This window comes from Microbacterium oleivorans, from assembly GCF_001644225.1.
Taxonomy (GTDB): domain Bacteria; phylum Actinomycetota; class Actinomycetes; order Actinomycetales; family Microbacteriaceae; genus Microbacterium; species Microbacterium gawkjiense.
The window spans coordinates 113,626-344,311 of record NZ_LSTV01000005.1 but is presented as its reverse complement, the minus strand read 5'-3'; the positions used below and the strand labels follow the sequence as shown (position 1 = coordinate 344,311).

At 71.0% G+C, this 230,686-nt stretch carries 199 protein-coding genes, 4 tRNA genes and 1 pseudogene (2 of these 204 running past the window's edge); 87 read left to right on the top strand and 117 right to left on the bottom strand.

Annotated features, from left to right (window positions below):
• The 6 genes from treZ to AYL44_RS13160 form a co-directional block, all read right to left on the bottom strand.
• Positions 1-37, bottom strand: the 5' end (the start) of a protein-coding gene (gene treZ, locus AYL44_RS13185; RefSeq protein WP_064003738.1) for a malto-oligosyltrehalose trehalohydrolase. The gene continues 1,682 nt to the left of window position 1, outside the view; only the first 37 of its 1,719 coding nucleotides appear in the window; its start codon is at positions 35-37; its stop codon lies off the left edge, out of view.
• The gene (gene treY, locus AYL44_RS13180; RefSeq protein WP_064003737.1) at positions 34-2,382 is read right to left on the bottom strand and encodes a malto-oligosyltrehalose synthase; all 2,349 of its coding nucleotides are present in this window, start codon (positions 2,380-2,382) and stop codon (positions 34-36) included. The genes treZ and treY overlap by 4 nt, the downstream gene beginning before the upstream one ends.
• A complete protein-coding gene (gene glgX, locus AYL44_RS13175) occupies positions 2,382-4,592 on the bottom strand; it encodes a glycogen debranching protein GlgX (RefSeq protein WP_064003736.1) in 2,211 nt (736 codons plus the stop codon). The genes treY and glgX overlap by 1 nt, the downstream gene beginning before the upstream one ends.
• Before the next feature lie 69 nt (positions 4,593-4,661).
• Positions 4,662-5,138 carry a hypothetical protein gene (locus tag AYL44_RS13170; protein WP_064003735.1) on the bottom strand — a complete coding sequence of 159 codons (477 nt, stop codon included), beginning with the start codon at positions 5,136-5,138 and terminating at the stop codon, positions 4,662-4,664.
• A gap of 119 nt (positions 5,139-5,257) precedes the next feature.
• The gene (locus AYL44_RS13165; RefSeq protein ID WP_064003734.1) at positions 5,258-5,941 is read right to left on the bottom strand and encodes a GTP pyrophosphokinase; all 684 of its coding nucleotides are present in this window, start codon (positions 5,939-5,941) and stop codon (positions 5,258-5,260) included.
• A gap of 9 nt (positions 5,942-5,950) precedes the next feature.
• Positions 5,951-6,973, bottom strand: coding sequence for a LacI family DNA-binding transcriptional regulator (locus tag AYL44_RS13160; protein ID WP_064003733.1), 1,023 nt, complete (start codon positions 6,971-6,973; stop codon positions 5,951-5,953).
• 151 nt (positions 6,974-7,124) lie between these two features.
• Here AYL44_RS13160 and AYL44_RS13155 point away from each other — a divergent pair, with 151 nt between their 5' ends.
• The 4 genes from AYL44_RS13155 to AYL44_RS13140 are packed head-to-tail and all read left to right on the top strand — an operon-like array spanning position 7,125 to position 12,607.
• The gene (locus tag AYL44_RS13155; protein WP_064003732.1) at positions 7,125-8,414 is read left to right on the top strand and encodes an ABC transporter substrate-binding protein; all 1,290 of its coding nucleotides are present in this window, start codon (positions 7,125-7,127) and stop codon (positions 8,412-8,414) included.
• A gap of 17 nt (positions 8,415-8,431) precedes the next feature.
• Positions 8,432-9,430: a carbohydrate ABC transporter permease gene (locus AYL44_RS13150; RefSeq protein ID WP_197471658.1), complete on the top strand. Its 999-nt coding sequence runs from the start codon at positions 8,432-8,434 to the stop codon at positions 9,428-9,430.
• A gap of 8 nt (positions 9,431-9,438) precedes the next feature.
• Positions 9,439-10,314 carry a carbohydrate ABC transporter permease gene (locus AYL44_RS13145; protein WP_064003730.1) on the top strand — a complete coding sequence of 292 codons (876 nt, stop codon included), beginning with the start codon at positions 9,439-9,441 and terminating at the stop codon, positions 10,312-10,314.
• 1 nt (position 10,315) lies between these two features.
• The gene (locus AYL44_RS13140; RefSeq protein WP_064003729.1) at positions 10,316-12,607 is read left to right on the top strand and encodes a glycoside hydrolase family 3 N-terminal domain-containing protein; all 2,292 of its coding nucleotides are present in this window, start codon (positions 10,316-10,318) and stop codon (positions 12,605-12,607) included.
• 55 nt (positions 12,608-12,662) lie between these two features.
• Here AYL44_RS13140 and AYL44_RS13135 read toward each other — a convergent pair whose 3' ends face one another.
• The 10 genes from AYL44_RS13135 to AYL44_RS13090 form a co-directional block, all read right to left on the bottom strand.
• Positions 12,663-15,407, bottom strand: coding sequence for an alpha/beta hydrolase (locus tag AYL44_RS13135; protein ID WP_064003728.1), 2,745 nt, complete (start codon positions 15,405-15,407; stop codon positions 12,663-12,665).
• Between the two features lie 254 nt (positions 15,408-15,661).
• Positions 15,662-16,615, bottom strand: a complete 954-nt coding sequence (locus AYL44_RS13130) for a 3-hydroxyacyl-CoA dehydrogenase family protein (RefSeq protein ID WP_064003727.1) — start codon at positions 16,613-16,615, stop codon at positions 15,662-15,664.
• Positions 16,612-17,082 carry a ribose-5-phosphate isomerase gene (locus tag AYL44_RS13125; protein ID WP_064003726.1) on the bottom strand — a complete coding sequence of 157 codons (471 nt, stop codon included), beginning with the start codon at positions 17,080-17,082 and terminating at the stop codon, positions 16,612-16,614. The genes AYL44_RS13130 and AYL44_RS13125 overlap by 4 nt, the downstream gene beginning before the upstream one ends.
• A complete protein-coding gene (locus tag AYL44_RS13120; protein ID WP_064003725.1) occupies positions 17,079-18,800 on the bottom strand; it encodes a dihydroxyacetone kinase family protein in 1,722 nt (573 codons plus the stop codon). Before AYL44_RS13120 ends, AYL44_RS13125 begins: the two co-directional genes overlap by 4 nt.
• Positions 18,797-19,792 carry a sugar phosphate isomerase/epimerase family protein gene (locus AYL44_RS13115; protein WP_064003724.1) on the bottom strand — a complete coding sequence of 332 codons (996 nt, stop codon included), beginning with the start codon at positions 19,790-19,792 and terminating at the stop codon, positions 18,797-18,799. Before AYL44_RS13115 ends, AYL44_RS13120 begins: the two co-directional genes overlap by 4 nt.
• Positions 19,789-22,089 carry a beta-glucosidase family protein gene (locus tag AYL44_RS13110; RefSeq protein ID WP_064003723.1) on the bottom strand — a complete coding sequence of 767 codons (2,301 nt, stop codon included), beginning with the start codon at positions 22,087-22,089 and terminating at the stop codon, positions 19,789-19,791. The genes AYL44_RS13115 and AYL44_RS13110 overlap by 4 nt, the downstream gene beginning before the upstream one ends.
• Positions 22,086-23,594 carry an alpha-N-arabinofuranosidase gene (locus AYL44_RS13105; protein WP_064003722.1) on the bottom strand — a complete coding sequence of 503 codons (1,509 nt, stop codon included), beginning with the start codon at positions 23,592-23,594 and terminating at the stop codon, positions 22,086-22,088. Before AYL44_RS13105 ends, AYL44_RS13110 begins: the two co-directional genes overlap by 4 nt.
• A gap of 46 nt (positions 23,595-23,640) precedes the next feature.
• Entirely contained in the window at positions 23,641-24,549 is a 909-nt protein-coding gene (locus AYL44_RS13100; protein WP_064003721.1) for a carbohydrate ABC transporter permease, read from the bottom strand.
• On the bottom strand, positions 24,546-25,490 hold the full coding sequence (locus AYL44_RS13095) for a carbohydrate ABC transporter permease (protein WP_064003720.1): 945 nt from the start codon (positions 25,488-25,490) through the stop codon (positions 24,546-24,548). The genes AYL44_RS13100 and AYL44_RS13095 overlap by 4 nt, the downstream gene beginning before the upstream one ends.
• A gap of 73 nt (positions 25,491-25,563) precedes the next feature.
• Positions 25,564-26,925 carry an ABC transporter substrate-binding protein gene (locus tag AYL44_RS13090; RefSeq protein ID WP_064003719.1) on the bottom strand — a complete coding sequence of 454 codons (1,362 nt, stop codon included), beginning with the start codon at positions 26,923-26,925 and terminating at the stop codon, positions 25,564-25,566.
• A gap of 196 nt (positions 26,926-27,121) precedes the next feature.
• Here AYL44_RS13090 and AYL44_RS13085 point away from each other — a divergent pair, with 196 nt between their 5' ends.
• Positions 27,122-28,141, top strand: a complete 1,020-nt coding sequence (locus AYL44_RS13085) for a LacI family DNA-binding transcriptional regulator (protein WP_231872811.1) — start codon at positions 27,122-27,124, stop codon at positions 28,139-28,141.
• A 60-nt stretch (positions 28,142-28,201) separates the two neighbouring features.
• Here the strand turns inward: AYL44_RS13085 and AYL44_RS13080 are convergent, their stop codons facing one another.
• From AYL44_RS13080 to AYL44_RS13055, 6 genes are all read right to left on the bottom strand, one after another.
• Positions 28,202-28,912, bottom strand: coding sequence for a hypothetical protein (locus AYL44_RS13080; RefSeq protein WP_064003717.1), 711 nt, complete (start codon positions 28,910-28,912; stop codon positions 28,202-28,204).
• A 134-nt stretch (positions 28,913-29,046) separates the two neighbouring features.
• Positions 29,047-29,703, bottom strand: coding sequence for a response regulator transcription factor (locus AYL44_RS13075; RefSeq protein ID WP_157532683.1), 657 nt, complete (start codon positions 29,701-29,703; stop codon positions 29,047-29,049).
• Entirely contained in the window at positions 29,693-31,765 is a 2,073-nt protein-coding gene (locus tag AYL44_RS13070) for a sensor histidine kinase (protein ID WP_064003716.1), read from the bottom strand. Before AYL44_RS13070 ends, AYL44_RS13075 begins: the two co-directional genes overlap by 11 nt.
• Positions 31,766-31,827: 62 nt before the next feature.
• Complete coding sequence (locus AYL44_RS13065; RefSeq protein WP_064003715.1) at positions 31,828-34,326, bottom strand: glycoside hydrolase family 3 protein; 2,499 nt, start codon at positions 34,324-34,326, stop codon at positions 31,828-31,830.
• The gene (gene yicI / locus AYL44_RS13060; RefSeq protein ID WP_064003714.1) at positions 34,323-36,599 is read right to left on the bottom strand and encodes an alpha-xylosidase; all 2,277 of its coding nucleotides are present in this window, start codon (positions 36,597-36,599) and stop codon (positions 34,323-34,325) included. The genes AYL44_RS13065 and yicI overlap by 4 nt, the downstream gene beginning before the upstream one ends.
• A complete protein-coding gene (locus tag AYL44_RS13055; RefSeq protein ID WP_064003713.1) occupies positions 36,596-38,605 on the bottom strand; it encodes a beta-galactosidase in 2,010 nt (669 codons plus the stop codon). The genes yicI and AYL44_RS13055 overlap by 4 nt, the downstream gene beginning before the upstream one ends.
• A 179-nt stretch (positions 38,606-38,784) precedes the next feature.
• On the opposite strand from AYL44_RS13055, the gene AYL44_RS13050 reads away from it, so the two are divergent.
• Together AYL44_RS13050 and AYL44_RS13045 are read left to right on the top strand one after the other, a co-directional pair.
• The gene (locus AYL44_RS13050; RefSeq protein ID WP_064003712.1) at positions 38,785-39,762 is read left to right on the top strand and encodes a LacI family DNA-binding transcriptional regulator; all 978 of its coding nucleotides are present in this window, start codon (positions 38,785-38,787) and stop codon (positions 39,760-39,762) included.
• A 3-nt stretch (positions 39,763-39,765) separates the two neighbouring features.
• Entirely contained in the window at positions 39,766-40,380 is a 615-nt protein-coding gene (locus AYL44_RS13045) for a YesL family protein (protein ID WP_064003711.1), read from the top strand.
• Between the two features lie 62 nt (positions 40,381-40,442).
• On the opposite strand, the gene AYL44_RS13040 is transcribed toward AYL44_RS13045, so the two are convergent.
• The 8 genes from AYL44_RS13040 to xylA all read right to left on the bottom strand — a co-directional run bounded on the left by AYL44_RS13040 (position 40,443) and on the right by xylA (position 49,201).
• Entirely contained in the window at positions 40,443-40,721 is a 279-nt protein-coding gene (locus AYL44_RS13040; protein ID WP_064003710.1) for a hypothetical protein, read from the bottom strand.
• A 171-nt stretch (positions 40,722-40,892) separates the two neighbouring features.
• Positions 40,893-42,644, bottom strand: a complete 1,752-nt coding sequence (locus AYL44_RS13035; protein ID WP_064003709.1) for an extracellular solute-binding protein — start codon at positions 42,642-42,644, stop codon at positions 40,893-40,895.
• Between the two features lie 37 nt (positions 42,645-42,681).
• A complete protein-coding gene (locus AYL44_RS13030; protein WP_064003708.1) occupies positions 42,682-43,614 on the bottom strand; it encodes a carbohydrate ABC transporter permease in 933 nt (310 codons plus the stop codon).
• A 17-nt stretch (positions 43,615-43,631) separates the two neighbouring features.
• Positions 43,632-44,615, bottom strand: a complete 984-nt coding sequence (locus AYL44_RS13025) for an ABC transporter permease (RefSeq protein WP_064003707.1) — start codon at positions 44,613-44,615, stop codon at positions 43,632-43,634.
• Between the two features lie 225 nt (positions 44,616-44,840).
• Positions 44,841-45,935, bottom strand: a complete 1,095-nt coding sequence (locus AYL44_RS13020) for a Gfo/Idh/MocA family protein (RefSeq protein ID WP_064003706.1) — start codon at positions 45,933-45,935, stop codon at positions 44,841-44,843.
• Positions 45,914-46,615: a ThuA domain-containing protein gene (locus AYL44_RS13015; RefSeq protein WP_064003705.1), complete on the bottom strand. Its 702-nt coding sequence runs from the start codon at positions 46,613-46,615 to the stop codon at positions 45,914-45,916. Before AYL44_RS13015 ends, AYL44_RS13020 begins: the two co-directional genes overlap by 22 nt.
• Entirely contained in the window at positions 46,612-48,012 is a 1,401-nt protein-coding gene (xylB, locus tag AYL44_RS13010; protein WP_197471657.1) for a xylulokinase, read from the bottom strand. Before xylB ends, AYL44_RS13015 begins: the two co-directional genes overlap by 4 nt.
• A 1-nt stretch (position 48,013) precedes the next feature.
• Positions 48,014-49,201 carry a xylose isomerase gene (xylA, locus tag AYL44_RS13005; protein WP_064003704.1) on the bottom strand — a complete coding sequence of 396 codons (1,188 nt, stop codon included), beginning with the start codon at positions 49,199-49,201 and terminating at the stop codon, positions 48,014-48,016.
• A 135-nt stretch (positions 49,202-49,336) separates the two neighbouring features.
• Here xylA and AYL44_RS13000 point away from each other — a divergent pair, with 135 nt between their 5' ends.
• The 3 genes from AYL44_RS13000 to AYL44_RS12990 all read left to right on the top strand — a co-directional run bounded on the left by AYL44_RS13000 (position 49,337) and on the right by AYL44_RS12990 (position 56,107).
• Positions 49,337-50,344, top strand: coding sequence for a LacI family DNA-binding transcriptional regulator (locus AYL44_RS13000; protein ID WP_064003703.1), 1,008 nt, complete (start codon positions 49,337-49,339; stop codon positions 50,342-50,344).
• A 135-nt stretch (positions 50,345-50,479) separates the two neighbouring features.
• The gene (locus AYL44_RS12995) at positions 50,480-54,826 is read left to right on the top strand and encodes an endo-1,4-beta-xylanase (protein WP_064003702.1); all 4,347 of its coding nucleotides are present in this window, start codon (positions 50,480-50,482) and stop codon (positions 54,824-54,826) included.
• A 111-nt stretch (positions 54,827-54,937) separates the two neighbouring features.
• Positions 54,938-56,107, top strand: a complete 1,170-nt coding sequence (locus tag AYL44_RS12990) for an ROK family transcriptional regulator (protein WP_064003701.1) — start codon at positions 54,938-54,940, stop codon at positions 56,105-56,107.
• Between the two features lie 9 nt (positions 56,108-56,116).
• Here AYL44_RS12990 and AYL44_RS12985 read toward each other — a convergent pair whose 3' ends face one another.
• The 6 genes from AYL44_RS12985 to AYL44_RS12960 all read right to left on the bottom strand — a co-directional run bounded on the left by AYL44_RS12985 (position 56,117) and on the right by AYL44_RS12960 (position 62,311).
• Complete coding sequence (locus AYL44_RS12985) at positions 56,117-56,812, bottom strand: SDR family oxidoreductase (RefSeq protein ID WP_064003700.1); 696 nt, start codon at positions 56,810-56,812, stop codon at positions 56,117-56,119.
• Positions 56,813-56,939: 127 nt separating this feature from the next.
• Positions 56,940-57,515 carry a TetR/AcrR family transcriptional regulator gene (locus AYL44_RS12980; RefSeq protein ID WP_064003699.1) on the bottom strand — a complete coding sequence of 192 codons (576 nt, stop codon included), beginning with the start codon at positions 57,513-57,515 and terminating at the stop codon, positions 56,940-56,942.
• Complete coding sequence (locus tag AYL44_RS12975; protein WP_064003698.1) at positions 57,512-58,303, bottom strand: HpcH/HpaI aldolase/citrate lyase family protein; 792 nt, start codon at positions 58,301-58,303, stop codon at positions 57,512-57,514. Before AYL44_RS12975 ends, AYL44_RS12980 begins: the two co-directional genes overlap by 4 nt.
• Positions 58,300-58,791 carry a MaoC family dehydratase gene (locus AYL44_RS12970; RefSeq protein WP_064003697.1) on the bottom strand — a complete coding sequence of 164 codons (492 nt, stop codon included), beginning with the start codon at positions 58,789-58,791 and terminating at the stop codon, positions 58,300-58,302. The genes AYL44_RS12975 and AYL44_RS12970 overlap by 4 nt, the downstream gene beginning before the upstream one ends.
• Positions 58,788-60,752, bottom strand: a complete 1,965-nt coding sequence (locus AYL44_RS12965) for an acetyl/propionyl/methylcrotonyl-CoA carboxylase subunit alpha (RefSeq protein WP_064003696.1) — start codon at positions 60,750-60,752, stop codon at positions 58,788-58,790. The genes AYL44_RS12970 and AYL44_RS12965 overlap by 4 nt, the downstream gene beginning before the upstream one ends.
• Complete coding sequence (locus AYL44_RS12960) at positions 60,752-62,311, bottom strand: carboxyl transferase domain-containing protein (protein ID WP_064003966.1); 1,560 nt, start codon at positions 62,309-62,311, stop codon at positions 60,752-60,754. The genes AYL44_RS12965 and AYL44_RS12960 overlap by 1 nt, the downstream gene beginning before the upstream one ends.
• Positions 62,312-62,455: 144 nt before the next feature.
• Here AYL44_RS12960 and AYL44_RS12955 point away from each other — a divergent pair, with 144 nt between their 5' ends.
• Entirely contained in the window at positions 62,456-63,031 is a 576-nt protein-coding gene (locus AYL44_RS12955) for a nitroreductase family protein (protein ID WP_064003695.1), read from the top strand.
• 9 nt (positions 63,032-63,040) lie between these two features.
• On the opposite strand, the gene AYL44_RS12950 is transcribed toward AYL44_RS12955, so the two are convergent.
• The 4 genes from AYL44_RS12950 to AYL44_RS12935 form a co-directional block, all read right to left on the bottom strand.
• The gene (locus tag AYL44_RS12950; RefSeq protein WP_064003694.1) at positions 63,041-64,147 is read right to left on the bottom strand and encodes a fatty acid desaturase family protein; all 1,107 of its coding nucleotides are present in this window, start codon (positions 64,145-64,147) and stop codon (positions 63,041-63,043) included.
• Positions 64,148-64,305: 158 nt separating this feature from the next.
• Complete coding sequence (locus AYL44_RS12945) at positions 64,306-65,286, bottom strand: cation transporter (protein ID WP_064003693.1); 981 nt, start codon at positions 65,284-65,286, stop codon at positions 64,306-64,308.
• Positions 65,283-65,762 (bottom strand): transporter substrate-binding domain-containing protein, encoded by a 480-nt coding sequence (locus AYL44_RS12940; protein ID WP_064003692.1) that lies wholly within the window; start codon positions 65,760-65,762, stop codon positions 65,283-65,285. The genes AYL44_RS12945 and AYL44_RS12940 overlap by 4 nt, the downstream gene beginning before the upstream one ends.
• 90 nt (positions 65,763-65,852) lie before the next feature.
• Positions 65,853-66,392, bottom strand: coding sequence for a YaeQ family protein (locus AYL44_RS12935; RefSeq protein ID WP_064003691.1), 540 nt, complete (start codon positions 66,390-66,392; stop codon positions 65,853-65,855).
• A gap of 91 nt (positions 66,393-66,483) precedes the next feature.
• Between AYL44_RS12935 and AYL44_RS12930 the strand changes: the two genes are divergently transcribed.
• Both AYL44_RS12930 and AYL44_RS12925 read left to right on the top strand, forming a co-directional pair.
• Positions 66,484-66,855, top strand: a complete 372-nt coding sequence (locus tag AYL44_RS12930) for a hypothetical protein (RefSeq protein ID WP_064003690.1) — start codon at positions 66,484-66,486, stop codon at positions 66,853-66,855.
• Positions 66,855-67,664 (top strand): hypothetical protein, encoded by an 810-nt coding sequence (locus AYL44_RS12925; protein ID WP_064003689.1) that lies wholly within the window; start codon positions 66,855-66,857, stop codon positions 67,662-67,664. Before AYL44_RS12930 ends, AYL44_RS12925 begins: the two co-directional genes overlap by 1 nt.
• Before the next feature lie 22 nt (positions 67,665-67,686).
• On the opposite strand, the gene AYL44_RS12920 is transcribed toward AYL44_RS12925, so the two are convergent.
• Positions 67,687-67,989 carry a DUF1540 domain-containing protein gene (locus tag AYL44_RS12920; protein WP_064003688.1) on the bottom strand — a complete coding sequence of 101 codons (303 nt, stop codon included), beginning with the start codon at positions 67,987-67,989 and terminating at the stop codon, positions 67,687-67,689.
• 341 nt (positions 67,990-68,330) lie between these two features.
• Here AYL44_RS12920 and AYL44_RS12915 point away from each other — a divergent pair, with 341 nt between their 5' ends.
• Entirely contained in the window at positions 68,331-70,790 is a 2,460-nt protein-coding gene (locus AYL44_RS12915; protein ID WP_064003687.1) for a helix-turn-helix transcriptional regulator, read from the top strand.
• Between the two features lie 232 nt (positions 70,791-71,022).
• Here the strand turns inward: AYL44_RS12915 and AYL44_RS12910 are convergent, their stop codons facing one another.
• The gene (locus AYL44_RS12910; protein ID WP_064003686.1) at positions 71,023-72,771 is read right to left on the bottom strand and encodes a DUF4012 domain-containing protein; all 1,749 of its coding nucleotides are present in this window, start codon (positions 72,769-72,771) and stop codon (positions 71,023-71,025) included.
• Positions 72,768-73,424: an LPXTG cell wall anchor domain-containing protein gene (locus tag AYL44_RS12905; protein WP_064003685.1), complete on the bottom strand. Its 657-nt coding sequence runs from the start codon at positions 73,422-73,424 to the stop codon at positions 72,768-72,770. The genes AYL44_RS12910 and AYL44_RS12905 overlap by 4 nt, the downstream gene beginning before the upstream one ends.
• Before the next feature lie 709 nt (positions 73,425-74,133).
• On the opposite strand from AYL44_RS12905, the gene AYL44_RS12900 reads away from it, so the two are divergent.
• A complete protein-coding gene (locus tag AYL44_RS12900; RefSeq protein WP_231872822.1) occupies positions 74,134-74,751 on the top strand; it encodes a WecB/TagA/CpsF family glycosyltransferase in 618 nt (205 codons plus the stop codon).
• 229 nt (positions 74,752-74,980) lie between these two features.
• Here AYL44_RS12900 and AYL44_RS12895 read toward each other — a convergent pair whose 3' ends face one another.
• The 4 genes from AYL44_RS12895 to AYL44_RS12880 all read right to left on the bottom strand — a co-directional run bounded on the left by AYL44_RS12895 (position 74,981) and on the right by AYL44_RS12880 (position 80,076).
• Complete coding sequence (locus AYL44_RS12895) at positions 74,981-76,162, bottom strand: DegT/DnrJ/EryC1/StrS family aminotransferase (protein WP_064003683.1); 1,182 nt, start codon at positions 76,160-76,162, stop codon at positions 74,981-74,983.
• A gap of 30 nt (positions 76,163-76,192) precedes the next feature.
• The gene (locus AYL44_RS12890) at positions 76,193-77,260 is read right to left on the bottom strand and encodes a Gfo/Idh/MocA family protein (RefSeq protein WP_082886210.1); all 1,068 of its coding nucleotides are present in this window, start codon (positions 77,258-77,260) and stop codon (positions 76,193-76,195) included.
• Between the two features lie 534 nt (positions 77,261-77,794).
• Positions 77,795-79,042, bottom strand: coding sequence for a glycosyltransferase (locus tag AYL44_RS12885; RefSeq protein WP_064003964.1), 1,248 nt, complete (start codon positions 79,040-79,042; stop codon positions 77,795-77,797).
• On the bottom strand, positions 79,042-80,076 hold the full coding sequence (locus AYL44_RS12880) for a hypothetical protein (protein ID WP_064003682.1): 1,035 nt from the start codon (positions 80,074-80,076) through the stop codon (positions 79,042-79,044). Before AYL44_RS12880 ends, AYL44_RS12885 begins: the two co-directional genes overlap by 1 nt.
• Before the next feature lie 126 nt (positions 80,077-80,202).
• Between AYL44_RS12880 and AYL44_RS12875 the strand changes: the two genes are divergently transcribed.
• The 4 genes from AYL44_RS12875 to AYL44_RS12860 are packed head-to-tail and all read left to right on the top strand — an operon-like array spanning position 80,203 to position 84,207.
• Positions 80,203-81,324, top strand: a complete 1,122-nt coding sequence (locus AYL44_RS12875; protein ID WP_064003681.1) for a glycosyltransferase — start codon at positions 80,203-80,205, stop codon at positions 81,322-81,324.
• The gene (locus tag AYL44_RS12870; protein ID WP_064003680.1) at positions 81,321-82,427 is read left to right on the top strand and encodes a glycosyltransferase; all 1,107 of its coding nucleotides are present in this window, start codon (positions 81,321-81,323) and stop codon (positions 82,425-82,427) included. Before AYL44_RS12875 ends, AYL44_RS12870 begins: the two co-directional genes overlap by 4 nt.
• Positions 82,424-83,413: a hypothetical protein gene (locus AYL44_RS12865; RefSeq protein ID WP_064003679.1), complete on the top strand. Its 990-nt coding sequence runs from the start codon at positions 82,424-82,426 to the stop codon at positions 83,411-83,413. The genes AYL44_RS12870 and AYL44_RS12865 overlap by 4 nt, the downstream gene beginning before the upstream one ends.
• Positions 83,410-84,207, top strand: coding sequence for a glycosyltransferase family 2 protein (locus tag AYL44_RS12860; RefSeq protein WP_064003678.1), 798 nt, complete (start codon positions 83,410-83,412; stop codon positions 84,205-84,207). The genes AYL44_RS12865 and AYL44_RS12860 overlap by 4 nt, the downstream gene beginning before the upstream one ends.
• A gap of 19 nt (positions 84,208-84,226) precedes the next feature.
• Here the strand turns inward: AYL44_RS12860 and AYL44_RS12855 are convergent, their stop codons facing one another.
• The 5 genes from AYL44_RS12855 to AYL44_RS14725 all read right to left on the bottom strand — a co-directional run bounded on the left by AYL44_RS12855 (position 84,227) and on the right by AYL44_RS14725 (position 89,226).
• A complete protein-coding gene (locus tag AYL44_RS12855) occupies positions 84,227-86,461 on the bottom strand; it encodes a beta-galactosidase (RefSeq protein WP_157532682.1) in 2,235 nt (744 codons plus the stop codon).
• Between the two features lie 55 nt (positions 86,462-86,516).
• Entirely contained in the window at positions 86,517-86,804 is a 288-nt protein-coding gene (locus tag AYL44_RS12850; RefSeq protein ID WP_331709489.1) for a hypothetical protein, read from the bottom strand.
• 9 nt (positions 86,805-86,813) lie between these two features.
• Positions 86,814-88,013 (bottom strand): glycosyltransferase family 4 protein, encoded by a 1,200-nt coding sequence (locus AYL44_RS12845; protein WP_064003677.1) that lies wholly within the window; start codon positions 88,011-88,013, stop codon positions 86,814-86,816.
• On the bottom strand, positions 88,010-88,792 hold the full coding sequence (locus AYL44_RS12840; protein ID WP_064003962.1) for an ATP-grasp fold amidoligase family protein: 783 nt from the start codon (positions 88,790-88,792) through the stop codon (positions 88,010-88,012). The genes AYL44_RS12845 and AYL44_RS12840 overlap by 4 nt, the downstream gene beginning before the upstream one ends.
• 98 nt (positions 88,793-88,890) lie before the next feature.
• Positions 88,891-89,226, bottom strand: a complete 336-nt coding sequence (locus AYL44_RS14725) for a hypothetical protein (protein WP_064003676.1) — start codon at positions 89,224-89,226, stop codon at positions 88,891-88,893.
• Positions 89,227-89,383: 157 nt separating this feature from the next.
• Here AYL44_RS14725 and AYL44_RS12830 point away from each other — a divergent pair, with 157 nt between their 5' ends.
• A complete protein-coding gene (locus AYL44_RS12830) occupies positions 89,384-89,587 on the top strand; it encodes a hypothetical protein (protein ID WP_064003961.1) in 204 nt (67 codons plus the stop codon).
• Positions 89,588-89,652: 65 nt separating this feature from the next.
• Here AYL44_RS12830 and AYL44_RS12825 read toward each other — a convergent pair.
• The 3 genes and pseudogenes from AYL44_RS12825 to AYL44_RS12815 form a co-directional block, all read right to left on the bottom strand.
• Positions 89,653-89,799 (bottom strand): annotated as a pseudogene (locus AYL44_RS12825) (amino acid permease); the annotation flags it as partial.
• Positions 89,796-90,860: a YihY/virulence factor BrkB family protein gene (locus AYL44_RS12820; RefSeq protein WP_064003674.1), complete on the bottom strand. Its 1,065-nt coding sequence runs from the start codon at positions 90,858-90,860 to the stop codon at positions 89,796-89,798. The gene AYL44_RS12820 and the pseudogene AYL44_RS12825, both read right to left, overlap by 4 nt.
• A gap of 87 nt (positions 90,861-90,947) precedes the next feature.
• Positions 90,948-92,330 (bottom strand): cytochrome P450, encoded by a 1,383-nt coding sequence (locus AYL44_RS12815; protein WP_082886209.1) that lies wholly within the window; start codon positions 92,328-92,330, stop codon positions 90,948-90,950.
• 227 nt (positions 92,331-92,557) lie between these two features.
• Here AYL44_RS12815 and AYL44_RS12810 point away from each other — a divergent pair, with 227 nt between their 5' ends.
• The 8 genes from AYL44_RS12810 to AYL44_RS12775 all read left to right on the top strand — a co-directional run bounded on the left by AYL44_RS12810 (position 92,558) and on the right by AYL44_RS12775 (position 101,416).
• A complete protein-coding gene (locus AYL44_RS12810) occupies positions 92,558-93,508 on the top strand; it encodes a phosphodiester glycosidase family protein (protein ID WP_064003672.1) in 951 nt (316 codons plus the stop codon).
• 3 nt (positions 93,509-93,511) lie between these two features.
• A complete protein-coding gene (locus AYL44_RS12805) occupies positions 93,512-94,651 on the top strand; it encodes a GtrA family protein (protein ID WP_064003671.1) in 1,140 nt (379 codons plus the stop codon).
• Positions 94,648-95,268 (top strand): DUF4956 domain-containing protein, encoded by a 621-nt coding sequence (locus AYL44_RS12800; RefSeq protein WP_064003670.1) that lies wholly within the window; start codon positions 94,648-94,650, stop codon positions 95,266-95,268. Before AYL44_RS12805 ends, AYL44_RS12800 begins: the two co-directional genes overlap by 4 nt.
• A complete protein-coding gene (locus tag AYL44_RS12795; RefSeq protein WP_064003669.1) occupies positions 95,265-96,068 on the top strand; it encodes a polyphosphate polymerase domain-containing protein in 804 nt (267 codons plus the stop codon). Before AYL44_RS12800 ends, AYL44_RS12795 begins: the two co-directional genes overlap by 4 nt.
• Entirely contained in the window at positions 96,053-97,828 is a 1,776-nt protein-coding gene (locus AYL44_RS12790; protein ID WP_064003668.1) for a carbohydrate-binding domain-containing protein, read from the top strand. Before AYL44_RS12795 ends, AYL44_RS12790 begins: the two co-directional genes overlap by 16 nt.
• Positions 97,829-97,906: 78 nt before the next feature.
• A complete protein-coding gene (locus AYL44_RS12785) occupies positions 97,907-98,635 on the top strand; it encodes a response regulator transcription factor (RefSeq protein WP_064003667.1) in 729 nt (242 codons plus the stop codon).
• The gene (locus tag AYL44_RS12780; protein WP_064003666.1) at positions 98,632-100,098 is read left to right on the top strand and encodes a sensor histidine kinase; all 1,467 of its coding nucleotides are present in this window, start codon (positions 98,632-98,634) and stop codon (positions 100,096-100,098) included. Before AYL44_RS12785 ends, AYL44_RS12780 begins: the two co-directional genes overlap by 4 nt.
• A 76-nt stretch (positions 100,099-100,174) precedes the next feature.
• A complete protein-coding gene (locus AYL44_RS12775) occupies positions 100,175-101,416 on the top strand; it encodes a maltokinase N-terminal cap-like domain-containing protein (RefSeq protein WP_064003665.1) in 1,242 nt (413 codons plus the stop codon).
• Positions 101,417-101,441: 25 nt separating this feature from the next.
• On the opposite strand, the gene AYL44_RS12770 is transcribed toward AYL44_RS12775, so the two are convergent.
• The 4 genes from AYL44_RS12770 to AYL44_RS12755 all read right to left on the bottom strand — a co-directional run bounded on the left by AYL44_RS12770 (position 101,442) and on the right by AYL44_RS12755 (position 107,612).
• Entirely contained in the window at positions 101,442-101,741 is a 300-nt protein-coding gene (locus tag AYL44_RS12770) for a DUF3072 domain-containing protein (RefSeq protein WP_082886208.1), read from the bottom strand.
• A 62-nt stretch (positions 101,742-101,803) separates the two neighbouring features.
• Complete coding sequence (treS, locus tag AYL44_RS12765) at positions 101,804-104,089, bottom strand: maltose alpha-D-glucosyltransferase (protein ID WP_064003664.1); 2,286 nt, start codon at positions 104,087-104,089, stop codon at positions 101,804-101,806.
• A 221-nt stretch (positions 104,090-104,310) separates the two neighbouring features.
• Positions 104,311-106,185 carry an FAD-dependent monooxygenase gene (locus AYL44_RS12760; protein ID WP_064003959.1) on the bottom strand — a complete coding sequence of 625 codons (1,875 nt, stop codon included), beginning with the start codon at positions 106,183-106,185 and terminating at the stop codon, positions 104,311-104,313.
• Between the two features lie 44 nt (positions 106,186-106,229).
• Complete coding sequence (locus AYL44_RS12755) at positions 106,230-107,612, bottom strand: MFS transporter (protein ID WP_064003958.1); 1,383 nt, start codon at positions 107,610-107,612, stop codon at positions 106,230-106,232.
• A gap of 113 nt (positions 107,613-107,725) precedes the next feature.
• Between AYL44_RS12755 and AYL44_RS12750 the strand changes: the two genes are divergently transcribed.
• Genes AYL44_RS12750 through AYL44_RS12725 form a run of 6 tightly spaced genes read left to right on the top strand, consistent with a single transcriptional unit; the run spans position 107,726 to position 114,194 of the window.
• On the top strand, positions 107,726-109,216 hold the full coding sequence (locus AYL44_RS12750) for a fumarylacetoacetate hydrolase family protein (protein WP_064003663.1): 1,491 nt from the start codon (positions 107,726-107,728) through the stop codon (positions 109,214-109,216).
• Positions 109,198-109,896: a GntR family transcriptional regulator gene (locus AYL44_RS12745; RefSeq protein WP_064003662.1), complete on the top strand. Its 699-nt coding sequence runs from the start codon at positions 109,198-109,200 to the stop codon at positions 109,894-109,896. The genes AYL44_RS12750 and AYL44_RS12745 overlap by 19 nt, the downstream gene beginning before the upstream one ends.
• 22 nt (positions 109,897-109,918) lie before the next feature.
• On the top strand, positions 109,919-111,430 hold the full coding sequence (gene hpaE / locus AYL44_RS12740; RefSeq protein ID WP_064003661.1) for a 5-carboxymethyl-2-hydroxymuconate semialdehyde dehydrogenase: 1,512 nt from the start codon (positions 109,919-109,921) through the stop codon (positions 111,428-111,430).
• 24 nt (positions 111,431-111,454) lie between these two features.
• Positions 111,455-112,606, top strand: coding sequence for a 3,4-dihydroxyphenylacetate 2,3-dioxygenase (hpaD, locus tag AYL44_RS12735; RefSeq protein ID WP_064003660.1), 1,152 nt, complete (start codon positions 111,455-111,457; stop codon positions 112,604-112,606).
• Positions 112,607-112,623: 17 nt separating this feature from the next.
• Positions 112,624-113,409 carry a 2-keto-4-pentenoate hydratase gene (locus AYL44_RS12730; protein ID WP_064003659.1) on the top strand — a complete coding sequence of 262 codons (786 nt, stop codon included), beginning with the start codon at positions 112,624-112,626 and terminating at the stop codon, positions 113,407-113,409.
• On the top strand, positions 113,394-114,194 hold the full coding sequence (locus AYL44_RS12725; RefSeq protein WP_064003658.1) for an HpcH/HpaI aldolase family protein: 801 nt from the start codon (positions 113,394-113,396) through the stop codon (positions 114,192-114,194). Before AYL44_RS12730 ends, AYL44_RS12725 begins: the two co-directional genes overlap by 16 nt.
• 46 nt (positions 114,195-114,240) lie before the next feature.
• Here the strand turns inward: AYL44_RS12725 and AYL44_RS12720 are convergent.
• Positions 114,241-114,331 (bottom strand) — tRNA-Ser (locus AYL44_RS12720).
• 145 nt (positions 114,332-114,476) lie between these two features.
• On the opposite strand from AYL44_RS12720, the gene AYL44_RS12715 reads away from it, so the two are divergent.
• The 3 genes from AYL44_RS12715 to AYL44_RS12705 are packed head-to-tail and all read left to right on the top strand — an operon-like array spanning position 114,477 to position 117,681.
• Complete coding sequence (locus AYL44_RS12715; protein ID WP_064003657.1) at positions 114,477-115,247, top strand: DUF429 domain-containing protein; 771 nt, start codon at positions 114,477-114,479, stop codon at positions 115,245-115,247.
• Between the two features lie 50 nt (positions 115,248-115,297).
• Positions 115,298-116,674: an MFS transporter gene (locus tag AYL44_RS12710; protein WP_064003957.1), complete on the top strand. Its 1,377-nt coding sequence runs from the start codon at positions 115,298-115,300 to the stop codon at positions 116,672-116,674.
• A 53-nt stretch (positions 116,675-116,727) separates the two neighbouring features.
• Complete coding sequence (locus AYL44_RS12705) at positions 116,728-117,681, top strand: L-lactate dehydrogenase (RefSeq protein ID WP_064003656.1); 954 nt, start codon at positions 116,728-116,730, stop codon at positions 117,679-117,681.
• A 5-nt stretch (positions 117,682-117,686) separates the two neighbouring features.
• On the opposite strand, the gene AYL44_RS12700 is transcribed toward AYL44_RS12705, so the two are convergent.
• Both AYL44_RS12700 and AYL44_RS12695 read right to left on the bottom strand, forming a co-directional pair.
• On the bottom strand, positions 117,687-118,334 hold the full coding sequence (locus tag AYL44_RS12700; protein ID WP_064003655.1) for a trimeric intracellular cation channel family protein: 648 nt from the start codon (positions 118,332-118,334) through the stop codon (positions 117,687-117,689).
• A gap of 31 nt (positions 118,335-118,365) precedes the next feature.
• Positions 118,366-119,061 carry an alpha/beta fold hydrolase gene (locus AYL44_RS12695; RefSeq protein WP_064003654.1) on the bottom strand — a complete coding sequence of 232 codons (696 nt, stop codon included), beginning with the start codon at positions 119,059-119,061 and terminating at the stop codon, positions 118,366-118,368.
• A gap of 148 nt (positions 119,062-119,209) precedes the next feature.
• Between AYL44_RS12695 and radA the strand changes: the two genes are divergently transcribed.
• Positions 119,210-120,568: a DNA repair protein RadA gene (gene radA, locus AYL44_RS12690; protein ID WP_064003653.1), complete on the top strand. Its 1,359-nt coding sequence runs from the start codon at positions 119,210-119,212 to the stop codon at positions 120,566-120,568.
• A 26-nt stretch (positions 120,569-120,594) separates the two neighbouring features.
• Here the strand turns inward: radA and AYL44_RS12685 are convergent, their stop codons facing one another.
• From AYL44_RS12685 to AYL44_RS12675, 3 genes are all read right to left on the bottom strand, one after another.
• Entirely contained in the window at positions 120,595-120,996 is a 402-nt protein-coding gene (locus AYL44_RS12685; protein WP_064003652.1) for a hypothetical protein, read from the bottom strand.
• A 294-nt stretch (positions 120,997-121,290) separates the two neighbouring features.
• Positions 121,291-122,010, bottom strand: coding sequence for a hypothetical protein (locus AYL44_RS12680; protein ID WP_231872810.1), 720 nt, complete (start codon positions 122,008-122,010; stop codon positions 121,291-121,293).
• 45 nt (positions 122,011-122,055) lie between these two features.
• Entirely contained in the window at positions 122,056-122,568 is a 513-nt protein-coding gene (locus AYL44_RS12675; RefSeq protein ID WP_064003651.1) for an amino-acid N-acetyltransferase, read from the bottom strand.
• A gap of 88 nt (positions 122,569-122,656) precedes the next feature.
• On the opposite strand from AYL44_RS12675, the gene AYL44_RS12670 reads away from it, so the two are divergent.
• The 3 genes from AYL44_RS12670 (at position 122,657) to AYL44_RS12660 (ending at position 126,467) form a co-directional block, all read left to right on the top strand.
• Positions 122,657-125,167, top strand: a complete 2,511-nt coding sequence (locus tag AYL44_RS12670; protein WP_064003650.1) for a circularly permuted type 2 ATP-grasp protein — start codon at positions 122,657-122,659, stop codon at positions 125,165-125,167.
• Entirely contained in the window at positions 125,164-126,045 is an 882-nt protein-coding gene (locus AYL44_RS12665; RefSeq protein ID WP_064003649.1) for a transglutaminase family protein, read from the top strand. Before AYL44_RS12670 ends, AYL44_RS12665 begins: the two co-directional genes overlap by 4 nt.
• Before the next feature lie 128 nt (positions 126,046-126,173).
• Positions 126,174-126,467, top strand: coding sequence for a hypothetical protein (locus AYL44_RS12660; RefSeq protein WP_157532680.1), 294 nt, complete (start codon positions 126,174-126,176; stop codon positions 126,465-126,467).
• A gap of 83 nt (positions 126,468-126,550) precedes the next feature.
• On the opposite strand, the gene AYL44_RS12655 is transcribed toward AYL44_RS12660, so the two are convergent.
• From AYL44_RS12655 to AYL44_RS12635, 5 genes are read right to left on the bottom strand one after another with little or no spacing between them, the layout of a single operon-like run.
• Positions 126,551-127,264: a FadR/GntR family transcriptional regulator gene (locus tag AYL44_RS12655; RefSeq protein ID WP_064003647.1), complete on the bottom strand. Its 714-nt coding sequence runs from the start codon at positions 127,262-127,264 to the stop codon at positions 126,551-126,553.
• Positions 127,261-128,034 (bottom strand): 3-oxoacyl-ACP reductase, encoded by a 774-nt coding sequence (locus AYL44_RS12650; protein ID WP_064003646.1) that lies wholly within the window; start codon positions 128,032-128,034, stop codon positions 127,261-127,263. Before AYL44_RS12650 ends, AYL44_RS12655 begins: the two co-directional genes overlap by 4 nt.
• 18 nt (positions 128,035-128,052) lie before the next feature.
• Positions 128,053-129,408, bottom strand: coding sequence for an aldehyde dehydrogenase family protein (locus tag AYL44_RS12645; protein WP_064003645.1), 1,356 nt, complete (start codon positions 129,406-129,408; stop codon positions 128,053-128,055).
• Positions 129,405-130,175, bottom strand: a complete 771-nt coding sequence (locus AYL44_RS12640; RefSeq protein WP_064003644.1) for a gamma-glutamyl-gamma-aminobutyrate hydrolase family protein — start codon at positions 130,173-130,175, stop codon at positions 129,405-129,407. Before AYL44_RS12640 ends, AYL44_RS12645 begins: the two co-directional genes overlap by 4 nt.
• A complete protein-coding gene (locus AYL44_RS12635; RefSeq protein ID WP_064003643.1) occupies positions 130,156-131,511 on the bottom strand; it encodes a glutamine synthetase family protein in 1,356 nt (451 codons plus the stop codon). Before AYL44_RS12635 ends, AYL44_RS12640 begins: the two co-directional genes overlap by 20 nt.
• Positions 131,512-131,670: 159 nt before the next feature.
• Here AYL44_RS12635 and AYL44_RS12630 point away from each other — a divergent pair, with 159 nt between their 5' ends.
• A complete protein-coding gene (locus tag AYL44_RS12630) occupies positions 131,671-133,215 on the top strand; it encodes an amino acid permease (RefSeq protein WP_064003642.1) in 1,545 nt (514 codons plus the stop codon).
• Between the two features lie 154 nt (positions 133,216-133,369).
• Here the strand turns inward: AYL44_RS12630 and AYL44_RS12625 are convergent, their stop codons facing one another.
• Positions 133,370-133,888 (bottom strand): AAA family ATPase, encoded by a 519-nt coding sequence (locus AYL44_RS12625; RefSeq protein ID WP_064003641.1) that lies wholly within the window; start codon positions 133,886-133,888, stop codon positions 133,370-133,372.
• Positions 133,889-134,068: 180 nt separating this feature from the next.
• On the opposite strand from AYL44_RS12625, the gene AYL44_RS12620 reads away from it, so the two are divergent.
• Genes AYL44_RS12620 through AYL44_RS12605 form a run of 4 tightly spaced genes read left to right on the top strand, consistent with a single transcriptional unit; the run spans position 134,069 to position 137,263 of the window.
• Complete coding sequence (locus AYL44_RS12620; protein WP_064003955.1) at positions 134,069-135,658, top strand: radical SAM protein; 1,590 nt, start codon at positions 134,069-134,071, stop codon at positions 135,656-135,658.
• The gene (locus AYL44_RS12615; RefSeq protein ID WP_064003640.1) at positions 135,655-135,972 is read left to right on the top strand and encodes a hypothetical protein; all 318 of its coding nucleotides are present in this window, start codon (positions 135,655-135,657) and stop codon (positions 135,970-135,972) included. The genes AYL44_RS12620 and AYL44_RS12615 overlap by 4 nt, the downstream gene beginning before the upstream one ends.
• A gap of 3 nt (positions 135,973-135,975) precedes the next feature.
• Positions 135,976-136,794 carry a prolipoprotein diacylglyceryl transferase gene (locus tag AYL44_RS12610; RefSeq protein ID WP_064003639.1) on the top strand — a complete coding sequence of 273 codons (819 nt, stop codon included), beginning with the start codon at positions 135,976-135,978 and terminating at the stop codon, positions 136,792-136,794.
• Positions 136,778-137,263 (top strand): hypothetical protein, encoded by a 486-nt coding sequence (locus AYL44_RS12605; protein ID WP_064003638.1) that lies wholly within the window; start codon positions 136,778-136,780, stop codon positions 137,261-137,263. The genes AYL44_RS12610 and AYL44_RS12605 overlap by 17 nt, the downstream gene beginning before the upstream one ends.
• A 102-nt stretch (positions 137,264-137,365) precedes the next feature.
• Here the strand turns inward: AYL44_RS12605 and AYL44_RS12600 are convergent, their stop codons facing one another.
• On the bottom strand, positions 137,366-137,857 hold the full coding sequence (locus tag AYL44_RS12600; protein WP_231872809.1) for a GNAT family N-acetyltransferase: 492 nt from the start codon (positions 137,855-137,857) through the stop codon (positions 137,366-137,368).
• A 128-nt stretch (positions 137,858-137,985) separates the two neighbouring features.
• On the opposite strand from AYL44_RS12600, the gene AYL44_RS12595 reads away from it, so the two are divergent.
• Positions 137,986-138,414 (top strand): GNAT family N-acetyltransferase, encoded by a 429-nt coding sequence (locus AYL44_RS12595; protein ID WP_064003637.1) that lies wholly within the window; start codon positions 137,986-137,988, stop codon positions 138,412-138,414.
• 53 nt (positions 138,415-138,467) lie between these two features.
• On the opposite strand, the gene AYL44_RS12590 is transcribed toward AYL44_RS12595, so the two are convergent.
• A complete protein-coding gene (locus AYL44_RS12590; protein WP_064003636.1) occupies positions 138,468-140,993 on the bottom strand; it encodes an ATP-dependent Clp protease ATP-binding subunit in 2,526 nt (841 codons plus the stop codon).
• A 172-nt stretch (positions 140,994-141,165) separates the two neighbouring features.
• Here AYL44_RS12590 and AYL44_RS12585 point away from each other — a divergent pair, with 172 nt between their 5' ends.
• Genes AYL44_RS12585 through AYL44_RS12570 form a run of 4 tightly spaced genes read left to right on the top strand, consistent with a single transcriptional unit; the run spans position 141,166 to position 143,471 of the window.
• Entirely contained in the window at positions 141,166-141,909 is a 744-nt protein-coding gene (locus AYL44_RS12585) for a hypothetical protein (protein ID WP_231872808.1), read from the top strand.
• Position 141,910: 1 nt separating this feature from the next.
• Positions 141,911-142,663 (top strand): hypothetical protein, encoded by a 753-nt coding sequence (locus AYL44_RS12580; RefSeq protein WP_231872807.1) that lies wholly within the window; start codon positions 141,911-141,913, stop codon positions 142,661-142,663.
• A complete protein-coding gene (locus AYL44_RS12575; protein ID WP_231872806.1) occupies positions 142,663-143,244 on the top strand; it encodes a hypothetical protein in 582 nt (193 codons plus the stop codon). Before AYL44_RS12580 ends, AYL44_RS12575 begins: the two co-directional genes overlap by 1 nt.
• Positions 143,241-143,471: a helix-turn-helix domain-containing protein gene (locus tag AYL44_RS12570; protein WP_064003633.1), complete on the top strand. Its 231-nt coding sequence runs from the start codon at positions 143,241-143,243 to the stop codon at positions 143,469-143,471. The genes AYL44_RS12575 and AYL44_RS12570 overlap by 4 nt, the downstream gene beginning before the upstream one ends.
• 6 nt (positions 143,472-143,477) lie before the next feature.
• Here AYL44_RS12570 and AYL44_RS12565 read toward each other — a convergent pair whose 3' ends face one another.
• From AYL44_RS12565 to AYL44_RS12555, 3 genes are read right to left on the bottom strand one after another with little or no spacing between them, the layout of a single operon-like run.
• The gene (locus AYL44_RS12565; protein WP_064003632.1) at positions 143,478-144,170 is read right to left on the bottom strand and encodes a hypothetical protein; all 693 of its coding nucleotides are present in this window, start codon (positions 144,168-144,170) and stop codon (positions 143,478-143,480) included.
• Positions 144,171-144,227: 57 nt separating this feature from the next.
• A complete protein-coding gene (gene cls, locus AYL44_RS12560; RefSeq protein WP_064003631.1) occupies positions 144,228-145,697 on the bottom strand; it encodes a cardiolipin synthase in 1,470 nt (489 codons plus the stop codon).
• A 42-nt stretch (positions 145,698-145,739) separates the two neighbouring features.
• The gene (locus tag AYL44_RS12555; RefSeq protein ID WP_064003630.1) at positions 145,740-145,925 is read right to left on the bottom strand and encodes a hypothetical protein; all 186 of its coding nucleotides are present in this window, start codon (positions 145,923-145,925) and stop codon (positions 145,740-145,742) included.
• A gap of 129 nt (positions 145,926-146,054) precedes the next feature.
• Between AYL44_RS12555 and AYL44_RS12550 the strand changes: the two genes are divergently transcribed.
• Positions 146,055-147,143, top strand: coding sequence for a DUF4192 family protein (locus AYL44_RS12550; RefSeq protein WP_064003629.1), 1,089 nt, complete (start codon positions 146,055-146,057; stop codon positions 147,141-147,143).
• A gap of 7 nt (positions 147,144-147,150) precedes the next feature.
• On the opposite strand, the gene AYL44_RS12545 is transcribed toward AYL44_RS12550, so the two are convergent.
• The 7 genes from AYL44_RS12545 to AYL44_RS12515 all read right to left on the bottom strand — a co-directional run bounded on the left by AYL44_RS12545 (position 147,151) and on the right by AYL44_RS12515 (position 155,859).
• Entirely contained in the window at positions 147,151-149,151 is a 2,001-nt protein-coding gene (locus AYL44_RS12545; protein ID WP_064003628.1) for a hypothetical protein, read from the bottom strand.
• 100 nt (positions 149,152-149,251) lie between these two features.
• Entirely contained in the window at positions 149,252-150,319 is a 1,068-nt protein-coding gene (locus AYL44_RS12540; RefSeq protein WP_064003627.1) for a glycosidase, read from the bottom strand.
• Between the two features lie 2 nt (positions 150,320-150,321).
• Complete coding sequence (locus tag AYL44_RS12535) at positions 150,322-151,161, bottom strand: carbohydrate ABC transporter permease (RefSeq protein WP_064003626.1); 840 nt, start codon at positions 151,159-151,161, stop codon at positions 150,322-150,324.
• Complete coding sequence (locus tag AYL44_RS12530; protein WP_064003625.1) at positions 151,158-152,141, bottom strand: carbohydrate ABC transporter permease; 984 nt, start codon at positions 152,139-152,141, stop codon at positions 151,158-151,160. The genes AYL44_RS12535 and AYL44_RS12530 overlap by 4 nt, the downstream gene beginning before the upstream one ends.
• 1 nt (position 152,142) lies before the next feature.
• On the bottom strand, positions 152,143-153,432 hold the full coding sequence (locus AYL44_RS12525) for an extracellular solute-binding protein (protein WP_064003624.1): 1,290 nt from the start codon (positions 153,430-153,432) through the stop codon (positions 152,143-152,145).
• Between the two features lie 59 nt (positions 153,433-153,491).
• Positions 153,492-154,517, bottom strand: a complete 1,026-nt coding sequence (locus AYL44_RS12520; RefSeq protein ID WP_064003623.1) for a LacI family DNA-binding transcriptional regulator — start codon at positions 154,515-154,517, stop codon at positions 153,492-153,494.
• A 97-nt stretch (positions 154,518-154,614) separates the two neighbouring features.
• Positions 154,615-155,859 carry a sensor histidine kinase gene (locus AYL44_RS12515; protein ID WP_231872805.1) on the bottom strand — a complete coding sequence of 415 codons (1,245 nt, stop codon included), beginning with the start codon at positions 155,857-155,859 and terminating at the stop codon, positions 154,615-154,617.
• 155 nt (positions 155,860-156,014) lie between these two features.
• Between AYL44_RS12515 and AYL44_RS12510 the strand changes: the two genes are divergently transcribed.
• The gene (locus tag AYL44_RS12510; RefSeq protein WP_064003621.1) at positions 156,015-156,674 is read left to right on the top strand and encodes a response regulator; all 660 of its coding nucleotides are present in this window, start codon (positions 156,015-156,017) and stop codon (positions 156,672-156,674) included.
• A 15-nt stretch (positions 156,675-156,689) separates the two neighbouring features.
• On the opposite strand, the gene AYL44_RS12505 is transcribed toward AYL44_RS12510, so the two are convergent.
• Positions 156,690-156,890, bottom strand: coding sequence for a hypothetical protein (locus tag AYL44_RS12505; RefSeq protein WP_018185746.1), 201 nt, complete (start codon positions 156,888-156,890; stop codon positions 156,690-156,692).
• A 312-nt stretch (positions 156,891-157,202) separates the two neighbouring features.
• On the opposite strand from AYL44_RS12505, the gene AYL44_RS12500 reads away from it, so the two are divergent.
• The 5 genes from AYL44_RS12500 (at position 157,203) to AYL44_RS12480 (ending at position 161,336) form a co-directional block, all read left to right on the top strand.
• Positions 157,203-157,397: an aureocin A53 family class IId bacteriocin gene (locus AYL44_RS12500; protein WP_018185747.1), complete on the top strand. Its 195-nt coding sequence runs from the start codon at positions 157,203-157,205 to the stop codon at positions 157,395-157,397.
• Between the two features lie 83 nt (positions 157,398-157,480).
• On the top strand, positions 157,481-158,413 hold the full coding sequence (locus AYL44_RS12495; RefSeq protein ID WP_064003620.1) for an ATP-binding cassette domain-containing protein: 933 nt from the start codon (positions 157,481-157,483) through the stop codon (positions 158,411-158,413).
• The gene (locus AYL44_RS12490) at positions 158,391-159,155 is read left to right on the top strand and encodes an ABC transporter permease (protein WP_231872804.1); all 765 of its coding nucleotides are present in this window, start codon (positions 158,391-158,393) and stop codon (positions 159,153-159,155) included. The genes AYL44_RS12495 and AYL44_RS12490 overlap by 23 nt, the downstream gene beginning before the upstream one ends.
• Before the next feature lie 178 nt (positions 159,156-159,333).
• Positions 159,334-159,852, top strand: coding sequence for a PH domain-containing protein (locus AYL44_RS14720; RefSeq protein ID WP_231872803.1), 519 nt, complete (start codon positions 159,334-159,336; stop codon positions 159,850-159,852).
• Positions 159,849-161,336 carry a PH domain-containing protein gene (locus tag AYL44_RS12480; RefSeq protein WP_064003618.1) on the top strand — a complete coding sequence of 496 codons (1,488 nt, stop codon included), beginning with the start codon at positions 159,849-159,851 and terminating at the stop codon, positions 161,334-161,336. Before AYL44_RS14720 ends, AYL44_RS12480 begins: the two co-directional genes overlap by 4 nt.
• On the opposite strand, the gene lysS is transcribed toward AYL44_RS12480, so the two are convergent.
• From lysS to tilS, 13 genes are all read right to left on the bottom strand, one after another.
• Positions 161,329-162,852, bottom strand: a complete 1,524-nt coding sequence (lysS, locus tag AYL44_RS12475) for a lysine--tRNA ligase (protein ID WP_064003617.1) — start codon at positions 162,850-162,852, stop codon at positions 161,329-161,331. The two genes, AYL44_RS12480 and lysS, sit on opposite strands and share 8 nt — an antisense overlap.
• Before the next feature lie 120 nt (positions 162,853-162,972).
• Positions 162,973-163,716 (bottom strand): formylglycine-generating enzyme family protein, encoded by a 744-nt coding sequence (locus AYL44_RS12470; protein ID WP_064003616.1) that lies wholly within the window; start codon positions 163,714-163,716, stop codon positions 162,973-162,975.
• The gene (locus tag AYL44_RS12465; protein ID WP_064003615.1) at positions 163,713-164,420 is read right to left on the bottom strand and encodes a DUF2520 domain-containing protein; all 708 of its coding nucleotides are present in this window, start codon (positions 164,418-164,420) and stop codon (positions 163,713-163,715) included. The genes AYL44_RS12470 and AYL44_RS12465 overlap by 4 nt, the downstream gene beginning before the upstream one ends.
• Entirely contained in the window at positions 164,417-166,096 is a 1,680-nt protein-coding gene (locus AYL44_RS12460; RefSeq protein WP_082886206.1) for a PH domain-containing protein, read from the bottom strand. Before AYL44_RS12460 ends, AYL44_RS12465 begins: the two co-directional genes overlap by 4 nt.
• Positions 166,093-166,668: a PH domain-containing protein gene (locus AYL44_RS12455; protein ID WP_064003614.1), complete on the bottom strand. Its 576-nt coding sequence runs from the start codon at positions 166,666-166,668 to the stop codon at positions 166,093-166,095. Before AYL44_RS12455 ends, AYL44_RS12460 begins: the two co-directional genes overlap by 4 nt.
• Complete coding sequence (locus tag AYL44_RS12450; protein WP_064003613.1) at positions 166,613-167,104, bottom strand: DUF3180 domain-containing protein; 492 nt, start codon at positions 167,102-167,104, stop codon at positions 166,613-166,615. Before AYL44_RS12450 ends, AYL44_RS12455 begins: the two co-directional genes overlap by 56 nt.
• On the bottom strand, positions 167,101-167,637 hold the full coding sequence (folK, locus tag AYL44_RS12445; protein WP_064003612.1) for a 2-amino-4-hydroxy-6-hydroxymethyldihydropteridine diphosphokinase: 537 nt from the start codon (positions 167,635-167,637) through the stop codon (positions 167,101-167,103). The genes AYL44_RS12450 and folK overlap by 4 nt, the downstream gene beginning before the upstream one ends.
• A complete protein-coding gene (folB, locus tag AYL44_RS12440) occupies positions 167,634-167,999 on the bottom strand; it encodes a dihydroneopterin aldolase (protein WP_064003611.1) in 366 nt (121 codons plus the stop codon). The genes folK and folB overlap by 4 nt, the downstream gene beginning before the upstream one ends.
• Complete coding sequence (gene folP / locus AYL44_RS12435; RefSeq protein ID WP_064003610.1) at positions 167,996-168,805, bottom strand: dihydropteroate synthase; 810 nt, start codon at positions 168,803-168,805, stop codon at positions 167,996-167,998. Before folP ends, folB begins: the two co-directional genes overlap by 4 nt.
• The gene (gene folE / locus AYL44_RS12430) at positions 168,802-169,392 is read right to left on the bottom strand and encodes a GTP cyclohydrolase I (RefSeq protein WP_064003609.1); all 591 of its coding nucleotides are present in this window, start codon (positions 169,390-169,392) and stop codon (positions 168,802-168,804) included. The genes folP and folE overlap by 4 nt, the downstream gene beginning before the upstream one ends.
• Positions 169,393-169,402: 10 nt before the next feature.
• Positions 169,403-171,406, bottom strand: a complete 2,004-nt coding sequence (gene ftsH, locus AYL44_RS12425; protein WP_064003608.1) for an ATP-dependent zinc metalloprotease FtsH — start codon at positions 171,404-171,406, stop codon at positions 169,403-169,405.
• 69 nt (positions 171,407-171,475) lie between these two features.
• Positions 171,476-172,027, bottom strand: a complete 552-nt coding sequence (hpt, locus tag AYL44_RS12420) for a hypoxanthine phosphoribosyltransferase (RefSeq protein WP_064003607.1) — start codon at positions 172,025-172,027, stop codon at positions 171,476-171,478.
• Between the two features lie 9 nt (positions 172,028-172,036).
• Positions 172,037-173,065: a tRNA lysidine(34) synthetase TilS gene (tilS, locus tag AYL44_RS12415; RefSeq protein WP_064003606.1), complete on the bottom strand. Its 1,029-nt coding sequence runs from the start codon at positions 173,063-173,065 to the stop codon at positions 172,037-172,039.
• A 266-nt stretch (positions 173,066-173,331) separates the two neighbouring features.
• On the opposite strand from tilS, the gene AYL44_RS12410 reads away from it, so the two are divergent.
• Entirely contained in the window at positions 173,332-173,865 is a 534-nt protein-coding gene (locus AYL44_RS12410; RefSeq protein ID WP_064003605.1) for an inorganic diphosphatase, read from the top strand.
• A gap of 65 nt (positions 173,866-173,930) precedes the next feature.
• Here AYL44_RS12410 and AYL44_RS12405 read toward each other — a convergent pair whose 3' ends face one another.
• Entirely contained in the window at positions 173,931-175,388 is a 1,458-nt protein-coding gene (locus AYL44_RS12405) for a M23 family metallopeptidase (protein WP_064003604.1), read from the bottom strand.
• A 210-nt stretch (positions 175,389-175,598) separates the two neighbouring features.
• Between AYL44_RS12405 and AYL44_RS12400 the strand changes: the two genes are divergently transcribed.
• The 4 genes from AYL44_RS12400 (at position 175,599) to AYL44_RS14620 (ending at position 176,177) form a co-directional block, all read left to right on the top strand.
• A tRNA-Glu gene (locus AYL44_RS12400) sits at positions 175,599-175,671 on the top strand.
• Positions 175,672-175,692: 21 nt separating this feature from the next.
• Positions 175,693-175,766, top strand: a tRNA-Asp gene (locus tag AYL44_RS12395).
• 69 nt (positions 175,767-175,835) lie between these two features.
• A tRNA-Phe gene (locus tag AYL44_RS12390) sits at positions 175,836-175,908 on the top strand.
• 110 nt (positions 175,909-176,018) lie between these two features.
• Positions 176,019-176,177: a hypothetical protein gene (locus AYL44_RS14620; RefSeq protein ID WP_157532676.1), complete on the top strand. Its 159-nt coding sequence runs from the start codon at positions 176,019-176,021 to the stop codon at positions 176,175-176,177.
• Here AYL44_RS14620 and AYL44_RS12385 read toward each other — a convergent pair whose 3' ends face one another.
• Positions 176,178-176,933 (bottom strand): MBL fold metallo-hydrolase, encoded by a 756-nt coding sequence (locus AYL44_RS12385; RefSeq protein ID WP_064003603.1) that lies wholly within the window; start codon positions 176,931-176,933, stop codon positions 176,178-176,180.
• A gap of 42 nt (positions 176,934-176,975) precedes the next feature.
• Between AYL44_RS12385 and AYL44_RS12380 the strand changes: the two genes are divergently transcribed.
• Complete coding sequence (locus AYL44_RS12380) at positions 176,976-177,572, top strand: class I SAM-dependent methyltransferase (protein ID WP_064003602.1); 597 nt, start codon at positions 176,976-176,978, stop codon at positions 177,570-177,572.
• Between the two features lie 3 nt (positions 177,573-177,575).
• Here AYL44_RS12380 and AYL44_RS14860 read toward each other — a convergent pair whose 3' ends face one another.
• A complete protein-coding gene (locus tag AYL44_RS14860) occupies positions 177,576-177,710 on the bottom strand; it encodes a hypothetical protein (RefSeq protein WP_269454693.1) in 135 nt (44 codons plus the stop codon).
• A 55-nt stretch (positions 177,711-177,765) separates the two neighbouring features.
• Here AYL44_RS14860 and AYL44_RS12375 point away from each other — a divergent pair, with 55 nt between their 5' ends.
• The 6 genes from AYL44_RS12375 (at position 177,766) to AYL44_RS12350 (ending at position 183,554) form a co-directional block, all read left to right on the top strand.
• Entirely contained in the window at positions 177,766-178,518 is a 753-nt protein-coding gene (locus AYL44_RS12375) for a DeoR/GlpR family DNA-binding transcription regulator (RefSeq protein ID WP_064003601.1), read from the top strand.
• Between the two features lie 61 nt (positions 178,519-178,579).
• Positions 178,580-180,622 carry a bifunctional rhamnulose-1-phosphate aldolase/short-chain dehydrogenase gene (locus tag AYL44_RS12370; RefSeq protein ID WP_064003600.1) on the top strand — a complete coding sequence of 681 codons (2,043 nt, stop codon included), beginning with the start codon at positions 178,580-178,582 and terminating at the stop codon, positions 180,620-180,622.
• 42 nt (positions 180,623-180,664) lie between these two features.
• Positions 180,665-181,909 (top strand): alpha-hydroxy acid oxidase, encoded by a 1,245-nt coding sequence (locus tag AYL44_RS12365; RefSeq protein WP_064003599.1) that lies wholly within the window; start codon positions 180,665-180,667, stop codon positions 181,907-181,909.
• 22 nt (positions 181,910-181,931) lie between these two features.
• Positions 181,932-182,339, top strand: coding sequence for an NAD(+)--rifampin ADP-ribosyltransferase (gene arr, locus AYL44_RS12360; RefSeq protein WP_064003598.1), 408 nt, complete (start codon positions 181,932-181,934; stop codon positions 182,337-182,339).
• Positions 182,339-182,668 (top strand): hypothetical protein, encoded by a 330-nt coding sequence (locus AYL44_RS12355; RefSeq protein ID WP_064003597.1) that lies wholly within the window; start codon positions 182,339-182,341, stop codon positions 182,666-182,668. The genes arr and AYL44_RS12355 overlap by 1 nt, the downstream gene beginning before the upstream one ends.
• A 37-nt stretch (positions 182,669-182,705) precedes the next feature.
• Positions 182,706-183,554, top strand: coding sequence for an NAD-dependent epimerase/dehydratase family protein (locus tag AYL44_RS12350; protein ID WP_064003596.1), 849 nt, complete (start codon positions 182,706-182,708; stop codon positions 183,552-183,554).
• A 4-nt stretch (positions 183,555-183,558) separates the two neighbouring features.
• Here AYL44_RS12350 and AYL44_RS12345 read toward each other — a convergent pair whose 3' ends face one another.
• Positions 183,559-184,407, bottom strand: coding sequence for a hypothetical protein (locus tag AYL44_RS12345; protein ID WP_231872802.1), 849 nt, complete (start codon positions 184,405-184,407; stop codon positions 183,559-183,561).
• Positions 184,408-184,669: 262 nt separating this feature from the next.
• Here AYL44_RS12345 and AYL44_RS12340 point away from each other — a divergent pair, with 262 nt between their 5' ends.
• The 10 genes from AYL44_RS12340 to AYL44_RS12295 all read left to right on the top strand — a co-directional run bounded on the left by AYL44_RS12340 (position 184,670) and on the right by AYL44_RS12295 (position 197,443).
• Complete coding sequence (locus AYL44_RS12340) at positions 184,670-185,803, top strand: glycosyltransferase (protein ID WP_064003595.1); 1,134 nt, start codon at positions 184,670-184,672, stop codon at positions 185,801-185,803.
• Positions 185,803-186,063: a glutaredoxin family protein gene (locus AYL44_RS12335; protein ID WP_064003594.1), complete on the top strand. Its 261-nt coding sequence runs from the start codon at positions 185,803-185,805 to the stop codon at positions 186,061-186,063. The genes AYL44_RS12340 and AYL44_RS12335 overlap by 1 nt, the downstream gene beginning before the upstream one ends.
• 19 nt (positions 186,064-186,082) lie before the next feature.
• Entirely contained in the window at positions 186,083-187,777 is a 1,695-nt protein-coding gene (locus AYL44_RS12330) for an aldehyde dehydrogenase family protein (protein WP_064003593.1), read from the top strand.
• A gap of 271 nt (positions 187,778-188,048) precedes the next feature.
• Positions 188,049-189,575, top strand: a complete 1,527-nt coding sequence (locus AYL44_RS12325; protein WP_064003592.1) for a sugar transferase — start codon at positions 188,049-188,051, stop codon at positions 189,573-189,575.
• Entirely contained in the window at positions 189,575-190,816 is a 1,242-nt protein-coding gene (locus AYL44_RS12320; RefSeq protein ID WP_064003591.1) for a DUF1972 domain-containing protein, read from the top strand. Before AYL44_RS12325 ends, AYL44_RS12320 begins: the two co-directional genes overlap by 1 nt.
• Positions 190,813-192,246, top strand: coding sequence for a lipopolysaccharide biosynthesis protein (locus AYL44_RS12315; protein WP_082886205.1), 1,434 nt, complete (start codon positions 190,813-190,815; stop codon positions 192,244-192,246). The genes AYL44_RS12320 and AYL44_RS12315 overlap by 4 nt, the downstream gene beginning before the upstream one ends.
• A 37-nt stretch (positions 192,247-192,283) precedes the next feature.
• The gene (locus AYL44_RS12310) at positions 192,284-193,396 is read left to right on the top strand and encodes a polysaccharide pyruvyl transferase family protein (protein ID WP_157532674.1); all 1,113 of its coding nucleotides are present in this window, start codon (positions 192,284-192,286) and stop codon (positions 193,394-193,396) included.
• Entirely contained in the window at positions 193,393-194,619 is a 1,227-nt protein-coding gene (locus AYL44_RS12305) for a glycosyltransferase family 4 protein (RefSeq protein ID WP_064003589.1), read from the top strand. The genes AYL44_RS12310 and AYL44_RS12305 overlap by 4 nt, the downstream gene beginning before the upstream one ends.
• A gap of 128 nt (positions 194,620-194,747) precedes the next feature.
• The gene (locus tag AYL44_RS12300) at positions 194,748-196,154 is read left to right on the top strand and encodes a polysaccharide biosynthesis tyrosine autokinase (protein WP_064003588.1); all 1,407 of its coding nucleotides are present in this window, start codon (positions 194,748-194,750) and stop codon (positions 196,152-196,154) included.
• Entirely contained in the window at positions 196,151-197,443 is a 1,293-nt protein-coding gene (locus AYL44_RS12295) for a hypothetical protein (protein ID WP_157532672.1), read from the top strand. Before AYL44_RS12300 ends, AYL44_RS12295 begins: the two co-directional genes overlap by 4 nt.
• Here AYL44_RS12295 and AYL44_RS12290 read toward each other — a convergent pair.
• Positions 197,370-198,437 carry an acyltransferase family protein gene (locus tag AYL44_RS12290; RefSeq protein WP_064003586.1) on the bottom strand — a complete coding sequence of 356 codons (1,068 nt, stop codon included), beginning with the start codon at positions 198,435-198,437 and terminating at the stop codon, positions 197,370-197,372. The two genes, AYL44_RS12295 and AYL44_RS12290, sit on opposite strands and share 74 nt — an antisense overlap.
• A 1,016-nt stretch (positions 198,438-199,453) precedes the next feature.
• On the opposite strand from AYL44_RS12290, the gene AYL44_RS14815 reads away from it, so the two are divergent.
• Both AYL44_RS14815 and AYL44_RS14810 read left to right on the top strand, forming a co-directional pair.
• Positions 199,454-201,028 carry a right-handed parallel beta-helix repeat-containing protein gene (locus AYL44_RS14815; RefSeq protein ID WP_231872801.1) on the top strand — a complete coding sequence of 525 codons (1,575 nt, stop codon included), beginning with the start codon at positions 199,454-199,456 and terminating at the stop codon, positions 201,026-201,028.
• A 427-nt stretch (positions 201,029-201,455) separates the two neighbouring features.
• Entirely contained in the window at positions 201,456-202,109 is a 654-nt protein-coding gene (locus AYL44_RS14810) for a glycosyltransferase family 4 protein (protein WP_331709491.1), read from the top strand.
• On the opposite strand, the gene AYL44_RS12275 is transcribed toward AYL44_RS14810, so the two are convergent.
• The 5 genes from AYL44_RS12275 to AYL44_RS12255 form a co-directional block, all read right to left on the bottom strand.
• Positions 202,093-203,205: a glycosyltransferase family 4 protein gene (locus AYL44_RS12275; protein ID WP_197471655.1), complete on the bottom strand. Its 1,113-nt coding sequence runs from the start codon at positions 203,203-203,205 to the stop codon at positions 202,093-202,095. The two genes, AYL44_RS14810 and AYL44_RS12275, sit on opposite strands and share 17 nt — an antisense overlap.
• Before the next feature lie 22 nt (positions 203,206-203,227).
• The gene (locus tag AYL44_RS12270; protein WP_231872799.1) at positions 203,228-208,684 is read right to left on the bottom strand and encodes a PKD domain-containing protein; all 5,457 of its coding nucleotides are present in this window, start codon (positions 208,682-208,684) and stop codon (positions 203,228-203,230) included.
• A gap of 298 nt (positions 208,685-208,982) precedes the next feature.
• Positions 208,983-209,744, bottom strand: coding sequence for a DUF4352 domain-containing protein (locus AYL44_RS12265; RefSeq protein ID WP_064003584.1), 762 nt, complete (start codon positions 209,742-209,744; stop codon positions 208,983-208,985).
• A 48-nt stretch (positions 209,745-209,792) separates the two neighbouring features.
• Positions 209,793-210,746, bottom strand: a complete 954-nt coding sequence (locus AYL44_RS12260) for a glycosyltransferase family 2 protein (RefSeq protein ID WP_064003583.1) — start codon at positions 210,744-210,746, stop codon at positions 209,793-209,795.
• Positions 210,736-211,473 (bottom strand): CDP-alcohol phosphatidyltransferase family protein, encoded by a 738-nt coding sequence (locus AYL44_RS12255; RefSeq protein WP_064003582.1) that lies wholly within the window; start codon positions 211,471-211,473, stop codon positions 210,736-210,738. The genes AYL44_RS12260 and AYL44_RS12255 overlap by 11 nt, the downstream gene beginning before the upstream one ends.
• Positions 211,474-211,837: 364 nt before the next feature.
• Between AYL44_RS12255 and AYL44_RS12250 the strand changes: the two genes are divergently transcribed.
• The 4 genes from AYL44_RS12250 to AYL44_RS12235 all read left to right on the top strand — a co-directional run bounded on the left by AYL44_RS12250 (position 211,838) and on the right by AYL44_RS12235 (position 214,741).
• On the top strand, positions 211,838-212,863 hold the full coding sequence (locus AYL44_RS12250) for a hypothetical protein (protein WP_064003581.1): 1,026 nt from the start codon (positions 211,838-211,840) through the stop codon (positions 212,861-212,863).
• The gene (locus AYL44_RS12245; RefSeq protein ID WP_197471654.1) at positions 212,860-213,795 is read left to right on the top strand and encodes a glycosyltransferase family 2 protein; all 936 of its coding nucleotides are present in this window, start codon (positions 212,860-212,862) and stop codon (positions 213,793-213,795) included. Before AYL44_RS12250 ends, AYL44_RS12245 begins: the two co-directional genes overlap by 4 nt.
• 92 nt (positions 213,796-213,887) lie before the next feature.
• The gene (locus tag AYL44_RS12240; protein WP_064003579.1) at positions 213,888-214,340 is read left to right on the top strand and encodes an adenylyltransferase/cytidyltransferase family protein; all 453 of its coding nucleotides are present in this window, start codon (positions 213,888-213,890) and stop codon (positions 214,338-214,340) included.
• Positions 214,341-214,342: 2 nt separating this feature from the next.
• On the top strand, positions 214,343-214,741 hold the full coding sequence (locus tag AYL44_RS12235) for a hypothetical protein (RefSeq protein WP_064003578.1): 399 nt from the start codon (positions 214,343-214,345) through the stop codon (positions 214,739-214,741).
• 72 nt (positions 214,742-214,813) lie between these two features.
• Here the strand turns inward: AYL44_RS12235 and AYL44_RS12230 are convergent, their stop codons facing one another.
• Positions 214,814-216,355 carry a DEAD/DEAH box helicase gene (locus AYL44_RS12230; protein ID WP_064003577.1) on the bottom strand — a complete coding sequence of 514 codons (1,542 nt, stop codon included), beginning with the start codon at positions 216,353-216,355 and terminating at the stop codon, positions 214,814-214,816.
• Positions 216,356-216,547: 192 nt separating this feature from the next.
• On the bottom strand, positions 216,548-217,417 hold the full coding sequence (locus AYL44_RS12225) for a neutral zinc metallopeptidase (RefSeq protein ID WP_064003576.1): 870 nt from the start codon (positions 217,415-217,417) through the stop codon (positions 216,548-216,550).
• A gap of 120 nt (positions 217,418-217,537) precedes the next feature.
• On the opposite strand from AYL44_RS12225, the gene AYL44_RS12220 reads away from it, so the two are divergent.
• Positions 217,538-217,972 (top strand): recombinase family protein, encoded by a 435-nt coding sequence (locus AYL44_RS12220; RefSeq protein ID WP_064003946.1) that lies wholly within the window; start codon positions 217,538-217,540, stop codon positions 217,970-217,972.
• A gap of 9 nt (positions 217,973-217,981) precedes the next feature.
• Here AYL44_RS12220 and AYL44_RS12215 read toward each other — a convergent pair whose 3' ends face one another.
• The 8 genes in view from AYL44_RS12215 to AYL44_RS12180 are tightly spaced (at most 27 nt apart) and all read right to left on the bottom strand, a layout consistent with a single transcriptional unit that may run on beyond the window.
• A complete protein-coding gene (locus AYL44_RS12215) occupies positions 217,982-219,646 on the bottom strand; it encodes a serine/threonine-protein kinase (RefSeq protein ID WP_064003575.1) in 1,665 nt (554 codons plus the stop codon).
• Positions 219,643-221,079: an FHA domain-containing protein gene (locus tag AYL44_RS12210; RefSeq protein ID WP_064003574.1), complete on the bottom strand. Its 1,437-nt coding sequence runs from the start codon at positions 221,077-221,079 to the stop codon at positions 219,643-219,645. The genes AYL44_RS12215 and AYL44_RS12210 overlap by 4 nt, the downstream gene beginning before the upstream one ends.
• Positions 221,079-221,894, bottom strand: a complete 816-nt coding sequence (locus AYL44_RS12205) for a PP2C family protein-serine/threonine phosphatase (protein WP_064003573.1) — start codon at positions 221,892-221,894, stop codon at positions 221,079-221,081. The genes AYL44_RS12210 and AYL44_RS12205 overlap by 1 nt, the downstream gene beginning before the upstream one ends.
• The gene (locus AYL44_RS12200; protein ID WP_064003572.1) at positions 221,891-222,928 is read right to left on the bottom strand and encodes an RDD family protein; all 1,038 of its coding nucleotides are present in this window, start codon (positions 222,926-222,928) and stop codon (positions 221,891-221,893) included. The genes AYL44_RS12205 and AYL44_RS12200 overlap by 4 nt, the downstream gene beginning before the upstream one ends.
• Positions 222,925-225,237, bottom strand: a complete 2,313-nt coding sequence (locus AYL44_RS12195) for a transglutaminase TgpA family protein (protein ID WP_064003571.1) — start codon at positions 225,235-225,237, stop codon at positions 222,925-222,927. Before AYL44_RS12195 ends, AYL44_RS12200 begins: the two co-directional genes overlap by 4 nt.
• Entirely contained in the window at positions 225,234-226,574 is a 1,341-nt protein-coding gene (locus tag AYL44_RS12190) for a DUF58 domain-containing protein (protein WP_064003570.1), read from the bottom strand. The genes AYL44_RS12195 and AYL44_RS12190 overlap by 4 nt, the downstream gene beginning before the upstream one ends.
• Positions 226,574-227,545 carry an AAA family ATPase gene (locus AYL44_RS12185; protein ID WP_064003569.1) on the bottom strand — a complete coding sequence of 324 codons (972 nt, stop codon included), beginning with the start codon at positions 227,543-227,545 and terminating at the stop codon, positions 226,574-226,576. The genes AYL44_RS12190 and AYL44_RS12185 overlap by 1 nt, the downstream gene beginning before the upstream one ends.
• Before the next feature lie 27 nt (positions 227,546-227,572).
• On the bottom strand, positions 227,573-230,686 hold the 3' portion of the coding sequence (locus AYL44_RS12180) for an Ig-like domain-containing protein (RefSeq protein ID WP_064003568.1). Its footprint extends 2,991 nt past the window's final position; only the last 3,114 of its 6,105 coding nucleotides appear in the window; its start codon lies beyond the right edge, outside the window; the stop codon is at positions 227,573-227,575.

The window sequence follows — 230,686 nt, the reverse complement described above, 5'->3', positions numbered from 1 at the left end:
GCACCCGCTCGACCCGCGGAGCCCAGACCTCGATCACGATGCGTTCCCCTCGATGACATCCGTCGGCGCCAGCAGCGCGACGGGATAGGTGTCCAGCAGATCGGCCAGGCGCACGCGCCCACCCTCGACACGTCGGCCGGTCAGCACGTCGACCATCGCGCCCGTGCGGGTCAGCAGCTCGGTGTCGCCCCAGCCGCCGCGCGCGGCGAGACCGGCGGGCAGGCGCGTCGCCACCGCGACGACTCCGCCGCGGTCGAACGCGACCGTGTGGTCGGCGGCCTCGCCCACCGCCGCCATCGGCGTGTACCGCGTGAACAGCTCCGGGTGGTCGCGCTTCAGCCGCAGCGCGCGCGACACCACGAGCAGCTTCGCCGCGCCCGAGCCGTCGACCGGCGGCATCCATCCCTCGTCGAGACGCGCGAGAAGCCGGCGACGCTCTGCGAAGTCGACCTCGCGGCGATTGTCGGGATCGACGAGCGAGTGGTCCCACAGCTCGGTGCCCTGGTAGACATCGGGCACGCCAGGTCCCGCCAGCTGCAGCAGCTTCAGCGACAGCGAATTCGACCGGCCGAGCGGCGCGATCTCGTCGACGAACCCTTCGACGATGGCCCGCGCATCGCCGAAGGCGGCGTCGACGAGGTGGTGCATCTTCTCTTCGAACGCCTCGTCGGGCTCCGACCAGGTCGTGCTGTTCCCGGCTTCGCGCGACGCCTTCTCGGCGTACGCGTGCAGCCGCTCGCGCGACGCGGGCCACGCCCCCACGATCGCCTGCCACAGCAGGTTGTCGAACGGTCCGTCACCCGTGGACGAGACCTCGCGCAGCGCGCCGAGCACGTCGGCCCACCGCTCCGGCATCTCGGCGAGCACCGACAACCGTGCACGCACGTCCTCGCTGCGCTTCGTATCGTGCGTCGACAGCGACGTCATCGCCGCGGGCCACGCCGCCTGACGATGAGCGGATGCCGCGTGGAACCCCTCGGCATCCACCGCCCACTCCGTCGGGTCCCCGCCCACCTCGGTGAGCGTGCCCAGTCGGGTGAACCGGTAGAAGGTCGTGTCCTCGACGCCCTTCGCCATGACGGGACCGGTCGTCTGCATGAACCGTCGCGTGAACTCCGCCTCGGGCTCCGCGACCAGCCGGGCCGCGATCGCCTCGAACGCGGCGGCGAGCTCGGGGCGCCGCCCCGACGCCAGCGCGACCGCCGCGTCGAGCTCCTCGGCCCCCGCCGGCAGGTACGCGCGGTACACCGGGAACGCCGCGAGCAGCTCGGCGAGCGCGTCGAGCCACTGCTCGTCCGACGCTCCGCCGCGCTCGGCGGCAGGCACGAGGGCCGCGAGCCGCAGCACCTCGGCGTGCAGCCCGTCGGTCGCCCAGGCGAGCTTCGCCTCGTGCATCATGTCGGCGTAGTCGGCGTCCTGGCCGCCCCGCAGCCGGGCGTCGAGCTCGGTCAGCGCCTGCTCGCCGGCCGGATCGATCAGTACACGGTCGAGCACCGCCATCGCGTCGTACCCGGTCGTGCCGTCGGTCGCCCACCACGCGGGCAGCTCCTCACCGTGCTCGAGGATCTTCTCGACGAGCACGTACGCGCCACCGGTGGCATCCGCCAGCAGGTCGAGGTATCCGCCCGGGTCGGCCAGGCCGTCGGGGTGGTCGACCCGCAAGCCGTCGGCGAGGCCCTCTCGGATCCACCGCACGATCTCGACGTGCGAAGCGTCGAAGACAGCCGGGTCCTCGACGCGCACACCCGCGAGCGTCGTCACGGCGAAGAAGCGCCGGTAGTTGAGCTCCGCGTCGCCGCGCCGCCAGAACAGCAGCTCATAGTGCTGCCGGGCGAGCACGTCGCGCACGTCGCCCTCATCGGTGCCGTCGGCCAGCGGGAACTCGTGGTCGAAGTACCGCACGACTCCCGCTGCGGCGTCGACCTCGATCTCGCCGTCGTCGATCGCCTGCTCGAGCTCACGACCCAGCACCGGCAGCCGCAACCGCCCGCCGAGCGCCCAGTTGATGTCGAACGCCGCCGCGTGCGGCGAGTCCTGACCGCGCCGCAGCACGTCCCACCACCACGGGTTCTCCCGCGGGGCGGACACGCCCTGATGGTTCGGCACGATGTCGATGAGGATGCCGAGGTCCGCCGCGCGAGCGGCGTCGGCGAACCGCTGCAGACCCTCCGGGCCGCCCCGGTCGGGGTCGACGACGGTCGGATCGGTCACGTCGTAGCCGTGGTCCGAGCCGCTCGTCGCCTGCAGGATCGGCGACAGGTAGGCCCAGTCGACGCCGAGGTCGCGCAGGTAGTCGGTGAGCTCGGCCGCGGCATCCAGGTCGAAACCCTTGCGGATCTGCAGCCGGTACGTCGACCGGGGAGTGCTCCGTCGCCCGGTCATCAGTGGGGCAGCTCGATCTGCGGCGCCTCAGCGGGGATCACGTCGATCGCGCCCGTCAGGGCGGCGAGCGACGCCGCGACCGACGGGTCCGGCTCGACCGTTTCGTCCTCGTGGTCGCGCAGGACGACGAGCGCACGACCACCGACCGAGACGGTGCCGCCCGGGTCGACGAGGGGGGCGTCGGCCGCACCGCCGGCGGTGTCGACGATCACCTCCCAGCGGGGGCTCGCCGACGCGGTCGGCACCGTGAAGTCGATGTCCTCGTCGCTCGCGTTGAAGAACACGAAGAAGTGACGGTCGTGAATCTCCTCGCCGCGACGGTCGCGTTCGCGGATGCCGTCGCCGTTGAGGAACACGCCGACCGCGCGCCCGAACCCGGAGTCCCAGTCCTCGGGCTGCATCTCGGACCCGTCGGGGCGGATCCACGCGATGTCGGGGAGCGGCGCCCCCTCTTCGCGGCGCACCGGTCGGCCGTCGAAGAACCGCCGACGCCGGAACGTCGGGTGGTCGCGCCGCAACCGGGCGAGCACCGAGGTGAACTCGATGAGCGGCTGGTCGACGGAGCTCCAGTCGATCCAGGTGATCTCGTTGTCCTGCGCGTACCCGTTGTTGTTGCCGCCCTGCGTGCGGCCGAGCTCGTCGCCGTGCGCGATCATCGGCACGCCCTGGCTCAGCAGCAGCGTCGCGAGGAAGTTCCGCTGCTGCCGCGCCCGCACCCGCAGGATGTCGGGGTCGTCGGTCGGCCCCTCGACGCCGTGGTTGTAGGAGCGGTTGTGCGATTCGCCGTCGTTGCCGTCCTCGCCGTTGGCGTCGTTGTGCTTCTCGTTGTACGAGACGAGGTCGCGCAGCGTGAACCCGTCGTGCGCCGTGACGAAGTTGATGGATGCCACCGGCCACCGCCCGTCCTGCTCGTACAGGTCGGCCGACCCCGTCAGGCGCAGCGCGAATTCGCCGAGCGTCGAGGGCTCGCCGCGCCAGAAGTCGCGGACGGTGTCGCGGTACTTGCCGTTCCACTCCGTCCACTGCGGGGGGAAGTTGCCGACCTGGTACCCGCCGGGGCCGATGTCCCACGGCTCGGCGATCAGCTTGACCTGGCTGACCACCGGGTCCTGCTGCACGAGCTCGAAGAAGGTCGACAGACGGTCGACGTCGTAGAACTCGCGGGCGAGGGTCGAGGCGAGGTCGAAACGGAAGCCGTCGACGTGCATCTCGAGCACCCAGTAGCGCAGCGAGTCCATGATCAGCTGCAGCGCGTGCGGGTTGCCGACGTTGAGGCTGTTGCCCGTGCCGGTGTAGTCGGTGTAGTACCGCTTGTCGTCGTCTTCGAGCCGGTAGTACGCCATGTTGTCGATGCCGCGCATCGAGAGCGTCGGGCCCATGTGGTTGCCCTCGGCGGTGTGGTTGTAGACCACGTCGAGGATGACCTCGATGCCCGCGGCGTGCAGCGCCCGCACCATCGCCTTGAACTCCTGCACCTGCTGGCCGACGCCGCCGCCCGCCGAGTACGTGTTCTGCGGGGCGAAGAAGGCGATCGTGTTGTAGCCCCAGTAGTTCGAGAGGCCCTTCTCCTGCAGCGTGGAGTCGTTGACGAACTGGTGCACCGGCATGAGCTCGAGCGCCGTGACGCCGATCTTCTTGAGGTGCTCGATGACGACGGGGTGCGCGATCGCGCTGTACGTGCCGCGGATGTCTTCGGGGATGTCGGGGTGCGTCATCGTGAGGCCCTTGACGTGCGCCTCGTAGATGACGGTCTCGGCATAGGGGGTCTTCGGCTGCCGGTCGCCCTGCCAGTCGAAGAAGGGGTTGACGACGACGCCCTTCATGTTGGCCGCGGCCGAGTCCTCGTCATTGGTCGAGTCGGGGTCGCCGAACGTGTAGCTGAAGACCGACTGCCCCCACTCGACCTGGCCGTCGACGGCCTTGGCGTAGGGGTCGAGGAGCAGCTTGTTCGGGTTGAAGCGGCATCCGTTCGCGGGGTCGTACGGGCCGTACACGCGGTAGCCGTACCGCTGCCCCGGCTGCACCGACGGCAGATACGCGTGCCACACGAACGCGTCGACGTCGATCAGCTCGACGCGCGTCTCCTCGCCGTTCTCGTCGAACAGGCAGAGCTCGACCTTCTCGGCGCCCTCGCTGAACAGGGCGAAGTTCGTCCCATTGCCGTCGAAGGTCGCTCCCAGGGGGTAAGCGGAACCGGGCCAAACCTGCATGCGAACTCCCGTGATAGGTGGAAGGCCACACTACCCAGGGGGCGTGACCGGTCACGGGCCCTTGACAGGTCAGCGCAGCGACAGCATGTCGTCGAGGTATGCCGCGAGCGGCCGCGGCGGTCCCGTCGTGCTCCACGCGACGTGCGGCACGCCGCCCACGAGGGACAGGATGCCGGAGCTCTCGCCGCGGTCGACGGCTGCGGCATCCATCTCCGTCCATCCGAGGTGCAGCACCTCGCCCTCGGCGAACCCGCCGCGGAAGGCCGCCGCGGCGCGCTCGGAGCGCGCCCGCTGGGCTTCGGCGGTGTACCCGCGGACGGCGTCGTGCCGCGCGCGCAGGACCTCTCCCGTGGCGAACACCCGGTCGTCGCCGATCAGCAGGACCCCGACGTGCCACGCCTCGGTGACCGGGAGGATGCGGGGCGCACGACCGATGCCGAGGATGCGGCGGTTCGCCGCCCAGTCCCCCAGTCGCTCACGCGGGGAGCCGGCGAGCCGCGCGCGCGCCGCGTCGAGCAGACCGGTGGTCGTCGAGGCATCCGTCACCGTCCCATTCTGCGCATCGTGCGCCGGCGCGGCACTTCCCCTGTCACAACACGCCGCGCGAGGCTGCACTTCGCGACAGGGGAAGCACCCGGGGCAGCCCCCGCGCGGGGCAGGCGGCGTCAGACGAGGCGGGTCGGCGCCGACGCGGCGCCGCCGCGGATCTGCTGGTGCAGCCGCGCCATACGCGCGTCGAGCTCGGCGGCGGCGTCGGCGGCGTCCTTGAGCTGGCCCAGCAGGTGCGCGGGCACCTGCCGCTCGTACTTGTAGTAGATCTTGTGCTCGAGACTCGCCCAGAAGTCCATCGCGATCGTGCGGAACTGCACCTCGACGGGCACGTCCACGCGCCCGGTCGAGAGGTACACGGGCACCTCGAGGATCGTGTGCAGGCTCTTGTACCCGTTGCCCTTGGGGGTCGCGATGTAGTCCTCGACCTCGCGCACCGTGATGTCGTCCTGGGCCGTGAGCAGGTCGAACAGCCGGTAGACGTCGCTCACGAAACTGCAGGTGATGCGGATGCCGGCGATGTCGGTGATGTGCGCGCGCACCGAGTCGAAGTCGGGCTCGATGCCACGGCGCTGGATCTTCTCGACGATGCTGTCGGGCGACTTCACCCGGCTCGAGACGTGCTCGATCGGGTTGTAGTCGTGCATCTCGTGGAACTCCTCGCGGAGGATCGAGATCTTCGTCTCGATCTCCTGCAGCCCGAACCGGTACTCCATGAGGAACCGCTGGAACTCGTCGCGCATCGCCCGGAGGGAGGATGCCGACACCGTGATCTGCTGCTCGTCGAGCGGAGTGGACATGCTGCGACGCTATCGGGAACCACTCTGAGCGTGCTGTGAGGGGGGCGCCGTCGTCGCCCGCGGCACGAGCGCCGTCGGCAGGCGCAGGTGCGTCGCGGCCGGCGTCGCCCCGCCCATCAGCTCGAGCAGCATCGTCACGGCCTCGGCGCCGAGGCGCTGCATCGGCTGACGGACCGTCGTGAGCGCCGGGTCGGACTGCGACGCGTCGGGGACGTCGTCGAACCCGACGACCGACAGATCGCCCGGCACCGACAGCCCGTGCTCGTGGGCGACGCGGATGACCGTCAGGGCCGAGACGTCGTTGGCCGCGAACACCGCGGTCGGCCGATCCACGCGGCGCAGCAGACGTGTGGCGGCCTCGCGGGAGATGTCCTCGACGTACTCCCCCACGCCGACGAGACTCGGATCGAACGGGATACGGGCGTCCTCGAGCGCGCGGCGGTACCCGCCTTCGCGCAGCATCGACGAGCGGAGATCGGGGCGGCCGGCCACGAAACCGATCCGCCGATGCCCGAGCGACAGGAGGTAGGCCACCGCGTGCCGGGCGCCCGCGTAGCTGTCGGACTCGACGGTGGGCAGGTCCGCTGGACCGGTGTGCGGGTCGATCGCCACGACCGGCACCTCGGCGGTCACGTTGACGACGGTCGGCGTCACCATGATCACGCCGTCGACGAGCGTCCCGCTCAACCGGCTGAGCGATCGCCGTTCCCACCCCTGGCTCGACACCTGCCGCGATCCGCTGTAGGCGAGCAGGTCCAGGCGCGAGTCGCGCAGCGCCGCCCCGACGCCCTTGAGCACCTCCGCCGAGAACGGCTCGAAGTCCGCCACGAGCACCCCGACGACCCCCGTCCGACGCGCGCGCATGCTGCTCGCGACCAGGCTCGACTCGTAGCCGAGCTCCTCGACCGCGCCGAGGACGCGCTGCACGGTCGCCGGCGCGACCCCGTAGCGACCGTTGACCGCTTTGGAGACCGTGGCGACCGACACACCGGCCGCCGCGGCGACGTCGTGGATGGTGGTGCGCCTGCGCATGCCTCGAAGCGTAGCCCCATGGAAAACATTTTCGAAAACGTTTGACGTCGGCGACAACAATTCCGACACTGGAGCGAACCCGGCACGCACCGCCGGGACCACCCGCACCTCGATGACCGAGCGTGCACTCAATGAGGAGATTGGTGATCACATGAGGACCAGACGGTTCGCAGTGGGACTCGCGGCCTTCGCGGCGGCGACCCTCGCGCTCAGCGCATGTTCGGCAGGCACCGGCGGCGGCAGCGGGAGCGGCGACGTCGAGATGACGCTGTGGCAGAACTCGACCACCGGCCCCGGTCAGCAGTTCTGGAAGGACGCGATCGCGGCCTTCGAGGCCGAGAACGAGGGCGTCACGATCACGATGCAGTCCGTTCAGAACGAGGACATGGACGGCAAGCTGCAGACGGCACTTAACGCGGGCGACCCGCCCGACATCTTCCTGCAGCGCGGCGGCGGCAAGATGACCGCGATGGTGAACGCGGGCCAGCTGATGGACCTCACGGACCTGATCTCGGACGACGTCCGCAGCGAGGTGTCGGAGGGTTCGTTCGCCGCGGAGACCTATCAGGACAAGGTATGGGCCATGCCCCTCTCCGTCCTCCCCGGCGGCTTCTTCTACAGCCAGGACGCCTTCGACGCGGCCGGCATCGCCGAGAACCCGAGCACGATCGACGACCTGAAGGCCGCGGTCGAGGACCTGAAGGGCACCGGGATCGCCCCGATCGCCCTCGGCGCGAAGGATGCCTGGCCCGCCGCTCACTGGTACTACTTCTTCGCCCTTCGCGAGTGCAGCCCCCAGGTGATCGAGGAGACCGGCGACTCCAAGGACTTCAGCGACGAGTGCTGGACGCGCGCCGCTCAGGACCTCACGGACTTCGCCGCCATCCAGCCGTTCAACGAGGGCTTCCTGACGACCGCCGCCCAGCAGGGCGCCGGCAGCTCGGCGGGCCTCATCGCCAACCGCAAGGCCGCGATGGAACTCATGGGCGCGTGGGACCCGGGCGTGATCGCGTCCCTCACCCCCGACGAGAAGCCGCTCCCCGACCTCGCCTGGTTCCCCTTCCCCGAGATCTCGGGCGGTGACGGCGAGCCGGGCTCCATGATGGGCGGTGTCGACGGCTACTCGTGCGCCGCGCAGGCGCCCAAGGAGTGCGCCGACTTCCTCAACTTCATCGCCGGCTCCGAGCAGCAGACGAAGTACTACGAGGCCTTCCAGTCGCCGCCGGTCAACTCGGTCGCGCAGGAGGCGGTGGAGGAGCCGTACCTGCAGCAGATCCTCGAGGCGTACAACAACGCACCGTTCGTCTCGCAGTGGCTCGACACGGTCCTCGGCCAGAACGTCGGCAACGCGCTGAATGTGGCGGTCGTCGACATGCTCGCCGGCAACAGCGACCCCGAGAAGTTCATTGCCGCCGTCAACGCCGCAGGCGCGCAGGGCTGAGCATGACCGTTCGCGAGATGTCCGCTTCGGACACCCCTGCTCTCGCGGCGCACGCCGGGGGCGGCGACTCGTCGCCCCCGGCACGGCCGCGGTCCCGCCGCCGGCGGGGCCTCGGCTGGTCGGGGCGCCTCGAGGTGCTCCTGCTCGCCGGGCCCGCCGTCGTCTTCTTCGTCGGGTTCGTGATCCTGCCGGTGCTGATGGCCGCGTACTACGGCTTCTTCCGCTGGTCCGGGTTCGGGCCGGCCACCGAGTTCGTCGGGCTGAAGAACTACATCACGATCTTCAGCGACCCGAACTTCCAGAGCGCCCTGCTGCACAACGCCTTCATCGTCGTCATGTCGATCGTCTTGCAGGGACCGATCGCGATCCTGCTGGCACTGCTGCTCAACCGCAAGATGCGAGGGCAGTCCGTCATCCGCGTCCTCATCTTCGTGCCGTACGTCATCGCCGAGGTGGTCGTCGGCACCGGGTTCAGCCTGCTGCTGTCGACCAACGGCGCCGCCAACGGGATGCTCGAGAAGCTCGGCCTCGGCGGACTCGCGCAGGACTGGCTCGCCGACCCGGCGATCGCCATCTGGACCCTCATGGCGATCCTCACGTGGAAGTACGTCGGCTTCGCCGTCATCCTCTTCCTCGCAGGACTGCAGGGCATCCCCGAGGAGCTCTACGAGGCCGCCGCCATCGACGGCGCGTCGTATTGGCAGATCCAGCGCCGCATCGCGCTGCCCCTGCTGGCTCCGACCCTGCGCATCTGGGCGTTCCTGTCGATCATCGGCGCGCTGCAGCTGTTCGACCTCGTGTACATCATCTGGGGTCAGTACGTCTCGTCGGTCGCCGGCACCAACACGATGGCGATCTACATGGTCGTCACCGGTCGCAACGCCGGGAACTTCGGCTACGGCAACGCCGTCGCCGTCGTGATCTTCGTCATCTCGCTCATCGTCGCGCTGTTCTACCAGCGCTTCGTGCTCCGCCGCGACACGGCCGGGGCGATCACAGAGAGGGGCGTGCAGTGAGCGCCACCATGACCCTCGTCACGGCTCCGCCCGTCGACACCCGCCCGCGCCGTGCACCCAAGAAGGCGCTGCCGTGGGGCTCGCCGGTCGTCTACTTCGTCGCCCTCGTCGTCATCGCCCTCATGCTCGGGCCGGTGATCTACATCATTCTGGGCGGGTTCCGGTCGAACTCGGCGATCACGGTCGACCCGGCCGGCTTCCCCGACCCGTGGAACGTCGAGAACTACGTCGGGGTGATCACGAGCGGTCAGTTCTGGGGGCAGGTCGGGAACTCGACCATGGTGGCGCTCGCCACCACCGTCGGCGCCGTCGCCCTCGGCCTCGCCGCGAGCTACGTCATCGCTCGCTACAACTTCCGCGGCCGCGGCGCGCTCTACGCGCTTTTCGCGTCGGGACTCATGTTCCCCATCACCGTCGCGATCACGCCGCTCTACATCGTGATCCGCTCGCTCGGGCTCATGAACTCGCTGCCGGGCATCATCCTCCCGCAGATCGCGTTCGCGCTCCCGACGACGATCATCATCCTGGTGCCGTTCCTGCGCGCGATCCCCGACGAGATCCAGGAGGCGGCGTCGATCGACGGCTGCAGCCGACTCGGGTTCTTCTGGCGGATGGTCCTGCCGCTCGCGGTGCCCGGTGTCATCACCGTCGGCATCCTCGCCTTCATCGGCAGTTGGAACGCGTACCTGCTGCCGCTGTTCATCCTCAACAACGAGGCGTCGTTCACGCTCCCGCTGGGCGTGCAGGCGTTCTCGTCGCAGTACTCCGTCGACACGGCGCGCGTGCTGGCGTTCACCTCGCTGTCGATGCTCCCCGCACTGCTGTTCTTCAGCCTGTTCGAGCGGCGCATCGTCGGCGGCCTCACCGGAGCCGTGAAGGGCTGACATGACGGACACGACGGTGCGCGCTTCGGCGCGCGTACGCGACCTGCTCGCGCGGATGACGCTCGAGGAGAAGACGGCGCAGCTCGTCGGCTACTGGGTCGACCAGGGCGGCGAAGTCGTCGCTCCGCTGGCCGACGAGATGGTCACGACGACGAAGTACGCGGATGCCACGACCCACGGCCTCGGCCACCTCACCCGGGTCTACGGCACACGCCCGGTCGATCCGGTCGAGCGGGCCGCGTGGCTGTGGCGGGAGCAGCGTCGCCTGCAGACCGAGACGCGCCTCGGCATCCCCGCGATCGTCCACGAGGAATGCCTCACGGGCCTCGCGGCGTGGCAGGCGGCGACGTACCCGACCCCGCTCGCGTGGGGCGCCTCGTTCGACCCCGACCTCGTGGCCGAGATGGCCGCCGCGATCGGCGAGTCGATGCGGGAACTCGGCATCCATCAGGGGCTCGCTCCCGTCCTCGACGTCATCCGCGATCCCCGCTGGGGGCGCGTCGACGAGTGCATCGGCGAGGACCCGTATCTCGTCGGGACGATCGGGACGGCCTACGTCCGCGGTCTGCAGTCGACGGGGGTGGATGCCACGCTGAAGCACTTCGTCGGATACTCCGGCTCGCAGTCCGGTCGCAACCATGCGCCGGTCCACGCGGGACCCCGCGAGCTCGCCGACGTCTTCCTGCCGCCGTTCGAGATGGCCCTCCGCGACGGCGGCGCGCGATCGGTCATGAACAGCTACGCCGAGATCGACGGCGCTCCGGTCGGCGCGAGCCCGTACTACCTGAGCGAGGTCCTCCGCGGACGCCTCGGGTTCGAGGGGCCGGTCGTCGCGGACTACTTCTCGGTCGCGTTCCTCCACTCCACGCACGGTGTCGCCGCCGACCTGGGCGAAGCGGCGGAGCTCGCGCTGCGCGCCGGGATCGACGTCGAGTTGCCGACGCTCGACGCCTTCGCCGGTCCCCTGCGCGACCGCATCCGCTCGGGGGCGCTCGACGAGGGCGTCCTCGACGACGCCGTGTTGCGGGTGCTCGCGCAGAAGGAGCGCCTGGGACTGCTCGACGCGGACTTCGCCGAGCCTCCCGCGAGCGTCGACCTCGACGGGCCGCGCCACCGCGAGCTCGCGCGGCGCCTCGCCACCGAGTCCGCCGTCCTGCTCTCGAACGACGGCACGCTGCCCGCGGCAGCGCCGGGGCGCATCGCGGTCCTCGGTCCGAACGCCGACTCGTCCGAGGCGCTCATGGGCTGCTACTCGTTCGTGAACCACGTGCTCGCCCACCACCCCGGCACACCCGCGGGCATCGAGATCCCGACCGTCCTCGACGCGCTGCGCGCCGAGTACCCGGCGGCGCGGATCGAGTCGGTGCGCGGGTGCGACGTCGAGGGCGAGGACGCGGCGGGGATCGCGGATGCCGTGGCCGCGGCATCCCGCGCCGACCTGGCGATCGTCGTGGTCGGCGACCGCGCCGGACTCTTCGGCCGCGGCACCGTGGGCGAGGGCAATGACGTCGACGACCTCGAGCTGCCGGGTGTGCAGCGCCGCCTGGTGGAGGAGGTCGTGGCGTCGGGCACGCCCGTCGTGGTGCTCATCCTCTCGGGGCGGCCCTACGCGATCGGGTGGGCGCTCGACGGCCCCGCCGCGCCGGCCGCGATCGTGCAGTCCTTCTTCCCGGGCGAAGAGGGCGCGGACGCCCTCGCGGGGATCGTCTCGGGTCGGGTCACCCCGTCGGGCCGCCTGCCCGTCTCGCTCCCCCGCTCGGCCGGTGCGCAGCCGTTCACCTACCTGCACCCGCGGCTCGGCGGGGCGAGCGACATCACGAGCGCGGACCCGACGCCGGTGCGACCGTTCGGCTTCGGCCTGACGTACACGACGTTCGCGTACGAGGATCTGCGTGTCGCCTCGCACGCCGGAACCGGCGAGGGCGTCACCGCGACCGTGACGGTGCGCAACACCGGAGCAGTCGCCGCGACAGACGTCGTGCAGCTGTACGGTCACGACGTCGTCGGGACGACGACGCGGCCCGTGGCGCAGCTGCTCGCGTACCAGCGTGTGCCGTTGGCCCCGGGCGAGGCGACGACCGTCGAGTTCCGCGTGCCGCCCGCCCGCCTCGCCTACGCCGGCCGCGACGCGGTGCGCGCGGTCGAGCCGGGACGCGTCGACCTGTGGGTCGGGCCCTCCAGCGCCGACCGCGAAGCGACGGGGACGGTCGAGTTCACCGGTGAGGCCTACGTCATCGGACCGGACGACGCGCGGCTGGCGACGGCATCCGTCCTCGAGGGTGCCGCACTCTGATCCGCACGCACGACGACGCCCTCCCCGAGAATCGAGGAGGGCGTCGTCGTGTGCGTCAGTTGAGGAAGAACGTGTACGTCGCGGTGTTGCCCGCCACGTCGTGCACGATCATCTCGTTCTCACCGGCGACGGCCCCGAACTGTCCGGGCCGGATGCCGTTGACGTCGGACCAGCGGTTGTTCGTCAGGTCCTTGGTCACGCCGTTGATGACCACCTTGTCGACTCCCACCGCGTCGTACAGCTTGTAGCTGACGACGTCCCAGGTGTCACCGGCACCTGCGACGGAGTCAGCCTTGGCGGTGGCCGTCGGCGCGTCGACGTCGACCGCGAACGCGAACGTCCCTGTCTTCGAGATGTTCCCGGCGGTGTCGCGGGCGTTGTACTTGACGGTGTAGTCACCCGAGGGGAGCTCGACCGTGGCCGTGTGGGTGCCGCGCTCGGCGCCGCCCAGAGCGGTCTGCGTACTCTTCACGAGCGTCGAGCCGCGGTACACGTTCGCCACGATCCGGTCGAGTCCGCCGACGTCGGCGGCGTCGACCTGCAGCTCCACCTGACGGAACGGTCCGGCGCTCGTCGGCGACGCCAGGGTCGCCTCGGGGCGCACGGTGTCGGCCGGCAGCGACTGGAACAGCCGCGGGGCGAAGTTGATCAAGTTCTGCTGCCACACATCCCAACCGTGCGGACCGACCGTGACCCCGTTGAACTCGTAGTCGATTCCGAGTTCGTCGAGCACCGGCAGCGAGTTCACGACGGCACCGTAGGTGAAGTCCGTGATGTCACCGGTGTAGAGGCGGTACAGCTCCGTGCCCTCGTTGATCGCGTCGACGTCGACGCCGGCTGTGCCGCCGAAGCCGGCGGCGAAGGTGCCGATCCACGCGAACTCGCCCGGGTGCGCCTTCAGCATCCCGACGGTGCGCGCACCGCCGGCCGAGAGCCCGGCGAGCGCACGCTTGTCGGGATTGGCGCTGACGTTGTACGCGTCCTCGACGGCGGGCACGACATTCTCGCGGATCTCCCGGTTGTAGTCGCTCACGTTGCCGTTCGGCATGACCACGACCATGTCCTTGAGGTCGCCGTCCCGCGACAGGTTGTCGAGGATCTGACGCGCGCGCCCCATCTCGACCCAGTCGGTCCAGCTCTGCCCGCCACCGTGGTTGAGGGCGAACATCGGATACGGCTCGGCGCGGTCGGCGTCATAGCCGGCCGGCGTCCAGACGTAAGCGCTCCGCTCCTGGTTCGCCACCGCGCTCGGGTAGGTGAGCACGTCGAGGTCGCCGCCCTCGCCCGCGGGCACATCGGCCAGCAGACGCGACCCCTCGCCGGGGACGAGGAAGGTGCTCCACGCCGGCTCCGAGGTGACCTTGGTCGGGTTGGAGGCATCCTTCACCGACTGCCGGTCGACGATGAACCGATAGTGGTAGAACTTCTCCTCCAGCGGCCCGACGGTCGCCCGCCAGCGGTCGCCGACCTTGTTCATTTCGACGCGCAGCCAGCTGCCGCCGGGAGCCCAGTTGGCCCACACCGACACGTAGTCGGCATCGGCGAACTCCGTCGTCGTCTCGAAGGTCACGAAACCCTCGTCGTCCTGGAAGGGCGTCGGAGTCGTGCCCGCTGCGGGCGGCTCGAAGCGCTCGGTGAGTGCAGTGTGACCCTCACTCATCCCGGCGTCTCCGCCGGCGCCACCGAACAGCCGCGGCGCGAAGTCGCGGAGGTTCTCCTGCCAGGCGTTCCAGTTGTGCCCCGCGTCAGGGTTGACGCCGTCGAACTGGTAGTCGAGGCCCCGCTCGTCGAAGGCCTTCAGCGAGTCGTAAACGTCGTTGTAGGCGATGTCCGTCTTGTTCCCGACGTAGACGCGGAACAGGTCCGTCCGGTTGTTCATCTTCTTCACCGGGATGTCGTCGAGCTCGCCGAATCGTCCGGCTCCGAACGTACCGATCGCGGAGAACTCGCCCGGGTGCTCGCTGAACACCTCGAACGCCTGACCGCCTCCCATCGAGAGGCCCGCCAGCGCGCGCTTCTTGGCACTCGGTGACACGTTGTAGGCGTCCTCGACGGCCGGCACGATGTTCTCGAGCAGCTCCTCGGAGAAGTCGGAGACGTTGCCGTCGCCCATGACGACGAGCATGTCGGCGAGATCACCCTCCAGCCAGAGGTTGTCGAGGATTTGCTCGGCGCGACCCACTTCGACCCAGTCCCGGTCGCCCTGTGCGCCGCCGTGCTGCAGGTACAGGACCGGAAGCTTCTTGCCCTTCGCCTTGTACGTCGGGGGCACCCAGACCAGGGCCTCGCGCTCCTCGTCGGCAACGGCGCTCTCATAGGTCAGCGTCTCGATCGTGCCGGCTTCCTCGGCAGGCTCCGCCAGCCACTCGGCTGACTCGCCGGGGATGAAAAAGGTGCTCCACTCGGGCTCGGACGTGACCGCGGTCGGATTGGAGCCGTCCTTGAACACCTTCGAGTCGTCGCCGGTCACCTGGTAGTAGTACAGACCCGGTTCGAACGGACCGTAGGTGGCGGTCCAGTTGGCACCGCTGCGCTGCAGCCCGATCTGCGCCCAGTTGTGGCTGGGGCCGAAGTTGCCCTCGACCACCACCTGCGACACGGCGCCGATCTCCTGCTGCACGGCAGCGTCGGGGACGGCGATGCGCAGATAGCCGTCGTCCTGGACCGTGATCCAGGCGTCGGCGGCGACCGCCGGCGACGCGGCGACGACGCCGGTCAGCGCCAGTGCACCGCCGGCGACCATCGCCGTGATGCGTCCTCCGAGCCGGCGCGACCGCCGACTCCGGGATGTGATCTCCATCGATACTCCATCTCATCGTGGTGGCCGCGCGCGTCCGACACCTGGGGAGTGGCAGCGCGGAGGACGGCCCTGGGGATGCGGATCCACGGCGTCAGGTCAAAATTTACAACGTCGTAAATCTCGTTCGCGGCAACTCTTGCAGCCGATCGCCCGGGGGTCAAGAGGAAATGTACAACGTTGATAATCACGCCGTTGCCAGCGGGCGCGTCGGCCGCCCGAGCGGCCTTTCGCGGCTCGGGCGGTCGCAGCGACGGTCACCGGGGGTCGTCGAAGGGAGAGGGCCCCAGCTCCTCGAGCAGCCTCGCCATGAGGACGTAGGCCCTGTTCCGGTAGGCGATCAGCTCATCGGTGCGCGCGGCGTCGATCGCGCGGAAACCGCCACCGCTCTTGGTGCCGAGCCGCCCTGCGGCGATGCGCTCACTCAGCATCGCGGGGGTCGGGAACCGGTCGGGCAAGCCCTCCTGCAGCGAGGCGTAGCAGAACGCGTATACGTCGAGTCCTGCCATGTCCGCGATCGCGAAGGGGCCGAAGAACGGCATGCGGAACCCGAACGTCGATCTCACGATCGTGTCGATGTCGGCCACGGACGCGACACCCTCCTCGACGAGCTGCGTCGCCTCGTGGAAGAGCGCGTACTGCAGTCTGTTGAGGACGAAACCGGTGACGTCCCGCACCCGGGCCGGGAGCTTCCCGACGCTGCGGACGAACTCCTCGGCGGTTGCGATGGCTTCCTCGGAGGTGCCGTCGTGCGGGATGATCTCGACACCCGGGATGAAGGGCGCCGGGTTGGAGAAGTGCACCCCGAGGAAGCGATGCGGGTTCTCGACCGGAGGTGCCAGCTGCCCGAGAGCGATCGTCGAGGTGTTGCTGCCGATCACCGCGTCGGGATTCGCGCGCGAGATCCGCGCGAGCGTCCCCCGCTTCAGTTCCAGCCGCTCGGGGACGGCCTCCTCGACCAGGTCCGCGCCGACCACGGCGCTCTCGACATCGTCCGCCGCGGCGATGCCGTGCCGGACGGCGGCCGCGGCGCCCTCGGGGAAGAGCCCCTGCGCCTCGAAGGCGTCCGCTTCGGCGTTGATGCGATCGAGGTTGGCGCGCGCGATCTCGGGGGTCGCATCGGTGATGACGACCTCATGACCGGCGATGGCGGCGACCTGCGCGATCCCGCCGCCCATGTAGCCGCTTCCGACGACCGCGATACGGCTCACCGGTTCGCTCCCGCCTCGTACTCGGAGATCGCGGCGACCTTCGCCGCCGACGGCGACGACGTGTCGAACCGATATCCCAACCACTCGGTCACGAGGCGCTTGGCGAGTTCCAGTCCGATCACGCGCTGACCCAGTGCGAGCACCTGGGCGTCGTTGCTCAGCACCGCGCGTTCGACGGAGTACGAGTCGTGAGCCGTCACGGCGCGCACTCCCGGCACCTTGTTCGCCGAGATGGCGACCCCGAGTCCCGTCCCGCAGATCAGCAGCGCCCGATCGGCGGCGCCGGCTGCGACGCGCTCAGCCGCGGCGACCGCGACGAGGGGGTAGTCGGTGTGCTCGTCGCCCCCGACGCCGACATCGACCACATCGGCGACCCGGTCGTCCGCCTCCAGGAGCGCTCGTAGAGCGGTCTTGTACTCGTACCCGGCGTCATCGCTGCCGATGACGATCCGCCATCCCTCTGTCATGCGTTCTGCTCCAGGTGTCGGGCCACGGCGGTGGCGATGAGGGCGAACGAGGTCGCGCCCGGGTCAGGGTGGCCGAGACTGCGCTCGGCGAGAGGTCGTGCGCGCCCCTTCGCGGGGCGAAGACCGGCGGTGGCCTCCGCCGCCGCGGTCGCCGCGCGAGCGGCGTCCGTGAGGAGCGGCCGGATGCCGACATCCGCCGTCGCACCGGCGCGCAGCGCGTCGGCGTAGGGACGCATCGCGTCGAGCATCGTCTTGTCGCCGATCACCGCTCCCCCACGCTCGGCGACCGCGTCGACCGCAGCGCCCACCGCGGATGCCAGCTCCGCGGGGGTGACTGAAGACCGCTCATCAGCAGAGGGGAGTTCGGAGGCGAGCCGGCGCAGCGCCGTCGCCCACAGGGCACCCGAGGTGCCGCCGGCACGCTCACTCCAGGCGTCGGCTGCGGCGGTGAGCGCACCGCGCAGGCCGACCTCCGGGTCGAAGGCCGCGACGGCCGCATCGACACCGGCGCGCATCCCGACACCGTGGTCGCCGTCTCCGGCGACGGCGTCGAGCGCTCCGAGGTCGGCGGCCGCGGCAGTGATGACGTCCTGCGCCGCCCGCAGCAAACCCTGCGCGTACTCGGCCCGCCGGCGGTCATCGGGGGTGGCGACCGGACGCGGCGGCGCGGCGGGCGGCGACTCGATCGGGGCGGCGACGGCGCGGCTCGACGGCGCCGGGACTGCTGCACCTTTCCGGTAGGCCGGGGTGTCGGCGGCGGCAGCCCACAGCAGCTCGAGCTCGTCGTCGAGCCAGACGAGGGTCACCGATGCTCCCGCCATGTCGAGGCTCGTGACGAGGTCGCCCACCTCGGGCTGGACCACCGTCACGCCCGCAGCGCGGAGTTCGACGGACACGTCGCGGAAGAGGACGAACAGCTCTTCGTGCGAGACCGATCCCAGGCCGTTGACGATGACCACGGCGCGGTCGCCGCGCGTTTCGGGGACGTCGTGCAGCAGGTCGCCCACCAGCATCCGAGCGAGCTCCCGTGACGAGGTGCGCGGGACGTCGCGGATGCCCGGCTCGCCGTGGATGCCGAGACCGATCGACATCATGCCCTCGGGGACGGTGAACAACGGCGCGTCCGCACCCGGGAACGTGCAACCGCCGAAGGCGACGCCGAGGGTGCGGGTGCGCTCGTTCGCGTGCCGCGCCAGACGCTCGACCTCGTCGATGTCGTCGCCGCGCTCGGCCGCCGCCCCGGCGATCTTGAAGACGACGAAGTCACCGGCGATACCGCGTCGCCGGGCTCGTTCGGCGATCGGCGCGCTCGCGATGTCGTCGGTGATGAGCACGGTCCGCGCGTCCACGCCCTCGGCGCGCAGGCGGTCCTGCGCGTCGCCGAAGTGCAGGACATCCCCGGCGTAGTTGCCGAACAGGAAGAGCACCCCACCTCCGGCGTCTGCGGCACGGGCGACCCGATACGCCTGTCCCGCGGAGGGCGAGGTGAAGATGTTGCCGCAGACGGCGCCGGCCGCCATGCCGGGCCCGACGACACCGGCGAACGCCGGATAGTGACCGGAGCCACCCCCGACGACGACCGCCACGGACCCGGGCGCGAGCGATGTCGCCCGCACCACCCCGCCGTCCACGCGGCGCACCGCGTCCGCGTGCGCGGCGGCGAAGCCCTCGAGTGCGTCGTCGACGAAGGTGTCGGGATCGTTCGCGATGCGCGTCATCGTTCGGCTCCTGTCTGCGGTCCGGTTCCGCCGAGCTGACGCACGCGGCTCGACCCGAGCTGCGCGGATGGGCGGCGCGGCAGCACGTGGCGTCGGAGGTAGTCACGGTTGTCGGCGCACACGCTGAGCCCGTCGCCCCCGTAGTTCTCGACGCAGATGACGCCCTGGAATCCGTTCGCCAGGGCGATCCGCATCGCCCGCCGGTAGTCGATGACCCCCGCGACCATGGGCGCCGGTGTCGCGGTGTAGAAGTCGCGGGAGACGTCCTCGTCGCGGGTGTAGTTCTTCACGTGCCAGAAGTTCGCGTACGGCAGGGTCTGCTCGCACAGCTCCAGCCAGGACTCCACGGGCCGGTGCAGCCGGATGAGGTTGCCGATGTCGGGGTTGAGCCCCACGCCACGGAAGCCGATCTCCTCGACGAGCCGCACCGCGGATGCCGCCGTTCCGAGGAAGGTGTCCTCGTACATCTCGAGTGACATGAGGATGCCGAGCTCCTCCGCATGGCGGCCGAGCTCGCGCAGTCGCGTGACCGCGAGGTCCCAGTCGGCGGGGTCGTCCTTCGGCCCGTCCACCGTCCAGAACCAGAGCTGCGCGGACTGCTCGGCGGTGAGAGGACGGTGCAACCCGAACGACACGGTGCCGATGCCGACGGATGCCGCGGCCTCGAGCACGCGGTGGCTGTAGGCGAGGTTCTCATCGCCGTCGCGCGGGTCGATGACGCTGCGTCGGATGGCGGAGAGCGAGAGTGGCCTCACACCCGTCTCCCGGGCCACCGCGAGGAAGTCCGCGCGACCCGCGGCATCTAAGTCCGCCAGCCGGAGCCACGAATCGGTGACATCGAGGGCGTCGAAGCCGGCGTCCGCGATCTCGGCGAGCGTGACCGCCCATTCGTCCGGTCCCGCCTCGGTCACCGACCGACCGTCGGTGAGCGTGCCGGAGAAAGGCAGCGCCGCGGCGGCGATCGGCCAGTCGTCGGCCGTCCACGCGCTCATGCGTCGACCCCCTCGACACGGGTCGGAGTGTCGAGGACCGCGTGCTCGACGCGTCTCGTGGGGCCCGCGAGACGGAGGAGCACCTCGGCCGAGCGGTCACCGACCGAGCGACCGCTCGAAAGGAGGATGTCGCCGGGCTCGACGACGCGCCGTCCCTCGAGACCGACGAACGAGAACCGGTCGGCGTGCACGTCGAAGTGCACCCGCGCAGCGGCACCGGGGTCGAGCTCGACCCGCGCATAGCCGAGCAGCTGGACGACAGGCCGCGTGACCTGGGCCACCGGGTCGGAGGCGTACAACTGCACGACCGTCGCGCCCCTCCGGCCGCCGGTGTTGCGGACCGTCACCGCGACCGAGGTGCGGCCGTCGGTGGGCAGGTCGCTCGCCGCGGGCTCGGGCGTGCCGACCTCGAACGACGTGTACGACAGCCCGTGACCGAAGGGGAAGGCCGCGGCGATCGACAGGCTGCTGATGCGATCGCCGTCCTGACCGAGGGGCGGGGCGAGGTAGGTGTGCGGGAGGGCATCCGCGTGACGCGGGATCTGGACGGGCAGGTGACCCGACGGTGCGGTGTCCCCCGCCAGGATGCCGGCGATCGCCGCCGGTCCCTCGACGCCGGGGAAGAAGGCCTGGACGATCGCCGCGGCCCGCCCGACATAGCGTCCCAGCGCGTACGGACGCCCCGAGACGACGAGGAGGATGACGGGCGTTCCCGTCGCGAGCACCGCGTCCGCAAGGCGACCCTGATGCCCGGGAAGGTCGAGCCCCGGCGCATCGGAACCCTCGCCCGACGTGCCCTTGCCGAACATGCCGGCCCGATCGCCGACGACCGCGATCGCGACATCGGCCGCGGCGGCCGCGTCGACGGCACGCTCGATCTCACCATCCGCCGGCGGCTCGACGAGAGGGACCCCCGGAACGACCGAGACCTCCGCGTCGTCGAAGCGGCGGCGCACGGCATCCGCGATCGACTCGGCGTCGATGCCGAGGCCCAGCTCCGGGTGTCGCGGCAGGACGTGGATCGGGTACGAGTAGGCGCCCATGAGGACGCGCGGGTCGTCGGCGCCCGGCCCGACGACGGCGATCCGCGCAGGCGGGACGTCGAGGGGAAGCAGGTCGCGCGGGTTGTCGAGGAGGACGACGGACCGCTCGGCGAGGCGACGGGCGATGCCGCGGTTGCGCTCGCTGTCGAGATCGACGTCGGCCGGTTCGGGAGGTTCCCAGCCGTCGTCGAGCAGACCGAGCGCGAGCTTCTGGCGGAGGACGCGACGCACGGCCTCATCCACCTCGGCCGCGGTGCGCTCCGGGTCGGGGTCGTCGACGGCGAGCGCGGCGAACGCTGCAGTGTCGGGAAGTTCCACGTCCATCCCGGCGTGCAGGGCGAGCCGACCGGCATCCGCCACCGTCGCGGCGACGCGGTGCTTCGCCTTCAGGAAGGCGACCGCCCAGTAGTCCGAGACGACGGTGCCCTCGAACCCCCATTCGCCGCGCAGGATGTCGGTGAGCAGGCGCCGGTCGGCGGCGGCCGGCACCCGGTCGGTCTCGGTGTACGAGTTCATGACGCTGCCGGCACCGCCGATCCGCACCGCCATCTCGAAGGGCGGCAGGACGAGATCGCGGAGATCCCGCTCGCCCATCGCCACCGGTGCGTGGTTGCGCCCGCCGCGTGACGATGCGTGGCCGGCGAAGTGCTTGAGGGTGGCGATCACTCCGGCCGACTGCAGCCCCTGCACGAAGGCGGTGCCCAGGGTGGCGACGACGAAGGGGTCCTCGCCGAGGGTCTCCTCGACGCGCCCCCAGCGGTAGTCGGTGGTCACGTCGAGGACGGGGGCGAGTCCTTGATGCACCCCGAGCGCGCGCATGTCGGCTCCGATCGCGGCCGCCGTCTCGCGGACGAGGTCGCGGTCGAACGTCGCCGCCCACGCGAGCGGCGTCGGATACACCGTGGCGCCGAGCGTCGTGAGACCGGTCAGGCATTCCTCGTGGAGGATCGCCGGGATGCCGAGGCGCGTCGAGTCCCGCAGGAACAGCTGATCCTCGCGCGCGACGGCCATGCCGTCGCGCGGCTGGACCGGCGTGGTCCCGAATCGACGGGTGAGGTGCCCCATGCCGTGACGGGCTGCGGCGGTGAACTCGGGGCGCCCCGCGCCCATGACGTCCTGCATCGGCGCGATGATCTCGCCGCCCGTCCGCCGATCGTTCCAGTGACTGCCGAGCTGGGCGAGCTTCTCCTCCCACGTCATCCGGGACAGGAGCTGCTCGATCCGCTCCGTCGTCGTCTCGATGTCGACGCTCATCGGATCTCGACCACGACCCACGAGACGGCCGGTAGGGTCAGCGTGGCGACGTCACCGTCGCGGTCGACCGCGACCTCGCGCAGCGACACCCGTTCGGGATCCTCGAGCGTGTTGCGGGCGTGGATGTCCGCGTCGGAGAGCAGGCGCGCGGAGAGCGATGCCGACGCATCCAGTCGGGACACGTCGATCTCGAGGACGACCTCCTCGTCGAGGCTCCGGTTGACGGCGAACACCGCGGTCGCCCCGCTGTCGGCGTCGTACGTCGCGACGGCGTCGACGAGCGGTACCCGCCCGAATCGCGCGGTCTCGTAGTCGGGCGCGTCGACCGCGACGTCGAGGGTCACGCCGCGGGCGTGGCGGGATGTCTCGGCGAAGGGGAAGAAGGTGGTCTGCCGCCAGGCGGGGCCGCCGGGCTCGGTCATGATCGGCGCGATCACGTTGACCAGCTGCGCGAGGCTCGCGGACGTGACGCGGTCGGCGTGACGCAGCAGCGAGATGAGCAGGTTGCCGACGACGACCGCATCCATCACGGAGTAGCCGTCCTCGAGCAGCCGCGGCGCGACCGGCCAGTCATCGACGTCGGTGATCTTGTCGACCTCGTGGAAGCGGCTCTGGTACCAGACGTTCCACTCGTCGAAGGAGATCGCGATCTCCTTGTCGCTCCGGCGAGCCGCCTTCACGGCATCCGCCGTGGCGACGACGCTCTCGATGAAGCGATCCATGTCGGTCGCGGAGGCGAGGAAGCTGCCCAGGTCGCCGCCCTTGGGTTCGTAGTACGCGTGGCAGGAGATGAAGTCGACGTCCTCGTACGCCCGCTCGAGCACCACCCGCTCCCACCGGCCGAACGTCGGCATCTGCGAACTCGAACTGCCGCAGACGACCAGCTCCAGCGCGGGGTCCACCTGCTTCATCGCGCTGGCCGTCTTGGCCGCGATCTCGGCGTACTCCTCAGGTGTGCTCGCACCGAGCTGCCAGGGACCGTCCATCTCGTTGCCGAGGCACCACATCCGGATGCCGTGGGGCTCGGTCGTCCCGTTCGCGACCCGACGGTCGGCAAGGGTCGTCCCGGCGCGACCGTTCGCGTACTCGAGCACGTCGAGGGCGTCGAGCACGCCGCGCGTGCCGAGGTTGACGGCGTACATGAGCTCGCTGCCGGCCTTGCGGGCCCACGAGGCGAACTCGTCCAGCCCGATCTCGTTGGTCTCGGTGGAGTGCCACGCGAGGTCGCGGCGACGCGGGCGGTCCTCGCGCGGGCCGACGCCGTCCTCCCACCGGTACCCCGACACGAAGTTCCCGCCGGGGTAGCGCACCGTGCTGACACCGAGCTCGCGGACGAGGTCGAGCACGTCGACGCGGAACCCGTCGTCGTCGGCGGCGGGGTGCGAGGGCTCGTAGATGCCGTCGTACACGCAGCGTCCCAGGTGCTCGACGAACGAGCCGAACAGGCGGCGGTCGATGGCGCCCACGGTCGCCCGCGGATCGAGGGTCAGACGTGCCGAGGGCATGCGGAGGCTCCGGGGGTCGAGGGCGGCAGGGCGTGGGCGCGGCGGGTCATTTGAGGCTGCCGATCGACAACCCGCCCTGCCAGTACCGCTGCAGGGTGAGGAAGGCGATGATCAGCGGGATGACGGAGACGAGCGAGCCGAGGATGATGATGCTCCACAGCGACGTGCCGCCCCCGTTGTTCGCCGACGCGAGGCCCTGCCAGAGGCCGATGCCGACGGTGACCGGGAACAGGCGGTTGTCGGAGAGCATGGCGAGCGGCAGGAAGTAGTTGTTCCACGACGCGACGATCGACAGCAGGAGCACCGTCACGATCGCCGGCCGCAGCATCGGGAGCGCGAGCTGCACGAAGATGCGGAAGTCACCCGCCCCATCGACGCGTCCGGCGTCGATGAGCTCGTCGGGCACGGCATCGCGGGCGTAGACGTGCATGAGGTAGACGCCGAAGGGGTTGAGCAGCGTCGGCAGGATGACCGCCCAGATGGTGTTCGTGAGACCCAGCTCGGAGAACAGGATGAAGGTCGGGATGACGAGCGCCGTCGCCGGCACCATCACCGATCCGAGCAGGATCGAGAAGCTCAGCCGGCGCCCGATGAAGCGGTACTTCGCGAAGCCGTACCCCGCCGCGACGGCCAGGACCGTCGCCCCGACCCCGCCGACGAGGGCGTACAGCGCCGAGTTGCCGAGCCACCGCAGGTAGATGCCGTCCTGGAAGGTGAAGAGCTGGGTGAGATTCCCGACGTAGTCGACGTCGTCGGCGAACCAGAGGGAGCTCCCGCCGCCGAACAGCCCGCCCGCGTTCTTCGAGCTGTTGACGATGACCCACCAGAACGGGATCAGGAAGTAGATGACGAGGAAGCCGAGCAGCACCTGCAGGGGCAGATACCGGCGCGGCGACGTGCGGCGTCGCGTGTCGACCGGGACGGGACGACGGGGCGTGTCGACGGTGGCGGTCATGACAGGAAGCTCCCCCGCTTGCGCGTGATGAACATGAAGAGATAGACGCAGATGAACACGACGGCGCCGAGCGCGAACGAGATCGCGGAGCCGTAGTTGTAGTTCGCCAGCGCGAACGCCTGCTGGTAGGCGTACATGTTGGGTGTGAAGTCGGCGGGGATCGCGCCGGCGGCGAGGTAGCGCAGGATCTGCGGCTCATTGAAGAACTGCAGCGTCCCGATCAGGGCGAACACCAGGATCAGGACGAGCGCCGGGGCGATGAGCGGAATTTTGATCCGGAAGATGATCTGCCACTGGCTCGCGCCGTCGATGCGCGCCGCCTCGTACAGCGTCGGGTCGATGCCCTGCAGAGCGGCGTAGAGGATGATCATGTAGTAGCCGGCCCACTGCCAGATGACGATGTTCAGCAGCCCGACGAAGATGAGGTTGCGACTCAGGAAGTCGGGGCCGACGAGCCCGAACATCCCGAAGATCTCCGCGAGAGGGCCGAAGCTCTTGCTGTAGAGGAACCCCCACATCAGCGCGCCGATCACGGCGGGGATGGCGTAGGGCAGGAACACCATCAGCCGGGAGAACCGCGAGAAGACGCCGGTGAGGACGTCGAGCATGAGCGCGACGGCGAGCGAGACCGCCATCTGCAGCGGGATGAGCACCACGGAGAAGCGCACGACGAACCAGACTCCGTTGAGGAAGCTGTCGTCCGTGAACGCCTTCACGTAGTTGTCGAAGAGGACGAACCGCTCCCCGCCGATGAGCTGGTTCTGGAACAGGCTCAGGTACAGCGCGAAGAGCAGCGGTGCGACGAGCAGGGCGAGGAAGACGATCGCAAAGGGGGCGACGAATCCCCAGCCGACGAGGCTCTGGCGCCCGCGGCGGCGACGCCGGCGGACGGTGGGGGCGGATGCGGGGGTGACGGCGCTCTGCGCCAGGTCGACGGTCATGGCGACTCCGGGTTCTCGGGTGGGGGCGCGAGGCGTGGGCCGGTCCGCGGGACGGACCGGCCCACGCGCGGGATCACTGGACCGTGAATCCCTGTTCTTCGGCGTATCCGACGACGTCCTCTTGGAGCGCGTCGGCCGCCTCCGACCCGGTCACGGAGCCCTCGTTGATCGCCGCGAGCTGCGACGTGAAGGCGTCGTAGTAGTACTGACCGAACGGGGTGTAGGTCATACCGCCGTACGCGTTGGCCGCCGGGACGTAGACCTCCTCGTTGGCCCGCTGCCCGCCGAAGAACGGCACCTCATAGTCGACGAACTCGTCGGAGTTCAGCGCCGTGAGGTTCAGCGGGAAGATGACCTGGTTCTGCCAGCCGTCGGTCAGCGAGGCGTCGTCGGCGTAGACGCCGAAGGCGGCTTTCGCGGCGAGCTCGGGATCGGCGGCCTGCGAGGTCACGGAGAAGGCCGAGCCTCCCCAGTTGACCGACACCGGGTTCGCGGCATCCCACTGCGGGAGCGGCGCGGTGCGCCAGACGCCCGCATCCTCACCCTCGCCGACTCCGGCGCCCGTCAGGTAGCCGGGAGCCCAGGCAGCCGAGATGTAGGTCGCGTAGTCGCCGCCGATCACGCCGGCGATGTACTCGGGGGTGAACTGGTCCTGCGTGCCGACGAGACCCTTCTCGACGAGCCCGGCCCAGTAGTCGAGCACCTCCTTGGAGGCGTCGTCGTTGAGCGAGATGCCGATCTGCTCGGGGGTCGCCGAGTCGTACTCGAACGGCTGCGCGCCGTTCTGGTACTGCAGGGCCATCATGACGGCGGGCACGTTCGCCCCGAGGTCGCCGAAGAGGGGACCGCCGGCATCCTTCATCTTCTGCGCTGCGGCCTCGTACTCCTCCCAGGTCGTGGGCGGAGCGATGTCGTACTCCTCGAAGAGGTCGGCGCGGTAGATCATTCCCATCGGTCCGCCGTCGACCGGCACGCCGTAGACGCCGTCACCGACCGACACGTCCTTCCAGGCGCCGTCGCTGTAGTCGCCCCGGACCTCGTCGAGGCCGTAGTCGGAGATGTCCACGAGGGCTTCCTGGATCTGGAAGGTCGGGATGCGGTCCGCCTCGATCATGATGACGTCGGGCGCTCCCGTGCCCGCCGTGATGGCGGTCTGGAACTTGTCGTACTCGTCGCCGCCCTGACCGACGTTGGTCCAGCAGACCTGGACCTCGTCGTTCTCCTCGTTGAAGTTGTCGATGACGGTCTCCATGTTGGGGTACCAGGCCCACATGGTGACGACGGGCAGATCGTCTTTGGGGATGTCGTTGGTGCAGTTGGTGGCGTTGTTGCCGCCGCCTCCTCCCCCGTTGCCGCCACCGCCACCGCTGCAGGCAGCGAAGGCGAGGGTGAGGCCGAGGGCGGCGGAGGTAGCGAGGACAGTCTTCGTCTTCACTGTGATTCCTTTCGGATGCTGGGACTTCTTCGTCGGCGCGATCACGATGCGGAGCGGGATTCGCAACGCAGGACTACAACGTTGTAGATCAACGTTGTAGATGAACCTAGAGTCGGGATGCGGAGGTGTCAAGATCCTCCGTGGGACGCCCTAGAGTGAGGGGGTCCTCGAGGGAGGGAGCAGCATGGGTGCGACGATGCACGATGTCGCCCGGGTCGCCGGAGTCAGCATCAAGACCGTCTCGAACGTGGTCAACGACTATCCGTACGTCCGCGATGACACCCGTCGACGGGTGCAGGAGGCGATCGCGAAGCTCTCGTACCGCCCGAACGTGTCCGCGCGCGGGCTGCGCTCGGGGCGCACCGGTGTCATCGCGCTGGCGGTCCCGGCCCTGCGGGAGAACTACTTCGCAGAGATGGCGGATCACATCATCCGCCTCGCCGACACGCGCGGCGTGGGAGTGGTCGTCGAGCAGACCGGCGGCCACCGCGACGCCGAGATCCTCGCGATCAGCGGCGGACGCCGCCGCCTCACGGACGGTCTGCTGCTGAGCCCGGTGAACCTCGGGCAGCTCGACGTCGACATGCTGGACGTCGACTACCCGCTCGTCCTGCTCGGCGATCGCATCTTCAACGGCCCGACCGACCACGTGGCGATCCACAACACCGCCGCCGCCCGGGCCGGCGTCGAGCACCTGCTGTCGCTCGGTCGCCGCCGGATCGCGATCCTCGGCGGCAGTGACGACGACCCGGCGCAGCCGAGTTCGGCGAGCCTCCGCCTCGCCGGGTATCGCGAAGCACTCGCCGCCGCGGGTGTGCCGGAGGACCCCGCGCTCATCCGACCTCTCCTGCACTGGACGCGGGACGCAGGATCGGAGGCGGTCCACGCGCTCGTCGCGGAGGGCGTCGCCTTCGACGGGCTCTTCGCCCTCAACGACACGCTCGCACTCGGAGCGCTCCGCGGTCTCGCCCGCGAGGGCGTGACGGTGCCCGACGACGTCGCGGTCCTCGGTTTCGACAACATCGACGAGGCGCGGTTCTCGGTGCCCTCCCTCTCCAGCGTCGACGCCGGGAAGGAGCAGATCGCCGAGACCGCGCTCGACCTGCTGCTCGAGCGCATCTCGGAGAAGGGCCCGCGCAAGGATCCGCGCACCGTCCAGCCGGCCTTCTCCGTGGTCGCGCGCGAGTCCACCGGCTTCGGCGGCGGGGACGTCTGACCCGCACGCACGACGACGGCCCCGAGGAGATTCCTCGGGGCCGTCGTGTGGGGGGAGGTGTCAGCGGGCGAGCACGAGGCGTGCACCCGCGACCATCAGCGGTGCGAAGCAGACGAGGCCGACGACCGCGCCGAGGGCGCCACCGACGATGGGGGGCAGGATCCAGGGCAGGAACGCGAGGGGCGCGATCCACCACGAGACGGCCCGCGCTCGCGCCAAGGCGAGAGAGAGGATGCCGGTCCCCAGCAGCCCGCCGATCATGCCCGAGTACTGCCACACGCCGACCGACCAGTCCTTGGCCGCCGCATCCATCGTGACGGCGAGGTCGATGGGGAGGTTGCTGCCGGCGCTGACGAGGAACCAGTCCGACAGCAGCAGACCCGACATCTGGATCGCGCCGAAGACGACGATCGCGACGGCCAGGGGCAGGAAGACACGGCCGCGACGCGAGCGCAGCAGGCCGAGGGCCGACACGGCGCCGATGGCGAGGGCGACCCAGCCGTAGTGCAGCAGGTTCGCCGAGACGAGGCTGAGGGCGGGGTCGGCCGCGAGCGACTGGATGTAGCCGGCGGTACCCTCGGCGGTCTGCGACGGCGAGGTGAGCATGCCGCCGGCGAACAGGGCGCCGGAGGCGGCGAGTGCGACACCGCCGAGGCGCTGCAGCAGGGTGGGGTTCACCCGGCCGAGGCCGGCCGTGCGGGGTGCGTCGGTCGGGGTGTCGAGCGTCGCGGGGGTGCCACCGGCGACGGTGGCGGGAGCGAAGAGATCCATGATGGTGGTGCCTTTCGGGGCTGAGGTCCTGTCGGCCGGAGGTGTTCCGATCCGATGACCTCAGACTCCCGGGCGCCCGACCCGGGCCCCCAGGGGCGGGCATCCCGACCGTGTCCCGAAGACGTGTCCCGGGATCAGGGGCGGCCGAGTCCCGCGTCCCGCGCGCGCACGATCGCCTCGGCGCGGTCGGCGACCTGCAGCTTGGCGAAGATGTTCGACACGTTGTTGCGCACGGTCTTGGGCGAGAGGAAGAGCGTCTGCGCGATCTGCGGGTTCGACCGCCCGGCCGCCAGCAGATCGAGGATCTCGCGCTCGCGGGTCGTCAGCTGAGGGAACACCTCGGCGACGGCGGCCACCGGCGGCGCGGAGAAGAACTGCGCCACCCGCCGGGCGATCGCGGCGCCGAAGACGAGCTCACCGCCCGCGACCGCGCGGATCGCGGCGAGGATCTGATGCTGACTCGCTCCCTTGACGAGGTACCCGCGGGCGCCTGCGCGCATCGCGGCGAACACCGTCTCGTCATCCTCCGACATCGTCAGCACGACGACACCCAGGTGCGGATGCCGCGCCACGACCTCCCGCGTCGCGGCGATGCCGTCCATCCGTGGCATCTGCACGTCCATGACGACGACGTCGGCCTCCACGGCATCGGCGACCTCGATCGCCTCGGCCCCGTCGCCGGCGGTGGCGACGACCTCGACCCCGTCGAGCGAACCGAGCAGCATCGAGAGGCCCTCGCGGTAGACGGGGTGGTCGTCGACGAGGACGACGCGGATCGGGTCAGACGACATCGAGGACCTCCGGGCGGGTGGGGTGCGGGGCGCCGCCGAGCGGCAGGTCGGCTTCGATCAGGGTGCCGCCGCCGGGTGCGGCGAGGATACGGGTGGCGCCGCCCAGCTCGGCCGCGCGCTCGCGCATCGAGCGCAGCCCGACGCCGCGGACCGCGTCGGGCGCGACGCCGGTGCCGTCGTCCTCGACGGCAAGGCGCAGCATCCCGTCGCCGTGCGCGAGGCGCAGGACGACCCGGCGGGCGCCGGAGTGGCGGCGCGCGTTGGTGAGGGCTTCGCCGGCGATGCGGAAGGCGGCGACCTCGACGGCGGGAGAGAGGGATGCCGGGACGTCGCCGACGACGTCGATGCGCGGCCCGTCGCCACCGCTCAGGCGCTCGGCGAGCTGCTCGAGCGCGCGTCGCAGCCCGAGGTCGTCGAGCGCGGGCGGGCGCAGATCGTGGACGATCCGGCGGATCTCGTCGATGACGTCGGCCTGCTCGGCGATGGCGGCGTCGACGAGCGCGCGGGAGCGTTCCGGATCGCGTTCGCTGAGGTTGCGGGCGGTCTCGAGGCGCAGCTTCACGCCGCCCAGGAGCGGGCCGAGTCCGTCGTGGAGGTCGCGGCGCAGACGCGACCGCTCCTCCTCGCGGGCCAGGACGAGGCGTTCGCGACTGCTCTGCAGGTCGCGGGCGAGGCGCGCCGCGTGGAGCGATGAGGCGGCGAGACGCACGAGGTCGCCGAGCAACCGCTGGTCGCGGCGCGAGACGACCGGGCGGCGTCCGGGGGCCATGAGGATGCGGCCGATCACCCGGCCGCCCGAGTCGATCGGCACCTCGACCGCGCCGGCGACGGGCGTGCCGTGCGCGGAGCACATCGTGTGCTCCCCCTCGGCATCCAATTCGACGCGGACGAAGGGCGAGCCGAACGCCGCGGCGACGGCCGATGCGAGTTCGTGGAGCTGGTCGGCAGGATCCGCGGAGCGCTCGAGTCGGTCGCCCAGCGACGACACGACGGCGTACGGATCGCCGCGGCGCCCGCTCACGACACGGCTCGCGAGGCCGAACAGCCTGTCGCGCAGCGGGGCGTAGACGAGCGTCACGGCGACGACGGCGAGCAGCATGGCGGCACGGTCGTCGATCGCCGCGCCGAGGGTCACGATCAGCAGCACGTCGATCGCGACGATCCCGGCGATGAGCAGGGCGTAGACGAGGGTCCACGACAGGAGCCGGTCGATCTCGTACAGCCGGTACCGGGTGACGGCGACGACGACGGAGGCTGCGACCAACCCGATCGTCACGCCCAGGAGGACGTCGACGACGACCGTCGGGACGAGCGGGAAGACCACGACGAGCACGACGAGGAAGACGAGCGACGACCACAGCAGCCAGCGCAGCTGCGCCTTGCGCTCGGGGTCGGCCCCGAACCGCCTGCTGATGCAGACGACGAGGCCGAGCAGGACGGCGAGCGCGAGGCACGGAGCGGACGCGGCCAGCAGCAGCGACCAGACCTCGGGCGGCAGCGGCAGCGTGGGGGTCGGGGCGTCGAACGCGTCCAGCAGCTCGACGCGTGCGGGGTTGTCGTCGCGCAGCGCGTCGGACGGGGCGAACACGAAGGTGACCGGCATCACCAGCGAGAGCGCCAGAGCGACCAGGGAGACCGCGCGCCACGGCCCTCGCCGCATCCGCCCGTCGGGGAACAGCAGCAGAAGGAGCACGATCGGGACGAGCAGGACGGCGCCCAGCCTGCCGAAGAACCACAGCCCCGCCGGCGCCCACCACGCATCCCGGTCGAAGAAGGCGGCGTAGTTGACCGAGGCCGACGCGAGCCCGTCGAGGATCCACAGCACGCCGAACCCCGTCAGGACGAGGGCGATCGGATGCCACGGCAGCCGCCACGACAGCAGCGCGCCGGGCACGAGCATCGCGACACCGGGGAGGACCCCCGCCCAGCCGGGCGACAGCGGCGGAGCGGGATGCTGCGGCAGCACCGCCGCGTCGAAGGCGATCGCTCCCGCCGCCGCGACGGCGGACACGACGAGCGCGGCGACGGTGGCCGCCCGGCTCGCGGTCAGCGCACGGGTCATCCGCTCATCGTGCCAGCGGCGCTGTCCCGCTGTCACGGGACACCTGTCCCGATCCGACCGGGTCAGTCGGTGACGACGAGGACCGCGTCGACCGGGAGCCGGTCGGCCGACGGGCCGGCGGCGATGCGGTACTCCCCCGACTGCACCCGCAGCGCGCCCTCGTACAGCCAGCCCTCGGGCGCCCCGTCGATCCGGACCGTGTCGTCCCAGACCGCGAGGCGCTCGACGGCGAAGGGGACCTGCACCGTGCGGGTCGTGCCGGGCTGCACCCGCACGCGGGCGTACCCGAGCAGCAGGCGGCGGGGAGCGGCGATGGGCAGCTCGGGCGCGACCGCGTAGACCTGCACGAGCTCCTCGACGGCCCGCGGCGACGTGTTCGCGACCGTCACGGTCGCGACGACGACGCTCTCGTCGACGCGCGGGTCGAGAGCGGGATGCCGGTGGCCGGGCGCCGGGGCGGCGACCTCGGCGGCATCCACCGTCACCGCCGTGTAGGCGACGTCGCCGTATCCGAGCCCGTGACCGAAGGCGAAGGCGTACGGGTCGGGCTGGTGCCGGTAGGTCGCCTGCTGGCGCTGCGTGTCGTAGTCGAACAGATCGCCGGCCTGCGCGGAGTGCGCGGGCCACGACTGGGCGAGGCGGCCGGTCGGTTCGCGGTCGCCGCTCAGCACGTCGAGCAGACCGTGCCCGAGCTCCTGGCCGGCGTGGCTCGACCACACGACCGTCTCGGCGTCGGCGGCGCCCGCGAGCACGTAGGGGAAGCTCGAGACGATCGTGAGGATGCTGCGCGGGTTCGCGTCGCGCGCGGTGCGCCAGAGATCCGTGGCGGCGGTCGGCAGCGACAGGTGCGGCCGGTCGACGGTCTCGCGCCCCGACAGGTGCGGATCGTTGCCGACGGCGACGATCACGACGTCCGCCGCTGCGGCGGCGCGGGCCACCTCGTCGCGGCCCGAGACGACCGTCTCGACCTCGAAGCGCGCGGCCTCGTCGAGGGTGACCGCCTCGGCGGCGAGCTGCCCGATGTCGCGCACGACCCGGACCCAGCGGCCCGAGCCGAGGTGCAGGAGCGACCACGTGCCGTCCTCGTGGACGTGACGGCGGAAGCTCTCCTGCACGACCCAGCCGCCGACCCGCGTCGCATCGGCGCGCATCGGCCAGCCGGCGCCGGTGAGCAGCCGGCCGCTCGCGTGCGACCGCAGCGTGAGCACGCCGTCGCCCCAGTCGGTCACGTCGAACAGCGTCGTGTCGGTGCGGGTCGCGGTGACGGCGTCGACGAACGCGCCGTCGGCCGTCGCGGCGACGTAGCCCGAGGGGGCGCGCAGGGCGACGGTGTCGGCTCCCGTGACCGCCTCGACGTGCGCGTCGGGGTACCGGTCGCGCACCCCCTGGGCGATCCCGACCTCGTAGGGCGGCGTGCCCGAGTACCAGTCGGTGAGCACGAGATCGGCCAGCGGTCCGACGACCGCGACCGATGAGGGCGGCGTGAGCGGAAGGATGCCGGCGTCGTTGCGCAGCAGCACGACCTGGCGCGCCGCGGCGACCCGGGCGAGCTCGCGGGCCTCCGCGGTGTCGATCTCGTCCGGGGCGATCCCGGCGTACGGATCGTCGTCGCCGTCGAACTCACCGGTCCGCACCCGCATCTCGAGCAGACGCAGAACCGCGGCATCCACATCCGCCTCGGTCAGCAGCCCCGCCGCGAGCGCCCCGCGGACGGCCTCGAGGGTGGGGCCGGCGTCGGGGCCGTCGTCGGTGAACGAGTCCATCCCGCTCGTCACGAGCGCCGCGGCGCCGTGCACCTTGTCGGGCTGCGCGCGCTGGATGGTCACGAGGAAGGTGGGGGCACCGGCATCCGACACGACCGCGATCGACTCGTCGCTCCAGCGGCGCGCCTCGGCGACGAGCTCAGGCTGCGTGTGCGCCGGCACCCCGTTCACCCGGTTGTACGCGAGCATCATGCTGCCCGCGACCTTCTGCTCGATCGCCGGGCGGAACGCCGGCAGCTCCTCCTCGTGGAGAGTGCGCAGCGACATCTCCGACGACGTCGCCGACCGGTCGGTCTCGTTGCTGTAGGCGAGGAAGTGCTTGAGCGAGGGCACCGTCTTCCACACGCGCGGGTGGTCGCCGCGCAGCCCGCGGCTGTACGCCGCACCCAGCTGACTGGTGAGGTGCGGATCCTCGGAGTACCCCTCCTCGTTGCGCCCCCACGCCGGGTGGCGGAGCGTGTTGACGACGGGGGCCCAGACGTTCAGGTCGACGTCGGCGCCCGACGCGCGCTTGGCGCGGACCTCGGTCGCGACGAGGTCGCCGATCCGCTCGATCAGGTCGGGGTCCCAGGTTGCGGCGAGGCCCACCGGCTGCGGGAACACCGTCGCGACCCCCACCCAGGCCAGCCCGTGCAGGGCCTCGCAGCCGGTGTGGAAGGGACGGATGCCGAGACGGTCGACCGCCGGCATCGCCTGATGCAGCATCGCGAGGCGCTCCTCCGGGGTCAGCCGGTCGAGCAGGTCGCGCGCCCGCTCGGCGAGGGGCAGGTCGACGCGGCGGAAGGCCTCGGCGCTCACCCGGCCGCGTCCACGCTGACGCTGCCGGCACCGGTCGCCGACGCCGTGCGGTCGCCGACCTGCAGGCTCCACGGCGCACGGGCATCGCTCGACTCGGCCGTGATGCGACCGCCCTCGCGGCGCACGCGGAACACGGTCGCGGGCGCGCCGTCGAAGCCGGGGACGATCGTCTCGGCGTCGTACCCGTCGGGCAGCTCGAAGCAGCGCAGGGTGACCCCGTCGGCCCAGTCGTAGTCGGGTCGGTCCTCGCGGGCGCCCCACGGCAGCACCGTGCCGGGCCGCACCCGCAGCGGGACGGAGTCGTACCCGTGGCGCTCGGCGTGCCAGCGCCGCCCCTCCGCGACATCGCCGGTCAGGAGCGAGGTCCACCGCCCGTTGGGCAGGTAGTACTCGACGTCGCCGTCCTCGCCGAACACCGGCGCCACCATCAGGGCGTCACCGAGCAGGTACTGCACGTCGGCGTCGTGCGTCGTGCGGTCCTCGGGGAACTCGAGCACGAGCGGACGCATCATCGGGATGCCGTCGGTGTGCGCCTCCTCCGCGACCCGCGCGAGGTACGGCATCAGGCGCAGTTTCAGGCGCGTGAACAGGCGCGTGACCTCGACCGCCTCCTCGTCGAACGCCCATGGCACGCGGACCGTCCCCGATCCGTGCAGTCGCGAGTGCGACGAGAGCAGACCGAACGCCAGCCAGCGCTTGAAGACACCGGCATCCGGCGTGCCCTCGAACCCGCCGATGTCGTGACTCCAGTAGCCGAACCCGCTCATCGCGAGCGAGAGGCCGCCGCGCAGCGTCTCGGCCATCGACAGGAGGGTCGAGTCGTTGTCGCCGCCCCAGTGCACGGGGAACTGCTGCCCGCCGGCGGTCGCCGAGCGCGCGTAGAGCACCGCTTCGCCGACGCCGCGCTCCTCTTCGAGCACCCGGAACACCAGCGCGTTGTAGAGCTGCGGGTAATAGTTGTGCATGCGCTGCGGGTCGGAGCCGTCGTGCCACACGACGCCCTCGGTGGGGATCCGCTCGCCGAAGTCGGTCTTGAAGCTGTCCGCGCCCTGCCGGACGAGTCGGCGCAGGTGTTCGCCGAACCACTCGGATGCCTCGGGGTTGGTGAAGTCGACGATCGCCATGCCGGCCTGCCACATGTCCCACTGCCAGACGCCGCCGTCCGTGGTCTTGAGCAGGTAGCCCTTCTCGGCCGCCTCGGCGAACAGCGCGGAGCGCTGCGCGATGTACGGGTTGATCCACAGCGACACCTTCAGACCCCGCTCCCGCAGCCGCGCGAGCTGGCCGTCGGGGTCGGGGAACATGCGCGGATCCCACGTGAAGTCGGTCCACTGGAACTCCCGCATCCAGAAGCAGTCGAAGTGGAAGACCGACAGCGGCAGCTCGCGCTCCCGCATCCCGTCGACGAACTCGGTGACGCTCGCCTCGTCGTACGCCGCCGTGAACGACGTGGTCAGCCACAGGCCGAAAGACCAGGCGGGTACACGCGCGGGCCGACCGGTGAGCGCCGTGTACCGGCGGAGCACGTCCTTCGGCTCGGGGCCGGCGATCACGTAGTAGTCGAGCGTCTCGCCGGGGACGGAGAACTGCACGCGCGAGTTGATCTCGGACCCGACCTCGAACGAGACGGCGTCGGGGCTGTCGACGAAGACGCCGTAGCCGCGGCTCGTCAGGTAGAACGGCACCGACTTGTACGCCTGCTCGCTCGAGGTGCCGCCGTCGGCGTTCCACGTGTCGATGGACTGCCCGTTCTTCGTGAACGCGCCGAACCGCTCGCCGAAGCCGTAAACGCGCTCGCCGGGCTCGATCGACAGCTGCTGGTGCACGAAGGCGCCGTCGGGACCGCTCATGTGTCCGATCGACCGGGGCAGCGATGTCGTGAGCACGCGGTCGCCCTGCTCGAACGCCATCCGCCACGCCCCCTCGCGCGAGACGCGGACGCGGAGGACACCGGCATCCAGCACCGCCTCGGCGTCGTCGACGGAGACCGTCGGCAGGTACCCCTCCTGCGCCGTCAGCGCGAAGTCGGGTCCGCGGTGCGCGGCGCCCGCGTGCCGCTGCACCCGCACCCGGATCACCCCGGGCGCCGGCGCCGTGAACGTCGTCGTGATCAGCGGCCGGTTGAGCGTGTCGCCGCGGTGTCGGATCTGCGCGGTGGGCGCGTAGACCGTGAGACTGCCCGCCTCGGCGTCGGCACGGACATCGTCCACCGTGCTCGCGTACAGCCCGGTCACTCCGGGCCGCATGAGCCAGTAGCCGTCGGTGAACTTCATGTCCTTCGCCTTTCCGTCACGACCCGCGCGTCCCCCCTCGGGACCGTCACGTGCTCGTCCATCTCGTCATCCGTCAACAGGTCGATCCACGCGCCCGGGAGCGGGATCGTCGCATCCTCGAGGGAGCGGTTCAGCAGGAACAGCGCGTCGCCGCGGCGCACCGCCTCGACTCCGGGCACGGGCTCGGCGAGCGCACCGGCGACCCCGGCCGCCTCGAGGACGTCGCCGACGATCCCGTCGAGCAGCGCGTCGTCGACGACCGCGCCGACGTACCACGCGCCGCCGTGGCGCGTCACGACCGGCCGCCCGGCGAGGTCTCCCTGGGCGAAGGCCACGACCGTCTCGGCCCCGTCCGAGCGGAGCTTCTCGGCGAGGACCGAGGCGACGGATGCCGGGTGCCGCCCGTCGTCCGGGGCGAGGGCGACCCCCGCGTCGGGGAGCGCGACCCACTCCTCGCCGCTCGCGCCGATCAGGTCGCGCAGGAGCGCCGGCGAGCGTCCCGTCAGGATGTGGCCGCGCTCGTCGGCGACACCGCTGAACGGTCCGATGGCGACCTGCGCACCGGCGGCAGCGGCCTCCGCGAGGCGCGCGGCGTCACCGGGGCGGAGGACGTAGCCGTGCGGCAGGACGACGACGTCGTAGCCGGTGAGGTCCGCGTCGAAGCGCACCACGTCGACGGACACGTCGCGCCGCCACAGCGCGCGGTACCAGCGACGCACCTGGTCGAGGCCGTCGAACCGGGTCGTCGGGCGGGCGGGTTCGTCGGAGGCCCACCACGAGGACCAGTCGAACAGGAGGGCCGTGCGCGCCGGGACGCGCCCGCCGACGACGGGCCGCAACCGCTGCAGGTCGCTCCCCTGGCGGCGGACGCCCGCGAACACCTCGGTGTCGGCGCCCGCGTGGGGCAGCATCGCCGAGTGGAACCGCTCGGCGCCGGCGGTCGACTGGCGCCACTGGAAGAAGCAGACGCCGTCGGCACCGCGCGCGACGGCCTGCAGAGAGTCCAGGCGCGCCCGCGCGGGCGTCTTCGGGAGGTTGTGGGGCCGCCACTGCACGGCGCTGATCGCCTGCTCCATGAGCAGCCACGGCCGGCCGCCGCCGAGACCACGCATGAGGTCCTGCGCGAAGGCGATGTCGGCGGGACTGTCGGGATCTGCGGGGTCGGGGTACTGGTCGTCGCTCACGACGTCGACGTCGTCGGCCCACGACCAGTAATCGACGTGCGCAAACGGCCCCATGAAGTTGGTGGTGATGGGTTGCGTCGCGCCGGCCTCGCGGATCGTGTCACGCAGCTCGCGGTAGCAGTCGCGCAGCTCGTCGGAGGTGAACCGGCGGAAGTCCAGCGACTGCGTCGGGTTGATGAGGTACGGCGCGCGCCGGGGCGGCAGGATCTCGGACACGTCGGCGTAGCGCTGCGCCCAGAAGGCGGTGCCCCACGCCTCGTTGATCCCCTCGATCGACCCGTACCGGCGCAGCAGCCACGCGCGGAACGCCCGGGCGGCCTCGTCGCCGTGGTCGATCTGGCCGTACTCGTTTCCGACGTGCCACATCCGGACGGCGGGATGCTGCGCGTACCGCGCCGCGAGGTCGGCCGTGATCGCCCGCGCAGCGTCGCGGTACACCCGCGAGGAGGGCGCGAACTGGTTGCGGGACCCGGCCACGAGTCGCACGCCGTCGCGGTCGACCGGAAGGGTCTCGGGATGCCGCACGCCCAGCCACGGCGGCGGCGAGGCCGTGGGGGTCGCTAGGTCCACGGCGATGCCGCCGGCGTGCAGCAGGTCGAGCACCTCGTCGAGCCAGCCGAACTGCCGGGCGCCGGGGGTCGGCTCGATCTCGGCCCAGCTGAACACGCCCACCGTGACGAGGTTCACTCCCGCCTGCTGCATGAGCTCGACGTCCTCGCGCCAGACCTCGCGCGGCCACTGCTCGGGGTTGTAGTCGCCACCGAAGAGGATGCCGCGCTCGGCCGTCAGTTCGGCGAAGGCCGCGGCGGCAGCAGGGGTCATGACCGAGGGCCTTTCAGCGATATGGACGACGGTGTCGAAGCGCTTCAACGATTCCAACCTATACTAGCGATCAGGACCGTGTCCATCGGTCCGGGGCGGGCGGCGTTCCCGGCTCATGACGAGCAGATACGCTCGATCCACCCGGGTGTCGGAGCAGACCCCGCGGAGAAGGAGTGTCCATGACCACGATCGCGGACGTGGCGCAGGCCGCGGGGGTCTCGATCTCGACGGTGTCCTACGTGATGAGCGGCAAACGGACCATCTCGCAGGAGACGCGCGAGCGCGTCGAGCGGGCGATGGCCGATCTCTCCTACAGCCCGCAGGCCAGCGCCCGATCGCTCGCCTCGCGTTCCACGAGCGTCCTCGGTCTGCAGGCGCCGATCCGCGCAGGCGTCGACGTGCACGTCGTCATGCAGATCGTCGCCGGCGCCCTCAAAGAGGCGCGCGCGCATCACCACGACATCCTCCTGCTGACCAGCGACGACGCCGCGGGGGTGGAACGCGCTGCGCGGGCGGGCATGGTCGACGGCGTCCTCATCCTCGACGTCGAGACGAGCGACCCGCGCGTCGGTGCGCTGGCCGAGCTCAGCATCCCGGCCGTGCTCATCGGACTGCCGGATGCCGCCGACGACCTCGTCTGCGTCGACTTCGACTTCGAGGCCGCCGGCCGACTGGCCGCCCAGCGGCTCGCCGAGCGCGGCCATCAGTCCGTCGCCCTCCTCGGCGCCCCGCCGCAGGTGCAGGCCCGGCACACGTCGTACTCCGACCGCCTCATGCGCGGGTTCCTCGCTGCGAGCGAGGCGGCCGGCCTCACCGCGCGCGCCCTGCCGTGCCCGTCGGGGCCGGGTGCGACCGAGGTCGTCGACGCCGTGCTCGCGGAGTCCCCCGATACGACGGCGCTGTTCGTCCACAACGAGGCCGCGCTCCCCTTCATCGCCGCCCGCCTCATGGGAGCGGCGGACACGGGCCCCGTTGAGATCCTCGCGCTGAGCCCCGCCGAACTCGCGCTGCACGTGCCGGGCGTCTCGGACGTCATCGACCTGCCGGCCGAGACCCTCGGCGCGCGGGGCGCCCGGGCGTTGCTCGACGCCATCGGCGGCACTCGCGGACCGGGGGCCGAACTGATCGCCCCGCGTTTCGCCGATCCGACAGGCTGACGGATGCGGATCGATCCGGAGAACCGCGCGGTCCAGGGCCTGACGAGCTTCCTCGAGTTCGTCGCCCTCAACATCCTGTTCCTCGTGTGCTGCGTCCCGATCGTGACGATCGGCGCCGCCACGAGCGCGCTGTTCGAGGTGACCCGACGCTACTCGGACGAGGAGAGCGGCCGCCCCGTGCGCGACTTCCTCCCCGCCTTCGGCCGGAACTTCCTCGCCGCGACCGGGCTCACCCTCATCCTGCTGTCGGTCGCCGTCGCGCTGGCCTTCAGCGGCGTGTTCTGGCTGTCCTCGCCCGAGCCGCTGTTCACGGGTCTCGCGGTGCTGGGCTTCGCGGCTGCGGCCTACGCGATCGCTGCGTTCCTGCACGCGATGGCACTCGTCGCCTCGTACCGGGCGCCGTTCCGCCAGACGCTCAAGAACGCACTCCTGCTGCCCGCGGCAGAGCCCCTGCGCACCCTCGTGCTGCTCGTCATCCCGGTCACCGTGCTGTGCCTCGTGATCGTCTTCCCGCCGACGATCTTCCTCGTCGCGACGATCGGCTTCTCCGTCGGCGCCTACGGCTGCGCGTTCCTGTTCCGCAGCATCCATCGGCGCCGCTCCGGCACCGCCGCCTGACGGACCGCCGCACACGGGAGCGATGTCAGACAGGCCGCCGGTGGCTTGAATCCCGAGGGTCGCTACGAGCCCTCGTGGTCCCCCTTGGAGCCAGGTTCGGGCATGCTGGCGTGCGGTTCGTCGCTCGTGCCGCGAGGCCGAGGATCACCTGACCCCGCATCAGCGGCGAGGACCTCATCGATCTTCCTGTTCTCGACGGCTCGACGTATCCAGACGACAGCGACAGCTGCGCCCACGATCGCGATTCCCGCAGGGATCCACCAGCCGAGCGCGGAGAAGATGGTCACCGCGACCACCAGCGGCATGAGAACGGTGACCTGAATCACTAGGCCCTTGTTCATCGGTCCTCCTCGAGCACTGGTGCGAGATACAGAGTCTTGCACCACGCTCGACGGCGCGGAGCTCACAAGACGTGTCTCATCGACCGATCCGTGTCCACAGGAGGCGCCCTCCGCATAGCGAAGGGCCCCGCCGGATCATCCGACGGGACCCTTCGTCACTGCGGGGCTGGGTCAGCCGCCGAACTCCGCAGCGACGGCCTTGCGCGCGGCATCCTGCTCTTCAGCCCGGCTCATGTCGACCTCGAGGACCTTGTCGTAGCCGAGGCCCTTCGCGGTCTCCTGCAGCGAGGCGAACAGCGAGTCGAACTGCGCGTCGTTCTCGGCGAACACCATCTGCCACGAGGTCTGCACGATTGCCGCCTTGGCCTGATTGCGGAGCGTCTCGATCTCCGACGAATCAGCCTCCGGGGTGTAGCTCGCGCCGGGTCCGACCAGCAGCTGGTCGTTCTCGCGCAGGTAGTCCATCGTCGTCGTGGCACCCATCTTGGCCGACCAGTCGTCGGTCACCGGGTTGCTCGTCTCGGCCTGATACGTCGGCCACAGCTTGTAGCTGTACGGGAATCCGGTGTTCGGGTCGGTGTCGATCGGCAGGACCGCGCTGATGTTCAGCTGTGACGCGCCGTCGATGTAGCTGCCGCCGCCCCACTCGGCCGGGACCTCGGCGTCACCTTCGAAGAACACCTTGTGGCCGAGTTCGTTCAGCTCCGGCTCACCATCCGCGTTGACCTCCCACGTGAGCCCCTCGGGACCGGCCGCACCCTGCGTCTGGCTGTTGTTGGCGAGCGCACCCTCGGGCGAGAACAGCCAGTCGATGAACGCGGCGATGCGCTCGGGGTCCTCGGCCTTCGAGCCGATCGCGAACACCTGCTTGCCGCCGTACGCCTCAGCCCCGTACGAGAAGATGTTCATGTCGTCCATCGGCGCCATCATGAAGCCGCGACCCTCTTCGACATTGGCGTCCGTGTTGTAGGCCGCCTGACCGAGCCAGGGCCAGAACGAATACAGGACCTGCCCGTTCTGGTACTTCGTCCACAGGGTGTCGTAGTTCTGCGTCGTCGAGTCGGGGTCGAGGATGCCGAGCTGGTTCGCCTCATAGAAGAAGCGCAACGCACGGACGTACTGGCCGTCGTCGTCGAGGATGCCCTGGTACTCCGAGCCGTCGCCCTTCGCGAGGGCGAAGCCGACCTCGTCGAAGCCGTAGTACGTGGTGGGCTGCTTGGCGTTGTTCAGCATGTTGCCGTCCCAGTCCTTGAACAGCGAGACCGCGTAGGTCTTCTGTCCGTTCGGGGCGGTGGGCTCGGCATCCTGCATCTTCTTGAGCACCGGCAGGAGGTCCTCGAGCGTGCCGATCTCGGGGTAGCCGACCTCTTTGTAGAGGTCCCAGCGCAGGTAGGGGCCGAAGGTCGGGTCGAGCCCCTCGGAGGGCTCGGTCGGCTTGAGCGAGGACACCTGCGAGGGGAAGGCGTACGTGGCACCCAGGTCCTCGTTGATTCGGTCGACGGCGGCGTCGAAGCGGCCGACGTTCTTCATCGCCGGATAGAAGCTCTCGGAGTCCAGCAGCAGACCGCCCTCGGCGAGCTCCTCGAGGCGCTGGCCCTTGTCGGTGATGATCAGGTCGCCGAGGTCACCCGCCGTCACACGCGTGTTGAAGAGCGTGTCACCGCCGCCCGCGACGTTCGGGGCGATGATGTTGAGCTTCATGTTGAACTTGTCCTCGACGAGCTTGCCGAACCAGCCCTCCTGCATGCCCATGTAGTTGGCGAGCCCGTCGAACACGTCGATCGTGATCGGCTTGTCCCATTTGTCGGGGAACTCGGAGATGGCCTCGCGCTCCTGATTCGCGGCGGGGCCGGTGCAGGCGCTCAGCAGCCCGACCGTCGCCAGAGCGGCGACAGCGCCGATGGCCTTGCGTGATAGCTTCATTGCTTTCCTCTCGGTGGTGTGACCGGGATCGGTCGATTCAGCCCTTGACCGCGCCGAGCATGATGCCCTTGACGAAGAAGCGCTGGAACAGCGGGTAGACGAAGATGATCGGCAGGATGACGATCACCGAGATCGTCATCCGGATCGACGTCGGGGTCTGGCTCGTGGCCGCGTCGACGATAGAGGTGAGGTTGCCGCCGTTCTGCATGGCCAGGGCCAGGCTGTTCGCCTGGTTGATGAACATGTAGAGCAGGTACTGCAGGGTGTAGAGACTCTGGTCGGTGATGTAGATGAGGGTGTCCTGGAAGCTGTTCCACTGCGCCACCGCCGAGAAGATCGCCACGGTCGCGAGGATCGGCGTCATGTTGGGCAGGTAGATCCGGAAGAAGATCTGCAGGATGTTCGCCCCGTCCATCTCGGCCGCCTCCTGCAGCTCGCTCGGCATCGCCTCGACGTAGGTCTTCACGAGGATGATGAAGAACGGCTGCACGACGAACGGCAGGACGTAGACCCAGAAGTTGTTCGTCAGTCCGAGGTTGCGGACGATGATGAACACCGGGATGAGGCCAGCGCTGAAGTACATCGTGATGATGACGAAGCGGTACCAGAACTTGCGGCCCCACATGCGGGTCTGCGTGAACATGAAGCCGAGGAACGCGGAGGCGAGCACCGCCGCGACGGTGCCGATGACGGTTCGACCGACCGAGACGATCGCGGCCTGCGTGAGCCCGCCGAGCTGGAAGACCTGCTCGTAGTTGGAGAAGTGGATGCCGCTGGGCAGCCACCGGATCTGTCCGAGAGCGGCGAGGTCGTTCGAGCTGATCGAGTTGATGATCAGGTAGTAGAACGGGTAGGCGCAGACGAAGGCGAGCGCGAGGAAGACGCCGTAGTTGACGATCGCGAAGACGAAGCGGCCCGATATGTCGGTGCCCCGTCGGATCTCGCGGCGGGTGGGAGTCGTGGTGACCATGACGGTGCGCTCCTGACTCAGACGATGGATTCGCCGCGCACGCGCTTGGCGATCCCGTTGACGGTGAACAGGAGGATGACGGAGATGAGGCTCTTCAACATGCCGATCGCCGTCGCCATCGACAGGTTGTTGCCCGTCATGCCGATGTTGTAGACGTACAGGTCGAGCACCTGGATGTAGTCCTTGTTGAAGGCGTTCTGGAACACGAAGTACTGCTCCATCCCGTTGTTGAGCAGGTTCGCAATCGACAGCAGCAGGAGCACGAGGTAGGTCGGCATGAGCTGCGGGACGGTGATGTACCACATCTTCTGGAAGCGCCCCGCGCCGTCGATCTCGGCCGACTCGTACAGCGACTGGTCGATGCCGGCGATCGCGGCGAGGTAGATGATCGCGCCCCAGCCGAGCCCCTTCCAGATCGACCAGAGCGTCATCGTGATCCACACGTTCTGGTCGGTGTCGAGGAACTTCACCGGCGTCGTGATCAGGCCCGCATCCGACAGGATGCCGTTCACGAGGCCCGAGCTCGAGAAGAGCGAGAAGGCGATCATGTAGACGAGCACCCACGAGATGAAGTTGGGGAGCGTCGTCAGCGTCTGCACCGAGTTGCGGAACCACGGCGCCTTGATCTCGTTGAGGAAGATCGCGAAGGCCAGCGGCAGGATCGACGTCGCGATCCCGAGGAAGCTGATCGCCAGCGTGTTGATGACGACCTGCCCGACCTGGGCGACCTGGGTCGGGGATCCCACGAGCAGCTGGAACCACTGCAGGCCGACGAAGTCGCTGCCCGCGAGCCCGAGGGCCGGTCGGTAGTCGTACAGCGAGTAGATCCACCCGTAGAGGGGGAAGTAGGAGAACAGGAAGACGAGGACGAGGAACGGGACGATGCACAGGAACATCCGGAACGATCGCCGGTTCTTCGAGACCCGCTCCTCGGGCCGGTGCGGTGCCTTCTCCTCGATCGTCGCGGCCGCAGCCTCGGTGACGATCGCCTGTTGCGTCATCGGTGGTGCCGAATCGCACGCTCGGACATGTGCCGGGTCATCTCACTCCTTCGTGATCGAAGCGCTTCCCTCTTTCGCCGTCGAACACCCGTCGAACCGCTTCGATACGAAGATAACGCTCGATCGGGGCAGCGTCAAACATCACATTTCGGTCACACGAAAACGCCGCCCCGTCCGGTCGGCGGGGCGGCGTTCAGTTCGCGCGGAAAGTGCAGGTCGGTGCGGCTATCGCGACCACTGTGCGGCGGGTGTCAACGGCACGAGCGGCGGCCTCTCGACGGCCGTGTCGAGCGTCACGCGACGCCCCTCGGCCGACGACCGCAGCAGGCTCTCCATCGCGTCGAGCACGTGCAGGGCCAGCGCTCCGCTCGCGCGGCCGGGCCCGCCCGCCGCGACGGCGTCGATGAGCCCGATGCCGCGGCCGGAGCCCTCGTAGCCGGCCGAGGCGGGGACCGCACGCCACCCCTCGCCGCCCAGCTCGTTCAGCCGGACCTCGCCGTCGAACATGTTCGGGTCGGGCACGACGAGCGACCCCCGGTCGCCGTGCACCTCGATCGGCGGGGACGTCGTCGCGACCGCGTCGAAGCTCGTCACGATCGTCGACACCGCGCCGCCGGCATGCTCGAGGAGCCCGCTGACGTGCGTGTCGACCGCGACCTCGATCCGCTCACCGGCCCGAGGACCCGTCGCGATGGTGCGTTCCGCGCGTGCGCGCCGCGCAGCACCCGTGACGGCCACGATCGGTCCGAGCAGGTGCACGAGGCTCGTGAGGTAGTACGGCCCCATGTCGAAGAGCGGTCCTCCCCCGGGCGCGTAGTAGAACCCCGGCGCGGGGTGCCACAGCTCGTGACCCGGCGACACCCACGTCGCGCTGGCCGCCATGGGCCGGCCGATGGCCCCGTCGTCGACGAGCCGACGCGCCGTCTGGATGCCGGTGCCGAGCACCGTGTCGGGGGCCGAGGTGACCCGCACACCGGCGGCGGACGCGGCATCCAGGATCGCCCGTCCATCGGCGACATGCAGGGCCAACGGCTTCTCGCCGTGCACGGACTTGCCGGCCGCGATCGCCGCGTGGGCGATGTCGGCGTGTGCGGCGGGCACCGTCAGGTTCAGCACCGTCTCGACCTCGGGGTCGGCCATGAGCTCATCGACGCTCAGCGCCCGGGCGCCGGGGACGGCAGCCGCCACCTGGGCCGCGCGCTCGCTGTCGAGATCCGCCACCGCGGCGACCCGCACCGACGGGCTCGCGGCGAACAGGTCGAGGTACTGACGGGAGATGACGCCGAGACCGACGATCCCTACGGAGTGCGGGCCGCCCACAGCAGTCCCCTTTCGACGATGGTGCGTACGTGCGGATCGGCCAGCACCTCGGGGGTGTGGCCTGGGGTGGCGACGAAGACGCGACCGGCGCCCCAGAGGCGGGTCCAGACCGCCGGGCTCACGATCGGGCGATGCCACGGGTGGTAGTCCTGCGTCGGATGCGTCGTCGTGGCGAGGACGTCGATGAGGTCGTCGTGCAGCACCCAGTACTGCTCGGTGTGCAGGACGAAGTCCTCGATCCCGGCCGTGATCTCGTGACGCCGCCCGAGGTCGGTGATCTCGATGGTGTGGTCGAGATAGTTGTCGCGCTCGTCGCCCGGCCGTTCGTCGGGATGCCGGCCCGGGTGGGTCGCGAACTGTCCGCCGACGAGCTGCAGGTAGTCCGAGCTGCCGCGGTACGAGTCCGCGATCCCGCCGTGCCAGCCGGCGAGACCGGTGCCCGCCTCGACCGCGGCGCGCAGGCCCGTGAGTGCGGCATCCGAGATCGACGACATTGTCACCGCCTGAACGACGAGATCCGTCTCGGCCATCGCGGCGGCATCGGCGTAGACCTCGTTGGACTCCTCGACGCGTACATCGAAGCCGTTCTCGGCGAGGAACGGGCGGAACATGTCCGTCGCCGCGACGGGATGGTGCCCGTCCCAGCCGCCGCGGACGATGAGCGCGTGCCGGCCCGTCACCGCACCTCCGCCGCTCGTCGCGCGGCGACGCGGTCGTAGCGCTCTCGCACTTCGGGACGGGGGTCGGATGCCGCATCCCGATCCATCTCGACCGGCCACTGCGGCCACGACCCGGCGAGCACGGCGGCCGCCTGGCGCGCCGCGCCCTGGGCGACGTACTCCCCCGGCGACGGTACGGCCACGGGCACGTCGAACACCTGAGCCGCGACGGCGGCGACGGCGGGGTTGCGCGCCGCACCGCCCACGAGCAGCACCCGCTCGGTGGCGACACCGAGGCTCCGGATCGCCTCGAGCCCCGTCGCGAGACCCGCGAGCATGCCCTCGACGGCGGCGCGGGCGAGGTTCTCCCGCGTCGTGTTGTCGAGCGACAGACCGTCGAGCGACGCGCGCGCCGTGGGCAGGTTGGGCGTGCGCTCCCCCTCGAACCAGGGCACGAGCACGACACCGCCCGCTCCGGGCTCGGCGGCGGCCGCCAGCTCGGTGAGACCGTCGTGGTCGACGCCGAGCAGACGCGCGATCGCGTCTAGCACGCGCGCCGCGTTCAGGGTCGCGACCAGCGGCAGGAACCGTCCCGTCGCATCGGCGAACCCGGCCGCCGTCCCGGTCGGGTCGATCGTCCGGGTGTCGCTCACGGCGAAGACCGTGCCCGACGTACCGATCGACACGACGACGTCGCCCGCCGTCGCGCCGACGCCGAGGGCGGCGCCGGCGTTGTCGCCCGCACCCGGCCCGACGCGGCGGCCGGCGGCATCCGTCACCCACTCGAGCGGACCGAGCACGCGGGGCAGCACCGCGTCGTGACCGAGCGCCGCCGCGAGCAGGTCGCGGTCGTAGCCGTCCGACGCGGGGTCCCAGTAGCCGGTGCCCGAGGCGTCCGAGCGGTCGGTGACGAGCTCGTCGAGCTGCGGATTCTCGGGACCGAACCCGCGCAGGCGCCACGTCAGCCAGTCGTGCGGCAGGGCGACCGCCGCCACCCGCGCCGCGTTGTCGGGCTCGGCGTCGCGCAGCCAGCGGAGCTTCGTGATCGTGAACGACGCGACCGGCACCAGACCCGTGCGCTGCGCGAGCGTCTCGGCGCCGAACTCGGCCGTGAGATCGGATGCCGCCTGCCCCGAGCGCGTGTCGTTCCACAGCAGCGCGTCGCGCACCACCGTGCCCGCCGCGTCGAGCGCGACCATGCCGTGCTGCTGGCCCCCGATCGACCACGCCTCGACGTCGTCGATGCCTCCGGCATCCGCGATCGCGCTCTGCAGCGCGGTCCACCACGCCTCGGGATCGACCGACGTGCCCTCGGGGTGCGACGCGCGACCGGAGCGGACGACCGCCCCGGTCGCGGCGTCGACGATGACGACCTTGCAGGACTGCGTCGACGAGTCGACGCCCATGACGAGCGTCACGTCAGCGCGCGCCCAGCAGGTGCTCGGTCGCCAGCTGCTGCAGGCGGACGAAGCCGCCGCCCTTGCCGCCGAGGTAGACGCTCGGGTCGAAGTCCTCGTAGGCGGAGCGGTCCGCGAGGAAGTCCTCGTACGTCTCGCCCGGGTTCAGGGTCGGCGTCGCGAGCTCGTCGACCTTGGCGGCCGCGAGGGCCTCCTGCACCTCGGGGTCGGCGCGGAACGCCTGCGCCCGCTCCTTGAGAAGCTGGTAGGTGCGCATGTTGGCCGCAGCCGACTCCCAGACGCCGGTCTCGTCCTCGGTGCGGCTCGGCTTGTAGTCGAAGTGGCGCGGGCCCTCGTAGGCGGGTACGCCGCCGGGGCCGCCGTTCTCGAGCAGGTCGACGAGCGCGAACGCGTTGTGCAGGTCGCCGTGGCCGAACACCAGGTCCTGGTCGTACTTGATGCCGCGCTGACCGTTGAGGTCGATGTGGAAGAGCTTGCCGTGGTACAGCGCCTGAGCGATGCCGGCGGCGAAGTTCAGGCCCGCCATCTGCTCGTGACCGACCTCGGGGTTGAGGCCGACGAGCTCGGGCCGCTCGAGCGAGTCGATGAAGGCGATCGCGTGACCGAGCGTCGGCAGCAGGATGTCGCCGCGCGGCTCGTTCGGCTTCGGCTCGATCGCGAAGCGGATGTCGTAGCCCTTGTCGGTGACATAGTCGCCGAGCAGGTTGACGGCCTCGCGGTACCGCTCGAGCGCCTGGCGGATGTCCTTCGCGGAATCGTACTCGGCGCCCTCGCGGCCGCCCCACATGACGAAGGTCTTGGCGCCGAGCTCGGCCCCGAGGTCGAGCTGGCGGAACACCTTGCGGAGGGCGAAGCGGCGGACGTCGCGGTCGTTGGCGGTGAAGCCGCCGTCCTTGAACACGGGCGCGCTGAAGAGGTTGGTCGTGACCATCGGGACGATCATCCCGGTCGCGTCGAGGGCGCCCTTGAGGCGGTCGATCTCGCGCTGCCGCTCGGCGTCGCTCGACCCGAAGGCGAACAGGTCGTCGTCGTGGAAGGTGAGGCCGTAGGCGCCGAGCTCAGCAAGCTTCTCGACGGCGTGGACGGTGTCGAGCGGGGGTCGCGTCGGTCCGCCGAAGGGGTCGGTGCCGTTGTAGCCGACGGTCCAAAGGCCGAAGCTGAACTTGTCTGCGGGGGTGGGGGTGGGCATGACGCTCCTTCGCGAGCCGGTAAATGTTGCTGCCGACAACGTATCCCATCGGAGGCGGCGCGCCAACCCCCGATGCCCGGCGCGCGGAAGGTGACATGATCGGGTCCGCCATCTCCCGCCGCCGTGAGGAAGCCGATGCCCGATCACCCCCGCGTCACGCTCGCGATGATCGCCGCCGAGGCGGGCGTCTCGAAGGCCACCGTGTCCAAGGTGCTCAACGGTCGACCCGACGTCTCGGCGGGCATGCGCACGCGCCTCGAGGCCATGCTGCGTCACCACGGCTACCGGCGCCGCCCCGCGACCTCGCCGAGCCGCACGATCGAGATGGTCTTCTCCGAGCTCGACGCGGGCTGGTCGCTCGAGGTCATCCGCGGGGTCGAGCGCGCCGCGCAGGAGGCGGGGTTCGCCGTGATCCTCACTGTGAGCGGCGACCGTCACTCACCCGCCGACGACTGGCTCGACGGGGTTCTCCAGCGCCGTCCGGCGGGCGTCGTGCTCGTGTTCGCCGACCTCTCCGCAGCGCATCGCGAGAAGCTGCGTGCGCAAGGGATGCCGTTCGCCATCGTCGCCCCGTCCGGCGATCCCGCACCGGGGGTACCGTCGGTGGGCTCGGCGAACCGCGACGGCGCCTTCGCGGCCACGCGCCACCTCATCGAATTGGGACACCGCCGGATCGCCGCGATCACCGGCCCGCGCGACATGATGTGCTCGGTCGCCCGTCTCGAGGGCTACCGCGACGCGATGGCCGCCGCCCGTCTGCCGGTGGACCCCGACTGGGTGCGCTTCGGGACCTTCCTCCCTGCGGGCGGTGAGGGACACGCGCGTGAGCTCCTCGCGCGGCCGGACCGACCCACCGCCGTCTTCGCCGGCAGCGACCTGCAGGCGCTGGGGGTGATCGCCGCCGCCACGGCGACCGGGCTCACCGTGCCGACGGACCTGTCGGTGGTCGGCTACGACGACATCGCCCTGTCGCGGTGGATGAGCCCGCAGCTCACCACCGTGCACCAGCCGCTCGCCCTCATGGGGGCCGAGGCGGCGCGCATCGTGCTGCACCTCGCGGGAGGCGGAGTCGCCGACTCCCGCCGCATCAACCTGCCCACGCGTCTGATCGTGCGGGACAGTTCGGCACCTGCGGCCGCCTGACGCATGCGCCGGCGAACGGCAGCCCGAAACTTCCGCCCGCAGGTTTCGTAACGGTTCCATCTCGGCACCTCCCCTCCTCAGCGGACCTGCATATGTTTGCGGCGCCGACAAATAACTCCGCGCAAAGGAGCGCTTGTGAACCCCCGCCCCCGACGCCTGACCGTCTCCGCCGTCCTCGCGGCGGCGGCCCTCATCGCCACTCCCCTCGCCCCGGCCGCCGCGGCCGCCGATCCGCCCCCACCCCTCGTCTCCGCCTCGTTCGACGACGGCACCCTGGGCGACGGCCTCCTCCAGAGCGGCGGGGGCGACGGCACGCTGACCTTCGCCGACGGCGCCCTCGTCGTCAACGATCGGACAGCCGACTACGTCGGCATCCAGACCGCCCCCGGAGTCCTCGAGCCGGAGACGCAGTACACCGTCAGCGCGAAGGTCCGGCTCGCGCCGGGCACACCGTCGACCTCCGCCCGCTGGGTCGGCTTCCCCGGCTACACCTGGGTCGGCACCAGCCCCGTGACGGCGGATGCCTGGACGACCATCGCCGGCACCTGGACCAGCCCCGCGGCAGCCGCCGACGAGACGAAGATCTACCTCGGCACGGGCGACATCGCGGGAAGGAGCAGCTATACCTATCTGGTGGACGACGTGCTCATCACCGGCCCCGCCGCGACTGAGCCCGAGCCCGATCCCGACGTCATCCCGGGTGGCGCGGTGAAGCCCACCGCCACTCCCGTCGCGACCGCTCTCGGCACCGGAGACGTCGCCGCGCTCACCTTCGACGACGGCCCCAACGGCGCGACGACCGCAGCCCTGCTCGACTACCTCGGCGAGAAGGACATCTCGGCCGTCTTCTGCGTCATCGGTCAGAACATCCAGGCCGAGGGGGGCGCCGCACTGCTGAAGCGCATGGTCGCCGAGGGGCACACGCTCTGCAACCACACGACCGGATACGCCGACATGGGCTCCTGGTCCGCGGACCGCATCCGCGCCGATCTCATCGAGAACCTGCGCGTCATCCGCGACGCGCTGGGCGATCCCACCGCCGCCGTGCCGTTCTTCCGCGCTCCGAACGGCAGCTGGGGTGCGACCCCCGGTGTCGCCGTGTCGCTCGGCATGCAGCCCCTCGCCGTCGTGAACACGATCTCGGACTGGGAGGAGACCGACGCGGATGTGCTCACCGCGAACCTGCGGACCGCGATGAAGCCGGGGCAGGTCGTCCTCGTCCACGACGGCGGCGGCGACCGCGAACCGTCGCTGCAGGCCGTCCGGACCGTCGTCGACGAGCGTCTCGCCGCCGGCTGGCAGTTCACGCTCCCCACCGGCACCCCGGGCGCGGACGCCCCGACCGACCCCACGGACCCGACGGAGCCGACGGAGCCCGGCACGCCGGCGCCCGGCACCGTCCTGGTGGACGACGACTTCGACGACGGCACCGTCGGCGCCTGGACCGCACGCGCGGGCTCGGGCGACTCGGACCCGACGGTGTCGTCGGTGGCGGGCGGTGCCGCGGGCACGGCCTACGCGGCACAGGTCTCCGACCGCACGCACGAGGGCGACGGCATCCAGCTGGACGTCGTCGACACCCTCCTCCCCGGCCAGGCCTACCGCTTCTCCGCTCAGGTGCGCTTCGCGCCGGGTACTGATCGCGGACAGGGCCTCACGGTCTCGATGCGCACCGTCAACGGCGGATCGGTGTCGTTCACGAACCTGCTGCAGGCCGACAGCGCCTCCGCCGGCGACTGGACCACGGTGAGCGGCGACATCACGATCCCCGGCTACGACAGCGCAGCCGAGCTGTACGTCGAAGCGCGCTACAACTCCGGCAACACGTCCACCTTCCTCGTCGACCAGATCACGGTCGCGGTCCCCGAGGAGAACGACATCGACCTCAGCCTCGTCCCGCTCAAGGACACCGTCGACTTCCCCGTGGGCGTCGCGATCGACGAGCGTGAGACGACCGGGTCGGCGGCCGACCTCCTGGAGCACCACTTCGACCAGATCAGCCCCGAGAACCACATGAAGGTGGAGGCCTGGTACGACGAGGATCGCCGCTTCACGCGGCACTCGCAGGCGACCGCTCTCCTCGACTACGCGCAGCAGAAGGACCTCCGCCTGTACGGACATGTCCTGCTGTGGCACTCGCAGACCCCGGCCTGGTTCTTCCAGGACGCCGGCGGGCGCGAGCTGACGGCATCCGCCGCCGACAAGCAGCTGCTGCGGGACCGTCTCGCGACGCACATCGACGATGTGGCGGCGTCCATCGCGGACGACTACGGGCTGTTCGGCTCGCCGACCAACCCGCTCGTGGCGTGGGACGTGGTCAACGAGGTCATCTCGGACCAGGCAACCCCGGACGGACTGCGCACGAGCCGCTGGCACGACGTGCTCGGCGAGGAGTACATCGGTCTGGCCTTCCGGCTCGCCGACGAGGCGTTCAACGACCGGTACGCCGCACCCGGCACGGATCGCCCGGTGAAGCTGTTCATCAACGACTACAACACCGAGCAGGACCGCAAGGGCGCGCAGTACGCCGCGCTCGTGAACCGGCTGGTGGATGCCGGCGTGCCGATCGACGGCGTGGGCCACCAGTTCCACGTCTCCGTGAACACGCCCGTCTCCGCCCTCGCGGGCGCGCTGGACCGCTTCGCGGGCCTGGGCCTGGCGCAGGAGGTCACCGAACTCGACGTCACCGTCAACCCGGCGACCGAGCCGAACCTCATCCGGCAGGGCTACTACTACCGCGATGCGTTCCGACTGTTCCGCAGCTACCACGCGGCGGCCCCGGCCGCCGAGAAGCTGTTCGCCGTCACCGTCTGGGGCCTGACGGACACCCGGTCGTGGCGCGCGGAGCAGGCGCCGCTGCTGTTCACGGGCGACCTCGCGGCGAAGCCGGCGTACTACGGCGCCATCGACGACGCGGACGGCATCCCCGCCCTCGTCACGACGGCGGATGTGTTCCGCGGCGACGTCCCGCTCGACGACGACTTCACCGAGTCGATCGCGTGGCGGAACCTGCCCGAGAAGACGCTCATCGGCGCAGCCGGCGGCGGCTTCCAGACCCGCTGGGACGACGACCACCTGACGGTGCTCGTGCGGAGCGAGGTCGAGCCGGACCGGATCGACTTCACCTACGGCGACGACGAGGTCCGCTACGGCGGGAACGGCGCGCTCGAGGGGCGGACGGCCGAGGTCGACGGGGAGTTCCTCTCGGTCGTCCACCTGCCGCACACCGCACCGACGGTGGGCGCCACGGCCGCCTTCGATCTGCGGATCGTGGCCGGCGGCGACGTCGTCGGCTCGTGGAACGAGGCGGGCGCGACCGGCCGGCTCACCTACCTGGAGCCGCTGTCCTTCCTGGAGATCCCGCAGGGCGACGAGGTCGAGATCGACGGCGAGGTGGACGCCGCATGGGCGGACGCCGCGACCGCTCGCACCGCGACGCGCGTCGAGGGCAGCGCCGACGGCGCCCAGGCGGACGTGCGCACGATGTGGCGGGGCAACACGCTGTACGCCCTGTTCGAGGTGACGGACGCGGAGATCGACGGATCCAACAGCGACCCGTGGAACCGGGACGGCGTCGAGCTCTTCCTCGATCTCGGCAACGCGAAGAACGGTCCGTACGGGCCGAATGACACGCAGATCCGCATCACCGCCGATAACGACGTCTCGTTCGGCACGGGCGACGCCGCGCTGCAGCAGGCCCGCCTGCTCGAAAGCGCGACGACGCGATCGGCCGACGGCTACGTCGTGGAGGCGGCTGTCGCCCTCGTCGGGCAGTCCGGCGGTCAGAGCGATGTGCCGCTCGGTGGCGAGGACACGTTCCACGGCATAGACTTCCAGGTCAACGACGGACGCGGCGGCTCCCGCTTCGCCGTGCACACGTGGGCGGAGCCGACCGGGACGGGTTACCAGACCACGGCCCGCTGGGGCGTCGCGCACCTCGTGACGGATGCCGGCGAGCCCGGCGAACCCGGTGAGCCCGGCGAACCCGGCGGACCCGGCGAGCCCGGCGAACCGAGCGAGCCCGGTCAGCCTGGCGAACCGAGCGAGCCCGGTCAGCCGGAGGAGCCCGGTCAGCCGGAGGAGCCCGGCGCCGACGAGGCGTGGGCGCAGATCGACGTCGGCTCGGGCCGGGTCTCCCGCGGGAGCGAGCTCGAGGTCCGCGTCAGCGGCCTGGAGCCCGGGCAGCGGATCGGCGCGACGCTGTTCAGTGAACCGATCGTCGTGCGCGGCATCCCTGCCGCGGACGCCGACGGCGAGATCGCCTTCACGGTGGCCATTCCGGCCGACTTCGAGCTCGGCGCGCACACGCTCGTCGTGACGTCGGCGGGACTGGCGGACATCCGCGTCCCGATCACGGTGGTGGCGGGACAGGCGCTCGGCGCGACGGGCGGTGAGATGCCCTGGGGCATCGCCCTCATCGGCGCGTTCCTCACCACGGTGGGCGGCCTGCTGGCGGTGACGCGCAAGCGGCGCCTCGCCTGATCGTCGATCGTTGCGGAGGGGGTCCCGGATGCCGGGGCTCCCTCCGCGACATTTTGCCGCGGTGGGCAACAAACCCCGGTGCGACCGGTTCCGCTTGGCTATGGTGATCAGGTGAGCGAGCAGGGTCGAACGATCGAGTCCGTGCGGCGTGCGAACCTGGGCGGCATCCTCGCCATCGTGCACCGCGAGGGACCCCAGTCCCGTGCCGCGCTGACCGAGGCGACCGGGCTCAACCGTTCCACGATCGCTGACCTCGTCAACACCCTCGCGGGCTACGGCCTCGTCGAGGAGCGCGCACCCGATCCGTCGCACCGCGTCGGCCGCCCCTCCCCCATGGTCGCCGTGCATCCTCGGGTCGTCGCGATCGCCGTCAATCCCGAGGTGGACGCGGTCGAGATCGCCGCGGTGGGTCTCGACCACGGCATCCGCGTCGTCGAGCGGCATCCGCAGGACGACCTCATCAGCCCCGAGGACGTCGCCCGCCTCGTCGCGCGACAGATCGACGACTGGCGCGCCGGCGACCTCGCCGACGCCTGCATCCTCGGCGTCGGGTTCGCCGTGCCCGGTCTCGTCCGCAGCGACGACGGCCTCGTCCGCGACGCCCCGCACCTGCGCTGGACGGACGCCCCGCTGCGCGACCTCGTCACGGCGGCGACCGGCCTTCCCGTCGTCGTCGGCAACGACGCGACCCTCGGCACGGTGGCCGAGCACCTGTTCGGCGCGGCGCGCGGCATCGACCACGTCGTGTACCTCAACGGCGGCGCGAGCGGCATCGGCGGCGGGATCATCGTGAACGGGATGCCGGTGGCGGGCGCCGGCGGCTACGCCGGTGAGTTCGGGCAGAACCGTCCCGGCATCGCGACCCTCGCCGACCGTCGCGCGCGCGACGGTGTCTTCGAGGACGAGGTCAGCCGGGCCCGCCTGCTCTCGGTGCTGGGACTGACGCGTGCCGACGATCGCGAGCTGGCCGCGGCACTGGCGGACGCGGCATCCCAGCCGTCCGTCGCGGGCGAGGTCGACCGGCAGCGCCGCATCCTCGCGACCGCCCTCGCCAACGCCGTCAACGTCCTGAACCCGTCGGCGATCGTGCTGGGCGGGTTCCTCTCCGTTCTCGCCGACCTCGACACCGAGAGCCTCGCCGCGGAGGTCCGCGCGCAGGCGATGCCGCCGTGCGGCGAGGACCTGCGCATCCTCCCCGCCGAACTCGCCGAGCAGCGCCTGCTCATCGGAGCGGGCGAAGCCGCGTTCGCCGAGATACTCAGCAATCCCGCCGCAGTCTGACCGGCGCGGTCAGCGCGGGCCGGGGCGGACGGACAGGTCCATGATGACGGCGTCGCGTGGCAGGTCGAGGGCGGTGAGGATCGCGGTGACGACGGATGCCGGCTGGATCCAGGCATCCGCGTCGTAGTCCTTCCCCTCCTGCGCGTGGACCTGGGCCTGCATCGGCGTCGCGGTGCGACCCGGGTAGACCGTCGTGACGCGGACGCCGTGAGCGGCTTCTTCGCCGCGCAGCGCGTCGGCGAGCGCCTTGAGCCCGTGCTTGGACGCGGCGTACGCGGCCCACTGCGGGTGGGCGGTGAGCCCGGCGCCGGAGTTCACGAACAGCACCTGTCCCCGCGCGGCGCGCACGCGCGGCAGCAGCAGGCGCGTGAGTTCGGCGGGCGAGACGAGGTTGACCGCGAGCTGGTCCTGCCACGAGGCGACCGTGAGGTCCTCGACGTGCCCGAGGTCGACGATCCCCGCCGCGTGCACGACCGCGTCGATCCCGTCGGGGAGATCGGATGCCGCGACCGCCGCGGCGAGCGATGCGGGCTGCGCGAGGTCGGCGACGATCATCGCGGCCCCGGGGTGCGCGGCCGCGAGATCCTCCGCCCGGTCGGCGTCGCGCGCGACGAGGACGAGCCGGTCGCCCCGTGCGGTCAGGCGCTCGGCGAGGAGCTGCCCGATGCCCGATCCGGCACCGGTGAGGACGATGGTGTGCGGCATCCCCTCATCCTGTCATCGGATGTTCCCGAGGAGATGCGGCCTCCCGAGGACCGATCGGGCCGAAAACCTCCTCGATAACCGTCATCTCCTCGCGAACCGACACGGCGAACCGACGCGAGGCGCCGCCTCAGTCGCCCAGCAGCGCGCGCCGGGCCATGCCGGCCAGGATGCCGCCCGCCCGGTCTGCGCTCGGCGCGGCCGAGTGCGGGGTCGAGTTCAGCAGGCCGAAGGCGGCGAGCAGCCGCGTCTCGCGCTCGGCGTCGGCGAGGTCGGGGCGGAGCGCGGCGAACGGCCGGTCCCACTCCCACACGTACTCGCGCTGCAGCCGCCGCACCTGCTGGTTGACGTCCGCCGGCAGGTTGGCGAGTTCCCGGTCCTGCACGCGGATGACGTCGGCGTCGCTCGTGGCGAACTCGAGGTGGAACGCGATGAGCGCCTCGAACACCTGCCGCGGGTCCCCGCCCGAGGCCGTCAGCGCGCGCCCACCCTCGAGCAGCCGCTCGCTCGCGTCGAGCAGCAGGTCGCAGAGCAGCGCCTCCTTGCTCGCGAAGTGCCGATACAGCGCCGGACCGGTCATGCCGACGGCGTCGCCGAGGTCGGCGGTCGAGACGGCGGCGAAGCCGCGCTCGGCGAACAGCCGCGCGGCCGACGCCATCAGCTCGGCCCGCCTGTTCGCCTTCTGCGTCGCCCGCCAGGTCGTCATCGCGACAGGGTCCGCCGCGCCTGTCTCAGCACGGGCTCGTCGATCATCCGTCCGCGGAACCGGAACACCCCGGGCTGCCGCGTCGCCTCGTCGATCACCGCCTCGGCCCACTCGACCTCGTCGGGGGTCGCCGCGTAGGCACGGCGGATGACCTCGACCTGGGAGGGATGGATGCAGGCGGTCGCCGCGAACCCCGAGGCCGCGGCATCCCGCGCCTCGTCCTCGAGCCCGGCGGTGTCGGTGATGTCGAGGTGCACGGCGTCGATCGCGTCGGCCCCCGCCGCCGCGGCGGCGATGAGCACCCGCGAGCGCGCGTACCGTGCGACGTCGCGGTAGCGCCCATCGTCGAATCGGCTCGAGCGTCCCCCGATGCCGGCGACGAGGTCCTCGGCGCCCCACATGAGTGCGTCGACGAGCGGATGCCGCGCCAGCGCGTCCGCGTTCTCGACCCCGCGCGGCGTCTCGCACAGCGCGATCACCCGGTACCCCTCGAGCGCGTCGACCTCGGGTGTTTCCTCGGCCTTCGCGAGCATCAGCCGACGGAACGGCGTGCCCTGCAGAGCCGCGAGATCATGCGCGAGTTCGGGAGTGGATGCCGGGTTCACCCGCACGATCACGCGTGAGGCGTCGACGTCCGCCGCCGCGAGCGCCGTCCGCGCGCCCGCTTTGCCCTCGGGCGCGACGGCGTCCTCGAGGTCGAGGATCACGGTGTCGGCGGCGGCGAGCGCCTTCGCGTACCGCTCGGGACGGTCGGCGGGACAGAACAGGAGCGCGGGACCGAGGCTCATGCCGCGGCCTCCGGCGACATCCGCATGAGCGTCGACCGACGTGCGGTCGCGACGATCTGGTCGTGCTGGTTGCGCATCGTGTGCACGAACTCGACGATCCCCTGCCCGGGGCGCGACGTCGACGCGCGCTTCGACGCGACGACGGTCTCAGCGTAGAGCGTGTCGCCGTGCCGCACGGGGGCGGGGAAGGCGACCTCCGAGAAGCCGAGGTTCGCGACGATCGTCCCCTGCGTGAGCTGCGCGACCGACAGGCCGACGAGCGTCGACAGGGTGAACATGCTGTTGACCAGCCGCTCGCCGAACTCGGTCTGCTCGGCCCACGCGGCATCCAGGTGCAACGACTGCGTGTTCATCGTCAGCGTCGTGAACAGCACGTTGTCGGCCTCGGTCACGGTGCGGCCGGGGCTGTGCACGTAGACGGCGCCCTCCTCGAGCTCGTCGAAGTACAGCCCGCGCTGCACGATGCGCCGGGGCACGTCCTCACTCATGCGTCCTCCTCCTGCGTCGGGATCACGACGGCGAGCGTCTGCCCGCGGCCCACGCTGTCGCCCGTCGCGACCCGCAGCGCCACCGTACCGGCGACCTCGGCCCGCACGACATGCTCCATCTTCATCGCCTCGACGACGACCACGGCATCGCCCGCCGACACCACCGCGCCGTCGGCGACCGACGTCATCACGACGACGCCCGGCATGGGCGAGACGAGCTCGGGCACGGCCGACGCATCCGCGTCGCGGCGGTGGTCGAGGCTCACCCGGCGCACCTCGCGCGCGCGCCCGCCGCCCGAGAGCCACACGGCGTCGCCGTGGACGGCCGCGACGACCGCGGCGCTGCGATCGCCGACCCGCACCGCGAACCGGTCGCCGAGGTCCCGGACGGACGCCGCGACCTCCGTCCCGTCGACGATCACCCGGTCGCCGACGAGCTCGACCGTGCACTCCTCGCCGCCGGCCGCCAGCCGGTACCGCCGCGGCGCGGGCGGACCCAGACGCCACCCGTCCGCCCGGTGCCACGGATCGTCCCCACGGGGGACGGCGGCGTCGAGCAGCAGCGCCGCCTCGACGAACACGTCGTCCGGGTCGCCCGTCGCGACGAGCCCGTCGAGCTCGCGGGCGATGAGCCCCGTGTCGAGCTCGCCCGCCGCCACCGCAGGCAGCTCGAGCAGCGCCCGCAGGAACGACAGGTTCGTCTCGAATCCGAGCACCGCGGTGTCGCCGAGGGCCGCGACGAGCCGGCGGCGGGCGTCGTCGCGGGTCCGCCCCGTGGCGATGACTTTCGCGAGCATGGGGTCGTAGTCGACCGACACGTCGAGCCCGTCGGCGAGGGCGCTGTCGACCCGGATGCCGGGGCCCACCGGGTGGACGACCCGCACGACGCGCCCGCCGGTCGGCAGGAAGCTCGCCGCGGGATCCTCCGCGTACACCCGCGCCTCGATGCTGTGCCCCGTGAGCACGACGTCGTCCTGCCCGAACCCGAGCGGCTCCCCCGCGGCGATCCGCAGCTGCGCCGCGACGAGGTCGATGCCGGTGACCTCCTCGGTGACGGGGTGCTCGACCTGCAGGCGGGTGTTCATCTCCATGAAGAAGAACTCGTCGGGGCGGTCCGCCGCCACGATGAACTCGACCGTCCCCGCACCTCGGTAGTCGACGCTCCGCGCCGTCTCGCACGCGGCCTGCCCGATACGCGCGCGGGTCGCCTCGTCGAGCAGCGGCGACGGCGCCTCTTCGATGACCTTCTGGTGCCGGCGCTGCAGCGAGCACTCCCGCTCGCCCAGGTGCACGACGTTGCCGTGCGCGTCGGCGAGCACCTGCACCTCGATGTGCCGCGGGGTGTCGACGTAGCGCTCGAGGAACAGGGTGTCGTCGCCGAAGCTCGCGCCCGCTTCACGGCGGGCGGCGGCGAGCGCGGCCGGGAGGGCCGCGGCATCCGTCACGACGTGCATCCCCTTGCCGCCGCCGCCCGCGGACGGCTTGATGAGCAGCGGATAGCCGACCTCGGGCGCCGCGGCGATGAGTTCGTCGTCGGCCATACCGGCTCGCGCGACGCCGGGCACCGTGGGTACGCCGCGCGCTTCGACGGCGTGCTTCGCGGCGATCTTGTCGCCCATCGTGCGGATCGCGTCGGCGCTCGGCCCGATGAACACGATCCCGGCCCGCTCGCACGCCGCCGCGAAGGCGGTGTTCTCGGACAGGAACCCGTAACCGGGGTGGATCGCCTCGGCCCCCGTCGCTCCGGCCGCGGCGATCACCGCGTCGATGTCGAGGTAGCTCTGCGCGGCGGGCGCGGGCCCGAGCCGCACGGCCTCGTCGGCGAGCGCGACGTGGCGGGCCCCGGCATCCGCATCGCTGTAGACGGCGACCGATCGGATGCCGAGCTCCCGCAGTGTGCGGATGACGCGGCAGGCGATCTCGCCGCGGTTCGCGACCAGGACGGTGGAGAACATGCGCATCACATCCGGAAGACGCCGTAGCCCGGCGCGTCGAAGGGGGCCCGCAGGCAGACGTCGAGGGCGAGACCGAGGGCGTCGCGGGTCTCGGCGGGGGCGAGGATGCCGTCGTCCCAGAGGCGCGCCGTCGAGTAGTACGGGCTGCCCTGCACCTCGTACTGCGCACGGATCGGCGCCTGGAACGCCGCCTCGTCGTCCGCCGACCACTCCTCACCGCGCGCTTCGATCTGCTCGCGGCGGACGGTGGAGAGGACGGAGGCCGCCTGCGGACCGCCCATGACCGACACCCGCGCCCCGGGCCACAGCCACAGGAATCGCGGTGAATACGCCCGCCCGCACATCGAGTAGGTGCCGGCGCCGAACGAGCCGCCGACGACGACGGTGAGCTTCGGCACCGAGGCGCACGCGACGGCGTTCACCATCTTCGCGCCGTGCTTGGCGATGCCGCCCGACTCGTACTCGCGCCCGACCATGAAGCCCGTGATGTTCTGCAGGAAGACGAGCGGGATGCCGCGCTGGTCGCACAGCTCGATGAAATGCGCGCCCTTCAGCGCCGACTCCCCGAACAGGACACCGTTGTTCGCGAGCACGCCCACCCGGTGACCGTGCAGGCGCGCGAACCCGGTCACGAGCGTCTCGCCGTACTCGCGTTTGAACTCGTGCCACGAGCCGCCGTCGACGATCCGGTCGACGATCTCGCGGGCGTCGTAGGGCGTCGTGAGTTCGACGGGGACGACGTCCGCGAGCGTGGCCGGATCGGCCGCGGGTGGGGTGACCGGCTCGGGCTGCTCGCGCAGGGGTGCCGGGGCGGGGAAGGTCGCGAAGATGTCGCGGACGATCTGCAGGGCGTGCTCGTCGTTCTCGGCCAGGTGGTCGGTGACGCCCGAGACCTTCGTGTGCAGGTCGCCGCCGCCGAGGTCCTCGGCCGAGACCACCTCGCCGGTCGCCGCCTTCACGAGCGGCGGTCCGCCGAGGAAGATCGTCCCCTGGTTGCGCACGATGACGGTTTCGTCGCTCATCGCGGGCACGTACGCGCCGCCGGCGGTGGACGAGCCGAGCACGGCGGCGATCTGGGGGATGCCGTCGCGTGACATCCGGGCCTGGTTGTAGAAGATGCGCCCGAAGTGGTCGCGGTCGGGGAAGACCTCGTCCTGCATCGGCAGGAACGCGCCGCCAGAGTCGACGAGGTAGATGCACGGCAGCCGGTTCTCGGCCGCGATCTCCTGCGCGCGCAGGTGCTTCTTGACGGTGATCGGGTAGTAGGTGCCGCCCTTCACGGTCGCGTCGTTCGCGACGACCATGACGTGGCGACCGTGGACGAGCCCCACCCCCGCGACCACGCCACCGGCGGGACACTCGTCGTCGTACAGGTCGAGTCCCGCGAGCCCCCCGACCTCGAGGAACGGGCTGCCCGGATCGAGCAGCGTGTCGACGCGGTCGCGGGCGAGGAGTTTGCCGCGCGCCGTGTGGCGCTCGCGGGCCCGTTCGGGGCCACCGCGCGCGGCGTCGGCGCGACGGCGCTCGAGCTCGGCGATCAGGTCGGGATACGTGGGGGCTGTCATCGTCGACGGCACCTCCGAGGAGAATGCTTCAGTTAACGTTCGCTAACCGAAGGAACGATAACACCGCGATCGCCGCTCCGGAAGGGTCAGGCCTCGAGGATCGCCCGCAGCGACACCCGCACCGGGAGCGGCGAGGATGGAGGGATGACGACATTCGACGACCCCGTGCTGCAGGCGATGGCGATGCGGCGGTCGCTCGCGAAGGTCGGGGCGGGCGCGCCCACCGACGACGACTTGCGCGACCTGCTCGCCGCCGTCACCCCCGTCGCCGACCACAAGGCGCTGCGACCCTGGCGTCTCATCACCCTCCGCGGCGACGACCGCGCACGCCTGGGGGACGCGCTCGACGCCGCCGCCGGAGTGGAACGCGAACCGGGTGACCGCAACGGCAAGCCCTTCCGCGCCGACCTCCTCATCGCGGTCGTCGCGAGCCCGAAGCCGCACCCCGCCGTCCCCGTCTGGGAGCAGCAGGCGACCGCCGCAGGCGCCGCGCACCTGCTCGAGCTCGCACTGTGGCGCGCGGGGTGGGGCGTCATGTGGCGGACGGGGCTGCTCGTGAACTCCCCCGAGGTCCGCGCGCTGCACGGTCTCGCGAACGACGAACTGCTCATGGGGTGGCTCTACGTCGGCAGCATCGACCCCGACCTGCGCGCCCGGATCGACGAAGCGCCGAGGAAGCCGCTCGATCCCGAGCCGTTCCTCGGCGCTCTGCCGCGCTGACGTGCGGCGTCAGCCGCGACGCATCGTCGCGGTGACGGGGCAGTCGAACGGGTCGCGCGCCGCGAGACCCACCCGATTGAGGTAGTCGATGACGATCGCGTACGACCGGCCGAGGCTCGTCTCGGTGTAGGGCACACCCAGCGTCGCGCAGTGCTCGCGAACGATCTCGCGCGCCTTCGACAGAGCGGGGCGGGGCATGTTCGGGAAGAGGTGGTGCTCGACCTGGTAGTTCAGACCGCCCATGAGCCACGTCGCCCACCAGCCACCGCGGATGTTGCGCGACGTGCGCACCTGCTTGCTGAAGAAGTCGAGCTTGGCGTCGGGGGCGATCACCGGCATCCCCTTGTGGTTCGGGGCGAAGGACGCCCCCATGTAGACGCCGAACACGGCGAGCTGGACGCCGATGAAGGCGAACGCCATGCCGAGCGGCAGCAGCAGGAACACCGGGACGATCACGACGGCCAGGCGGAGGGCGATCATGCCGATCTCGAGCCAGCGCCCCTTGACGTCCTTCTCGGTGAACAGGTACTTCAGTCCGAGGTAGTGGAGGTTCAGCCCCTCGAGCGTGAGCAGCGGGAAGAAGAGCCACCCCTGACGCTTCGTGATCGCGCGGCGCAGGCCGCGGGCCGATGCGGCATCCGTCTCGATGAACGAGATCGTGTCGATCTCGATGTCGGGGTCCTTGCCGACACGGTTCGGGTTGGCGTGGTGACGCGTGTGCTTGCCGGTCCACCAGGCGTAGCTGATGCCGACGACGCCCGCGGCGAGGATGCGGGCGAGACGGTCGTTGCCGGGGCCGGAGCTCAGGATCTGACGGTGCGCGGCCTCGTGGGCGAGGAACGCGACCTGCGTGAAGATGATGCCGAGCGCCCCCGCGATGAGCAGCTGGAACCAGCTGTCGCCGAGAAGGATGAAACCGGTGACGGCTCCGCCGAAGGCGAGAGCCAGCGCGGCGCCGACCATGAGGTAGAAGATCGGCGTGCGGCGCAGCAGCCCCGTCTCGCGGACGATGCGCGAGACGTCGGTGAACGCCTTCGCCATCGGAGGGAACTGCGCTGTTCCGGAATAGGTCTGACGGACGGGACCGAGACGTGACTCGGCGACGGATGAAGCGATGGGGGCACCTGCTCGGAATCGGGTGTCCGCTGCGGCGGAGAGGAAGCAACTGACGGATGCCGATCACTTGAGGGCCACGCTACGGGGAAGGGCATCGCGGTTGCGGCATGCATCGGCGATACCCACGCGACTGCCAGGGGGCGCCCAGGTCCAGCCGCTCAGCTCTCGCCCGAGCGGGCCGACGCCGTCTCGGGGAATTCACGCACCGGGACGATCACGACGTCGTGCATCTTCCAGTCCAGGGCACGGCACTCGGCCTGCGCCTGCTCGATCTCGGCGAGGCGCGGCATCCGTCCCCGTCGCGGCCGGACGAACGCCTCGACGTGGAAGAACTGACCCTGATCGCGGGTGCGGGTGCGTACCTCGTCGACCCAGCGCAGCGACGACAGGTGGTCATGGATCCGGTCGATGTCGGGATGCGGCTTCGCGTCGTCGAAGGTGGTCGCCCGTGTGTCCATGAGGTCGGTGATCGCGCCCTTCGTGTTCTTCACGCCGTCCCAGAGGATGCTGCCCGAGATGAAGATCGCCGCCGCCGCATCCGCCCACCAGATCCCGAGACCGATGCCACCGACCCCGACGATCGAGCCGACCGCCGTCATCCAGTCCGCCTTGTTCATGTCGGCGTCGGCATAGAGCACCTTGTTGTGCAGCTGCCGCGCGAGCCGCATCTTGACCCGTCCGAACCAGATGGGCAGCGGGATCGTCGCCGCCATGACGGCCATCATGAACCAGCCGAGCCACACGGACTGGCCGAACACCTCGACCGAGCCGATGGGCGGGCGCTCGCCGCGGACGAGGGTCAGCGCGGAGTCGACCAGGAGGAACGATCCCATGGCGAACAAGGCCACTCCGGCCACGAGGTGGGCGACCCCGACCGAGCGGAAGTAGCCGTAGGGGTAGCGCGGGTTCGCGGCGCGCGCCATCACCCGCACGGCGACGAGGAAGGCGAGGGGCGGGGCGAGCGAGAGCATGTCCTCGACCCACGCGGCGCGCATCGCCTGCGAACTGCCGGTCACGACGCCGACGACGGGGATCGCGACGGCGAGGAAGGCGATCGTCGCCCACTCCATGCGCACGGCGCTGCGCAGTGCGCGTCGACCGTCGTCGTCCAGGCCGTCCCGGAGCGCGTCGCGCCTCATCCGCGGGCCTCCTCGCGCAGGAACACCTCGAGCTCCATGAGGAACCCGTTCTCGCCCGCTCGCGTCAGCATGACGTGCTTCTCGACCTCGCCCGAGGGACTCGTCGTCTCGCGATACGTATCCGTGACCGCCGCGTCATCCTTCCACGGCGTCGCGTCGGTTAGTCCGCCGACGACGACATCGAGGCTCCCGGCATGAAGCGCGTCAACGAGGACCTCTTCGGTGCCCGCGCGCCACTCGACGGTAGCGCCGTGCTGCGCCGCGAACCGCTCGAGGAGCGCGACCTCGCTTCCGGACGCCCGGCCGTCGACGGTCGAGGTCCACGGCGGGTTCTCGGTCACCCCCGCCCGCAGCACGCCGCTCTCGGCCACACGATCCCGTGTGCCGTCGGTGTCCGCGGGTCGGACCCCGCAGCCCGCGAGCCCCAGGGCGACGATGAGGGATGCGGCGACGGCCGCCTGCGCTCGACGTGACATCCGAACCTCCTCGGCGTCACCCTAAAGAGGCGCCCGAACCGCCCTCACCGGGGTTGACAGCCGCGCGGTCGGCAGCCCCGCGGCGGGAGGTCAGCCGACCGGCTGCTCGGCGATCGCCGACGACGACGAGCGCCCGTTGAGGTCGAGGTAGAGCTGACGCTCGGTCACGGACACGGTCACGGCATTGCGTCGCTCGAGAGCCGACGCCGCATCCTCGACGAAGTCCTTCTCGAAGCTGTAGAGCGGGATGTCGGCGCCGCGGTGGATGGTCTTGCCCGCCCACGCCTGGGCCAGGCGATTCGGCTCGCGGTGCGTGTACACGGCCACGCGGCCGGCCGCCTTGCTGCCAGTGTGGAGTCGCGCGGCATCCGGGGCCCCCACCTCGATCCACGCCGTCAGGCGTCCCGTCGCGTCGCGGACGAGGACGGCCGGTTCATCGGTCGCGGCGATGCCCTCGCTGAACGCAATCCCCTCCTCGTACTCCAGGGAGTACGCGAGCACGCGCAGCAGGACGTTCGCCGCCGTCTCGGACGGGTGCCGCGCGAGGCGGAGCGAGAGTTCCTCGTAGACGCCGCGGTCGACGTCGGCGAGCTGCACGGTGAAGGTGTGCATCGTGGATCCGATGGCCATCCGTCGAGCCTAGGCCGGGATGCCCCGGGGCGCGGCCACGGGACATAATGGTCGCATCCCGACCGGCGATCCAGAGCGAGGAGCCACGCGCATGCCGTTCCACAGCCAGGAGATGCTCGAGCAGTGGCTCGAGGAGTTCGCCGCGCTGGGTTACTCGATCAGCGAGCGCGTGAAGGTCATTCCCCAGGACGGCGCCGACGGCCGCGACACGGGCCTCATCGCCCTCAATCTGCTCGACTCGATGACCCTGACCTATCTCCAGCCCGAGCCGCTGGGGTCCATCCACTGGGGCATCACGTTCGAGGCGCGCGAGACCGACCTGAAGATGGATGCCGGGCGCACCCTCGAGCTGTCCGCCGAGCTCGCGATGGTGTCCATCCTCTGCACGTTCCTGCAGACGAAGTCGCTCGCAGAGGTCGAGGTCGAAGCCGGCTCGGTCGATCCCGAAGCGCTCGGTCTCTGATGGACGAGAGCCTGCAGTCCGAGCTCCGCGCGCTGCAGGCACGGGCCTACGGCCCGGGCGACGGCCTGGCCGGCGACGACGCCGCGCGCCGGCGGCTGGAAGAGCTCGAAGGCCGTGCGCGGCGAGAGCGGTATCACCCGCCCGTCGTCGACCAAGTGCCGGCATCCGTTCGTGCGGCGACGCCGCACCCCGAGGTTCCCCCGCTGCCGCCGGTCTCCCCCGCGGACGCCGCCCGCGCCTTCGCGGCGCCTCCGCGCAAGCCCGAGGCTGACGTGCTTGAGCGTCGACGTCGACGCCTGAGGGGCCTCGCCTGGGTCGGGTCGCTCGCGATGGCGGCGACCCTGGCGGTCGGAGTGACGGCGGCCGTGACGAGCCGTCCGGTGTGGACGGCGGCATCCGTCCCGCCCGGGACCGACATCCGGCACGTCGCGACCCTGACGGAGGATCAAGACCGGGGTTGGCCGGACGGATACCTCGGCGGAACCGCCGACGGCGTCGTGTTCGAGTCGATCGGCGAGATCACCCCCGTCGTCGGATCCATGCCGACCGGTACGGGTGTGACCCGGTGCATGCAGTTGCTCCCACCCCAGGCGTGGGAGCCCTCGGGCGAAGAGGGCAGCGTGTGGGGCGGATACGGCGGATGCAGCGTCGAGCCGTTCTCCGTCACCGCCACCTTCGTCGTCGGGCCCGAGGCGCCGTCGGCGCTGCGGGAGAGGTTCGCCGAGGGGACGCGCCTGCAGTTCGTGGCCGGCGACGGTGTCATCGAGGTGTTCTCGGCGGACGCGCCGACGACCGAGGCGACGAACTGACCGCCTCGGCCGTCCGACGTCGTCAGGCCGCCTGGTAGGTGAGGCAGTCGGCGGACTCGGCTCCGGGTCCGACGCGGACAGCGGATGCCGTGCACTCGAGCGACGAGTTGAAGACGCACTCCGAGCGCTGACAGGCGCCGACGTGGCTGACGACCTTGTCGAGTCCGCCCTTCGTGCCGAGGGGGATGAAGGTTGCGCACTCGGCATCACCGGGGGCGCCGCCGATCGTCACCGCGGCGGCGTGGCAGTGCGAGTGGTCGTTGTAGGAGCAGCCGAGGGCGTTGCACTCGGACACGCGGGGCAGGTCATCGAGGGTCATGCTCATGGAAGCCTCCAGGGTCGTGGTGGTTCGAGGGTATTCCGCGGCCCCCGGAGGTTGGACAGCCTTAGTCGCAAGAAATCTGCCCGATCAGTCGCCTTTTCGAAGTTAGGTGAGCCTCGCCTCTCGGGGTCGTGACTCACGACCCGCCGAGGCCTGCCACAGGCTGTCGACTTCCACATCCGGCACCGCCGAGGAGCGCGGAAATGATAGATTCACTGCAGTCTGCAGCGCGCGGAAATCCCGGATCGGACGCGAAACCCGACACGGGCGACGGGGAACATCGGCGCGAGGCGGTCGGCGCGAGAAAGCGGGGTGCTCGTCCCGACGGAGGGAGAAGGATACGCATGGCTCTCGCTGCGTTGTCCGCCGACCTTCCGCCCGCCCTCCCGCTGTGGCCTCAGCTCGCGCTCAGCCACGTCGAGAGGGCCCTCTCGGAACCGGACCGACCGCTGCGCCTCGTCGTCATCGGTCCTGCGGGGTCCGACAAGTCGCCGCTGCTCGCGCAGATCGCCGATCGCCTCCCCACCCTCCCCCACACGCGGATCATCGACGACGGCCATCTCCTCGCCGACGACGAGCTGCACGCGCTGACCGCCTCGCTCGACGACCCGCGTACCGGGCTCATCCTCGCCTGTCGGCCGTCGCCGTGGCCGTCGACCCTGACGGCGCTGATCCGACGGATCGAACAGTCGCACCCCGCCCTCGCCCTCGGTCAGGTGGACACCGAGGACGTCCTCCGCGCGCTGTCCGCGGCCGGACGCTCGATCGACACCGGCTGCGTCGGCGCGATCGTGCAGATGGCGGCATCCGTCACCTGGCTCGTGAAGGAGGCCCTCGCCGCGCACGGCGACGGCTTCTGCCACGACCACTCCCACGAACGGGTCGCCCGCGCCGTCGGCGAAGTCATCGCCCTGCGGCTGGACACCCTCGACCCCGAGACAGCGCGCATCGTGCGTCTGGCCAGCCTCGCAGGCGACGGCCTGCCCCCCACCATCGACGGGGCGGCCATGGAGTCGCTCGCCCGCGGCCACGCCGAGGGACTGTTGCTGCGTGGCGGGCGCCCCGTGCCGATCGTCCGGACGACCGTCGCCCGGATGACCCCTGTCGCCGAGCTCATCGACCTGCTCGACACCGCCCCGCTCTCGCCCCTCGACCTCGAGATCGCCACCTCTCTCGGCGGTCATCTGGACCCGCGATTGGCTCTCGCCCTTCGCGGCCAGGCCGACGAGGCGGCCGGCTACGATCCGCTGCGCGCCACGGAGCTCTACGACGCCGCGCTCGCGGCCGGCGACGACGCGCCGCTCATCGCGATCCGCAAGGCTCGGATGGCCTGGCATCGCGGGGATGTCGACGAGGCCGCATCCCTCGTCGACGCCATCGTCCGGGGGGCCACCGGGGACGAGGGCGACGAGGCCCTGCGCATCCTCGGCTCGGCGTGGAGCGCCCGCGGTCTGCTCCGCGCCGGCGCCGCGACCTACCGCGCCCGACCGACCACGGACTTCGTCCTGCGTGCACAGGGGGCGCTCTCGGCCTTCGGCACCGGCGACGCGAGGCCGATGCACGACACGCTCGGCATCGTCGACAGCGGAGTGAGCGGCATCCCGACCACCCTCCACGTCGCCTACGTGAAGCTGCTGCGGGGGCTCGCGGCATCCCTCGCCGCCGCGACGGGCACCGCCTTCGACGAGCTCATCCGGGCCAGCGCGACGTACGGCGATTCGAACGAGCACGGGCCTGTGCCCGAGCTGCCCGCCGTCATCGCGGCGATCGGCGCGATCAACATCGGCGAGCTCGATACGGCCGGCAACCTCCTCGCCGATGCGCTGATGGAGGAGCACGGCGGCCCCTGGGCCCGCTCGCGACTGCTTCTGTGGGCCGCGTGGGTCGCGGTGCACCGGCAGCATCCGGAGGAATCCGCGGCGCGACTCGCCGACGTCGACGCCTCGGCTCTGCCGTTGGGCAGCCGCGAAGTGCTGGTCCGCGACTCGGTCATGCTCGCGCACGTACGGCGCTACGGGTCGCTCGACGAGCTGCGCGCGCTGTGGGAGCGGGTGCGGGACGACGTCCGCCATGTCGAACCCGACCTCTACCTGCTGCACCCGCTGCGCGAGTTCATCGAGACCGCCCCGCTGTTCGACGACTCGGAGCGTGTCCTGCCCACGATCGAGGCGCTGTCGGGCATCCTGCACGGTCTCGGCGACCCGTCGACGTGGTCGACGCCGTTCCACTGGTCGACCTACCATCGGGCGCTGCTCGCACGGGATGCGCACGGACAGGCGCACGCGGCGCGCGCGCTGTCGGCCGCGGCACGCGGCTCCCGCCTCGCCGCAACCCTGTCGGCGGCGGTCGGCGAGTGGTCGCGCAGCCGCGTCGACGACGGCGACATCGATCGCATCGAGCAGATCGCCTCGCGCCTGGCCGAGGTGGGGCTCGCCTGGGAGGGCGCACGGTTGGCGATCTCGCTCTCCGAGCGTTCCCGCGATCGCCGCGCCGGCACGCGCCTCGCCACCTTCGCCCGCGCCCTGCACCCGAACGCCGGACCGGGGGTCTCGGGCAACGACGTGGCCCTCGGCGACAGCGGGCTGTTGAGCGCCCGGGAGCGCGAGGTCGCCGGCCTGGTGCTCAGCGGCATGACGTACGCCGAGATCGGCGAGGCGATCTTCATCTCACCTCGGACGGCCGAGCACCACATCGCGCGCATCCGCCGCCGGCTGGGCGCGACCTCGCGCACCGACCTCATCGCCAAGCTGCAGGCGATCGTCGGCACCGACGACGGCGCAACCGACGCGGGCGGCAGCCGCTGACGAGGACCGCTCGAGAAGAGCGGACCCCCTCCGGCCAGTTCAGTGGGGACTGCGGCGGGAGAGGGTCCGCGAAACCATCCAGGTCGCCGGAGACGCGCAAGTTTGGGGACAGTACGCGTCGACACCGCTTGGGGAACGGTTCGGCAACCCATGGGGGATGGCTCTCACATGCTAAAGGAAAGCGCACCGCCGGAACAGGCATGACGCCAGATCTTGAGGTGAACGACGAGGATCAGGCGGCCGGACAACCGATCCGACCCGAGCGCACGTCGACGGGAGCGAGGAGCGGCGTGTGCAGAAGCCGTGGCTCCGCACCGTCCGTCTGCACGTCGGGACCGGCCACGAATCGGAAGGTCAGCACGTCGGATCCTCCCGGCGACAGCTCGACCCGATGGGTGACCGAGAGACGACCGTCGTCCTGCGCGTCGACGGATGTGACCGGCGCGCCGTCGAGCGTCACGCCGCCGGCGAACCAGCCGCGCGGCGTCACGACCGTCACCGTGGGGGCGATGTTGCCCGCCTTGACACCGTAGGCCCCGCCGCCGGTGACGCTGAGGGGTAGCGACGACGCATCCGCCGCCGCCAGCGTATTCCCCAGGTCGACGGCCACCTCGACCTCTCGCAGGCCGTCGGCGCGACAGACACCCGAGCGGGTCTGCAGCCCGACGGTCAGGTAGGGCGTGAGCTTGCCGCCGGTGGCGTCGTTGAAGTACACGGCGAACGCATCCGGACCGGCCGCCTCGAGGCGGGCGAGCGGACCGGCGAACGCCGTACCGGCGAGAACCGCCTGCTCCTCCGCCTCGCGGCTCCAGATCGAGATGCGCCCCTCGTCGACGACGCCGGCGAGCGCGGTGACCAGCGTGAGCGGGCGGGCACGCTCGGTCACCGCCGTGAAGACGGCCCCTGCGGCATCCGCGAAGTACCGGCTCTGGGCGTCCTGATCGAGGGTGCGGTACGGCTCGACGAGCAGCAGATCGATCGCGTTCGACTGATCCAGCGCACCCGAACGCGTCTCGACGGGGCCGACCGCCTTCAGGATCGCCGCCAGGACGACGGGGTCCATCGACACCACGACGTCCGGGGCCGACCCGCCGGACTTCTGCCACCACGCGGCGGCGAGGTTCGCCGTGACACGGAAGTCCGCGGTCATGGACGTGTTCTGGACGTATCGGCCGATGCCGTCCCCGAGCGCGCGGACCTCGGCGGCGGGCACGGTGCCGAGCGGCTTCTCGGACGGCGAGAAATCCGACGAGTCGCGTTGGGCTTCGAGCGAGAGCACGCCGTCCCTCGCCCGGAGCTCGAGGAACGTTCCGGTGATGCCGCCGCCGGTGCGCAGCTCGGCGGTGTTCTGGAGGACGATGAGGATGCCACGGTCGCCGTCGGCCCCGAGTATCGCCGGGACCAGCTCGGCAGCCTGTGCGGCTCCGTCCATCGCCGTCCGGAGATCGTCGACGGCATCGGTCACGCGCTCGACGCCGTCCGCGAGCCGGGGGATCAGGGCGGTACGGTCGATGCCCGCCAGATCGCGCGCGATGTCGTCCTGCGTGGCGGCCGCCCGACTCAGCGCCGGGGCTGCCTCGCGCAGCGCGTGGACCGCGGCGGGGGCGTCGGCATCCGTCAGGCGCCGCGCCGTCTCGAACACCGTCGGAGCGACCTCCTCACCCACTCGGACGACCGCCGTGGCTGCACGACGCGCCGCCGAGAGATTCGCACCCACCCCCGGGATGGCCTCCGCGGCGGACCAGACCGGATCGTCTGGGATCGCCGGCGCGATCCCGGCGACGAGTCGGGATGCCGCGCGTTCAGCTCCGTCGATGTCGCCCTCGGCGACCGCCGTCGTGGCGACGGCGGCATCCTCCGTCGCGACCGTCAGTGCCTGCTGCAGGTCCCAGGCGGATCGCCCGACGTGGACGACGGCGACCACGGTGCCGAGGAGGAGGAGAGCGCCGGCGACCCAGAGGAGTCGACGGCGCCTCGTCACGACTCGACCCGGCGGCGGCGGCGAGCGATCAGGAGGAGCCCTCCGGCGACGGCGGCGGCACCACCGACGGCGGCCGCGATGGGCCACTGCCCGCCCGTGAATGCCAGGGTTCCGGGAGTGCCGCTCGAGGCGACCCCCGTCGGCGTGGTGCACGTGTCGGAGTAGCCCGGGTAGGCCAGCGGCACGGCGATGCTCTCGTCGTCGACGCGCAGCTGAGCGGTCACGGCCCCCGTGGTCCACGCGGCGGCGTCGTCGCGTGGGGTCCACTGATCGCCGGAGCGCACCCAGCCGGGGAGGGCCTCCACGGTGCCGTCGCCGTCGACCTCGACGCCCGGCCAGAGCACGGTGCCGTGCCCTTCACCGGCGTCGTCCACCGTGAGCGGCACCGAGAGCTGGTGACCGTCGCCGGAGATGACGAGCTCGGCGGACGGCGCCGACGCGGTGCGTGCAGCCGCCGATGCGTCCGCGCGGACGATCGAGTAGTCGATCGCCGGTGCCTGGCGGACGCACAGCGACTGCACGACCGACCCGTCCAGTCCCGACTCGTCGGGAGTGTTCGGGACGTACGACCCGTCGGCCGCGAATGCCGGTGCCGAGCCGGCACCGACGATGACGGCGCCCACGATCGCGGCACGCCAAAGATTCCCCCACATGTCTGCCTCCCCAAAGGCGACGAGTCGGCAGCCTCGGATGGGCGCACGCTCGTGTTCAGGCGCCACGTTACCGCCCCTGCCCTCGGCAGACCTCCCGTGTTCTGCCCCGGAACCCCCTAATCATCCTCCCTACCTGTCCCCCATTTGGGGGACGTGAGATTAGGTTTGTCCCCCTATTGGTGGACACCGCCGGCGCCTGTAGCGTCTCCGATATCGCCGCCGCAGAAGCTTTGGGGAGCCGACACGGCACATGGCGGCAGCAGAATGCGTGGGGGCGAGCCTGGGGGCCGTACCCATATCTGCCTGGGCTCTTCGTACGTCTTCGTTCGCGCATCGGATTCGTACGAAGAGCCCTTAATCCCGCACACCGTATGGGGCGGTGGGCGGGATCGTTCGGGGGAAAGGAAGGACGGTGCGCCAAGGGGTGGCGCGTCGAGCGATGTCGCTGGGGGGCGGCGTCGCACACGGGGAACCGCGGATCGGATCCGCACGTCGGGGGGCGCGAGCCACACTTGCGCCGATGTTTTTCGGGGGATGGAACGTTCATGGGGACAGAACGGAACAGAGGTGCGCGTCTGCGTGACGCGCTCGTCGATCCGACGAAAGCATCGGTGCGCGAGGCATCCCAGGGCCCGAACGAACGCCGCCGGAGCCGTGGCCGCACCACGGTCTCCGGCGGCGTCACCCCGACCGCGAGGGCGGTCCGGTGATGCACACGCGCCTCGCTGCGCCCGCGCCGCTCTCGGCAGCTGTCGCTGACCGCCTCATCCCGTCGCCGACATCGCCCGTCGCCTCGGACCCCGCTGAGGGTCTGCGCGAGCGCGCGATGCCCGGCGGTCTGACGCCCGGCGCCCTCCTGGAGCACGCCGACGCGGAGCACTGGCGCGTGGCCGTCGTCGGGGGCTCACCCGCCCAGCGCGAGGAGCTCCACCGGCGCATGGTCGCCGACCGGCCCGGCGTGGCCCTCATCGGCCACTGGACACCGGTACACCCCGCGATCCGCTCGCGGCAGACCTCCCTCGACATCGCCGAACAGATCCGGCACGCCGAGGCCGACCTCCTGGTCGTCTGCCTGCAGACGCACCAGACCGACTGGATCGACACCTACGGCGATCTGACGGGCGCTCGCGCCCTGCTCGCTGTGGACGCACTCGGCGATCTTCTGACCGATCGAGTCCCGCGCATCCTCGCCGACGGCGCGCGCGGACGACTCGACAAGATGTGGCGGCTCGCGCTCGAGCCGAAGCGATGGGCGAAGCGGTACCTCGTCGAGGGACCCCCGGCCTCCCAGGCCGTCCGCCGATCCTCGGCTCCTCACGATGCGTGAACCGTCACCCGCACGCGGGCACGGCCGGACCTCCCCCCCCGTCCGTCCGTGCCCGCCTGGTGGATCAGCCGGCGCGGCCCGAGCGCCGGCTCTTCCGCGACCGCTCTGCCGCCTGAGCGCGGCACGGACCGTCAGCCCGCGACGCACGGCGGCGCCCCGCGCTGAGCGGATGCCGCAGCTCAGCGTCCGCAGCTCACGGCGCCCTCGCTGAGGGACGGAAGCGCCTCGCTCAGCGACCCGAGCGAGTCACCGTCTGCGCGTTCGCGAGCGCCGGAGCGCCCGGGTCGCGCAGGATCGCCACGATCTGATCCTGTTGCGCGGCCGTGAGCGTGCGCGAGACGGGCAGGGCGAGCGTGCGATCGGCGAACCGCTCCGACCCGGGAAGCCCGTCAGGAGGTGTCAGCGCACGGTACGGCGCGTGGCGGTGGATCGCCGAGCCGCCCCGCCGCACGGCGATGCCGGCGGCGGCGAGCGTGGCGAGCAGTCCGTCGCGGTCGACCGGATACGCATCCTCGACCTCGACCCAGAACGATCCGACGTTGCCCGTTCCCCACGCGGGGTCCACCGCGAGACGCAGCCCCCGCACGCCCCGGAGCCCGTCGCGGTACCGGTCGGCGATCTGCCGACGGCGGCGTACGATCTCGGGCAGGCGACCGAGCTGGACGATCCCCACGGCGGCCTGCAGGTCGGTCAGGCGCGAGTCCCCACCCACCTCCCGGTACTCCTCCGCGGGCGGCACCGAGCCGGGACGCGGATCGGCGGACGGGGTGATCATGCCGTGCTCGCGCAGCCGCCGCGCCCGCGCCGCCCAGGCCGCGTGCGTCGTGGTGAGCATGCCGCCGTCACCCGTCGTCAGGATGGCGCGGCCGTCGAACGACCAGGTGGCGATCTCGGCCGCGGCACCGACGGGGCGACCGCGACAGGTCGAGCCCACACCGCCGGCGGTGTCCTCGATGACGACGATCCCGAGGGGGTCCGTGACGTCGCGGATGCTCTGCAGGTCGACGGGAGAGCCCCCGTGGTCCGTGACGATGACCGCGGTCGTCGTCGGGGTGAGGGCACGCTCGACCGTGGCACCGGTCGCGGTCCCGGTGAGCGGATCGACGTCGGCGAACACCGGCGTCGCCCCCACCGAGCGCACGGCGTTCGCGATGGCGATGAATGCCAACGACGGGACGACGACGTCCTCGCCGGGCCGCACCCCTGCGACGAGCAGGGCGAGATGCAGGGCGTCGGTGCCGTTGGCGGTCGCAACGGCGTAGTTCGCGTCGACGAGAGCGGCGAAGTCCTGCTCGAAGCGCGCCACCCTCGGGCCCTGCCCGACCCAGCCGCTCGCGATGACCTCGGCGACCGCGTTCAGCTCGGCCTGGCCTAGCCAGGGGGCGTCGACGCCGATCTCCGACTCAGCCATGGTGGGCTCGCCCGTGGCGGCGCGACCGGCTCATGCCGCCACGTCGGCAGAGGAGCGGGCGTGCGGGATCGGATGCGGCGCACCGAAGGCCGCCAGACTGCCCGCGGCGGCGTCGAGGATCGACAGCACCCGGAGCCCGGACGCGCCACTCGTGCGTGAGGCGCGCTTCTCGCGGATCGCGGCGGCGAACTCGCTCACGACGAGCGTGAGCGCCTCCCGCTCCTCGAGCGCCGGCGCGAGGGTCGCGCCCGCCCGGTACGGGATGCTGACCTCCCGTCGCTCCTTCGCGGTCGCGCGCGAGATCGATGCGACGTCCGCGCCGCGGTCGTACATGGTGAGCCGCTGCTGCGTGTTCAGGTCGTCCCACACGAGGGTGTGGCGGGTGCCCCCGATCACCATGCGGCGCGTACGGGTCGGGCTCAGCCAGTTGACGTGCACGTGCGCCATCGCCCCGCCCGCGAGCGGCATCGCGAGGTGGCCGATGCACGACTTGCCGGTGTTCAACGGGTCGGATCCGTGCGCTGACACCGAGGTCGCCCGCAGGCCACCCGGCAGCACGAAGTCCATGATCGACAGGTCGTGCGGAGCGAGGTCGCGGAAGACATCGACGTCGGGCTGCACGAGACCGAAGTTGCTGCGCACGCTGTCGATGAACAGGATGTCGCCGAGCTCGCCGCTCGCGATCAGCTCACGCATCTTCATCACCGCGGGCGTGTAGCAGGACGTGTGGTCGGCCATCAGCACGAGGCCGCGTTCGGATGCCCGCCCGACCATCTCCTCGCCGCGTTGCTGCGTGTCGGCGAGCGGCTTCTCGACCAGCACGTGCTTGCCGGCCTCGAGCGCTGCCATCGCGATCTGGTGATGGGTCGATGCGGGCGTCGCGATGGCGATGGCGTCGATCTGCGGGTCGGCCAGCACGGAGTCGAGCTCGGGGACGACCCGGGCACCCCCCACGGCGTCCGCGGCGCGGCGCGCGCGGTCGATGTCGAGGTCGCAGATGGCGGCGAGACTCCACTCACGGCTGGCACGCAGCGTGCGCGCCAGGGTCGGCCCCCAATATCCCGCGCCGATCACGGCGACATTCAGTCGTCTCTTCACTTCGTCCCCCGGATTCCCCCCACGGATCACGCTCCCCACGAGCGCCCCCCGACGGCTGTCGCCGTCCACCGGTGGGGGTGATCGCCGCCGCACCGGTGTCGTCTCGCGGCGACCCTTCGAGGGCCGTCCGCGACGTCATGTGCCCGCACTGCGGTCGCCGAGCGAGCGCAGAGCTGCGGAAGTGATTCGGAGCGCTCCGTCAATCGGATGGCGACGCGCGGCGCTCGCAGGACCGGGGCGGCGTACGGCGTCCGGACGGCCGTGGCGAGGCGCGGTCGCGCGGTGGTCGCACGCGCGTCGATGCGCGTCGGACCCGTCCGGTGTACGCCGAGTGTCCCCGCAGTCCCCATGCTCTCCCCCACAACGCCCACACCCCGAGCAAGAGGTGCGGACGGTAGACCGGCGCCGTCGACGATCCCACTCGTCGCCGTTGCGCTCGCCTCCCCAGGCGGGCACGACCGGTGTCCCCGCGGCTATGAAACCAGACAGGGGCGGCGGGCACAAGGCGACCCGCTCTGTGAATCCCGTGGGTGTTCAGCCCCACCCGCCGAGGTAGGCGGCGACATCGGGCTCGCCGTCCAGCTCGCGCACCGCGTCCGCGGTCTCCGTCGTGCGGGGGAACAGGTCGTCCCGCTGCCAGCGTGCCTCGCGCGCCGCGGCCCGGAGGGAACGGATGCGGAGGAGCACCGCGCCGTCCTCATCGGTGAGGCTGGCGACGCCGAGGCCCTCCTGGGCGACCCGCTCCACGACCGCGTGAAGGCCCGCGGCCGCGCGGACCGGTCGCACGATCTCGAGGTGCAGCCGCACGCGATCGAGAACGCCGCGCCCCGCCGCCAGGTCCGCGGCGTCGACGGCGGCGGATCCGGGCACCGCCGCCACGACGGAGTCGACGCTCACGAACGCGGCAGCTTCCGAGGCGCCCTCCGGCGCGGTCACGGCGATGTCGATCCGCGTGGTCGGGAGCCCGCGGGGTCGCGAGCCCGGCACCGGGATCAGCTCCGACAGCAGCATCGCCTCGGCGTTCCGGTCCGTCTGGCCCGTACCCTCGCGCGCACCCGCATCCGGACCGTCGTGCCACGCCACCGCGGACGGCACGTGCGCGAGCACCGCTCCCCTCAGCCACGCGCGGTACGTCCACTCCCAGTCCTCCCCGCCGTAGGCCCGGAACGACTCGTCGAAGCCGCCGGCGGCCGCGAACATCGTCCGCGAGCACGCGAGCACGGCGCCGATCGCATGGCGGTAGCTGCGGTCGTCGGCGTCGAGCAGGTCGTGCGACCGCCGGTAGGCGTCGGCGAGCCATGCGGGCTCGGGGAGCTCCCGCCCCGCGACGACCCCGCGCACGTCGGCGACGGCGGGAGCGTCGGCGAGGTCGGCGTGGCGCCGCCGCCCGACCGCGACGACGTCCGGGGCGAGCCCCGGCATCCGCGTCAGCGCACGGATGAAGCCCGGCTCGGGGACCGTGTCGGCGTCGAGGAAGACGAGCACCTCCCCCGTCGCGTGCGCCGCGCCGAGGTTCCGCACCGCGGCGAGGCGGAATCCCTCGTCGGCCTGCCGGACGAGTCGGACGCCCGCCGGCACCCGCGGCGGCACGGCCGAGCCGTCGTCCGCGACGATCACTTCGAGGCGGTCGCGGGGGTGGTCCTGGCCTGCGAGGGCTGCGAGGCACCGCGCCAGCTGCGCGGGCTGCTCGTAGTGCGCGACGACGACCGAGACGGTGGGGGTCGCCTCCCGTCCGTCCAGCAGGTCCCAGCGGTTGCCCGGCAGGCCGATGCCCTCCGGCATCAGGCCACCCACCAGGCGAGGTACGACGCGGCGACGTCGTCGAGCGTCGGCGCGAGCGAGGCACCGGGAGCCAGCCACGTCGACGTCGGATCGAGCCAGGCGTCCACGAGGCGGGCGGCGAGCTCGTCGGGGGCGTAGCGGGCGAGCGTGCCGGGGCGGAGCGCATCCATCTCGGCGGCGTAGCGGGAGTCGACGACCAGCGGGCGGCGGCCCGCCTCGACCCAGTCCAGCATCGACCGCGAGGCCGACACGTGCTCGTGCGCCGCGAGGGGGATGCCGGGGGCGAGCAGCTCGGCGGCGAAGGCGTCGTCGCCCAGGAATCCGGTGACCTCGAACGCGACGCCTAGCTCGGCGGCATCCGCCCGCAACCGGACGACGTCCTCCTCGTGGCCGCGCGACGGCGCGCCGATCGCGCGCACCGCGACGTCGCCGACGACCTCGCCCCGGCGGCGGAGCTCGTCGGCGGCCCGGGCCGCCGCGACCACGGCGGGACGGTGACCCTTTCCGGGGTAGACGAAGCCTGCGATGAGGACGCGCAGGTCGCGCGTCGCCTCGCCGGGGCGCGACGGCGGGATGCCGGTGCGCGCCCCGAGCGCGATCGCCTCGGCACGGGCGACGCCGGGCAGGAACTCGTCCATGAGCAGTTGCTCGTGACGACTGTTGACGGCGACCCGGCTGGCCGCGGCGACCATCCGCGCGTAGGCGGCGCGGCGGCGCTCGAACATCGTGCCGTCGGAGGGCTGGGGCACGTCGTGGAGCGTGAGGGTCAGACGCACCCGCTCGGCCCAGCGTTCGACGACGTCCGCGGCGTCCTCGGGCGTGCTGCCGAAGAGGCGGTCGGTGGCGTGGAGGTGCACGCGCGCACCCGCGTCGAGCCCGGCGAGCGCCCGGTCGCCGGCGGCGACGTCCGCGACGCGCACCGTCCGCGCGGCGGGACGAAGGATTCCGACGGCGCGGGCGACATCGTCGCCGTACCGCGTGACACCGTGCCCCTCCGGACCGAGGACGAGCAGGAGCGGAGGCGCGGAGATCACCCGGCATGGTTATCCGCCCGGGGGAGCGAGGTCAAGCCCCCTCCATCCGACGCATGACGCGCCTACGGTCGGGGCGTTCCCGCGCACCCACTTCTCGGTCGGCGCGACGCCGTCAAAGGGAGAACAGTGGACACGAGCACGCCTATCGTCGCCCCCGCGGGTGCGGAGAGGACCGGAGCGATCACGATCGTCGCGGTCCCCGCCGGCCACCCGTACGTCCGGCAGACGACGGCGGATCCGCGTGTGAGCGTGCTCCCCGATCCCGTCGCCCCCGGAGCGGACCCCGCGGTGTGGTGGCCGCCCGCCGCCCTCGACCCGACCTGGATCCGTGCGCACGCCGATGCCGCATCGCTCCTCCACATCCACTTCGGCACCGAGTCGTTCCCGCCCGGACACCTGACCGCGTGCCTCGAGGCCGCCCACGCCGTCGGCTGGCCCGTCGTCTACACGCTGCACGACCTCGAGCACCCGCAGCTGACCGACGACTCCGGCTACCTCGCCCAGCTCGACGAGCTCGTGACGGGCGCCGACGCGGTGACGACCCTCACGGTCGGCGCCGCCCGCGCGGTGCGCGAGCGCTGGGGCCGGCACGCGACCGTCATCCCGCATCCGTCGGTCCTGCCGCGATCCGCCGCGATCGAACCGGCGCTCGGTGCGGGCCGCGTCGTCGGCGTGCATCTGAAGGACCTCCGGCCGAGCGTCGACGGACCGGGCACGGTCCGGGCGCTGGAGGCCGCGCTCACCGCCCTGCGCGACGCGGGCCACGACGCCCGCGGCGAGGTGCGCCTGCACCATCGGGTGCGGGACGCGCATGCCGCAGCCGAGGTGCGCGCGCTGTGCGCGGCATCCGCTGTCCTCGACCTCGTCGAGCACGAGCGTCTCGTCGACGCCGAGCTGTTCGCGGCCCTGGCGAGGCTCGACGCGTGCGTCCTGCCCTACCGGCACGGCACGCACTCGGGATGGCTCGAACTGTGCTGGGACCTGGGCGTCCCGGTCGCCGCCCCGCGACTCGGGTTCTTCGCGGAGCAGCATGCCGACGACACCGTCGCCTCGTTCGCGCCCGGCGACGCCGCGGAGCTCGCGCGCGCCCTCGCCGACCTGTGGGTCGCCCCGTCGGCGCGTCCGGCGAGCGCCGCGCGCGACGCCCTCGTCGACGAGCGCCGCGCGCTGCGCGCCGTGACGGATGCCGCGATCGCCGAGCGTCATGCGGAGCTCTACCGGCACCTGCTCGAGAGCCGCACCGCGTGAGCGCCCGTCCGCTCCGCATCGTCGTGATCGCCCCGCTGCGCTTCCCGATCCGTCGCCCGCACGCGGGCGGCCTGGAGTCCGCCGTCTGGGCCGAGGTCGATGCGCTCCGCCGCCGCGGGCACGAGGTGACCTTCATCGCCCCCGAGGGGTCGGACTTCCTGCCCGACGAGGCGGCGTTCCGGCTGCCCCCGGTGGTGTGGCCGGGCGACGCCGTACCGACCGACAAGACGTGGCCCGAGAGCTACCACCGCGAGAGCGCCCCGGCGCTCGACCGCGCGCTCAGCGTGATCGCCCACCACCCCGAGCGGTACGACGTGGTCTCGAACCACTGCCTCGACCCCCTCCCGCTGCGCCGCGCGGGCGCCCTCGGCGTGCCGATGGTGACGACCCTGCACACGCCGGTCGACGCCGCCGGCGTGGCCGCCCACGTCGCCGCGGGAGGGGCGGGGTCGCGGTTCCTCGCGGTGAGCTCGCACACGAAGGGGCAGTGGGATGCCGCCGGCGTGCCCTCGCAGCTGTTGCCGAACGGTGTCGACCCGGCCGCGTGGCCGCTCGGTCCCGGGGGCGACGGCCTCGTGTGGTTCGGCCGGATCGTCCCCGAGAAGGCTCCCCACGTCGCCGTCGAGGTCGCGCGCCGACTCGGTCGCCGCCTCGTGATCGCCGGCCGGATCGGCGACGAGTCGTACGCGCGCGAGGTGCTCCTGCCGGGCGTCCACGGCGCGGTCGAGTACGCCGGCGAGCTCTCGCCCGGGCCGCTCGCAAATCTCGTCGGGCGGAGCGGTCTCGCCTTGGCGACCCCCGCCTGGGCCGAGCCGTTCGGGCTGGTCGGACCCGAGGCGCTCATGTGCGGCACGCCGGTGGTGGGATTCGCGGTCGGCGGCGTTCCCGAGATCGCGGCCGCGACGATGGGGATGCAGCTCGTGACGCCCGGCGACGTCCTCGCGATGACCGAGCGGGCCGCGGCCGTGCTGCCGAGCGGGAAGGATGCCGCGTTCCGCGCGGTCGTGCGCGAGACGGCGGAGCGCCGGTTCTCGCTCGACGCCCGCATCGACGCCCTCGAGGCGACGTTCGCCCGGATGCTCGCGACGGAGACCGCCGCGTGACCGGGCGGACGCCCCGGCTCGGCTGGTACGTGCACCACCACGGCCGCGGGCACCTGACCCGGCTGCTCGCGATCGCACCGCACCTGGATGCCGAGGTCGACGCCGTCAGCAGCCTCGCGGCGCCCGCGGGCCTGCCCTCCGGCTGGACCTGGACCGTGCTCGACCGCGACGACGACGGCGGCGCGCCGATCGACCCGACGGTGGACGGGATGCTGCACTGGGCCCCGATCGGGCACGTCGGGCACCGCACCCGGCTCTCGGCGATCGCCGCCGCCGCGGCGGAGCGCCACTGGGACGGGATGGTCGTCGACACCTCGGTCGAGGTGACCCTGCTCGCGCGCCTGCTGGGGCTGCGGACCGTCGTCGTCACGCAGCCGGGTCATCGCATCGATCGGCCGCACCTGCTGGGGTTCGCCGCCGCCGACACCGTGATCGCACCGTGGGCCCGCGGCATCCTCTCGCCCCCGCACCTCGAGGCGCTCGGCGACAAGGTCGTGCACACGGGCGGGATCAGCCGTTTCACCGCGCGCGTCGCGGACGGGCCGCGAACGGACGAGGTGGTGCTGCTCGCGAGCGGGGGGACCGTCGGACCGGCCGCGATTCGGGATGCCGAGAAGGCCACCGGCCGGCCGTGGCGGGCGCTCGGGGGCGGCGCGTGGGCCGACGACCCGTGGCCGGTGCTGGCGACCGCGGGCGTCGTCGTGTCGTGGGCCGGCCAGAACGCGGTCGCCGACCTGGCGGCGGCCCGGGCGTCGGCGGTCGTGATCCCGCAGGATCGGCCGTTCGACGAGCAGCGCGAGACGGGGCGCGCGCTCCGGCGCGCGAACCTCGCGCAGGTCGAGGACTCGTGGCCGACCGCGGCGCAGTGGCCCGACCTGATCGAGCGGGCGGCGACCGCGCGGCCGGAGTGGGAGCGCTGGGAGGTCGCGGGGGCGCCGCAGCGCGCCGCCGCCGCGATCACCGACACGATGCGCGGTCGGCGATGAGTGTCGCCGTCGTGAGCCTGTGCTCGAGCCCCCGGCTCGCGCACCTGCGGCTCCAGTTGCGGGCCCTCGCCGGGGCGCCCGACGTGCGTCGTGTCGTGGTGTGGATCGGGGACGAGGAGCCGCCCGTCCTGGACGCCGAGACCGTGCTCCGGGTACCGCCCGGCGCGGACGGACTGCGCCTCGCCGCGGCCCGGAACGCGGGCGCGGCCGCCGCCGACGGCGCCGACCTGCTCGTCTTCCTCGACGCGGACTGCGTGCCCGGCCCGGATCTCGTGCGTCGCTATCGGGAGGCCGCCGTCCGTCACCCGGACGCCGTGCTGTGCGGGCCGGTGACGTACCTCGCCGAGGGGGTGTCGGCATCCGACCCCGCGCAGCTCGTCGCGCTCACCTCGCCCCACCCGGCGCGGCCGATGCCGCCGAACGAGGCGGAACGGACCGCGACGGCCGGCGAGTACCCGCTGTTCTGGTCGCTGTCGTTCGCGCTCTCCCCCGCGACGTGGCGACGGATCGGGGGCTTCGACGAGGCGTACGAGGGGTACGGCGGCGAGGACACCGACTTCGCGTTCCGGATGCGCGAGCGCGAGGTGCCCCTCGTGTGGACGGGCGGCGCCCACGCGTACCACCAGTACCACCCGACGACCTCGCCGCCCTGGCAGCACCTCGACGACATCCTCCGCAACGGGGCGCTGTTCGCCGCGCGCTGGAGCGAGTGGCCCATGACCGGCTGGCTCGACGCGTTCGAGCGGGGCGGCGCGGTGACGCGGGATGCCGCGGGCTGGCGCCGCGTGCCCTAGAAGCTCTCGATCGCCGCCGTCACCGGCGGAATCGACGTCGCTGATCGGCCGGCTGCGCCGTCACCGACCGGACACCCTGCGGGCCGCCCGCGGCGAGACGATCGCGCGCGGCGGGGTGCAGCCAGACCGGCGCGTCGGGGTGCATCCCGAGGACGTGGAACGTCAGGCGGGCCGTGCCGGCGGGGATGCGGAGGATCCACGGCGTCCCGTCCCAGAACCGGTCGCTCAGGATCACCCCGTCGGCCCGGACCACCGCCACGTCGCCGATCCAGTCGACGGTCACCTCGAGCGGGTGCGCCCGGAGGTCCGCCGGGATGTCGACGGTCCACGTGTCGCCGTCGCGCATGACGCGTGCGGTGCCCGGGGCCGCCGCACGGCCGTTCCGCTCGCCGTAGCCGGCGGCGGGGCCCGCGCCCGTCGCCCCCGGTGTGACCGGCAGCGCACGCGCCGGGACGACGTCGGGACCCTCGGGCGGCAGGGTGCGCAGCTGCAGGGCGACCGGATCGAGCCACTGCACGGTGCCGCCGCTGCGCGCCCAGGCCGACACCCCGGTGTCGTCGACGTCGATCTCGTCGTCGCTCACGTACACCTCGTCGCCCACCACCCACACGTCGGCCGCGTGCGCGGCGCTCAGCACGACGACGGCGTCGTCGCCGACGGCCCAGGCCCACACGTCGCCCGCCGCCTGGCGGACCTCGCCCGCGATCTGCACCCGCGGGGCGATGCCCTCCGACGCCAGGAGGACGAGGACGGTGCCGCCCCCGGGTCGGGTGAGCCGCGCGAGCGGACTCGCGGTGGCCCAGTCCACGGTGAGTCCGCCCGCGGCGACACCGAAGGGGAAGCGTGCGATGGTTCCTCGCGGGACGGCGATCGGCTCGTCCGGGAAGACGAGGGTGCGATCCGGCAGCGAGAGGTGGAAGCGCGCAGTGGGCAGGTCGTCCAGGACCTCGTGCGGCTGCTGCCAGGTGACGAAGACGACGCCGAATCGGCCGTCCGAGCGCACGGCCCACCGCGGCGTCGACACGTCGTGGACACCCGACGGGACGACGTCGGGAAGGGTGGAGGGCATGTCCGCGAGCTGCTCACCGAAGAAGCGGAGGAACGCGTGCTGCGTGCGCAGGAGCGCGTGGGTGCGGGTGGGGACGCCGGCGGCGCCGATGGGCGCGTGGAAGTCGTAGTCGAACTCCGGCAGGTCGTTGGGGTACCCCGTGGCCTGCGACTCCTGCAGGTCGTGCGCGGGGTTAAGGCCCCCGGCGTACATGTAGTACCCCTGCCAGGCCGAGCCGTTGCCGATCTTGACGTTCGCCACCGCGGCGATGTCCTCGGCGTCGAGGACCGGCCGGCGGTGGTATGCCGTCGCCATGCCCCCGCCCAGCTCGCACGTCACGGCCGGGAACCCGTCCGGGAGCGAACCCGGCGAGGCTGCGGCCTCGTCGCCCTGCGCTTCGCGCACGTCGGCACCGATGCCCGGGTCGTCCCACACGTGGCGGAAGAAGAAGTGCTCGCGGAAGGTGTCGTCCCAGGGCGCGTCGGCATCCACCCAGAAACCGTCGGCGTACCCGCCGAACATCGGCAGTACCTCGTCCGCGGGCAGCTGCGCCCCGCCCCAACCGGTCGCCATGTACAGCGGCGCGACGAGGCCGGCCTCGATCGCCATCGTCTTCAGCGTCGCGATGTGGTCGGGCTGGTCGTAGATCTCGTTCTCGATCTGGATGCCGATCACCCGGCTCGTGCCGCCGAGACGGCCTTCGAGCTGAGCGCCCAGGGCCTCGAACCACGGGCGGACGAGCGCGAGGTAGGCGGGGTCGTCCGTCCGGTGGGCGACGTCCGCGTCCTGCACCCAATCCGGGAAGCCGCCGTTCCTGACCTCGCCGTGGCACCACGGGCCGATCCGCAGGACCACGTCGAGGTCGGCGCGCACGCAGGCGTCGACGAGGGCGGCAACATCGCGCCCGTCGTCGAACGCGGGCGGCGCGTCCGGCCGGGGCTGGTGATGGTTCCAGAAGACGTACGCCGCGACGGCGGTGAGTCCGCCGGCGCGCATGAGTCGCAGACGTCGATCCCACTGGGAGCGGGGCACGCGCGTGAAGTGGAACTCGCCGGACACCGGGATGTGCGGCCGGCCGTGCCGCAGCAGGTGCCGATCCGTGAGGACGACCGGGCCCTGCGGGTCCGGGGTCATCGGATGCACGCGCCGCGGCGCGTCCCACCCCCGGATCTCGGCGGTGAGCATCGTCGCGTCGGTCGTCTTCACGGGCACCCTCTCGTGCGGCGGCAGGCCGGGCGTTCCAGCCTAGGGCGGGTCCGCGTCACGCCCCGCGCCTCACCGCCGTGGCACGTCGGTCTCCGCCACCACCCCGGACGACGAACGTGTACTCGTCGATCAGTCCCCACCCGGCGAGCGTCGTCGCGAGGGTGACCCCGGCGGTGTAGAGCCCCTTCCCCGGCGCCGCCTTGAGCCGTTCGACGTTCGCGCGCAGGTCGCCGGTGAGGAGCTCGGTGTTCCCGTCGACGGCGTCGAGGGTCGCGGACACGACGTACTTCTTCGCCCCGTCGATGGTCCGCGGGAACGGCTGCGTAACGGAGGGGGGGCGCACAGCGCGACCCTACGCCGGGATGGCCACGCGCGACAGCACCCTGTCGACGGCGGCCCGGAGGTCGGCCGCCACCGGCGCGGGGGCGAAGCGGTCGACTCCTGCAGCGGCGTGCGCCGCGCGGCGGCGGGCGGCGCCCGGGTCGTCGAGCACGGCGGCGAGCGCGGCCGCGAGGGCGTCCGGGGCGGCCGGCGGCACCATGAGGCAATCCGGGCCATCGGTGCAGAAGTCGTCGAATCCGCTGCCGGAGGTGACGACCAGCGGCGCCCCGGCGGCCATCACCTCGACGGCCACGTTTCCGAAGCCCTCCCACCGCGACGGACACATCACCACGTCGGCGGCCGCGACCGCGCCGTACAGCTCGTCGCCCGACACGTGGCCGAGGAACGTCACCCGATCGCGCGCCGCGGACGGCACCCGGTCGAGGAGGGCCGCCCGCGACGGTTCGAAGCGGTCGTCTCCCCCGGCACCGGCCAGCACGAGGCGGGCGGTGGGATGCAGCTGCGCGACCCGCGCGAAGGCGTCGACGCCGTCGACCACGCCCTTCCGCCGCTCGGCGCGGCCGAGGAAGAGGGCGATCGGGCCGTCCGGACCCGGCCAGCCCGCCGGCGGCCTGCGCGTCGCCGCCGCGTGCCGCACCGCCGCGACGTCGATGCAGTTGCGGACGACCTCGACCCGCGGCATCCGTCCCCAGATGCGCTCCGCCCGGTCGGCCATCGCGTGCGAGATCGCGACGATCCCGGCCGAGCGGCGCACCTGCCGCGCCTCGAGGCGGCTCTGCAGCACGACAGCCGGGCGACTCGATGCCGGGAGGTCGGTGAGCCGCAGGCCCGAGATCTCGTGCGCGAGGTCCACGCCTGTTGCGAGGTTCGTCACGAGCGGGGCGTCGCGCGGCAGCAGCGCACCGAGCCCCATCCACTCCGGCACGAGGACGCGGTCGTAGGTGTCGGCCAGGTACGCCCGCCGCAGTGCACGGGGGCGATGCAGGAGCGCCGCGAGACGCGGCATCCCTCCGGTCCGGTGGACGACCAGCCGACGGATGCCGGGAGTCGCGTTCACGTCGACGGGACCCTCCGTGAACACCACGAGGTCGATCTCGGCGCCCTGCGCGGCGAGGGCGGGCAATAGGGCGGCGTAATGCCTGCCGATGCCGCCGGTGTAGGACGTCACGCCGGCGTACTCGGTCGTGGCGACGAGCCAGCGCTCGGTCATCGGTATCGCCTCGGCACCGTCCAATGTCGACCGAACTCCGTGTTGAAGGACTCCGGGTGGAACGGGCTGTCACCGCCGGCGGGGAAGCTCGTCAGTTCGCCGAACACGATGCGGCCGTCGACGTCGTACAGGTCGACGCGCACGAAGTCGGTGTCCGCGCCGAGCGCCTCGGCGACTCGGATCATCTCGTCGAGGCCCGCCGGCCGCGGCGGTGTGGGATCGGCCCACGGCGGACCGCCGCTCAGCGGCAGGTGGGTCCAGTCGCGGTCGAAGAAGTCCTGCGTGCGACCGGCGAAGCGCCCGGCATCCACTTGCACGTACTGCACCCGGCCGTGGAACACGAAGAGCTTGTAGTCGTCGGGGATGCGGTCCGTCGCGCCGCCGAGCATCTCCTCGACGATGATCCGCCGCGGCACCCGGCCGTACACCCACTCCCGGTTCGGGCCTTGCCCGTAGAGCTGCGACAGCCAGTCCGTCGCGAGGCGCACGAGATGCTCCCGCGGGGCGTGCTCGGGCCGGACGTGGCGGTAGACCCAACTGCCGTCCTCGGGCAGTCGCGCCTCCACCGGCGCGGACGGCGAGACGATGATCGCCGCCCCGCTGCCGTGCGTCGGTTTCAGGACGAGCGCGTCGGGCAGGTCCGCCGTCAGCAGCTCGGTCGGCGCATCGAACACGGCGGCATCGGGCAGGTACCGCATGCCGACACGGTCGGCGACGTATTCGCGCACCGCCGCCTTGTCCGCGAAGGTGACGACGAGGGGCCGGTGGTCGCGAAGCATCTTGTAGCGGACCTTGTCGCGGAAAGTGACCGGATGCCGCGTCCGCCACAATCGCCAGGCGCGGACGAGTCGGCTGCGCTCCCGCAGGCGTGCGCGTCTCAGAACGACTCCTCGTACCAGGGGTCGTCCTCTTCGTACGGGTACTCGCCCACCGTCTCGGGCGGGTGCACGAGACGGTCGTTGCGACTGAGGAGGTCCATGACGGAAGCCTCGTCCTCGATCGGCACTGCGGGACCGGTGTGCGGGGTGGTGTAGAGCTGGCTCGCCGGCCCGATGAGCATCGACGAGACGGCAGGACCCTCGACGGTCGAGATGGGGACGGTGATGAGATCGGAAGCTTTCTGCTCGGCGAGGGTCTTCGCGTATCGCATCACCGCGTCCGCGATCGCGCCCGTCGTGACGACGTAACCGTCGGAGTAGTGCAGCTCGAGCATTGCTCGATGGTGCCCGCCGTCGGTCGAGGTTCGAGGGGGGTCGCGCCCCCGGCATCCGTCTCTTACACTGCGGCGTCGCGAGGTGATTCGTCCATCACAGTCGCCGGCCGCTCGCAACCCCCTGCCGCGGCCGTCCTTCGCGGCGGAGCGTGTGGGCATGAGCGAATCCGACGACATCCGACAGCCACTCGACCACCTGCCGAAGAAGGAGGACCGCGACCGCGCGGTCGAGATCGAGGAGCCGTCCTACCCTGGAACGGACTCCCCCCACGGCGGTTCCGCCGCGTCGCCCGCGACGGCCGCCGAACCGGACGAGCCGAATCGGCACGGCGTGGCGAAGCTCCCGCCCACCGGCCGTTGACGCCGGCCTCAGCGGTCCGAGGCCTCCTCCGCCCGTGCTGCCCGTGACCGGAACCACCGGGTGACGGCGAACAGCACCGCGCCGACCTCCGCCGCGAGCACGCCCATGAGGGCGTAGATGCCCGCGCCGAGCACGTCCCCGAGGATGAAGGCGAAAAGCAACGGACCGGTGATGCCCCGCTTCAGGCGGGTGGGGGTCTCGGCGTCCGTCATCGGTCCTCGTCCTCACCGTGGGCGAGGCGGATGCGGCGGCCCTCGTCGATGTCCTTCTGCTCCTTCGCGGCCTGCTTGTCGGACTTCCGCGTGTCGCGGGCGGGCAGCTGGATGTCCTCCTCGGCGGCGATGCCGCCCTGCAGCTGGCGGCCCCGTTCGAGCTCGGCGTCGAACTCCGCGCCGAACAGCAGCACGTTGTTGGCGATCCACAGCCAGAGCAGGAACACGATGACGCCGGCGAGTGAGCCGTAGGTCCGGTCGTAGTTCGAGAAGTTCACGACGTAGAAGGCGAACCCGGCGGTGGCGATGATCATCACGACGATCGCGATGAGCGCGCCGATGCTGATCCAGCGGAACTTCGGCTGCTTCGCGTTGGGGGTCGCGTAGTAGAGGACCGCGACGAGGAACACGACCACGAAGAGCATGACGGGCCACTTCGCGATGTTCCACGCGAGCAGCACGCCGTCGCCGAGGCCCAACGTCTCCCCGATCGCTCGGGCGACGTCGCCCGAGAGGACGAGGCCGAGCGCGACGAGGGCGAGCGAGACCACCGCGACGAGCGTCACGAGCAGCTGCATCGGACGCAGCTTCCAGAACGGGCGCCCCTCCTCGATCTCGTAGATCCGGTTCATCGCCCGGGAGAAGGCCCCGACGTACCCCGAAGCCGACCACAGCGCCACGACGATGCCGAGCGCGAGGGCGAGTCCCGCACCGGGCGACGACGCGATCTGCTGGATCGGGCCCTCCAGCGCGCTCGCCGTGTCGGAGGGCGCGACGTCGCGCACGATGCCGAGCACCGCGTCGGCGGCCGCCTGCCCCTGTCCCACGACGCCGAGCAGCGAGAAGATCGCGATCAGGGCCGGGAAGAGCGCGAGCACCCCGTAGTAGGTGAGGCCCGCCGCGGCATCCGTGCACTGGTCCGCGCTGAACTCGCGGATCGTCTTGCCCAGGACGTACTTCCACGACCGCTTCTTCACGTCGCCGACGGAGTCGGGCTTGCGCGACGCCTCGGGATCGGGCGCGTCGGTGCGTGTCGTCTGCGTGGTGTTCTGCTCGGCCATGGTGGTCCTCCCGGTCGGAGGTCACCCTGCGGTCGACACGGTCCGGTTCAGAGGGGGTTGCACGCGGCCCCGGTTCGTGGCATCGCGTCAGCGGTGGAACGGGCAGCGCGCGCCGGTCGTCGACCCCGCGGGCCGGACGCGTCCACCCGAGCGGGGCTTCGTGGGCATCCGTCGCTCGTTCACTTCAAGTCCGGCGGGCAGAATCGCCAGGCGGGGGTCGCTCAGGGCGCTGATGGATGCCGCGAGCCCCGCGATCGCGAGCTTCTCGCCCGGGCAGCGGTGCCCTGTCGCGACATCCGCGCCCCCGTGCGGCACGAACGCGGTGATCTCCTCGTAGTCGTCGACGCCGACGAAGCGCTCGGGATCGAAGATGTCGGCGCGCTCCCACGACCCCTCGTCGGTGTCGGTGCCGAGGATGTCGAGCACGATGCGCCCGCCGGCGCGGACCGTACGACCGTCGACCTCGATGTCCTGCGTCGCGAAGGCCGGCAGCATCGGGACGAACGGCGACGTGCGGCGGATCTCCTGTGCGAACGCGGTCGCGAGCGGGCCGTCGACGAGCGATCCCCGCTCGGCGACCTCGGCGGCGATGCGCTCGCGCCAGTCCGGGTGCTCCTGCAGCCGCTTCGCGGCGAAGGCGGTGAACCGGGCGACGGCGATCATCGGGCGGAAGCTGTTCTGCAGTTCCACACCCGCGAGGCGAGCGGGCAGCAGCTCACCGGCGCGGTCGCGGTGCCCTGCCCAGGCGGCCAGCGCGGTTGCCGGGTGCGCGTCGAGGCTGCCGGCGCGCACGGCGCGGATGAGACGCTCGGCGTGCCGGTCGGACCACCGCCGATTCAGAGCGGCCAGCAGGTACTCCGGGGAGTACGGCACACCGAATCCGTCGACGATCTGCGCCTGCCGGCGCGCCCACCGCGTCTTCGCCTCGCCGGTGCCGGGGAGCCCCGCCCACCGCATGATTGCGCGGCCCAGGGCTCCGACGGCGGCGTCGTACGCCGACCGCGTTCCGCCGGCGATCCACTCGTCCGCCTCGTGCCGCCACTCGCGCTCGAGGTGCGGGCGCAGCCGGGCGACCTGCTCGTCCTCGTACAGCGCGGAGACGAACGTCGCCTTGCGGTGCCGGTGCTCGTCGCCGTCGAGGCTGTGCACCGAGTCGTGCCCGAAGAGGGTCTCCTGGATGAACGGCGGCATGGCGCCGTGCCGTGCAACCCGGGCGTCGTCGTAGAAGGCTGCGACCCCCTCAGCTCCGCGCACCAGCAGGGCGTCGGAGAACAGCAGCCGCATCGGCGCCGAGCGCGCGCCGCGCGGCACGCGCCGCCAGATGCCCTCGCCGAAGCGGTAGCCGCGGGCCAGGAGAGAAGCGGAGTCGTCGCGCCACGCGGGCCGCGACACGACCCCGAGCGTGGGATCCGCTGCCCGCCCAGCGCGGGTCTGCGGAGCGGCGGTCGTGGACTCAGGAGTGGTCGGCATGCTCCGACGCTCGCAGCGCGGAGCCGTGCCGGCCAGGGGCGTGCGCCCGCGGGACCCGTGTGATACCCCGCGTCACTCGCAGCCGCTGCGAGGGCCGTCGTCGTACCAGACGTCGACATCCTCGGGAAAGACGACCGTCTGACCGTGCTCTACCGGGAGAGCATCGTTAATCCCGTTCTCAGGATCGGTCAACATCCGCCGAACCTCGCGTCCGTACTCCTGGAGGCATGCCTCACACCACGAAACCGCGCCATCTTCGGGCCGCCCTCATCGCCGGCGGCCTCACCGTCGCTCTCGCCGTCGGAGGGGCGACGGCGTGGGCCGCAGACCGCTTCCTCATCGAGCACGTCGAGATCTCCGACGTCTCGGCATACGAGGCCGAGAACTCGGCCGTCGAGCCGACGACGTCGGCAACGAATGCGGCGGGTGTCGTCGAGGGCGACACCTATTCGGACGGCGAGACCACCGTCACCGTGTCGCAGGTCGTCACCGGGTCGGGCGACGACACCCTCACCTACTACGTCGCCGATGTGGTCCTCTCAGAGGCCACCCGGTTGCGCTCCGCGTTCGCGAAGGATCAGTTCGGCGAGAACATCACCGAGACCACGAGCGGGATCGCCGAGGACAACGACGCCGTGTTCGCGATCAACGGCGACTACTACGGCTTCCGCGACACCGGCATCGTCATCCGCAACGGGGTCGTCTACCGCGATTCCCCCTCCCGCGCCGGGCTGGCCTTCTACGCCGACGGAACGGTGCAGGTCTACGACGAGACGGCCACGAGCGCCGACCAGCTGCTCGCCGACGGGGTCTGGAACACCCTCAGCTTCGGTCCCGCACTCGTCGAGGACGGCGCTGTCGTGGCCGGGATCGAGGACGTCGAGGTCGACACCAACGTCGGCAACCATTCGATCCAGGGTGAGCAGCCGCGCACCGCCGTCGGCGTGATCGACGACAACCATCTCGTCTTCGTCGTCGTCGACGGCCGCAGCGAGGGCTACAGCCGCGGAGCGACCCTCACCGAGCTCGCCCAGATCATGATCGACCTCGGCGCCGAGACCGCGTACAACCTCGACGGCGGCGGGTCGTCGACGATGTTCTTCGACGGCGAGGTCGTGAACCAGCCCTCGAACGGCGGCGAGCGCGGCACGAGCGACATCCTCTACATCGCGGAGTGAGCCGTGATCATCCTCATCCCGGCCTACGAACCCGACGTCGCCCTGACCGACCTGGTCGGCGCGCTCACGATCTCCGCTCCCGGCATCCCGATCGTCGTCGTCGACGACGGCAGCGGACCCCGCCATGCCGCCGTCTTTGACGACGTCGCGGCACTCGGGGCGACGGTCCTCGGACACGTGCGGAACCAGGGGAAGGGCGCAGCGCTGCGCACGGGGTTCCGGCACGCGATGAGCGCCTTCCCCGGACATTCCGTGGTCACGGCCGATGCCGACGGCCAGCACACGGTCGCCGACATCCTGAACGTCGGCGCGACCACCGTCGCCGCGGTCGACTCCGGCGCGCCGGTGATGGTGCTCGGATGCCGCGACACCGGCCGACGCGGCAATCCGATGCGCAGCAGGCTCGGCAACGCGGCGGCCCGGGCGACGTTCCGTCTCGCGGCGGGATGGACCCTCTCCGACACCCAGACCGGGCTGCGCGGCATCCCGCCCGTCATGCTGCCCTGGCTGCTCGCACAGCGCGGCGAACGCTTCGAGTACGAGCAGAACGTGCTCCTGCGCTGTCACCGCGACGGGTGGGAGACGTGCGAGGTCCCGATCGAGACCGTCTACGTGGCGGGGAACGCGTCGAGCCACTTCCGCCCCCTGGTCGACACCCTGCGCGTAGGGGTGCCGCTGCTGCTGTTCGCGGCCTCGTCGGTGTTCGCGTTCGCCGTCGACACCCTGCTGCTCCTCGTCCTGACCGCGGTGACGGGAGCCTTCATCCCGTCCATCGTCGCCGCCCGGGTCGTCAGCGCGACCGTGAACTTCGTCGTCAATCGGCACGTCGTCTTCCGTCGCGACGGTACCGGTGCGCTGCGCCGCCAGGCGATACGGTACGCGCTCCTCGCCGGCGCACTGCTGGCCTCGAACGTCGCCTGGATGACGATGCTCACCGCGGCCGGGATGCCGCTGCTCGCCGCCAAGCTCGTCACCGAGGCGGCGCTGTTCGCGCTCGGCTACCTCATCCAGCGGAGCGTCGTGTTCGGCCGCAACCCGCGCGCTTCCCGCCTCGAATCGGCGGTCAATGCGCCTCTTAGGAACGGTGAAGGTGCCGCCACTCGAATGGAGATCGTCACCACATCCCCACGGAGGAACCCATGACCATCGCCTCGATCTCGCTCATCGCGATCGACCTCGCCGCCGCCCTCATCCTCAGCCTGGGGCTCTACTACCGACGCCACCGCCGCCGCGACCTGGTCGTCGCCTTCCTCGGGGTCAACGTCGGGGTGATGGCCGTCGCGACCGTCCTCGGCACCGCCGAGGTCGCGCTCGGACTCGGCCTCGGGCTGTTCGGTGTGCTCTCGATCATCCGGCTCCGGTCGTCGGAGATCTCGCAGCGCGAGGTGGCCTACTACTTCGCCGCACTGGCCACAGGCCTCATGGCCGGCCTCCCGACCGCCGACATCCTGCCCGTCACCGGACTCATCGCGCTGATCCTCGTCGTGATGTGGGCGGCCGACCACCCGCGTCTGCTCTCCCGCAGCCGTCATCAGGTGGTGCGCCTCGACCGAGCCGAGGCCGACGAGACCGCGCTCCGCGCCCTCGTCGGGCAGCGGCTCGGCGGAGAGGTCACCTCGCTGACCGTGCAGGAGCTCGACCTCGTGAACGACACGACCACCGTCGACGTGCGCTACCGCATCGCGGACAGCGATCGCCCCGCGCCCGACTCGACGGGGTCGCAGGTGGACGGCCGCCTCGCAGCCGGAGCGGTCCGATGAGCCCCGACGCCCTCGCCCGCTTCGACGGGGTGAGCCTCGAGGACATGGTGGCCGAGGCGGCACTCCTGGCCCGCGTCGACCGCAAGTACGTCGTGCCCCAGTCCGCACTGGGCGGCCTGCTCTCGCGGGTCGACGAGCGCACCCGCGTCCTCGACATCGGCGGCGCCCGCCGATTCGCCTACGAGTCCGTCTACTTCGACACCCCCGACCTGCTGAGCTTCCACATGGCCGCGCAGCCGCGCCGCCGGCGGTTCAAGCTCCGCACCCGCACCTACGTCGACACCCACGCCGCGTACCTCGAGATCAAGACCCGCGGTGCTCGTGGGACGACGGTCAAGGAACGGTCGGAGTACGACGTCGCCCAGCGCGCCGTCCTCACCCCCGAAGCCCAAGAAGAGGTCGCCGCCGCCTTCGCCACGATCGGCGTCGACAGCGGTCGCGTCGACGAGCTGGATGCGACGCTCGTCACCCGGTACGCACGTGCCACACTCCTCGCCCCTGACCAGTCGTCGCGGGCGACCATCGACACCGACCTGCGCTGGGACCGCCCCGACGGCTCCGGCTTCTCCCTCCCCGATCTGGCGATCGTCGAGACGAAGTCGCCGTCGTCGGCATCCGCCCTCGACCGACTGCTGTGGCGTGCCGGGCACCGTCCCGTCTCGGTCAGCAAATACGCGACCGGACTCGCCGCGATGAGCCCCGAACTCCCCCGCAACCGCTGGGGACGCCTCCTGCGCGGCCCCTTCTCCCCCGCATCCACCACCATCCGAACCGAGGAGCTGCCATGCGCCGCCGCCTGATCCTTCCTGCCGTCCCCCTCGCCCTCGCGGGGCTCGTCCTCGCGGGGTGTGCCGTCACCGGCGTCGCCGCGACCGGCACGAGCGGGACCACATCCACGACGGACGACTCCGCCACCGTCGCGGTCGCCGAGATCGACTCCGACCTCGACCCGACGGCCGTCCTCGCCGCCAACGAGGACGCGACGGTCGTGGGCGACGACGAGTGGTCGGCGGCCGACGCGATCGACGTCACTCTCGAGGGATCGACCGCGACGGCGTCCGGCGACGGCGTGAGCGTCGACGGCGGCACGGTCACCATCTCGGCCGCCGGCGTCTACCGGCTCAGCGGCGACCTCGCCGGATCTGTCGTCGTCGCCGCACCCGACGACGCGCAGGTCGTCCTCGTCCTCGACGGCGTCGACATCACGAACGCCGACGGCGCCGCCATCTCGGTCACGACGGCCGACGACGTCGCCATCTCGCTCGCCGACGGCAGCGAGAACTCGGTCTCGGACGCCGCGAGCTACGACGACAGCGCCGCAGCGAACGCGGCGATCTACGCCGACGCCGACCTGACCATCGGTGGACCCGGTTCGCTCGTCATCTCGGGGAACGGCAACGACGGCATCGCCAGCACGGACGACCTCGCGATCATCGGCGGGACGATCACCGTGGATGCCGCCGACGACGCCCTCCGCGGCAAGGACGCCCTCGTCATCTCGGGCGGAACGCTCGAGGTCACTGCCGGCGGCGATGCGCTCAAGAGCGACGACGACGAAGACGGCACACGCGGGTACGTCTGGATCTCCGGCGGCGACATCAGCGCCACCAATGGCGACGACGGCATCGCCGCGACCACCGATGCCGTGATCACGGGCGGGACGGTGTCGATCAGCGCCGAGGGCGCGGCGGACGCCGGCTCGAAGGGCGTCAGCGCGGGGGTCGTCGTCGCGATCGGCGATGGCTCGGTCGACGTGTCCGCGACGGACGACGGTCTGCATTCGGACGGCTCGATCGGGGTCCTCGGCGGAACGGTCACGATCAGCGCGGGAGACGACGGTGCGCACGCCGAGGCGGCGCTGGAGATCGGTGGCGGCACGGTGACCGTCGGACAGTCGAACGAGGGACTCGAGGCGACCGACATCACCATCAGCGGTGGGGACGTCGCGGTCACGGCCTCCGACGACGGACTCAACGGCAGCGGGGACTCCGCATCGGACAGCGACGGCCAGGGCGGCATGGGCGGGGGCATGACCGACACCGGTGAGACCATCACGATCTCGGGCGGCACCCTGACGGTCGATGCCGGCGGTGACGGCATCGACTCGAACGGCTCCGTGACCGTGACCGGCGGCGACATCGTCGTCTGGGGTCCAACCTCGTCCGGCAACGGTGCGCTCGACAGCAACGGGGGCTTCGATGTCTCCGGCGGCACGCTCCTCGCCGTGGGCAGCTCGGGCATGGCCGAGTCGCCCGATAGCGGCAGCGCGCAGGCGTGGATCGCGGCGACGGTCAGCGGCTCTGCCGGCGACGAGATCCAGATCACGGATGCCGACGGCACGGTCGTCTTCTCCACTACGGCGGAGAAGGAGTTCCAGACCGTGGTGTTCTCCTCGTCCGACATCGACGCCGACGGGACCTACACGGTGTCGGCGGGCGCGACGTCGGTCACGGTGACGGCGGGAGAAGCCGTCACCGGCGGGATGGGGGGCGGAATGGGCGGCGGCCCCCGCGGCGGCACCGCACCCGACGGTGCCGCCGGCGCCGGCGAACGCTCCTGATCCCGCGCGACCGTGCGGCGTGCCTTTCCGGGCCGTCGCACGGTCGCATTCCCCTCTCGAACACGGAAAGCTGATGCCATGAACGCCACCCGCCCGACCCCGATGACCCGCATCGACGGCTCCCCGATCCGCGTGCTGGTCGTCGACGACGAGGCGAACCTCAGCGATCTGCTCCGCATGGCGCTGCAGAACGAGGGGTGGGACGCCCGCACCGCCGCGAACGGCCAGGAGGCCCTCACCCTGGTGCGCGAATTCGGCCCCGACATCCTCGTGCTCGACATCATGATGCCGGGCATCGATGGCATGGAGGTGCTGCGCCGCCTGCGCTCCGCCGGCAACGACGTTCCCGTCCTCTTCCTGACGGCGAAGGATGCGGTCGAGGATCGCATTGCCGGCATCAGCGCCGGCGGCGACGATTACCTGACGAAGCCCTTCAACCTCGAGGAGGTCGTCGTCCGACTGCGCGCGATGGCGCGTCGTCACGTGGCCGCGGCCGCCGCGGCCGAGACCCGTCTCCGGGTCGGAGACCTGACGCTCGACGAGGAGACGTACGAGGTGGAGCGCGGCGGCATCCCGATCAAGCTGACGGCGAAGGAGTTCGAGCTGCTCCGTTACCTCATGCAGAACCCCCGGCGGGTGCTCTCCCGTGCGCAGATCCTCGACCAGGTGTGGAGTTACGACTTCGGCGGCACGTCGAGCGTCGTCGAGATCTACATCTCCTACCTCCGGAAGAAGATCGACACCCTCGGCGAACCGCTGATCCACACGGTGCGGGGCGTCGGGTACACGATCAAGACGGCCTCATGACGGGGGCGGCTCGCAGCGGACGGCGCCGCTGGACGCTCCGGCGCACCCTCGTCGTCGGCACCGGTGCGCTTGTCGCGATCGCCCTGCTCGTCACGGGCCTGGCGACCTCGCTCGCTCTGCGGACGTTCGTCTACGACCGGCTCGACGGGCAGGTGCTGGAAACCCTGCAGATCGTGCGCGTCGGCGGGGGGATGCCGGGGGGCTCGTTCCCGTCCGGCGGCGCCTCCGGTGACCGCGAAGGTCCCGCACCGCGCATCGGGTCGCTGCACGCCGTGTTCGCCTCGGACGGTTCGGTGGTGTCGTCGAGCTACACGGGCGACGACGGCCAGGAGACGACGCTCGACGAGAGTCAGCTCGAGGCGATCACGCGCGCGGAGCTCCCCTCGCGCACACCCGAGACGGTCGACCTCGGCGAGGGCCTCGGCGAGTTCCGCCTCGCCGCTCAGGAGGAGAACGGGATGCGGGTGGTCGCCGGCATCTCGCTCGACGAGGTGACCGCCACGACATCCGCCCTCACCGTGATCCAGGTCGCCGTGGCCGGCACGGCACTGCTGCTCGTGCTCATCGGGCTGTCGCTCGTCGTGCGCCGGACGCTGCGCCCTCTCGACCGTGTCGCCGCGGTGGCCGACCGCGTCGCGGCGCGCCCGCTCGCCATCGGCGAGGTCGAGATCCCCGAGCGCGTGCCCGACCGCGACACCGATCCCGCGACCGAGGTCGGTCGGGTGGGTCATTCCCTGAACGTCCTGCTGGCCCACATCGAGTCGGCGCTGACCTCGCGCCAGCACAGCGAGGATCAGCTCCGGCGCTTCATCGCCGATGCCAGTCACGAGCTGCGTACGCCTCTCGCGTCGATCCGCGGGTACGCGCAACTCTCCCTCGGCGAGAACGCGCCGATGACACCCACCCAGCAACGCGCCTTCGACCGGATCGCCTCGGAGTCCACCCGCATGGCCGACCTCGTCGAGGACCTGCTGCTGCTCGCGCGGCTCGACGCCGGTCAGCGGCTGCGCCGCGAGAGCGTGGACCTCACGATGCTCGCGATCGACGCGGTCAGCGACGCCCATGCCGCGGACCCCACGCGGACGTGGCTGCTCGACCTCGGCGACGACGACACGATCGAGGTGACCGGCGACGAGAATCGGTTGCGTCAGGTGGTGGCGAACCTCCTGCGCAACGCGCGCACCCACACCCCGTCGGGGACTCGCGTGGTCCTCGCCCTCCGGCTGGACGGCGAGGACGCGGTGCTCCAGGTGACCGACGACGGACCCGGGATCGCGCCCGACATCCGTGACACGTTGTTCGAACGGTTCGCGCGGGGCGACGTTTCGCGCAACCGGGATGCCGGGAGCACCGGGCTCGGCCTGTCGATCGCCGAAGCGATCGTGGCCGCCCACGACGGCTCGATCGGTGTCGAGAGCACCCCCGGACACACCGCGTTCACCGTCCGCCTGCCGCTGGCGTGACCGCCGTCCCCTAACGCGTCGACGAAACCTCGTCCACCCCTTCCGCGGGGCGGCGCACTCGGGCCAGGGTGGACGTGTGGAATTCGACGACGACCTCGGTGCCTGGGTGGCACGGCAGCGCTGGTATGCGGGCAAGAGTCACGATCCGCAGTTCCGCGTGCTCGACACGCAGTCCGTGACGGGGGCGACCCGCTACCTCCTCATGGACGACGCCGGCGCGGTGCCCACGCTCTACAACGTGCCGCTCGCCGAGGTGAGCGACCCCGGCGACCTGGAGGTCGTCATCACGACCGCGGAAGGGCGTGCGGTGGTGGATGCCACGCGGCATCCCGCCTTCACGGTCGGCCTCCTCGCGGACATGGGTGTCGACACGAGCCGCGTGACGGGCTCGCGTGTGCTCACCGGCGAGCAGTCGAACACCTCGATCGTCTACGACGTCGACGGCGCACCCGCCATCATCCTCAAACTCTTCCGGACGCTGCATCACGGCGAGAACCCCGACGTCACGGTGCAGCGCGTGCTGAGCGAGGCCGGTTCGCCGTACGTGCCGCGGTTCTACGGCAGCGCGGATGCCGAGTGGCCCGACGTCGGCCGCGACTCCGGCACGGCACGCGGGACCCTCGGGTTCGCGCAGGAGTTCCTGCCCGGCGTGCGCGACGGGTGGGCGATCGCACTCGACGCCGCCCGCGAGGGCCGCGACTTCACCGACGCCGCCCACGACCTCGGGGTCGCCGTCGCCGGGGTGCACGGCGCGCTCAGCGACGCCCTCGAGTCGATGGACGCGTCGCCCGACCAGCTCGCTGCGGTGGGCCGCGCCTGGCGCCGACGCCTGGCGATCGCCTCCGCCGAAGTCCCCGCCGTCGCCGACCGGCTCGCGGCGATCGACGCCGTGTACACCGCGGCGCTCGAGCGCCCCTGGCCGCGACTGCAGCGCATCCACGGCGACCTCCACCTCGGACAGGTGCTCGCCGTGCCGCACGGCGGCTGGCGGATCGTCGACTTCGAGGGCGAGCCGCTGCGACCGATGGCGGAGCGGGCGATCCCCGACCTCCCGCCGCGCGACGTGGCCGGAATGCTGCGTTCCTTCGACTACGCCGGCGCCGTCGGCGCGGGACCCGATGCCGCGGCCTGGGCGGCGGCGTGCCGCGAGGCCTTCCTCGCCGCGTACACCGCGGCGCCGGGAGCGATCACCCTCGACCCGGTGCTGCTGCGCGCACTCGTGCTCGACAAGGCGGTGTACGAGTCGATCTACGAGGCGCGCAACCGGCCCGACTGGCTGCCCGTGCCGCTCGCCGGCATCGACGCCGCGCTCGCCTGAAAGGCGGGCGCGACGCCGCCACCGGTCAGTCCGAAGCGCCGCGCCCGGTCGCCTGCTGCAGACGGTCGATGTGCTCGGAGGCCTGCGCCTTCGTGAGGTCGGCGGGGATCTGCTCGCCCGCCTCGCGCGCCAGAGTGTCGAGGTAGCTGCGCTGCGCGCCGGTCATCGGCTCGTCGCCGGTGACCCACTCCTCGGGGTCCTTGACGGCGGTGTCGCCGCTCGGGCCGCCGAGCATCTCGCCCGACTGCCCGGTCTCGGGCGGAAGCGCGTGACCCTCGGCGGGGTCGGTGGTGTCGTTCTCGATGGGGGTGGTCTCGTCGCTCATGGGACGACGCTACGCAGGGCGCCGGACATCGCCGGGGGGCTTGCGCGCCGGCATCCGCTCCGTCAGTCCTCCTCGGCCTGCGGCTCGAGCAGCAGGAACCGGGCGCCGTACGCGGGCAGCGACACCGAGAAGCTCTGCAGGTCGTCTACGCGACCGATGACCTCGTCGGCGGCCGCGTCGCGGACCTCGCTCTGCGGGGTCAGGTGCTCCGACCGCACGGTGCCCTCGATGGGCTCGGCCGAGAAGTTCAGGACCGTCACCTGGATGGGGGCGTCGGCCTCCGGCATCCCCTCGTCGAGGCGATGGACCAGGACGAGCATGCCGGCGTGCGCGACCTCGGGGATGTCGACCTGCGTCGCCGTCGCCACCCCGTGCGCGCGGCGCAGGTCGATGATCGCCGACAGGCGCGACGCGAACGAGTCGGGGTCCTCGAGCTGCGCGGGCAGCGGACCATAGAGCGCCCGGCCGCGCGGCATGCCCGAGGTCGAACGGGTCGCGCCCGGGTCGACGTCGAGCAGGTCGTGCGCGCCCCGCTCGATCCAGCGGGTGTCGCCGGCGCCGATGAGGTCGGCCACCTCGTCGGCGGGCAGCGTCAGCATGCCGACGAGGTCCCAGCCCGAGAGCCCGAACACGCCCGGCTGCCACGCGTTGTACGCGCACAGCAGGAGGTGCGCGTCGCGGATCGCGGGGACGTCGTCGTCGGTGATGTCGTCGAGGGACGGGATGCCGCGGGTCGCCGCGATGAGCGACGTCGTCGTGCAGGCGATGCCGTTCTGCGTGAACACGCGGTTGTAGTCACCGGCATCCACCAGTTTCTCGGTCAGCTCCGCGCGGATGACCTCGGCGAGCTCGCCGCCCGTGATCGTCTCGCCGCGGAAGCCGTACTCCTCGTCGGCGTGGCGGGTCGCCCAGTGGACGAGCTCGTAGGTGAGCTCGTCGTGGTTCTGCAGCCCGTGCACGAGCTGCACCGGCGCGACGCCGAGCGCGAGCGACGAGGTAAGCGCCAGCCGCAGGAACTCGGTCTGCCCGGTGGCGAGGGCGTGGTGGTATCCCGGCCGTCCGATGAAGTCGTACGACAGGTCGGCGCCGACGGCACCCGTGTCGCGGATGTCCTCCATCGTCAGGTTCAGCTCCTGGAACGTGAAGCCGCCGACCTTGCGCACCATGCCCGCGATGATGTGGTTCGCGGCGTGCGAGAGCGGATGCCCCTCCGACCACGCCGGCAGACCCTCGGCGCTCTTCTCCACACCGAGGAATCCGTTCGCGTCGAGGCGCAGCGCGCTCGTGCCGAGCTCGCCCAGCGAGTGCAGGGCGTCGCCGATCACGAGGCGCATGCCGGCGAAGGTCGGGTCGAGCCAGTTGATCGAGGGCTGACCCTGCTTGAAGTAGTGCAGGTACACCCAGCGGCGGGTGACCCCGTCGGGACCGATGGCCGGAGCGGTCGCGCTCCAGTTCGTCTCCTTCACCCCGGGCGTGTAGAAGATGACGCGCTGCAGGGCGCCGATGATGTACCCGTGCTCGGCGAGGGTGTGCTCGGTCGCCGGATCGAGGTTGACGCTGTCGTAGCCCTCGGGGACGTCGGGCAGCAGGTGCCAGTCCTCCGGCGGGATCGCGACCATGTGGTAGATCCCGGGGTAGTCCTTGAACCCCATCTCGGCGAGGCGGAAGTCCGCCCCCTTGCCGGTGTGTCCGGGGACGATGTCGTCGATGATGCTGCCGCCGTGCGAGTCGGCCACGTCGCACAGCGCGCGGAACTCGTCCTCCGTGCCGAACGCGGGGTCGATCGCCGTGCTGATGCGGTCGAAGTGCCCGTCGACGCTGGGGGTCTCGCCCCATCCCTCGATGCCGCCGGCCCGCTTGACGGGACCGGTGTGGATCGCCGTGATGCCGATCCGCTCGAACACCGACCAGAGCTCGTCGTCGCCGAGGGCCGACAGGAACGACTGGCCCGGGCGCGTGATGAGCGAGATCGGGTACGCGGTGAACCACACGTCGCTCGTCGCGATCGCCCGGCGCGCGTCGGGGCGCGCGTAGGCGTTGCGCCACATCGTGGGCTGTCCCGAAAGCTGGCGCGCCAGGACGTCGGCATCCTTCAGCATCGACTGACGCACCAGCCACTCGACGTACGACGGGTTCGTCCCGTTCGCGGTGCGGGGATCGGTGCGGATGCGGCGCACGCTGCTGCCGCGCAGGTTGTCGCGCGGGCGGAGCCGACGCGGACGGGCGGGGTAGCGCTGCTCGTCGTAGCTGATCTCGGGCATCTCGAGATCGCCGTCCTCCGCGGCGAGCGCCGACAGGTCGATGGGTCCGGTGTAGAGGTCCTCGGGTCGGTCGTCGTCACGCGCCATGGCTCCACGCTACGAACTCCGCCCCGTCGCCCGGAAGGGGTGGTGCCGAGTTTCTCGCCGCGATATGGCGCCGCGTCCGGCCCGCCCGAACGCCGAAGCGTCGCAGATGGTCGCTCCCCCACCGCTCGCGCGACCATCTGCGACGTCTCGACGCCGCGACCCGGCGCGAAGTGCGGCTTCGGGGCCGGGATGGGCGCAGGTCGCGTCGGCTCGACCCGACGTCAGCCCGCGAAGGCGCGCGAGAGGAAGGCGTCGAGCTCGGCGGGCGCGTCGAGGGGTAGGACGGCGGCGACGTACTGATCGGGGCGTACGACCACCACGGCGCCGCGGGGGTCGATGCCGCGCTCGGCGAAGATGTCGACGGAGTTCCAGGCGCCGGGCCCGGCCGCGTAAACCTTCTCCCAGTCCATGAGGCCGAGCGGGCCGGTCCGCGGCCGGAAGACCTCCGGCACCGCGAGCAGGTCCACCTCGTCGTACGGCTGCGGGTACACGACCTTCACGTCGAACACCGCGTCGACGTCCGCGCCGGCGGGCGTGAACCGCACCAGCGGGGAGTCGGCGGATGCCGCCCACTCCGCCCACGTGCCCAGGGCCGCGGCATCCGGGTCGGCGAAGGCGTAGACCCGCCACCGTCCGTCGGCGCGGGCATGGTGGCCGAGGTGCACGACGTTGCCGTCGCCCACCCGGGTCACCGGGACCGACGCGAAACGCTTGCCGACGGGGTAGCCCTCGGCGAGCGCCTGGTGCCGGTCGTCCGCGACGATCGCCGACGGCTCGTAGCGGGTCATGAAGCCCGACGGGAACTCGGCCGTCGCGAGGTAGTAGTTCGCGAGGTCGTCGGGGTCCGAGATCTCGTGGGGCTTGCGGGCCATGAGCGAGGACCACTCGCGGTCGAAGTCGATGAGCTGCTGCGCGACCGGCTGGCGCTCCCCCGAGTACGTCGACAGGAGGGATGCCGGGGCCAGCCCGGTGAGCACGTGCCCGAGCTTCCAGCCGAGGTTGAATCCGTCCTGCATCGACACGTTCATGCCCTGCCCGGCCTTCGCGCTGTGCGTGTGGCAGGCGTCGCCGGTGAGGAACACGCGGGGTGTGCGGCCGTCGCCGTCCTCGACGTCGTCGAACCGGTCGGTGACGCGGTGCCCGACCTCGTACACGCTGTGCCAGGCAACCTGCTTCACGTCGATCGAGTACGGGTGCAGGATCTCGTTCGCGCGGCGGATGATCTCCTCGATGGGGGTGCTGCGCACCGCGCGGTTGTCGGTGTCGGGCACCTCGCCGAGGTCGATGTACATGCGCGAGAGGTACCCGCCCTCGCGCGGGATGTGCAGGATGTTGCCCGCCTCGGAGGTGATCGCGCACTTGATGCGCCAGTCGGGGAAGTCCGTGTTCACGAGCACGTCCATGACGCCCCACGCGTGCGCCGCGAACCGCCCGACGTGCCGCCGTCCGATCGCCTCGCGCACGCCGCTGCGCGCCCCGTCGCATCCGACGACGAACTTCGCGCGGATCGTGCGCTCCTCGCCGGCCCGCGCACCTTCGACGTGGCGCACCCGCACCGCGAGCGGGTACTCGTCCGCGTCGTCCCGGGTGATTCCGACGAACTCGACGCCGTAGTCGGGGCGGATGCGGCCGGGACCGAGCGCCGCCGCCTCGGCGAAGTAGTCGAGCACACGCGCCTGGTTGACGATCAGGTGCGGGAACTCGCTGATCTTCAGCCCGTAGTCCTCCGTGCGGCTGGTGCGGCGGATGCGCGACGGGTCCTCCGGGTCCGGGCCCCAGAAGTTCATGTACCCGATGTTGTAGGCCTCGGCGGTGATCCGCTCGGCGAACCCGAACGCCTGGAACGTCTCGACGCTGCGCGGCTGGATGCCGTCGGCCTGGCCGAGGGGCAGCCGCCCGCCGCGCCGCTCGATGATGCGCGTCGAGACCGCCGGGAACTGCGACATCTGGGCGGCCAGCAGCATCCCGGCCGGTCCCGACCCGACGATCAGGACGTCGGTCTCGTCGGGAAGCTCCTCGGGTCGGTCGATCCCCGTGCCGGCGGCGCTCTCGACGCGAGGGTCCCCGGAGACGTAGCCGTGGTGGTGGAACTGCATGGTGCTCGCTTTCGGGAGGACGGTCGGACGCGGCATCCGGGATCTCAGGCCCGGGACACCCCGTAGATCGGACTCTTCGCCTGCTCCTCCTCGTGATCGGGCCCGAGGGGGATGCCGGTGCGGTCGCGCAGCAACAGCGTCGCCAGCAGGCCGAGCACCGTCATCCCCGCCAGGTAGAACGCGACCGACCAGGTCGACCCCGTCGCCTGGACGAGCGCGGTCGCGATGGTGGGGGCGAACGCGCCGCCGAGGATCGCGCCGATCGCGTACGAGATCGAGACGCCCGAGAACCGGATCGAGGCGGGGAAGAGCTCGGCGTAGTACGCGGACTGCTGCCCGTAGGTGAAGCCGAGGCCGATCGCGAGGATCGCGAGGGCCGTGAACAGGAGCCCGAGGTCCCCGGTGTTCACGAGCGGGAAGAGCGTGAACACGCCGATCAGCTGCAGGATCCAGCCGCCGATGTAGGTCGAGCGCCGGCCGATGCGGTCGCTGATCCAGCCGGCGGTCCAGGTCGAGGCGAGCCAGAACAGGGCCGACCCCGTGACGGCCAGGAGCACACCGCTGCGGTCCATCGCGAGCGGTCCCTCGGGGTTGGTGGCGTAGTTCTGGATGTAGCCGCCGGTGGTCATGTAGCCGGCGGCGTTGTTGCCGGCGAACACGAGCGCCGCGATGACGACGAGGAGCGCGTGCTTGCGGAACAGCTGCACGATCGGGGTGCGGGTGCGCTCCTTGCGCTCGGCGAGCTCGAGGAAGACGGGGCTCTCCTCGACACGGCGGCGGATGTAGTACCCGACGAGGATCAGCACGATCGAGAAGAGGAACGGCACACGCCAGCCCCACTCGAGGAACGCGTCGCCCGGGGCGAGCACCGACATGAGCGCCATCATCCCCGAGGCCAGCAGCAGGCCGATCGGCACACCGATCTGGGGCGAGGCACCGAACAGTCCGCGCTTCTGCTTGGGGGCGTGCTCCACGGCCATGAGCACCGCGCCGCCCCACTCGCCGCCGGCCGAGATGCCCTGCAGGATGCGCAGGAAGATGAGCAGGATCGGGGCGGCGAGGCCGATGACGGTCCAGGTCGGCAGGAGACCCACGAGGGTCGTGGCGACACCCATGAGGATGAGGGTCACGACCAGCACCACGCGGCGGCCGTACTTGTCGCCGAAGTGTCCGGCCAGGAACGCTCCGAGCGGGCGGAACAGGAAGCTGATGCCGACGGTGAGGAACGACAGGATCGTCGCCGTGCTCTCGCCGAGCGGCGCGAAGAACAGCTGCGCGAAGACGAGCCCCGCCGCCTGGGCGTAGATGAAGAAGTCGTACCACTCGACGGTGGTGCCGACGACAGTCGCGAACACGACGCGGCGACGGTCGGTGGGGCTGCTGATCGTTCCGGTGGGGGTGAACCCCGTCCGCGAGGGTTGGTTCATCTTCATTGACTCCTGGTGACGACGTTGTCGGGGCCGCGGCTCCCGGTGGGGTGTTGCCTGCGGTCGACTAGATAATATACGATTTGGGATATGCCGCAAGAGCGAGGGAGCTCATGACTCACGACATCGAACCGACGGCCCCCGTCGACCCGCGTTTCGCCGCCCTTCCTCAGCGCCCGGGCAAGATCGTCGCCGTCCACCTCAGCTACGCCTCGCGCGCCGACCAGCGCGGACGCCGCCCCGCCGCGCCGTCCTACTTCCTCAAGCCGTCGAGCTCGCTCGCCGCGTCGGGCGACGAGATCGAGCGCCCCGCCGGCACCGAGCTCCTCGCCTTCGAGGCCGAGGTCGCGCTCATCATCGGCACCGATGCGCGCCACGTGGGCGCGGCGGAGGCCTGGGCGCACGTCGGGTGGGTCACGGCATCCGACGACTTCGGTCTCTACGACCTGCGCGCGAACGACCGCGGCTCGAACGTCCGATCCAAGGGCCGCGACGGGTACACCCCGATCGGGCCGCGCCTGATCGACGCCCGGCAGGTCGACCCCGCCGCGCTGCGCGTGCGCGCCTGGGTCAACGGCCGGCTCGCGCAGGACGACACGACCGCCGATCTGATCTTCCCCTTCGCGCAGATCGTCGCCGACCTCTCGCAGCACATGACGCTCGAGCGCGGCGACGTCATCCTCACCGGCACCCCCGCCGGGTCGTCGGTGGTCGTCCCCGGCGACGTCGTCGAGGTGGAGGTGGATGCCCCGGATGCCGCCGGTGCCCCCTCGTCCGGCCGCTTGCGCACGACGGTGGTGCAGGGTGAGCGCCCGTTCGACGCCGCCCTGGGGTCCCTGCCCGCCGCCGACGACCTGCAGCGCGCCGAGGCGTGGGGCTCGCGCGAGGCCGCGGGCCTGCCGGCGCCGGGGCTCGACCCGGCGCTCCGCGCGAAGCTCGAGCGGGCACCCGTCGCCGGGCTGTCGCAGCAGCTGCGCAGGCGCGGCCTGAACAACGTCACGATCGACGGCGTCCGCCCCCTCCACCCGGGCGCGAAGCTCGTCGGACTCGCCCGCACCCTGCGTTTCGTCCCGAACCGCGAGGACATCTTCGACTCCCACGGCGGCGGCTACAACGCGCAGAAGCGCACGTTCGACGCCGTCGGCGAGGGCGAGGTCATCGTGATCGAGGCCCGCGGCGAGTCCGGCTCGGGCACGCTCGGCGACATCCTCGCGATCCGCGCGCACGCGCGCGGGGCGGTGGGCATCGTCACCGACGGCGGTGTCCGCGACATCGACGCCGTCTCGGCCGTCGGTATCCCGGTGTACACGGCCGGCGCGCACCCGGCGGTCCTCGGCCGCCGTCACGTGCCGTGGGATGCCGACGTGACGATCGCGTGCGGCGGCACGACGGTGCAGCCCGGCGACATCCTCGTCGGCGACGCGGACGGTGTGATCGTGATCCCCCCGGCGCTCGCCGCCGAGGTCGCCGACGCCGCGCTGGAGCAGGAGATCGAGGACGGCTGGATCGCCGAACGGGTCGCCGAGGGCCACGCGGTCGACGGACTGTTCCCGCTCGCGGGCGAGTGGAAGGACCGGTACCGCGCATGGCGGGCGACGAACTGACGGCGCCAGCGGACCTCAGCAAGTCGCAGCGCGCCTATCACTGGGTGAAGGAGCGCATCGCCTCGCAGGAGTTCACGCCGGGCTACCGCCTCGTGCTCGGCGCGATCGCGGGCGAGCTCGGCATGAGCGTCGTGCCCGTCCGCGAGGCGATCCGCCAACTCGAGGCCGAAGGGCTCGTGACGTTTGAACGCAACGTCGGCGCCCGCGTCTCGATGGTCGACGACACGCAGTACCGCTTCAGCATGCAGGCACTGTCGGTCCTCGAGGGCACCGCGACGGCCCTCGCCGCGCGCCGCCTCACCGCCGACGACCTCCGGCTCGCCCGCGAGACCAACGAGCGGATGATCCAGTCGCTCAGCGACTTCGACCCGCACTCGTTCACGCGGCTCAACCAGGTGTTCCACGCGACGCTCTACGCCAAGTGCGCGAACCCGCGGATGCTGGAGCTCGTCGAGTCCGAGTGGGCGCGTCTCGGGCACCTCCGCGACTCGACGTTCAGCTTCGTCCCGGGCCGCGCGCAGGAGTCGGTGCGCGAGCACGAGCAGATCGTCGCGCTCATCGAGCGCGGCGCGCCGCTCGGCGAGATCGAGCAGGCGGCGCGGCGACACCGCTCCGCGACGCTCGACGCCTACATGATCCACGAACACCCGGGCGAAGCGCTCGGCCTCCCCAACTTCTGACCCTCGAGCAAGGACGCACGACATGACGGATCCCACCCTCGCGGCCCCGCACACGCCCGCGGACCTCCCCACCCGCATCCAGCACTACATCGACGGCGCCTTCGTCGACTCGCAGGACGGCGACACCTTCGACGTGCTCGACCCGGTGACGAACCGCGTGTACCTGCAGGCCGCTGCCGGCAAGAAGGCCGATGTGGATGCCGCCGTCGCCGCCGCGCGGCGCGCGTTCACCGAGGGCCCGTGGCCGAAGATGCTGCCCCGCGAGCGCTCGCGGATCCTGCACCGCATCGCCGACCTCGTCGAGTCGCGCGACGCTCGCCTCGCGGAGCTGGAGTCCTTCGACTCGGGCCTGCCGATCACGCAGGCGCTCGGGCAGGCCCGCCGAGCGGCCGAGAACTTCCGCTTCTTCGCGGACCTGATCGTCGCCCAGTCCGACGACACGTTCAAGGTGCCGGGTCGGCAGATCAACTACGTCAACCGCAAGCCGATCGGCGTCGCGGGGCTCATCACCCCCTGGAACACGCCGTTCATGCTCGAGTCGTGGAAGCTCGGCCCCGCGCTCGCCACGGGCAACACCGTGGTGCTGAAGCCCGCGGAGTTCACGCCGTTGTCGGCATCCCTCTGGGCGGGCATCTTCGAAGAGGCGGGACTGCCGCAGGGCGTCTTCAACCTCGTCAACGGTCTCGGCGAAGAGGCGGGCGACGCTCTCGTGAAGCACCCCGACGTGCCGCTCATCTCGTTCACGGGCGAGAGCTCGACGGGGCAGCTGATCTTCGCGAACGCGGCGCCCTGGCTGAAGGGCCTGTCGATGGAGCTGGGCGGCAAGAGCCCCGCGGTCGTGTTCGCCGACGCGGACCTGGAGGCCGCGATCGACGCGACGATCTTCGGGGTGTTCTCGCTCAACGGCGAGCGCTGCACGGCGGGCAGCCGCATCCTGGTGCAGCGCGAGGTGTACGACGAGTTCGTCGAGCGCTATGCGGCGCAGGCCGCGCGGGTGAAGGTCGGATTCCCGCACGACCCGGACACCGAGGTCGGCGCGCTTGTGCACCCCGAGCACTACGCCAAGGTCATGTCGTACGTCGAGATCGGCAAGAGCGAGGGCCGGCTGGTCGCCGGTGGCGGTCGTCCCGACGGCTTCGACGACGGCAACTTCGTCGCGCCGACCGTGTTCGCCGACGTGCCGCCGACGGCGCGGATCTTCCAGGAGGAGATCTTCGGCCCCGTCGTGGCGATCACGCCGTTCGACACCGACGAGGAGGCCCTCGCGCTCGCGAACGACACGAAGTACGGCCTCGCCGCCTACATCTGGACCAACGACCTCAAGCGGGCGCACAACTTCTCGCAGGCGGTCGAGGCCGGCATGGTTTGGCTGAACTCGAACAACGTGCGCGACCTCCGCACCCCGTTCGGCGGCGTCAAGGCCTCGGGCCTCGGGCACGAGGGCGGCTACCGCTCGATCGACTTCTACACGGACCAGCAGGCCGTGCACATCACCCTCGGCAAGGTGCACAACCCGACCTTCGGCAAGAACTGACCTCACTCACGCAAGGACGCTGACATGAGCCACCGCGACGACATGACCCTGACCTCCTCCGGCTTCTGGGTGAGCCAGGAGTCCCCCATCCGCTCCGACAACCCGATCCCGACCCCCTCCTCGCCCGCCCCCGACGTGCTGCGCTGCGCGTACATGGAACTGGTCGTGACCGACCTCGCGGCATCCCGCGTCTTCTACGTCGACGTCCTGGGGCTCCACGTCACGGAGGAGGACGACGAGGCGATCTACCTGCGCTCGACCGAGGAGTTCATCCACCACAACCTCGTCCTGCGGCAGGGTCCGATCGCCGCCGTCGCGGCGTTCTCGTACCGGGTGCGCTCGGCCGAGGACCTCGACAAGGCCGTCGCGTTCTACTCCGAGCTCGGCTGCGACGTGCGGCGCGAGCCGAACGGCTTCACCAAGGGCATCGGCGACTCGGTGCGCGTCGTCGACCCGCTCGGGTTCCCGTACGAGTTCTTCTTCGCGACCGAGCACGTCGAACGGCTGTCGTGGCGGTACGACCTCTACAGCCCCGGCGAGCTCGTCCGCCTCGACCACTTCAACCAGGTGACCCCCGACGTACCGCGCGCCGTCAACTTCATGCAGTCGCTGGGCTTCCGGGTGACGGAGGACATCCAGGACGAGGAGGGCACGGTCTACGCGGCATGGATGCGGCGCAAGCCCACCGTCCACGACACCGCCATGACCGGCGGCGACGGACCGCGCATGCACCACGTCTGCTTCGCGACGCACGAGAAGCACAACATCCTCGCGATCTGCGACAAGCTCGGCGCGCTGCGGCGGTCGGACGCGATCGAGCGCGGCCCCGGCCGTCACGGCGTCTCGAACGCGTTCTACCTGTACCTGCGCGACCCCGACGGGCACCGCGTCGAGGTGTACACGCAGGACTACTACACCGGCGACCCCGACAACCCCGTCGTCACGTGGGACGTGCACGACAACCAGCGCCGCGACTGGTGGGGTAACCCCGTCGTGCCGAGCTGGTACACGGACGCCTCGCTCGTGCTCGACCTCGACGGCAACCCGCAGCCGGTCGTCGCCCGCACCGACTCGTCCGAGATGGCGGTGACGATCGGCGCTGACGGCTTCTCGTACACGCGCGCTCCGGAATCGGCGGGCGACGGCGGCGAGTTCAAGCTCGGCAACCAGCTCTGAGGCGCGGAGGAGACCGGATGCTGCCTCCCGAGACCATCGCCGCCATCGCCGCCGAGCTGGCCGACGCCGAGCGCACGAACGGTGTGATCCCGCGCATCACGGCGCGGTACCCCGACGCCACCGTTGAGGACTCGTACGCGATCCAGGGCGTCTGGCGCGACCGCAACATCGCCGCCGGGCGCCGCCTCGTGGGGCGCAAGATCGGCCTCACGAGCAAGGCGATGCAGCAGGCGACCGGCATCACCGAGCCGGACTACGGCGTGATGTTCGACGACACGGTCTACCGCTCGGGCGACGAGATCGACGCCGCCCGGTTCTCGAACGTACGCATCGAGGTGGAACTCGCGTTCGTCCTGCGCGAGCCGCTCGAGGGGCCGGGCTGCACGCTCGAGGACGCCCTCGCAGCGATCGACTACGCGGTCCCGGCGCTCGAGGTGCTGAACTCGCACATCGAGCTCGAGGGGCGCACGATCGTCGACACGATCTCGGACAACGCGGCCTACGGCGCGATGGTGCTCGGGGACGTCCACAAGCGTCCCGACGAGATCGACCTGCGCTGGGTGCCGGGTGTCCTCTCCCGCAACGGCGAGATCGAGGAGACCGGCGTCGCCGCCGGTGTCCTCGGCCATCCCGCGACGGGAGTCGCCTGGCTCGCGAATAAGTTCGCCCAGCACGGTGCCCGGCTGGAGGCCGGTGAGATCATCCTGGCGGGGTCCTTCACCCGCCCCATGTGGGTGTCGGCGGGCGACGAGGTACGGTGCGAGTACGGCCCGATGGGGGAGATCACATGCCGCTTCGTCTGACCCCGACCTTCCGCGCGGTCCTCGCGGAGTCCGACCGTCCGCTGGCGGGGATGTGGGTGTGCACAGGCTCGCCGCTCGTCGCCGAGATCTGCGCCGGCGCGGGCCTCGACTGGGTGCTCGTCGACATGGAGCACGCCCCGAACGGCCTCGAATCCGTGCTCGCGCAGCTGCAGGCCGTCGCCGCGTACCCGGTGACGCCGGTCGTCCGGGTGCCGTCCGACGACGCGGTCGTGATCAAGCAGGTCCTCGACCTCGGCGCGCAGAACCTGCTCGTGCCGATGGTGTCGTCCGCCTCGCAGGCCGAGGCGGTCGTCCAGGCGGTGCGATATCCCCCGCGCGGTCGGCGCGGCGTCGGGTCGGCGCTCGGGCGGTCGGCCCGGTGGAACCGGGTCGAGGGATACCTCGCCGACGCCGACGAGCACGTGTCGCTGTTCGTCCAGGTCGAGACGGCCGAGGGTGTCGAAGCCGCCGGGGCGATCGCCGCGGTGGACGGCGTGGACGGTGTCTTCGTGGGACCGAGCGACCTCGCGGCATCCCTCGGCCTGCTCGGTCAGCAGACGCATCCCGACGTCACCGCCGCCGTTCTGCGGGCCTTCGCCGCGGTGACGGATGCCGGCATCCCGGTCGGCGTCAACGCGTTCGACCCCGAGGTCGCACAGTCCTACGTCGACGCTGGCGCGGACTTCCTGCTCGTGGGGGCCGACGTCGCCATGCTCGCCCGCGGGTCGGAGGCCCTGGCGGCGCGCTGGTCGCAGGCCGGCGACGAGGAGCGCGCGGGCTACTGAGACCGTCTCCGGAAAGGGAAAAACCCCCGACTCGCGGGGGTTTTTCTGGCGGTGACGGTGGGATTTGAACCCACGGTAGGGGGTTACCCTACACAACTTTTCGAGAGTTGCACCTTCGGCCGCTCGGACACGTCACCGTCGTCCAGTTTACGACACGAGAGCGGATGCCGCGAACCAGCGCCCCCTCGCGCTTCGCCGAGGCGTCGCGGATGGTCGCTTCCCGCCCGCGATGGCGACCATCTGCGACGTCTCGGCGCTCCGGCGGGCGGGTAGCGTCGGCGTGTGATCACCACGGGAGTCGACCTCGCGGCGCAGCCCGCGCGCACCGCCGTCGCGGTCGTCGCCTGGGGTGCGGACGGAGCCGAGCTCACGACGCTCCGCCTCGACAACACGGACGCCGACGTCGTGCGACTCGCGCAGGGCTCCGCCCAGGTCGGGATCGATTGCGCGTTCGGCTGGCCCGACGAGTTCGTCGCCTACGTCAGCGCACATACACGCGGCGAGCCGCCGCATCCCGACCTCCGCGGCATCGCCGGGCGCCGGCGTCTCGCCTACCGCGAGACCGACCGCGTCGTCCAGTCCCTGACCGGGCGTCTGCCGCTGAGCGTCTCGACCGACCGCCTCGGACTCACGGCGATGCGCTGCGCCGATTTGCTCGCCGCCTTCGCCGACGCCGGCGACGACGTCGACCGCTCCGGCGCGACCGGTCGCCTCGTCGAGGTCTACCCCGCCGCCGCGCTCCGCACCTGGCGCGTCGACGTGACCGGGTACAAGACGGATGCCGCGACCCGCGCCGCGGCGACGGCGAGCCTCCTCGACGCAGCGCCGTGGCTCACCGTCTCCCCTGAGCAGCACGCGCTGATGGCGGCATCCGACGACCCCTTCGACGCCGTGGTCGCCGCCCTCATCGCCCGCGCACACGCGGTCCGCGCGACGCATCCCGTCCCACCCGCCCGCACCGCCCAGGCCCGCCGCGAAGGCTGGATCGCCCTACCCGCGACCCCCCTCACCGACCTCGACCCGACGCGAACCGTCGCTTCCACCCCCGGGTGACGACCGTTCGCGTCGGCTCGGCTGCGGCGCGAGGGGTCTACGGTGAGCCTGTGAGTGCATCGACGACCCCGCGGTTCGGACTCATCGTCGCGATCGCCGCCCTCGCCTCGGCGGTGGCCTTCCTCGACGGCACCGTCGTCAACGTCGCCCTGCCCGCGATCGGCGAGGAGCTCGGCGGCGGCTTGTCGACGCAGCAGTGGACGGTGGATGCCTACCTCCTCACCCTGAGCTCGCTCATCCTGTTCGCCGGTTCGGTGAGCGATGCGTTCGGCCGCGTGCTCGTCCTGCGCATCGGACTCATTGGATTCGGCATCGCTTCGATCGGCGTCGGGCTCGCGCCGGACCCGATCGTCCTGATCATCGCGCGGGCCCTGCAGGGTGCGGCGGGGGCGTTCCTGGTGCCGAGCTCGCTCGCACTCATCACCTCGCTTTTGACCGGTCCCGCGCAGGCGCGGGCGATCGGCCAGTGGACGGCGTGGACGACTGCCGCGAACCTCGCGGGCCCCCTTCTGGGCGGACTCTTCGTCGACCTGCTGTCGTGGCGGTTCGCGTTCCTCGTGCAGATCATCCCGATCGCGATCACCTTCGTCCTGCTCGCCCGACTCGGACACGTCGACCACCGTCGCGACGACGCGCACCTCGACCTCGTGAGCGCGACCCTGTGCACCCTCGGACTCGGCGGGGTGGTCTTCGCCCTCATCGAACAGCCGAACCTGGGGTGGGGTCATCCGGCGATCTGGATGCCGCTGGTCGCCGGCATCGTCATGTTCGCCGCGTTCCTGCTGCGACAGCGGACGGTGCGCTCGCCAATCCTCCCGCTCGACATCTTCCGTGTGCGGAACTTCTGGACCGGCAACCTCGCCACCCTCTTCATCTACGCCGCGCTCACGCTCAACGGCTTCGTCGTCGGGGTCTACCTGCAGCAGGGCGCAGGGCTCAGCGCCACCCTCGCCGGGCTCGCCAGCCTTCCCGTGACCGTCGCGCTCATCGCGCTGAGCTCGGTCGTCGGCGGCTGGACCAACCGCTTCGGGCCACGCCTGTTCATGACCGTCGGCCCGCTCGTGATGGCGGTCGGCTCGCTGATGCTGCTCGCCGTCCGCGAGGACTTCGACTACTGGACGCAGGTGCTCCCCGGGCTCGTCGTGTTCGGCCTAGGGCTCGGGGTCACGGTGTCGCCGCTGACCTCGACGATCCTCGGCGCGATCGGCGGTGAGCGCTCGGGCATCGCCTCGGCGACGAACAACGCCGTCTCCCGCATCGCGGGACTCGTCGTCATCGCGATCCTCGCTGTGATCATCGGCGGATCGCTCGACCTCAACGGGTTCCACCGGGCCGCGTGGGTCACCGCGGTCCTCATGGCCGCGGGTGCGGCGGTCTCGTTCCTCGGCATCCGGCGGCCCGCGCCGGCTGAGGCGCAGCCCGCCTGATTTCTCCGGCCCGATCCGAGCCGCCCGCATCCGCCGACTGCCACACTGGCGGTATGAGCGTCATTGAGAACTCGAAACTCACCGTCGTCGGCGCGGGGGCCGTGGGGTCGAGCGTCGCCTACGCGGCCCTCATCCGCGGGTCGGCGCGCCACGTCGCCCTCTACGACATCGCCGCCGAGAAGGTCGAGGCCGAGGTGCTCGACCTCGCCCACGGCGCGCAGTTCACCGGCTCGAGCGACATCTCGGGCGGTGCCGACGTCTCAGTCGCCGCCGGATCGCACGTCGTCGTGATCACCGCCGGCGCCAAGCAGAACCCCGGGCAGACCCGCACCGAGCTCGCCGGTGTCAACGCCGGCATCCTGCGACGGATGCTGCCGCAGCTGCTCGAGGTCGCACCGAACGCCGTCTACGTCATCGTCACCAATCCGTGCGACGTGCTCACCGTCATCGGTCAGGAGGTCACGGGGCTGCCACCGGAGCGGATCTTCGCTTCGGGCACCGTCCTCGACACGTCGCGCCTGCGGTGGAAGCTCGCGCAGCGCGCGGGGGTGTCGACCTCGAGCGTGCACGCCTACATCGTCGGCGAGCACGGCGACACGGAGTTCCCGCACTGGTCGCGGGCGACCATCGGCACCGTCCCGATCCTCGACTGGCAGCCGCCCGACGGGCAGCCCACGTTCACGACCGAGGAGCTGGACGCCATCGCGGTCGACGTGCGCGACGCCGCCTACAAGGTCATTCAGGGCAAGGGGGCGACCAACTACGCGATCGGCCTGTCGAGCGCGCGGATCGTGGAGGCCATCCTCGGCGACCAGCACGTGGTCATGCCGGTCTCGACGGTGCTGAGCGACTTCCAGGGAGTCGACGGCGTCGCGCTCTCGGTGCCGTCCGTCGTCAGCAGCGCGGGCGCCAGGCCCATCCTCGAGACCTCGTTCTCGGCCGACGAGCTGGCGCTGTTCCACCGGTCCGCGGAGGCGCTGCGGACCGTCGCGACGTCGCTGCGCTGAGCGGGTCACGCCTGCCGGCGACGGAACGGAATCTGCTCGGGGAAGGTCCAGTCGAAGACCACCGCGGCCACGCGCACGGCGGTGGTGACGACGATGCAGACGATCCCCGCGACGAGAACGGGCACCGCGAAGGCGTTCAGGACGACGAGCACCGTGACCCCCGCGCCGGCGGCGACGGCGTAGAGCGTGCTCACCTGCAGGAACGAGAACGGCAGGTTGAGGGCGACGTCGCGCAGGATGCCGCCGCCGATCGCGCCGATGACCCCCACCACCACCGCGCCGACGGGTCCGACGCCCAGCGACAGCGCCTTGGAGGCGCCGATGGCGCCGAACATCCCCATGACGATCGCGTCGAGGAGGATGAGGGGCCACCCGACGCGCGAGAGCAGCGGCTGCACGACCATTCCCACCAGGGCGCCGGCGGCAGCGACCAACAGGTACCAGTTCGCCCAGATCACGACCGGCGGCTGATTGAGCACCACGTCGCGCAGGAGGCTGCCGCCGAGGGCGACGAGCAGCCCGATGACGAGCACTCCGAGCAGATCGATGCGCTGATGCCGGTGCTCGGCGGCGAGGAGCGCGCCCTGCGCGCCGCCCAACCCCGCGGCCAGCAATTCGGCCCACAGGGGGACGGCGAACGGGACGACGCTCATCTCGATCCTGCTCCTCGACACCCGCCGCGCGTCAGCGCGCCGACTCCGCGGCGTCGGCGATGACCTGCGCGACCGTCTCGGCCTGCGAGATGAACAGCGCGTGGCTGCCGGGGACGTTCGTGATCTGCGCGCCGATCCGCGATGCCATGTGCTGCAGCATCGCCTGGTCGAACGCCTTGTCCTCGGTGGCGATGACCGCCCAGCTGGGCGTGTCGCGCCACGCGGCGGTGGTGACGGCCTCGCCGAACACCGACATGTTGACCGGCACCTGGCTGTCGGCGAGGAAGGCGGCATCCGCCTCGTCGATGTCGGCGGCGAACCCGGCGCGGAAGTGGTCGCGGGCGAGGAAGCCGTAGCCGTCCTCGCGGACGTCGATGACGAACTCGGGGGTCGCGGCGAAGCCCTCGTACTGCTGCGCCGAGGTCTCGCCGACGTCGGGGATGAGCGCCGACACGTACACGAGGCCGGCGACCTTTTCGTGGGTCCCGGCCTGCGTGATGACGGTGCCTCCCCAGGAGTGCCCGACGAGGATCGCCGGCCCGTCCTGCTGGTCGAGCACGCGGGTGGTCGCCGCCACATCGGCGTCGAGCGAGGTGAGGGGGTTCTGCACGATCGACACGCGGAATCCGCGAGCCGTCAGCAGGTCGTGGACGCGGCGCCAGCCCGATCCGTCGGCGAAGGCGCCGTGGACGAGGACGACGTTGGTGATGCGGTCTGCAGTGGTCATGGCTCTTCTTCTCTCTGACGGGGCTCCGGGGAGCCGGGGTGATGACGGGTGTAACCGTGGTGATACGCAATATATTGCATATCCATCGAGGAAGTCCAGAGCGGATGCCGTCGTCGGTGATGTCGGATGCCGCGGCTAGCCTGTCGTCATGGCTTCACGACGTCCCACCCCGACCGCCGCCTTCCGGTGCACGGAGTGCGGATGGACCACCGCGAAGTGGGTCGGCCGGTGCGGCGAATGCCAGCAGTGGGGCACGGTCGTCGAGGCCGCCGCGCAGACCGGGATCACGGCATCCGTCACCCCCGTGACGCCCACCCGCAGCGCGCGACCGATCACGCAGATCGACACGCGGGAGACCCCCCGCCGCACCAGCGGCGTCGGGGAGTTCGACCGCGTCCTGGGCGGCGGGATCGTCCCCGGCGCGGCGATCCTGCTCTCGGGCGAGCCGGGTGTCGGCAAGTCGACCCTGCTGCTCGAGGTCGCCGCGCAGAGTGCCCGCGCCGGCCGTCGCGTCCTCTACGTCAGCGCCGAGGAGTCGCTCAGCCAGGTACGTCTGCGCGCCGAGCGCACCGGGGCGCTGCACGACGAGCTGTACCTCGCCAGCGAGACCGATCTCGCCACGACGCTCGGGCACGTCGACGACGTCCGTCCCGACCTGCTCATCGTCGACTCCGTGCAGACGGTGTCGTCGGGCCTCATCGACGGCGCCGCCGGGCAGCCGAGCCAGGTGCGCGAAGTGGCATCCACCCTCATCCGCGTCGCAAAGGAGCGCGACCTGCCCGTCGTGCTCGTCGGCCACGTGACCAAGGACGGTCAGGTCGCGGGACCCCGCATCCTCGAACACCTCGTCGACGTCGTCTGCCACTTCGAGGGCGACCGGCAGACGTCGCTGCGGTTCGTGCGGGCGCTCAAGAACCGCTTCGGCGCCACCGACGAGGTGGGCTGCTTCGACATGGCGGGCGACGGCATCGCCGAGGTGCCCGATCCCAGCGCACTCTTCCTCAGCAACCGCCCCAGCGAGCCCGGCACGTGCGTGACCGTCGCCCTCGAGGGGCGCCGCGCGCTGCCGGTCGAGGTGCAGGCGCTCACGCTCCACACGTCGGCACCCAACCCGCGCCGCATCGTGAGCGGCGTCGACGGCGCACGGGTCGCGATGGTGCTCGCCGTCCTCGAGAAGCGGGCCGGCATCAAGCTGTCGGACCAGGACGTCTACGTCTCGACGGTGGGCGGGGTGCGGTTGACCGAGCCCGCCGCCGATCTCGCCATCGCCCTCGCGATCGCGAGCGCCGCCACCGAGCGTCCGAACCCCGAGAAGTTCGCGGCGATCGGCGAGCTCAGCCTGTCGGGCGAGATCCGCCGCGTCACGCAGCACGACCAGCGCCGGTCCGAGGCCACCCGTCTCGGGTACCGCGCGGTCATCGACGCCGGCGCGGGCACGCTGCGCGACGCCCTGGCCCAGCGGGCGCGCCACCACCGCCCACGATCGGACGACCGCCCCGACTTCTGACGGCGGTCAGGCCTCGAGCGCGGCGATCAGGCCTCGAGCGCGGCGATCAGGTCCGCGGGAGCGGCCTGCATGGGGTGCGGGCCGGCGATGTCGAAGAACACCGTCGTGATCTGCTCGCCGTGGGTGCCGAGGAACGCGCGCAGCCACGCCGGGGACTGCAGCCCGACCCCCGGCGGGAGGGATGCCGGTTTGTTCGCCGCGTCGCTGAACAGCAGCAGCGCGACGTCGCCCGTGGCGGGGTCGCGGTAGGTCCAGACCTCCCCTGCGTCGCGGGGATCGTCGCGCGCACCGGGGCGCAGGAGCGGCACGACCGTCGGCCCGTGCCGCAGTGCGAACGCGAGCGCCGCCATGTCCTGCGTCTGGAGCGCATCGGCGAGTTGGGTGTTGCGGAACTCGAGCGGCTTCTTCTCGCGCTTCTTCCCGGCCATCCCCCCAGCCTACGGCGGCGCGGGCCGGCTCGGTGAGACGTCAAAGGGCCCCCTCGAACTCCCCATTGGGGACTGGAGAAGTCGAGAGGGCCCATCACTCACCGGCGGCGGGGGGGGGATCCGATCGCCGCACCTCTGGGGGGATTGGTGTGGCTCCGTTGCTGGGGACAACGGGGAAAGCCGCCGGGAGCTGCCACCAGGGTACGCGGCGAGCGCGAGGCGGCGACAGGGTCCTACCCGGCGAGATCATGAGAATCCTCTCAGAATCTCACCAGTGCGCCGGGGCGGAGCGGGTCAGCGGATCGTGAACGAAGCGGGTTCGACCGAGCCGATGCCGCCGATCGAGACCTCGAGGTTGTACCACCCGGGCAGCGCCTTCTGCCGGTCGCCGTCGCAGGTGTCGACCGACGAACGGGTGCGGTCCCAGACGATCGGCGCCGCGCTCGTGACGGTCTGACCGGCATCCAAGGCGACGATCTGGTCGCTCGGCTCGGTCTGGCAGTCCGTCGACCGCCACCAGGTGTCGCTGCCGCTCGTGATCTCGAACGTCTGCGCCGCCGTCCCCACGTTGATCAGACACGGCAGCTCGGTGTCGTTGACGAGGCGGATCGACAGCTGCGGCAGCTCCCCCGTCCCGTACGAGCTCTTGTCGACGACGGCGCTGACCGTGACGTCGCCGGTCGTGCAGGGGGCGGCCGCGGATTCGCCGTCGGGCTTCGCCCCGGTGTCACCGTCCGCCGACGAGGTGACGCGCGGCGTCGGTGTTCTCGAGGCCGCGGCGGATCCGCTCGGCGTCGGCGAAAGGCCGGCGCCCGGAGAAGTGGGGGCCGGGGAAGCGGATGCCGGGGCCCCGGCCGTCGGCTGCGGCGCGGCATCCGCCCACGCCCGCCAGGGCTGCCACGCGACCACCGCGACGATGCCGCCCACGATCAGGAGGGCCAGCAGCACGACGGCGAGCCGACGACGCCGATACACGGCGGGTGTCGGCTTGCGGCGGCGGGTCGGGCTGGTCACGGATCCAGGGTACGCACGGGTCCCCGGCCCGCCCGCCCGGCGCGCCTACAACTGCTTGAGCATGCGGGTGTTGCCCAGGGTGTTGGGCTTGACGTGCGCGAGGTCGAGGAACTCGGCGACACCCTCGTCGGGGCTGCGCAGCAGCTGCGAGTAGACGTCGGGGTCGACCACCTGTTCGCCGATCTCGGCGAACCCGCGCCGCGAGAAGAACGGCACCTCGAAGGTGAGGCAGAACAGCCGGCTGAGTCCCAGCGCGCGGGCGTTGTGTTCGAGCAGGTCGACGACCGCACCGCCGACACCCCGGTGCAACCAGTCGTCGGCGACGATCAGCGTGCGGATCTCGCCGAGGTCCTCCCACATGACGTGCAGGGCGCCGCATCCGACGAGCCGGTCGCCGGCCTCGGCGACGACGAACTCCTGCACGGTCTCGTACAGCGTGACCCGCTCTTTGCCCAGCAGGATGCGGCGCTGCACCCACGGCTCGAGCAGTTCCTGGATGCGGGGGACGTCCGACGTCCGCGCGGGTCGCACGGTGAAGGAGGCGTCCGATCCCGTCATGCCTTCCACTGTATTCGCCCGGCACCGGCGGGAACGCGCGGATCGACCGCGCCGCGTGCCCCTACGCTGGACCCGGAAGGGGACCTGCGTGAGTGTGCTCCGTGATTACGCCGCGGCCGTGTCGCAGCCGACGCTGCCGTTCGCCTCGGCAGCGCCGCGGTTCGACGAGGTCGTCGACGCCGACGGCACGCTGCGCCCCGCCTGGCAGGGTCTCGCCACCCTCGCCCTCGGTCTGACCCGCGAAGAGCTCGACCGCGTCGACGGCGAGATCGCCCGCTTCCTCGCCGACGACGGCGTCTCGTACGCGCGTGCCGGCGCCGAGCTGCAGCCGTGGCAGCTCGACCCGATGCCGTTCGTGATGGATGCCGCCGGCTGGGCGCGCCTGGACGTCGGACTCGCGCAGCGGGCCGAGCTGTTGAACGGGCTGCTCGCGGACCTGTACGGGCCGCAGGTCGTGCTGCGCGAGCGGATCGTGCCGGCCGCGGTCGTCCTCGGCCACGCCGGTTTCGTGCGCGCCATGGCCCGCGCCGGCGATGACGCCCCGCCGCCGGATCTGCTGCTGTCGGCGACCGACCTCGGGCGGGATGCGGCGGGCGACTGGCATGTGCTGGCCGATCGTGTGCAGGCTCCGTCGGGGCTCGGCTACGCGGCCGAGAACCGTCGCGTGATCTCGCAGGTGCTGCCCGACCTGCTCGACGAGGGCGCGCTGCACCGGATGGATCCGTACTTCGCGGCCCTCCGCGCGGCGCTCATCGCCGCCGCCCCCGAGGGCGTCAGCACGCCGAGGATCGTCGTCCTCTCCCCCGGCCCGCTGTCCGAGACGGCGTTCGACCAGGCGTTCCTCGCGAACGCGCTCGGGTTCCCGCTCGTGCAGGGCAGCGACCTCGTCGTGCGGGACGGCGCCGTCTGGATGAAGCCCGCACAGTGGCCGTCGCGGACGCCGCGCGAACGCGTCGACGTCATCCTGCGACGCGTCGATGCGGAGTGGTGCGATCCGCTCGAACTCCGCGCCGGGTCGCGGCTCGGTGTCGCGGGCCTCGCCGAAGCGGTGCGCCGCGGACGGGTGCGCGTCGTCAACGGGCTGGGCGCCGGCGTGCTCGAGAACCCGGCGCTCCTCCCCTATCTGCCGGCAGTGTGCGAGCGGCTGCTCGGCGAGCAGCTGCGGCTCCCGTCGGTGCCGGCGTGGTGGCTCGGCGACGACGACGCGCGCGCCGAGGCGCTGCCCCGGCTGGATGCCGCCGACCCGGCGCTCGAGGTGTTCGACATCGACGACCCCCGCCGGCCCCTCGCCGCGACTGACCCCGCCGTCCGCGGCCGGATCGACCGCGAGCCGCACCGCTTCGCGGCCGTCGAGCGGCTGCACCTGTCGCAGGTTCCGGTGTGGGATGCCGGGGGCGCGGCATCCGCTCGTCCTGTCACCCTGCGGGGTTTCGCGATCCGCTTCGGCTCGACCTACCGGCCGCTCGTCGGCGGGCTCGCGACGGTGCGCACCGCACCCGAGGCGGCGCCGCGCACGAAGGACGTGTGGGTCCTGAAGTCGGACGAGGCCGATCCCGACCAGGGGATCGCGGAGGTGGCATCCCTCCCGACGACGCGGAGCGACCCGACCCTCGCGCCGCGCGCACTGTCGGACCTGTTCTGGACCGGGCGGTACGCCGAGCGCGCCGAGGATCTGCTGCGCCTCATCATCGCGACGCAGGCGGCGCTCGATCAGCCCGGCGCGCACACGGCCGCGCGTGCGGCCGAGAGCGTCCGCGTGCTGCTCGCCGCGCTCGACCGCCTCGCCGGGACGCGCTGGACCGACCCCGAGGCGGAGTTCCGGTCGCTGCTGCTCGACGCCTCCCGCCCCGGCTCGGCGGCGCACTCGATCGCGCGGCTGCGCGACGCGATGGAGGGGGTCCGCGACCAGCTCTCGGGCGACACGTGGCGGGTCTTCTCGAACATCGACCGCGCCGTACGGGCGCTGCGGAGCGCCCCGCATCCGCACCGCACCGCGGAGTCCGCCGGACGCATGCTCGCGTCGATGCTGTCGCTGTACGGCGTGACGGCGAACATGATCCGCGACCCCGGGTGGCACATGATGGAGGCCGGTCGCTACCTCGAGCGCGGCCTGCAGCTGACGACCCTGCTGTCGTCGGCGCTGTCGGCCAGCCGCGGTCCCCGCACCGACCGCGAGGTCCTCGAGTCGCTGCTGCTGTCGGCCGAGAGCGTCGTGACGCACCGCCGCCGCTACCGCGGGGCGATGCGGGCGGCCGATGTCGCCGAGCTGCTGCTGCTCGACCGCGGCAATCCGCGCTCGCTCGCCTTCTCGCTGCAGACGCTGCGGGAGCACCTCGCGGCGCTGCCGGCGTCGACGGGGTCGTCGCGCGCCGAGCGCCTGCTCGACCAGCTCGAGACGGGTCTCGCCGAGGTGGAGGTGCTCGAGATAACCGCCGTCGTCGGCGGGCGCCGCGAGCGTCTCGTCGAGGGGCTCGAGAGCGTCCGCGCGCAGCTCGAGCAGTTGTCCGACGCGATCGCCGACCTGCACTTCGAGGCGGGTCCCCCCGCCGTGTCGATGACCGAGCTGTCGCTCGTCGAACTGATGGGCCCGCGCGTATGACCCGCTACCGCGTGTGGCACCGGACGGCGTACACCTACAGCGACGCCGTGCAGGACAGCATCGGCCAGTTCCACCTGCGTCCGCGCGACCTGCCCTGGCAGACCGTGGCGCAGGCCGAGGTCACCGTCGATCCGCTGCCCGGAGATGTTTCGCCGCGCACGGACTGGTTCGGCAACTCGTCGACCTACTTCCACGTGACCGATCCGCACGAGGCGCTGACGATCGAGGCGGCGAGCGAGGTGACGGTCGCGGTGCCCGAGTACGACGCCGAGGCGCTCGCGCAGCCGTGGGAGCTCGCGCGCCCGCTGCGGCATCCCGACCTGCCGGGGGCCGTCGAGGCGACCGAGTACGCGCTCGAGTCGACGCGGGTCGCGCACGACTCGACAGCGCAGGCGTACGGGGCGGAGTCGCTGTTGCCGGGACGTCCGATCGGCGAGGCGGCGACGGACCTGATGCAGCGGATCTTCCGCGACTTCGACTACGACAAGACCGCGACCACCGTGACGAGTACGGTCGCCGACGCGATGACGAAGCGGGCGGGCGTCTGCCAGGATTTCGCGCACGTCGCGCTCGCGTGCCTGCGCAGTCACGGCGTGGCCGCGCGGTACGTGTCGGGGTACCTCGCGACGCAGCCGCCGCCCGGAAAGGAGCGCGTGTTCGGCGCGGACGCCTCGCACGCCTGGCTCGCCGTGTGGCTGCCCGGCACCGACCAGTGGCTCGCGATCGACCCGACGAACAACCAGTGGGCGAACGACCGCTACGTCACCGTCGCCTGGGGACGCGACTACGGCGACGTCTCGCCCGTGACCGGCATCATCTTCACCGAGGCCAAGACCTCGACCCTGCGCGTGCAGGTCGACGTCGCCCCGCTCGACTGAGGGTCGTTGCCGTTCACGGATGCAACAGATCCGACCCGGAACGCCGTGCGGCGACAAGCGGATGCGGGGTGTCGCCCGGCATCCCTTGCATCCGCTGACGGTTGTCGGGCGTGCTCTACTCTGCAGTCATGGGGATCCGACGGCGGCGGCTCGTGGCATGGATCGTGGGCGCCGGGGTGGTGGCGCTCGCGCTGTTCGTGGCACTCCTCGGCGCGACCGTGACCGCGACGATCCTCGTGGATCAGGTTCCGGGAGCGGACGCGGGGATCGCATCGTCGCCCGCGCTGGACTCCGCCTACGCCACCATGGCGTGGACGTTCCCGGCGTTCGTCGCCGTCGTGCTCATCGGCGTCATGGTCCCCCTGATCGCGCACCGCCGCCGTTCACGGATGCAACAGATCCGACGCGACACCCCGCTGTAGGACCCACGGATGCCGCGTGTCGCCCGGCATCCCTTGCATCCGTGAACGGGACACCACAGACCGAGAGCGGTACGCCACGCGATTCAGCCCAAGAAGCCCCGCAGCAGCGCCTCCGACCCCGCGAGGTGATCGAGCACCGCCGCCTCGGCGGCGTCGGGCTTGCCGGCGAGGATCGAGGCCACCATCCGCTCGTGCTGGGCGTCGGAGTGCTCGATGTTGCGCGGCAGCAGGGGGAACGTGTCGAGCCAGGCGTTCACGCGCGCCCGGTTCTCGACGATCAGCGGAAGCAGTGACGGGATGCCGCTGGCCTCCGCGATCGCGAGGTGCAGCAGCGAGTCGAGCCGGCGGTACTCCCCCTCGTCGGCTCCCACGGTCGCGTGATGCCGCTGCTCGAGCGCGGTGCGCGCGGCATCCGTCAGCTCCCGTGAAGCCGCTGCCCGCGCGGCCCCCGCTTCGAGCACACGCCGCAGACCCAGGACGTCGTCGAGCTCAGCGGTGTCGACGGGCCCGGTCGGCACGGGGAGCGGGTCTGCGACGAACGTGCCGCCGTACCGGCCGCGCCGGCGCACGACGTACCCGGCGTCGGCGAGCTCGCCGATCGCCTGACGCACGGTGTCGCGGCTGACGCCGTACCGGTCGGCGAGGTCGCGCTCGGAGGGCAGCGACTCCCCCGGCGCGACCACGCCGAGCCGCACGGTCTGCACGAGGCGAGCGACGGTGTCTTCGAGCGCGTTGCCGCCGCGCACCGGCCGGTAGACGGTGCGGCCGAGATCCGGCGACGACGCGGCGCGGGTCACAGCGGCGTCACGTAGGCGTTGGTGATGCCGCCGTCGACGACGAAGGCGTTCGCGGTGATGAACGAGGCGTCGTCCGAGGCGAGGAAGGCGACGGCGGCCGCCATCTCCTCGGGTTCGGCGAAGCGGCCCATCGGCACGTGCACGAGGCGGCGCTGCGCGCGCTCGGGGTCCTTCGCGAAGAGCTCCCGCAGCAGCGGCGTGTTCACCGGTCCCGGGCAGAGCGCGTTGACGCGGATGCCCTGACGGGCGAACTGCACGCCGAGCTCGCGGGTCATCGCGAGGACGCCGCCCTTCGACGCGGTGTACGAGATCTGCGACGTCGCCGAGCCGAGCAGCGCGACGAACGACGCCGTGTTGATGATCGAGCCTTTGCCTGCCGGCACCATGTGGCGCAGCGCCGCACGCGAGCAGAGGTAGACGCTCTTGAGGTTGACGTCCTGCACCTTGTCCCACGCGGGCAGCTCGGTCGTCTCGATCGAGTCGTCATCGGCGGGCGAGATGCCCGCGTTGTTGAACGCGATGTCGACCGAGCCGAGGTCCGCGGCGACCCCGTCGAAGAGCGCGTCGACGGAGGCCTGATCGGCGACGTTGACCTGGCGGAAGACACCGCCCACCTCGTCGGCGGCCTTCTGCCCGGTCTCGGGGTCGAGGTCGGCGATGACGACGCGGGCGCCCTCGGCGGCGAACCGGCGGGCGGTCGCGAGGCCGATGCCGCTGGCACCGCCGGTGATGATGGCGACGCGGTCGCGCAGGCGCTGGGTGAGGTCCATTCGGGAGGTCCTTCCGGGTCAGGAGGTGGCGTAGAAGACGTTCTTGGTCTGGGTGAAGTGCTCGGCGGCATCCGGCCCGAGTTCGCGGCCGAGGCCCGAGGCCTTCATGCCGCCGAACGGGGTCGCGTAGCGGACCGAGGAGTGCGAGTTGACCGACAGCACGCCGCTGCGCACTCCGCGGGAGACACGGATGCCGCGGCCCAGGTCGCGCGTCCAGATCGAGCCCGCGAGCCCGTAGACGGTGTCGTTGGCGAGGGCGATCGCGTCGGCTTCGTCGTCGAAGGGCAGCACGGCGACGACGGGTCCGAAGACCTCCTCCTTCGCGATGCGGTCGCCCCGCCCGGCGAGCACGACGGTCGGCGCGAACCAGAATCCGTCGCCCTCCGGCGCGGTTCCGCGGAAGGCGACGTCGGCCCCGTCGACGTACCCGGCGACGCGGTCGCGCTGCGCGGCGGAGATGAGCGGCCCCATCTCGGTCGACTCGTCGTTCGGGTCGCCGACGCGCCAGGCGGCGACGGCGGGCTCGACGAGCTCGAGGAACCGGTCGTAGACCGAGCGCTCGACGAGCAGACGGCTGCGGGCGCAGCAGTCCTGACCCGCGTTGTCGAACACCGATCCGGGAACGGCTGCGGCAGCGGCCTCGAGGTCGGCGTCGGCGAAGACGATGTTCGCGCTCTTGCCGCCGAGCTCGAGCGTGACGGGCTTCAGCTCGCGCGCGCATCCCGCGGCGACCTGCGTCCCGACCCGGGTCGAGCCGGTGAAGACGACCTTGTGGACATCGGGATGCGTCACGAACCGCTCGCCCACGACGGGACCCGCACCGGGGATGACGGTGAACACCCCCTCGGGCAGCCCCGCCTCGACGGCCAGGTCGCCGAGGCGCATCGCGGTCAGCGGCGTGAGTTCGGCGGGCTTCAGGACGACCGCGTTGCCGGCGGCGAGCGCGGGCGCGAAGCCCCACGACGCGATCGTCATCGGGAAGTTCCACGGCACGATGATCCCGACCACGCCGTACGGCTCGTGGTAGGTCACGTCGAGCCCGCCGGCGACGGGGATCTGGCTGCCGATCAGGCGTTCCGGTGCTCCCGCGTAGTAGTTCAGGACCTGCGCGACGTGGGATGCCTCCCAGCGCGCGGACGAGATCGGATGCCCCGCCTCGAGCACCTCGAGCTGGGCGAGCTCCTCGACGTGGTCCTCGACGACGCGCGCGAAGTTCCGCAGCGCGTCGGCGCGGGCGACGGGGGCGAGGTCGGCCCACGTGCGCTGGGCGCGGACGGCGCGCGCGACCGCGGCATCCGTCTCCTCCACGGAGGCGAGCGCGACGTCGCGGACGGCGGCGCCGGTGGCGGGGTTCAGGACGGTGAACGCGCTCATGCGGAGACCCCCCGGTGCGAGGCGGCGTAGGCGTCGGCCGCGGCGACCAGGCCGAGGAAGAGGCGCCGGTCGGCGGAGTTCTCCTCGGGGTGCCACTGCACCGCGACGAGGTAGTCGTCTCCGGGCGCCTCGAACGCCTGCACGAGTCCGTCGTCAGTGCGGGCCGTGACGACGAGTCCCTCGCCGAGGCGGTCGACGCCCTGATGGTGGTAGCTGTGCACCGTGTAGGGGCCGGCGCCGATGAGTCCGGCGAGTGTCGTCTCGGCATCCACGTCGACGGTGTTCTCGGCGAAGACGCCTCCGCCGATCTTGTACCGCTCGGTGCCGAGCGCCTCGGGCAGGTGCTGGTGCAGCGTTCCGCCGTACGCCACGTTGATGAGCTGCAGCCCGCGGCAGATGCCGAACACCGGGATGCCGCGCTCTCGCGCGCCGGCGAGGAGGGCGAGCTCCCACTCGTCGCGGTCTGCGCGGGCAGGATCGGTGAGCGGATGCCGCTCCGCACCGTACAGCTCGGGTTGCACGTCGAGCCCGCCGGTGAGGATCAGCCCGTCGAGGCCGTCGAGCACGACGTCGGACGCCGCCTTCGCCGACGGCTGCGGCGGCAGCAGGACCGCGACCCCGCCCGACGCGGTCACGGCGTCGAAGTACTGCTGCGGCAGGAAACTGGCGCGGACGTCCCAGACGCCCTGCACCGCCCGCTCGAGGTAGGTGGTGAGTCCGATGACGGGGCGGCGGCCGCCCGCAGGATCAGAGACGTTCGAAGCCACGGATGCGCTCCCAGTCGGTCACGGCGGCGTCGTAGGCGAGGACCTCGACACGCGCCTGGTGCAGGTAGTGGGCGACGACGTCCTCGCCGAACGCCGCGCGCGCGATCTCGGACTTCTCGAAGAGGTCCGCCGCTTCGCGAAGCGTCGTCGGCAGGTGCTCGACGTCGGAGTCGTAGGCGTTGCCGGTGAGCGGCGCCGGCAGCTCGAGCTCGTTCTCGATGCCGTGGAGGCCGCCGGCGATGATCGCCGAGATGGCGAGGTACGGGTTCACGTCGCCGCCGGGCACGCGGTTCTCGACGCGCAGCGACGAGCCCTTTCCCACGACGCGCAGCGCGCAGGTGCGGTTGTCGACGCCCCAGGCGATGCCCGTCGGCGCGAACGAGCCCTTCGCGAAGCGCTTGTACGAGTTGATCGTGGGTGCGTAGAGCAGCGTGAACTCGCGGAGGGTCGCGAGGATGCCGGCGATCCAGTGCTCCATGAGCGGGCTGAACCCGTGCTCGCCGTCGCCCGCCATGACGGCCTCGCCGTCCTCACCCCGGACCGACAGATGGATGTGGCAGCTGTTCCCCTCGCGCTGGTCGAACTTCGCCATGAAGGTCAGCGACTTGCCGTGGGCGTCGGCGATCTCCTTCGCGCCGTTCTTGTAGATCGTGTGCTGGTCGGCGGTCTCGAGCACCTCCGCGAACCGGAACGCGATCTCCTGCTGGCCGTCGTGGCACTCGCCCTTGACGCCCTCGCAGTAGAGACCCGCGCCCTCCATGCCGCGGCGGATGTCGCGCAGCAACGGCTCGAGGCGGGTCGTGGCGAGCAGGTTGTAGTCGACGTTGTAGTCGGTGGATGCCTGCAGTCCGACGTAGCGCTTGGCCCAGGCATCCCGGAACGAGTCATCGAAGACGATGAACTCGAGCTCCGTGCCGGAGTAGGCGACGAGGCCCCGGTCGGCGAGACGCTGACGTTGCGCGTTGAGGATGCCGCGGGGCGACTGGATCACCGCGCCGCCGCGCACGTACTCGAGGTCGGCCATGACGAGCGCGGTGGCCGGTTGCCACGGGATGCGGCGGAGCGTGGCCATGTCGGGGCGGAGCACGAGATCGCCGTACCCCTTGTCCCAGCTCGACATCGCATAGCCGTCGATCGTGTTGAGGTCGACGTCGACCGAGAGCAGGTAGTCGCAGACCTCGGCCCCGTGCCCGGCGACCTCGTCGAGCCAGAACCGGCCCGCGACGCGCTTGCCGACGAGGCGCCCCTGGGCGTCGGGGAAGGCGACGATCACCGTGTCGATCTCGTCCTTCGCGATCGCGTCGGCGAGCTCGTCCACCGTCAGATTTCCGGGCATCCGTCATCCTTCCGTCGTGCGCTGGTCGGGTCTGTCACGAGAACGCTACATGCCAAAGGTAGACACGGCATACCAATAGACGCCACACTCGTCCGCAAGGCGTGAGCCAGCGCGCCGACCCGACGGCGCGCTGCGCGCCGACCGCAGCCAGGAGGTCTCATGACGAATCCGAGCACCACTCCGACCACGACGGGCGGCGTCCGTTACGCCCGAGCCGAGGACGGCTACTTCGAGAAACGCACGCTGAAGCGCTCCGCGGGAGTCTGGGGACTTTGGGGTCTCGCGGTCGCCGCCGTCATCTCGGGCGACTTCTCGGGCTGGAACTTCGGCATCGGTTTCGCCGGGTTCGGCGGCATGCTCATCGCCTTCGCGATCCTCGTGCTCATGTACTACGGCTTGACCTTCTCGATCGGCGAGATGGCCGCGGCGATGCCGCACACCGGCGGTGCGTACTCGTTCTCCCGCTCGGCCATGGGGCCCTGGGGAGGGCTCGCGACAGGCCTCGCCGAGACCATCGAGTACGTCGCGACGACCGCGGTGGTCGTCTACTTCTCGGGACAGTACGCCGACAAGGCACTGTCGCTGCTGACGGGGGTCAGCCTGCCCCCGTGGCTGTGGTGGGTCATCCTCTACGCCCTCTTCATCGCGCTCAACGCGGCGGGCGCCGCCGTGTCCTTCGGCTTCGCGATCGTCGTCTCAATCATCTCGATCGGCATCATCGTCGTCTTCGGCGTGATGGCCCTCGTCTCGGGCGCGTTCAACTGGGATTCGCTCTGGAACATCGCCCCGGATCCGGCGGCGTTCGGCGCATCGGAGTTCCTGCCCTACGGCATCGGCGCCGTGCTGTTGGCGCTGCCGTTCGCGATGTGGTTCTTCCTCGGCATCGAGGAGCTCCCCTTGGCGGCCGAGGAGTCCCACAACCCCGCCCGCGACATCCCCCGCGCCGGCCTTTGGGCCCGAGGCACGCTGATCGTGACGGGCCTCATCGTCCTGTTCCTCAACACGGGCGTCCTCGGCGCGGAGGCCACCGCACCGTCCACCGAGCCGCTGCTCGAAGGGTTCCAGGCGTTCCTGCCCGATCAGGCCGCCGCAATCCTTTCGCTGCTGGCCCTCATCGGCCTGTTCGCCTCGCTGATGGGCATCATGTTCGCCTACGGCCGCAACATGTACTCGCTGTCGCGGGCGGGCTACTACCCGCGGTGGCTCTCGCTCACCGGCAAGCGCCAGACGCCGTGGGTGGCGCTTACCTTCGGCGCCGTGCTGGGCTTCATCGCGCTCGTCATCCTGCAGGCCGCCGGCGGCGACACGAGCCCCGCGGGGGCGATCGTGCTCAACATCGCCGTGTGGGGCGCGGTGCTCGCGTACTTCCTGCAGATGGTGTCGTTCATCATCCTGCGCAAGAAGTTCCCGAACGCCGAGCGTCCGTACAAGAGCCCGTGGGGACTGTTCGGCGCGTATTCGGCCGGCATCATCGCCGCGATCGTTTTCGTCGGGCTGCTGTTCAACCCGAGCTACCTGCTGGCGATCGTCGCGATCATCGTCGTCTACGTCGTGATCTTCATCGGCTTCGCCGTCTATGGCCGCAAGCGCCTCATCCTCTCTCCCGAGGAGGAGTACGCCCTCTCCGGCGGGCTGCACGGCGACCCGCAGCGCGAGGGCTACGACGCCATGGAGAAGGACGTCTTCGGAGACCGCCGCTCCTGAAAGACCCGGACGGGCCGGGTGCTGCTGAGGGCGCACCCGGTCCGTTCGCACGTCCGGCCGCGTTCACGGATGCAACAGATCCGACGCGACAGGCCGACGACGTGACCGAGGATGCCGGGTGTCGCCCGGCATCCATTGCATCCGCTGACGCGGGTCAGCGGGCCCTGAAGCCCCGGAGGTACTCGACCGTCCGCGTCAGGTTCTCGTTCAGGGTCCGCATCGAATCGACGGTGATCCGTTCGTCGTTCCATCCGTCGAAGCCCGACGTTCGCGCCCGCACGTCATCCCAGGTTGGCTCGGCGAAGCCCTCGAGGGGGCGTCGTCGGGTCTCGAGGCGGCGGCGGTGCTCGTCCGGATCCGAGCAGACCACCTCGACGAACGCGACCGGGACCTTCTGCTCAGCGGCCAACGACCGCCACTGGTTCCGGGCGAGCTCGGCGTCGTTGACCGCGTCGACGATGACGTCGCCCCCGATGCGGATCTGCTCGCGGGCGAGATCCTCCGCGACGACGTACGCCGCGAGCCCCGTCGGCTGGTCGCGGTCGATGCCCGCGCGCCACAATGCGGACTCGATGGGGTCGACCGAAAGGATCGCGCAGCGCAGTTCACCGGCGATCCGCTCGGCCAGCGTGCTCTTTCCCGACGCGGGCAACCCTGCCATGACGATGAGCATGGCCCCATCCTCCACTACGCCCCGGCGGCGTTCGCGGATGCAATGGATCGCGTGCGACACGCCGGTGACGGCGACGCGGATGCCGGGTGTCGCCCGGCATCCGTTGCATCCGCTGACGCGGGTCGCCGTTGTACGCGGGCCACCGCTGGACCCGGCCGACCCCAGGACTAGGGTGTGGGCATGAGCCACGCCGGAGCGGGGATGCCCCTGCGCGACTATCGGGTCCACCGCTACGTCAACGCGTTCTGCCCGACGTGCCACGAGGAGGACCCGGACCGTCCGCTGAGCGAGGTGCGCCGACTGTCGGGGTGGCTCGCCGACCGAGACGGCACGGTCTGGCTGGAACGCGGATGCCCCGACCACGGCCTCGTGCGTACGCTCTACGACGAGTCGGCCGAGATCCTCACCTACCTCGAGCAGTGGACCGCCCCGACGAAGGTCCACGGTCCTGACACGACGGGGAACTTCAAGCCGGTGCCCTCGGCGTACGAGGACGGGCTGCCGCAGATGCAGACCCAGCACACCTGCATCCTCCTCGAGGACCTCCTGGACCACTGCAACCTCAAGTGCCCGACGTGCTTCGCGGAGTCGAGCCCCGCGGCCTCTGCCGTTGCGCCGCTGGCCGAGGTGCTCGCCTCGGTCGACGCGCGCCTCGCGAGGGAGAACAATCGCATCGACGTGCTGATGCTGTCGGGCGGTGAGCCGACCCTCTACCCGTGGCTCGAACAGCTCCTCGAGCATCTCGTCGCCCGGCCGATCGTCCGCATCCTGCTGAACTCGAACGGTCTCCGCATCGCGCAGGACGACGCTTTCGTCGAGGTGCTCAAGAAGCACCGTGAGCGGGTCGAGGTCTACCTGCAGTACGACGGCGAGTCGGCCGCGGCATCCGCCTTCCATCGCGGCGCCGACATCCGCCGGTTCAAGGAACGCGCGATCGAACGGCTGTCGGATGCCGGGGTGTTCACCACCCTCACGATGACGGCGACCCTCGGGATCAACGACGGCGAGATCGGCGCGGTGATCCGCCGCGCGATGGCGACGCCATTCGTCGGCGGCGTGACGATCCAGCCGGTGTTCGGCTCGGGGCGCTCTTCGGGCATCGACCCGAACGACCGTCTCACGCACACGGGTGTGCTGAACCGGCTCGGCCCGCAGACGGACGGCGAGGTCACGTGGCGCGACCTCACGGCGCTGCCGTGCAGCCACCCGCACTGCTGCTCGGTCGGCTACCTGCTCAAGGACGATGCCGGCGACTGGAAGTCGCTCGTCGGGCTCATCGGGCACGAGCGGTTGAAGGACTTCCTCGACCTGCAGCCCGACATGATCGCCAACCGCATCGCCGACAGCAACGTCAACAAGGCGATCCGCGAGGTGGTGAAGGGGTCGCTTCTCGACCTGCTGAGCGAGCAGTCGTCGCTGTCGCATCCGTCCATGAGTTCGATCTGGCGCGACATCTGCCAGAACTGCGACCTCGGGATCGGCACCCTCGCCACCCTCGCCGCATCGAAGCTGCCGGGGCAGCACGCGCGTCTGCGAAAGATGATGGGCGAGCGGGTGCTGCGGATCACCGTGAAGCCGTTCATGGACATCAACACGATGATCGAGGAACGTCTCACGCAGTGCTGCGTGCACGTGGCGACCGTCAACGAGTCGACCGACGCGCACCAGTGCGCCCCTTTCTGCGCCGTGCAGGCGTGGGCGCCCCTGGGCCGCACCCGACTGTCGACCGCGACGGGCGGTCGGCAGCAGATCCCGGTGAGCGTCTCGTGAGCACCGCCGGGTTCGGACACCTCAATCAGCGCGACGAGAGCGTCGCCGATCCGGTTGCGCCGTTCGACCCCTTGCGGCTGTGCGTCTTCGCGACGATCGCCGCGATCGCGGCCGTCACGGGGCCCTTCGCGGTCGCCGTCTTCGCCGGTGTCGCGATCGCGGGGTACGTGCGCGCCCGGCGCGCGGGGCTGCTGCGCTCGCGCTGCAAGCTCGGCGACACCCGGCTCGTCCTGGCCTACCTGTGCGTGCTCGAGGTGCTCGCCCTGGCGGCGATCCCGCTGTGGGTCGTGCTCTGGATGCGGCTGCTGGGCTGACCCGTGTTCCCGCTGCTGAGCGACCTCGCCCCCTGGCTGCCGCCTATCGACACGCACGCCGTGTTCGTGGGCCTCGGGCTGCTCGCCGCGGGGGTCGTCTTCCTCATCGAGAAGCGCCGCCGCGCGGTGACCGACCCGCGCATCGCCTACCTCGTGCTCGGCGCGCTCGTCGGCGCCGCCGTGCTCTCGCGGCTCGGAACATGGGCGCAGCACCTCGATCCGTCGAAGAACCTGTCGCTCGTCGATCAGCTCGCCTACGGCAACGCGTCGATGCTGTCGGCTCTCGTCGGCGCCTGGCTCGGCGTGCACGTCGCGAAGCGGATCGCGCGGTATCCGGATCGTTCCGGCGACCTCTTCGCCCCCGCCGTCGCGCTCGCCATGGCGATCGGACGGATCGGATGCCTCCTCACCGAGCAACCCGGAACCCCGACCGGCGCCGGGTGGGGCATCGTCCTCGACCCGGGCGCAGCCGCGCGGGTCGGTGCGCCCGCCGGCGTGCCGCTGCACCCGAGCTTCGTCTACGAGATCGTCTTCCATGCGGCGGCGTTCGCGGTGCTGTGGTTCTGGCTGCGGCACCGGCCGATCGCACCGGGCGAGACCCTCACGCTGTACATCGCGGCGTACGCCGTGTTCCGCTTCGCCGTCGAGTTCGTCCGCGGCAACGAGGTCGCCTGGCTCGGACTCACGAGGCCGCAGCTGTTCCTCGCCGTGACGATCCCCCTGCTGTTCGCCCGCCTCGCCTGGATGGCCTCGCGCGGACGACTCACCCTGCACGACACCCCACCGATCGGAAGGATGGCCGCCGATGTCCCCCGAACCTGATCGTCCCGACGACGCCGAGCCGACACCGCCTACCGACCCGCCGGCGGGTCCGCACGCGGGCCCGCCCTCCCCGACGCCACCGCAGGGCCCGCCCGCCCCGACACCACCGCAGGGGCCGCCCTATCCGACCCCGCTCTACCCCGGCGCACCGGGCATCTCGCCGGAACCGGCAGGGTACGCGCAGCCCGCGGGGCCACGGCGGCTGAGCTTCGGTGCGGGCGTCGGCATCGGCACGGGCATCGGATGCGGCGCCTACCTCCTCGGCGGCCTGCTCGCGATCGCGCTGATCTCCGTCGGCTTGATCGGCTTCCTCGCCCCGTTCGTGATCATCGCCGTTGTCGGCGTCGCGCTCATGTTCTCCGCCCGCACCCGTCCGATCGGCACCGGCATCCTCATCGTCACCGCGGCCGCGTGGATCCTCGTCCTCGGCCCGTGCGTCGCGCTCCTCGCTCCCGGCGGTTTCGCCTGATCCCGCCCGCTCGCGGATGCAACGGATCCGACGCGACACCCCGATGACGGCGTCGCGGATGCCGGGTGTCGTGCGGCATCCGTTGCATCCGCGGACAGCGGCTCAGAGGGGAAGGCGCAAGCACACGAGCTGTGCGCGCGACTCCCAGGACGGCGCCTCGACGAGGCCCTCCCGCGCGTAGAGCGCGAGCGCGTCAGCACGCCAGTTCCACACCGAGAGGCGCAGCCCCGCCGCACCCAGGGCGCGTGCGCGCTCCGCAGCATCCGCCAGCAGCGCCGATCCCGCGCCGGAGCGCCGACCCGCGGGGGCGACCCACAGGCGCTTGACCTCAACATCGCTCCCCGCGCGGTGCATCACCGCCATCCCGATGGCCGCCTCGTCGCGCTCGGCGACGAGGACAACCGCTCCGTCGAAAGACCTGACGGGGTCGCGCACCTCGACCGCGTATCGCTCGGGCAGCGGTCCGGGCTCGGCGAGCCCTCGCTCGACCTTCTCCCGCTCGGTCTGTGCGTGATACGCCGCCAGCATCGAGGCGACCGCGGCCCGGTCGGGCCCGTCGAGATCTGCCGGGCGGACGGTCACGGATGCGCGCACCTCCCCATCCTCCCGCGCTCACGGAGGCGACAGATCCGACGCGACACCCCGATCACGGCGACGCGGATGCCGGGAGTCACCCGATATCCGTGGCCTCCGCTGACGCGCGCCCGCGGTTGAATGGACGGATGCGCTGGACCCTCCGCCCCTCGACGCCCGACGACGCGACGTGGATCGCCGAGCTCCGAGCCGTGGTCATGCGCCCGGACCTCGACCGCCTGGGCCGGTACGACGAGCATCGCGTGCGGCAGCGGTTCCTTGACGCCTTCGATCCGACCGTCACTCGCGTGATCGTCGTCGACGGAACGGATGCCGGGTCGATCGCCGTCCGCCCGGCCCCTGACGGCACCTGGCTCGAGCACTTCTACCTCGCCGCGCACCTCCAGGGCGCCGGGATCGGCACGGAGGTCCTGCACGCAACGCTCGCCGAGACCCACCCGCTCCCCTGGCGCCTGAACGTGCTGCAGGGCAGCCCCGCCCGCCGCCTGTACGAGCGGCACGGCTTCGTGCTCGACACCGAGGACGAGGTCGACGTCTTCCTGGTGCGCCAAGACTGAACGACGAAGGGGTCGGATGCCTCTCGGCATCCGACCCCTGTCCGTCGTGTCGCTTACGACCCGGCGATGATGTCCGGGCTCGCGGTGATCTCGCCCGCGGCCCCGACGCCGACCGCCTCGCGCCCTTCCTGGCGGGTCGTCGCGAAGACGAAGCGGCCGTTCTCGGTGTCTACCTTCACGTGGTCGCCGGCGTTGAGCTCGCCGCGCAGGATCCGCTCGGAGAGCTGGTCCTCGACCTCGCGCTGCATGGCGCGGCGCAGCGGCCGGGCACCCAGCGTCGGGTCGAAACCGATCTCGATGAGGCGGTCCTTCGCGTCGTCGGTCAGCTCCACCGTCATGTCACGGTCGAGCAGACGCTCGCTGAGGCGCTTCGTGAAGAGCGTCACGATCTGGCGCAGCTCGTCCTTGTTGAGCTGCGGGAAGACGATGACGTCGTCGACGCGGTTGAGGAACTCCGGCTTGAAGTGGCGCTTCAGCTCCTCGTCGACCTTGCCCTTCATCCGCTCGTAGGTCGTCTGCGAGTTGCCTTCGACCTGGAAGCCGACGGGACCACCGGCGATCGCCGACGAACCGAGGTTCGTCGTCATGATGATCACGGTGTTCTTGAAGTCGACCACGCGGCCCTGACCATCGGTCAGGCGACCCTCTTCGAGGATCTGCAGCAGCGAGTTGAAGATGTCCGGGTGGGCCTTCTCGATCTCGTCGAAGAGGACCACGGAGAACGGCTTGCGGCGCACCTTCTCGGTGAGCTGGCCGCCCTCTTCGAACCCGACGAATCCGGGAGGGGCACCGAACAGTCGCGAGACCGTGTGCTTCTCACCGAACTCCGACATGTCGAGGGAGATCAGCGCGCCCTCGTCGTCGAAGAGGAACTCGGCGAGCGCCTTGGCGAGCTCGGTCTTACCGACGCCCGTAGGGCCGGCGAAGATGAACGAGCCCGACGGGCGGTTCGGGTCCTTGAGGCCGGCGCGCTGGCGGCGGATCGTGCGGGAGAGGGCCGCGATGGCCTCTTCCTGACCGATGACGCGCTGGTGCAGGGCCTTCTCCATGAAGACGAGACGGCTCGTCTCCTCCTCGGTGAGCTTGAAGACCGGGATGCCGGTGGCCTGAGCCAGGACCTCGGCGATCAGACCCTCGTCGACGACCGCGTGCGACGCGACGTCGCCCGAGCGCCACTGCTTCTCGAGGCGCAGACGCTCGGCCAGGAGCGACTTCTCCTCGTCGCGCAGAGCGGCGGCCTTCTCGAAGTCCTGCTCCTCGCTGGCAGCTTCCTTGTCCTCGCGGACCTTGGCGATCTTCTCGTCGAACTCGCGCAGCTCCGGAGGGCTGGACAGGATCGACAGGCGCAGGCGGGCGCCGGCCTCGTCGATCAGGTCGATGGCCTTGTCGGGCAGGAAGCGGTCGGAGACGTACCGGTCGGAGAGGTTCGCCGCGGCGACGATGGCGCCGTCGGTGATCTGCACCTTGTGGTGCGCCTCGTAGCGGTCGCGCAGGCCCTTCAGGATGTTGATCGCGTGGGGCAGGCTCGGCTCGGCCACCTGGATCGGCTGGAAGCGGCGCTCCAGCGCGGCATCCTTCTCGAAGTGCTTGCGGTACTCGTCGAGCGTCGTCGCACCGATCGTCTGCAGCTCACCACGGGCGAGCAGCGGCTTCAGGATGCTGGCGGCGTCGATCGCGCCCTCGGCGGCACCCGCACCCACGAGGGTGTGGATCTCGTCGATGAAGACGATGATGTCGCCGCGCGTGCGGATCTCCTTGGTGACCTTCTTCAGGCGCTCCTCAAAGTCACCGCGGTAGCGGGAACCGGCGATGAGCGAGCCGAGGTCGAGCGAGTAGACCTGCTTGTCCTTGAGCGTCTCGGGCACCTCGCCCTTGACGATGGCCTGAGCGAGACCCTCGACGACGGCGGTCTTGCCGACACCGGGCTCACCGATGAGGACCGGGTTGTTCTTCGAGCGGCGCGACAGGATCTGCATCACGCGCTCGATCTCCTTCTCGCGCCCGATGACGGGGTCGAGCTTGTTGTCGCGCGCGGCCTGGGTCAGGTTGCGGCCGAACTGGTCGAGGACCGCCGAGCCGCCCTGAGCGGTGGCCTGGGCCTGCTCGCCGGCGCCGGTCGCGACGCCCGCGGGCTCCTTGCCCTGGTAGCCGCTGAGCAGCTGGATAACCTGCTGGCGCACCTTGTTCAGGTCGGCGCCGAGCTTCACGAGAACCTGAGCGGCGACACCCTCACCCTCCCGGATGAGCCCGAGCAGGATGTGTTCGGTGCCGATGTAGTTGTGGCCCAGCTGCAGCGCTTCGCGCAGCGACAGCTCGAGCACCTTCTTGGCGCGCGGCGTGAACGGGATGTGACCCGTCGGCTGCTGCTGCCCCTGTCCGATGATGTCCTGGACCTGCTCGCGCACGGCGTCGAGCGAGATGCCGAGGCTCTCGAGGGCCTTGGCGGCGACGCCTTCGCCCTCGTGGATCAGGCCGAGGAGGATGTGCTCCGTGCCGATGTAGTTGTGGTTCAGCATCTTCGCCTCTTCCTGGGCGAGCACCACCACACGACGTGCACGGTCTGTGAATCTCTCGAACATCGTCCACCTCCACTCGACGCACTGGCGGCGTCTTACGTAGAGGCTAACGACGGCGGGATGCCGGTATGCCCGTGTTCGCCGTGGGCATACCGAAGCCGGGGCTTGCGGCCGCGGCATCCATGGGCATAACGTTTCTCGATAACAACGAATGTCGTTATGGGGGGACGCGGGAATGGTTTCGTGGACTGACTGGCAGGGAGCGCTGATCTACACCGCGATCCTGCTCGCCGTCGTCGCAGCGATTGTCGGCGCACAGATCTGGGACGCACGGCGTCGGAAATCGCCATCTGTCATCCTCGATGTGGTCGCCTCGATGGGCCGCATCTGGGTGGCGGCGGCCCTTTTGGGGACGGTGTTCCTCGCCGTCCGCTGGATCTGGGTCGACTGGGCGGAAGTCGACATCCCGATCAGCGGCTTCTGGCCGACCGCACTCCCCTGCGACCTGGAGGGGAATGGCGCGTCCGCCGCGACGGGGCCGGCGCTGTCCTGCGCGCGGATGCAGATCGTCGATGCGAACGTCGTCGGCTTGGACGGCGGCAGTCGTTGGCTCCTGGGGATCGGCCAGACCCTCACGACCGCCGTCATCGCGGTGCCCGGCTGGCTCGTCGCGGATCTGGCGCAGCGCGCCGTGAAGGGCCGTCCATTCGTGAGCGGCGCTTCCCGCTGGCTGATGGTCGGCGCGATCACGGTCCTCGTCGCAGGGTCGCTCGGCTCGGTGCTCACCGACGTGGGCTCGGCACTCCTCGCACAGAGCCTGTTCCCGCCGTCCGGAGCAGACGGGGGGATCACGGCGCCGTACACCGTGGGCTTCGCGATACCGCTCTGGCCCGCGGGGGTGGCGCTGGGACTCGCAGCGCTGAGCGTGATCTTCCGACAGGGCGCTCGTTTGCAGCGCGAGACAGAAGGGTTGGTGTGACGTGACCGTCAACTTCATCGTCATGGTGACCGTCATCCTCATCGGGGTGCTCATCCTGGGGGCTGCCCTCGCGGCCGCGGAGAAGCGACGGACGTCGAGCGATCCCACGTCACTGATCCGCGTGACGCAGGTCATCGCGATCGTGTGGGCGGGAGTGTCCGCCGTGGGCGCTCTCGTCACCCTCCTGGTCATCCTCCTGTCACCCACGGTGTCGATCACGATGCCGATCACCCAGTTCTGGCCCGAACTGCCGAGCTACGTCCGGGCCGACCCGTCCGAGGCGACACGCATCGGCGGCGGTTTCGAGTCGGTGACGCTCGACGTCGACGGCCTGAGTGTCGGAGCACGGATCACGTGGGCGATCGCCCAGACCGCCGCCTGGCTCATGCCCGCCTCGATCGCTGTCCTCGTCGCCGTCGCCTGCGGGCATCTGCTCTCCGGACGCGGTTTCGCGCCCGTGATCGCTCGCATGGCATCGGTATCGGCTGTCGCCGTCACCGCGGGCGGCGTCCTCGCGCAGGTCTTCGGGGACGTCGCGGGGAGCATGGCGTCGTGGGAGGTGTTCGCACCGACGGGGAGGCACTGGCAGGAGATCCGCGGGATCGAGGACCCCTTCGCCGCGTGGGTGCCCGAGCCCACCGTGCTCATCACGTTCCCGTTCTGGCCGATCGCGGCAGGGCTCGGCCTCGCTGCTCTGGCCGCGTTCTTCCGCTACGGCTCCCGCCTCCAGCGCGACGTGACGGGACTCGTGTGATGAGCACGACACGCACGTCCGGCGCCCTCGACCTCGTCGTCTACGGCGTCGCCGCGTCCCTCACGGCTCTGGCCGTCGCGGTCTATCGGATCACCGAGATCGTGAGCCCGGCGGGCCCCGCTGTGACGGTCGGGGCCGACGCGGCATCCGCGGCGCTCAGGCTCTCACCGGGCGCGGCGGTGGACGCGGTCGTCGTCCGCGCACCCGACCTCGGCGCGGGCGGTCGGGCCTGGATGATCGCCGCGGTCCTGATCGCCGCCGTCGCTGCGATCATCGTGGCCGCAGCGCTCATGCGCGTCGCCTTCGCCGTACGCCGCGGTCGTGTGTTCACGGGCGGTGCGACGCGGGCGCTCGCAGTCATCGCCGGCACCTTGACGGTCGCGGTGTTCGCCTGGCCGATCGTCGACGGGATGGGTCGACAGCACGCCGTGCAATCTCTCGGCATCCGATTCGAGACGCTGTCGATGCTCGATCTGCTGCCCCTGCTGCCGATCCTGCTCGCCGCCGTCGCCGCGGCGGTGCTGGCCGGTGCCTTCGCGCAGGGCGAGCGTCTGCAACACGACACCGAGGGACTCGTGTGACACCCGCCGAAGAGGACGAGCTCACCGGCATCCACTGTCGACTCGACGAGCTGCTCGCCGCGCGCGGGATGACGCTGACACGGCTGTCCGAGATCGTCGGGGTCTCGGTCGTGAACCTGTCGATCCTCAAGAACGACCGCGCCCGCGCGATCCGGTACTCGACCCTGTCGGCGATCTGCCGCGCCCTCGACTGCGAGGTCGGCGAGCTCCTCGTGCGCGCGGACTGACCCGCGTCAGCGGATCGGCACCGTCTCGGCCGCGTCGAGCACACCGAAGCTCAGCGTCGCATCGCGGTCGACCACCGCGTCGGGGTCGAGCTGCACGAGCGTGAGCTGCGGCGCCATGTCCATCGTGCAGACCTGATCGGCGGGCGGGGTCTCGAAGCGGACGACGACGGATGCCGGTGACGCGACCCGCGTGTCCTCGACGACGGGCAGGCACGACGACGACCCCCACGTCCGGAGCGCGATCACGCGGTCGCCGATCCACGAGGCGGACGGCGCGTACGCCTCGACAGGGCCGCCGGCGTACGCGGGCAGGTCGATGTCGGTGCGGACGTCCTCGAGTTCGACGCGGACTCGCTGGTCGGTACTCGCATCGACACCCTCGGGCACGGGCACCTCGAGGGCGCGCGCCACCAGGTCGTCCGTGCACGCATCCGCGGCGGGCTCACGCAGGGCGACGACGATCACCCCGTCCTCCGCCGTCACCTGCGAGACCTCGGGTCGGCACGACGAACTGCCGTACGTCACGACCCCGATGGTCGCTCCGCCGTCGAGCCACCCGGCGTCCACGCGGGGAGCCGGCGCCACCGCATCCGCCCCGCCCCCGGGGGCCGCATCACCCGCGGCGGGTGTCGCGCACGCAGCGAGCGCTGCGAGGACGACGAACGATCCGGCGAGCGCGACGATCAGTCGGGTGCGCATGTGGGTCTCCTTCCCAGCTGTGGGCACCCGGGAAGTGTCCACAGCCGACGGAACGTCTCACTGCAGCGCCGAGGTCAACCGTGCGAGGTTGTCGAGGATGACTGAGCGAATCGGGCGTTTCTCCCACTCCTCGATCGTCAGCTCGCGGGACATGCCGCGGTAGAGGTCCTCGACCGTGCGCAACTGCTGGACGAACTCGGCACCGCGCACGAGCATCGTCACCTCGAGGTTGAGACCGAAGGAGCGCATGTCCATGTTGCTCGACCCGACGACGGCGACCTCGTCGTCGATCGACATCGACTTGGAGTGCAGGATGTAGGGCTTCTTGTACATCCAGATCTTCACGCCGGTCGCCAGCAGCTGCTCGTAGTAGCTGCGCTGCGCGTGATAGACCATGGCCTGGTCGCCCTCTTCCGAGACGAACAGTTCGACCTCGACGCCGCGGTGGCACGCGGTCTGGATCGCCAGCAGCAGTCCCTCGTCGGGCACGAAATACGGGCTGACCATGACGATCTTGCGCGTCGCGCCGAAGATCAGACTCAGGAACAGCTTCAGGTTGTTCTCGTACTCGAAGCCGGGCCCGCTCGGGACGATCTGGCAGTCGAGGTCGCCGGTCCCGGCATCCGTCGAGAAGTCGGACTCGACCGCGAACACCTCACCGGTCTCGCCGTACCAGTCCGAGACGAAGACCGCGGAGAGGGATGCCACGACCGGGCCGTCGACGCGGACCATCATGTCCACCCACTGCAGGCCGCGGCGCAGGTTGGTCTTCAGGTTGTAACTGCGATCGGTGACGTTCTGCGAGCCGATGAAGCCCACGACACCGTCGATCACGACGAGCTTGCGGTGGTTGCGCAGGTCGGGCCGCTGGTACTTGCCCCTCAGCGGCTGCACCGGCAGCATGAGCCGCCACTGCGCACCCATGCGCTCGAGGCGCGAGATCGTCGCCTTGTAGTTCGGCTTCCAGCGGTTCGCCCAGTGATCGAGCAGCACGCGCACCGTCACTCCGCGAGCGGTCGCCCGCTCGAGAGCCGAGAAGAACTCGTCGGTCGCGCCGTCGGACTGCAGGATGTAGAACTCTACGTGCACGTACCGGCTCGCACGATCGATCTCCGCCGCCATCGTGTCGAGACTGCCCTGATAATCCGAAATGATTTGCGCGCCGTTGTCGCCCGCCATCGGCAGGGCGCCGAGCTTGCGGTTGAGGCCCACGAGCTGCTCGAACCAGACCGGCGCATCGGGACGCAGCGTGCCGAAGTCGAGGTCCTCGCTCGCTTCGCGGAAAGCCCGGTTGATCGCCTCCTGCTCCTTGCGGCGCTTGCGCGGCAGGCGCGGGTTGCCGATGAGCAGGAACAGCAGGATGCCGATGACCGGGATGAAGTAGATCGCCAGCAGCCACGCCATCGCCGCTGTGGGGCGCCGGTTTCGCGGAATGATGAAGACCGCGAGGATACGCACGGAGATGTCGAACGCGAGGACGAGGACGATCCACCACGTCCACGTCCAGTCGACGCTGATGCTGATCACTCGGCCCCCCGAAACTGTGGGCTCAGCCTATCGTTCGGCCCGTCAACCGGCGTTTTCGTCGGGTCGCGGCAGGCCGCGACGGCGGCGCTCCTCGGCCTCGACCTTGGCGTAGACCTTGCGCTCGGTGCGATCCATCCGAAGGATGCTGCGCAGCACGAAGACGAGCAGGCCCGCGACGACGATCGTGGGGATCAGACCCCAGACCACCGCACCCCAGTACTCGTCCACCCCTCCATCGTAATGTCGCGGGCCGAGGCGGGGCGCACGGCCTTCTCCCCAGGCAGCCGGATCAGCGGTCCGTCCCGAATCCGCGCGGGCAGCAGCCACCGGCATCCGCTCGGGTCGGACGCTGGGCCCATGTCCACGATCGTCGCCGCGGCCGATGCCGCACACCTGCTCCGCCTCGTTCCGCGCCTGCTCGACTACACGCCCACGCAGAGCCTCGTCGTGATCCCCCTGCGCTCCGGGCGCAGTCTCGGCGTGATGCGCGTCGACCTTCCCCCGGACGACGCGGACCTCGATGCGGTCGCCTCGACCGTCGTCGGGCTCGCCTGCCGCGTCGCCGGCGTGGAGGGCTTCGTCGCCGTCGTCTACACGGACGAGTCCGCCGACCGCACGCTCCCCGGCGCGGATCTCATCGGCGCGCTGCGGCGGACCGCCCGCGCCTGCGGCATCGACGTCGTCGACGCCCTCACCGTGGCCGCCGACGGCTGGGGGTCGCACCTCGAACCGACGCTGCCGCGCGGCGGTCATCCGCTCGCGCTGATCGAGCACCGGGCGCCCGCGTCGGACCAGTCGTCGGGTGCCGACCTGCCGCTCGTCGACGCGTCCGAAGTCGCCGGTACGGCGGCCGCGCTGGCATCGCTCGAGTCGGCGCTCACGGTGCTGTGCGGCATCCCGTCGACCCTCGGCGCCGAGACGCGGGTCGATCCGGCCGCTCTGCAGGCCGCCTGCGCGCTCGACGATCTGCCCGCGCTCTACGAGGAGATGCTCGAGTGGGATGCCGCGGCCCTCGACCCGATGCGCGTCGCCGTCCTGGGATGGTGCCTGTCACGGCCGTCGCTGCGCGACGTCGCCATCGTGCAATGGTCAGGCGATCAGGACCGCGGCGACGACGCCCTCCACGCGCAACGGCGGTGGGAGGACGGCGACGAGTACCCCGTCGACCTCGCGGAGGTCCTCTGGGGCGAGGGTCCGCGCCCCGACCCGGAGCGCCTGTTGCGAGCGCTCGAGCTCGTGCGTCAGGTCGCCGCGCGCCTTCCGGCCGACGAGCGAGCGGGCGCCTGCGCGACGGCCGGGTGGCTCGCGTGGGCACTCGGCCGCTCGACGCACGCGGGCAGGTACGCGGCTGCCGCTCTCGAGGTCGATCCCCGACTGGGGCTCGCCGAGATCCTCATGAGCTTCGTGCAGTCCTCGCACCTGCCCGACTGGGCGTTCCGCCGCTGAGCGGTCGTCAGCGTTCCACGATCGCGAACCCTCCGGCCGGAAGCGTGACGGTGCCGCCGCCCGGGCGCACCCGCACCTCGCGGCCCCGCGCGTCGTAGACCGACACGTCGCCCGTGCCGACCGAGACCCGCTGCGGCGTACGCGCGGCGGAGTGCACGAGCAGCATGCCCTCGCCGTCGCCGCCGAGTTCGAGGCGTGAGACGATCGGGCGCACGAGCAGCCCGTCGAGCTGCAGGTCGCCCCGCGTCACGTCGACACGCAGCCGGTCCTCGCCCTTCGGGAGCGCGCGGGTGAGCGTGTGAGGGTGCATCGCGCCCGCCGTCGGCGAGATGCCCTGCGCCGGTCCGGTGAGCTGCAGCGAGCCGAGCGGCAGCCGCCCGGCGCGCCACGTCGAGGCAGTGCGCTCGCGCACCTCCGACCACACGACCGGTTCGACCCACCGGTTGCCGCCGGTCCCGGCGAGGTCGAAGACCGCCGAGTCACCTCGCGACAGCGTCAGCCGATCGCCCGACCAGCTGGACTCGCCGGTCCACGAGTCCGGGGTGTCGATCTCTCCGGTGGTCGAGATCGCATCCTCGGCCTCGACGAACGACAGACCCTCGCGGTCGGTCACCTCGGTGAGGGCGACGGCGCGCTCGCGCACGTCGGGATGGGCGTCGAGCGCGATCGCCGTCAGCAGACCGTGGATCGTCGACTCCGCGCCGCTGTTGCGGTTGACCGTCCCGTCGGACTGCAGCCCGTCGTAGGTGACGCCCGTCGCGGGGTCGTACATGCGCTGCCCGGCGTGATTGGCGCCGAAGAACCACGCCGCCTGCATCGCGGCGAGCTGCGTGAAACCGTCCGAGCCGGTCGCCTCGGCGACGGCGAGCAGCGACTGCACACGCGAGTCCGCGCCGTACGCGATCTGCACCCGGTCGACGGGGCTCGGGTTCCAGCCGTTGTCGGGACCGCCCGCCGTCAGCAGAGTCGGCGTGAAGGTCGCCGCGTCGGCGACGGCGGGACGCACGAGCGACCGATCGCGCAGGACGACGGATGCCTCGGCCAGCGCCGCGGGCATCTGCGAACCCCACGCGTGCCAGATCGCCGGCGACTCCGCCCACGGCAGCACGGCACTGTACGGCCACTCCCGCACCCCGCCTTCGGCCATCGCGGCGATGCCCTTGGCGAGCTGGCGCAGCGCGGTCGCGGACTTGCCGTCGGGGCCGGCCTCGACGCGGGCGGCGAGTCCGAGCGCCGCCTCCGCCGAGGCATCCGCCCCGTTCGCGATGAGCCAGGCGGGCACACGCTTGCCGTCCGACACCGTCCACCGGCCGTATTTCGAGAGCACCTGACGGTTCAGGGCGTCGAGCGAGAGGTCGAGCCGCTCGTCGAGGAAGTCGGCGAACTCGGGATCCTCGTCCTCGAACGCCGCGTACCCCTCACCGAGCGCCCACAGGGTGCGCGCGAGCCAGTAGCTGGGGCCGCTGTCGGACGGATCGGGCAGTTCGACCGGTTCCGCCGACGGGTTCAGGGTGCCGTCGGGCTGCATCCAGAGGACGACGTTGCCGGCATCCGGTCCCTGCGTCGTCTGGAAGTAGGCGACCGACCGGAGCATCTCGTAGGCCTTCTCGCGGCTGTCGTCGTCGCCGGTGAGCTCCCAGTGACGCGTGTAGACGACGGCGGCGCGGGTCACGTCGTCGGCGTTGTAGGCGCCTTGGCCCCAGTAGCCGGTCTCGGGGTCGAGCGGACCGCCGCCGACCCGTTCGAACGTGCCACCGTCCCGGGCGTCGGCATAGGTCCACGGCAGGACGAGGGTCGGCTCCTCGTCCTGGCGGTAGGTGCTGTGACCCTCGACGTCCGCGGGCGGGGTGGCCTCGTCGAGCAGGAAGTCGAGGTGGTCGAGGTTCGTCACGGCGGTGGCTGCCGGGGCCGCGACCGCGGAGGTGGCACCGAGCGGGACAATCAGCGCGGCGGCCGCCAGAGCAGCGATCCCGAGGGTGCGCGCACGGCGTTGTGCGGAGGTGTTCACGGGGGATTCCTTTCGGATGCGGTGCCGAGTGCAGGTCAGGAGCCGTGCGGGCCGCCGTCACGACGGCCGATGAGCAGCTGAACCTGCACTCGGCGCGCGATCAGTCGGTGCGTTCGAGCAGGGCGACGCCGATCTTCGAGTCGGCCATGCCGTAGAACACGAACAGGCGGCCGTCGACCTCTTCGATCGCGGTCGGGAAGACGACGTTCGGCACGATCCCGCTGCGCTCGTCGTCTGTCTCCGGCGCCAGCAGCGGCTCCGGAGTGCGGGCGACGACCCTCGACGGGTCGTTCGCGTCGAGGATGATGGCGCCTGCGGCATAGTTGACCTTCTGCTGCTGCGAGAAGGCGCTGTCGATCGTGCCGGTGACTCCGTGGTGCAGGACGAGCCATCCTTCGGGGATGCGGCGGGGCGGCGGTCCTCCGCCGATCTTCAACGCCTCGAACGGGAACTCCGGCCCCGCGACGAAGCGGTGTTGCTCCCAGAGGGTGAGCGCCGAGAGGTCCGCGCGGACGGCGTCGAGCGGGATGTAGCTGATCCAGATCGACTGCCGCTCGTCCTCGACACCGGCTGGGACGCGCACGCCCTGACCGGGCTTGGTCTCGCCGAGGTCCCACATCGGCCGGTGCAGGACGGCGAGCGCCTCGCGCCCGCCCGGCGCGGTGACCGGCTCGGGGAAGAACACCGTGTCCTTGTTGTGGAACAGGTTGAGGTCCATGTCGAGGTCGTCCTGGTAGCGGAAAAGCGCCGGCCCCAGCCGCCGCCACTCCCGCAGGTCGCTCGACACCGCGACGGCGGTGCGCGGACCGAGCGGCCCATACGCGACGTACGTCATGACGTGGAGCCCGAGCGTCTCGATCCAGGTGACCCGGGGGTCCTCGACGCCGGCGTTGCCGACCCCGCGCTCCCAGCCGCGGTCGGGTTCGAGCACGACGCCCTGCCGCTCGACCGCGACGGGCACGCCGTCCTCGATGACGACACGAGCGAGGCCCACCCGCGACACGTTGCCGTCGGCGACCAGCCGGGGCAGGAGGTAGAGCTCGCCGTCGGGGCCTCTGCCCGAGGCGGGGTTGAGCACCCCCTCGGCCTCGTTCGGATCGCCGTCCGCGGGGGTCATGACGACCCCCATCCGGGTGAGGCGGTAGGGGACGTGGGTCTCGGCGGGCATGGTCATCCTTTCACTCCGGATCCGAGGTCGTTGGAGGTGAAGTAGCGCTGGAACACGAGGAACAGCGCCACTGCGGGGGCGGCGAGCACGACGGCGCCGGCCATCATGGCCCCGAACGGGTTGGCGGTGGATGCCGCGATGTTCGAGATGAAGTTCGCGAGCGAGACCGCGAGCGGCTGCATGGCGGCATCCTTCGTGATGAGGAACGGCCACAGGAACTCGTTCCACGGTCCGATGAAGGTCAGCAGCACGACCGTCAGCAGCGCCGGTCGGACGAGCGGCAGCGCCACGTTCCACAGCAGGCGGAACTCGCCCGCGCCGTCGATGCGCGCGGCGTCGAAGAGCTCCTTCGGCAGCTGCAGGAAGTACTGCCGGAAGATGATCACCGCCGTCGAGTTGATGAAGAACGGCAGGATCATGCCGAGGTAGCTGTCGGCGAGACCGTAGTCGCGCGCGATCATGACGTACAGCGGGATCATCAGCAGCTGGAACGGCACGACCTGCACGAGCAGCGCCAGGGCGAACGTCGCCCCGCGCCCGCGCCACTGCAGCACCGCGAGCGCGTACCCGGCGAGGACGCCGAACACGATCGTGCCGAGGATCACACCGCCGGTGAAGATGCCCGAGTTCGCGAGCCCCTGCAGCAGGTCGATACGCCCGTTGATGGCGGCGTAGTTGTCGAGGGTGAGGTTCGCCGGATTCGGGAACGCGCCCGCCGGCGTCGGGTCGACGTTCGTCTGCAACGACCCGACGATCATGTAGAAGAAGGGGAACAGGAACGCGAGCGCGCCGAGCGACAGCGCGATGTACATCGCGATCTTCGAACCGAGGGCCCGCTTCATCGCTCCTCACCTCCCACGAACCTGCGCTGCAGCGCCGCGATGGCCAGCACGAACACGATGAGAACGACGCCGATCGCGGCGGCGACATCGGGGTTCTGCTGCTCGATGCCGCGCTGGTACATGAGCAGCACGGGTGACGTCGAGGCGCCGTTGGGCCCACCGCCACCGGTCAGCAGGTACGGTTCGGTGAAGAGGTTCGCACCGGTGATGGTGGCGAGGAGCACGACGAGCAGGGTCGCCGGCCGCACGCTCGGAACGGTCACCGAGAAGAACTGGCGGAGCTTTCCGCCGCCGTCCATCGACACCGACTCGTAGAGCTCGCGCGGCACGTTCTGCAGCGCCGCGAGGTAGAGCAGGATGTAGAACCCGAGGCCCTTCCACGTGACGAAGAACGCGATCGTCGGCATCGCGAGCGCCGAGTTCACCAGCCACGACGGATCGGGCGCGAGCGGTCCGAGGACGTTGTTGACGAGTCCGCCGCGGGCGAAGAGGAAGAGCCAGACCGCGACGACGGCGACGGATGCTGTGACGTACGGCACGTAGTAGCTCACCCGGAAGAAGGTCCGCGCCTTCGTCACCCGGTCGAGGGCCGTCGCCAGCAGGATCGACAGGATCACCGTGAGCGGCACGTTGATGATCAGGAAGATGCCGACGTTGCCGAACGCGCGCCACACCTCGGGGTCGGTGAGGGCCGTGACGTAGTTGTCGAACCCCACGAACGGACGGTCGACCTCCGCGCCGGGCGCCGCGAAGAAGTAGTCCTGAAACGACATCCACACCGCGAAGACCACCGGGTACGCGAAGACGACCAGGACGAAGGCGATGTACGGCGCCGAGAAGAGCAGACCGTGCGGTTGCGCGCCGAAGATCCGGTGCAGGATGCCGCGGCGGCCCGCGGCATCCTGTCCGTCCTTCTGCGGCGGAGTACCGCGGGTCGCGCCGGGATCGGACCCGGCGCGACCCGGGACGACGGCGGTCATCTCAGCCCGCCGCCAGCTCGTCGACCTCGGCGGCCGTGTCGGAGAGGAATTGGTCGACCGGGGTCTCACCGAAGATGACCGACTTCGAGTACCCGTCGCGGAACGCCTGCCAGATCTCGACGGAGCCGACGACGTTCGGCACCTCGACGGTGCGGGCCGCCTGGTCGCCGAACTGCTCGTAGGCGGGGTTGTCGGCGAAGTAGTCCGGGTAGGTGCCGGTCAGGTCCTGACGCAGCGGCATCTGTCCGGTGGCCTCGAGCCAGGCGCCGTCCTGCTCCTCGCTCGTGGCGAACTTCAGGACGTCCCACGCGGTGCCCTTGTTGTCGCACGCCGTGAACATGCCGACGTTCTTCGCGTCGCTGAAGGTCCAGGTGTCCTCGGGAGCGGTGCCGTTCTGCGTGGGGACGGGGACGGAGCCCCAGTTGATCGCGTCGCCGTAGACGCTGATGGCCCACGGACCGACGATTGCCATCGCGGCGTATCCGTCGGCGAACGCGTCGCCCTGGTACTGCTCGTTGCCGGCCAGCTGCTCCTCGTAGAGCGTGCGCCAGAAGTCGGCGACGGCCGTGCCGTTCTCGTCGTCGAACGTCGCCTTGCCGTCTTCGAGCAGCTGGGTGCCGCCGGTCTGCGCGGCGTACAGCGGGTAGAAGTCGAACCACGACTGGAAGAACTCGCTCGTGGGCGCCGGGTTGATCGCGTACTCCGAGACGCCCTCCTCCTTGAGGGTGCGCGCGGTGTCGAGGAACTCGTCGTAGGTCGACAGCTTCGGGTTCTCGGGGTCGAGGCCCGCCTGCTCGAAGAGGTCCTTGTTGTAGAAGATCATGACCGGGTTCGACTTCCACGGCATCTGGTAGAAGTCGCCGTCGTCGGAGCGGTACTGCTCCGCGAGGTCGCCGCTTCGCGCGGTGATGTAGTCGTCGCCGTCCTCGAACTCCGAGAGGTTGACGAGTCCGCCCTGCCGCTGGAACCCGGGGACCGCCGCGGGCGAGGTGTTAAACACGAGACACGGGGCGTTGCCCGCCGTGATGGCGGCGCCGATGACCTCTTCGCTCGAGGCGCCGGCGGGGATCTCCTGGGCCTTGATCTGCTCGTCGGGGTGGTCGGCGTTCCAGGCCTCGACCATCGCCTTGCCCCAGCCGATCTCGGCTTCGTTGTTCGAGTACCAGATGGTGATGTCGCCTCGGGATTCGAGGTCGTCACCACCGCCCCCGCCGCCTCCGCCGCTGCAGGCGCTGAGGGCGAGCACACCGGATGCGGCTGCTGCTGCCGTGATGAGGATGCGTCGTCGCATGTCTCTCTCCTTCGTGTCGTGTCTGTCTGTCGTGCTCTCTTGCTGTCGTGCGACGCCGATCAGGCGCCGGCGGGGGGTGCCGTCGAGCCCCTGACGGCGAGGGTGGGATCGGGCAGGTCGATGTGCGCGGGCGGATCGCCGGCGATCGCGGCGAGGAGTGTGCGGGCGGCGGTCACGCCCCAGCCGCGGGCGTCGGTCGCCACGCTCGTGAGGGCCGGGTGCACCCAGCGCCCGATCTCGGTGTCGTCGAAACCGGTGATCGACAGGTCGTCCGGGACCCGCAGTCCGCGCTGGTGGGCGACACCCATCCCGGCGACGGCCATGCTGTCGTTCGAGTAGACGATCGCCGTGGGCGGGGTGGGCTCGTCGAGGAGGGATGCCGTCGCCCGCGCGCCGTCGGCGGCGCTGAAATCGGTCTCCACGACGACGACGTCGAGGCCGGCGGCATCCGCGGCATCGAGGAAGGCATCGCGGCGGCGGTGGGCGTGGAGCATGCCGGAGGGCCCTGCGACGTGCCCGACGCGGCGGTGGCCGAGGCCGGCGAGGTGCTCGACGGCGAGACGGATGCCGGCACCGTCGTCGGTCGACACGGAGGCGAACGGCGACGCGACGTCGGGACGGCCGAGCGTGACGGCGGGGATCCCGACTTCGGCGAGGAGCGCGATGCGCGCGTCCGCGACGCGGATGTCGGTGAGGATGACGCCGTCCACGCGCCGGTCCGAGGCGAGCGCCCGGTAGGTGGCCTCCTCCTGACGGCCCGGGTTCGCGACGGCGAGGACGAGGGCCTGACCGGTGACGGAGAACTCGTCTTCGAGCCCGGCGATGAACGAGGGGAAGAAGGGGTCGGCCGCGATGACGTCGGGGCTCCGCCCGATCACCAGTCCGCAGGCGAAGGCGCGCCCGACGCTGAGGGACCGGGCGCTCAGGCTCGGCGTCCAGCCGAGTTCGGCGGCGGTGTCCATGATGCGCTGCCGCGTCTCGGCGGCGACGCCGGGACGGCCGTTCAGTGCGAAGGAGACGAGGCCCTTGCTGACGCCCGCCGCGCGCGCGACATCCGCGATCGTGGGGCGGGTCTCGGGGGGCATCGGTCACTCCTTCGTGGCGGACCTGATCTACTAAACCGGTTCAGGCGACGAAAAAGCAAGATCTTGACACGCGCGTCGGCGCGGGCGTAAACGCTGATCAGCGGGTGGGCAGCTCCACGCGGACGCGCCATCGACCCTCGTCAGGGCCTGCCGCGAACGTTCCGCTCAGCACCTCGACGCGCTCTCGAAGCCGGGCGAGTCCGAATGCCGGGCCGGGGCGCTGACCCGACACGGGGCGATGCGGATCGTTCATCACCGACAGCACGACGGTGTGCGGTGTCACCACGAGCGACAGCTCGATCGTCATGGCCGGCGCGCCGTGCTTCACGATGTTCGTGACCGCCTCCCGCGCGGCGCGGGTGAGAGTCGTCTCGATGATGCCGGCGAGCGCCGCATCACCGGTGACCTCCGTCCGCACCGTGTGCCCGAGGTCGCGGAGCTTCTCGGTGAGGGAGTCGATCTCTCGGCGGATGCCGGGGGCGCCGGCATCCGTCACGCCGTCCATCCCCGTCCTGCCGTGGATGAGCTGCAGCACGCGACGCGTGTCGGTCAGCGCCTGAGCGGATGCCGCGACGATCGCGCGCTGCGAGCTGGAGCGGATCTCGGGGTCGTCCGTGCGCTCCAGGACGCGGGCGTGCATGACGGTGATGGAGATCTCGTGCGCGATGACGTCGTGGAGCTCGTCGGCGATACGGGTGCGCTCCGCCAGCAGCGCCGCGTCGAGCTGCGCCTCGTGCGCGTCGACCTGCGAGGCGAGGACGACGTTCCGGCGGACGACGCGACGCAGGCCCCGTCCGACCGTCGCCGACAGGAGCCCGACGACGAAGACGGCCACGACTCCGCCGACGTCGAGACCCGGCGGCACCGTGGCGATCGCCGCCACCCAGGCGACGGCCGCGACCCCGTACGCGGTCGAGAACACGGCGCTGCAGCAGTAGAAGACGACCCCGATGCTCATGGCGACCGCGGTCAGATACTCACCGCTCTGACCCGCGACGACGGCGACGAACCCGGCGAGCACGAGGACGATGGCTCCCCACGTGGGCCGCCAGGCCATCGCGATGATCGAGCCGTTGGTGAGCACGGAGGCGGCGATCGTCGGCCACGAGACCGACGGCCCCGATGTCAGCTGCGCCCACACGACGTCGACCGCCGCGAGCAGGGGCAGCAGAGCCAGGATGGCGCGGGCGACCTTCGGGGGGAGGACGTAGTCCCACAGCTCGCGCTGCACGGCACGGGCTGCTCCGCCCGCGCCGTGCATGCCGCGGGTCAGTTGCAGATGCGCAGCACCCGGCACAGGTGCGTCCACAGATTTGTCGGCTGACTCGCGAACGGGATCCATCGGAACATTCTTTCTCTCCCCATCTCGATTTCGTGCCGGAAGGAGCTCCCGGCACGCCCTGCGCCCATCCTGACGCGAGGAGCGCCGGGGGATGCTCCTGCTCAAGACGCAATCCCGTCACCGCAAGACGCAAAACCGGCACCTATGCTGATCGCATGGACCCCATCCGAGTTCTCATCGCCGACGATGAGGCTCTCGTCCGACGGGCTCTCCAGGTGTTCTTGAACGCAGAACCGGGGATGACTGTCGTAGGAGAGGCGAGCGACGGACCGAGCGCTGTCCGCCTGAGCCTCGAGCTGAAGCCCGATGTGATCCTGATGGACATCCGGATGCCGGGAGGCGACGGCATCCGCGCGATCGAGCAGTTGTCGGTCGACCTGCCGTCCGCGCGGACCATCGCGATCACGACCTACGGATCCGACGAGACAGTGGCCGGCGCCCTCCGGGTCGGCGCCGTCGGCTTCCTCGTGAAGGATTCCGAACCCGAGCACATCACGGCGGCCGTCCGCAGCGCGCACCACGGCGGCTTCGTCCTGTCGTCGGTCGCCGGCCGAGATCTCGTCCGGCGGATCGGTGCGCCGGCGGGTCAGCCGACCGTCACACTGAGTCCCGCGGAACAGGTCTCCCGTCGTGAGCTCGACGTCCTCGAGCTGCTCGCCAAGGGGATGTCGAACGCCGAGATCGGGCGGGACCTCTTCCTGTCCGAGGCGACGGTCAAGTCGCACCTGCGCCGGATCATGACGAAGTGGGGCGTGCGCGATCGGGTGCAGGTCCTCCTCTACGCCGCGACCACCGGCGTCATCCGACTCCCCTGAGCGGGGCGGCGTCCCTCAGCTGCGCGAACGGCTCCGGCGCGACACGATCGCGTACGCCGTCGCCGCGGCGGCGATGCCGGCCACGGCGGTGATCCCCCAGCGCAGGATCACCTCGACGTCGGTGAAGACGGCCAGGCAGATGTTGACCGTCAGCGCGACGATGAAGAGTGCGGCGAAGGCCGCGCCGTCCGCGGCGGTCCGCTTCTTGTCAGCCATGGGATTCCTTACGTCGCGGACGAACGGGCACCGTGTGTCTGCCGCGCGTCGATGTGGGTGGGAACGCCTCGGAGCCTAGCCGCGGCCTTTGCGCCTCGATACGGCGCGAGAGCGCATTCCATCCGGGGGCGGCACCCTCGGCGGTCCCGTTGCGTCTAAAGGCGGATGCGGATTGCGTCCCCCGCACGAACGCTGGGGCCTTTCGACTCAAGAGCGGCGACCCGAGCCGTCGGTAGCGTCACTTCCGGCGCTGCGATCGCGGTCACGAACGCAGCGTCACTGACAAACACCAACGGATCGAGAGGAAACATCATGGGGGCAGTTCTGAGGTTCATCGCGTGGGTCATCGCGAACATCGGCCGCTGGGGCCGTGCCGTCGCCGGCCAGGTCGGACGCATCACCGCGTGGGCACGCAACAACTGGCGTCGCGTGCTCGAGTGGATCAACGCGGGCATCTCGTTCGCGACGATCGTCGACTACATCCTGCGGATCCTCGGCATCGGCTGAGATCTGTCCCGATGGGACGGCACCACGTGCGTGCCGTCCCATCGGGACACCGCGACCACCTGAAAGAGAAGGAGAGACGACCCATGCCGCAGACACCGGACACCGTCATCCGCGTGAGGGGCGTCTCGAAGACGTACGGCGTCAAGCGCGTCCTCGACGACGTCTCCTTCGACATCCCCGCGGGCACCGTCACGGGCCTGCTGGGTCCCAACGGCTCCGGCAAGTCGACCGCGATGCGCACGATGCTCGGGTTGACGATCGCCGACGCCGGATCGACCACGTTCGACGGCGTTCTCTTCCGCGATCTCGCACAGCCGGGCCGTACCGTCGGAGCCCTTCTCGACCCGGGCGCCCACCACCCCGGGCGCAGCGTCGAGGACACGCTCGCGACGGCCGCCATCCTGACCGGCTCACCGCGCGAGCGGGTCGGCGAACTCATCGCCACGCTCGGCCTGGCCTCTGCCGCACGTCGCCGCTTCGGCGCGCTCTCCCTCGGGATGAAGCAGCGGGTCGCCCTCGCCGTCGCGCTCGTCGGTCGGCCTCGACACCTCATCCTCGACGAGCCCATGAACGGTCTCGACATCGAGACCGGCGACTGGCTGCGATCGACTCTTGTCCATCACGCGCACACGACGGGCGGCTGCGTCCTCGTCTCGACGCATCTCCTGCAGGAACTCCAGACCTTCGCCGATCGCATCGTCGTCCTCAGCGAGGGCGCCATCCGCTACTCCGGCGAGGTCGGCGACCTCACCGCCGACAAGAACGCGACGGCGATCGCTGCAGACTCCGACCTGCTGCGACGCGCACTCACGACCCGCGGCATCCCCTTCAGCGTGCGTCCCGAGGACGGGCGCTTCTCGGTCGGCATCGACCCCCGCTCCCTCAGCGAGATCTGCATCGCCGACCGCATCGTGCTCGACGAGCTCGCCGAGGACCGCGAGTCGATCAGCGACCTCTACCGTCGCCTGACGCGCGGCCAGTATCGAGTGGAAGGTGACGTCTTTGATCCTCGCTGACAGCCCCCCGCAGACCGCCGGCCGCTTCGGCCGCAGCCTGCGGTCCGAACTGCGGAACGTCCGCACGACACGGGGGACGCGGTGGGCGCTGGGCCTCACCGCCGCGCTCTGGGTCGTCGTCGGCGCCGGTGTCGCCGCGATCGCGCTGCTCGTCGACGCGGAATCGGTGAGCATCTCCGGCGCGCTCCTCGGCATGGGGGCGGCCGTCACCGTGTTCGTCCCCATCCTGGCGATCTTCATCATGGCCGCCGACTGGCAGTCGCGAGACGTGCTCACGACGTTCGCCCTCGAACCGCGCCGGCACATCGTCTTCCTCGCCAAGGCCCTGACGGCGCTCATCGTGTGCACCGTCCTCGTCGCCGTCGCCGCCGTCCTGGCCGTCGTGTTCACCGCCGGCCTCGCGCTCGCCGCCGGGGCGACCATCGTGTGGAACGCGGATGCCGAGAGCATCGCGGTCCTGCTCTGGAGCGCCGGCGTCGGCACCGTGTCGGGTATCGCCTACGGCGCGGCGACGCAGCGCGTCGCGATCGCCATCGTGTTCTCGCTCGTGCAGGGATTCGTGATCGACCCGCTGCTCATGCTCGTCCCGCACGGCATCGGCTCGTGGTTCCGACTGACCGCCATCACGGAGGCCGGCAGCGGCACCGGCGAGCTCGGCCCGGCGCTGACGGCCGGACTGCTGTGGCTGGTCGTCCCGCTCGCCATCGGATTCGCCCGCAATCAGCGGGCCGACGTGCAATGACCGGCGCCCCCTCCGGAAAGGGGTCTGGCTGGCGTCTCGGTCAAGACGCCAGCCAGGGGTGCTTCGAATCGGATCGAGATGAAGCGGGATCAGTTTACGCGCACCGAGGTTTCTATCTCCCGATAATCCAGGTCGGACGGATGCCCGCCGACGCCGCGGGTGCGGGAGTATCGGGATCATGACCGTCCCCGCGAGCACCCGGTCCTCGGGATACCCGCCTGCGCACGGCACCCGCGGTGACGCGGTGCTGGCACCCCGCGCGCTGACCTACCTCAACGTCCGCGAGGGCGCGACCACGGTCCTCGTCACCACGGCGCTCGCCGTCGCCATCGCCTTCCTCCCCGATCCCGGGTGGCGCACGGCCCTCTGGGTGATCGTCGGCATCCTCGCCGTCGTCTCCCTGCTGATCGAACTGCCCTGGCTCAACCGCAAGCAGGTCGAGAACACGAGCTACACCGCGACGGCGGACTACGTCTACATCACGCGCGGCTGGCTCTGGCGGCGGACCACCGTCATCGCGACGGCCCAGATCCTGAACGTCGAAGTCGTGCAGGGGCCGCTGCTGCGCGCGTTCGACGCCGTGAGCGTGCGATTCACGTGCATCTCCGAGGTCGAGGGCCTCGGCCCGCTCGAGCCGCGCGCGGCGGAGCGCATCCGTGCGACCGTGCTCCACGCGCAGGCGGAGCCGGCGCGGTGACCGTCCCCGCCGACGCGGCCCCTCGGCGTCTTCCACTGCGCTACCTTCCGGCGTCGTACCTGGAGTCCTCTCCCAAACTCGTCGGCAGTGTCATCGCCGGCGCCGTCTATCTCTTCGGACCGGCCGTGTGGCCGGGCGCCTGGGCGTGGCTGGCGCTCGGCCCCCTGATCGCCGTTCTCCTGTGCGAACCGATCTGGCGGTGGACCTTCACCCGGGTGGCGCTCACCCCGGAGCACCTGGTGGTGACGACCGGTGCGTTCACGCGCCGCCAGCAGTCCCTCGCCTGGGCCGACATCGGAACGGTCGACAGCAGGCAGTCCTGGGCTTTCGCCCGGTGGGACCTGCGGGTCCTCACGCTGTCCCAGGCCGGCGACGAGCGGACCAAGGTCCACATGTGGGCGGTCGACGAGGACCTCCATCGCGAGGTGACGGCGCGCGCCGGGCACGCGATCGGGACGGCTGACGCTGTTTCGGCCGCCGAGCAGCCTGCGGAGCAGGCGCGGCCGGCGCCCGGCATCCTGCTCTACCGGGTGCGGCTCACGCACCTGCTGCTCGCGAGCGTCGTCTACGGCCAGTTCGCCCTCATCGGCGGTGGCGCGGCGTTGGGGGTGTCCGAGACGCTGGGCATGTTCGGCGCCGACACGGCGCTCACCCGGTGGCTGCCGCTGCCCCCGGTCGTCTGGGCGGTGGCGATCGCCGTCGGCATCGTCGCGCTCGGCCTCGTGCTGACGGTGGTGCGCTACGCCTCGTTCGAGGTGCGACGGATGCCGGGCGACCGGATCGTGATCTCCTACGGCCTGTTCTCCACCCACACCCGGAGCGTCTCGCGGGCGACGACGATCGGCGTCGTGCTGCAGCGCAACCTCGTCGAGACGCTGCTCGGACGCGTCCGGCTGTCGCTTCTGACGACGGACTCGGCCGCGCAGCTCGGCACGAACCTCCTGCTCCCGTCGCTCCCCCGCCGGGTCGTGGAACGCCTGCTGCACGAGGCGTTCGACGAGGACCCGTCGACGCGCCTGCTCACCAGCGATCGGGGTGCCCGAGCCACCGGTACGGGTGTCGTCCTACTCGCCGGGCTGATCGCTGCCGCCGTCCTCGCCGGCTGGGTCGCCGCGGGGCTGGGGTGGCCGCCGCTGCTCGTCCTCGCGACCGGTGCGGTCGTCTTCGCGATCCCCTGGCCCCTCACGGTCGTCCTCTGTTCACGACTGCGGGTCGACACAGGTTCCGACCGGGTCGTCCTCCTCGTCAGCCATGTCGTGCAACGGCAGACGGTGCTGTCCGCCGCGGCCGTGCACATCGTGGGCACGAGCCGGCTCGCGGGGCATCCGCTCGTCGCCGACGTGTGCTTCTACGCAGGGATGCCGCGCACCTTCCGGGCACTCCGGTTCCGCCCCGCGGAGGTCGACGCGCTGTCGGCTCGGATCGCCGAGACGGTTCCGCTGGCGAGGACGCATCGCCGTGCGCCCGCGCCCGCGCTCACTTGACGAGCGGGAAGAGTATCGTCTCGCGGATGCCGAGGCCGGTGATCGCCATCAGCAGGCGGTCGATGCCCATGCCCATTCCACCGGTGGGCGGCATGCCGTGCTCGAGCGCCCGCAGGAACTCTTCGTCGACGCGCATCGCCTCGTCGTCCCCGCGCGCGGCGAGCTTCGCCTGCTCGACGAAACGCTCGCGCTGGATGACGGGGTCGACGAGCTCGGAGTAGCCGGTCGCGAGCTCGAAGCCGCGAACGTAGAGGTCCCACTTCTCGACGACACCCGAGATGCTGCGGTGCTCGCGCACGAGCGGAGACGTGTCGAGCGGGAAGTCCATGACGAACGTCGGACGCTCGAGACCGCCCTTCACGAAGTGCTCCCACAGTTCCTCGACGAGCTTGCCGTGGGTCGCGATCTTCTCCGGCACCTCGACACCCGCCTCGGACGCGAGGGCCTGCAGCTCCTCGAACGACGTCTCGGGCGTGACGCGGCGACCGGCGGCATCCGACAGCGACTCATACATCGAGATGCGGTCCCACTGGCCGCCGAGGTCGTACTCGGTGCCGTCGGCCCAGGTCACCGTCGTCGACCCGGCCACGGCGATCGCCGCGTTCTGGATGAGCTCCTGCGTCAGGTCGGCGATGCCGTTGTAGTCGCTGTACGACTGGTACGCCTCGAGCATCGCGAACTCGGGGCTGTGCGTGGAGTCGGCGCCCTCGTTGCGGAAATTGCGGTTGATCTCGAAGACCCGGTCGATGCCGCCGACGACGGCGCGCTTGAGGAAGAGCTCCGGCGCGATGCGCAGGTACAGCTCGGTGTCGAACGCGTTGGAGTGCGTCACGAACGGCCGGGCCGCAGCGCCGCCGTGCTGCACCTGCAGCATGGGGGTCTCGACCTCGAGGAAGCCGTGCTCCTCGAAGGTGCGACGCAGAGACGCGTTGACCTTCGCGCGGGCGACGACCGTCTCGCGCGCAGTGTCGCGAACGATGAGGTCGAGGAAGCGCGAGCGCACCCGGCTCTCCTCGCTCAGCTCGGAGTGCAGGTTCGGCAGGGGCAGCAGCGCCTTCGCGGCGATCGCCCACTCGGTGACCATGATCGACAGCTCGCCGCGCCGGCTCGAGATGACCTGACCGGTCACCGAGACGTGGTCGCCGAGGTCGACGAGCTCCTTCCACGCCTGCAGCGACTCCTCGCCCACCTCGGCGAGGGACACCATCGCCTGGATGCGGCTGCCGTCGCCCGACTGCAGCGCCGCGAAGCAGAGCTTGCCGGTGTTCCGGCTGAAGACGATACGACCGGCGACCGAGGCGGTCTCGCCGGTCTCCTCGCCCGCCTCGAGCGATGCGAAGCGCTCCCGCAGCGCGGGGATCGTGTCGGTCACCGGGACCGCGACGGGGTAGGCGCCACCGGCGGAATCCGTCCGCTCCGCCAACAGGCGCTCGCGCTTGGCGAGGCGGACCGCCTTCTGCTCGAAGATGTCCTCTTCGGTCGTCTCGGCGGGCGTGGGCGCGGACGCGTCGGTCATGGCAGAAGGCTCCTCGGGGATTCGACCCTTCAGTCTATCGGCGAGGCCCTGTGCGGATTCCGCAGCGAGAGCGGATGCCGGTGGCCGCCCGCCGTGCACAGTCGAGCGGGTCGCACGGGCTCAGCGGCGCGGCGTCCACCCGGGCGGGCGCGGGTCGCCGCCCGCGGCGCGCTCGGCGTCGGCCGCGGCCGACCACCCCTGCGCGGCGTCGACGGCGTCGAAACCGCCCCGCGCGACGCGGAACCCGACGTCGTCGTGCGTCATCCGCGGTCCCCCGCCGCGGCGGGTGCCGGCCCGCACGCTCCAGGCGTCGTCGGCGAAACCGCCGCCGCGGAACACGCGGTAGTCGTCGTACCGCTCCGTGTCGAGGAAGTCCCAGCACCACTCCCAAACGTTGCCGAGCGTGTCGAACAGCCCGTTCAGGTTGGGCAGCTTGCCGCCGACCGGCTGCGGTGCGCTCACCCCGTCGGCCGCCGTCCACGCGATCTCGGCCAGCGGACCGTAGTGCGGCCCCGTCGACCCGGCGCGGCAGGCGTACTCCCACTCGGCCTCGCTCGGCAGGCGGAATCCGTCGCTGTCGACGTGCCACCGCACCTCTTCGCCGTCGACGGCGTACGCGGGGTCGAGGCCCTCCCACTCCGACAGCGCGTTGCAGAACCGCACGGCGCGCAGCCAGCTGACCTCGACGGCGGGACGACGGGGGTGGGATGCCGCGATCCCCAGCACCTCGGAGAGCTGCTCCTCCGTGACGGGACAGACCCCGATCTCGAACGGTTCGAGCTCGACGGTCCAGCGCGTGCGACGGCGCGCGTCGTGGAGCTCCACGCGCCCGGCGGGGATGCGGGCGAGCTCGACGTCGCTCACGGCAGCGCCGTCGGACCGTCGCCGATCGAGGGGGCGGTCTCGGTGAGCGCGCGGTCGATCGTCGTGTGGACGAGGGCGGAGAGGTAGCGCGACGGATCCTCGATACCCGCGGCGCGGAGCAGGTCGGCGGACTGCCGCACGATCGACGAGGAGAAGGTCGTGGCGGTGGCGATCGCCTCGCCGTAGGCGGCGCGCTCGGCGTCCGAGACGACGACGGGCTCGCACCCCATCTCGACGGCGAGCGCCTGCGCGATCGGCATCACGGCGGCCGGTGCGGTCACCGCCGCGTAGGCGTCCTTCAAGGCACGGAGGTCCGTCGACGTGCCGGTGAAGGCGATGGCGGGGTGGATGGCGACGGGGATCGCGCCGCGCGAGGCGGCGGGACCGAGCACCTGTATGCCGTGAGCGGCATCGGTGTGCATCACGATCTGCCCGACCTGCCAGGCCCCGACCTCGGCGAGGCCCGCGACGAGAGCGGGCAGCTCGTCGTGCGGGACGGCCAGGACGACGAGTTCGCTGCGGCGGACGACCTCCTCCGCGCTCAGCCGGGGGAGGTCGGGGAGAATCGCGTCGACGCGGTCGTCGTCCGAGCCCGCCGTGATGCCGGTGAGGGCATGCCCGGCGCCCGCGAGGGCGGCGCCGACAACGGGACCGACGCGTCCCGCGCCGATCACCCCCACGCCGAGGCGGCCGTCCCGCGTCACGGCTGCTCGTCCTCCGGCCGGACGGGCGCGGACACGGGCGCGGCGGTGTCGGGCGCGGCGGTGTCGGGTGCGGACCCCGCCGCATCCACCCCCGCGGCACCCTCCTCATCCGCAGCCGGGCTCACCGATTCCGCGGATGCCGCAGCCACGGCCGCCGCGGTGATGTCGTTCCAGAGCGCGTACGCCTCTTCGTGGTCGAGCGAGGCGACGGTGCCCGACACCGGGCCGAGCACGGTGTGGCCGGTGAGCCCGGCGAGGCCCAGCCGGCGGTCGAGGGGACCCTGCGATATGCGTACGGACTGCAGGCGCGCGAGCGGCAGGATGGTGAGCTTCGGCCAGAGGCGCCCGGTGCGCACGAGCACGGCCTGCGGCAGGACGAGGATGCCGTTGCGTCGCCAGGTGAGCGGGTCGATGACGCGCGCGCGAGCCGGCGACGTCGTGTACCCGTCGCCCGCGGCGGGGCCGTGGAGGCCCGCGTCGAGCAGCGCCGCATCGATCGGGACCGACGGGAGCAGCAGGCGCAGGACGCGCTCGACGTCCGCCTGCGTCCCGATGGGCAGCACGTCGCCCATCTGCGCCGCCGACGTGTCGCTCGCCGAACGTCCCGAGATCTGGTTGATGCGGATGCGGTACCACCCACCCCAACGCCACAGCAGCGGCTGGCGGACGTCGACGGCGTGGATGCGGCCGGGCGGCAGCGTCTCGGTCACCGTCGTGAGCAGCCCGAAGGTCACCCGGACGCCCGAGGCCGACGGGGCGATCGAGTAGCGGACAGTGCGGACGAAACGACGCACGGCGTACGCGCCGAAGGCGATGGCGGTGGGGATCGAGGCGCCGAGCGCCGGGACGATCCACACCGGCTGCAGCACGAGCCCGACGATCACGGCGACCACCACGAGGACGAAGCTGATCGTCGATCCCGACAGCAGTCCCGCCAGGATGAGGCGCGACATCGGCACGCGCACAATCGACTCCGGTTCGGTGCCGTCGTCCTCGACGCCGTCGATGATCTCGGAGATCCCCGCCGTCACCCGCGAGGTGAGCGGACCGCCGGCCGCCGTGCGGGCCGCGGCATCCTTCGTCCGGTGTCCGGAGGCGAGGCGCAGGATGTCGCCGCGCACCGTCTCGGCGTTCGCCGTCGACAGGTACTCGAGCTTGACGTTCGCGTCGAGGCCCGCGCCGACGACCTCGAGCTTGGCCAGTCCGACGAGCCGGGCGAGGGCGGGCCGCGTGAGGTTCACGCCCTGCACCCGGTCGAGGGGCGCGCGCCGGTGCGTGCGGAACAGCACACCGCTGCGCACCTCGACCTCGTCGCCCGTGATGCGGAAGGTGTGGAAGCGCCACGCCATCCAGAACAGGGCGACCAGCACGATCAGCCCGACGACCACGGCGACGATCGCCTGGACGGCGATGCCGTTCTGCAGCACGAAGTCGACCGGATCCTCCTCGTCCCACCGGAAGCCCTCCGGCAGGAAGAACGAGATGAGCCGGTCGCGCAGGTTCGCGATCAGGATGCCGATGATGACGAGCAGCGTCAGCCCGCCGCGCAGCAGCGGCGACAGCGGATGCAGCCGGTGCCATTCGCCGTCGCTCATCTCGGACCGCACCGCGGCGGCCGGCGGCGCGGGCACGCCGACGTCCGCCGGAGCGGCCGGCTGCGGGTCGAGGTCGCTCACAGGCCGGTCCGCCGGGTCTCGGCCACCTCGATGAGGGTGTCGCGCAGCGCTTCGGCGTCCTTCTGCGGCAGTCCGGGGATCGTCACACCGGTGGATGCCGCGGCGGTGACGAGCTTCAGCTGGGCGATGCCCAGTATCCGGTCCAGCGGGCCGTGCGTGATGTCGACGAGCTGCAGCCGACCGTAGGGCACCGACACCATGCGCTGCCACAGGATGCCGCGGCGGAAGACGAGGTCGTCCTCGCGCAGCTGGTACCCGATCGAGCGCGCCTGGCGCGGTGTCACGATCAACGTCACGAGGACGATGACGAAGAGGATCGAGCCGGGGATGAGAGGCCAGGTCGCCTGGAACATGAGCCAGAGGGTGAGGACCGCCGCGGCGATCAGCACCAGCAGCACCAGGTTGCCGATGACCTGCCCGAGGACGTACTTGCGCGACAGCTGCCGCCACGTGCCGTCGCCGAGCGGCAGGCGGTTCGCACCGCGCGGTTCGAGGATCCGCGAGAAGGTCTCGTCGTCAGTCGGAGTGGGAGAGTCCGTAATCGGGTTCGTCGGGTCCGGGCTGGTCGTCATCATCGTCCTTCCGGATGGTGCACAGGTGTTCGGCGACGAGGCCGCCGGCGACGAGGAGCAACCCGCCCCCCAGTGCGGCGATCACCGCACCCGTCGAGCCTAACGAGGGTGACACCGGTCGTGTGAGGACGAAGACGAGGAGGCCGCCCGCGAATCCTGCGACGAGCGCGCCGACGATGCTCGACGCCTTGGCCATCATCGCGATCCGCAGCGCCCGGAACGGATCGACCGGCGCCGCCGCCCCGACGGTCGCCCGGCGCACCGGGATCGCCGCGGCGACCACCGCGACGGCGAGCGCGATGAGGAGGATCGGCAGCAGGGGCGACGGGGTGAAACTGGGATGCCCCATCCCCGTCAGCACCTGGTCGACGAAGAACCCGGCGACACCCGACACGACCGCGATGGCGGCGAGCAGGAGGGGGTTCGTGCGCGTCACGAGGCACCTCCGGGGAGGGCGGCGCGCAGGTCGGCGACACGACCGACGCCGGGGAGCACGGCGTCGGGGTCGATGCGGAGCCAGGGATCGAGGACGAAGTCCCGCTCCGCCGCCCGCGGGTGCGGCAGGACGAGCGCGGGGTCGTCGGAGCGCACGTCGCCGTACGTGATGAGGTCGAGGTCGAGGGTGCGGCTCCCCCACCGCTCCCGCCGTTCGCGTCCGTGCCGCCCCTCGATGGCGTGCAGATAGCCGAGGAGCATCGTCGGGGCGAGGCGGGTGTCGACGATCGCCACCGTGTTGAGGTAGCGGGGGGCATCGGCATCCGGTCCGCCCAGTGTGATCGCGACCGACTCGATCGGCTCGGCCGCGGCGACCAGTTCGGTGAGCGGCAGCCGGCCGAGGTCGGCGATGGCTTCGGCGATCGTGGCGGCTCGCTCGCCGAGGTTCGCGCCGAGGGCGATGACCGCGCGACGGGCGGGACCGGCGGCGCGCGGCTCGCGCGGCGGTGTCCCCTCGGCCAGGCGACGACTCATGGGCGCGACCGCCGGACGGTCACGGCGACGTCGCCGAACGGGACGGGGATGGGAGCTGCCGGCTTGTGCACGGTGACGGCGACAGTCTGGACGAGCGGCCACCCGGCGAGCACGGCGGTCGCGATGCGCTCGGCGAGCGTCTCGATGAGGTTGACCGGGTCGCCTGCGAGCAGCGCCGCGACCCGTTCGGCGACCTCACCGTAGTGCACGGTGTCGACGACGTCGTCACTGGCCGCCGCCGGCGCGAGCGACAGAGACAGCACGAGGTCGGCGACGAACTCCTGACCGTCGCGGCGTTCGTGGTCGTAGACGCCGTGATACCCCATGGCACGGATGCCGGTGATCGCGATCTCGTCGGTCATCGCTCCCCCTCCCACGCCGCGCGCACCGCGAGCGCGAGGCGTGTGGCGGCCACGTCGTGCACGCGCACCGCCCACACCCCCGCCTGCGCGGCGAGGACGCTCGTGACGGCGGTCGCGAGGTCGAGGTCGTCCTGACCCGCGAGCTCGACGCCCGCGCCGGCGGCGGCGACCGCCAGCATCCGCTTGCGGCTCGTGCCGATGAGGACCCGGTGACCATCGGCCAGGAGCCGATCGAGACCGCGGACGACCTGCCAGTTCTGCTCGGGCGTCTTGCCGAAGCCGAAGCCCGGGTCGACGACGATCCGGTGATCCGGGATGCCGGCCGCCCGGGCCGCGGCGACCCGCTCGCCGAGCTCTCCGACCACCTCGCCGACGATGTCGTCGTAGACGGCGGTGCCGTACATGTCGGCCGAGTGCCCGCGCCAATGCTGCAGGACGATGTCGGCGTCGGTGCCCGCGACCGCGGCGAGCATGTCCGCGTCGGCGAGACCGCCCGAGACGTCGTTGACGATCCGCGCACCCGCGGCGACCGCGGACGCGGCGGTGCTCGCGTTCATCGTGTCGACGCTGATCGTCGCACCGTCGGCGGCGAGCGCCTCGACGACCGGGAGGATGCGGCTCTGCTCCTCCTCGGGCGCGACGCGCTGGGCGCCCGGCCTCGTCGACTCCCCGCCGATGTCCAGCACGTCGGCCCCATCGTGACGCAGAGCCCGTCCGTGCGCGATCGCCGACTCGTGCGAGGCGTACCGCCCCCCGTCGCTGAACGAGTCGGGAGTGACGTTCACGACACCCATCACCAGGGTCACGTCCGGCCGCCCGTGAGCAGTGCGATCGCCTCGGCGCGCGCGGCCGCCTCGGTGTACAGGCCGCGGGCCGCCACGGTGACGGTGGATGCCGCGGTCTGACGGCCGCCCCGCATCGTCACGCACTCATGCACCGCGTCGAGCACGACGAGAACTCCACGCGTGTCGATCGAGCCCGCGATCGCGTCCGCGATCTGCTCACCGAGCCGCTCCTGCACCTGCGGCCGTGCGGCGAGGATGTCGATCACCCTGGGCAGGGCACCGAGCCCCACGACCTGCTCCCCCGGCAGGTACGCGACATGCGCATGCCCGGCGAAGGGCAGCAGGTGGTGCTCGCACATCGACTGGAAGCGGATGTCGCGCAGCATGACCGCCCCGGACGGGAGGGTGTCGGGGGCCGGTCCCCGCGTGACCGAGATCGTGCGGGCGAGGGGCGCCGCGGCATCCTCCCCCACTCCGGAGAAGAACTCGGCGTACGCGTCGGCGACGCGCTGCGGGGTGAGCTTCAGGCCCGGGCGCTCCGGATCCTCACCGATGGCCACGAGCAGTTCTCGGACCAGCTCGGTGACGCGCTCGCGGTCGACCGCCATGCGGGCCGCCTCAGGCCGTCGCGGGTCGAGCCTGCCCCGTCGCGTGGCGCGCGGGAGAGGTCTCGGCGGCCGGCTGCGCGGCCTCGGTGTTCGCCGCGACCGGCGCCTCGGCGCGGCGCGGGACTTCGACGGGAGGCAACGTCGAGACGGGACGCTCGCTGCTCGAGAGCCACTGCGGGCGCGGCGGGAGCTTCTTGACGTCCTTGAAGATCTCGGCGAGCTCGAGGTGGTCGAGGGTCTCCTTCTCGAGCAGGGCGAGGGCGAGCCGGTCGAGGATCTCGCGATTCTCGTTGATGACCTGGTACGCCTCGTTGTGCGCCTGCTCGATGAGTCCGCGCACCTGGGCGTCGACGCGCTCGGCGATCCGCTCGCTGAAGTCGCGGCCGTGGCCCATGTCGCGGCCCATGAAGACCTCACCCGAAGACGAGCCGAGCTTGACCGGTCCGACGTCGGTGGTCATGCCGTACTCGGTGACCATCTTGCGGGCGATGCCGGTGGCCTTCTCGATGTCGTTCGAGGCACCGGTGGTCGGGTCGTGGAAGACGATCTCCTCGGCGACACGTCCGCCCATCGCGTAGGTGAGCTGGTCCTGCAGCTCGTTGCGGGTCACGGAGTACTTGTCGTCGAGTGGCAGCACCATCGTGTAGCCGAGCGCCTTGCCGCGGGGCAGGATCGTGACCTTCGTGACGGGGTCGGTGTTGTTCATCGCGGCGGCGGCGAGGGCGTGGCCGCCCTCGTGGTAGGCCGTGATGAGCTTCTCCTTGTCCTTCATGACACGGGTGCGGCGCTGCGGACCGGCGATCACGCGGTCGATGGCCTCGTCGAGCGCGCGCATGTCGATGAGCTGCGCGTTCGAGCGGGCCGTCAGCAGGGCCGCCTCGTTGAGGACGTTGGCGAGGTCGGCACCCGTGAAGCCGGGGGTCTTGCGCGCGATGACGGCGAGGTCGACCGAGGGCGAGAGCGGCTTGCCGCGACCGTGGACCTCGAGGATCTTCTGGCGCCCCTTCAGGTCGGGGGCGTCGACGCCGATCTGGCGGTCGAAACGGCCCGGACGCAGCAGCGCTGGGTCGAGGATGTCGGGACGGTTCGTCGCGGCGATGACGAGCACCGAGACCTTCGGGTCGAAGCCGTCCATCTCGACGAGCATCTGGTTGAGCGTCTGCTCGCGCTCGTCGTGACCGCCGCCCATGCCGGCGCCGCGGTGGCGGCCGACGGCGTCGATCTCGTCGATGAAGATGATGGCGGGCGCGTTCTCCTTCGCCTCCTTGAAGAGGTCGCGGACGCGGCTCGCACCGACACCCACGAACATCTCGACGAAGTCCGAACCCGAGATGGAGTAGAACGGCACCCCGGCCTCGCCGGCGACGGCGCGCGCGAGGAGGGTCTTACCCGTTCCGGGAGGGCCGTACAGCAGCACGCCCTTCGGGATCCGCGCACCGACGGCCTGGAACTTGGCGGGGTCGCGCAGGAAGTCCTTGATCTCCTGCATCTCCTCGATCGCCTCGTCGGACCCGGCGACGTCGGCGAAGGTGACCGTCGGGGTCTCCTTCGTCACGAGCTTGGCGCGCGACTTGCCGAACTGCATGACCTTGCTGCCGCCGCCCTGGGCGCTCGAGAGCAGCCACCAGAAGAGCAGACCGAGGATGAGGATGGGGAGGAGGATCGAGATGAGGCTGCCGAACCAGCTCGTCTGCGGCACGACGTCGTTGTAGCCGTCCTTCGGAGCGGCCGAGTCCACCGCCTGCACGACCGCGTCGGCGCGCTCGGCCACGTAGTAGAACTGCACGTTCGTCGCGCCCTCGAACGGTTCGCTGAGGGTGAGGTCGACCCGCTGGTCACCGTCGGTGAGGGTCGCCTGCGTCACGGTGTCGCCGCCGAGGAGCTTCAGGCCCTCCTGCGTCGTGATGCTCCGGGCACCCGTCAGGTTGGTGATGAGGGTCATCCCGACGATCAAGAGCACGCCGATGAGAACCACGTAGACGAACGGGTTGCGGGAGAGCTTCTTGACGTTCATGGTGCGTTCAGGCTACCCCCGCAGGGCTATGCGGGGTCTGTGCGTTCGTTTTCGGCGTACCGCGCGGAATCAGGCGTAGACGTGGGGTGCGAGGACCGCCACGTCGCGGAGGTTGCGGTACTTCTCCGCGAAGTCGAGTCCGTAGCCGACGACGAACTCCACCGGGATGTCGAAGCCGACGTAGCGGCAGTCGATCTCGACCTTGGCGGCCTCGGGCTTGCGCAGCAGCGCGAGCACTTCGATCGACGCCGCGCCGCGCGACGCGAAGTTCTCGAGCAGCCAGCTGAGGGTGAGGCCCGAGTCGATGATGTCCTCGACGATCAGGACGTGCTTGCCCGAGATGTCGGTGTCGAGGTCCTTCCGGATCTGCACGACACCGCTGGACTTCGTGCTGGCGCCGTACGACGAGACCGCCATCCAGTCCATCTCGATCGGGCGCTTGAGCGAGCGCGCGAAGTCGGCCATGACCATGACCGCGCCCTTCAGCACCCCGACGAGCAGCAGATCCTTGCCCTCGTAGTCGGCCTCCACCTGCCGCGCGAGCTGTTCGAGTTTGGCCTGGATCTCCTCCTCGGTGACGAGGACATCGGTGAGCTGGTCGGCGATCTCGGCTGCGCGCATTGCAGAAGTCTAAAGTTCGCGATCGGATGCCGGGAACCGGGCGCCCGTCCCGGCCTCGGCTCCCGTGAACTCGATCATCGCGCCGACGCGGCGGGCGCGGCATCCGGGCAGGTCGATGGGACCCTGCCCCGCCCAGTCCGTCACCAGCCGCGCCACCTCGAGGGTCTGCGTGCGCGTCAGCGAGGCGTGGAACTCGCTCGCGACGACGTGCCGGATGATGCGGTGGCGCAACGCCGGCGGGTTGGCGGCGAGCGCGGCGACCGAGACGGCGATGCCGGCCTCGGCGTGCTCGACGATGTCCTCGATGGTCTCGTCGATCATCTCGTCGAAGGCCTCGGCGTCCTCCCGCAGCTGCGCCGCCGTCCTGGCGAGCGCCTCGGCGATACCCGGGCCGAGCTCGGCCTCGAGCACGGGCAGCACCCGCTCGCGGACGCGCACGCGGGTGTAGCGCGCGTCTTCGTTGTGGGGGTCGTCCCAGGGCTCGAGGCCCTGCGCGGCGCAGGCGGCCCGCGTCGTCGCGCGGCGCACCTCGAGCAGGGGCCGCAGCAGCGGCACGCCGTCGAGATCGGATGTCGCCGCCATCCCCTGCAGGCTGCCCGCCCCCGATCCGCGCGCGAGCCCCAGGAGGACGGTCTCGGCCTGGTCGTCGAGGGTGTGGGCCACCAGCACCGCGGCGGCGCGGGCGTCGCGCGCGGCATCCCGGAGCACGCGGTACCGCGCATCGCGTGCGGCGGCCTCGGGTCCGCCGTCGGCACCGACCTCGACGCGCACGACGACCGGGTCGAGGTCGAGGCGTGCGGCCGCGCGCGCGGCGCGGGCGGCGACCTCGGCCGAGTCGGCCTGCAGACCGTGGTCGACGGTGACCGAGGCGGCCCGCAGTCCGAGCTTGGGTGCCTCGAAGCCGACGGCCGCGGCCAGAGCCAGCGAATCGGCCCCGCCCGACAGCCCGACGATGACGACGGCGCCCTCCGGAAGCCCGGTCAGGGCGGCGCGGACGGCGCGGCGGACCTCGGCGACAGCGGGGTTCAGGGACGGCACGGCTCCACGCTATCCGGCCCAGTGTGCCGTACTCAGTCTGCGGCGCCGAGGCCTGTCGGGGCTCGCGCGTGATTCCGCGCCGGGCGGGCGCCCGCCACGGGCGTGGAGACTGAAGACGGTGCGCGGCGGCGTGCCGAATGCAGGTGAAACCGCGGCGACAGGGGCCGAAGGCGGCTGTTCGCGGCGCTTCTTCCGGAGTTCGGCACACGCAGCGGCGCCAGTAGGCTGGTCGGCGCATCCCACCGGACATTCAAAGGAGCACAGGCATGGGCGCGTACGACGCCGTCATCGAGATCCCGCGCGGCAGCCGCGTGAAGTACGAGGTCGACCACGGCACGGGCCGCGTCTTCCTCGACCGCGTTCTGTTCACCCCCATGGGGTACCCCGCGAACTACGGCTTCTTCGAGAACACGCTCGGCGAGGACGGCGACCCGCTCGACGTGCTGGTCCTGCTCGACCGCGAGATCTACCCGGGCGTGCTGGCCAAGGTCCGCCCCGTCGCCGTCCTGAAGATGAGCGACGAGGCCGGTGGCGACGACAAGGTCGTCGCGGTCCTCGCGAAGGATCCGCGCTGGTCGCACATTCAGGACGTCGACGACATCGACGAGTGGACCAAGGGCGAGATCGGCCACTTCTTCGAGCGCTACAAGGACCTCGAGCCGGGCAAGTGGGTCAAGGTCGACGAGTGGGCGAACGCCGCCGAGGCCGAGCGCCTGGTCGGCGAGGCGTTCGAGCGCTTCGAGCAGCACGAGGGCGAGACCCGCACGCAGGGTGAGGGCGAGTCGCCGAACACGCTCTGACGTGACACGAAGAGGGTCGGATGCCGCGCGGCATCCGACCCTCTGTCGTCTCCGGGCGAGCGGCGTCAGACGCTGATGCCGCGGGCGCGCAGGAAGGGCGCCGGGTCGATGCGGACGCCTCCGCGGTAAACCTCGAAGTGCAGGTGGCAGCCGGTGGAGGCGCCGGTGCTGCCGATGTAGGCGATCGTCTGACCGGCGCGGACGCGGTCGCCGTAGCCGACGTTGTAGCCGCCGTTGATGATGTGCGCGTACCCGGTGACGGTGCCGTCGCTGTGGCGGACCTGGATGTAGTTGCCCCAGGCTCCGCTGTAGCCGGCGAAGACGACGGTGCCGGATGCCGCGGCGTAGATCGGCGAGCCGCAGGAGCTGGCGAAGTCGATGCCGCGGTGGCCGCTGGCCGTGCAGCCGCCGGAACCGCAGATGCTGCCGCGCGTGCCGAACCAGGAGCTGATCCAGCCGTGGGCGGGACGCACCCACCCGGACGACTGGACGACGCCGCCACCCCCGCCGCCCCCGCTGGAACCGCCACTGCTGGAACCGCCGCCACCGCCGCCGCTCGAACCGCCGCCACCCTGGTTGTTCTTGGCCTCTTCTTCGCGGCGGCGCTTCTCTTCCGCGATGCGGCGGGCTTCCTCTTCGCGAGCCTTGCGGGCGGCCTCTTCACGCGCCTTGCGGGCGGCCTCTTCGCGCGCCTTGCGGGCGGCTTCGACGCCGGCCTTGTACCCGGCCACGGTCTTGGCCGTGGTGTCGCGGAGGGCGTCGAGCTGCGCTTCGAGGACTTCGCGGTGTTCGTTCTGGGCGGCGAGGGCGGCCTGCGCGGCTTGCGCGGCATCCTGCGCAGCCTGCATCTTCTGCTCGGCCTCGACCTTGCGCTTGTCGCGCTCGTCGCGTGCGACCTGGGCCTGGGCGGCGAGGCTCTTCGCGCTGTCGCGAGCGCCGACGGCCTCGGCGTAGACATCGCGGTTGGCGTCGACGAGGCGGTCCATGGTGCCGAGGCGTCCGAGCAGGTCGTCGGCGCTGGCGGACGAGTCGGAGAAGAAGAGCTCGAGGGTCGCGTCGCCCTTGCCGGAGCGGTACTGCTGTGCGGCGAGGACGCCGAGCTTCGCAGCGGACTCCTTGGCGCGGGCCTCTTCGGCGTCGGCCTTGGCCTGCAGCGCGTCGGCACGGGCAGCGGCGTCCTCGAACGCGATGAGGGCGTCCTGGTACTCGACGCCGAGGCGCTCGGCTTCGGCCTGCTTGGCGGCGACGTCGTTCTCGAGCGACGAGATGAGGTTCTGGATGCGGGTGATCTCAGAGCCCTTGGCGGCTTCGTTGTTGCGGGCCTTCTCGACGTCGTCCCAGCTGGGGTACGAGGTGGCGGCGAAGGCGGGAAGGGCGAAGCCCAGACCGGTGGATGCCGCGGCCACACCGAGGATGCCGAGTCCCAGGGCGTTGCGCCGACTGATGCGAGAGAACGATCGCATCTCGTCGGCGGTGGGCGCGCAGCCGCAATCGACGTCCGACGCCTCGGAAAGATCGGTCACTGCACACACCCTTCCCTCGGCCAGATGGCGTGCTGATCCGCCCATCACAGTAGCAACACTGTTCACATTCGTCACAGGGAAAGTGCGGACGGGCACCGACATCGTGCCTCGGCAGGAGACCTGGGAGAAGGCGGCGCGCCCTCGATTCGCACATTCGTCGGGGATCGCATATGCTTGACCCTCGGTAAGCGTGAGCCCCCGGGTTCGCTCGGCCCCATCGTTTAGCGGCCTAGGACGCCGCCCTTTCACGGCGGTAGCACGGGTTCGAATCCCGTTGGGGTCACTCCCACAATTTAATAAGCATGGCCCTGTAGCGCAGTTGGTTAGCGTGCCGCCCTGTCACGGCGGAGGTCGCGGGTTCAAGTCCCGTCAGGGTCGCTCCGAGCGACGAGCCCTTTGTTTTCAGAGGGCTCTTCGTCTAGGACATGGCACCTTCGGATGCCATGCGGCTCTGTAGCTCAGTTGGTAGAGCGCACGACTGAAAATCGTGAGGTCACGGGATCGACGCCCGTCGGAGCCACACGGACCGTCGTTACAACGGTCCCAGAAACCCTCGCCTAGCTTCTACATGGCGGGGGTTTTGCCTTTCCGACAGTGGACATCGGCCCCGCGCTTCGTGATGGTGGACGGATGGATCCGCTCACTGCCGCCGTGCTCGCCGTGACCTTGCTCGCCGTCTGGAGTTACGTCACGTATCTGGCGGTGCGTCGGGGCGTGCGTGATGGTCTGCTCGACCGCGAGCGCGACGCCGCCACCAACGCCGCGAACAGCAATCGCGCACAGCGCTGATCAGACGCTGAGCGTCTGCCCGTCCTCCGGGATATCGACGAACTCCACGATCCCGTGCGCCTCCGCTGTCGCGCGCACATCGGCGCGGGTGACGGTGCAGTGATCGAGCGCCTCCATGTGAACCGCGACGATGCGGGCATCGGGAGCGAGACGGTTCACGCGCACGACGTCCTCGGCTCCCATGAGGATCGGGTCCAGCCCCGGGAGCACGGCTTCGCCCGTGTTGAGGACGACGACATCCGGCCGGTGGGCGGCGAGCGCCTGCTCCACTGCGGGGTGGTAGACGGTGTCGCCGGCGATGTAGAGCGTCTGCTCGTCGGGGTGGGCGATGACCACACCCATCACCTCGCCGAGACGCGGGGCCGCGGCGAGCGTCGCGTCGGAGCCGTGCTGCCCGCCGGTGCGCGTGAACGTCGCGCCCTGCATCGTCGTCGGCTCGTCCAGGACGGTCACCCGCGTGAAGCCGGCGTCGGCGATCTTGGCGGCGTCCTCGTCGTGCTGGACGAGTACGGGAACGTCACGCGGCAGGAGCGCGGCGGCCGCGGCATCCCAGTGATCGGAATGCGTGTGCGTCACGACCACGATGTCGGGATCGAGCAGATCGGCGAGCGGGACGACGAGGTCGACCAGCGGGTTGCGGCGCTCGCTGGCGAATCCGGGCTGCGACCCCTTCGCCCCCAGCATCGGATCGACGAGGACGCGGATGCCGCCGACCTCGAGCAGCAGCGTGGCGTTTCGCACCTGGGTGATCTTCACCTCGGGATCGTCTCACGTGGGCGGCCTCGATAGCCTCGCAGGGTGACCCGCACGACTGCCGCGTACTCCCGCCGGGCGGCGGAGTACGTGGACGCGCTCGGGTCCATGAGCGCGATGCACGACGCGGATCGCCACCTCATCGAGACGTGGGGAGCCGCGGCATCCGGTCGGCTCATCGACGCGGGCTGCGGGCCGGGCCACTGGACGCAACACCTCGCGGAGCGGGGCGCCGACATCCGCGGGATCGACCTGGTGCCGGAGTTCATCGACCACGCTCGTGCGACCCACCCGGGCATCCAGTTCGACGTCGAGAGCATCGAGTCGATCGATGAAGCGGATGCCGCGATCGGCGGCGTGCTGGCATGGTTCTCGACGATCCACCACGAGCCGTCCGACATCGGGGTGCCGCTGGCTGAATTCGCGCGAGTGCTGCGGCCGGGCGGGACGCTGCTGCTCGGCTACTTCGACGCAGACGAGACGGAGGCGTTCGACCACGCCATCACGCGTGCCTACCGCTGGCGCGCGGGCGACCTGCAGCAGGTGCTGGAATCCGCCGGGTTCGACGTCGTCGAGACCCACCGCCGCGCCGGGCGCGGCACGCGACCCGTCGGGGCGATCATCGCCGAGCGCCGGAGCTGACCCTCACCGCGGCTCGGTCACCCGCACGAGCCCGCAGTTCAGGCACGAGCACGCGACGGTGAAGCGCTCGTCGTCGAGGATCTCGAAGCGCAGCGGGTCGCCGCAGGTGGGGCACATCACCGCCGGGCGCTCGCTCACGTATCGAGCCTAAACACGCCGCAGCCCACCGGGGCGGCCCGGCTACCCTGAGCGCATGCCGCAGTTGCTCAGCGCCGAACGACGGTCGCTCCTCCTCGAGATGCTCGCCGAATCCGGCAGCGTCCGACTCGAGCCGGCCGCCGAGGCGCTCGGCGTCTCTGCGATGACCGTCCGCCGCGATCTCGACGACCTCGTCCGCGAGGGTCTCGCGCGACGCGTCCGCGGCGGCGCGGTCGCCGCCATCGTGCCGCAGGACTTCACCGCCCGGATCGCCGCGCGCGGCGGCGCTAAGGCCGAGATCGCCCGCAAGGCGCACGACCTGCTCCCCCACGGCGGCGCCGCGGCGATGGATGCCTCCTCCACCGTCGGCGCGCTCATCTCCACCCTCGACGACGGCGACGAGCTCCTCGTCGTCACCAACTCCTACGACAACCTCCGCGCAGCCCAGGGGCGACCCGGCGTCGACGCGATCCTCCTCGGCGGACGCCTCGAACCGCGCACCGGCAGCTTCGTCGGCGCACAGGCGTGCGAGAGCGCCGCCCGCTTCCACTACGACCGTTTCTTCACGAGCGCCGCCGCCCTCGACCCGTCCTTCGGCACCAGCGAGACGACCCTCGAGGAAGCCGAGGTCAAGCGCGTCCTCTCGGCGAACGCCGACGAGACCGTCGTGCTCGCCGACTCGTCCAAGCTCGAACGCCTCGCCGTCGCGCGCGCCCTCGAATGGAGCGACGTCGACCTGCTCGTCACCGAGCTCGACCCTGCCGACGATCGGCTGTCGCCGTTCCGGGATCTGGTCGACATCCGCTGACTCTGTTAGATTGTGAAAGGTTTCACAACATCTTTCACGTCTGAGCCTCGCAGGAGAGTCGATGTCTTCCACGCCCACGGCCGCCGCCGAACTCATCGCGCGCAGCAACCGCCTCGGATCCGACCCCAAAGTCACCAACTACGCCGGCGGCAACACCTCCGCCAAGGGCACCGACACCGACCCCGTCACCGGCGAGCCCGTCGAGCTCCTCTGGGTCAAGGGCTCCGGCGGCGACCTCGGCACCCTGAAGCCCGAGGGACTCGCCGTCCTCCGCCTCGACCGCATGCGCGCGCTCGTCGACGTCTACCCCGGCGTTGAACGCGAAGACGAGATGGTCGCCGCGTTCGACTACTGCCTCCACGGCAAGGGCGGCGCCGCCCCCTCGATCGACACCGCCATGCACGGACTGGTGGATGCCGCCCACGTCGACCACCTGCATCCCGACGCCGGCATCGCCATCGCGACCGCCGCCGACGGCGAGAAGCTCACCCGCGAGATCTTCGGCGAGAAGGTCGCGTGGGTCCCGTGGCGCCGCCCCGGCTTCCAGCTCGGTCTCGACATCGCCGCCATCAAGGCCGAGAACCCCAACGCGATCGGGTGCATCCTCGGCGGCCACGGCATCACCGCCTGGGGCGACACGTCCGAGGAGTCCGAGCGCAACAGCCTCTGGATCATCGAGACGGCCCAGGCCTACATCGACGCCCACGGCGCCCCGCAGCCCTTCGGCGGCATCCGCTCCGGCTTCGAGGCCCTGCCCGACGCCGAGCGCCGCGCGAAGGCCGCGGCCCTCGCGCCCACCATCCGCGGGCTCGCCTCGACCGACAAGCCCATGGTCGGTCACTTCACCGACAGCGACGTCGTGCTCGACTTCCTCGCCTCCGAGAAGGCCCCGGCTCTCGCGGAGCTCGGCACGAGCTGCCCCGACCACTTCCTGCGCACGAAGGTCAAGCCGCTCATCCTCGACCTGCCGGCATCCGCGTCCGTCGAGGACGCGATCGCGCGGCTTCGCGAACTGCACGAGGCGTACCGCGCCGACTACCAGGCGTACTACGACGCCCACGCGACGGCGGACTCCCCCGCCATCCGCGGAGCCGACCCGCTCATCGTCCTCGTCCCGGGCGTCGGCATGTTCAGCTACGGCGCGAACAAGCAGACCGCCCGCGTCGCCGGCGAGTTCTACGTCAACGCCATCAACGTCATGCGCGGCGCCGAAGCCCTCTCGACCTACTCCCCCATCTCCGACGCGGAGAAGTTCCGCATCGAGTACTGGGCCCTCGAAGAGGCGAAGCTGCAGCGGATGCCGAAGCCCAAGACCCATCAGGGGCGCATCGCGTTCGTGACCGGCGCGGCATCCGGCATCGGCAAGGCGATCGCGACGCGCCTCGCCGCCGAGGGCGCGTGCGTCGTCGTCGCCGACCTCGACCTCGAGAAGGCGCAGGCCGCCGCCGCCGAGCTCGGCGGCACGGACGTCGCCATCGGCGTCGCCGCGAACGTGGCGGATGCCGCGGGGGTGCAGGCCGCGATCGACGCGACCGTCCTCGCCTTCGGCGGCATCGACCTCATCGTGAACAACGCCGGATTGTCGCTGTCGAAGCCGCTGCTCGAGACCACCGAGAAGGACTGGGATCTGCAGCACGACGTCATGGCGAAGGGCTCGTTCCTCGTCGCGAAGGCGGCGGCGAAGGCGCTCATCGAGCAGAAGATGGGCGGCGACGTCATCTACATCTCGTCGAAGAACTCGGTCTTCGCCGGTCCGAACAACATCGCGTACTCGGCGACGAAGGCCGACCAGGCCCACCAGGTGCGCCTGCTGGCCGTCGAGCTCGGCGAGCACGGCGTGCGCGTGAACGGCATCAACCCCGACGGCGTCGTGCGCGGCTCGGGCATCTTCGCCGCCGGCTGGGGCGCCAACCGCGCCGCGACCTACGGCGTCAAGGAAGAGGACCTCGGCCAGTTCTACGCCAACCGCACGATCCTCAAGCGCGAGGTCGTCCCCGAGAACGTCGCCGACGCCGTCTACGTCCTCACCGGCCCCGAGCTCTCGCGCACGACCGGCCTGCACATCCCCGTGGACTCCGGCGTCGCCGCCGCGTTCCTGCGTTAAACACGGCCCGCGGTCGAATCACTCCAGAGGAAGATGGTCCCCATGGTGCAGCGTCAATTCCCGAAGCCCGTCGAGCTGCTCGAGCTCATGCAGTTCAAGAAGCCCGAGCTCAACGGCACGAAGCGCCGACTGGATGCCGCGTACACGATCGCCGACCTGCGGAAGATCGCGAAGCGCCGCACTCCCAAGGCCGCGTTCGACTACACCGACGGCGCCGCGGAGGGCGAGACCTCGCTCGCGCGGGCACGGCAGGCGTTCGAGGACGTCGAGTTCCACCCCGACGTGCTGCGCCCGGCGGAGAACGTCGACACTTCCGTCGAGATCCTCGGCGGACCGTCGGCGCTCCCCTTCGGCATCGCCCCAACCGGTTTCACCCGCCTCATGCAGACCGAGGGCGAGGTCGCGGGCGCGGGAGCGGCGGGGGCCGCCGGCATCCCGTTCACCCTCTCGACCCTCGGGACCACCTCGATCGAGGGCGTGAAGGCCGCCAACCCGCACGGGCGCAACTGGTTCCAGCTGTACGTCATGCGCGACCGCGAGATCTCGTACGGACTCGCGAAACGCGCCGCCGAGGCCGGTTTCGACACCCTGCAGTTCACCGTCGACACCCCCGTCGCCGGGGCGCGCCTGCGCGACAAGCGCAACGGCTTCTCGATCCCGCCGCAGCTCACCCTCGGGACGATCGTCAACGCGATCCCGCGGCCGTGGTGGTGGATCGACTTCCTCACGACCCCCAAGCTCGAGTTCGCGTCGCTGTCGGCGACGGGCGGCACGGTCGGCGACCTGCTCAACGCCGCGATGGACCCGACGATCAGCTACGAGGACCTGAAGGTCATCCGCGAGATCTGGCCCGGCAAGATCGTCATCAAGGGCGTCCAGAACGTCGAGGATTCGAAGCGCCTCATCGACCACGGCGTCGACGGCATCATCTTGTCGAACCACGGCGGGCGCCAGCTCGACCGGGCACCCATCCCCTTCCACCTGCTGCCCACCGTCGTGCGCGAGGTCGGTAAGGACGCGACGGTCATGGTCGACACCGGCATCATGAACGGCGCCGACATCGTCGCCGCGATGGCGCTCGGCGCGAAGTTCACCCTCATCGGCCGCGCCTACCTGTACGGCCTCATGGCGGGCGGCCGGGCGGGCGTCGACAAGACGATCGAGATCCTCCGCAGCGAGATCGAGCGCACCATGAAGCTCCTCGGCGTCGCCTCGATCGCCGAGCTCGAGCCGCGGCACGTGACCCAGCTCACCCGCCTCGCGCCGATGCCCCGTACCGACGCCTGAGCCTGCGCGCTAGCCTGGCGCGGTGAGCGCAGCGCACGAGACGGGACCCTTCTTCCACGGCACGAAGGCCGACCTGCGGATCGGTGATCTGCTGGTCGCGGGGCGACGCTCGAACTACCGGCCGTCGATCGTGATGAACCACATCTACTTCACGGCGCAGCGCGACGGCGCGGGCCTCGCGGCCGAGCTCGCCGCCGGCGACGGCGAGCCGCGCGTCTACATCGTCGAGCCGACCGGGCCGTTCGAGGACGACCCGAACGTCACCGACAAGAAGTTCCCCGGCAACCCGACCCGCTCGTACCGGAGCACCGAACCGCTGCGCATCGTCGGTGAGATCACCGACTTTCCGCGCCTGACGCCCGACGCCCTCGCGGACTGGAAGCGCCGGATCGCCGCGATCGAGGAGTCCGGCGGCGAGATCATCAACTGATGACCGGCGTCATCCGCTTCTGTCGCAGCCGCAACGACGGCCGCCGGTGCACGCGGCCGCTCGACCACCCCGGCCTGCACCGGCACCGCACGATCATGTGGACGGATGCCGCGGCCGATCCCGCCGGCTGCCCCGGCTCCGGCGAACCCGGCGAGCCCGCCGCAGCGCTCCCGGACGGCTGGCCCCATGGGCGCGCCCTGTGCCCGGTCTGCCATCGCTTCGTCCCCCTCGGGGACGGCAGGCTCACCCCGCACGAGACGTCGGATCCGCACGAGACGGATGCCGAGACCGCCCACCGCCGGGAGTGGCTCAACACCCACGGCTGGTGACGGCCCCCGTGCCCTGAGCGCGTGTCATGCTGGCGGGATGCGCATCGCCGTCACAGGGTCCTCCGGCAAGCTCGGCACGGTCGTCGTCCGCGAACTCCGGGCCGCCGGTCACGAGGTCATCGGCTTCGACGTCCACGGCCGGCGCGGACCCGGCTTCGTCCAGGTCGACCTGACCGACTACGGCCAGGTCATCGACGCGCTGACCGGGGTCGGCGACCAGCACGACGGCATCGAGGCGCTCGTGCACCTCGCGGCGATCCCGGCCCCCGGCATCCGCTCGGACGTCGCGACCTTCCACAACAACATCGCGAGCACGTTCAACGTGTTCTGGGCGGCGCTGCGGATCGGCATCACGAAGATCGTCTACGCCTCGAGCGAGACCGTGCAGGGGCTGCCGTTCGACGTCCCGCCGCCCTACATCCCGGTCGACGAGGACTACCCCGCGCGGCCCGAGTCGGTGTACTCGCTCGTGAAGCACCTCGAGGAGCAGACGGCGATCCAGCTGACGCGCTGGTACCCGGCGGCATCCATCACCGCCCTGCGGTTCTCGAACGTGATGGTGCCGGAGGACTACGCGGAATTCCCTTCCTTCGACGCCGACGCCCGCGGCCGCAAGTGGAACCTGTGGAGCTACATCGACGCGCGCGACGGTGCGCAGGCGGTCGCGCGGGCCCTCGAGGTCGCGCCCGCCGGGTTCGACCACTTCCTCATCGCCGCCGCCGACACCGTCATGAGCCGCCCGAACGACGAGCTGGTCGCCGAGGTGTTCCCGGATGCCGAGACGCGCGGCGACCTCGGCACGCACGATTCGCTGTTCTCGACCGCGAAGGCGCAGCGCCTGCTCGGCTACCGGCCGCAGCACTCCTGGCGCGACCACGTGAGCTGAGAGGTCAGCCGCCGAACTCGGCGTAGACCGCGATCTCGCTGTGGTTCCACGCGCAGGTCTCCGCGATCGGCCGGTGCACCTCCCAGAACTCCTGCACCTCCGTCATCCCACCCGGGATCGGCGAGCGCTCCGCGAGAACGTCGCGCATGGCGGCGAACCCGTCGGCGAGCGACGTGTCCGACGCGTCGGCGAGCGCGGCCGCCGACCGTGCCGCGGCATCCACCCGTGTGTTCCATTCGTCGGCTCCGAACGCCGCGTAGAAGCCGTAGCCGTCGTCGGCGTTCGAGACCTGGCTGTACACCTGCGAGTATGCCTCGCACTCCTCGACCAGGTCGGCGTCCTGCACGAACGGCTCGGAGGAGTAGGTGACGGAGAGGGTCCACCCGACCTCCGGCCCGATCGACAGCCACAGCATCCCCGACGATCCGTACGTCCAGGGCCAGGCCAGGGTGCGGGAACCGTCGCACTCGCCCGACAGCTGCGCCTGCCCGAGCATCATCGCGTCGCCCAGCTCGGCGACGAAGTGCGACGGGGCGTCGCAGGAGAGGTCGATGAGCACGGAACGCGCGGCCGCGGGCACGGCCAGCGGCACCCGCTCCTCGGTCCGAGGGCCGACGCCCGACACGGTCTGCTCGCCGACGACCGGCCCGTCGGCGGGGATCACCACGGGGGTCGCCACCGGGGTCGGGTCGGGGCTCGCCTCCGGAGTCGGCCCGCTCGCCACCTCCGCGACACTCCGGGCCTCCGTCGCGGTCGCGACGCACCCCGTCGTCAGGACCAGCGCCGCGACGGCGAGGACGAGACCGCTCCGCACCCGGCGCGCTCGGGTGTCAGCGGCATCCCCCCAGATCATCCCCCTTGTCTAGCAGAGGGGTCAGATCGTGCGCAGCCGCGAGGCCCGGACGATCTGGATGACGCCGAGCAGGATGAGCGAGACGCCCATCCACAGCCAGGCCGAGGGCGATGCGGCCCACACGCGCCCACGAGCCCGCCGTGCGCGACGGCACCCGCCCCCAGCCCTCACAGGAGGTTCGCCGGGGACATCCTCAGTCCCGCCCGGGCAGGCGCCATTAGGCTGAGACGTCCCGTGCCCGCCGAGCATCGCGAGCCCCGCCATGGATCTGTCGATCATCGTTCCGACCTTCAACGAGGGTCCGAACGTCGTCGAGCTGCTGCGGCGCATCGGTGACACGCTCGACGGCCGCGTCTTCGAGGTCGTCTTCGTCGACGACTCGACCGACGACACGGCCGACATCATCGCGGCGGCGGCCCGCGCGTCGCCCTTCCCCGTCCGCCTGATCCACCGCGAGCAGCCGGTCGCCGGTCTCGGGGGCGCCGTCGTCGCCGGGTTCCAGGCGGCGAGCTCGCGCTGGTGCCTCGTCATGGACGGCGACCTGCAGCATCCCCCCGAGGACATCCCCCGCCTCATCAAGCGCGCCGAACGCGGCGACGTGGATGTCGTCGTCGCTTCGCGGTACGCGTCGGGCGGCACCTCGAAGGGACTCGCCGACGCGACCCGCACCGCCGTCTCGCGCGCCTCGACCGCGCTGACGAAGGCGATGTTCCCGCGCAAGCTCGCGAACTGCACCGACCCGATGACGGGGTTCTTCCTGCTCGACACGCACGCCGTCGACGTCGACGCCCTGCGCCCGCGCGGCTTCAAGATCCTGCTCGAGGTGCTCGCCCGTCGTCAGCTGCGCGTCGACGAGGTGCCCTTCGACTTCGCGCAGCGCCACGCCGGCACCTCGAAGGCGACGTTCACGCAGGGCGTCCGCTTCCTCACCCAGCTCGCGATGCTGCGCTTCGGCCGAATGTCGGCGTTCGCGCTCGTCGGCGGGTTCGGGGCCATTGCGAACCTCGTGATCATGTGGGGCCTCATCCGCCTCGGGATGGACTACGTCCCCGCCGCCGTCGTGGCGAGCGTCGTGACGATCATCACGAACTTCCTGCTGCTCGAGTACCTCGTCTTCGCCGACATGCGCTCCGAATCGGGCCGCATGCTCACCCGGTTCCTGAAGTCGTTCAGCTTCAACGGGCTCGAGGCGATCGTCCGCATCCCGGTGCTGTCGATCCTCGTCGAGGGAGCGCACATCCCGGCGGTCCTCGCCGCGGCCCTCACCCTCGTCGCCGCCTTCGTGCTGCGCTTCGTCTTCCACGCCCTCGTCGTCTACGCCCCCCGCAGATCCGGGCGCCGCGCGGCGCAACCCGACGCCGCGCCCACGGCGGTGGGCGGGCGTACGCTGGAGTGATGACCGACACGTCCGCTCAGATCACGATGTTCGGCGCCGACTGGTGCCGCGACTGCCGCCGCACGAAGGCGCAGCTCGACAGCCTCGGAGTCGACTACCGCTACATCGACCTCGAAGCCGAGCCCGACGCCGCCGATGTGGCCCGCGAGATCTCCGGTCGCACCAACATCCCCGTCGTGGTCTACCCCGACGCGACGCACCACGTCGAGCCGAGCAACGACGACGTCGCCGCGAAGCTCCGCGAACTCTCGCTCATCTGAGCCGACCCGCGCCGCGACGATGACGACGACGTCACCGGCCACGCCCCGGGACCTCTCCCCCGACGCCGACACCCGCGCCGCCCTCGACGCGGCGCTCGCGCGCCTGCGCACCGGCTCCGCGGACTGGCGCGCGCTCCCCGCGGCCGCCCGGCGCGACCTGCTCCGCGAGGTCCGCGCGGCCGTCGGCGCGGTCGCGGCGGAGTGGGCGCGCGTCGCCGCCGAGAGCAAGGGCCTCGACCCGCGGCATCCGCTCGCTGGCGAGGAATGGCTTGCCGGTCCCTACGCGGCGCTCGTCGCGCTCGACGCGTACGCCGCCAGCCTGGACGCCCTCGCGCGCGGACGCAGCCCGCTCGCCGGCGTCCGCCTCGGCACCGGCCCCGGCGGACGCACCGTCGTGCACTCCTCGCCCCTGAACGCCTCGGACCGCCTGCTGCTGTCGGGGTACACCGCCGAGGTGTGGCTGCAGCCCGGCGTCACCCCGCACGAGGCGAGGGATGCCGCGGGCCTCGCGTCGCGGCATCCGCACCGCGCCGGCGGCGTCGGCCTCGTCCTCGGGGCCGGGAACGTCACCTCGATCCCGTTCCTCGACGTGTTGTACGAGTTGCTGGCCGAGGGGCGCGTCGCGCTCCTGAAGGTGAACCCCACGCAGGACGCGCTCGTGCCCGTGTTCGAGCGCGCCTTCGCACCGCTGATCCGCGCGGGCCTCGTCGCCGTGGCGAGCGGCGGCGGCGACGTCGGGGCGTACCTCACGCGGCATCCCGGGATCGACCACGTCCACATCACCGGATCCGAGACCACCTTCCGCGCCATCGTCGGAACGGGCGAGGACCGGCTGCGGGTGCCGATCACCGCCGAGCTCGGCGGGGTGTCGCCGATCATCGTCGTGCCGGGGCGCTGGTCGAAGGCCGACCTGCGGTTCCAGGCGGAGCACGTCGCGACGATGCGGCTGCACAACAGCGGGCACAACTGCATCGCCGGGCAGGTCGTGCTGCTCAGCCGCGACTGGGACCAGCGCGAGGAGTTCGTGCGCGAGCTGCACCGGGCCTTCGGGCGGACGCCGCAGCGTCCCGTCTGGTACCCGAACGCCGCCGACCGACTGCAGCGCGTGAGGGACGTGTACCCGGATGCCGCGTGGTTCGCCGGCGACACCCGCGCCATCGCGGCGGGCGGCGGCGAGATCGAGACGACGGAGTACTTCGCGCCCGTGCTCGGCGTCATCGACCTCCCGGGCACCGGGGCCGCGTTCCTCGACGCGGCGATCGCCCACGCGAACGACCGGCTCACCGGCACCCTCGGCGCCAACGTCCTCATCGACCCGGCGACTTTGCGGGATCTCGGCCCCGGCTTCGAGGACGCCCTCGCGCGCCTGCGCCACGGCACCGTGGCCGTCAACGCGTGGACCGCCTTCGGATTCCTGACCCCGACCGCCACCTGGGGTGCCTACCCGGGCGGCACGATCGACGACGCGCCCAGCGGGATCGGAGTCGTGCACAACGCGCTGCTGCTCGACGGGGTCGAGCGGACGGTCGTCCGCGGACCGTTCCGGCCCTTCCCGCGCTCGCTCGGACGAGGCCGGTTCTCGGCCCTGCCGAAACCGCCGTGGTTCGTCACCTCGCGCACCGGACGGGCCGTGTCGGAGGGGTTCGCGCGGTTCCGCATGGACGGCCGGGTCGGGCCGCTGCTCCTCACCCTCGTGCGGGCGTTCGGCGCCTGACCCCCGGCCGCGTCACCGGGTACGGCGGGCGGTGACGGCGGGGCGGATGAACATCGACTGACGCCGGGTTTACGAATCGCACTCGCACGCTCGCCCGGTGCGCGCTACAGTTGCCTCCGAGTGGATCGCGCGGCCGGGGGGTCGCGCGGAGGTCTTTGGGGGACCGCGAAGCTCGCTTGGGGAACATGCAGCCGCCTTGGGGGCGGATGCAGTGACGCACATTGCTTGGGGGCATGATGCGGCAGCTGACCGATGTGTATGGGGACGTTCGGTGACCGCGGTCGACGGCATCGCACCGGGTCTCACGCTGCCCGGGCTCGCCCCGAAGACGGCGTCGCGCACCGCGACGACTGAGGCGCCTCGCGCCTCGGCGGCGCTCGTCGGCCGCCTGCAGTGGGAGCGACGGTTCCGCACGCGGCTCCGCGTGAACGACGCCGTCGTCGTGGCGGTGTCCTGCACCTTCGCGACCATCGTCTCGGTCACCGCCGCTGCGCCCGGCGACATCGCCGTCCGCAGCCGGGTCCTCATCGCCGTCGCGACCGCGATGATCTGGCTCATCTCGCTCGGGCTCTTCAACACCCGGTCGACGACGGTCGTCGGGACCGGACCCACGGAGTACGCGCGCGTCGCCCATGCAACCGGGCTCGCGTTCGGGCTGCTCGCGATCGTCTTCGTGATGTTCGAATGGCACGGCATCCGTGCGCAGCTGTTCACTGCGCTGCCGCTCGGCACCCTGGCGCTCCTCGCCTCGCGGTGGGCATGGCGGCGATGGCTCATCAGCCAGCGCGCCGAAGGCCGGTACGCCTCGCGCACCGTCGTCGTCGGCTCGCGGGACGACGTGGAATACGCGATCCGCTCGCTCGGACCGGCCGGTCAGCTGGGATACCTCGTCGTCGGCGTGGCCCTGCTCGACGACGACAGCGACTCGCTCACCGTCGACGACGTCGTGTACCCGGTCACGCGCGGCGATGACGCCGTCCTGCGTGCCGCTGCGATCCACGAGAGCGACACGATCGTGGTCGCGAGCCAGCCCGCCGGCGACCCGGCGTACGTGAAGCGGCTCGCGTGGGCGCTCGAGGGCACCGCGGCCGAGCTCGTGATCTCGAGCCGCCTGACCGACGTCGCCGGGCCGCGCATGTCGTTGCGCCCCGTCGAGGGGATGCCGCTCATCCACGTCAAGCTCCCGAGCTTCGAGGGTGCCGCCTTCTACGTGAAGCGGGCGCTCGACATCCTCGCGTCGCTCGCCGCCCTCGTCCTGTTCGCGCCGATCGCGCTCGTGATCGCGATCGCGATCACGGCCGACGACGGCGGTCCCGTCTTCTTCCGCCAGGCGCGCGTCGGCCGCGATGGACGCGAGTTCGCGATGCTGAAGTTCCGGACGATGCGAGTGGATGCCGAGGCCGAACTCGCGGCGCTCCTCGCCCACAACGAGGGGTCGGGGCCCCTCTTCAAGCTCCGGCGCGATCCGCGCGTGACGAGGGTCGGCCGGTTCCTGCGGTCGTTCTCGCTCGACGAGGTTCCGCAGTTCTGGAACGTGCTGCGCGGCGACATGAGTGTCGTCGGTCCGCGCCCGCCGCTGCCGTCCGAGGTCATCGCCTACGACGGCACCGTGTCGCGCCGTCTCTACATCAAGCCGGGCATCACCGGCCCCTGGCAGGTCGGCGGACGCAGCGATCTCTCCTGGGAGGAGAGCGTCCGGCTCGATCTCCGCTACGTCGAGAACTGGACCGTCATGACGGACCTGGTCCTGATGTGGCGGACCGCCAAGGTCATGGTCACCACCGAGGGAGCGTACTGATGGTCATCGAAATCCCGCGGCGGCTCGACAGCGAGCCGGTCCGCCTCGCCCAGGACGAGCGGCCCCGCGCTACGCGGACGCTCGAGATCGCGATGATCGGCACCCGCGGGGTCCCGGCCTCGTACGGCGGCTTCGAGACGGCGGTCGAGGAGATCGGTCGTCGGCTCGTCGAGCGCGGACACGGTGTCACGGTGTACACGCGGGGCTCCGAGAGCCGAGCCCGCGAGTACCTCGGCATGAAGGTCGTCCACCTGCCGGCCCTCCAGGTGAAGCAGCTCGAAACGCTGAGCCACACCGGGCTCTCGACCGTGCACGCCGTGTTCGGCCGCCGACCGGATGCCGCCTTCGTCTTCAACGCCGCGAACTCGCCGTTCCTGCCGGTACTCCGCGCCCGCGGCATCCCGACCGCCCTGCACATGGACGGCCTGGAATGGAAGCGGTCGAAGTGGGGCCGACGCGGCAAGGCGTACTACCGCTGGGCGGAGGAGTTCGGCGTCCGCACCGCCGACGCGCTCATCGCCGACGCCCCCGGCATCCGCGACTACTACGACCGCGAGTTCGGCGTGCCGACCGAGCTCATCCGCTACGGCGCCCCGATCCTCGAGGACGCCCCGGCCGACGGCATCCGCTCCCTCGGCCTGGCACCGGGCGGATACCACCTCGTGGTCGCCCGGTTCGAGCCCGAGAATCACGTGCTCGAGATCGTCGAGGGATACCGCGCCAGCTCGGCCACGATGCCACTGGTCGTCGTCGGCTCGGCCCCGTACGCCGCCGAGTACACGGAGCGGATCCGAGCCGCGGCAGGCGATGATCCTCGCATCCGCTTCCTCGGCGGGGTGTACGACCAGGATTTGCTCGATGCCTTGTACTTCCACGCGCTCACGTACGTGCACGGGCACTCCGTCGGCGGCACGAATCCCTCACTCCTGCGGGCGATGGGTGCCGGCACCGCGGTCCTGGCGTACGACGTCGGCTTCAACCACGAGACGCTGGCCGAGCACGGGCTGTTCTTCGCGGATGCCGCCGAAGCCGGCCGGCACTTCGCGACCCTCGAGGGCGACCCCGCCGACGCCACCGTGATGGGGCGGATCGTCCGCGAGCGCGCCCGCGAGGCGTTCCGCTGGGACGACATCGCGACCGACTACGAGGACCTCGCCGTCCGACTCGCCCGCGGCGAGTCGATGCACCTGCTCGGGCGTCGTGCGCGACGGCACGCGAGCGACACGGTGACCGGCGGATGACGGCGCCCGACACGACCCGAGATCCCGAGTCCCCCGCGATCGACGTCGTCGCGGCGGACATCGACGCAGGCATCGAACGGCGACTCGCGACAAAACGCGGAATGCTCACGTCGGTCGGCGGCAGCGCGATCGCCCGACTGATGGTGATGCCGGTGAGTGCGTTCCTCGGCATCGTCGTCACGCGGCTCATCCTCGACAACTACGGCGAGGCGACGTACGCCCAGTACACGCTCCTCGTCGGCATCGCCGCGCTCCTGCCGTTCACGGACCTCGGGCTGTCGGCCGCGATCCTGAACGCCGCTTCCGCCGCCAGAAACCCCCGGACCGATCCGGTGCTCCGCGGCGTCCTGGTCTCCTGCATGCGCCTGCTCGTGTGCTGCGCGATCGTGCTCCTCACGGTCGCGGTCGGGATCTATGCGCTCGGCTACTGGGACGTACTACTCGGCGACGGGTTGAGCCTCGGATCCGGCGCCCTCGCCGCGACGCTCTGCCTCGCGATCTTCGCGCTCAATCTGCTCATCTCCTTCGCGCAGCGCATCTTGATCGCGCTCGGCCTGAACACGCTCGTCGTCCTCCTCGGCGCATTGCAGACGCCGGTCGTTCTCGTCGTGCTCTGGCTGACGATCTCGGCCGGCGCCGACGGCGGGTACATCGCCGTCGCGTCGTACGCGAGCACGTTCCTGATCAGCGCCATCGCCTTCGTCATCGCGGTGCGTCGCATCTCCCCCACGATCGGTGTCGCCGTTCGAGAAAGTCTGAATCCCCGCGTACGCGGCGAGCGCGTCTTCAATGTCGCGTGGCCTCTGCTCGTCCAGATGATCGCGCTCCCCCTCGCCATGTCCTCCGACCGGCTCGTGCTGAGCCACCTGGGTTCCCTCGACGACCTGACCGAGTACAGCCTGGCGATGCAGATGTTCACGCCCGCGCTGGGAGTCCTCGCCACCGCCGGCATGTCCCTGTGGCCCGTCTTCGCCCGTGCACGCTCAGCGGGCACAGCCACGCCGTTCTCGCCGCACGCCATGGCGGGAATGTTCGCAGCGCTCGCGATGGGCGGCGGCGCGGTGATCTTCATGTTCTCGGGATGGCTGGCGGACCTCGCATCAGGCGGTCGGATTGAACTCGGCTGGCCCATCCTCGTGGCCGGCGGTGTCTTCATCATCGTCCAGGCGATCAAACAGCCCTACGGCATGGCTCTCACGGACCCCCGGGGGCTCACCTTCCAAGCAGCATGCGCGGTCGTGCTGTTGCCGGTGAACCTCGGCCTCACGATCGGTCTCACGCCGACTCTCGGCGCCCCGGGCCCGCTCATCGGCTCGATCGTCGCCGTCGTCACGTGCCAGCTCGTACCCAACGTCCTTCTCGTCCGGTATCGCTCCCGCCGGGCTGCACTCGCGGACGAGATCCCCGAGTCAGGAGCCCATCATCAGTGACGTGTCGGCCGATGAGAGATCGGCACGCTCGACGACCGTGAAGCTCGCCCAGGTCGGCGATTTCTCCGTGTCCAACTGGAGCGACCGGCTGTATCCGGGCGTCACCCGGCGTCTTCTCCGTCGCATCGGGATGGAGGCTGAAGTCGCCCACTTCGCCCCGCTCGCCGGTGCCACCCTCGCCGGGGAGCCGATCCGACCGCTCCGCGAGATCCGCCGCTCGAAGGTCTCCGCGGTGCTCGTCGGGGGCGGGGATCTGATCCGGCTGGACACCGCCACCGTCGCACTCGATCACATGGCGATTCCGGAGGACCAGCGCCGAGGTCGTCTTCTTCGCCTGCGCGCCGAACTGTTCGCGCGGAGGCACTTCCTCACCGGGCCGGGTGCGTGGCTTCCCGACGCGGATTGGGTGCCCGGGACGCCGACCGTTCTGGTGTCCGTCGGGGCGCGTCGAATGGCGCACGACGCTCGAGCCCGCGCCGCGGTGAGTCGCCTGGAGGGCGTCTGGGTTCGGACGTCCGACGCCGCGCATCAGTTCGAGGCCGCCGGCGTGCGCCCCGAACGCATCGTCCGCGCGCCCGACATGTTCTTCGCCCATCCCGCCCTCTCAGACCAGCCCGCATCCGCCGAGCGCGGCCATCAGATCGTGCGAGACCGGCTCGGTGTGGACGAACCGCTCGTCGTCTTCCATGCAGCAGCGATCCACGGCTGGCCGGAAGCGCGTGTCGAGGCGGCGCTCCGCTCTCTGAGAGGCTTGCCAGTCGCGGTCCTGTCGCTCGGTGCGCATGCGGGCGAGGACCGAGCGCTCACCGCCGCAGCTCAGCGGACGAGGACCAGCGCTCTCATCGGATTGAAGGCGGAGGAGATCATCTACGTCCTTGCGTCCGCAGGGGTCGTGTTCACGACGAGCCCGCATGTCGCGATCGTCGCGGGCTCGTTCGGGACGCCCGTGCTCACCCCTGGCGTCGCGAAGACCGCCGACGTGTTCTCTGTCTGCCCCTCCCCACCACAGGTCGAGGGGGTCAGCGACGAAGATCTCGCTGACACCGTTCGCGCTCGCAGGGGGAAGCGCGCCCACCACGACCACGCTCCGAACGCGGCCGCGGCGACGACGGCGCTCGCGTCGGTCCTGACGATGGCCGGTGTCCTGTGACCACGCCGAGGACGGTCCTCGCGGCCCATCCGGGTGCCGAGCTGTTCGGATCGGATCGGATGTTCCGCGAATCGGTCGCCGGTCTCATCGACGGCGGGTCACGCGTGGTCGTCGCGATCCCTACGAACGGTCCGCTCATCGACGAGCTCCGCTCGCTCGGCGCCGACGTGGTCATCGCACCCGGTCTCGTGCTGCGCAAGGCGCTCCTGCGACCTTCGGGGTGGATCCGCCTGATCAGGGAGACGTTCCGAGGACTCGGTTCGGCGTGGCGCATCATGCGCCGTGTCCGGCCGGACGCGGTGTACGTGAGCACCATCACCATTCCCCTGTGGCCCCTCATCGCACGACTGCGACGTGCTTCCGTGATCAGCCACGTGCATGAAGCGGAGGCATCCGGGAACGCTCTGGTCAACCGGCTGCTGTACCTCCCTCATCTGCTGTCGGACGAGGTTCTGGTCAATAGCCGCTTCAGCCAGGCGACCATCCGACACGTGCTACCGAATCTCGCGGCACGGACCGAAGTCGTTCTCAACGGAGTCGTGGGGCCCACGAGCCCGTCGCCTCTGCGAGCCGGCCCGGACGGCGCCCTGCGTGTGCTCTACATGGGCCGATTGTCACCCCGGAAGGGGCCGGACCTCGTGATCTCCGCCGCGGCACTCCTCGCGGGCGACGGCGTGCCCGTCGACGTCACGCTCGTCGGCGACACCTTCCCTGGGTACGAGTGGTTCGGCGAGCAATTGCGGCTGCAGGCCGAGAGCGCGCCGGAGCGAATGTCGGTGAGGTTCGCCGGGTTCCAACCGGACGTGTGGAGCTTCGTCGCTGACACCGACGTCGTGGTGGTGCCGTCACGCATCGACGAGCCGTTCGGAAACACCGCCGTCGAGGCTGTCCTCGGTCTGCGCCCTGTCGTCGTCGCCGACACCAGTGGGCTCCGAGAGGCGGCGGACGGCTACACGACGGCGCGCATGGTCCCCGTGAACGAACCTGCCGCCATCTCCGACCAGTTGCGGGCGATCACCGAGTCGTGGGCGAGCGTTCGCGCCGACGTCGAGCGCAGTCGCGCAGAGGCCCTTCGGCGACACGCCCCCGAGTCGTACCGAGCAGCGGTGCGACGTCATGTCGAGCGTGCCGTGCGATCCGGATCGACGTCGGCGGACGGGTTCCGGCGTCGAGGCAGCGCACGTCGCGACAGGCCTGGTACGAGCGCACGCGATACGACATAGAATGCGGGAAACAAGAGCATCCGCTGGGGCCGCTGGGGGGCGCACCGGGTGCTGTGGGGGGGACCTGTCATCGTGATCGACGTCGAACGTGCAATGAACGCGCTTCCAGGAGAGTCGGGGCTCCGACGGTGAGCCTCAACGACTACTTCTCGGCTCTCCGCAAACAGTGGTTCGCCATCGCCGTACTGGTGCTCCTCGGCGCGGCGATCGCCTACGGTTACGCGCAGACGCAACCGAACGTGTACCGCGCCCAGGCGTCCGTCGTCGTCCTGCCGACCCGCGGCGACAGCACCGCCGAGCTGGTCCAGGGCTCGAGCTACGTCCAGAGCCTCGTGAGCACGTACGCGCTGGTCGCGACATCACCCGTGGTGCTGGAACCGGTGATCGACAGTCTCGGACTCACGATCACGCCGCGCGCGCTCGCCGCGCAGGTCGTCGTCGAGACGCCTTTGGACTCGGCAGTGCTCAACATCTCGGTGAGCGGAGGATCGTCGACGGGGACGGCGGCGATCGCGAACGCGATCGCCGAGGAACTCTCGGATGCGGTCGAGGGCCTGTCACCCCAGACGACCACGTCCGGACCGGCGGTGCGTATCGAGACCATCAGCCCCGCCACCGAGTCCCGCGATCCCATCGCGCCCAACACGCGACTGCTGATCGTCGTAGGCGGGCTCATCGGGCTCGTCATCGGCATGGTGTACGCCTGGCTGCGACGACTGCTCGCCACGCGGCTGCAGTCCCGCGAAGACATCGCGGCGCTCACTGAGACTCCCGTCCTCGGCGAAGTCACCGGCGTCGGTCATGGGGCCACCCTCCCTGACGCCGTGCGGCGCGCGGAGACCGGCCTGGCCGCCGAGTCGATCCGCGGTGTGGCCGCCGGGCTCCGGTTCGCCAACGTCGACGGCGACACGAGCGTGATCCTCGTGACCTCGGCGACGTCCAACGAGGGCAAGTCCTCGGTCGCCCTGTCGACTGCCTTGATCCTCGCAGAACAGGGTCAGCGGGTCCTCCTCATCGACGCCGACCTGCGACGTGGATCGATCGCGAAGATGACCGGCCTCGAGGGTGGCGTCGGTGTCACGACGATTCTCGTGGGCGACATCGGGTTCGCCGACGCCATCCAGCACTGGGGCACCCGCAACTTGAGCGTCCTCCCCAGTGGGACGATCCCGCCGAACCCGGGTCAGCTGCTCACCTCGGACCACCTGCGAGACCTCGTGGGCGACGCGCGCAAACGGTTCGATGTCGTCGTGATCGACAGCCCGCCCGTCCTGGCCGTCAGCGACCCGCTGTGGCTGGCTCCGGTCGTGGACGGCATCCTCGTGGTCGCTCGTTACCGGTTCACCAAGCGGCATGCGCTCCGACGCACGCTGGACGAGCTCGAGTCGACCCGGACGAGGATCCTCGGCGTCGTCCTCAACGCCGTCAAGCGCGTCGACTCGAGCCCGTACCACGACAACGGTTCCTCGATCCCGCAGCCGTGGCGGTGGCGCAAGAGCGATCGTCGGGGTGGGAGATCGAAGCCGCGGCCATGAGCCCGCGTACGACCGCAGCCGACAGTGCGGACATTTTCACCCGCAGATGGACGGCGGAATCAGTCTTCGCGATCCTCCTCTGCGTCATCGTCGGACTCCGCATCGCGCTCCCGTTCAACGCCCCCGCGGGTGGAGTCATCGGGTTGCTGCTCGTCCCTCTCTGGCTGCCTCTGCTGCGGCGGGCTCGACTGTTCGTCGCACTGGCCGCCCTCCTGGTCGCCGCCGCCGTCGCGGGCGTGCTCCTCACATGGTGGATGTCCACCGATCACCTCGCACTCCCCTCGAGCCTGGTCGAACGCAGTGCTCTCGCGCTGGGTCTGCTCGGCGCCGTCGGCACCCTTCTCTGGGCACGGACCGTCATCGGACTGTCGGCGGTGTCGATCGCGTACGGGGTGGGCATGACACTCGGCATCCTCGGGGAGATCGACGCCAGCGCGAGCTGGCGATTCACTTTCTCGATCCCGCTCACGATCCTCCTGATGTCCATCGCCGCGCGGGGAGACCGATTGATGCCGCAGCTCGTCATCGTCGTTGTGCTCGCGGCGGTCGGGGTGCTGAATGACGCGCGCTCGAATACGGCGATGCTGCTCCTGGCGGCTGTGGTCCTCATCTGGCAACGGATCGGTCGAGCCTCGGGGTCCGGACGTCGCCGGGCGGGCAACGTCGTCGGAGTCGTCCTCTTCGGCATCGCCGTCTTCTTCGTCGCGCAGGCGGCGATCCTGGAGGGATTCTTCGGCGAAGCGACCAAGGATCGGACCCAGGCGCAGATCAGCACATCCGGCTCGCTTCTGCTCGGGGGCCGCCCCGAGATCGCCGCATCCGAAGCCCTCATCCGGCTGAACCCGTGGGGGATGGGCTCGGGCATCGTCGCCTCGCCGACCGACGTCACCGCGGCGAAGTCCTCGATGGCGGCGATCGGCTACGACCCTCACAACAACTATGTCGACAGGTTCATGTTCGGCGGTGGCATCGAGGTCCACTCGATGGTGGGCGACTTCTGGCTGTGGTTCGGCCTCCCCGGGCTCGCAGCGTGCGCGATCGTCGCCGTCATCGCGGGCATGGGGCTGGAGCGTGCGCTGCGAGAGGGCGCGTGCACCGTACTCGCGGTTTATCTCGCGACGCGCCTGATGTGGGATCTTGCCTTCAGCCCTGCGGTGTCGGCGATGAAGACGCTCCCGCTGGCACTCATCGTGTTGGCGGTGCCCGTGTCCGCCGTCATCGCGCAGCGCTCGTCGGCCCGGCAGGGTGCGCCACAAGGAGCCGCGGCGGCGGATCGAAGAGGAACCTGAAGAACGTTCGTCGCGAGATCCGATACAGGCCCAGCGAGAGTCCGATCGCGGCGAGTGCGGCGGCCGCCGGCAGCACGGGGGCCGCGGAGCGGACCACCGCGTGGTCCGCGATCAACGAGACAGCGGCAGCGAGCAGGATGACGATGGGCGTGTGCGCGAGGTAGACGGGCAGGGTCCGAGAGCCCAGCCCCACGAGCCACGCGGACCTCTGCAGGACCTGACTGATGGCGATACCCGCGAGCACGCCCAGGCAGGCAAGGGCGGGATACAACCCGGGGAGCCCGCTCAGGTCGAACACGGTGACAGCCCACGCCGCCGCAGCCCATGAGACGAACACGAGGCTGCGGAGGATCCATCCGCTGCGCGCCGCATAGGCGAACAACGCGCGCCGCCAGGTCATCCCGATGAGGAAGAACACGTAGTACTTGCAGACACCCGTCCAGCTCGGCGAGGGGAATGGAAGGATGCCGGTGAACCCGATGACGGACGCGAGGGCGGCGATGGGCAGAGTGACGGCCGTCGGCACGGCGCGCAGCGCCTTGTTGAGGAGGAAGAACAGGGCCAGCGCCCAGATGAACCAGAGCTCGAAACGAGGGATCAGCGGAGAGATCGCGGTGTCGAAGACCTCTCGCCGTGGATTGATCTCGATCCCGTGTGCGGCTTGACCGAGCAGATACGGACCGAGACCGAGCACCTCCCAGAGCAGAAAGACCCACACGAAGAGGCGGAGCTTGGCGTTCCAGAGTTGCGCGAGCGGCGCCTTCGCCCATTTGGCGGCGAACAGACCGGCCAGAGTGAAGAACAAGGGCATCCGCATCGTGGCGAGCAGGTCGTTAATCCACAACCACCCCGAAACATCGCCCGCCACTCCCGCGAACCAGCGCGCCGAGTGGAACAGTACAACCAGCGCGATCGCCAGGCCCTTGCCGGCATCCACCCATTCGACCCGGCCGTCGCGCGACGGCTGTTCCGATCGCCACAGCGAACCCCACACGATGACCCCCCATCATCAGCGCGGACCAAGCCCCGTCCGCAGAACGCCGTGCACCCCTGCACAGATGAAAAGTGTCTCATGGCACGCGGCTGAGAGCACGCTCCGTGTTCTGATGAGCATTCATCCACGCCACCCCCCCCACCCGAAGGCGACCCGCTGATATGACACATCCTCCTGCCCTTGCGCGTGCCCGATTCCGCGTCCGGGCCGCCGCCACCGCTGTAGCGTTCGCCCTCATCGCGGCGGGATCCGCCGTGACCGCACCAGCGGCGACCGCAGCAACGCATGTCCAGGACACCTTCAGCCGCACCGAGGCGGAGGGGTGGGGCACGTCGACCTCCGGCGATGCGTGGACCGTTTCCTCTCCGCGATCGACGAGCGTCCGCGACGGAGCTGCGGCGATCGCTCTGACGCCCGGATCGTCCACGGAGCAGGCGGCCCGCTCGACCTCGCTCGCCGACGCTGTCCTGGGAGCCACCGTCTGGCCGGAGAAGCCGACGACGACGGGGAACGGTTCGACCGTCTCGCTGGCACTCCGATCCGACGGCAAATATTCGTACCAGGCCCGGGTCGGGTTCGGAAAGACGGGTGTCAACCTCTGGATCAGCCGGTTCGACGGCGGTTCCGGCCGAGAGGCCGTGCTCCGTTCGGTGAAGCCGATCTCGAGCCTTCCAGCCGGAGGGCGCATCAACGTCGAGTTCTCGGTGACCGGTTCATCCCCGGTCCAGCTGCGCGCTCGCATCTGGACTCAGGGGTCGACCAAGCCCGCGTGGCAGGCGGTCTACGACGACACCAGTGCACAGCGCATCTCACGCGCGGGATACCCAGCCATCGCGTCCTACCTGTCGGGGAGCTCGCCGTCCTCGACCGTGCGTCTCGACGACGTCGGAGTCTCGGACCCCGCGTCCACCTCACCCGCACCGACACCTACAACGCCCCCCGGCAGCGATAAGGCTGTGGGCAGCGCTCCCGTCGGCTCGACGACGTACCCCGTTCCCGCGCGCGCGATCTTCGTCGTGCCCAAGGGAACGCAGACAGGCTCCGGCACGGCGGGCGATCCGTACGGAAGTGCCGCGTACGCGGTCTCGAAGGCACCGTCCGGATCGACGATCGTCCTCCGGGGGGGCAGGTACCGCGAGTACGTCTACGTCGGCTACAACAAGGCGCTGACCATCCAGGCCTACCCCGGCGAAGCGGTGTGGTTCGACGGCAGTTCACCGGTGACCGGCTGGGTCAAATCGGGCAACGTGTGGGTGAAAACCGGCTGGACCCACAGATTCGACCACACCGTGTCGTTCACGGCTGGTATGGATGAGACCCGCCGGTTCGTCGACGGCACGAACCCGCTCGCCGGATATCCCGATCAGATATGGATCAACGACAAGCCCCTCACCCAGGTCGGCTCGGCGAGCGCGGTGACGGCCGGCACGTTCTATGTGGACGAAGGCGGGAAGCGTCTGCTGGTCGGCTCCGACCCATCGGGTAAGAAGGTGGAGGCCAGCACACTGACGCGCGCCTTCAAGATCCAGGGCAAGCACACCACACTGCGCGGGTTCGGTGTCGAACGATACGCGACGACCCTCTCGATGATGGGAACAGTCACCGCGGAGGTCGACGACATCACCTTCGAGAACATGGTCGTGCGGGACAACGCCACGGTCGGTGTTTTCGCCTGGAACGACGTCAAGAAGTTCCACCGGGTCACACTGCAGGGCAACGGCTTGCTGGGCCTCGGCGCCAACAAAGTAGCGGGCCTCGCGCTGACCGATTCGATCATCAGGGGGAACAACACGCAGAGCTTCAAGCCCGCACCTGTCTCGGGCGGAGTGAAGATCACCGATTCGAACGATGTCCGCATCGACGGGAACATCGTCGATGACAACGACAGCGCCGGGGTGTGGTTCGACATCAACTCGCGGGATGTCGAGGTGACGAGCAACACCGTCGCCGACAACAGGACCGCCGGTGTTCAGCTCGAACTCAGCCAGCAGGCCACCGTCGCGGACAACGTGTTCTCGCGGAACGGTGCCGACATCCATGTGATGAACAGCGGCGACGTCCGGATCTGGAACAACACCATCGACGCTGGCGGGCGAGCCATCTTGTTCTGGCAGGATGAGCGCCGTCAGACGAACACGGCTCTGAAGACCGTCGCCCCGTGGGTTCTGGACGACGTCGTCGTGCGGAACAACGTGATCTCCTTCAGCACCGAGTCGGGCTCCTGCCCGATCCTCGCTCAGGACATCGAGCGTCGACTCGCCGGCGCCGGCGTCGGCGCATGGATGGAGAACAACCTGTATTACCGGCGCGACTCGTCGACGCCGACGAACCTCGCCTGCTGGGCGAACGGATCCTCGGGAACCAAAAGCCTGAAGACCCTTTCGGAGGTGGCGGCTTTCACGGGGAACGACAAGAGCTCCGCGCTGTGGACGGGTAGCCCGATCCTCACGTCGTCGCTCGCGTTGCGCAGCGACGTGCTCACCACCCCACGCGCGTCGCTCGGCGGGCTGCCGTCGGACATCGCCGCAACCCTCGGCGTCGGCGCGGGCACCAAGCGCCCGGGCGCATTCACCGCTCCGCTCGATCGATGATCCCTCCCCGTAGCCACGCGTCACTCGCGACGCATACGATGTGATCGTGGCTACGGGGGGTGGTGCGGGCGTCGTCGTCTTCTATCCCGCTCGTCGCGACCTGTCCGAATGGCGCGAGCGCCACGCAGTGGGCGCGGCCCCGGATCGGTGGCCGTACGGGCTGGATCGACTCGATGAGCTCCTCGCCGGCGTCACGGCAAGGAACCTCCCGGACGTGTCATCAGTGGGGCGTGCCTCCCGACGAGTGAGGGCGCTCTTCCCCCCCGGGCGGCGGCCCGGGTGTCCGGTGGGAATCACATGGGACGAGAACGCGGGAGCCCTCCTGTCGACTACCGGCTCGCTGAGCGCACGCTACTCGGGGGTCGTCTGGCTCACCGACAGCGTCGCACGACGAGGAGAATCGCCGTTCCGAGGATTGCGACGTTCGATGAGACGGATGGACGGACTGTGGGTCCTCTCGGATGCTCAGACTGCTCCCCTCACCGAGTTCCTCGGCTCCGGGGCACCGCCCGTCCACTACGTCCGTTTCGGAGTGGACCACGACTTCTTCCGGCACGTGGCGTACCCCAGGCGTCCCCTCATCGTGAGCGTCGGCGGCGACCGCGACCGAGATCCGGAGACTCTGCTCCGTGCGATGGCTGCATTGCGACGTTCCCGTCCCGATGTCGAGATCGTGGTGCAGAGCAAGACCAGCATCGATCCGCCTGACGGCGTGACGGTCGTCCCGTATCTCACGCACGCCGAGCTGCGCGATCTTTACGCGCGTGCGTCCGTGGTCACCATAGCGACCCGCCCGAACCTTCATGTGTCGGGCATGACGGTAGGCCTGGAGGCTCTGTCCACGGGTCGCCCGCTGGTGATCACGCGCACGCCCGGAATGGACGACTACTTCGGGGGGACCTCAGCGGTGCGCATGGTCGACGTCGGAGACGCCGACGGGCTCGCTCGCGAGACCCTGGCACTGCTCGACGATCCGGCGTCCGCGTCCGCCGCGGGGGCGGCTGCGCGCGACCACGTCGAGGGGGCCTTCACCACTGCGCATCTCGCTCGGCGAATAGCTGACGTCATCCGATCCCGGTAGGGTCGCCGGCTCGATGCATCCATTCGTGGGCTGCATGCCGCCCGTCGACGGACGGCAGGTCCGAACGCACGTGCGCGGGCCGGCGGGAGCTGCCGACCGCCTCGATGAGCGCCTCCCCGAGGCTGGCCGAAGCCTCCCCCTCCGGGATCACCCAGTGACCATGGCGCGAGAGCCACTCCGCGATGCCGGTCTCCGTGGTCGTCACGACGAGGCACCCGGCCGCCAGCCCTTCCACGATGGGCAGCCCCACCTGCTCCCGCCACAGCGGTCGACGACGGGAGGGCAGCACGAGGACTTTCGCCTCTCGGAGGAGCTGTGCGATGTGGGCGCGAGGGGGCTCGAGGACCGTGGTGACCCTCTCATCGGCTGATGCGAGAGCCGATGCCTCTTCGGAGCCCGCGCCGCGCCCGACGATCAGCAGACGAGCACGGGGCACCGCCGCCCTCACCCGGGGCCACGCAGCGACGACGTCGGGGAAGCCCTTCCTCTCCGACAGATCGCCGAGGAACATGATGACCGGATCACGTGCGGCATCCGTCCCCTCTGCCGGCGCGGGGAGAGCCTCGATCAGCGTGCTGTCGGGCCGGCCCTCTGTTTCACCGAAGACCCTGACATACACGTCTCGCGCGCCGGCTGTGCCGTATACGATCCGGTCCAACGATCGCCACAAGATGGGTGTGGCAAGGTGACGCAGTCGGTGGCGGATCCTCGCCTTCGGCGGAAGGTTCCGTACCAGCACGTCGGGATCGAAGTTCTCGATGGCGTAGGAGACGGCTAGGGGACGCGGTCGGCGTCGGACGGCGGCTCGGAACCGTGCCGCAGCGATGAACAACACGCTCGGCAACGACGAATCACCCGAGAGCGGCTCGTTCACCTCGACGATGTCGACGTCCGTGGACAGTGCATAAACGACCGACCGCCACAGACCCCGACGCTGCGCGTTCGATGCCTCTACGAGGGACGGGTCGAAATCGTATCTGGTGCGGCGGTACAGGATGACGGGCCGCGGCTCGACCGCCGCGGCCCGCTCCAGATGCGCGCTCCTCACCACCTCGTAGAGCTGGACGACACGCAGGTCTCGAGCGATCGAGTTCACTCGCTCCGCACGCCTCCTACGGTCACGGTGCTGCGACGATCTCGAGGTCATCGAACCTCAGCGCAACCGGCACATTCGCCGTCGCGCTCGGAAGGTAGCCGTAGAACCCGGCAGATCCCGGCCCCTGCAGCGCGGCGGTCGCATCGGTGCGCTCGATCTGCCAGGCGGTCGGCTCGGTGTCGCCGTCCTTCCAGAACTTCGCAGCGATCGCGGTCGTGGTCGTCGTCTTGGTGTCGATCTCGAAACGGTAGGTCTGTCCTGCCGCGACCGTCAGCCCCGCCGGCGACACTGCTGCGCCGACCGACGTGCTGTCACCGCGGAGGACATTGAGCTTGACGGCTCCGTCCGCCGCGATCCGAGCCCGAACGAGCCACTGGGTGGTCCCCACCCGACGAGCGATGACGCCGACGTACATGCCCTCGTTGACCTTGTCGACAGTGAACGACCCGCTCAGCGTCGTGGACGTGCTGTCGATGACAGGCGTGTCGGCGAAGAGCGACGTCCCTGCACCGACGGAGAACGTGCCCTTTCCGTCGGCGACCGAGAAGCGGGTCGATGCACCGCGGGTCGTCCACGCCGCCCCGCTGTCCGAGATCCCCCAGCCGGCGGTCGTCGAGCGGCCGAATGTATCGGCGAAGAGCACACCTGGCGCGGGCGCCGTCACCGTCACCTGCTGCGTCTTGGTGTCCGTCGCCCCGTCATCGTCGGTCACGGTCAGGCTGATCGTGTAGGTCCCGGCGACGCGATAGGTGTACGAGGCCGTGGCGCCTGTCGCTGTGCCCCCGTCGGCATCCCCGAACTGCCAGTCGTACGACGCGACCGTGCCGTCGGAGTCGGTTGACGTCTTGCCGTCGACCGCAACTGTGAGACCTGCCGGTGTCCGTGTGAACGCCGCCGTCGGCGCCACGTTGGCGGCGGGCGCGGCGACCGTCACCTCGTGGGTGACCGTAGCCGTCGCGCCGTCGTCGTCGGTTACCGTCAGCCGCACGGTGTACGTCCCCGCCGCCTCGTAGGTGTGCGACACCTTGGCCCCGGTGCCGACGCTTCCGGCCGGGTCACCGAACTGCCACGCATACGATGCGATGGAACCGTCGGAGTCCGATGACCCCGCACCGTCGACGTCTACCTTGAGGCCGTTCTTCGTGTGCGTGAACGCCGCTGTCGGTGCGGCGTTGGCCGTCGGAGGCACTCCGGCATCCGGGTCCGCGGCGACAATGCGGTCGAAGGAGACGGTCACAGGGTCGTTCGTCACCGCAGCGGGAAGGAATCCGAAGACCCCGATCCGACCGGGCGCCTGCAACGCAGCCGTCGCATCGGTGACCTCACGCTGCCAGGTGGGCTCAGCTCCCGAGGCAGGCCACACCTTCGCCTTGAGCGACGTCGGCGACGTTCCGGTGACGTCGAACGTGGCGTGGTACTTCTGCCCGGCCTGGATCGTGAACGGCAGCAGGAACGAGGAACCGATCGCCGTCGAACCGTTGCGCAGTACATACAGGCGGCCGGTCCCGTCCGCACTGATCCTCACGCGGAGGACATAGCTGTCCGCGCCGATCTGACGTCCGGTGACGGCGACGTACGTACCCTCGGCGAGCTTGTCGACGGAGAATGTGGCGTCGACGCGGACTCGATCGGTGTTCACCGACGTGGCGTCGGCGTACACCGTGGTCGCCTTCGGCAGGATCAGATTCCCGCTTCCATTCGCCACCGAGTACCGGCTGGCCACCGAACGCAGCGACCAGGCGCCTCCGATGTCGGCGGTGCCCCATCCCGACCCCGCGGTCCTCGAGAATTCGTCAAGGAACAGGGGCTTGGCCGCGGACGGGGCTTTCACCGTCACCGTTGCGGTCTTCGAATCCGTCGCACCGTCGTCATCGGTCACTGTGAGGGTGATCGTGTACTCGCCGGCGCTCTCGTAATCGTGCGACGCTGTCACGCCGGTGGCGGTCTCCCCGTCCCCGAACGCCCAGGAGTACGAGGCGATCGTGCCGTCGGTGTCCGTGGAGGCCGCACCCGTGACGGAGACCGAAAGGTCGGCCACCGTCGAGGTGAATGCAGCCGTCGGCGCCGCGTTGACCGGTGCCGTGACGACCACATCGAGTGTGGTCTTCGCGGTCGCGCCGTCGTCGTCCGTGACCGTCAGCGTGACGGTGTACGAGCCGGCCTCGGCGTACGTGTGGCTCGGCGACGGTGCCGTGTCGGTGCGTCCGTCCCCGAAGTCCCATGCGAATGCGGCGATCGACCCGTCACTGTCCGTCGAACCGGAGGAGGAGAACGTCGCATCGAGACCGACGGCGCTCCATGCAGCCTGTGCGGTCGGAGGCTCGTTGGCGATGACCGTGATGGGCACCTGAATGGAGTTCGTGGCGCCGTCGTCGTCGGTCACCTCGAGCGTGACCGTGTAGTCCCCGCCCGCACGGTAGCGGTGCGAGGGGTTGACTTCCGTCGACGTGTCGCCGTCGCCGAAGTCCCACGCGTACGACCCGATCGTTCCATCGGGATCCGTTGACCCCGACCCTTGGAAGGACGCGGCGAGGTGATCGAGCGAGTAAGTCACCTGCGCCGTCGGGGCCAGGTTCGGCGTCTGACCCGTCGAGCCGACGGCGTAGTGCTGGGAGACCTCGGCTGCGGTGAGTGCGCGGCCGTAGATCGCGGTCTCGTCATAGCTGCCCGTGAGGAACGGCGACGACGAGCCCCACGTGGTGTCACCGCCGACCCGCCAATAGCCGTTGTACCCCTGCGCCTGCGTCTGCGGGTTCGTCCCCACCTGCACACCGTCGACGTACATCGCCATACCGGCAGGCCCCTGCGTCGCCACCAGGTGGTGCCACTGACCATTGTTGTAGGCCTTCGGCGATGTGATCGTGTTCGCCTGCCCGGTCCAGGTTCCGAACACGAGCTGTCCGTTGTCCTGCATGTAGACGTGTCGGTCGTAGTTCGAGGACGTGCCCGCCTGCGCATCTCCGAAGCCGATGATCTTGCCGCCCTGCGTAGAGGTCGTCTTGAACCAGGTCTCGGCCGTGAAGGACCCCGGCGACCCGAACTGCGCGACGGAATGCACGTTGGACCAGCCCGAGAGAGCAATGCCGGGGTCCGTCGTCCCCGAGATCGCACCGGGCACATCGCGCGTCACGGTGCCGGCGATGGCACCGGCGTACCCCGAGACGCTGCTGTCTGCGACGTTCGTCCCCGACTTCTCGCTGTAGCGCCAGTAGAGGTCCGGTTCGGAGTTGTACACGACGGCGCCGTAGGCGTCGGTCGGAGCGTCGGGCACATCCAGCGTCCGCCCCGACTTGCGGTAGTGCGACTGCACCTCCGCCATCGTGAGCGCCTGCCCGTACACGGCCACATCATCGATGGTGCCGGAGAGGTGCGAGGAGGAGGGCTGGTTCGGCCATCCGCCGATGTTGTCGCCTCCGACCCGCCAGAAGCCGGAGTACGACTGGGCTGTCGTCGTGTCCGCGCGCTGCGCGACCCGCTTTCCGTCGAGGTACAGCTTCATCCCGTCGGCACTCATGCTGGCCACGATGTGGTGCCATTGGCCGTCGTTGTAACCGGCACCGGAGTTGAGCGTCCGCACCCCGCCGGGATAGACGCCGAACCAGATACGGCCGTCGTTGTCCATGTACACGTGCCGGTCGTAGCTGTTCGAGTTTCCACCCGAGCTGTTGCCGAAACCGATGATCTTGCCACCGGATGTGGAAGTCGTCTTGACCCAGCTCTCGACCGTGAACGTGTCGGGACCCTCGATCGAGTCCGTCGTGGCCCCGAACGCCCCGTTCGAGAAGGTCTTGGCGGTGTCCGGATCGGATGCGATAGCACCCGCGGCGGACTCCACCGTACCGGTGATCGTCAGGTCAGATGTTCCGGCCCAGTCGCTGGAGCTCGCGGAGTCCGGGTCGGAGAGGCGCCAGAAGTGCTCGGCGTCGTCTTTGAAGACGTCCTTCGCATAGTCGCCGAGGACCGCGTCCGAGACCGTCACGGTGATCCAGCTCGACTTGGCGACGTTGCCGTACGGATCGGTTGCGACCACGCGATAGCGGTGCGAGCTGCCCGGCTGCTGGTCGGCGTCGGTGAAGGTCTGCGTCTGCGGCTTCCAGAACACCGTCGAGATCGTCTTCTCCGCGATGGGCGCAGAAGACTCGGAGTCGCGATATACGCGGTAGGTCAGGGTGGTGTCGTCACGATCCCAGTTGGTCTCGTACCTCACCCGGACCTCGCCCGCGGAGAAGGACTTCGCGGAGAAGTTCCACGCGTCACCCGAGAATCGGGGACCCTGCTTGTTGGGCGCGAGGGCACGCGTGCCGTACCGCACGAGACCCTGCTGCCGGGTGCCGTTCACCACGGGGAATTCGCCACCGTAGATGACGTAGTCGGAGTTACCCGTAACCGTCCAGACGGCTTGGCCGGTGCCGGTGAAGCTGCCCGGCGTGGTCTGCGGGAACCAGTTCAACAGTTCGGGGCGCGGTGTTCCCGGGTGGTCCGGGTAGCCGTAGATGTCACCCGTGTTCGTCCCGCGCGCATCGGTGGTCCATGCGGTGGAGTGATAGAAGCTCCAGGGTTCGGTCTGGGGGAAGCCGCCACTGTTGCCGCAGTAGTGCTTGTGGCTGGCGGAGTAGGCGATGTCGTTGACTATCGCGATGTCGTACGTGTCGCCGTGGCAGTCCTCGATCCACGCGATGGCGCCGTCCGCCCAGTTCACGGCGAACGTGCCCTCCGTGTTACCGGTGCCGTTGAAGTGCCAGCCGGCCCCGTAGAACTTCGTTCCGTCAGTAGCGAGACTCATGAAGCCGGCGGTCTCACCTGCGTTGCGAACCTGCGTGTTCGCGGGGAGCGGGAGTCCGGCGCCGCTCGATGCGTCGGCGAGATACAGCCCGAAGCCCGGATTGTCACCGCCGCCGACCGACGTGAAGTTGCCGGAGAGGGCCACTCGGTCGCCGGCGGGGTTCACCGCGATGCTCTGCACCTGCCCGTTGTCGACGGGAACCGCGAACGGCTGGAGAGCTGTTCCGGTCGCATTCAGCTTTACGATGCGCTGTCGCGGCTGACCCGCGACGGAGGTGAAGTAGCCACCCACGAACACGCCGTCGGCGGTCGCATAGATCGTTTTCCCGATGTTGTTCAAGCCGACGGTCCCCGATACGAGCTTGCCGCTGGGGATGTCGAGGACGGCGAAGCGCTGCCGGTTCTGACCATCGACCTGACTGAAGGAACCCGTGACGTAGAGCTTCGTGCCGTCCGGAGACGCAGCGAGCTCGTTGATCCGATTGTTGAAGGTCGGAGCGAACGAGGCGATCAGCGCGCCCGTGGTCAGGTTGTAGGCGAGGATGTTGCCGCGCGCCGAGAGGTTGGTTCCCGGTGCCGCGCCCGCCGGTCGGGCGTTCGAGAACTGTCCAGCGGCGTACACCGTGTTTCCCACGATGACCTGGGACCACACCACGCCGCCGTCGATCTGCACGGTGGGAAGCGCGTCGGCCGTCACCGTCTGAGGGAGCGTCGACGGCGCAGCGGCCGGTGGCGAATCCGCCGCGATCGCCGCTGTCGGCACCACCCCAAACGTGAGTCCGGCCGCGACGACTGCCGCGATCATCATCGAAAAGGCCGCACGGCCTGCAGAAATCGTCCCCACGATTTACATCCCCTATATGCGCGTCGGCATTCCCACGCTGATCGCGTGGTGCTGACGGGTCCCCAGAAATCCCCCCAAAGGATTTCTCGCACAACATACGCCATAACGTGTGCTGAGCGCGACCTGTTTTCAGAATCGGCCCCTTGGCCGATCAGTCGATGTCGCCTTCGAAGGCGATCAGCGGGTCTGAAACGGACAGATCGACCTCGATGCGAACGTCGGCGCGCTGCCCCTCGGGCAGTTCGAAGACGAAGGCGCCTTCGGCCGTCTTTCCCGGCGCGACCTCGGACGGGAAAGCCCTGCCGGCCGGCTTCGTGACCGGACTGGCCTGCAGATCCGACGAGCCGGCGAACAGGGTGACAGCTGCGGTGGTGAGATCGATGGGCTTTGTGGAGCCGTTCTTCACCTCGACGGTGACGCGCACAGCCGGGCCGCTCACCTCACCGGGAAGGACGGCCTCCCCCGTGACGCTCTCGATGCGGCGCACCGACACCGTAGGCCCTCCGTCCACGGTGACGGGTGCCGCGAGGTCGGCCGGTGGAAGCGTCTCACGGGCATCGGGGGCCGGCGTGGACGGATCATCCGGCTCGGCCGAATCGGTTCCGGGCGTCGCCGCCGACCCGTCGGGTGTCTCCCCCGTCGCCGTCCCGCCCGGCGAGGCATCGGAGGAGGGCTCGCCGGCTCCGGGTGAGGCGCTCGAACCGACACGGCCCGGTGCCGCTGATACGCCGCCGCCGGTCAGTCCGACGGCGAGCGCGATGCCTCCCCCGATCACCACCACTGCGGCGACCGCCACTGCGATCATCGCCCTGCGTGGCGGGCGGCGCGGCTCGTCGCCGAGCAGGCGTTCGAACTCATCGCGATCACGCGCGAATGCTTCATCGTCCTTCATGCTGATGTCGTCCTCCCCCATGAACGTGCCGTCCTCCCCAGTGGACGCGCCGCACGATTCGCACAGATCCTAGCCCCTGGAGGCCGGCGTGACACCGTCGCCATCGGGCCTCAAGCCTTCATCCGCGATCCGACGTGCGTCGCGCACACCGCGCAGATAGGCCCGCCATGGCGCTGGCGACCTGAGCAGCTGCGCGCGCCCGCCACGGAGGATCACTTCACGAGCGGATGCCGTGACGCCCGCTCGCCAGCGACGGATCCCCTCGTCGTCGAGGAATCGAGTGGCGAAGAGCATCCGATTCCGGATGTTGAAGTAGTAATACGTCTCGGACTTGCTGCGATTCGTCTGACGACGCGATCGGTGGGTCGCCCCTTCGTCGTGCACGGCGACGGAGTCGGTCACCACCCGGAGCGTCCCGCCCGCGGCCACGACCCTGCGAGAGAAGTCAACGTCCTCCCAGTACAGGAAGTAGTCCTCGTCGAAGCCGCCCGTCACATGCCAGAGCGCGGCTGTGAACCACAGGCACGCCCCGGTCAGCCACTCCCAGGTCTCCTCGCCGGGGTACTGGGCCCGTTTGGCATGGCTGCGGGTGCGCCCGTCGACCAGCGAGACGTCCGACCCTGCGAACCAGACCGAGCCCCCGGGTGTCAAGATCCGTGGCGCGCACAGTGCGAGCGGGGAGTCCTCGGTCGCTCTCCGGAGCGTGCCGACGGCGTCCCCGTCGATCCGAGCGTCCGGGTTGAGCAGCAGCAGACCGGTCGCTCCCGCTTCGACAGCCGCGGCGACGCCGAGATTGACACCGCCTCCGAAACCGGTATTGACGTCGGGCTCGATGAGCGTCCAATGCTCCCGTCGGGAGAGGTCGCGCACGCGCTCGCGCTCGGCACCGGTCGTCGGGTTGTCGACCACCACGACGATGTCGGGCTCCGCCTCCGCCACCGTCGCGGCGAGGTTGGTCTCGAGGAGCGCGCTCGACCCGTAGTTCACGACGACGACGGCCCACCGTCCATCGTCAGCCGACACGGCGCATCTCGCGGAACCACTTAAGCGTCGCTGCGCTCAGGAAGAGCGCGTTGGCGGCGAACAGAGCGCCGTAGACCGCCAGGAACAGCGGCGACACACCCCACAGGAGAAAGGCGAGGCAGAGCACCCCGAAGTCAGTCGGCAGAAGGACCATCGACCGGCCGAAGGTACCGCCGCCGCGTGTGTGGGTGGACGCCACGCCGCGCGCGCCTTTCAGGAGGTCGTTCAGAATCATGCCGAAGAACGTCACGGTCGCGATCACGGAGTAGCCGATCGGGACGAGCAGGGCCACCTCGCCGAGGTCCCCGAAACGGTAGAGCCCGATCAGAACGGCCAAGTGCAGACTCGCGATCTTCAGGGCATCCACGAAGTGGTCCAGCCACTCACCCGCGATCGAGCCGCCGCCGCGGAGCCGAGCGACCTGACCGTCGGCGGAGTCCCACGCGTAGCCCGCCACGAGCAGCAGGGAGATGAGGACGCCGGACCACCATGACGGCGGCACCGTAGCGATGAGCGCGACACCGGTGAAGGTGTGGACGGCGCTCACGAGGGTGACGCGATTGGGTGTGAGGCCGAGCCGGTAGGCGATGGCGGCGAACAGCCGTCCGATACGACGGTTGACGTACACCGAGTACGCGGGCGCCCCGCGGGCGTGGCCCTTCTGCGCTCCGCGCAGTCTCGCCATCGTTTCGGCGAGATCGGGCGCGTTGGAATCTGTGGTCGTCATCGGGTTGCTCCTCGCAAGCGTCGTACGCGTGGGCTGCGGAGGGGCACCGCAACATGTTCCGGATCGGCGATCCCGGAGTCGGGGCGAACGGTGCGAGACATGGCACCGCACGCCTTCTGGATACGGGCGGTGACGCGCATCCACGCGACTCTCGCGCTCGCGTCCCCTACGAGCGAAGTCATTCGCGCCACCCCCAGTAGCTCGACATTCGCGGGCGCCGAAGGCGCCCATCCCCACGGACAGTATGCCGCGCAATCCCGGTGTTGTCTCGCGGGTCCGCCGGCGCAGTCCCTCTCGATGCCGATGGCGGAGGCGGCGAGCACGCAGAGCGGAGGCTGCCCGACGACCTGCCAGACTGTCCGCTATGCCGACCGGTGACAGCCTGCGCGTGATGCAATCCTTCGGGGCACCGCGACTCACGTCCAATCCTTACATCCACATGCTGGATGCCGCGCTGGACTCCGAACCCGGGCTCGAGCACCTGCGTTTCGACCGTCGGACCGCGTTGCTCGGCCGGTACGACGTCCTGCATTTCCATTGGCCGGAGACGCTTTTCGGTGGAGCGACGCCGGTGAAACGCGTCGCCCGGCGACTGTTCGGCACTGTGCTCGTCGCGCGACTGCGACTCACCGGTGTCGCGATCGTCCGGACGCTGCACAACGTCGAACTTCCGGACGTGGACTCGCGCTGGGAACGTTTCGTGTTGCGGTGGATCGACCGTCGCGCGGACTTCCACATCCGCCTGAATGACTCCACGCCGGTGCGCCCCGGCATCCCGTCGGCCGTCATTCCCCACGGCCACTATCGCGACTGGTTCGCCCGTTTCGAGACCGTTCCGGCGGCGCCGCGCTCGCTCGGTTTCGTCGGTCTCGTGCGCCGCTACAAGGGCGTCGAAGCGCTCATCGAACGGTTCCGGGAGACCGCATCCCGGCTCGGTGACTGGACGCTCCGGGTCTCGGGGAATCCCTCGACGCCGCAGCTCGCCGACGAGATCCGTGAGCTGGCGTCCCCGGACGACCGCATCTCCGTCGACCTGCGATACCTGTCGGAGGACGACTTCGCCCGCGCCGTGATGTCCGTATCGGGGATCGTGCTGCCGTATCGATTCATGCACAACTCGGGCACGGCCCTCGCGGCGCTCTCGCTCGATCGCCCCGTCCTCGTGCCCCGCAACGACGTGAATGAGGCACTGGCCCTCGAAGTCGGCGACGGATGGGTGACGATGTTCGAGGGCGACCTCACGGCGGACGCCCTGGCGGCGTTCGCCGAAGCGACGAACGCCCTTCCGGCGACCGGCCCGGATCTGGACGACCGCGGGTGGTCGCTCGTCGGTGCGCGTCACCGCGAGGCGTACGCCCGGGCGGTCCGGTCGCGGCGGGGTCACGCGTGAGCGCGTCGAAGCGTGTCCTCATCGCCGTACCGTCCTACCGCCGGCCCGATCGACTCGCCCGGCTGCTGACCACCCTCGCCGACCAGCGGGAGGACGTGGCGCCCCTGAGCGCAGAAGTCATCGTGATCGACAACGATCCGGCGGGGAGCGCCGCTGAACCGGCTCACGCAGCAGGGGTGCACTACCGGCTCGAACCGCGCCCCGGTCTCGCCGCCGTCCGGAACACCGCGATCGACGAAGCGATCTCCAGAGGTGTCGACGCCCTCGTCTTCATCGACGACGACGAGGTCCCCGCCGCCGGATGGCTGCAGGCGCTGATTTCGCCGTGGACGGCGGGGACCGCGGATCTGGTCTCGGGTCGCGTCGAGTCGGAGTTCGACGTCACTCCCGACGCCTGGATCGTGGCGGGCGGGTTCTTCCGACGCGTCCGATTCGCGGACGGCGAGCGGATGCCGGCGGCCCCGACCAACAATCTCCTGATCGATGTGTCCGTGCTCCGTACGACGGGCATCCGTTTCGACGAGGAGTTCGGGCGCTCCGGCGGCGAGGACATCCACTTCACGTCCGCCCTCACCCGAGCCGGCGTGCGGATCGCGGCCGCTCCCCACGCGGTGGTGACCGATCACGTACCGGCGGACCGCGCGACACCGTCCTGGGTCCTCCGGCGCGCGTTCCGAGTCGGCACCACGACCGCCCGCAGCGACATCGCACTGACCGACGGCTCCGTCCGCACCCTCCGACGCCGCCTCCGCTGGTTGGCCGTCGGCCTGGCGCGCACGCTCACCGGCGCCGGCCGATGGCTCCTCGGCGCCGTGGTGCGTTCGACGGTGCACCGGGCCCGCGGCGCGAGACTCGCGGCCCGCGGGATCGGGATGGCTGCGGGCGGCGCGGGATTCCGTTACCTCGAGTACCGGCCGCGGAACGAGTCGTGACGCCCCGCCCCACCGTGGTGTAGTCTCCCCCCATCGGGCTTTGGGGGCCCGGTTCGAGTTGGGGCTCGATCTAGCTGGCTGGGGAGCTCGCTATGACTGTGCGTATCGGTTACGCCGCGGGGGCGTTCGACCTGTTCCATGTGGGACACCTGAACATCCTTCGGCATGCCAGGGACAACTGCGATCTGCTCATCGCGGGGGTGGTCAGCGACGAGATGCTGCACCAGGTGAAGGGTGTCGATCCGTTCATCCCGACGTCGGAGCGCGCCGACATCGTGCGCGGCATCCGCTTCGTCGACCACGTCCACATCGAGACGGTGCCGAACAAGCTCGACGTGTGGCGGCAGGTCGGTTTCACGCACTTCTTCAAGGGTGACGATTGGCGCGGCACCGAGAAGGGCGACCGTCTCGAGCGCGAATTCGCGAAGGTCGGCGTCGAAGTCGTCTACTTCCCGTACACCGTCCACACCTCGAGCACGCAGCTGCGTCGCGCGCTCGAGGTCGCCTCGTCCGATCGCGAGCTCGTCCGTTCCGAGTCGGCGTGAGCATGGCAGCGTCTGACGACGCTGCATCCTCGACGGGTCCCGACGACATCATCGAGCTCTTCGTCGGACAGGTGATCGCTCTGTTCCCGCTCCGGATGAAGAGCGGGCAGATCCCGGGCCGGCCGCAGCCGACCGTGCGGCGGATCTTCCCGCGCTCCCCCGAGCCCGGCACCCCCGTGGACGGCGGTCCGCCGATGCGGGCGCGCACGTACTCGCTGTTCGTCGATGCACCCGGTCACGGCATCCTGACCGTCGGCGACCATCGCGTCGAGGTCGTCATCCTGCCGCTCGACGTGTCGACGCCGCGCCAGGCGACGGTGTTCCGCATCTCCGCCATCGCCGGTCGGACGATCGACGTCACCGGCGTCGTGATCCAGCCGCCGACGAATGCCGGGGGCTGAGGGACGTCCGACCCGAACGGACGACGAGAGCCGCACCCCGGTGGACGGGATGCGGCTCTCGGTCGTTCGAGGTCAGCGACCGCCGCGGCGGCCGGCGCCGTTCTGGCGGACGACCGAGCCGACGGTGAGCGACCCGCCCCCGGTGGCGCGACGGCCGGTGCGGCGCGCGCCGCCGGCCGGAGCGGCCTTCGGGGCGCCGTGCGAAGCGGCCTGGCCGTGACCGGCCGTGCGCGCGGGCTGAGCATCGCGACGCGGCGCGTCGGAGGTGCGACGCGCCGCCTCCGCGCTGCGACCCTGACCGCGCCCGCGGCCCCCGCCCTGGCCCTGGCGACCGCGGTCGCCCTGGCCCTCGCGGGCGGCGCGCTTGCGCTGCGCGTTGACGCCCTGGCTCTGCCCACCACCGCGGACCTGCGGCTGCTCGGGGGCCGGCGTGACGTGGGGGGCGACCTCGCCGACGAGCTCGACGACCGACGCGGATGCCGCGGTCACGGTCTCGGGCGTGACCGAGATGGACGCCTTGCGCAGCAGCTGGTCGACGTCGCGACGCTGCTCGGGGAGGACGATCGTGACGACGGCGCCCTCGGCGCCGGCTCGGGCGGTGCGACCCGAGCGGTGCAGGTACGCCTTGTGCTCCATGGGCGGGTCGACGTGGACGACGAGCTCGACGTTGTCGACGTGCACACCGCGGGCGGCGACGTCGGTCGCGACGAGCACGCGGGCGGTGCCGGCCGAGAAGGCGGCGAGGTTGCGGTCGCGCTGCGGCTGCGAGAGGTTGCCGTGCAGGTCGACCGAGGGGATCCCCTGCGACGTCAGCTGCTTGGCGAGCTTCTTCGCGGCGTGCTTGGTGCGCAGGAACAGGATGCGGCGGCCCGTGCCCGAGGCGAGGAAGCGCACGAGCTCCTTCTTCTCGTCGGAGCCGGGCACGTGGAAGACGTGGTGGGTCATCGCGGCGACGGGCGAGTGCGCCTCGTCGACGGAGTGCAGCACCTCGTTCTGCAGGAAGCGGCTCACGAGCTTGTCGACGCCGTTGTCCAGCGTGGCGCTGAACAGCATGCGCTGCGCCCCCTGCGGAGTCGCGTTCAGGATGCGGGTGACGCCCGGCAGGAAGCCGAGGTCGGCCATGTGGTCGGCCTCGTCGATGACGGTGATCTCGACGGCGTCCAGGCTCACGAGCTTCTGCTGCATGAGGTCCTCGAGGCGGCCCGGGCAGGCCACGACGATGTCGGCGCCGGCGCGGATGGCCTCGACCTGACGGTTCTGGTTCACACCGCCGAAGACCGTGGCGGTCTTCATGCCGTAGGCCGCGGCGAGCGGCGCGAGGGTGCGGTCGATCTGGGTCGCGAGCTCGCGCGTCGGAGCGAGGACGAGACCGAGGATGCGGCCGCGGCGACGGGTGCCACCGGCGAGACCCTGGCCGAGGCGCGCGACCATCGGGATCGAGAACGCGAGCGTCTTGCCCGAGCCGGTGCGGCCGCGGCCGAGGACGTCGCGCCCGGCGAGCGTGTCGGGCAGGGTGTCGACCTGGATGGGGAAGGGGCTGGTCTTGCCCTCCGCGGCGAGCGCGGCGATAAGGGGAGCGGGCACGCCGAGCGTGCCGAACGTGGGTTCAGTCATGAGAGAGCTAACTCGGGCGTGATCGCCCGGATCGGTGTCCCGGGTGCGAGTGCGCAGACGGGTTCGCCGTGAGAAGGAGTCGCCGGCGACGATCGATGGATCGGCAGCGGATGATGCGTTCTACGACGCGAGGGGCACCAGGGAAGGATGCCGCAACCCGCCCAGTCTAGCAGTCGGGGCTTCCGGCGGTCCTCAGAGCTCCCCCGCCGGGACCGCGAACGTGTCGCACGCGGTGCTGCCGCCCTCGTACCCGGCCATGAACCATCGCTGCCGCTGCTCGCTCGATCCGTGCGTCCAGCTCTCGGGATTCACCTGCCCGGACTGCTGCTGGATGTGGTCGTCGCCGACAGCGGCGGCCGCGTTCAGCGCACCGTCGATCTGCGCCTGCGTGGGTTCGAGGAGGAACGGCCGACCCTCGGCATCCTTCTGGTCGGGAGCGGCGGCGGTCCAGGCGCCCGCGAAGCAGTCGGCCTGGAGCTCGGTGCGGACGGCGTTGCTGTCCTCGCCGGTGCCGTCGCGCGGGTACTCCTCGAAGACGCCGAGGAGGTTCTGCACGTGGTGCCCGTACTCGTGGGCGAGCACGTACAGCTGGGCGAGGTCGCCGCCCTCGGCGCCGAGCTGTCCGCGCAGGATGCTCCAGAACGTCGGATCGATGTAGACGGTGCGATCGGTCGGGCAGTAGAACGGACCGGTCTGATTGGATGCCGTGCCGCACGGCGTCTGCGCCTGCTGCACCACGAGCACGAGCTGCGGCTTCTCGTAGCCCTCGAGCTCGCTCTGCCAGTACGTGTTGATGACCTCTTCGCCGGCGTCGAGGCGGCAGTCGTCGTTCGCGTTGGCGTCCGCGCCGCTCTCGCAGTTCTCCACGACGCCCTGGTCGGGGGACGTGCCACCCCCGCCGCCCCCGCCGAGGAATCCGCTGAAGTCCTGCCCCGTGAACATGAACAGCAGCAGCACGACGACGGCTCCCGCGCCACCGGCACCGCCGGCGATCACGGCGCCGCGGCCGCCGCGGCGGGTCGCGCGCGAGCCCCGTACGTCCGCATCCGGGTTGAAGGTCATGCCGGAACGGTACGCCCGCCGATGCCGCGCGGGGAACGGGTTGCGGCGACGGCCTCGACCGTGCTCGGATTCGCGGCACCGCCGTCATCGGACACAATGGGAGCGAGCGAGGAGATCACCGTGGACGCACACGCCGACCAGCCGACACCCGGCGACTACGCCGAGTCGCGCACCATCGCGATCCCCGACGACCCGATGACGGATGCCCCGGGGCTCGCCGCGGTCGATCCGAGCCCCGAGTGGTGGCTCGCCCTGCCCGCCGGATCCCGGCTCGTCGGTCTCGTCGTCTCGCGCCCCGACATGCCGAGCATCGTCGCGCAGCGCGAGGCACTCGCGAAGTTCGGGGTGCCGATCGCCGGGTTCCGGCATCCCGCCCCCGAGACCGGCGAGACGTGGGAGGACCGGCTCACGCGACTTTTCGGCCGCCTCGGCGCCGGGGACGTCCTCGTCGTCACCGACGTGAAGGCGCTCGGGCGCGACGCGCACGAGGAGACCCGGACGATCGCGGAGCTGCGCCGTCGGTCTGTGATCGTGAAGGTTCTCGACCGGGGCTGATCCGCCCCCTCAGGACGAGGCGCAGAGGCGCGTCGCGTCGCTCGTCGCGCCGTTCTCGCGCCGAACGCTGACGTCGATGCAGACCTGCGTGTCGCCGTCGAGCGGAACGACGACGCTCGTCTCCGCGACGTTCTCGGCGGCCGCCTCGCCGCCGTCGAGCCGCACCCGCTGCCAGACGTAGGTATCGCCCTCCTGCGGATCGGGGTTGACCCAGCGGAAGATCACCTTGCCGCCTCGGATCGTGTTGTCGCTCTTCTCCGGCGCGGCGATGAAGTCCGCCACCGGGTCCTGCGGCTCGGGGGCGGTCGTCGCCGTCTCCTGCGGGTCCGCCACCTCGGCGGGCGGCGCCAGTGCCGAGGCGACGAGGACCGCACCGACCACGACGACCGCGACGACGGCCGCCGCGATGAGGCCGATCCACAGCCCCTTGCGCGAGCGCGCCGGCGGCGCGGTCGTGTCAGTCGCGGGCGCGGGTCCCGTCGCCGCGGGGGTGGCCGCTGTGCGCTGAGGGGCACGCAACATCGTGCCCTCGTCGACCTCGCTCGTCACCGGCGCGGCCGGCGGGATGGCGGTCGGCGGGCGCAGCACGGTGGCGTCCGCTCCCGTGTCGGCGGGCGCGCCACCGGGCGCCCAACCCGAGGTGTCGCGCTGGACCGCCGCGTCGGGGCCCGTCCCGAAACCGGCGGCGAGAGCCGAACGCTCCCACGTGGGGCCCGCGGCCGGAGCGGTGTGCGGATCGATGCTGACGATGCCCCGCACGCGCGTGAGCTCGCCGTCCTCCTCCTGCTCCTCGACGGGCGGCGCATCGTCGAGGATGTCGATCGGGGTGACCGAGTGCGCGAGCTCGATCTGCACCTTCTGCAGCGCGCGGGCGAAGGCCACGGCCGACTCGAACCGGTCCACCGGGCGCTTGGCCATCGACCGCTCGAGCACCTGGAAGAGCGACGCGGGCGCGTCGGGTCGCTCCAGCCGCGCCAGCGGCTCGGATTCGATCCGGCGGATCAGGTCGGCGCCGCCGTTGCGACCGCCGGGCACCTCGAAGGGCGAGCGGCCGGCGAGCAGGTTGAAGACAGTGGCGCCCAGCGCCCACACGTCGGACTGCACCGTGAACTCGGGGTTGTCGGCGAAGGATTCCGGCGGCGACCACGGGATCGACATCCCCGCCGAAGGATCGCGGCCATCGGCGGTCGTTGCGATGCCGAAGTCGGTCAGAGCGGGGCGGTTGTACTCGGTGACCAGGATGTTCGCGGGCTTGATGTCGCGGTGCAGGATGCCGGCGCGGTGGGCCGTCTCGACCGCGGCGGCCACCTGGATGCCGACACGCAGCGCCTCGGCGACCGAGATGGGCGCCGAGCGGGCGCGCACCTGCAGATTCGGCTTGGAGCAGTACTCCATGACGAGGTACGACCGGCCGTCGTCGGCCACTCCGGCCTGGTAGATCGTGACAATGGCGGGATGCGTCGAGAGCATCGCCATGACGTTCGCCTCGGCTTGGAACTGCTCGACGGCACCGCTGGTCATCTTCTCGGCGAGGAGCACCTTCACCGCCACGCGGCGGCGCGGCAGGGCCTGCTCGTACAGGTACACGTCGGCGAAGCCGCCGGAGCCGAGGACCTGGACGTACGAGAAACCGGGGAGCTGCGGCGGCGCGGCGGGAGCGCGCTTCGCACTCATGGCAGATCCTCGAAGGTCAGCGTGACACCGTCGCCCAGGTCGAGCACGTCGGCGTCGATGACCATGGTCGGCTCGTTCGGGTGCAGCCGCACGGGGTCGTGTCCGCCGCGCAGCAGGACGGTGCCGTTGGTGCTCGCCAGGTCGACGGCGAGCACGTGCTCACCCTCGGCGCGGATCTCGACGTGGTTGCGCGAGATGTCGTGCTGCGGTCCGTCGACCGCGACGAGCGTGGGCAGCTCGTTCTCGGCGGGGCGGGTCGAGCGCGGGCGTCGACCGACGATGACCGTGCGCTCAAGCTCGATGACCCGCCCGTCGGCGAGGCGGATGCGCCCGCGCGACGGACTGCGCGGCGGGACGTCCTCGATCGAGTCGAAGGCGGATGCCGCGCGCATCGCGCGGGCTTCGGCGACCGACACCGTCGCGCCGTCGTGATCGCCGAGCTCGGCGGCGCCGGGCAGCGGCGGGGCGGGCAGGTGGGGCGGCACGAACGGCGGCAGCGCGGGCACCGGCGCGGTCCCCTGCGCGGCGGTGCGCGGGCTCGCGATGGTCGCCCCGAGTACGGGGTCCTCGTCGATGCCGGCGATGGTCTCGCCCCCGTCGGGCGCGCGGGTCGCCTCGGGGATGCCGGGGATCGACACCGGCGACCCGCCGAGCGTGTGCACGGGAGGAACCCCGGTCACCAGCCCGGGAGCGGCCGGCGACGCGGGCGAGGAGTCCTTCGCGAGCGTGCGCGAGGAGGCGATGGTCTCGCCGACGTCCTCGGCCACGGCGTCGTGGTCCGGCTCCGCGGGGTGCGGCTCCGCGGGCTCCGGCGCTGCGGCTTCCTGTTCCGCGGCATCCGACTCCCGCGCTTCCGGCTCCGCGGCATGCGACTCCGCGACGTCCGCCTCGGGCACGTCCACCGCCGGCGGCGCCTCCTCCGCAGGCTCGGCCACCGGCGACGCGGGGGCCTCGACGGGCGCGGCCGCCGGTGCGGCGTCGCGCGCGACGAGGTCGAAGACGATCTGGGCGGCGAGGACGACACCCGACTCGATGGGCAGCAGGTCGACATCCGATCCCGCGCCGATGTCGACGCTCACCCGGACGGCACGCGGCAGGAACCGCTCGGTCCAGGTCGCGACGCCCACTCCCGAAACCTCCTCGACGCCGTCCGCCGTCTCGACGACGAGCGAGACGGGGCCGCGCACTGCGACGCGGACGCCGTCGCCCTCGGCCACCGCGAGCCCGAACGGCGGGATCGCGGCGAGCGAGGTGCCGAATGCGCCGGTGAGCGAGTCGAGCACGGCGCCGATGCCGCCGCCCTCGAGACGGCGCCACACGCCCTCGACGGCGTGCGGCGTGACCGCGGGGGGCAGCACGGCGAGCGCCGACCCGGTCACCGCCGCACGCCACGCCTCGGCATTGCCGTCGGGCCGATACCGCACTGCGCGCATCAGGCGTCTCCTCCTGCCGCTGCACGCGGCCGTGTGTCCTCATCGGCGTCCGACGACTCGAAAGCCGGCGCCGTGTCCCCCTCATCCTGCCCCGCGACGCGCACGGCATCGACCACGACGGCCGTGATGTTGTCGCGTCCGCCGTGCAGCATCGCCTCGTGGACGAGGCGGGTCGCGGCATCCTGGGGATCGATGACGTCGCGCAGGATGCCGGCGATGCGCTCTTCGGGCACCTCGCCCGAGAGACCGTCCGAGCACACCAGGATGCGGTCCCCCGCCTCGGCCGCGAGCAGCCAGAAGTCCGCCTCGCCGCCGCTGCCGCCGCCGATCGCGCGCGTGATCTCGTTGCGGCGCGAATCACGACCGGCGGCGTCGCCGGTCAGTTCGCCCGCGTCGATGAGCTCCTGCACGACGGAGTGGTCCACGCTGATCTGCTCGAGCTCGCCGTCCGCGAAGCGGTACGTGCGCGAATCGCCCACGTTGACCGCGAGCCAGTAGCCGTGTCCGCCGACCTCGGTGACCCCGACACCGCTGAGCGTCGTGCCCGCCGCGCGCCCCGCATACCCGATGCGCTCGACGGCGACGCGGGCACGCGACAGGGTGGCCCGCATCCCCTCGATGCCGACGGAGTCCCACCCGACGAGGGCGCGGAACGCGGCGACGACCGCTCCACTCGCGGCGGCGCCGGCGTCGTGGCCGCCCATGCCGTCGGCGACGAGGAAAAGGGGGTACTCCGCGAGGTGCGCGTCCTCGTTGACGCGGCGACGCAGCCCCGGGTGGGTCGCCGCTCCGACGCGGACGTCGATCGCCGTCACCGGGCGCTCTCCACCGTGAGCCGCCGGTCGCCGAGTTCGAGGACGTCGCCCGACCACACGCGCGCCCGACGCCCGGGCATGAGGCGCTGCGGCTGACCGCCCCGCACGATGACCACCCCGTTGAGGGAATGCCGGTCGACGACCCACGTGCCCTCGTCGTCGGCGCCGATCTCGAAGTGCGTCTTCGACAGCGAGAGCGTCTCGTCGCGCACCGCGGTGCTGCGCCGTCCCGGCTGCTGACCGGGGCCGCGGCCGAACAGGGTGGGCTCGTAGACGGTGTGCCGGGTGCCGTCATCCCACCCGAGGATCGCGATCACCGGGGGCGCGACCCGCTCGGCCGTCGCGGGCCGGCCGTCGCGGTGCGGGCCCCCGGGGACGGTCGAGATCACGTCGACGGGGAGGGTGCGCGGGATGCGACGGTTCGCAGGGACGGATGCCGGGGCCCACGAGGGCGGCGGCAGAGGGCCTGATGCCGGCGCGGCGACGGGCTGGACGGCGCCCGCGGGGGCGGGCGGCACCGCGGCCGCGAGCACCGCCGGAGCGGGCGCCGGAAGCGGCGCGGGTCGCACATCCGTCGGGGACTGCTCGACGGGGGCCGACGGGCGCGGGGCGGGTGCCGCGTCGACGACGACCGCGCCCGAGGCGAGGTCGTGCCACCCGCGCCGCCAGCGCGAGGAGTCGAACAGCGGCGAGAAGAACCCGACGACGACGCTCGCCGTGAGGCCCCAGAGGAGGTTGCGACCGAGCGCGCGCCCGAATCCGAGTTCGGCGTCGTCGGAGGCGTGGGCCAACCGGACCCCCGTGAAGCGCATGCCGAGGGAGCCGCGACCGCCCTGCATCGCGGTGTAAACGAGGAACCAGGCCGTGCTGACGACGGCGAGCACGGGCAGCAGCCAGAGGATCGGGACCGCGGTCACCATCGACAGGGCGACCACGATGCCGACGGCGACCCCGTTCACGGCGGCCGCGATCGCGGAGTCGATGACGACGGCGAGGATGCGGTGGCGCATCGTCGCGGGCACGCGGGCGGTCATGGCCGTCGCGCCGTTCGCCGGATCCCACCCCGTCGCAGCGACCGCAGACTCAGGCGGGCGCGCAGCCGCTGCCAGAACGTGGCACCGCCCGCCATGCCCGCGACGATCTCGTCGACCTCGCGCCAGAACGCGTCGACGTCCTCCGGCGTGGGGTCGCCGGGGCCGTACACCTCGGCGTCGGCGCGCTGGGCGAGGGTCGCGACGCGGGGACCGTCGAAGGTCTCCCCCACGGCGCGGGCGCTCTCGGCGCGCGTGGACCCCGGCGGCACCGCGACGCGGTAGTCCACGGCGCGGTCGACGAGCTCGTCCCACCCGCCCGACACCCGGTCGGCGGTGCGCTCGGCGCGCAGGCGGCGGGTACGGCGGGCGGCCTTCACTCCGCCGATCACGAGGAACGGCGACAGCAGCAGCAGGAGGGTGCCCAGACCGATCCCGGTCCACAGGAGCACCGGTCCGAGCCAGTCGAGCCCCGGAGGCTCCTCCTCGTCCTGGTCGCGCTCCTCGGCGAGCGCCGGCGGCAACTCCGCCGGCTCCTGCGCGGGCGGCGGCGGCTGCAGGACCTGCGGCTTCGGGTTGGCGCGCGGCTTCGTGTTCTGCTGGCTCGGCTCGTTGTCCTCGTCGGGGGTCGGATCGAAGGTCACCCATCCGGCATCCTCGAACGCGATCTCGACCCAGGCGTGCATGTTGTCGCCGGTGGCGGTGAAGACCCCGCTCCCGTCCTGCTCGCCCTCGTCGGGGTACCAGCCCATGACCACCCGCGCGGGCATCCCGAGCTGCAGGGCCATGAGCGCCATCGTCACCGCGTACTGCTCGTCGTCGCCGACCATCTGCTCGTTCGAGACGAGCATCGTGATCCGTGCGGCGCCGTGACCCGAGGGCGAGTAGACGTCGTCGGCCAGACCGTGGCTGAAGTAGCCCTCGCTCTGCAGGTAGCTCTCGAGCGCGCGCGCCCGTTCGATCGGGGTCTCGGCTTCTTCCGTGGCGTCCGAGGCGAGTTCGCTGAGGGACTGGGGAATGCCGGTCTGCCGCGGCATCTTCAGCGGGGCGAACTGCTGGTCGGCGAGTTGCTCGTCCGTCGGCTCCACAGGCACAGTCGTGTCGATCGTGTACTGGTCGCCGGAGTGGACCCCGGAGGTGACGACGGCGGTGCCGGTGCCGTCGTTGAAGTGCGCACCGCGGCGCAGGTCGTTCGCCCGGTCACCGGCGAAGGTGATCTCGTGGGCGGAACCGACCGACGGCAGCCAGACGCCGTCGAGGTTCTCGATGTCGACGCGCACGGTCGCGTCGTCGCCCTTCGCCTGCGGCGACATGTTGGACCGGACGGGGGTGAAGGCGCTCGACGAGCCCGCGCCGTCCTCGGCGACGTTGTAGACGATGCCGTCGTAGGCGTCCATCGTCGCCAGCCGAACGCGAGCGTCGTCGGGGAGGCCGCTCAGGGTGAACAGGGGTTCGGTCTCGAAGTCGCGGACGTACCCGCGCCAGGACTGCAGGGGGCTCGCGTAGTCGTGGATGTCGAAGGGCGGCACGACGAAGTCGCGCAGGATGTAGCGCTGCGTGGGCGGGGCGGCGGTCGCCGCGACGGCCGCCCCCGCTCCGGTCGCGAGGGCGACGACGACCCCGCCCGAGACGAGGCGGCGCAGGCGTGCGGCACGCGAGGCATCCGCCCCGGGGATCGCGGCCTCGACCGCGGTGCGCTCCGGGCTCCACAGGGTGCGCAGCGCCAACCAGACGACGGCGACGATGACGAACAGGGCACCCTGCACGATCGGGGCGACGGTCTGCGCCGTGCCGAGCAGGATCTCGCCGGCGATGAAGGCGGATGCCGGGATCAGCGCCCACGCGGGCCGACGCAGCCGCAGCGCGAGCGATGCGGTCAGCACCGATGCCACGAGCGTCATGAGGAACGGGACGATCAGGTGGCCGTCGTCGGGCGCGACGGGGGGCACCGTGGTCAGCAGGTCCTTCCACGCCGTCACGATGCCGACCGCGAGCTGACGCCACGTCTCGAGGGTCGGGATGACGCCGAGGAACGTCGTGGCGGGCAGGGCCAGCGCGCCGCCGAGCAGGAAGTACACGGCGACGGTCGCGCCCGCGAGGGTCAGCACCCCCCAGCGCCATCTCGCGCCGACCCACGCGAGGGCGATGCCGACGACGAGGGCGCCGATGGCGGCGACGAGGTAGGTCGCACCCTCGAACGTCGCCGCGAAGCCGACGATGCCGACGGCGAGGAGGAGGACGACCGCGCCGACGTCGGCGACGAGGCGACGCCACGTCGACCCGGGGAGCAGGAGGAAGCGCAGCCGGTTCACGACAGGACCTTGCGGATCGCGTTCGGGAGCTGGTCGAGCTCGCCCAGGGCCACGACGTCCGCGTCGCCCACGCGGCGCAGGGCCGGGGCGTCGAGGCGGCTGTCAGCGATGATCGCGAGCGTGCGCACACCGAACGGCACGCGCGAGCAGGCGAGCCGGAGCTGCCCCGCGTCGACCGTGGACCCGCAGATGAGGACGGCCACGGCGGCATCCGGGGAATGCGCGGCCAGGATGCCGGCGAGCGCGACGATCCCGCCCTCGCGGGGCTTGCCGGGCTCGATGGCGGCGAGGGAGTCGAGGTAGCGGCGTCCGGTCTCGGCGCGGATCTTGCCCGCCGAGGTGCGGACGTCGAGGGTGCGGGAGTCGCGCAGCGCGCGCAGGCCGATCGAGCCGGCGACCGAGATCGCGGTCTCGAACTCCTCAGGGTCGCGGTACTCGCCGGGGTGGGTGGAGAGGGCGACGACGAAGTGGGAGCGCCGGGTCTGCTCGTACTCGCGGACCATCAGGGTGCCGGTGCGCGCCGTCGACTTCCAGTGCACGTGGCGCAGGTCGTCGCCGGGCTGGTAGTCACGCAGCGCGTGGAACGACACGTCGTCGCGCGCGAGGTGCTGGTTGGGTAGGCCCTCGAGGTCGCGCATCTGGCCGAGTGACAGGCCTTCGAGCGGCAGCGTGCGGGGGTGGACGAACAGGTCGACGGCCTGCCGGCGATCGTGGGTGCGCTCGAACAGGCCCAACGGGTCGCCGCGGAGCACGCTGACGGGTCCGACCGCGAGCACGCCGCGGGCGGTCGTGGGGATGGCGAAGAGCTCCTCGTGCTCGGCGCCCGCGGCCAGGCGCGGGACCTGGAACAGACCGCGGCCGGCGCCGACGGGCAGGACGACCTCCGACGGGAGCAGCGACCGCGAGGTGCGGTTCGCGAGGGTCAGTGCGCCGACGGCGCGCTCCCCCACGACGACGCGGGTGCGGGTGAGGTCGAGGTCGACGTCGTAGGCGGTGCGGCCGAAGAGGAAGACGGCGCAGATCAGCGCGAGGATCGTGGCCACCACCGCGGCGACGAACGCCTCCTGCCATCCGAGGGCGAACGCGGTGATCCACAGGACGACCGCGGCCGCGATGACCACCCAGCCGGTGACCTGGATCACATCTGCGATGACCGCGATGCGTGCCCCGGCGCGGCGCGCCCACACCCCGGCATCCTCCCGGACCTTCTCCCACCGCGTCGCCTGACGCGGGGCGAGCTGGGGCGCGTCGGTGGTCTCGTCCGGGGCGTCTGCGGGCACGCCGGAGGGGCCGGGCGCGTCGGGCGCCGCGGCCACCGTCTCCGGCGTCATCGTCATCAGGCCGACGCCCTCGCGAGGGGTGCCTCGACCTGCCCGAGCGCACGCTCGATGACCGACTCCGAGGTCGTGCCGGCGAACTCGGCCTCGGGGTCGAGGACGAGACGGTGGGTCCAGACGGGTGCAGCGAGCGCCTTGACGTCGTCGGGGATGACGTAGTGACGTCCCTGGGATGCCGCGACGACACGCGCGATCCGCATCATCGAGATCGCGCCGCGCACCGAGACGCCGAGCTTCGTGGCATCCGACTCGCGGGTCGCCTCGACGAGCTGGGCGGCGTACCGCGCGACGGCGGGGTCGACATGGACGGATGCCGCCAGGTCGGCCATGTCGGCGACGGCCTTGGTCGTGATGACGGGGCTCAGCTTGCCGGACGGGTTGCGGTCGACCTCGCCGGCGAGGATCCGCTCGGCGACGGCGAGCGACGGGTAGCCGATCGAGGTCTTGATCATGAAGCGGTCGAGCTGCGCCTCGGGCAGCTTGTAGGTGCCCGCCTGCTCGATGGGGTTCTGCGTCGCGATGACGAGGAACGGACGGCCGACCTCGTGCGGCACGCCGTCGACGGTGACCCGCGACTCCTCCATCACCTCGAGGAGCGCCGACTGCGTCTTGGGCGACGCGCGGTTGATCTCGTCCGCGAGCACGATCGACGCGAAGACGGGTCCCTTGTGGAACTCGAACTTGTGGTTCTGCTGGTCGTAGATCGTGACACCCGTCACGTCGGAGGGCAGCAGGTCGGGCGTGAACTGGATGCGGGTGGACGTGCCCTGCACGCTGGCGGCGAGCGCCTTCGCGAGGCTGGTCTTGCCGGTACCGGGCGCGTCCTCGAGGAGCACGTGGCCCTCGGCGAGCATCGCCGCGAGGACGAGGCCGACGACCTCGCGCTTGCCCATCAGCGCCTGGTCGACGTTGTCGACGAGACGCGTGAACGTGTCGCGGAACCAGGCCGCCTGTTCGGGGGTCATGCTCATTCGTTCAGTCCTTGCTCTCGGAGGGGGTCACCATTGGCTCGTCTCGTACCTCTTGCCGTTCAGCACTACCCAGACGTCGGCCCCCGGGAAGCCCCAATAGCACTCCAGCTGCACCGAGTTGTTCGCCGGGAAGTAAACGGGCCCCTCGTAGTTGTTGAACTTCGAGGCACCGTTCCGCCCTACGCCCCAACACTCGTAGCGGTAGTTCCCGGCCGGGAAGTCGGATGTCGTGACCTTGAAGTAGGCGCACGCCGAGCCGCTGCAGCCAGGCTGACCGCTGGCGCTCGAGCCGCGGCTCACGCGGGCGCGCGGGTCCGGCGGCGGCGGAGGTGCGGCCGTCGTCGCGCTGTCCTCCGCCGTCGTGGTCTGGCTGCCCTCGGCGCTCGTGCGCACCTCGATCGTGCGGGTCTCGCTGTAGTTCAGCCCGCTGTAGGTCTCGGAGCCCGACGCGGCGACCTGACGCCACCCGCGCCCGTCACCGGTGCGGATCTCCGTCGTGACGGGACGACCGTTCTCTGCCGGCGAGCTCCATTCCATGGTGATCTGGCGCTCATTGGTCCGGGTCGCCTTGGCCGTCGGGTTGCCGATCTGGCCGTACGGCCGCACCTGGTTGGATGCCGCCGAGGCAGGCCCCTCGTACGTCGTGCCGTCGGCGGTGGCCACCGCACGAATCCGGATCGTGTAGGCGCCGTTGTTGTCGACGCGGCCGTTGCCGATCGTGCCCGACGTGCCCGACCCGCCGCCGCGGACCCAGTCCGAACGCCAGGCGTTGCCGTTGACGCTGTACTGATACTGGATCTCGTTCGCGTTGGCCCCGTTGGACGCTCCCGGCTGCCATTCCACGGTGACCTGGTTGTCGCCCTCGCGCGCGACGACGTTCGTAGGCGCTCCGGGCGGGGTGAAGGCGCGACGCGGGGCCGACTGCGGACTCCGCTCGCCCCAGCCCGCCTTGTTCTGCGCGCGGACGTCGTAGGTGTAATCGGACTGCGACGTGTCGACGACGACGGCCTGGCTGGTCTGCCCGGCGGGCACGGCGATCGTGTCGACGACGTTGCCGCCGCGGATCACGCGGAGCTCGTATCCGTCGATCGCGTCGCCGTTGTCGGCGGGCTGGTTCCACGTCACGCGCATCTGCGCACGGTTGCCCACCGGCTCGAGCCGGGCCACGCTGGGCGCACCGGGCGCCGCAGGCGGGGCCGCCGGGATCTCACCCGCGGACCACTGCGAGAAGTCCGACGGCTCGGGCGCGCGGTTGTGGGCGCGGACGCGCACCTGGTACTCGGTGCCGTTCTGCAGGCCCTCCCAACGGTGCGTGTTTCCCGTGAGGCCGGTCTTCTGCGCGACGCCCGACGGCGGCGCGGGGGAGATCTCGAGGGTGTAGCTCTCCACCGGCGAACCCTCGGTGCGCGGCGTCTTCCACGCGATGTCGAGACTCCGGTCGCCGAAGGTCAGCGTCGGCGGGGCCGGCTGGTCAGGGCGCACGTCGGGGCGCGCAGTCTCCGACGGCACCGACGGATCGGACTCGCCGACGCTGTTCGTCGCGGTCACGACGAAGTTGTACTCGACATTGTTGGTCAGGCCGTCCAGCGTGCACGTCGTCGACGGGCACTCGCGGGTGTATCCACCCGCTGTCGATCGGACGGTGTACCACTCGATCCGGCGCCCATTGTCGACCGGCGGCGTCCAGCTGAGGACCACCGTCCGGCTCTCCACCGCAGTGACCGTCGGCTTGCCCGGGGCATCCGGGCGTCCCTGGACGGTGATGCGGATGCGCCCTTCGACGGCCCGGTCGGCGTCCTCCGTGGCGTCCAGCACCCGGTAGCGCACCACCACGTTGCCGACGAAGTCCGCGGGTGTCGTGACGTCGACACGGTCCCCGTTGATCACGGCGCGGCCCTGGCCGGTCTCGATGTTCGCCGACACGAGTCGCAGCGGCGTCTCCGGGAACGGGTTGACGTCGTTGGCGAGGACGTCGACGGGGATCGTCTCGCCCTGGTCCGCCTGCGGGATCACGTCGTCGTTGAGCGAGGCGAGCTCCCGGGTCGATGCCGTCACGGTCACCTGGATCGTCGCTTCGACGGGGTCGGTCTGGTTGTCGGTGACCCGGACGGTCAAGGGGAAAGCGGTGCCCTTCGCCGTGTCGGCGGCGGCGCTGACCGAGAGGGTGTCGCCCTCGATCCGAGCCGTCGTCCCCGCCGGCGCGTCGGACCCGAGCGAGAAGGTGAGGTTGTCGAGGTCGCCCGGATCGGGGTCGGTGACCAGTTCGCGGAGACCGAGGGTCGCCGGGTCTTCGCCCGGGGCGACGTTCAGGGCGGCACCGACCATCGTGGGCTGCTCGTTGTCGGGCGGGGTCACTGTGATCGGGATCGTCAGGGTCGCCTTGCGGCCGTCCTCGTCGTCTGGTCCACTTCCGTCGGTCACCTCGAACGTCAGCGCGTCCGAACCGAAGTACCGCTCGGCCGACGTGTAGACGAGCGTGCGCTCGTCCTGCACGAGGTTGGCGCCGTTGCTGTGCGAGGCGGAGACCTTCTCGGCCTCCGTGATGACGACGTTGCGGCCGCCCGATGCCCGGACGTACTCGGACAACGGCAGCTCGACCGTCTCACCGCTCTTGACAGTGATGCCCTCGGTGGAGATGAGGGTGGGCGGGAGGTCGGCGAGTGCCGGGACGCGGATGAAGGCCGCAGCGACCTGGTCGTCCTCGTCCGTGACGAGATAGGTGATCAGCTGGCGCTCGTCGCCGACGGTCAGGCTCACCTGGCCGTCCGACGAGACGCGGGCGTTTTCGCCGCCCTCACCGAGCGAGACCTCGAGGGCCGACCGGGTGCCGTCGGGATCGTCGTCGTTCTCGAGGACGTCGATGACGACGGTGCCGTCCTCCTCCACGTCCTCGGCAAGGACGCGGTCGTCGCGCGCGATCGGGCGCGACAGCGGGACGTCGGGGTCGACCGTGATCTGGACGGACGCCTTCGCTTCGAGTCCGCGCTCGTCGGCGATCGAGTAGAGCACACTCGTCTGCATCGGCTCGGCGGGGGAGGTGATCAGCAGTTGCTGACCTGAGACCTCGGCGTCCAGTCCGGGGACGTCGGGAAGCTCGACGGCGTCCTCGGCGAACCCGAAGTCGTCGCCGTCGGGGTCGGA

Bases quoted from the DNA above. Each gene is read 5' to 3' on its own strand.
- AYL44_RS12315 (WP_082886205.1), top strand. From the start codon at position 190,813: ATGACGGCGCCCGACACGACCCGAGATCCCGAGTCCCCCGCGATCGAC.
- AYL44_RS12725 (WP_064003658.1), top strand. From the start codon at position 113,394: ATGCCGCTTCGTCTGACCCCGACCTTCCGCGCGGTCCTCGCGGAGTCC.
- AYL44_RS12955 (WP_064003695.1), top strand. From the start codon at position 62,456: ATGACGACATTCGACGACCCCGTGCTGCAGGCGATGGCGATGCGGCGG.
- AYL44_RS13045 (WP_064003711.1), top strand. From the start codon at position 39,766: ATGCGGATCGATCCGGAGAACCGCGCGGTCCAGGGCCTGACGAGCTTC.
- AYL44_RS13050 (WP_064003712.1), top strand. From the start codon at position 38,785: ATGACCACGATCGCGGACGTGGCGCAGGCCGCGGGGGTCTCGATCTCG.
- AYL44_RS12650 (WP_064003646.1), bottom strand. From the start codon at position 128,034: ATGGACCTCACCCAGCGCCTGCGCGACCGCGTCGCCATCATCACCGGC.
- AYL44_RS12345 (WP_231872802.1), bottom strand. From the start codon at position 184,407: ATGATCTGGGGGGATGCCGCTGACACCCGAGCGCGCCGGGTGCGGAGC.
- AYL44_RS12900 (WP_231872822.1), top strand. From the start codon at position 74,134: ATGCACACGCGCCTCGCTGCGCCCGCGCCGCTCTCGGCAGCTGTCGCT.
- AYL44_RS12780 (WP_064003666.1), top strand. From the start codon at position 98,632: ATGACGGGGGCGGCTCGCAGCGGACGGCGCCGCTGGACGCTCCGGCGC.
- AYL44_RS13125 (WP_064003726.1), bottom strand. From the start codon at position 17,082: ATGACAGAGGGATGGCGGATCGTCATCGGCAGCGATGACGCCGGGTAC.
- AYL44_RS12585 (WP_231872808.1), top strand. From the start codon at position 141,166: ATGGTTTCGTGGACTGACTGGCAGGGAGCGCTGATCTACACCGCGATC.
- AYL44_RS12525 (WP_064003624.1), bottom strand. From the start codon at position 153,432: ATGCGACGACGCATCCTCATCACGGCAGCAGCAGCCGCATCCGGTGTG.
- folB (WP_064003611.1), bottom strand. From the start codon at position 167,999: ATGACCGACGAGATCGCGATCACCGGCATCCGTGCCATGGGGTATCAC.
- AYL44_RS12760 (WP_064003959.1), bottom strand. From the start codon at position 106,185: ATGCAGTTCCACCACCACGGCTACGTCTCCGGGGACCCTCGCGTCGAG.
- AYL44_RS12240 (WP_064003579.1), top strand. From the start codon at position 213,888: ATGACTGTGCGTATCGGTTACGCCGCGGGGGCGTTCGACCTGTTCCAT.
- AYL44_RS12190 (WP_064003570.1), bottom strand. From the start codon at position 226,574: ATGACGATGACGCCGGAGACGGTGGCCGCGGCGCCCGACGCGCCCGGC.
- AYL44_RS14720 (WP_231872803.1), top strand. From the start codon at position 159,334: ATGACCGTCCCCGCGAGCACCCGGTCCTCGGGATACCCGCCTGCGCAC.
- AYL44_RS12540 (WP_064003627.1), bottom strand. From the start codon at position 150,319: ATGCCCGCCGAGACCCACGTCCCCTACCGCCTCACCCGGATGGGGGTC.
- radA (WP_064003653.1), top strand. From the start codon at position 119,210: ATGGCTTCACGACGTCCCACCCCGACCGCCGCCTTCCGGTGCACGGAG.
- AYL44_RS12915 (WP_064003687.1), top strand. From the start codon at position 68,331: ATGGCTCTCGCTGCGTTGTCCGCCGACCTTCCGCCCGCCCTCCCGCTG.
- AYL44_RS12945 (WP_064003693.1), bottom strand. From the start codon at position 65,286: ATGAGGCGCGACGCGCTCCGGGACGGCCTGGACGACGACGGTCGACGC.
- AYL44_RS12975 (WP_064003698.1), bottom strand. From the start codon at position 58,303: ATGAGCCTCGGTCCCGCGCTCCTGTTCTGTCCCGCCGACCGTCCCGAG.
- AYL44_RS12215 (WP_064003575.1), bottom strand. From the start codon at position 219,646: ATGAGTGCGAAGCGCGCTCCCGCCGCGCCGCCGCAGCTCCCCGGTTTC.
- AYL44_RS12860 (WP_064003678.1), top strand. From the start codon at position 83,410: ATGAGTGTCGCCGTCGTGAGCCTGTGCTCGAGCCCCCGGCTCGCGCAC.
- lysS (WP_064003617.1), bottom strand. From the start codon at position 162,852: ATGACCGACGCGTCCGCGCCCACGCCCGCCGAGACGACCGAAGAGGAC.
- AYL44_RS12790 (WP_064003668.1), top strand. From the start codon at position 96,053: ATGCGCCGCCGCCTGATCCTTCCTGCCGTCCCCCTCGCCCTCGCGGGG.
- treY (WP_064003737.1), bottom strand. From the start codon at position 2,382: ATGACCGGGCGACGGAGCACTCCCCGGTCGACGTACCGGCTGCAGATC.
- AYL44_RS12625 (WP_064003641.1), bottom strand. From the start codon at position 133,888: ATGCTCATCGTCATGGCAGGGTTGCCCGCGTCGGGAAAGAGCACGCTG.
- glgX (WP_064003736.1), bottom strand. From the start codon at position 4,592: ATGCAGGTTTGGCCCGGTTCCGCTTACCCCCTGGGAGCGACCTTCGAC.
- AYL44_RS12565 (WP_064003632.1), bottom strand. From the start codon at position 144,170: ATGCGCACCCGACTGATCGTCGCGCTCGCCGGATCGTTCGTCGTCCTC.
- AYL44_RS13070 (WP_064003716.1), bottom strand. From the start codon at position 31,765: ATGACCCGTGCGCTGACCGCGAGCCGGGCGGCCACCGTCGCCGCGCTC.
- hpt (WP_064003607.1), bottom strand. From the start codon at position 172,027: ATGCGCGCAGCCGAGATCGCCGACCAGCTCACCGATGTCCTCGTCACC.
- AYL44_RS12595 (WP_064003637.1), top strand. From the start codon at position 137,986: ATGCGCTGGACCCTCCGCCCCTCGACGCCCGACGACGCGACGTGGATC.
- AYL44_RS13030 (WP_064003708.1), bottom strand. From the start codon at position 43,614: ATGGTCACCACGACTCCCACCCGCCGCGAGATCCGACGGGGCACCGAC.
- AYL44_RS12635 (WP_064003643.1), bottom strand. From the start codon at position 131,511: ATGCCCGGAAATCTGACGGTGGACGAGCTCGCCGACGCGATCGCGAAG.
- AYL44_RS12550 (WP_064003629.1), top strand. From the start codon at position 146,055: ATGTCCACGATCGTCGCCGCGGCCGATGCCGCACACCTGCTCCGCCTC.
- AYL44_RS12675 (WP_064003651.1), bottom strand. From the start codon at position 122,568: ATGACGGGATCGGACGCCTCCTTCACCGTGCGACCCGCGCGGACGTCG.
- AYL44_RS13025 (WP_064003707.1), bottom strand. From the start codon at position 44,615: ATGACGCAACAGGCGATCGTCACCGAGGCTGCGGCCGCGACGATCGAG.
- AYL44_RS12520 (WP_064003623.1), bottom strand. From the start codon at position 154,517: ATGCCCCCCGAGACCCGCCCCACGATCGCGGATGTCGCGCGCGCGGCG.
- AYL44_RS13165 (WP_064003734.1), bottom strand. From the start codon at position 5,941: ATGTCCACTCCGCTCGACGAGCAGCAGATCACGGTGTCGGCATCCTCC.
- AYL44_RS13155 (WP_064003732.1), top strand. From the start codon at position 7,125: ATGAGGACCAGACGGTTCGCAGTGGGACTCGCGGCCTTCGCGGCGGCG.
- AYL44_RS12770 (WP_082886208.1), bottom strand. From the start codon at position 101,741: ATGAGCGACGAGACCACCCCCATCGAGAACGACACCACCGACCCCGCC.
- AYL44_RS12695 (WP_064003654.1), bottom strand. From the start codon at position 119,061: ATGACCACTGCAGACCGCATCACCAACGTCGTCCTCGTCCACGGCGCC.
- ftsH (WP_064003608.1), bottom strand. From the start codon at position 171,406: ATGAACGTCAAGAAGCTCTCCCGCAACCCGTTCGTCTACGTGGTTCTC.
- AYL44_RS13055 (WP_064003713.1), bottom strand. From the start codon at position 38,605: ATGACCCCTGCTGCCGCCGCGGCCTTCGCCGAACTGACGGCCGAGCGC.
- AYL44_RS12905 (WP_064003685.1), bottom strand. From the start codon at position 73,424: ATGTGGGGGAATCTTTGGCGTGCCGCGATCGTGGGCGCCGTCATCGTC.
- AYL44_RS12795 (WP_064003669.1), top strand. From the start codon at position 95,265: ATGAGCCCCGACGCCCTCGCCCGCTTCGACGGGGTGAGCCTCGAGGAC.
- AYL44_RS12645 (WP_064003645.1), bottom strand. From the start codon at position 129,408: ATGAGCGCGTTCACCGTCCTGAACCCCGCCACCGGCGCCGCCGTCCGC.
- AYL44_RS12320 (WP_064003591.1), top strand. From the start codon at position 189,575: ATGGTCATCGAAATCCCGCGGCGGCTCGACAGCGAGCCGGTCCGCCTC.
- AYL44_RS12970 (WP_064003697.1), bottom strand. From the start codon at position 58,791: ATGAGTGAGGACGTGCCCCGGCGCATCGTGCAGCGCGGGCTGTACTTC.
- AYL44_RS12810 (WP_064003672.1), top strand. From the start codon at position 92,558: ATGCCTCACACCACGAAACCGCGCCATCTTCGGGCCGCCCTCATCGCC.
- AYL44_RS13145 (WP_064003730.1), top strand. From the start codon at position 9,439: ATGACCCTCGTCACGGCTCCGCCCGTCGACACCCGCCCGCGCCGTGCA.
- AYL44_RS12960 (WP_064003966.1), bottom strand. From the start codon at position 62,311: ATGACAGCCCCCACGTATCCCGACCTGATCGCCGAGCTCGAGCGCCGT.
- folK (WP_064003612.1), bottom strand. From the start codon at position 167,637: ATGAGTCGTCGCCTGGCCGAGGGGACACCGCCGCGCGAGCCGCGCGCC.
- AYL44_RS12750 (WP_064003663.1), top strand. From the start codon at position 107,726: ATGACTCACGACATCGAACCGACGGCCCCCGTCGACCCGCGTTTCGCC.
- AYL44_RS12365 (WP_064003599.1), top strand. From the start codon at position 180,665: ATGGTGCAGCGTCAATTCCCGAAGCCCGTCGAGCTGCTCGAGCTCATG.
- AYL44_RS12730 (WP_064003659.1), top strand. From the start codon at position 112,624: ATGCTGCCTCCCGAGACCATCGCCGCCATCGCCGCCGAGCTGGCCGAC.
- AYL44_RS12340 (WP_064003595.1), top strand. From the start codon at position 184,670: ATGGATCTGTCGATCATCGTTCCGACCTTCAACGAGGGTCCGAACGTC.
- AYL44_RS12935 (WP_064003691.1), bottom strand. From the start codon at position 66,392: ATGGCCATCGGATCCACGATGCACACCTTCACCGTGCAGCTCGCCGAC.
- AYL44_RS12500 (WP_018185747.1), top strand. From the start codon at position 157,203: ATGGGGGCAGTTCTGAGGTTCATCGCGTGGGTCATCGCGAACATCGGC.
- hpaD (WP_064003660.1), top strand. From the start codon at position 111,455: ATGAGCCACCGCGACGACATGACCCTGACCTCCTCCGGCTTCTGGGTG.
- AYL44_RS13105 (WP_064003722.1), bottom strand. From the start codon at position 23,594: ATGCCCTCGGCACGTCTGACCCTCGATCCGCGGGCGACCGTGGGCGCC.
- AYL44_RS12510 (WP_064003621.1), top strand. From the start codon at position 156,015: ATGGACCCCATCCGAGTTCTCATCGCCGACGATGAGGCTCTCGTCCGA.
- AYL44_RS12620 (WP_064003955.1), top strand. From the start codon at position 134,069: ATGAGCCACGCCGGAGCGGGGATGCCCCTGCGCGACTATCGGGTCCAC.
- AYL44_RS12495 (WP_064003620.1), top strand. From the start codon at position 157,481: ATGCCGCAGACACCGGACACCGTCATCCGCGTGAGGGGCGTCTCGAAG.
- AYL44_RS13095 (WP_064003720.1), bottom strand. From the start codon at position 25,490: ATGACCGTCGACCTGGCGCAGAGCGCCGTCACCCCCGCATCCGCCCCC.
- AYL44_RS12295 (WP_157532672.1), top strand. From the start codon at position 196,151: ATGAGCCCGCGTACGACCGCAGCCGACAGTGCGGACATTTTCACCCGC.
- AYL44_RS12515 (WP_231872805.1), bottom strand. From the start codon at position 155,859: ATGGATCCCGTTCGCGAGTCAGCCGACAAATCTGTGGACGCACCTGTG.
- AYL44_RS14810 (WP_331709491.1), top strand. From the start codon at position 201,456: ATGAGACGGATGGACGGACTGTGGGTCCTCTCGGATGCTCAGACTGCT.
- AYL44_RS12575 (WP_231872806.1), top strand. From the start codon at position 142,663: ATGAGCACGACACGCACGTCCGGCGCCCTCGACCTCGTCGTCTACGGC.
- AYL44_RS12665 (WP_064003649.1), top strand. From the start codon at position 125,164: ATGACCCGCTACCGCGTGTGGCACCGGACGGCGTACACCTACAGCGAC.
- AYL44_RS12930 (WP_064003690.1), top strand. From the start codon at position 66,484: ATGCCGTTCCACAGCCAGGAGATGCTCGAGCAGTGGCTCGAGGAGTTC.
- AYL44_RS12355 (WP_064003597.1), top strand. From the start codon at position 182,339: ATGACCGGCGTCATCCGCTTCTGTCGCAGCCGCAACGACGGCCGCCGG.
- AYL44_RS13075 (WP_157532683.1), bottom strand. From the start codon at position 29,703: ATGTCGTCTGACCCGATCCGCGTCGTCCTCGTCGACGACCACCCCGTC.
- AYL44_RS12820 (WP_064003674.1), bottom strand. From the start codon at position 90,860: ATGGCCGAGCAGAACACCACGCAGACGACACGCACCGACGCGCCCGAT.
- AYL44_RS13140 (WP_064003729.1), top strand. From the start codon at position 10,316: ATGACGGACACGACGGTGCGCGCTTCGGCGCGCGTACGCGACCTGCTC.
- AYL44_RS12530 (WP_064003625.1), bottom strand. From the start codon at position 152,141: ATGACCGCCGTCGTCCCGGGTCGCGCCGGGTCCGATCCCGGCGCGACC.
- AYL44_RS12210 (WP_064003574.1), bottom strand. From the start codon at position 221,079: ATGCGCGCAGTGCGGTATCGGCCCGACGGCAATGCCGAGGCGTGGCGT.
- AYL44_RS13150 (WP_197471658.1), top strand. From the start codon at position 8,432: ATGTCCGCTTCGGACACCCCTGCTCTCGCGGCGCACGCCGGGGGCGGC.
- AYL44_RS13160 (WP_064003733.1), bottom strand. From the start codon at position 6,973: ATGCGCAGGCGCACCACCATCCACGACGTCGCCGCGGCGGCCGGTGTG.
- AYL44_RS12755 (WP_064003958.1), bottom strand. From the start codon at position 107,612: ATGAACCAACCCTCGCGGACGGGGTTCACCCCCACCGGAACGATCAGC.
- yicI (WP_064003714.1), bottom strand. From the start codon at position 36,599: ATGAAGTTCACCGACGGCTACTGGCTCATGCGGCCCGGAGTGACCGGG.
- AYL44_RS12920 (WP_064003688.1), bottom strand. From the start codon at position 67,989: ATGAGCATGACCCTCGATGACCTGCCCCGCGTGTCCGAGTGCAACGCC.
- AYL44_RS13035 (WP_064003709.1), bottom strand. From the start codon at position 42,644: ATGAAGCTATCACGCAAGGCCATCGGCGCTGTCGCCGCTCTGGCGACG.
- AYL44_RS12895 (WP_064003683.1), bottom strand. From the start codon at position 76,162: ATGGCTGAGTCGGAGATCGGCGTCGACGCCCCCTGGCTAGGCCAGGCC.
- AYL44_RS12235 (WP_064003578.1), top strand. From the start codon at position 214,343: ATGGCAGCGTCTGACGACGCTGCATCCTCGACGGGTCCCGACGACATC.
- AYL44_RS12535 (WP_064003626.1), bottom strand. From the start codon at position 151,161: ATGAAGCGGGCCCTCGGTTCGAAGATCGCGATGTACATCGCGCTGTCG.
- AYL44_RS12590 (WP_064003636.1), bottom strand. From the start codon at position 140,993: ATGTTCGAGAGATTCACAGACCGTGCACGTCGTGTGGTGGTGCTCGCC.
- xylA (WP_064003704.1), bottom strand. From the start codon at position 49,201: ATGCCCACCCCCACCCCCGCAGACAAGTTCAGCTTCGGCCTTTGGACC.
- AYL44_RS13120 (WP_064003725.1), bottom strand. From the start codon at position 18,800: ATGACGCGCATCGCGAACGATCCCGACACCTTCGTCGACGACGCACTC.
- AYL44_RS12800 (WP_064003670.1), top strand. From the start codon at position 94,648: ATGACCATCGCCTCGATCTCGCTCATCGCGATCGACCTCGCCGCCGCC.
- AYL44_RS14620 (WP_157532676.1), top strand. From the start codon at position 176,019: ATGGATCCGCTCACTGCCGCCGTGCTCGCCGTGACCTTGCTCGCCGTC.
- AYL44_RS12885 (WP_064003964.1), bottom strand. From the start codon at position 79,042: ATGCCGGAGGGCATCGGCCTGCCGGGCAACCGCTGGGACCTGCTGGAC.
- AYL44_RS12785 (WP_064003667.1), top strand. From the start codon at position 97,907: ATGAACGCCACCCGCCCGACCCCGATGACCCGCATCGACGGCTCCCCG.
- treS (WP_064003664.1), bottom strand. From the start codon at position 104,089: ATGGCGCGTGACGACGACCGACCCGAGGACCTCTACACCGGACCCATC.
- AYL44_RS13110 (WP_064003723.1), bottom strand. From the start codon at position 22,089: ATGAGCGTCGACATCGAGACGACGACGGAGCGGATCGAGCAGCTCCTG.
- AYL44_RS12335 (WP_064003594.1), top strand. From the start codon at position 185,803: ATGACCGACACGTCCGCTCAGATCACGATGTTCGGCGCCGACTGGTGC.
- AYL44_RS12830 (WP_064003961.1), top strand. From the start codon at position 89,384: ATGAGCGAATCCGACGACATCCGACAGCCACTCGACCACCTGCCGAAG.
- AYL44_RS13085 (WP_231872811.1), top strand. From the start codon at position 27,122: ATGCACGATGTCGCCCGGGTCGCCGGAGTCAGCATCAAGACCGTCTCG.
- AYL44_RS13000 (WP_064003703.1), top strand. From the start codon at position 49,337: ATGCCCGATCACCCCCGCGTCACGCTCGCGATGATCGCCGCCGAGGCG.
- AYL44_RS12255 (WP_064003582.1), bottom strand. From the start codon at position 211,473: ATGACGACCACAGATTCCAACGCGCCCGATCTCGCCGAAACGATGGCG.
- AYL44_RS12985 (WP_064003700.1), bottom strand. From the start codon at position 56,812: ATGCCGCACACCATCGTCCTCACCGGTGCCGGATCGGGCATCGGGCAG.
- AYL44_RS12410 (WP_064003605.1), top strand. From the start codon at position 173,332: ATGGGCGCGTACGACGCCGTCATCGAGATCCCGCGCGGCAGCCGCGTG.
- AYL44_RS13115 (WP_064003724.1), bottom strand. From the start codon at position 19,792: ATGAGCGCGTGGACGGCCGACGACTGGCCGATCGCCGCCGCGGCGCTG.
- AYL44_RS12965 (WP_064003696.1), bottom strand. From the start codon at position 60,752: ATGCGCATGTTCTCCACCGTCCTGGTCGCGAACCGCGGCGAGATCGCC.
- AYL44_RS12745 (WP_064003662.1), top strand. From the start codon at position 109,198: ATGGCGGGCGACGAACTGACGGCGCCAGCGGACCTCAGCAAGTCGCAG.
- AYL44_RS12225 (WP_064003576.1), bottom strand. From the start codon at position 217,417: ATGACCTTCAACCCGGATGCGGACGTACGGGGCTCGCGCGCGACCCGC.
- AYL44_RS12980 (WP_064003699.1), bottom strand. From the start codon at position 57,515: ATGACGACCTGGCGGGCGACGCAGAAGGCGAACAGGCGGGCCGAGCTG.
- AYL44_RS12660 (WP_157532680.1), top strand. From the start codon at position 126,174: ATGGGGATCCGACGGCGGCGGCTCGTGGCATGGATCGTGGGCGCCGGG.
- AYL44_RS12700 (WP_064003655.1), bottom strand. From the start codon at position 118,334: ATGAGCGTCGTCCCGTTCGCCGTCCCCCTGTGGGCCGAATTGCTGGCC.
- AYL44_RS12605 (WP_064003638.1), top strand. From the start codon at position 136,778: ATGTCCCCCGAACCTGATCGTCCCGACGACGCCGAGCCGACACCGCCT.
- AYL44_RS12375 (WP_064003601.1), top strand. From the start codon at position 177,766: ATGCCGCAGTTGCTCAGCGCCGAACGACGGTCGCTCCTCCTCGAGATG.
- AYL44_RS12925 (WP_064003689.1), top strand. From the start codon at position 66,855: ATGGACGAGAGCCTGCAGTCCGAGCTCCGCGCGCTGCAGGCACGGGCC.
- AYL44_RS12455 (WP_064003614.1), bottom strand. From the start codon at position 166,668: ATGACGACCAGCCCGGACCCGACGAACCCGATTACGGACTCTCCCACT.
- AYL44_RS12250 (WP_064003581.1), top strand. From the start codon at position 211,838: ATGCCGACCGGTGACAGCCTGCGCGTGATGCAATCCTTCGGGGCACCG.
- AYL44_RS12815 (WP_082886209.1), bottom strand. From the start codon at position 92,330: ATGCCGACCACTCCTGAGTCCACGACCGCCGCTCCGCAGACCCGCGCT.
- AYL44_RS12705 (WP_064003656.1), top strand. From the start codon at position 116,728: ATGAGCGTCATTGAGAACTCGAAACTCACCGTCGTCGGCGCGGGGGCC.
- AYL44_RS12845 (WP_064003677.1), bottom strand. From the start codon at position 88,013: ATGACCGAGCGCTGGCTCGTCGCCACGACCGAGTACGCCGGCGTGACG.
- AYL44_RS12940 (WP_064003692.1), bottom strand. From the start codon at position 65,762: ATGTCACGTCGAGCGCAGGCGGCCGTCGCCGCATCCCTCATCGTCGCC.
- AYL44_RS12200 (WP_064003572.1), bottom strand. From the start codon at position 222,928: ATGACCGCCCGCGTGCCCGCGACGATGCGCCACCGCATCCTCGCCGTC.
- AYL44_RS12185 (WP_064003569.1), bottom strand. From the start codon at position 227,545: ATGAGCATGACCCCCGAACAGGCGGCCTGGTTCCGCGACACGTTCACG.
- hpaE (WP_064003661.1), top strand. From the start codon at position 109,919: ATGACGGATCCCACCCTCGCGGCCCCGCACACGCCCGCGGACCTCCCC.
- AYL44_RS12330 (WP_064003593.1), top strand. From the start codon at position 186,083: ATGACGACGACGTCACCGGCCACGCCCCGGGACCTCTCCCCCGACGCC.
- AYL44_RS14725 (WP_064003676.1), bottom strand. From the start codon at position 89,226: ATGCTCGAGCTGCACTACTCCGACGGTTACGTCGTCACGACGGGCGCG.
- AYL44_RS12265 (WP_064003584.1), bottom strand. From the start codon at position 209,744: ATGGGGGAGGACGACATCAGCATGAAGGACGATGAAGCATTCGCGCGT.
- AYL44_RS13080 (WP_064003717.1), bottom strand. From the start codon at position 28,912: ATGGATCTCTTCGCTCCCGCCACCGTCGCCGGTGGCACCCCCGCGACG.
- AYL44_RS12230 (WP_064003577.1), bottom strand. From the start codon at position 216,355: ATGACTGAACCCACGTTCGGCACGCTCGGCGTGCCCGCTCCCCTTATC.
- AYL44_RS12685 (WP_064003652.1), bottom strand. From the start codon at position 120,996: ATGGCCGGGAAGAAGCGCGAGAAGAAGCCGCTCGAGTTCCGCAACACC.
- AYL44_RS12505 (WP_018185746.1), bottom strand. From the start codon at position 156,890: ATGGCTGACAAGAAGCGGACCGCCGCGGACGGCGCGGCCTTCGCCGCA.
- folE (WP_064003609.1), bottom strand. From the start codon at position 169,392: ATGGCGGTCGACCGCGAGCGCGTCACCGAGCTGGTCCGAGAACTGCTC.
- AYL44_RS12840 (WP_064003962.1), bottom strand. From the start codon at position 88,792: ATGCTTCGCGACCACCGGCCCCTCGTCGTCACCTTCGCGGACAAGGCG.
- AYL44_RS12350 (WP_064003596.1), top strand. From the start codon at position 182,706: ATGCGCATCGCCGTCACAGGGTCCTCCGGCAAGCTCGGCACGGTCGTC.
- AYL44_RS13100 (WP_064003721.1), bottom strand. From the start codon at position 24,549: ATGACCGCCACCGTCGACACGCCCCGTCGTCCCGTCCCGGTCGACACG.
- AYL44_RS13040 (WP_064003710.1), bottom strand. From the start codon at position 40,721: ATGAACAAGGGCCTAGTGATTCAGGTCACCGTTCTCATGCCGCTGGTG.
- AYL44_RS12370 (WP_064003600.1), top strand. From the start codon at position 178,580: ATGTCTTCCACGCCCACGGCCGCCGCCGAACTCATCGCGCGCAGCAAC.
- AYL44_RS12630 (WP_064003642.1), top strand. From the start codon at position 131,671: ATGACGAATCCGAGCACCACTCCGACCACGACGGGCGGCGTCCGTTAC.
- AYL44_RS13135 (WP_064003728.1), bottom strand. From the start codon at position 15,407: ATGGAGATCACATCCCGGAGTCGGCGGTCGCGCCGGCTCGGAGGACGC.